Consider the following 227,522-nt stretch of genomic DNA (forward strand, 5'->3'; position numbering starts at 1 on the left):
GCTGGTGTTACCGCGGCGGCTGACACCAGACTTGCCCCCCGCTTATTCCCCCGCCTTTGTAGAGCGGGGAAAAGCCCCCTTACGGGGGCACTCGGGGTAGCGCCCTCACGCTTTCGCGCATTGGGGACGTTTCCCGCCTGGTGCGCCCCGTAGGGCCTGGGCCCTTGTCTCAGTGCCCAACTGGGGGCTCCCGCTCCCACGGCCCCTACCCGTTATAGGTTTGGCGGGCCGTTACCCCGCCAACAGCCTGATGGGCCGCAGCCCCATCCTCGGGCGGGTATGAGCGGGAAATAGCCCATACCCTTTTAAGGGAGGAACCGTTCCAGGACTCCTCCCCTATGGGGGATTATCCCCAGTTTCCCGGGGTTATCCCCCTCCCGAGGGTAGGTTAGCCACGTGTTACTCAGCCGTCCGCCACACCCCCTTGCCCGGGGGTGTACGACTCCCATGGCTTAGTGCTACCCCGATAGCGGTCGGGTCCGGCAGGATCAACCGGAATTGGGACGGGAGGGCTTTTCACCGTCCATGGCTTCCCCTGTTGGGGATGAGGTGTCCCGGGTTAGGTTCCCGGGCTTTCTCATCCCCCCATAAGTGCAATTATCCCCCGGCGGGAGTTGTTCTCCCGCGGGGTTGTCCGCGAATATAGTATTGTATCAATAATGTATTTAAAGCTAACTTTAACGTGTTATGTTATAATTCACGTATTTTTACGACTGTCAGTTTTATAAGAGATGTCATAATGTAATTTAATTTTCTTATTCCTTTTTATTTTGTCTTTTACTTGGTTAAGTAAATATCACTTATGTTATAAGATAGAATAAGTAAGGGGAATTATTCTGTGACTTTATTTTGTATAAAAGTTTTATTATGATGTTTCGATATCTGCTTTCTATTTATTTATGCTAATCCTAGGTGGTTTTCTTTGGTTTAGAGGAAATATTAGACAATTGGTGACAGATATGGGAAATTTATACTGTAATAGACTCATATTCTGCTGGCTTTATCTTGAATAAAGTTTCCTATAGTAAGAAAGACGTCTTTAGGGTCTCAAAATACGTATGGAATGATTTTTTTCTTTACTCTCTTCTTATAATCAAGATATTCCTCTCCTAAGTTCTGGATTAATAACCTTTCCTCTAAGTTAGCTCTATAATTATAGACTGCAATATCTACTAAGACCAGTGGTAGAGAAAATAGGCTCCTTAAAGATAAGGCCACACCTAGGAGTAATATAATAGCACCGCCGTATGCGGGATGTCTTACAAGACTATAAGGGCCCCAGCTTATAACTCTCTGGTCTGAATATACTGTAACAACGGGTGAGAAGTATTTGCCTAGAGTAAGTATTGCCCATATCCTAAAACTCTCTCCTGCTATCATAAAGACTAAACCTATGTATATAAATGCTTCGGGTAGTTCTCCTATTCCACTAAAGTAGGAATAATATCCAAAAAAGAAGGAGAAGAAGATTGTAAAAAATAATGCCCCTATGAAGATAAAGAAAGTTGAGAATTCTCTTTCTCTTACTTCTGCTCTTCTTCTCACCCACATGTTACGGTAAGCAATAATGAAATCTACTGAAAACACTATGAAATAAACAGAATAAAATAGTTCTTCATTGTACTGGGTTTCAAATATTGGAATCATCGCTGTAATATGTATGCTAGGATATTTAATGCATCGTATAAGTTCAGAAACTGAACTTTAGTTGGCGATCTGATATTGTTTTTAATGTAATATTTCTAATCTGACTATAAAGGAATTTAATTTAAATTATGGAGTAGTTTTATTCACTTTTTTATTTTGTTATTACTGCTCTATGGTAATATTCAGTTAAACTATTTTTATTCTATGCTATAGAATTGGTCTACGACTTAGACTGATGCTAATCCTAAGAGTTAGGTAATCATCAAGGTTTTTAAGAATCCAGTTAATTTCCTATTTATGGAAGTAGTGGTATACTGTGGTGATATAGTCTTTTTCATAGTAAATGCTAAGGGTAAATGATATCTGTCGATAAGAATCGTATCTTCTCGCTTACATAATTAGTCTACTTTTAACATCTTAAGTTAAAGCTAGTCCTTTGCGACTCCTACGGTTTTAAGCTTAGGTTTGTGAGACGCATGGCGTATGGTGCCTATTATGAAAAAGACTATATTTAAGACGATTTAGCATTTATTTCATTCCTTTCTTATCTCTTTACGTATATAATGACCTAGTCCTCACAACTTATGGGAACTAATTGTGGGTCATATTTTAAAAGTATATTCTTTTTGTAGTGCTTAAGTAGATTCTTAAAGTTCTTACTATACTGGTAAAACTCCATTAACTTATTGGGATTTATTACTGTGACAAGTTTGATTTCTTCTTGGAATAGGCTAATTCTGTTCTTGTTTAAATATTCTAGAAAATTCATACAATATTCAAATTTATTAAGAAATTCCAATAAATCTCTATCAGTATTCATTGACATTTCTATTATCTCTACAGAATTATTGCTAACGAGTATTGCGTCACAATGTTCTTTATTTAGACTGAGCTTGTTTTTAATACTATCATCCAAATTATTAAATATATGTTCAAAGTCTACAAATGTATAAATCTCTTTGTTTTTAATATTATACTTACAATTTCCATCAATTATATAGCTATTCTTTAGAAACGGCACCCTTTCTCAACCTGGACAAATATATTTCAGAAAACCATTTTAACTCTTTATCAAGTACATCCACAAAGCTAGGTATACCTTTGGTTATAGTCTCATCGCTTATCTCTTCAACTCTACCGTCATGAAAATAGTAAAACCTAACTATTTTCTTGTTTGCCTCTAGTATATTCTCTACTAATTCATCATTTTTTATTTCAAGAGAGTCTAGGAGTTTTATAATCTCTTCTGAGGTGGGTTTTAAAAAGGATAAAAATGCTAGAGTATAAAGTATTGTTTGGCTATGTGTGGTTATAACGAGTTTATTTGTGGTTGTTAATGCATAAAGGATAAGACCCATAAGTATTTGAAGCTTCTCGTGAAATTGTGATTCGGGTTCCTCATATAATACGATTTCTCTTTCTCTTAATGTGAGGAGTAAGCTTATAACTTCCATTATTGATGCAGAGACGAATCTCCAGGGAATAACCTTTTTCTCAATATAATATAGTTCTCCGTTTTCACTAAGCTTTACATTACCTGGAATTAATGGCTTTAAAATTCTATATATTTTGTCACCCTCTCCGAATCGTTTTAAAAGAGAAGAGGACTGAAGTACCCTAAAATAAAAGAATAACAGTTCTATAACATCTAAAAGTGAACCTGCTACCCACGCACTTTTTCTCAAAGCCTCCTCAAATTCGTCAGAAAGTACAAGTAGGTTATTAGTACTCTGGCTTATTCGTGAAATAATGTTAACAACTTCATATGCCACAAGTGACCTATTATAGGGTATGAGTAGTACATTGCTTATACTCTCTCTTTTGCTCATTTCTTTCCAGAATTCTAATTCTAATTTAGAGTAAATTCTTTTACCTATTTCTTCTACTATACCTTCAGCAATTACATGATATAGATAATCTCTGCAACTTTCTGATATACCTTCAATCGCTGTAAGAATCCGTGCATATCCTTTATTACCTATAATCTCAGCCTCAAAATTTACGCCTATCTCACCTAGTCTTTTTATTACTTTCTCATCGCACTCAGAAGGAGACACTATAGAAGTGAACTTTACGTTACCTTTTATCCCTCTTTCATACACCTTATGAGTTTTTATGAAATCAATAAAAGAAAAAGGCTCAAAAGTGAAGTCTCCTTCTGGAAGAGATTGCCTTATAAATAAGTCAGAGGGTGTGAAAATAAGCTTTACAGTTTTTTCATCAACGATTTCATAACTAATATTGAGGAGTCCGTATCCAGGTTTCTTACTTGATAATAGCTCCCATCCAAAAGTGTTTAATGAATAGTAAATAGCCCTTAAGACAGTTGATTTACCAGAGTTTGGGGGACCGAAGAAGACAGTTAGATCACCGAGTTCTATTTCACTCTCCTCACTGATAGGACCTAAGGACTTAATCCTAAGCTTCACAAGTAGTTCTCGAACTGAAAAGTTAAATATTTATCATATTAAGTGTGAGCTTTTTATATTGTAATGTTGGGTGTTATCAAAGGTAAGTAGTAATTAAATGTTCTTATAAAGAGCACAAAAGACACTCAATAATAAACCTTTAGATCATATTTTAAACATAGCAAAGATTATCACTTGAGCCCCCTAGACCTACATAATGAGTGGTTCTTAATTACTTTAGTTCATAAGGCTTATTATTATACTAAACACTCCAAAAATTATAAGTAGGTTGAAGGGTAAAAAGGTCTATTGGCTTAGGTTTTGCGGAATATTATAATAAACCATTTGATGCTAACTAGTGATAAGTAAAGCCTAATTTTGCATAGATAAGTATGAATTATGTGGAAGACTAAGGGGTTCTTTGCGATTCATTTTGGATCAGATAATTCATTGTACATTCACAATTGGAGAGACTAAGGAGTTTATACCACGGACTTAATGGAGATAATGACATATAATCAATTATTTCTTCATAAAATTATTCTAACTCTATGAGAAAATTATAACTAGAAAGGAAACCTGAATCACCCTACGGTATAAAGATTATAAAATAAGAACAGATTGAGATATTAATAAATAACGTAATTTATGAAAGCTTAATTATTTCTCTTTTTATTTTTATTTTATGGTAAGTTATTATGAGGTTGTAAGAAGTTTTAGCTGGAAGGAGATCGAAAAAACAATAGATATTTCATCACTAGTAGACCATGAGGGGGTAGCTGTAATTAGATTTAGTAAAGAAGGAAAAGAACAAATTACTTTCCAAGAACTTAAAGATAAAGCGTTAAGGCTTGCTTCTTATCTGAAGCATATAGCTGGTGTTAAGAAGGGAGATGTAATATCAGTTTTAGCTTCTAAGAAAATTGAGCAAGTTATAGTCCTCTTAGCCAGTCTCTATATAGGAGCTTTGTATCAGCCCTTATTTACAGCCTTTGGACCTAAGGCTATAGAAATTAGGACTAGAGATAAAAAACCTAAAGTGTTATTTTATCAAGATGATCAAAAAGAGAAGGTAAGTGAAGGAGTACCACTTTCAAAGCTTGATGAGTTAACATCTTACGGGAGATTAGAAGAGATAGAAAGGCTAAGCTGGAACGATCCAATTATTTTACTTTATACTTCTGGGAGTACTGGTTTACCTAAAGGAGCATTAATATCTAAGAGGCTTTTACTTAACACATACGTATATATGAAATACGGAATTGGGTTAAGAGAGAATGATATTTTCTGGAATGGTGCTGATCCTGGCTGGGCATATGGTCTCTATTATGGAATTATAGGCCCATTGCTTTTCGGCAAGACTGTAATATTCCTAGATGAGCCTTTCGATGCAGAAAGAACAATGGAGTTTCTTGAAGAAAACAAAATAACAAATTTCGCATGGGCACCTACTACATATAGGATTATATCGAGGTCTGTGAAAAGGAAGTACGATTTAAGGCTTGAAAGAGCTAGCTCTGCAGGAGAACCCCTTAATCCAGAGGTAATAAAGTGGTTTAAAGATAATTATAATGTGATTGTGAAAGACCATTATGGTCAGACTGAAGTAGGGATGGTAGTGTATAATGGTTGGGGTTATGATTATGAGTTAAAGATAGGTAGTATGGGGTTACCAGCACCAGGTTATGAGGTGGATATTATAGAAGAGAATATAGCTGTAAAGAAGACTTCTCCAGGATTTCATTTTCTAGGATATTTGAATAATCCTGAGAAAACGCAAGAAGCTTTCAGAGGAGATTGGTATTTAACTGGTGATGTAGCATCTAAAGATCAAGACGGATACTTCTGGTTTATTGGTAGAAAGGATGATGTAACTAAGGTGTCTGGATATAGGATTGGACCTTTTGAAGTAGAGAGTGTGCTATTAGAGCATCCAGCTATCCTTGAATCTGCAGTAGTTGCTGATGAAGATCCTATTAGGGGGCACGTTCTCCACGCATATATAGTTCTTAAACCCGGATATACTCCAAGTGAAGAGCTAAAAAAGGAGATAATAGAGTTTGTTAAGAGTCGTTACTCTAAGACTGTGCATTTAGAGAGGGTGGATTTCATCGATAAATTACCGAAAACCGAAAGTGGAAAAATACAAAGGTATTTACTTAAGAAAAAGATAAGTTAATTGTTAACCTTATGTTTAGTATAAAAAGTGTGCAAAATAGTAAAAGATGCTTAAGCTCGTATTATAATTAATATCAATATCATTTTTTAATTTTTATAAAAATAAACACTAAAATATAAATTATTTATATCATAAATAACAATTTTTGATTATTCATTCTATCTATGTTTTAATAATCTCATAGTTGGTGAGAATGAAGCTGAGGTTTCTATTATAGTCATAAGCATTGATTCTTTAATCTCATTAGACATAGGATCTCTGAGCTTCGCTATTGTAATATGATCAAAGAGATCTGCGAGACTTATATAATTTCTTTCCATTTTATCCCTATTTGCCAAGAATACTTACCCCTTTTTAAGCACGTTTTTTAACTTGTCAATTTTTTACTTAAAGCCTGAGCTATTAATGCGCGTATGTCTCTTCTATTGTAGTTTTCCTTGAGTTTTCTGCAATTTAGTAACTTAGTTTCTTCTTATGCTTAACGCATTTACTCCTTGTAGAGGTATACTTCATTATAGTAATTTAGGGTATGTTAAATAGCACTAAGAAAAGTATTAGTCTTATCGAATATAGATATGAAGATTAATAAACATGGATATAAGACTGGATAATTTATATAAAATAGTGAAGGATTTAAGTAATGACGGATATGAGTTTTTTGGGTAAAAACTTATATATTGTATGATAAGTAGTTTTTTAAAAAATGAAATTTCCTAGGCTCATTGCAGGCATAACTGGAATAGCGTGGAGTATTTTGCATTTAACAGTCGGATATAATGCTGCAACTATTGCTGCTCATGTAGTTGGTAAGGCTTCTTTTATCTTTGCAATTTACTCTGAATATTTCGGATTTAATTCAGCATTATATTTATTTGAAGCTTATGAAATTTTGACTTATAGCAAGAAATTGCTGCCATATTTTTTCTTATTGGATTCGTGGAATACTTTTCTGATAATTTATACTCATTTATTTCCAGCACCTTTTTTAGGAAAAGTTTTGCCAATTATTCCTCAAGTTCCTATAGCTATTGTTTTTGACGTAATTTTACTTGCAACTATTCTTTACTTAATGGTGAGAGAGAAATGATTTCTGAGAGGATTAAAAGTAATAGACTTATTGCAAGATTTGTAAGAAAACCAGAACTATTTATTCCTTTAACTTATCATTTTCATATTTTCGAGAAGAGTGATGAGAATAAATATGTAGTTTTTCTTTACCCTAGAGAAGATACTAGAAACGTTAAGGTCGAAGAATATCTTCAGAAATTTCTCTTGATCCATTCAATATCCTCCTCTGACATAACTTATTTACTAGATAATGATAAGGGAATCACTTATAAGATTCATGTTAGTTTATCGTTTAAGGATAGTTATGTAAATATAGGTGTTTTTAGTGAGAAAAAGGGATTGTTTAAGTCACTGCCTATTTCTGAGGATCACATTCTATCTCATATTATTGATAATTTAAGGTATTTAAGTGAGGAAGAGTAATAGTATTCTGATTTGTAATATTTGCAGAAATTATATTATATCTTAGTGAAGACTTATAGAATAAAGTTCTATGAAAAATATTATTAATCAACAAATCTTAATGAATTATTTTTCTATATTATATTAGATATACAAATATATGTGATTATAGAATATAATATATTAATAATCTATGTGTTATAGAATTATTAACTAACAAATCAATAATCGTGTAAGAAATTAAATATCTTCTTCAAATAGATAAAAAAGTCTATTTATTCTATCACTAACTAAATAAAAACTCTTACAGCCTATTAAAATATGTTTTCTTATAAACCCTTTATGAGTTTTTATTTTTATGAGACTTATAATTGAAGGTGGCGAACGTGGAGAGAGACAAATGGCTCTTGATGAGACTATGCTTCTGCTTCTTACTAAGGATTTAATACCAGAAACCGTTAGGTTCTGGAATTTTAAACCTACAACTTTAACGCTAGGTAGATTTTTGGCAGTAAAGGATTGGGTTAATGAGGAAGAATTGAGACGTTTTAATTTCCCCTTAATAAGACGTTTTACCGGTGGTGGTCCGGCTTTACATGACGAAAATGGTGAAATTACTTGGAGTGTTGCTATCAAGGGTAATGATTTAATGAAGGCTTATCAAACTATTGCTAAAGCGTTAATTAACGCTCTTTCTCATTTTGATTTGAAGGGAGAGTTTTCTCCGATAAATGATATTGTTGTTCAGGGTAAGAAGATTGTTGGAATGGCTGGGGCTATTAAGAGGAATTCTATTTTAGTTCATGGTACTTTTATGTATGCTACAAACCCAGAGTTTATGAGGGTCATTAAGTCTCCAAAGGTTAAGGAGGCTGAAAGAGGTGAGGCTAAGTCTAGAGTTACTACTGTTTCTTTACTTTTGGGTTATAATATATCAAGGAGTGAGGCTTTAGAGGCTTTAATTGAGGGTTTTAAGTCTGTTTTTAATCTTGAGGATGGTGAGTTAACTGACATAGAGAAGGAGTTTAGTGAATCATTAAGGTTTAAATATACTAATCCTCAATGGACTTATTTGAGATGATTTGTGAAAAGGTGTTTAGGTCTAGGGCCGGAAAGACTGTTATTTTGAGGGTCTATGATAATAATGTTGAGGTTACTGGTGATTTCTTCACTACTGATGATGATTTGAGATTGATAGAAGATAGTTTAAGTAAAGGTAAGAGACCCAATGCTTTTATTTTAGGTGTTGATATTGATGAGTTATATGAGAAGTTCTTAGAGTGTGTCAAAAAATGAAAGTTCTACTTTCTTCGGGTACTTACTACTATTTAAAAAGGGGTATAAAGGTTAGTGAGACTGCTTATGCTTTACAATATGGTGGTTGTGAAGGTAAGTGTAAGTTCTGTACGCAATCTGTCTTATCTAATGCTGATAAGACTTATTTATCTAGGGTTAAGTGGTATTTAGTTGATTTTAATGATGAGACTGCTGAAAAACTTTCCATTTTTTCCCGTTTTTGTTTACAAACTGTAATAAAGAAGGGTTTTGTTGATGAGGTTATTGATATTCTTAAGCTTACTAGAAATAAGCATAAATCTGTTACCATAACCCCCATAGAGGTAAGCTATTTGTATAAATTTAAGGAGTTAAATGTTGACTATTTAGGCGTTGGTTTGGATACTGTTAAGAGGCTTTGGGATTATGTTGGTAAGCCTTATACTTTTGATGAGTATATGAAATTTATAAAGGAAGCTGTTAGAGTCTTTGGAAGGGGTCATGTTTACGCTCATTTAATAGTTGGTCTTGGTGAGACTGATGATGAATTAATTAGTTTAATGAAAGAGTTAAAAGATATTGGTGCTGAGGTTGCTTTGTTTGCTTTTACCCCGGTTAAGGGTACTCCTTTTGAGAATTTAGAGAGACCTTCTCTTGAAAGGTATAGGCACATTCAAAGAATGAGATACATAATATTTGAGGGAAAGAATTCTAAGCTTGCATACCTAACATCTGGTTGTCCATCTTGTGACAGACCTTATTATAATGAAGATCCTAGAGATAAGTTGTATAATATTCCTTTGAGGGATTTCCGTTGGTATATGGGTTCGTAATTTTGAGAAAATTTTCTGTTATAAGCATATCTGGTGGTTCTTGTTCTTTAAGTTGCACATATTGTAATTCAACATATATAAAGAGTATGGAGCCTGCTATTTCTGAAGAAGAATTTTACAAAATCTTAAAGAAGAAGTATGAAAGAGGGGTTAAGGGGTTTTTAATTAGTGGTGGTTTTGATCCACAAGGGAGGTTACTGAATCTCAAAAGAATATTACCGGTTATGAAAAGGGTTAAAAGAGAGTTCGAAGATGTGATTTTTAATATTCATCCTGGGTTAGTAGAAAGGGAATTAATAGAGGAAATGTCTGATGTTGTCGATATTGTGGATTACGAGTTTGCTTACTCACTAAGAGCTTTTGAAAATAAGGGGATAAAGAGGAATAGGGAGGATTATATTAAAGTTTTGGAAGATTTTATAACTAGGGGTCCTAAATATATTGTTCCCCATATAATTTTAGGTTTTCCTAATGATGATATTGAGGAGAGTATTAAAATTGCTTCTTCTATGAAACCTTATCTTGTTAATTTCTTAGTCCTCATACCTACTAAAGGTACTCCCTCGGAGAATTTTGGTATCCCTCAGATTTCTGATATTATTAAATATGTTGAGCTTGGTAGTAGGTTAATGAATGGAAAGGTTAGTATTGGTTGTATGAGACCTTATAAGATTAAGGATGAGTTAGATAAGATAGTAGTAGAAAGAGGTCTTGTTGAGAGAATTTCTAATCCTTCCAGGAAATTATGGGGTTATTTAGATATGTATGATGCTTGCTGTAGTTTACCTTTAGAGTATTTAAATAAATTTAAACTTTAATTTTTTAAACTCCGAACACATGTTCGATTATATATGATCTATATAATTGGTTCAGGTATTGCTGGTTTATCTGCTGGTGTTGCGTTAAGAAGGGCTGGAAAGAAAGTTACTTTAATAAGTAAAAGAATTGATGGTGGTTCTACTCCCATAGCTAAGGGTGGTGTTGCAGCTTCTGTTGGAAGCGATGATAGTCCAGAGCTACATGCTCAAGACACTATTAGGGTTGGTGATGGATTGTGCGATGTAAAGACTGTTAATTATGTTACATCTGAGGCTAAGAATGTTATAGAGACTTTTGAGAGTTGGGGTTTTGAGTTTGAGGAGGATTTAAGGTTAGAAGGAGGTCATACAAAGAGGAGAGTTTTGCATAGGACTGATGAGACGGGAAGAGAGATATTCAACTTTTTATTAAAGCTTGCTAGGGAGGAAGGAATTCCCATAATTGAGGATAGACTTGTTGAGATAAGGGTTAAAGACGGGAAGGTTACTGGTTTTGTTACGGAAAAGAGGGGTTTGGTTGAAGATGTTGATAAACTTGTTTTAGCTACTGGTGGTTATTCTTATCTTTATGAATACTCTTCTACTCAATCTACTAATATTGGGGATGGTATGGCTATTGCTTTTAAGGCTGGGACTATACTTGCTGATATGGAGTTTGTACAATTTCATCCTACTGTTACAAGTTTAGACGGAGAAGTTTTCTTACTAACAGAAACTTTAAGGGGTGAGGGAGCACAAATCATTAATGAGAATGGAGAAAGGTTTTTATTTAATTATGATAAGAGAGGAGAATTAGCACCTAGGGATATTCTTTCTAGGGCTATTTATATTGAAATGTTAAAGGGACATAAGGTTTTTATTGATTTGAGTAAAATTGAGGATTTTGAAAGAAAGTTCCCTGTTGTTGCTAAGTATTTAGCTAGGCATGGTCATAATTACAAAGTTAAGATTCCTATATTTCCTGCAGCTCATTTTGTTGATGGAGGTATTAGGGTTAATATTAGAGGGGAAAGTAATATTGTAAATCTTTATGCTATTGGCGAGGTTAGTGATTCTGGTTTACATGGTGCTAATAGGTTAGCTAGTAATTCTCTTTTAGAAGGTTTGGTTTTTGGCATTAATTTGCCAAGATATGTTGATAGTAGTTGGGAGGGAATATCTACTGATGACGGTATTGTTCATTCTGTTAGGATATCTGGTAATAAGACTCTGTCTCTTAAAGAGATAAGGAGGATCAATTGGGAAAATGTTGGTATAATAAGGAATGAGGAGAAATTGGTTAAGGCTATAAATACTTATTCTAGTTCTACGCAAAATGAGGCTATTATATCTTATTTGACCGCATTAGCTGCTGAAATAAGAAAGGAGAGTAGGGGTAATCATTTTAGGGAGGATTATCCTTATAAGGATCCTAATTGGGAAAAAAGGATTTATTTTAAGTTAGTTGTTTAGTAGTCTCATTGTCCTTTCAAATGCTTCTTTTGCCCTTTCTGCTATATCCTTAGGTACTTTCACTTCATAAATTTCTTCTTCTAGTGATCTTTTTATTTTTTCTAATGTTATCATAGCCATATAAGGACATCTTGCACATGCATAAGCTTCAGTAGTAACTAATGGGTAGAATGTTTTTTCTGGTACTTGCAACTTTAATGCGTTTATCATACCTAACTCTGTAGCTACTATGAATTCTTTATAGGGACTTTCTTTAGCAAATTTTATCATTTGATTTGTTGAGCCTACAAAGTCTGATGCTTCTAATATTTCTAATGGACTTTCTGGATGTGCCATGAGTATTGCGTTAGGATATTTCTTTCTTGCTAATTCAACTAGTTGTCTTGTGTAATTGGCATGGACTATACATCTTCCGTTTGGTGGCACTTTTACTAATCTCTTCCCAGTTTTTCTCTCAACGTAATTTGCTAAATTTGCGTCTGGACCGAATATTATTGTGTCTGCGTCTAAACTTTTCACTACTTTTATAGCAGTTGAAGAAGTTACAATATAATCTGCTAATGCTTTCGTGTAAATACTAGTGTTAATATACAATACTACTGGAGCATTAGGATACATTTCTTTATATTTTTTTAAAGTATCTACATCTAAGGAATCCGATAAAGAGCAACCGGCATTAGGATCTGGGGATAATACTTTTTTATCTGGATTTAATGCTGCTGCTTGTTCTGCCATAAAATATACTCCAGCGAATACTATAATGTCTGCATTTGTTTTCATTGCTTTTACTGCTAAATCATAAGAATCTCCAGTGAAATCTGATACTAATTGTACTCCATACTCCATATAATTATGACCTAAAATTATCGCGTTTTTATTTCTCTTTAAATTCTTTATTTCTTTTATTAACTCCACTGCGTCTGGCATATATCCCCGAACATGTGTTCTGTGCATTTTAAGTTTTTAAATATTACTATCGAAAATTTGTTTTTATGATTTATATACATCAAGAGAGAAGTCTAATGACCTTGAACTATGGGTTATATAACCACTTGAAATAATGTCAACCCCCGTTTTTGCATATTCAATTACATTATCTGGATTTATTCCGCCAGAAGCTTCTACTATTACTTTCCCTTTTAATTCATTTACTACTGGTATTATTTCTTCTGGTTTCATATTATCTAAAAGTATAGCATCTGCACCAGCTTGATATGCTTCTAATGCATCTTTTAAACTTGATACTTCAACCTCAATTTTTTTAGTAAAACTTGTTATTTCTTTAGCTCTCCTTATAGCTTCTTTTACACTTCCGATTAGAGCAATGTGATTATCTTTTATTAACACTGCATCGGAAAGATTAAATCTGTGAGGATCTCCTCCACCTACTTCAATTGCGTATTTTTCAAATACTCTTAAACCTGGAGTTGTTTTCCTGGTCCCAGCTATTCTAACATAAGGGTTTACACTCTTAGCCAGTCTTGTCATCAAGTGGGTTACTGTAGATATACCAGATAATTTGCCTAATAGATTCAGTACTAATCTCTCTACTCCTAAGATTGTTTCTGCGTCTCCTTCTATCTCTAATACTATATCTTTTTTCTTTATTTGTGTTCCATCTTTCATATAATTTTCTATCTTTATTCCTAAATATTCTAAGAAAGGAATAATGAACTTTTGACCGGCTAATATTCCCTCATCTTTAGATATTATTATGGCTTTACATTTTATCCCAGAAACTATTTTACTTGTCACGTCTTCTGGGTATGTGTCTTCTTCAAGTAATGATAAGAGTTTGTTTATCATTATTTGTTTTATCATTTACGAAAAGTGAGTTATAGTGAAAATAAAAATTAGTCTTTAAAACATGTCGGTCAATCAAAGCAAAAATAAACTTTATATCTTATTTCGTAATATTTTTATTTGCCGCTGTAGCTCAGCCTGGTTAGAGCGCCGGCCTTGTAAGGGTAAAGGACAGGACAGCCGGCGGTCCGGGGTTCAAATCCCCGCAGCGGCTTTTTTCTCCCTCAAGTATCTTATTAAAGCCTCTCTTATTATTTCACTTCTGGTAATCCTATTGTTTAATGCATAGAGGTCTAGTTGTTGTAACAAATTCTCCTCTATTTTGAATGTAACTACTCTCATTTCTCATCAAGTAATACCTAAAAAGTGGATTATAAATAAGTCCAATTTGATATAAGTCAGAATAGAGAGACTAAACCGAAACTATTATCTTACTTTCCGCAAGAGTTTCTTCAATTACTTTCTTTAAGATCTCTGGATCTTTTTCATCTTCAATGAATCCTCTTATTAGAAATGATTCTGCCTCTTTTCTACTTAATCCTCTATTTTCTAAATAGAATATTAAATCATCTGGTACTCTAGATACTGATGCAGAATGCTTAGCCATTAGTACTCTTCCAGTCTTTACTTCTAACATAGGTGCTACTATCGATTTTGCATCTTTACCCAATATATATGCTCTACCTATTATCGATGTAGATGAATCAAATGCTATTTGATTTACTGATGCGTCTCCTCTTACAACTACTAATGCATTATCAGTAGCTATTCCTTTTAAGTTTCCTTCACTTACACTTCTTAATCCTTCATGTTGTACGTTTACTTTCATATCTATTTTATCGTTGTCTCTTCCTATTGATTTAGCACTAAAGACTGATCTTGCATCTTTCTCTAGAATTGTTGTATATTCTATGTGCGCCATTTTTGATTTAGTAGCAAATAATGTTGCGTTAAGTTCTCCTTCACAATAAACTTTACTATAATTATAAATGTATGTGGATTTGGCAATTAATGTGAAATTAACTTGAGAATCTCTTCCTATTTTTAGAGAAATAACTGACGATTGAAGGGAGTCTGGTATTTCGTTTTCAGCCAGATATATTATATCTACTATTGCACCTTCCTTCACATTTATTTCTATGTTAGCTGGAGAAATGTAACCTTTTTCTGTTACGTTATGATATATTAAGATTTTTGAAGAGTCTTCTATGTTTATTTTCAGTTTTTTTGATAATGCCAATGTTAAAGAGACAAGCTTAGTTTCATCTGCTTTCATCAGATTATTTGTTGGTTCAAAGCTTATTTCTCCTCCTATTATGTTATCATCTTGTATATAGATTGTCTTGTATCCTTCTATTTCATACTTCTTTACTTTATTTGAAGAGGGAAAGATTGTTAAGTTAAGTTTATCATACTCACTCCATTCAGTATAATGCTTAACTGTAGGAGAATCGTTTATAATTTGGTATGGCAATGATTCTGCTAAAGAAAGTAATTTTTGTCTTTCTCCTTTATTTTCCAAGTTAGAAATGTATTTTTGTACAGAAGAAAAATCGATTATACTCATTTATGCCACTGCACCTAGTTTATCTAATTCTAACTTAATAACCTTATTCAGCATTGTAGCATATTCAAATGGTAGTTCTTTCATAATCTCATCAATAAATCCTAAGACTAGCATTGAAACTGATTCTTTTTCGTCTATACCTCTATTCATTAAATAGAATAATTGATCTTCATTCATTCTGAAAGTATGGGCTTCATGAGCTACATCTGCATCTTCTTCAAAGACTTGGTTATGTGGGAATGTATATGCTTTTGTTTTCTCATCAAGCATTAGTGAATCACACTTTACAAATGCTTTTGCACCAGTAGCTCCTTTGTTAACCCTTATTAAGCCTCTGTATATGTTTACTCCGCCATTAAATCCTATGTTCTTGTTTATTACTTTACTCTTAGTATTTGGTGCTGCGTGAATCATTTTTGATCCGCTGTCCTTCCATTCTCCTTCACCGCTGGCTAATGTTACTACTAAACTTGTTGATGAGGCATTTCTTCCTCTTAATATTGTTGATGGATAAACGAAACTATATTTTGATCCTAAAGAACCTTCTACCCATTCCACTGTTGAATTTTCATCTGCCCATGCCCTCTTATTATTAAAGTTAATTACATTTTTGCTCCAGTTTTGTACTGTTGTGAATTTAATATAAGCGTTTTTCTTTGCATATAATTCTACCATACCATCGTGGAATGAGAATTTCTTAAATTGTGGTGCTGAGCATCCTTCAATGAAATGTATATATGAACCTTCATCTGCTATGATTAAGGTGTGCTCAAATTGTCCTTCCATTTCACTTCCTATTATGAAGAATCCTTCGACTGGTGTGGTTATTTTCACACCTTTTGGTACATATACGAATACTCCACCACTCCATAAGGCACCATGAAGTGCGGCAAATTTGTGATCGGAAACGGGGAAGATTTTTGTGAAGTATTCTTTTATTATGTCTGGGTATTTTTGTATTGCTTCTTCTGGCGGCATCATTATTACTCCTTTCTTAGCTAATTCTTGTTTAACGTTAGAGTAAATTGATTCTGATTCAAATGTTGCAACTAAACCTCCTAAGTATTGTTGTTCTGACTGAGGAATTCCTAATTGTTCATAATATTTTCTAATTTCTGGTGGTACTTCATCCCAATTTGATGTTCTTTCTACATCAGGCTTTATGTAAATTTCCATTTTTGAAACATCTAATTCGGAAAGGAAATCTGGTAACCAATTAGGAGTTGGGAGTTTTTCAAATAATTCTAAACTTTTTAATCTTAATCTGAGCATCCATTCTGGTTCTTTTTTGAGTTTTGAAATTTCAACGATTACGTCTTTGCTTAGCCCTGACTCTACTACACGTTTATGAAATTCACTTTGACTAAGATTATTGTTTTTAGCCTCTATTGTGGCATTTATGATCTCGTTAATATCAAGCGAGAATTTCTCTTCTGGCATTTTGGTTTACCTATCATTAACTCTGTTAAAGATCTAATATAAGCTTATCTATAAATAATTAAAAATTTTAAATTCTAGAAAAATTACTAATTATTTCAATATTCCTTCATACCCTTTTTCATCTATAAGTTTAGCTAATTCCATCCCACCAGAAGCTACTATTTTACCTCTATAAAGTACATGAACTTTATCAGCTTTCACGTGATCAAGAATCCTTCTATAATGAGTTATTATTAAGTATCCAGTATTATTCTCATTTCTAAGTTTTACTATAGCTTCAGCAATAGCTCTAAGACCGTCAACATCAACACCTGAATCTGGCTCATCGAGTATTGCTATTTTAGGTTTCATTAATAACATTTGTAGAATTTCTGTTCTCTTTTTTTCTCCACCACTAAATCCTTCAAAAACACCTCTGTTTAATAATGAGTCACTTACTCCTACAGTTTTACTTAGTTCTTTTACATAACTTATAACTTGTAGCGGGGATTGTGATGAACCGTAAATTCTGTTATACTCCGCTACTAGTAATGTAGAAAGTTTTACTCCGCTTATTTCTATGGGATTTTGAAATGCTAAGAATAATCCTTTTTTGACTTTTTCATGTGTTTCAAGATTTGTTATATCTTCATTATCTAGTAAGATTTTGCCTTCAGTGATTTTATATTTAGGATGTCCCATTATAGCCAGTGATAATGAGGTCTTTCCACTTCCGTTAGGTCCCATTAATACATGTATCTCTCCAGAGTTTATAGTTAGCGAGACACCTTTGAGTATTTCTTTACCTTCTACTGTTACGTGAAGATTTTCGATTTTTAAAGTTGTCATATATATCACTTCTACTTATGAGCTTAAATTTCTCTCTATCCAAGGGGCTTCTTCAAGGAATAATGAACATGAAGAGTTATTTAATGCTTCTTCTAGCATAGTAAGTAAATCATCCATATAACTTAGGAGAATTTGATTATCCGTATTTATTTGTGATAATGCTAGTTTAATTTGTGATATTAGGGTAAATCCGTTAGAAATTCTCTTTATACTTGGAAATAATATACTCATTATTATTTCATCAAATAAATCGTTTATTTTTTGAAATACTTCTATTAATTTTTTATTTATTTCTTGGTCATTTCTCAGTTTTTCATCTTTTTTTATAACTTCATTAAGTTTTTGCATTACGTGGTATACTCTTAACAATATAGAAGAATTTACAGCTATAATGAAATTCCTCAGAGTATCCCTTTCAGAATTATATCTTCCACCCATACTTCTTCTTAATAACATAAGGTATACCCGTCTAAGATCTTCTATTGTAGATTGTACTTCTGACTGATTCTGACCTTTAAGAATAGCTATAATATCATCTACTTTTTTTGCTATAATATTCAATATTCTCCTTAGTAAAGATTCTATGCCTATTTTTTCAGTATCTAATAAGCAATCTAGTTTTATTCTGTCTTCTGTAACTTCAGATACTTCTATGCCCACTAATTGCTTTGAGAAATTCATTACATCTTCTACTTCTTTATGTTCCAAATTTTTCCTAGAAGAAAATACTATTTCATCATAACCTAGTGCATATAAACAAGGGATTGCTGTAGTCATTGATTGCTTGAAGCTATCAATATCGATTTTTACAGACCTTTTATTTGAGTTTAATTTTATTTTTTCAGCAACTAAACGCAAAGTGCCGTCTTCAGATACTTCCATAATTATTTTATCTCCTGGTTTAATTCCCCATTTGTTTATCCATTTTTTAGGTAATGTTATAAAAAGAGAAGAAGAACCCAGTCTTTGAACTTTCCTAGTTTCTACATCTTTTGAAAATCTTGTTGTTTCATCAGACAAGAATTTATCCCTATTTAATCTACTTGAACGCCGTTTATATAAATGTTTCTAAAGCTTATTAATAACAAGATAAAAAGCAGTTTTTCTACTGTTTCTTTTTCTTTATTGTTACTTTTAATAACCATTTAACTCTTGAAACATCCATAGTTGAAGGATCAGCATCATCTGGTAAGCTTAAATTAAGTCTATATTCTTTACCATCCTTTGTTTTACAAGAAACAGATAATCTCCTTGGTCTTGATTCAACTTTTAATGTAGCTAAATCAGCTTTAGGAACATCTATAAGATATTCGTATCCTTCATCGGTTTCATTAACACTATATAATGGTGAAGAAAATCTTCTTAGTTCTCTTTCTATTTCTTCCTCTATTTCTCTTTGTATTCTTCTAAATTTTTCTTCCTCTTGTTTTAATAGGTTCTTTATTAATTCATCTAAGTCTTTAAAAGCCGGCATTTTTATCACGCATATGTCATTGGTCTATTTGATGCATAAGTCGGTAATTCTTGTTTTGTCTGCTCCATTAATCCCTTAATTTTATCTCTAATATCTTCTGCTTCTTTTAGTAATTCGTCAACACTTATAGAGAACCCTATATATTTACTCAATATAGTTAATGCTATTGCTGATGCTTCTGGATCTGGTAGATCAAGAAAAGATTCAACAACAATAACGAAATTACTTAAATTATTTTTGTGTGATTCAATAAGCAAAGGAGCATATGGACCAGCTATATAACCATCACCGAATTTTTCCATAAGACCAAGTTTTTGTAAATCTTGAGCTGTATTATAATCATTTGCTATCCAATATGCATTTAATTTTTCAGCGTTTAGCCTATCTTGTATTGGTAATCCTGTTATCGATATAATATTTGAAATACCATATTTCTTTGCAACATCAACTATAATCCTACTTATTACATTTATTGCAGATGAGGGTATGGCTATCCATGAATGAAATACTATCATATTATGGTTATGATAGAGTCTTATAGGGGATTTTGCTATTCCGTCTTGAACGTGAGAAATTGGGGGTAAAATAGTTGGCGCGTAAATTTCGGCAAACTCTTTAAGTTTTAACCTTTCTATCAAATACTCTGTTGCTATCACTCCAACTAATCCGGCGTCTGGTAATCCAACTATAAGATAAGAAGGTTTAGATAAAATTGGAGTATATTTTTCAATAATTTCGTATTGGCTCATTATAATCCCTCTCTTTGTTTTATTAATTCACTATACTTTTCCGGACTTAACAATTTTTCTATTTCGTTCCTGTCACTTATCTCTAGTTTAAATATCCAGCCTTCACCATAAGGATCTTTATTTATTAGTTCTGGTGACTCAGTCAGTTTTTGGTTTGTTTCTATTACTTTTCCAGATAATGGAGAGTAAATATCTGCAGCGGCTTTTACGGATTCTACAACAGCAACCGGATCATTAGCCTTAACTTCTTTATCTATCTCTGGTAATTCAACACCTACGATATCACGTAGTTTTTTCTGTGCATAATCAGTTATTCCCACAATAGCTATGTTTTCTTTAACCAATATCCACTCATCTGTTTCTGAATAATATCTATCTTTTAATACTTTGTATTTTCCACCGACTATAATTTCTGACATTACTATCACTAAATAAATGGAAAGTCTTGTAATTTAGCTTCAACTTGCCTATTTCTTATCTCTATATTGGCAGAGTAGCCGAATAGAGCGTATTTTGAGTTAATATACCCCATTCCTATGACTCTATTAAGATAGGGTGAAAACGTTGAACTTGTTACATATCCAATTTCGTTATCTAGTATTTTTATCTTATTATCTTTTCTAGGAATACTTCTTTCTCCTTTCTTTAATTTTAATCCAACTCTTATTTTTTCGACACCATTCTTTAACTGTTCTACTATTTTCTCTCTGCCAATAAATTGTTTATCAAGAGAGAAAACCCAATATCTTGCTTCTACGGGAGTTATGTTCTCATCTATATCTTCTCCATACAATACAAATCCCATTTCTTGTCTTATACTATCTCTACAAATTAAACCAGATGGTTTAACTCCTACCGAAATAAGTCTTTGAATAATTTTTGAGATTACTTCTGGGCTTCCCCAAACTTCTACTCCATCTTCTCCAGTCCACCCTGATCTGCTAATAAGAAAGACTTCTTCCCCAAGAAATTTAGTATTAATTTTAAATTCTAATGGTTGTAGATCAGTCTTTTCTATGTAATTCCACACATTTCTTCCTTGTATAGCAATCATAGCATATTTAAATGTTAGATCTTCTACTTCTAATGACGAATTAGATTTTATCCAATTTATTACTTTTTCTCTATTTATTGCATTTGTAACAATTAAGAATTCGGTATCACTTAACTTATATGTCATTACATCGTCTATAAAACCGCCTTTATCATTAAGAAATGCTGTTGGTCCTATCATAGTATTATAGGAAGCTTTTTTAATATCTTTCGCTATCAAAAGATCGAACTCATCAATTTTTCCAGTTATTTTTAGTCTCCCCATGTGTGATAAGTCAAAAAATGCAGCAGAAGAGCGTACAGCTAAATGTTCTTCTTGATAAGAAGTATATTTCATTGGCATTTTCCAACCTGCAAATTCGCCTATATCAGCATTAAGTTTTAATTCAATATCCAAAAGAGGCGTACTAAACATTTTTAATTCACATATTGAATACTAGTAGGCATATTTATATGGACATGCATCCATGGCTACCAAATATAAAGTATATAGAGGAGATGTTGAAAAGTATAGGAGTAAATAGCATAGACGATCTATTCATAGATGTGCCAGAAGAAATCAAATTAAAGAAAGAATTGGATTTAGATTATAAAAAACCTCTTTCTGAATACGAAATTATTCTTAAATTGCAAGAATTACAAAATAAAAATAAAAGACTTAAGATGCCACCTTTTCTAGGAGGTGGACTTTGCCCGCATTATGTTCCAGAGGTTGTAAAATTTATTATTAAACGTTCTGAATTTTATACAGCTTATACTCCTTATCAGCCAGAAATTTCTCAAGGACTACTTCAAGCACTTTTTGAATATCAAAGTCTAATAGCTGAGCTTTTTGAAATGGAAGTAGTTAATGCATCCCTTTATGATTGGGGTAGTGCTCTAGCTGAAGCTATAATGATGGCTAATAGAATTAATAAAAAGAAGACTGTGCTTGTTCCTAAACTTATGAACCCATACCATAAAGAAGTTGTAAAAACGTGGACTTATGGTAAGGGTATCAAACTAGTAGAAATACCTCCAAATGAAAGAGGTACTATTGACGTTAGTAAGTTAGAAAGTATGATAAATGAGGATGATGTTTCTGCAATATATATTCAACAACCTAATTTTTATGGAATATTTGAAGATGAGATAGAATATATTGTAGATATTGCTAAAAAGAAAAAAATTATCACTATTATGGGTGTTTCTCCACTAGCATTAGGCCTAATCAAGCCTCCTGGAGAATATGAAATTGATATTACAGTAGGAGATGGACAAGAATTAGGTTTATCTTTAAACTTTGGAGGTCCTCTTTTAGGAATTCTTGCAACCAGATGGGACGGACAATTAGTAAGACAAATGCCTGGCAGGATTGTGGGATTAACTAAGGATTCTGAAGGAAAAAGAGGATTTACATTAATCCTTCAAACTAGAGAACAGTTTGCTAGAAGAGAAAAAGCTACTTCAAATATAACTACTAATGAAGCATTAATGGCTATTGCAGCAGCTGTATATCTCTCCTTATTAGGAAGAAATGGAATAAAAGAATTGGCTAAGGAGATATACATTAGAAGTCATTATGCTAAGAAAAGATTAGAAGAATTAGGAGTAAACACTGTATATAACGGAGATTTCTTTGAGGAGTTTGCTGTTGATTTTAGAACTGATTATGATATAATTCATTCTAGGTTACTTGAGAAGAATATACACGGTGGATTAAAATTGGGTAAGACTCAAGCTTTATTTTGTGTTACTGAAGTTCATACTAAAAGTATGATTGATGAGTTAATTGAAAGCATTAGAGAGGTGTTTTCTGGATGAGCTGGCATCAAGCTGTATGGAACGAGCCTCTAATTTTTGAGTATAAAGGAAAGGGAAGAATAGGTTTTAAAATCCCAGAAGAAGAGGAGTTAAAGAAAGAGATCAGCATCAATATACCAGAAAAATTAAGGAGAAAAGAGATAGATTTGCCGGAGTTAAGCGAACTAGAAGTTATTAGACATTTTATAAGATTATCTCAAATGAGTTTTGGTGTTGATAACGGAATGGTACCTTTAGGTTCATGTACTATGAAGTATAACCCAAAGATAGAGGAAGAAGCTGAATTACTTACACAAAATTTGCATCCATTGCAAGATGATTCTACTGTTCAAGGTATTTTAGAGGTTTTATATTATATGCAGAAATGGTTAGCCGAAATAACTGGTATGGATTTATGTAGTTTACAAGTGCCAGCTGGAGCTGCTGGAGAATTAGCAGGGGTTTTAATGATTAAGAAATATCATGAAACTAAGGGTAGAGGAAATAGAGATGAAATGCTTGTTGCTGATACTGCACATGGAACTAATCCTGCTAGTGCTTCTATGGAGAATTTTAAAGTTATCTACATTAAGTCTAATAGTGAAGGTCTAGTTGATGTGGATATTCTGAAGGAGATTGTAAGTGAAAGGACTGCTGGGTTTATGTTAACTAATCCTAATACTCTTGGTCTATTCGAGGAGAATATATTAGATATTGCAAAATATATTCACTCTGTTGATGCAAAATTATATTATGATGGAGCAAATCTTAACGGAATTTTAGGAGTAGTTAGACCGGGAGATATGGGGTTTGATATTGTTCATTTAAATTTACATAAGACATTTGCTGTTCCACATGGGGGTGGAGGTCCAGGAGCTGGAGCAATATGTGCTAAGGGAGAGATGGTTAATTTCTTACCGTATCCATTAGTAGAGAAAAAGGACGGAAAATATTCGTTGTCTTATATTCCAAAATATTCCATTGGAAAAATTGCCACTTTTTATGGAAATGTAGGTAATGTAGTTAGAGCATATACGTATATTCTGGGTTTAGGTGCCGAAGGAATATCAATGATAGGAAAAATGAGTACTTTAGCTACAAATTACCTTATATCACAACTTAAAAATGTAAGAGGACTAGAGTTAATAGCCCCCTATAGACCTAGAAAACATGAGGTAGTTTTTTCTGCTAAAACGTTGGCTAAAGAAACTGGTGTTACAGCAAATGATGTTGCAAAGGCATTATTAGATAGAGGATTTTACGCGCCAACTATATATTTCCCTCCAAATGTAGAGGAGGCTTTAATGATTGAGCCAACAGAAACCGAACCTAAAGAAGTTTTGGATAGTTTTGCAATTGCTATAAAGGAGATTATTAATACTGCCTATTCTAACCCTAAGGAAATTTTAGATACTCCAAAGAATACTAGTGTTAAAAGATTAGACCAAGTTATAGCAAACCATCCGTCTAGTGTAACTCCAACTTATAGGGTTAAAAGACTAAGGGAGGAGGGAAAAATAGGTTCCTTAAAGTAGGGAGAAAAGTATTGAAATATAACCTAGATAAGGTATTGAAATTACTATTCCATTAACTTCAGCTACTTTTCCTATAACTTGTGACTGAGGAATTCCTTGAGGAGGTTCTAAACCAATTTTGTTATCAGACTGAGGATTAGTTATATTATCTACTCCTTTTGTAACATAGAATTTTTCCCCATCTATATAATTTATTTTAATCACATGATGTATCACATATGTGTTAAATGTAGGTGATTTATATATTATAATATTTCCAATTTTGATATTATTCGGTGAAGTATAAAATGTCAAGAAACCGTTCTGAAAAATCGGATACATTGAGACTCCTTCTACGCTTGCTGTCTGTACAATTCCAGATAAGACTACGATATAAATTAATATTATTACAATAAGTAATAAGATGTCACTCTTCTTCATCTAAATCACTAAGGTCTAATTCTATCACTTCTCCTCTGTTTTCCTCCTCTTCTTGTTTTTCTTCTCCTATTTTCTTTACACCTTTCTTTCCTTCAACTTCTACGGAGCTCCCGCCAGCTCTTATCTTTGATACTACAGCTTTCCACTTATGCCCATTAGGACACTCAAAAGATCCCATAACGGTTATTGTTATTCTACCATAAGCATCTGGTAATGGTGAAACTAGTTGCCAAGTTTTAATCGGTTTTTCTACTCTTGTACCACATGTTGGACATACATACGGGTCAGTTTGCTTTTTCTTAGGCATAATTTGTATGATAAAAAACAAGACTATAAATTAATTCTCCTAAAATTGCTGTTGAAAATAAGGCTATTATTAGGAGATTTATCTTTCTCTTTAATGCGAAAGTATATGAAATAATATTAAAGATAACTAAAAAAGGGTAGAAAACTAAAGGAGAGTAAAAATAAGCCACAAGATAAGGTGCTGTAGTCCATGCTATATAAAATGCTCTTTGATTACTTAGCTTGCTATCAAGAATTTTTGCATAGATAGGAGTTAATATTCCATATATAACGAAGATCAGAAGACAACTACAGAATAACATATTAATCTTTGCTCTTAATTGATAATCGAATTTAAATGAATGACTATTTCAGAATCAAAAAAATAAAGGGTTACCAGATTCTTGATTCTAGAGGAAATAAAACAATCAGAGTTAAAATCGAGACATATGGAGGAATATCAGAAACTGGTGACGCACCAGCTGGAGCATCAAAGGGTAGTAGAGAGGCGATAGAATTAAGGGACAAAGATGGAGGAGTAACTAGGGCAGTCGAGTTAGTAAATACCTTAATTAACGATTCCTTAAGGGATTTTGATGTAAGGAATCAACTAGGAATTGACCAAACATTGATAAGAATGGATGGAACACCTAATAAGTCAAGAGTAGGCGGAAATACAACTATAGCTACATCAATAGCTGTAGCTAAAACAGCTGCAAAAGCTATGGGGTTAGAAATTTTCCAATACATAGGTGGGCCAAGAGTAAGATATCTGCCAATACCATTATTAAATATTTTAAATGGAGGATTACACGCTGGAAATGAACTAAAAATTCAGGAGTTTATTATAATACCTTTAAGTTTTGACAGCTTTCACGAAGCCTTATATGCTGCCGATGAAGTATACAAGCAGTTAAAGGGAATAATAACAGAAAAATACGGAAAACTTTATACAATGCTAGGAGATGAAGGAGGAGTAGCGCCACCATTATCTAAAACAGAAGACGCATTAGATTTAGTATATACTGCTATAAAGAATTCTGGTTATGAGGATAAGATAGTAATGGGAATAGATGCAGCTTCTTCTGATTTCTTTAACGGAAGTCAATATGAAATAGATGGGAAAAAATTAAGCCCAGATGAGATGATAGATTACTACATCCAATTAGCTTCACGTTATCCGTTATTATATATAGAAGATCCTTTTAACGAGAATGATTTTGAGAGATTTTCTATTTTACAACAGAAGTTAAAGAAAACTATTGTTACTGGAGACGATTTATTTACCACTAACATTGAGTATCTAAAGAAAGGGATAGAGAAAAGTTCTGCTAAAGGTACTATAGTTAAGCCTAATCAAATTGGTACTTTATCAGAGACATTTGAATACATAGAATTTGCGAAGAAAAATTCTATAAAAATAATTGTAAGTCATAGAAGTGGAGAGACAGAAGATTCTTTTATAGCTGATTTAGCTGTTGGAGTACAAAGTGATTTTATAAAGACTGGAGCACCAGCTAGAGGCGAAAGAACTAGTAAATATAATAGATTACTAGAAATAGAAAACGATTATGGAATAGAATATTACGGTAAAAAAATTTATCTTTAAGGTAGTAAAACTCCCACTATTATTAAAAACATTGCTAGAACTAGCATTAATACTACAAAAGTTCTAAAAGGCATATTAGGTAGTTCTTTAAATGCTTTAATTAGTCCATATATAATAGCTCCTATCAGCACCATAAATACTATAGCTAATCCGACTACTATTAAACCTGTAGCTAACGGTGAAGCATTAAAATGAAACATTCCCGCTATCTGAGAAGTAACATTAGCAAGATTTTGTAAACTCATATTAATTCGTAAAGTATATATTACTCGCAGATATTTTTTAAACTTTGCCACATAATATCCTCCTCCCGATGATGATGGTTAAAAGCGCTTATCGGTGACGAGCCTCTACCTGCTGAGGTGCCCAAATCCTTATAAATAAAATATGCAGAGCTGATATTTTTGAGGAGTATTACCATGCCAATTTCAGTTGATGTATTAACGAAATTTGTTGGACAAAAGATTAAAGATGTATATGGGAGGGACGTGGGTAGTATAATTCATGTATATACAGAGATTGATGGAACAATAACTGGGATAGAAATTTCTTACGGTAATTCTTTTGTTACCGTAAGTCCAGAAAGTGTTAAAATGGATGGTGATAATATAGTATTATTACCTGAATGGAAAACAGAAGCTATAAAGATTTTAGGATATATGGAGAAGATAAGAAGAAGGCAAAAAGCACTAGAAGAATTATATTCAAAACAGGAAATTCCTAAGAGTATGTATGATGATATGAAAAGAAAGCTAGATTCAGAACTGTTAAAACTCAGAGAAGAACATGCGAAATTGAAAAGTAAATTAAAGAATAGATTAAATGAAATTGAAGATCAATTAGCTCAAATTGATAAAGCAACTATATCGTTGAAAATGAGTTATATTTCTGGCGAATTACCAGAAACTTCATATAAAAATTCTATGGAAATATTAAGACAATCAAAAGAAAGCTACACATTAGAGAGAGATGATATAAAGAAAATATTAGATAAATTGGATGGTTTAGACAAAGAGGGAATAGATATTAAGCCTTCTCCCTCATTAACTACGCAACAAGAACAACCTAATAAGAGCGATGGTAATAAATCAGAAGTACCATTACCAATACCAGTAAGAGTAATAAATACTTTGTAACTAATTTAGTGAAATAGTATGTTAGATAAGATCTCATCCTTTTTTAATAATGATAGGAAGCGAAAGGCACAATTAGGTAAAATTATCACTGAGATATCTTTGAAGTTAAAAGACCAACAAGATAGATTAGATGAAGCTATAAGAAGATTAAGAGATAGAGATAAAGAACTTTATGAAAAGGTTATTAGGGCACAAATCGAAGGTGATATGGCTAAGGCTACAATCTATGCACAAGAAATCTCAGATATTAGAAAAATGATTAAAATTATCTATACTGCTTTCTTAGCTATAGAAAAAGTTAGAATTAAATTAGATACTGTACAAGAACTTCAAGGAGTTTCGTTAGTCTTACTTCCAGTTATGAAAGTATTAGGACAATTAAAAGATCAAATAAAAGGAATTGCACCAGAAGTAGCCATTGCATTAGATTCTATAACTAGCAACGTTAATAGTATAGCTATAGAAACTGGGGCTTTGAGTGAGAGAACAGTTGTGCCTACTGTAGTTGATGAAGAGGCTCAGAAAATATTAAATGAAACAAAGAAAATGGCTGAGGAAAAATTAAAAGAGATTTTACCAGAATTACCTTATCCACCTAGTGATACACCATCATATAAGAGGCAAGTAATAGAAATTAAACAAGAACAGACACAACAAAAAAGAAAAGTTACAGCTGACGATTTACTTGAATATATAAGACAAACTGGTGGGTTCTTAGATCTAGAACATTTTAGTAAAATATATAATGTAGATAAACAAGAAGTTTTGGACTTATTAAAATCCTTGGCTTCAAAAGGATTAATTACATTAGAGGAGTAGGGCTATGTCTGCACAATCAATGCTAGAAGAGATGGCTAGGAAATATGCTATTAATGCAGTAAAAGCTGATAAAGAAGGAAAGGCCGAAGATGCTATAAACAATTATAAGAAAGCAATAGAAATATTATCGCAATTAATCGCATTATATCCCGATTCACCATCAATAAAAGTTTACGAACAAATGATTAATGAATATAAGAAAAGAATTGAGGTATTGAAAGAAGCTGTACCCGCAAGTGGATCAGAATCAAAGCAGATCGATATAGAAGATTTAATTGTAAAAGAGAAACCAAAAGTATCGTTTAAGGATATTGTAGGATTAGATGATGTAAAGGAAGCCTTAAAAGAAGCCATTATATATCCGACAAAAAGACCAGATCTGTTCCCATTAGGATGGCCTCGTGGTATCTTACTTTATGGACCTCCAGGTTGTGGAAAGACAATGATTGCAGCTGCAGTAGCTAGTGAGATAGACTCATACTTTATTCAAGTAGATGCAGCATCTATAATGTCAAAATGGTTAGGGGAGGCTGAAAAGAATGTTGCTAAAATATTTACTAAGGCTAGGGAAATAAGTAAGAGGGAAGAAAAACCTGTTATAATATTTATTGATGAACTTGATGCGTTATTAGGGATTTACAATAGCGAAAATGGAGGAGAAGTTAGAGTAAGAAATCAATTCTTAAAAGAAATGGATGGATTGCAAGATAAGTCTGAGAATTATAAGGTTTATGTAATAGGAGCTACTAATAAACCGTGGAGGCTTGATGAACCTTTCTTAAGAAGATTTCAGAAGAGAATTTATGTTAGATTACCAGATTTCCAGCAAAGGTTGGCTTTACTCCAATATTATACATCTAAAATAAAGATGGAGAATGTAGATTTAAACAAGGTGGCTGAAATGACTGAAGGGTACACAGCTAGTGATATTAAGGATATAGTACAAGCTGCTCATATTAGGGTTGTTAAAGAAATGTTCATTAATAATCTTAATGAGCCTAGACCAGTTAGTATGGAAGACTTTATCGAGGTATTAAAAATAAGAAAACCAAGTGTTAACCAAGAGATGATAAAGGCATATGAAGCATGGCATGAAAAGTTTAAAGCACTTTAGATCAGATACCCCAGGGTTCATATCATCAAATCAAGCTGGCATGACTCACATCATCTCTGAAATCATGTCCTTTATATATTTTCCCGTAGTTTTCGAACTATAAATTTTTTTCAATATATCTTTATCTTCTAATTTAGTTCTCTCTTTCCATACCTTAAGTGTTTCTTTCAATTTCATATATGCATTATAGTGATATTTACATAAATTATCATATTCTGCCTCAAGGTCACAGAACTTACATTTCTTATACTTCATTAATCCTAATATTTTAGCTAATTTAATTCCTATTTGATCTTTATATTTATTATAATTATCTAGATAGATCCTCAGAGTATTTATTGTTTCTGCGACAACTCCTTCTACTGTCTCTTTCCCATCTAGTATTTCGTTTAATTTTTCTTCCATCTTTGAAGTTAATTCTATGCTTGTTAAGTCCTTAAAATAATCTTTCAACACCTCAACTATAACAATTCCTAGCGATGTAGGATATATTGTACCTCTTTTTTGTGAAAGATATTTTCTATTAAATAAGGTTTCAATAATTTTTCCTCTTGTAGCCTCAGTTCCTAAGTTAGAAGTTTCCATCCATTTTAATAATTGAACTTTGTTGTATCTTTTTACATCCGGTTTAGCCAAATCCATCTTTACAGAAACAGATTCTATCTTAACCTCTTCTCCTTCTTTTACATCTAATAATTCCTCATCTTTCACAGAATGATATGGGTATAGTAATAACCATCCTTTAAACTTTATTTTTTGCCTAGTTATCTCATCAGATATATCCACATCCTTAAACCGTATGATTATTTTCTGAGTTATCATTATAGCATCTCTTGAAATGCTTGCAAGAAAACGCCTAGTTATTAGTTCAAACAACTTATATTGTTTAATCCCAAGTTTTTCAGTTATTCTATTTCCAGTAGGGTAAATTGCAGGATGAGCGGGATCATCTTTACTTCCTTGTCTGACTATGTATTCTCCTTTCGTAATGTTTCTCACTAACCCTACCAAGTTCTTAAAATTAGCTTCTAATCCATTAACTATACTTTTAATATCAACTGATGGGGGAATTTTTTGGCTATTTGTTCTAGGATAGCTAATTAACCCATCTAAGTATAATTCTTCAGCTAATCTTTCGACATAATAAGGTGAATAGCCTAATATTCTACCAGCTTCTGCTTGTAAATCTCCTAGATTAAAAGGTGAAGGTCGTGTTAATGGTTTTTCCTCTATTCTGACCTCATCCACTACAGCCCTTGATTTTTTTATTTTATTAGCAAACTCTTGAGCTTCTTCCTTGTATTCGAACGTTCTATTTAACGACAAGCTAAATGTCTCATTTCCTATTTTAATTTTTACTCTAACTCTATATACAGGCAATGGAATATATAGTTCTCTTGCTATCTCATTTTCTACTACATGAATTAGAGTAGGACTTTGTACCCTCCCCGCACTTAATGTCACCCTTTTCTTTGTAACAGAACTTACAGCTAACATTAAGGCCCTACTTACGTTAATACCCCATATCCAATCTACTTTATGCCTAGCAATACCTGCATTTATCATATTGTAGTCTAATGGTGAAAGATTTGAATATGCTTTCTGTATGTCTTGTTTAGTTAACGCTGAAAATTTCATTCTTTTAGCTTTTTTTAAATCACCAAAATGTTTGATTATCATATAACCTATTACAGAACCTTCAATATCATAATCACAAGCATTAATATATTCAATGGCATATTTTGATAAATCTTTAAGCAAATTATAGTACTTTTTTGTATATTTAGCAGAATCATCTATTTCCCAAAGAGGTTTCCAATCCATTGAAAAAATAGGAAAAGAACTATCACCATAAAGATTAAATAAATGACCAGCAGCAGGTGCAACAACGTTTACTTTTCCTTTATAATTTACAACCCAATAGCTTACTGAGTATTTTTTACATGTAGTTGGTTTATCTGATAAAGCCTCAGCTATTTTCTTTGCAGCTTTACTTTTTTCTGCAATAACTAAGATATAATTTTTAGGATAACAATTCATACTATTTAAACTCTACCTTTTTAACTGAAACCAACTCTATCTTCCCATTAGGATATACACGCCTTACTGTAATAGGTAAGACCCCACGCTTAAGCTCTTCTTCTGCTATACTAATTACATCATTAAAAGGTAAATTATTAGTGTCTATAAGAGGAGAAGCTCCCATAGCTAATTGTAATGCTCTGGCACTTATAATTCTAGCTATCTCGTATTTCGTTAATCTGTTTTTCCAGCTCTCCTCAAAAATTTTATTTATACTCACACTTAAACACTCCCTAAAGATTTAAATAAGATTAACTCCATTCAACTTCTTTTTCTAGTAATTCTGGAAGCTTACATTCTCTTGGAGGTAAATAGTCATAATTTTTATCTAATAACTTGGCAGTAGCCTCCAATAATTTATTTACAGCTCTACTATCAACAACTCCTAGCAATCCAATTCTTACTATCTTTTCCTTTAATTCTCCCATTCCTCCAGATATTTCAATATTAAATTCATTTAGTAATTTCTTTCTATAATCTGGAATCGGTGGTACACCTGCAACTACAGTATTTGAAAAATTATTTTCATTTCCAAAAAGTAAGAAACCATAAGAAGATAGTACTTCCCTTACAAATCTTGCGCAAGCCTCATGCCTTTTCCATCTATTTTCTATGCCTTCGATCTCTAATAATTCTGCTGCTCTTAAAGATGCATTAAACACGCCAACAGCTGGAGTAAATGGAGTTTCTCCTTTATCCTGGAACTTAAGATGGAGAGAAATATCAAGATATGAAGGAAGTGACTCTCCTTGTATTTCCTCAATACCGTCATCCGATAAAGCCACAAATGACATTCCTGGTACAGAGGCAAGAGCTTTCTGACTACCAGTAGCTACTGCATCTATTTTCCATTCATTTACTAATAATTTATAAGCAGCAAAACCGGATACAGAGTCTACTAATAATTTTAATCCTCTTCTCTTTACTTCACTTACTACATCTTCTAAATTTCTAAATGCCATTCCAGAACTAGTTTCATTATGAACTAAAGCTACTGCAGTCGCATCTTTATTTTCATCTAATGCTTTCTTTATTTCATCTATAGAGAAAATTTCGCCAATCTTTTTCTCATACACTTTTACTTGAGCTCCTCTTCTTCTCAAAGAGTCCACTAGCCTATTGCCAAATTCACCGTAAGGAAAACTAATTACTTTTTCGTTAGGTTTAATCAACGAATATACCATTGCTTCAACAGCTAAAGTACCCGATCCCGTAAGTAAAGCAGTCCTGCTCGCACTAAAATGCTTATTCATTAAACTTTCCAATTTTCTTACTATCTCTCTAAATTTTTCACTTCTGTGATTAACTACTAATGTTGAGGCTTCTCTTACGCTTCTTGGTACTTCAACTGGTCCAGGAATTAAAAGCATTTTATATCATCCCTAACTCTTTCATAGCGTTAAGCAAGTTTTGAGTAGTCATTTCTGCTACCCTTTTTTGAGCCTCTTTGGTTTGAGCACCAATATGAGTTGTAACAATAACTCTTTCATGTTTTAATAATTCTAATTCCCATTCTTCCTTTGGTGGTTCATTCCAAAATACATCAGTAGCATAAGCATAAACTTTTCCTTTCTTAATATAATCTAAAAGTGCTTTACCATTAACGGCAACTGCTCTACTGGTGTTTACAATTATAACATTATCTTTCATTAGTTCAAATTGCGGATAGTCAATTATTGGTTTTGCATCTTTACTCACAGTAACATGAAGACTTATTACATCAGAATTTTTTAATAATTCCTCTAAACTTACTGCTTTTGCGTTTATTTTCTCGGCTTTCTCTCTTATATCTAAAATATCGTAAGCTAATACTTTCATTCCCATTGCATTTGCTATTATTCCAACCTTAGTACCAATTCTTCCGAAACCTACAATCCCGATAGTTTTTCCCGCTAATTCTAGTCCCTCAATTTTTTTAAATATACCAGATTTTGCTAAAGCCATAGAAGTGTACATTTTCCTTGCTGCCGCTATCATGAGTCCAATAGTTAATTCTACTGCAGAATCAGTAGAGGCACCAGGAGCATAAACAACTTTTATATTTCTTTTTTCAGCCTCTTCAGTATCTATATTATCAAGTCCAATTCCAGCCCTAGCAATAATTTTTAGTTTTTTGCCTTTTTCTATAACATCTTTAGTCACTTTAGTTCTACTTCTCACTACTATAATATCATAATTACCGATTATATTAAGTAATTCTTCTTTGCTTATTTCTGGCATATAATCTACTTGAATTCCTTTTTCTCTCAAAGTTTTAATTAGAATTTCATCTATAGGATCTGTTATTAAGGCCTTAACAGTATAGATAGCCATGCATAGAACACCCCTTTTTATTTATAAATAGAGAAAGAAGTTTAACATGATGATGAAAATGAAGAAGAGAAGAAGAAGTCATAATAATAAGAAGTATAGTTATATAACTTCTCAAAATTTTCTAGGAACTTATTTGTGTTCATTTTAATTCATGATATCCATTTGCTACTCATTTTTATATTTTTTTATTCTACTTTACGATTGTATTGGTTTGTTTAAAAAATATATACAAATCAAGTAGTCCAACTTGAATACCAAGATTAATACTAATTGATTTAAGTATACTTTCAGCTAAATAATAGTCCTTTTTATTTTTAATTTTTAAATTACTAGTGCCAATTTCGTTAAGGAAATGTAGCACATGTCTATCTATAATTGCTAAATCGAAATAGCCTACGTTTCTCAAGAAATGGCTAGATTCTTTCAATCCTAATCCGTCAATGTTATTTATGATATACTGCCTGGCTTCTTCTTGTGAATAATCAGCAATAGGTTTTATTTTTGTTTTCAAATTTCCATATAATTTTCTTGCATTTGCTATATATTTTGCTTTTAAATTGTAAAATCTATAACCGGCTAATCTAAGTCTTTTGCTCATCTGATCTTCACTTAGAGAAAAAATTTCGTCCATTATATAATTTAGAGCTTTATACGCAGATATAAAAGAACTATTTGAGGTTAAAATACATAAAATTAATTCTCTAAACCAAACATTCTCTTCAGCTCTGTTATTTAATTTAAACTCTTCTGCTCTTTCTAGCACTCTTGCTCTTAGCTTTTTGTTTTTTACTAGCTCTCTTAGCACCTTTCTTCTTCCTCTTAGCCTTCTTTATTTTCTCCTTCTTAGGTTTAACCTCTGAAAATTCATCTTTTAACACAACTTTAGTGTAACCTTCATCAAACTCTAAAATTGCAAATGGCTCTTTAAAATCATCAGTAAGATTAAAACCCACTAACACATAGTCTTTATCAAAAAATGTTAAGTAATTAACCTGAACTTGTTCAGCATTTTCTAAGGAGGTAGGTATTCCTAATCTAAGTAGCTTTAAAGGTTTTGGTAAAACATACTTTGTGTTTACTCCTTTAAGATAAAGAGGAGCAGAATTATGAACATAGGCTATTCCATCTTTTAATGATAAATTTTCTATTTCATCTTCCGAATTTATTTCTATTTCATCCTCTCCAATCTTATTAACCTTAATACCTATAATACCAGGATAAAGTTGCACTTCCTCACCATTAAAATATTCAACAATTGCTTTCAACTGTTCTCAGCATATTATATAGTGAAGCAATAATTAAAATTCATTTTTAGAAACATTAAGTACTACTTAATCTTCACGTTAAATATAAATATCACATAATTTCTCTTTTTACCCATGAGTATAAGAATAAGAGGCTCTAACGCTTATGGACATAGCGGATGGTTTACAGTATATTGTAGAATATGTAATAGGAAATTAAAGATAGGTACAGATTTAGTATATAAATGTCCAAAATGTGAAAAGAAATATAATGCTTTCTTCTGTGAAGCTGATGCAAGAGGACTAAAATGGAAATGCCCATATTGTAGTACTGAACTAGTGCCAGTAATATGAATATACAAAAATTTTTTGTAAATAATAAACAAATTACTATTATAAATGAAAAAATAATATATTTAGATGTTGATAAGGTTGTTGATGGTAAAGAAATAATAAGGAAGTTAAATTTTATTAATGATAAAATTGCATACTTAGATTTTAGCTATTCGAATCAATATTTCACAATATTAAAATTAGTTTTTTGTAAAACTAGACTTCATATTTATCTATGTAATGTTTTATTAGAATTAAAGAAAATTGATATTACACCTGAAGAAATCTATAATAAACTAGAGGATGTATTAGATAAAGTCATAACATAACCTTCTTGGCGTAATTTTTTACTTATTTTTTCTACTATTTGTGAAAGAATTTGAGCATCTAACGATTCTATTCTTATATATACATTTAACTGTTTTGATTCATTAAACGCAGTGTAAATAATAATTAATGAGTCTTTTGAAGGAGCACATATGATACTAGCACCAGTCTTAATAGGATTGCAAAAATCTATTAATTCTCTTTCTAATAGATCTACAACATATGGTAATCTTGATATTTTGAATGGATCTGATGATAATAATACGAATTCGACTCTAAACAATTATTTTACCTCCTTTAAGTTCATATTTTTTATAGGAATATTAAGTTTATCAAATATTTTCTTTATAATCTCCGCGTATTTCTTATCTCCTTTTACTAGTTTTAGTTTTAATTTTCTATAATTCATTACCAGACTTATCTGACCATTATCATATACAATAACTTTTCCTTTAACCCTATTTTTTATATTTTTAATAAGATAAATGTATACGAAAGTCTTATCACTAGGTAAATCAACCAGTTGAGCTTCACCAACTTTATATATTCCCTGAAGTTTTTTCTTTGTTTTAAAAGACTTAAATTCATAAAAATTCTCTCCTTCAATAACATAAATTAATGTTCTAATAGCGTGTTTTCCACTCTTACTTTTGCTATTTTCTAAGTAGACCTCCATTTTTAATCGCCTTTACTGATTCTGAGATTCCCTCAAAAGTAATTTTATCTTCAAGATATGCATCTAAAAGTATATCGTTTTTAAATAATATTCTCAAAAGTGATCTCCTTAGGGAAAGAGAGGAGTACCTATAAACTCTTAGTAACATATGTTGAATATCAACAGCATAATGTAATTTTTTTAGACTATTTTCCATGTACTCATTAAAATTTTCTTCCTTATATAAGGCTTCAAATGCTCTTTCTGCCGATATAGCTGATGGTCTTATTCCTTCACCACTTAAAGGAAAAACCAGGCCCCGTGCCTCACCTATTCTATAGTTTTTATCTTTAACTGGAGATATAGATATAGGTGCTCCTCTTATATCGATGATTTTCGCATTACCATATTTTTCTTTAATATATTTAAGTATTAATTCTCTGGAATTTTTATATTCCAAAAAACCAGCACCAATATTTAGAATTCCATCTTCATTTGGGAAAATCCAATAAAATCCAGTATACTTAGTATCAAATTCAAACACGGCTACATCGTCAAATTTTTCTGTTTTTACTAAAGCCCTAGTTGTATATACTACTTCTCTATCCATATCATATGGTCCTTTAGCATCTATTACTTTATCATAATTTTTTCTATTGAATTTTGATTGATGATATGTTTTTACTTTTTCTCTCATTTTATTTATCCATCCCCATTTATCTATCACTAACCATTTTGTATTTCTATATTCTATATCATGTATTAATTCTCCATCTAAATAAAACGCGAATCTTTTTATTCTAAATTTTACATCCCAGGGAATTGGTGGTGTATAAACATTAGGAACAATATCCCCACAAGGTTTTACATATTTATCTTTAATATCAAACAAGTTTACCTCATAATTAGTTCTAGTTCTTAGAAGGTAAGCTAATAATGATCCAGATACTCCTCCTCCTAGAATTGCTATTTTTGTCATTTTAAATGCTTTTTAAAGCAAGACCTTATAAATTAATGTTAAGGTGATTAGTTATTGTTATCCCAAGAAGAGATTAATAAGAAACTAGAAGAATGGCCGAAACATTATAATCCGAAAGAAATTGAATTAAAATGGCAACAAATTTGGTTATCCAAGGAATATTGGGAGAAAGTATTTAGATTTAAAGATGAAGACGAGAAATCCCCAGTTTTCGTCATAGATACACCTCCACCTTTTACGAGTGGAGAACTACATATGGGTCATGCTTACTGGGTTACAATTGCTGATACAATTGGCAGGTTTAAGAGATTACAAGGATATAATGTACTTCTTCCACAAGGTTGGGATACGCAAGGATTACCAACTGAATTAAAAGTTCAATATAGATTAAAAATCCCTAAAGAAAACAGAGAACTATTTCTCAAAAAATGCGTTGAGTGGACTGAGGATATGATAAAGAAAATGAAGGAAGCAATGATAAGGTTAGGATATAGACCAGAATGGGAAAGATATGAATATAGAACATATGAAAATAGTTATAGAAAAATAATTCAGAAAAGTTTATTAGAAATGTATAAGTTGGGGCTTATTGAAATTAGAGAAGGACCAGTATATTGGTGTCCTAAATGCGAGACTGCTTTGGCTCAAAGCGAAGTTGGTTATCTAGAAAAGGATGGAATTTTAGCTTATATTAGATTTCCTCTAAAAGATGGTGGAGAAATTATCATTGCCACAACAAGACCAGAATTATTAGCTGCCACACAGGCTGTAGCTGTACATCCAGAAGATGAAAGATATAAAGGACTTATTGGAAAGATTGCAATAATCCCTTTATTTAACAAAGAAGTAAAGATTATTGGAGATGATGCAGTAGAAAAGGAGTTTGGAACTGGTGCTGTAATGATAAGTACGTATGGTGACCCACAAGATATAAAATGGCAATTGAAATATAATTTACCTACTACTGAGCTGATTGATGAAAAAGGGAGAATAAAGAATACAAATGGTCTCTTAGATGGATTAAAAATTGAAGAAGCTAGGAAGAAAATAATAGAATTACTTAAAGAAAAAGGATATCTTGTCAAAATAGAGAATTTTAAACATAATGTGTTATCTCATACTGAAAGAAGTGATTGTTTATCTCCAATTGAGTTCCTTGTCAAGAAACAGATATTTATAAAAACTTTACAATTTAAGGATAAATTACTTGAAGAATATAAGAAAATGAAATTCATTCCTTCTAGGATGGCGTATTATTTAGAAGATTGGATTAAAAGTTTAGAATGGGATTGGAATATAAGTAGACAAAGAGTGTACGGTACACCATTACCTTTCTGGTATTGCGATAACAATCATTTGATTCCAGCTAGAGAAGAAGATTTACCTTTAGATCCTACAAAAACAAAACCACCATATGAGAAATGTCCTCAGTGTGGATTACCATTAAAGCCAGTTACTGATGTAGCAGATGTATGGATTGATTCTAGCGTTACAGTAATTTATTTAACTGGATTCTATACTGATAAAAGAAAATTTGAGAAAACTTTCCCAGCATCAGTAAGATTACAAGGAACAGATATAATAAGGACTTGGCTATTTTATACGTTTTTCAGAACACTAGTACTTACTGGAAATATTCCATTTAAAGAAGTTCTAATAAATGGTCAAGTTCTTGGTCCAGATGGAACTAGAATGAGCAAAAGTAAAGGAAACGTAGTTAATCCATTAGATAAGGTTGATGAGTTCGGTGCCGATTCAATTAGACTAACTTTATTAGATGCTAGAATAGGTGATGATTTTCCATTTAAATGGGAAACAGTTAGAGGAAAAAAATTATTGCTACAGAAGCTGTGGAATGCAGGTAGACTATCTTATCCATTTATAGGAAAGAAAAAGTTTGATAGACCAAGCAATTTACATCCTATTGATAGATGGATTTTACAAGAACATAAAAGGTTTGTAAAGAAAAGTATTGAAGCTTATAATAATTATGATTTCTATCAAGTTGTTGAATCGCTCTACTCTTACTTCTGGGAAACTATTGCTGACGAGTATCTTGAATTAATTAAGCATAGATTATTTGCTGAAGATTTATCTGCATTATATACCTTGAGCAGGGTATTCAAAGATCTGCTAATAATCTTACACCCTATTGCACCTCATATCACAGAAGAGATGTACAATAGACTTTATGGAGATAAAATTTCAATCATACTTGAAGGATTACCTAATGTTGACGATATTGAAGAAGATCCTAACATAGATACTTTAGGGAAATACATAAAAACAACAACATCTACGATTAGGACTTTAAAAATACAAAATAGAATACCGATACCAGTAAGTATAAATGTTAAGCTTGTAGGGCCAAAAGAGTATATCGAAACAATTAAAAGAGTTGAAGATGACATAATAAAAACATTAAAAATAGAAAAAATTGTATACGAGGAAGGAGAAGAAATTAAGGCAGAGCTACTTAGTTAGATCAGCCCATGGGAGTTTCGTTCATCTTTTCACACTATCAGGGTGTCATCAACATATCAATAAACTCTTTCATCCTTTTTATACCTTCTCTTATATCATCTTCTTTTACAGCAAAACTAAGCCTAACAAAATCTTTACCAACTTCTAATGGGAATACTTCACCCGGTATGGTGGTTACTCCTTTTTCCTCAATTAACTTTAACGAAAAGTCTTTAACACTAAGATTAGCCTTTTTTAGAATCTCGCCAATAAATGGAAACATGTAGAACGCTCCTTGACTTTTATGCACTTGTATTCCTTTTATTTTCTTAAGTTCTTCGTACATTATATCCCTTCTCTTTTTAAATAATGATATCATTTCCTTAACTTCATCAAAAGATTCAAAAGCTGCTAATGCACCTTTCTGAGCAAAACTAGTAGGACAAGTATAAATATTTGCAGCAATCTCTGCCATTTTCTTAATCACTTTTTCTTTAGCTACTACATACCCTAACCTCCAACCAGTCATAGAGAACGTTTTACTGAATCCATTTACATAAATAACATAGTCTCTCCAATCTGGATCTTCTAGTACACTCTTCATCTTTCCTTCATAAATAAAATAATCATATATTTCATCTGATAGAAGAAGAACTTTCTTTTCCTTAGTAATCTCCATTAGCTTTTCAATTTCTATTGGATCAAACACCATACCTGTTGGATTATGAGGATTATTTAATACTATCATTTTTGTTTTTTTATTTATTTTAGATTCTAATTCCGATAAGTTAAGAGAAAATCCAGTACTCTCATTAAACTTCATTTTAACATAAACTGGGACTCCTCCTAACATCTTTACTACTTCTGCATAAGAGTAAAATGAAGGGTCAAATATTATAACTTCGTCTCCAGGATTTATGTATAATAAAAAGGCTAAGTAAAGTGCCGTTTTTGCCCCAGGAGTTACAATAACTTCTTCCTTTCTCACACTCTCATATTTACTGCTTAAATGCTCTGCTATCTTTTGTCTTAATTCATCAATTCCATAAGCTGATGTATAGCCAGTAAATCCTTCATCCAATGATTTCTTTGCAGCTTCTCTTATTCTGGCAAATGTAGGCAAATCCGGTTGTCCTATACCAAAATTTATGATTCTTATTCCCTTAGTCTTCTGTACTTGTCTTGCAACATCTTGATATACTAGGGTAGATTCTCCTGATATACTATTTGCCGAAAGGGAAAAATCATCTACTGGCATAGGAAAAAATTATATTAGTTCCTTAATTTTGTTTGGGTCCTTCATTAAAGTCGTTCCTATGAGAAAAGCATCGGCCCCATACTTCTTTAATTCTATGATATCTTCTTTATTTTTTATCCCACTTTCAGCAATTTTAATTCTATCATTAGGTATCATTTCTAGAATTTTTCTAGCATTTCTAATGTTAACCTCTAAGCTACTTAGATTTCTAGCATTAACGCCTATTATATTAAAATCATACATTAAAGCTATTTTTAAATCATTCTCATCAGTAACTTCAACAATAGCCTCAAGTCCTAAGTTTCTAGCATACTCATATAGGTTAATCAATTCTCGTTCTGTGAGAATCTTAACTATCAGAAGAATCGCGTCTGCACCTAAATTAAATGCTGTGTCTATTTGTTTTTCAGTAACAATGAAATCCTTCATAAGTATAGGTATTTTTACTATTTTTGCAGCATTCTCTAAATCAGAATAGCTACCTCCAAAATATTTTTCTTCAGTAAGTACACTAATTCCTATAGCCCCATTTTCTTCCATAAACTTCACATATTCTTCTAAGTCCCTGTTTTCATTTAACCCAGATGGGGATTTTCTTTTAAATTCAGCGATAATAGCATTTTTGTCAATTGTAGATTTTATAAATTTAGAAAGTAAATAAATAGGTCTTTCTCTAACCTTATTTATTCTTTCTCTGTTTAAGGAGATTTTAACAACATCAGCTAACCATCCTTCCAAATACCTGGGCATTCAATTATACTTTATTGAGAAAGTTATAAATAATTCTCTTTCCTAATGGTGTTCCTACACTCTCTGGATGAAATTGAACGCCATAAATTCTTAATTCTGAGTGATGAATAGCCATGATCTCATTATCTTCTAGGGAATAAGCATCAATTATTAGAGGTTCTTTAACATCATCTATAACTAGACTATGATATCTAGTTGCTTCAATTTGTTTCGGCAGACCATCATATAATGCTACGTTGTTAATTATATTTATTTTACTTATTTTACCGTGAAATACTCTTCTGGCCTTCCTAATTTTTGCTCCAAATGCATATCCTATAGCTTGATGACCTAAACAAATTCCTAAAATAGGAATTCTCCTACCAAATTGTTTGATAACATCAATAACTATCCCTATATCCTCCTTTTTTTCTGGAGTTCCGGGACCTGGGGAAATTATTATTCTATCTGGATTTATTCTCTCAACTCCTTTTACTGTAATCTCATCGTTCCTTATAACTATAGGATAGCTTCCTAATTCTCCTACTATTTGAGCAATATTATATACAAAACTATCATAGTTATCTATGATGAGCGTTAAATCCATCTAAACTACCCCCATAGCAACTTTTAAGGCTCTCATTTTATGTTCAGTCTCATAATATTCCATTTCCGGTATTGAGTCATAAACTATACCAGCACCGGCTTGAATTCTGAATAAATCTTTATTTACAAAAGCACTTCTTATAGTTATTGCAAATTCTGCATCACCATTAGCCGAAAAGAAACCTACTCCTCCAGCATAGGGTCCTCTCTTAAACGGCTCTAATAATTCAATAACATTCATAGCCATGGGTTTTGGTGCTCCACTTACAGTACCGGCAGGGAATACAGCCTTTAAAACGTCAAATGCACTATAATTTCTTTTTAATGTACCTACTACCTTACTTACTATATGTTGTACATGACTATATTTTTCTATGTACATAAATTCAGGAACCTTAACTGAGCCCATGTAACAAACTTTACCTATATCATTCCTAGCTAAATCAACTAGCATTATATGTTCAGCCCTTTCTTTCTCAGAAGCTAAAAGTTCTTTTTCTAAATTCAAATCTTCTTCTGGTGTCGCTCCTCTAGGTCTTGATCCAGCTATAGGATACGTCTCAACTATACCATCTTGCAAACTAAATAATGTTTCTGGGCTAGATCCGATAACATGTCTATCATAAAACTTTAAATAATACATATAGGGAGATGGATTTATTTTCCTTAGGTTGTAATAGAAACTCATTAAATCTCCTCTGTAAATATATCTTAAAAACCTAGAAATTACTATCTGAAAAGCATATCCATTTTTTATGTAATCCAAGATGTCCGAAACAGCTTTTTCAAATTGCGTTTTATCTAAAGATTCTATTTCAAATTCGAACTTCACATTACCAATATCCTTACATATTGTAACCTTAGGTAGCTCACCCTCAACATATACTTTGCCTTCAATATGATCATAGACTATAACATTCTCTGGTATAAAAAATTCCATATTAGGCCATTCTTCTGCCTCTCTCTTCAAATCTCTTATAGATTCCCAATATCTCACAGCGTCATAGCTAACGTACCCAATTATACCTCCTTTGAATCTTCCAGGTAAATTAAGCAAAGGAGCTTTGGAAAGAAACTTCTCTAAGACCTCGATAGGGTCATAGAAGCTATCATTAATATCGCCAGAAGACCTAACTCCGTTTATATTAAGATACCCTTTCTTTCCCCATGCTATTATACTATATCTCGATTTATGTTGAGGACCAGAACCACTTTCTAATAGTGCTGCTATATCTGCCTCATCTAATATACATTTAAATACTTCATAAGGTTGAGCAAAAGAAGTTATAGGATAGATTTCCATTCTTTCACCTTTTCAGCTATTCTAATCATTTTATCGTGATCTTTCTTTGATTTATACTTTTCAATACCAGAAGAAATATCTATCCAATAAGGGTTTAAGCTTAGAAATTCTTCTATGTTATTTAACGTTATACCGCCACCTATACCAACTTTATCATATTCTTTAATCCAGATTTTGGAAACTTCTAAGTTTACTTTTTCTCCCTTCTTTTCCGAATCTATAAGAATAAGATGATTAGTTTTATTTACTATAGTTTTAAAATAGGAGTAATATTTTTCTGACGAAGGAACATAAAGTATAAATTTTTTATTATATGATAATATATCTTCTATTTCTTCCATATCTAAAACTCTATGTATTTGAACGTACTCAGCTTTTGATTCATTAACTATATCATTAATTTTGCCTTTTACCTTCACATTTACTACAGGCTTGTTTACAAAGTTTTTAACGATATCGATAAATTCTGGTTTGACAAATCTTGGACTTATAGGATCAGTAACTACGCCTATTAAATCAGCGTAATTAGAGGCTACGATAGCATCTTCAATGTGAGATATACCACAAAATTTTATTTTAATCAATTTTCTCCACCAACTTATTAAAGTTACTTAAATCACCGTTCTTCTCTATTAAACTTCTTACATGAGGTATACCAGAATCCATTAACTGTAAAGCGTATTCATATCCATCTTTGAGGTCTTTTACTTTTCTAATTAAATAAAGAGCCATAGCTGTGTTTATCCCTATAAATCTTCTAGCTTCTTCATCTTTTCCTTTAAATGCCTTTAGAATTCTTAATGCTGAATGAGTAGCATCGTTAACAGTGAGTTTAGATACAGGGATCTCATCCTTAAGTCCAAAGTCGTTAATAGAAACAGTATAACTAACTATTTTATCTTTTTCAATTTCATATACATACGTAATTCCTTGTGTGCTAATCTCATCTAAAGATGGAAAACCATTATAAAGTATAACTCTATCATAATCAAGACGCACTACGGCTTCAGCGAGTTTTGGTAAAAACTCTTTCGAGAAGACGCCTATCATTTGATATCTTGCATTTGCTGGATTTGTTAAAGGACCTAGTACATTAAATATAGTTCTAACACCTAAAGTCTTTCTGACATTAGCTACATTTTTCATAGCTGGATGATAAAGTTGAGCAAATAGAAATACAAACTTAGACTCTTTAATTAATTTCTCAGCTAGCTCGGGTTTCACAATTATATTATAGCCAAGAGCTTCAAGTACATCAGCACTACCAGACTTACCACTTACAGCTCTATTACCATGTTTAGCTACTGGGTATACTTGACTTATCAGCAATGCTACTGCTGTACTGACATTTAGTGTATTTAAACCATCACCGCCAGTACCAGCTGTATCTAATGCTGAGGGAAAGTTAATATGCAAAGCATTATCTCTCATTGCCTTTGCAAACCCAGTTATTTCTTCAACACTTTCTCCCTTTGTTGCTAAACCTACTAAAAATCCAGCAGTAACTATTTCTGGTACTTCTGCCTTCATTACGCTATTAGCTATACTTCTTGCTTCATCTTCAGTTAGATTTTCTCTTCTGATTATTTTTCTTAGTAATTCAGCTGTATTCATCTAATATCCCTCTAATAGTTTTGACTAAATGTAAAGCTGATTGAATACCATTTTTTTCTATTTCTTCTATGAAAGCTGTACCTATGGCTACACCATCAGCTCCAGCGCTTAAGGCTTTTCTTAAGTCATTAAAGTCATTCAAACCAAAGCCCACAACTAGTTTATTTTGAACCAAATTCCTTACTCTTGTAATTAATGAATCCACGCTAACTGGAATAATTATACCTGTTGTAGGTCTAACACCATAATAAAGGAAAATATCTGAAATTCTAGAAGCTTTTATAATTAAATTATCAGGTAATGAAGGACCAGTAAATAAGACAGCTTTTACACCTTTTCCCTTTATTTTACTAACATACTCCTCATACTCATCTATGAAATCTATTAATAAATCTGGAAATAAAACCCCGTCTATTCCTATTTCATGAAGAGTAGTTAAGAAGTTATCTAAATTAGAAAGATAATCTTCGAGATACGTAAGTATAATAATTGGAATATTTACTTTTTTCCTTACCTCTTTTAAAGGAGTTATATAATCTTTTAACCAACTTGTAACGGCTTTATAACTTTTTCTTATAACTGGACCGTCATATTTAGCATATTTAGGTGGCAAACCAATCTCTAAAATATCTGTCCCTAATTCAACACTTTTTTCTATAAATTGATAAAAAGATTCTAAGTTAGGGTATCCTAAAGTCATATAAGTTACTAACATTCTTCTCATTTTTCTACCCTTCTTCTGATAGATTCATAATTTCCAAGATCTAGTAATCCATGACCACTTAAATTAAATACTATAACTCTCCTTTCTTTTTCAGTCTTAGCTTTTAATGCCTCATCTATTACAGCCTTAATTGCATGGGCAGACTCAGGTGCAGGAACAATACCTTGTGTCTTCATAAATATTTTAGCAGCTTCATAAATCTCTTCCTCTTTATACTCACGCCATTCAACTATCTTTTCTTTTATTAGCAAACTTAGTGTGGGGGCTACTCCATGATATCGTAATCCCCCAGCATATATCGGTGGAGGTACATAATCTTTTCCTAAAGTTATCATCTTTACAAGAGGTAATAGACCAGCAGTATCTGGGTAATCATATTCATATTTACCTGTACTAAACTTAGGAATTTCAGCAGCACCTACTGCTATATATTTCTTACCTTTTTTAGCTCCTATAAATGGATAAGTAAAACCTCCGAAATTGCTTCCTCCACCTACACAGCCAATTAATATATCTGGTTCTTCACCAAGCTCATCTAGCTGAGCTATAGCTTCCATCCCTATAACTGACTGATGAAGAAGGACTACATCAAGAACACTACCCACTAAATACCTAAAATTATGGTTTAAAGCAAATTCAATAGCCTCACTCATAGCAATTCCTAGTGAACCCGGATGATTAGGATTCTCTTTTAGTATTTTTCTTCCAAATTCAGTAAGATCTGTAGGGCTAGCATATACTTTTCCACCATATAACTCCATAATGGTCTTTCTCATAGGTTTCTGCTCATAACTTACTCTTACCATAAATATTGTGGAAGAAAGATCATACATAGAAGCGGCTAATGCTACAGCAGTACCCCATTGCCCTGCACCAGTCTCAGTAACTACATGAGAAATTCCTTCTTCAGCTGCGAAATATGCTTGTGGTACAGCTGTATTTATCTTATGTGAGCCTGTAGGTGTAGCGCCTTCAAATTTAAAGTATATTTTTGCAGGAGTATCTAAGTATTCTTCTAATCTTTTAGCTCTCATGAGTGGTGTTGGTCTACCTATAATAGCGTACCTATCTCTAACTTCTTCTGGTATTTTAATGAAACGCTCAATAGTAAACTGCTGCCTTAAAACTTCTTTTGGTAATATCTTTTTTAATAATTCTATTCTTGAGAATTCAGCATCTGGTGGATCTCTTGGCGGAGGTAAAGGTTTAGGTAGATCTGGTATTATATTGTACCAATATTTTGGTATCAAATCCTTATTTACCATTGGTGCAACAAAAACACCTAATAGACTAAAAACTCATCTCACTTATAAATCTTAATGTTAATAGGTATCAAAATTATTAAATTCTCCTTTATACTCATAAAATCTATATTCAATCTTTTCAACTCTAGATAATGGTGGTCCTCGTTTTATATATTCAAGTAATTTCTGTAAAGCTTCTTCATATCCTTCTGCTACTATTTCAACTGAACCATCTGGTAAATTTTTAGCATATCCTTTTATTCCAAGTCTAGCAGCGTGAATTTGAACATATCTTCTAAACCCTACACCTTGTACAATACCATAAACTTTAACATACATTCGTTTTAACATAATACCACCTCAGAGTCGCTCCACTTCTTCACCAATCTGCTAATTTTTTTCATCACATGGTATATTTTATTAACTACTTTTCTTGTTTAAAAACATATGATTAGAGTAGCTATTGCTGGTTTAGGGAATTGTGCTTCAATGTTAATTCAAGGAATAGAATATTATAAACAAAAAGGAGATAATTATTATGAAGGATTAATAACACCAGTAATTGGTGGATATAAAGTAACTGATATCGATATCGTAGCTGCTTTTGATGTTTCTAAAAATAAAGTTGGTAAAGATATCAGCGAAGCAATATTTGAAAAACCTAATATTACTCCTAAAATTGTCGAACTTGAGAAAAAAGGAGTTAAAGTAGCTCCAGGTCCCGTTCTTGATGGAGTTGCAAAACATATGCAAGATATATTTAATCCTACAAATGAAGGCACTTTAGATAGTGTAATTCAAGAACTAAAAGATTCAAAAGCTCAAATTTTACTTAATCTTTTACCTGTAGGAAGTGAAAAAGCTAGTAGAGAATACGCTAAGGCTGCTTTAGAAGCTAAAATAGGATTTATAAATGCAATTCCAGTTTTTATTGCAAGTGATCCTACTGGTGAATTTCCAAGATTATTTAAGGAGAAAAACTTACCTATTGCCGGAGATGATATAAAAGGCCAGGTAGGTGCTACGATTCTTCATAGAACTTTAACATCATTATTCAGATTAAGAGGAGTAAAAGTAGAAGAAACTTATCAGCTTAATGTTGGAGGAAATACAGATTTCTTAAACATGAAAACAGAGGAAAGATTACATTCAAAGAGAATAAGTAAAACAAAGGCAGTTACTAGTACATTAAACGATGAAAACTACCTTGAGAAAGAAGGAAAGATAAGAATAGGCCCCTCTGATTATGTACCTTTCTTAGGAAATACAAAAGTAGCTTATATTTACTTAAAAGGGTCAGGATTTGCCGGTATGCCAATAAAAATTGAAGCTTCCTTGGAAGTTGATGATAAATCAAATTGTGCCGCCGTATTAGTGGATGTGATTAGGGCTGTAAAATTAGCACTAGATCGAAGAATAGGAGGACCATTAATAGAAGTCTCTGCATTTTATTTCAAGCATCCACCTATACAGGCTAAAGATGATGAAGAGGCCTACAGATGGTTTAAAAAGTTTATTGAAATGTGAAATTTGCGAAGAAAGAATAGCTAAATATATATGTAAATTATGCGGAAGGAAAGTCTGTGAAAAAGATTACATAAAAGAAAAGAAAATTTGTACTGTCTGTGAGATGAGTTTATGTGAAATTTGCAAAAAGAATTTATCTATAGGAAAATGCGAAAAATGCGGAAGGATAATTTGTGAAGAATGTACTGCATATTTTGATGGGGCTAGAAGATATTGTAAAGAATGTTTTATTTCTTCCTAAGTTTTTCTAACATTATCTTTTGTTCTATTGAAGCCACTTGTCTTTTTACCTGAATTACGGCATCTGGGTTTACACTTATACTATCTATACCTTGCCTAACAAGAAATTCATTTATCTCTGGATACACACTAGGTGCTTGACCACATATAGAAACTGTCCTACCATATTTATGTGCAACCTTTATTAATCTTTTTATTGATTCTAGAACTGCAGGATCTCTTTCATCATAATATCCCATTCTTGCAAGAAGATCGGAATCTCTATCTACACCTAAAGTTAACTGGGCTAGGTCATTACTACCTATACTGAAGCCATCAACGAGTTGAGAGAATTTGTCAGCTAAAACTACTACTGAAGGAACTTCAGCCATGATCCATACTTTAAAATCTTGTCCTCTTCTTACTCCCTCTTCTTCCATTATTTTTATTGCTTTTTCTAATTCCCAGGTGGTTCTAACAAACGGGAACATGACCCATACATTCTTTAATCCCATTTCTTCTCTAACTTTACGTATTGCCCTAACCTCTAATCTAAAAGCTGGTTCATATTGTGGACTAACGTATCTAGATACTCCTCTCCATCCTATCATAGGATTTCTTTCTTCTGGTTCAAACTCCTCACCCCCAATTAACCTCTTATACTCGTTTGTCTTAAAATCAGAGAACCTAACAACAACTGGTCTAGGATAAATTGCAGACGCAACCATTGATATTCCTTCAGCTAATTTATCTACAAACAATTCAGGTTTACCAGTCTTAATTAAGTATAAGGGATGATATTTGATCCACTCACTTACTATAAACTCAATCCTCATTAACCCTATTCCATCAAATGGTAAATCAAGATATTTATGAATAATATCAGGCTGTCCTAGGTTCATGTATATTTTAGTTGCTGTAACAGGATAAAGACTTAATAGGACATCTCTGCTTATTCCTCCAACACTTACTGGTTGTGTAGCCTCTTTTTTCTCCTCAGTTTCAAATGTCAATTTACCCTCATATATTATTCCTCTAATAGCATCCACTGTGATTTCTTCACCGTCTTTAATAACTTTCGTAGCATTTCCTGTACCTACTACAGCTGGGATACCTAATTCTCTAGAAACTATTGCGGCATGACTAGTCATTCCTCCTTCATCAGTAACTATCGCAGATGCAATTTTCATTATTGGAACCCAATCTGGATCCGTCATTTTAGTTACTAATATATCACCTTTCTCAAAATCTTTAGCCTCTTTTACATCAAGGATAACTCTAGCTTTTCCATAAGCTATACCAGGGCTTGCAGGCAAACCTTTAGTAAGTACTTTTCCTACACTAACTTTAACCTCTTCTTTCTTTCTCTCTATTTGTTTACTAGTCCAATAAGTTTCTGGTCTAGCTTGAACTATGAATACATTATCTGGGAATTTCATATCTGCATCTATAGCCCACTCTATATCCATAGGCCTTCCATAATGTTCTTCTATCTTTAATGCTAATCTAGCTAATTCAATTGCTTCTTCATCTGATATAGACATTTGATCAGCTTCCTCATTGCTTAAGTTAATTATTATATTTTGTCTTTTCTCTCTATCATAAACTATTTTCAAAATTTTGTGTGAAACTTTTTTCTCAACTATTTTTAAAGAGGATTTTTCAATAACTACTTCATCTGGTGTAACTTTACCGCTGACTACAGCTTCTCCTAATCCCCAACTAGATTCTATCATAATATAGTTCCTATCCCCTGTGACTGGATGAAGTGTAAACATAACCCCTGCAGATCTCGAATTAACCATCTTTTGAACTACTACTGCCATTTCAACAGTTATCTGATCTATTCCTTTAAATCTTCTATAACTTATTGCTCTTGCAGTATACAAACTAGCCCACACTTTTTTAACTGCATCTAATAATTCTCCTTTACTAACATTTAGATAAGTTTCTTGCTGACCTGCGAAACTTGCTGACTCGATATCTTCTGCAGTTGCTGAGGATCTTACAGCTACTAAAATTTCTTTGCCCACAAGTTTCGATAAGTTTTCATATGCAGATAATATTTGATTAGCTAAATCTGGAGGAATTTGACTTGAAAGAATTAATTCCCTAATTTTACTACTAATAATTTCATCATCTTTTTCTTTTTCAAAAATTTCCTTTATTTTCTCATCCAATTTATTATATGAAATGAAATATTTATACGCATGAGAAGTTATGACAAAACCCGGAGGTACTCTTATTCCCATTGATATTAATTCTCCTAAATTAGCTCCTTTCCCTCCAGCAATATTAATCATATCTTTTCTTATATTTTTAAGATCAGTAACGAGACTCCCTTCGATAAGGGAAGAATCCAAATTTGTCTCCCAATAAAAATAACCGGCTTATACATTAAAAAATGTTTTTGACTCTTCAAAAAAGCTATTACAATTGTTTATTTTTGATTTTCATTAGATTTTTGAGCTACTGAAGTAACAAATGATGGTAAAGATGGGAACTTCTCCTTCATTCTCTGTTCCGCTACTGCAGAGGCTTCTTCTAATATCTTCTTTGCCTCTGGAGTCGTCATAGTATAATCAATTCCGGCACCAGTGAATTCACCAGCTTCAATCACTACTTCTTGTAGTCCTTCTTCTAGTTCAGCCAATTCTACAGAAAGCTCTGGCATTATACCTTTCATTGCTTGCCTTAATTCTCTTACAACACCTAAAACTGGAATTAGTGATGTAAATACGTCACCTAACTCACTTATAGTCTCGAGTCTTAATTCAACTTGTTCAAGAGCTATTTGAGTAGTTAACAACTGTTTTGTTACTTTCCTTATCTCAGCTATCTCGTTAGCATACATTGCGGCTCTTGCTGTGTCTTTATTCATTTGAGCTTCTACTACTTTTTCAAATAGTGCTCTATCTCTTTCTTGTAATTTAGATATGTAAACATCAAGTCTACTTATTGTAGTCTTTAACCTATAATGAGCCATAACAAGCCTATATCTCAAAGGTTGTTGTGGCTTAAACAAATTCTTTACTTTTTCAGCAATTGTTGGTTCTTGCTTTCCATTCCAGTTCTTTATGAAATCATTTACACCAGCCATTTTACTCAAATATAGCGTTGTTCAATTATGTCTTATAAGCAAGAAAACCATATAATACTCATGAGGATTATGCGAATTTTTGACGCTAATATTGAAAACGGTAAACTAGTATTAATAAATAAAAGTAATAAAAAGGTATTACTCAGACTTGTCACACTCCATTATCAAGTAACTGCAATAACATTAGAAGAACAGAGAATTGCAAAAACAATTAGTGAGGATAAAAATATTGAAAAAGAAATTCCTCCCAACGGAAAAATAGAAGTTGAAACTCAATTACCATATCTTAAATCTATTAGTATTGTATATAAAATTGATGATAAGACTTTCAGGGACGATATTGAGTTTTGATTTTTTCCCACAAAGGCATTATTCTTTTTACCACATTTTCATCACTTGACACTTCTTCTGGCCATTCTTTTCCTAGTTCTTCTTTAAACTTTCTTGTGGCGTCAATACCTATTTTGCTTCCCAGCGGTGGAGAAGGAGTTGTATGATCCAAAGAATCAGTGATAATATTATCGATAATTACTACATCCCTACTAGGATTCACGGTAGTAGTAATAGCATATAAAACTTCATTTAGATCATGAACATTTACATCTGCATCAACAATAATAACCATTTTCAATAGGCTAAGTTGACCAAGTCCCCATATACTCATCATTGTCTTTTTAGCTTGACCAGGATAATGTTTCTTAATAGAGAATATACCAATACCAGTAAATAGACCAAATTCTGGGAGATTCATGTCAACAATTTCTGGTATTAATATTCTAATGAAAGGGAGAAAAAGTCTTTCTACAGCTTTACCTATCCATGCGTCTTCTAATGGAGGTTTTCCTACAGAAGTAGCATGAAATATAGGATTGTCTCTTGAATAAGTTCTTTCTAATTTAAATACTGGATAATAATCTTGTGGAGTATAGTAACCTAAATGATCTCCAAATGGACCTTCTAATCTTAAATCATTTAGATCTACATAACCTTCAAAAACAGTCTCAGCAGTTGAGGGCACAAGAATACCATTATCTAACTCATGAACCTCTACACCTTCATTTCTTAAAATTCCAGCAAAAAGATATTTATCTAATCCAGGTGGTACTGGAGAGGCAGAAACAAATGCCAGAATAGGATCAACACCATTTACTATTACTGCGGGGATTTTGGTAATTCCTTTTTCTTTATATTTAAACGCTGTTAACGATCCCCTTTTTAGTGCTTGCCAATGAACTATGGCCTCTCTTTCATTTAAAAGTTGAATTCTATATACACTCAAATTATGAACTCCAGTGTCAGGATCCTTGGTTATTAATATAGAAAATGTTAGATACCTCCCAGCATCCTTTGGCCATGTCTTAAGAGCAGGAATTTTATTAAAATTTAAGTTATTATCTTCTTTAAAAGCTGGTTTTTTTGATTTAGGCAAAATTTTTCCTAGTTTTAAAATATCAAAAAGATTTCTTATTTTATTAGAAAATGATACAGGTAAAGAACCTGACATTTTATCTAGAAAAGATTCTGTAATTTCTTCTAATTTATTAGTATTAAATAAATCATAAAAAGCCTCAATCGAATAATATATATTAGTTATTACACTCCAATTTGGATAACCTTTAATATTTTTAAAAAGTAATGGAGGAAGTTTACTATAAGTTGCTCTTCTAGAAATTTCTGCAATTTCAAGTATAGGGTCCACTTCATCCTCGATTTCAATAATTTTTTTCTTTGAACGTAAATAGTTTATATACTCACGCAAATCTGAGAATGCCAAATTAATCACTAGATTAGTATTCATAAGATAAAGCTTATAATTTAGTATACAAAAGAGCTTTACGTTAGTGGTGAGCTATAGTTGGAAACATGCAAGGCTATCTAAAATGCTTAGACTGTGGATCAGAATATCCTATCCAACAAGATATTATAACTTGTCCTAAATGTGGAGGATTATTAGAGATAATTGTTGAACCTAAGAAAGACTTCTCATTCAGTAAACTAAAAGGGAAAGGAGTTTGGAGATATAGAGAATTAATAGCTGGAGAATACAAACATATAGTTAGTTTAAATGAAGGAAATACCCCACTAATTGCTTCTTCTACTAATAAAAATCTATATTTTAAGTTTGAAGGAGCCAACCCTACTGGAAGTTTTAAAGATAGAGGAATGACAGTAGCTATAAGTTCCGCTAAATCATTAAACTATAAAGTTGTAGTAGCTGCATCTACTGGAAATACTGCAGCTTCAGCCGCTGCATATGCAAGTAGAGCTGGTTTAAGAAGTTACATTGTATTACCTAAAGGAAAAGTTGCTTTAGGAAAATTGGCTCAATCTATACTTTATGGGACTACTATACTTGAAGTTGATGGCAGTTTTGATGTTGCTATGAATAGTGTAATGAAATTATATAGAGAACTAAAAATAGTTTATCCGCTTAACTCTTTTAATCCATGGAGACTTGAAGGACAAAAAACTATTGCTTTTGAAATAGTTGAGGATATTGGAGTACCTGATAATGTGATAGTACCCGTAGGTAATGCCGGAAACATTTATGCTATATGGAAGGGATTTGTAGAGTTAATGAATATTGGGGTTACCGATAAAGTACCTAGAATGATTGGGATACAAGCTGAAGGAGCAGCGCCAATAGCTAAGGCTCTAGAAAAAGGATTAGATAAACCGGAATTTATAGATTCACCTGAAACTGTAGCCTCTGCTATAAGAATAGGTAAACCAGTGAACTGGAAAAAAGCAATTAAGGCTATAAAATCATCTAATGGATTTGCAACTTATGTTTCTGACTCTGAGATCTTAGAGGCGCAAAAAGAATTAGCTAGGAGAGAGGGAATAGGTGCAGAACCTGCATCAGCTGCTTCCTATGCTGGTTATTTAAAGCTTGTAAATTCTGGCAAAATTGATAAAAGCGAAAAAACTGTTTTAATTTTAACTGGGCATGCGCTAAAGGACCCAGATGCGATGATAAAAGCTGAATCACGAAGAATTTTAGTTAACCCAGAACATATAAATGAAATAATCTTGAGTGATCTAAAATGAAAGTAATTAAAATAGGTGGATCTATTCAAAAAGATGAAAAAGACTATGAATTAATATTAGATAAATTAAAGAAAGAAATTGATTATAATGATAAAAACATTATTGTAACCTCAGCAATTAAGAACATTACAAATCAGCTGTTAGATATTATAAAAAATACAGATAAAGCGATGGATATTGTTACTGATATTTATGATAGACATGTAAGATTACTTTCTAAGTTAACCAATGGAATAGAGTTTGAGCGTTCTTTTGGAGAAATTTCAAAACTTGCTGATGAGCTTTTTAAAATCGCATGGTCAGTTAGAGTATTAGATGAGGTTACTCCTAGGGTAAAAGATTATATATTATCCTTTGGAGAAAGATTTGCAGTAATTTTACTATCCGCATTTTTAAGATCTAACAATATACAGTCTAGCTATATATTAGATCCTCCCCTTATAACTGATGAAAATTTTGGAGAAGCTAATGTATTACTTCAACAATCTAAAGAAAATTTAACTAAAAAAATCGATGGTATTAATGGAAATGTTATCGTAATCCCAGGATTTATTGGCAAAAGTACACAAAATAAATTTACTACAATAGGACGTGGAGGAAGTGACTATACTGCAACAATAGTAGGAAAAATACTAGGAGCAAAAGAGGTCAAGTTAATAACTGAAGTCCCTGGAATAATGACTGCTGATCCTAAGAAAATACCACAAGCTAAAACTATTCCAAGATTAGCTCTTGAGGAAGCTATTGAACTTTCTCAACTTGGAGCTAAAAAATTACATCCAAGAACATTCGACCCTATATTTAATACAAATCTAAAAGTAGTAATCGAAGGACTTTATGAGGAAGGCAGTACTGTAATAGAAGGAAACTGTACAAAAGATGACATTTTAAAAGGAATCGCCACAAGAAATAACCTAGAACTTATAACAATAGAAAGTACTAATATAGTAGGAAAAATTGGTTCTGCCGCTACAATAATGTCAGAAGCTAGAAATGCTAATGTAAACCTTATCGCAATTTCTCAACCAGTCTCAGAAACAGTCATTCAATTAGTAATTGAGTCTCAAGATAAAGATAGATTAATAGAAAGACTAAATAATTTAAATAATTTAATAGAAGATATACAATCAAGAAAAGTAAGTGCAATTAGTATAGTTGGTTGCGGATTAAGAAACAAGGAAATTTCGGCTAAAGTCATTAATAAGGCTTCATCACTAGACCCTATTTTCATATCTAGAGGTCTGAAAGGCGTTAGCTTAACATTTATAGTTGATGAAAAAGATGAAAATAGTTTAGCCAAAGAACTTCATGAGGTGATCCTGGAGTGGCAGACAAAATAAAAGTTTCACTTCTAGGCTCTACTGGGATGGTAGGACAAAAAATGGTAAAAATGTTAGCAAAGCATCCCTATTTAGAGTTAGTAAAAGTTAGTGCTTCCCCTTCGAAAATTGGTAAAAAATATAAAGATGCAGTAAAGTGGATAGAGCAAGGAGACATACCAGAAGAAGTACAAGATTTACCAATAGTTTCAACAAATTATGAAGATCATAAAGACGTTGATGTAGTATTGTCAGCTTTACCAAATGAATTAGCAGAATCAATAGAACTTGAACTTGTGAAAAACGGAAAGATAGTTGTGTCTAATGCTAGTCCATTTAGAATGGACCCAGATGTACCATTAATTAACCCAGAAATTAATTGGGAACACCTAGAATTACTTAAATTTCAAAAGGAAAGAAAAGGTTGGAAAGGTATTCTAGTAAAAAATCCTAATTGTACAGCTGCTATAATGTCAATGCCAATAAAACCCTTAATTGAAATAGCAACAAAATCTAAAATAATAATTACTACACTACAAGCAGTAAGTGGAGCTGGATATAATGGAATATCATTTATGGCAATAGAGGGTAATATAATCCCATACATTAAAGGAGAAGAAGACAAAATAGCAAAAGAACTAACTAAATTAAACGGAAAACTTGAAAATAATCAAATAATTCCAGCAAACTTAGACTCAACTGTTACATCAATTAGAGTACCTACAAGAGTAGGACATATGGGAGTTATTAATATTGTTACAAATGAGAGAATCAACATAGAGGAAATAAAGAAAACACTAAAGAATTTTAAATCTTTACCTCAACAGAAAAATTTACCTACTGCACCAAAACAACCAATAATAGTAAGAGATGAAGAAGATAGACCACAGCCGATTATTGATGTAAATGCAGAAAGTGGCATGGCAGTAACTGTGGGCAGAATAAGACATGAAAATAACGTGCTTAGGTTAGTCGTTTTAGGAGATAATTTAGTTAGAGGAGCTGCTGGAATAACAATACTTACTGTAGAAGTTATGAAAGAATTAGGGTACATTTAGATGTTAAAGATAGATTTTCATGTTCATACCTATTATAGTGATGGAAAAGAGTCACCAAAAGAAATGTTAAATTATGCATTAAAAGTTGGACTTAACGGAATAGCTATAACTGATCACGACACATCCAAAGCTCATATAACATTCAAAAATAAATTTGTAATTCCAGGGCAAGAAGTTACTACAGAATTTGGACATGTAGTCATATTATGTAATTTTCCTCCTTCTCCTCCTAGGAAAATTAGTGAATTAATAGATTATGCAAAAGAGAATAGTTGTATTGTTTTTCCTTCACACCCATTTGACATATTTCGTAAAGGAATAGGACATAAGGTGTTCAACTATAATTTTCATGCTATAGAAATATTTAATTCTAAAGCACCTAAGTCAGCTAATAAAAAAGCTGAAGAAGTTGCCAAACAATTAGGATTACCAGGATTAGCAAACAGTGACTCTCATATAGAATATGCTCTAGGATCTGCATATAATGTAGTTAATTTAAGTGAATTTGATATAGACGAAATTTTAGATAATATTAGGAAAAATAGAATAGAAGCTGTGGGAATAGGATTAACCGTAAAGGCTAAGTTTGAGATAGCTAAATGGTATATACAGAGGAAACTGCGAATTGAGAAAGATACCAGCAGAATTATGCGTGAAGTGTAAAGGTTACAAATATTTATGTGGGTTACCCTCTTGTCCAATCCTAGATAGGTTTAGAAATATAGCAGTAACTGTTTCAAAAATTAAAAGCAGTGATAAAATTCAAGGAGCCACACCACCTAGTATTGTAGTTGGAGAACGAAATTATCCTAAAGTATCATTAGTATATAATGTTCCACCATCAGTAATTGGAGAAGAAGCTAAAGATTATGAAAATCCTGAAATTTGGTGGGGGAAGAAAAGCCTAAGTGATATACTATCTTTAAGAACCTCTATGATTTCTTCTCTGTTATCTGGGATTAATGTAAATAATCCAGAAGTACTGTATGAAAAGGAAGTTTCGATCACTGCAGTTGCTGAAAAACCCGTATTATCTGAAGTTTATAGTGAGAATAAAGAAATTATTCCTAAGTTAAAATTCGACGGAATTCTATTACCTAGAGGACCTTCTCTAAAAGCAAAGGATATAAAAATAGATGAGAATCCTAAAGTACCCAAACCAATTGAAAAACTAATAACAGACGATGTAAAAGCACAACAAGCAATTCTTGAGTTATACAATAACAAACAAAGTGTATACACTATAATTAATGCTCTTTCATTAGGTCTATTAGGGAAAAGAAAAAACAGAAAAATAGTACCTACAAGATGGGCAATAACAGCTGTAGATACTACTTTAGGCAATTTTATGCTTAAAGAAATAAAAGGCTTAGATACTATTAGTGAGATCTTTGTTTATTATAATTCGTACCTAGGAAATTATTTCCATATAATTTTATTTCCATCAAAATATAGATCTATATGGATAGAAATTTGGCATCCATTATCATTATGGGCTAATGAACTAGTAGTAAGTGATTTATCTGAAGACTATTGGGGAGAATATGACTTTCTTGATGGGGGTTATATGGCTGCACGAATGTCAACAATCGAGAAACTTTATGAAATGAGAAAACAAGCTGGAATCATAATTATAAGAGAGATCACAAGTGAATATTATGCACCAGTTGGAAACTGGCACATAAGAGAAACTGTAAAAAGAGCATTTAACAACTCTCCAGTGAAATTTGACAAACTGGAAGATGCAATTAAATACGTTAATACGAGACTAAGAGCTAAAATTAATTTATTTGAAATAAAAAGTATAAAAAGTCTAATTACACAAAGAACTATTGATGAGTTCTTAAAGAAGTAATGAAAGAACACTCATTGCCGTATAAAGCCTGTTTTCAGCTTGATCCCACACCGCACTCTTAGGCCCATCTATAACTTCATTTTCTACCTCTTCTCCTCTAACTGCTGGCAGACAGTGCATAAATATCGCATCTTTACTCGCATATCTCATTAAATCAACACTTACTCTATAATTTCTCAATAGCTCTTTCTTTTTTTCAGCTATACTTTCTTGACCCATACTAACCCAAACATCAGTATATACAACCTTTGAACCTCTCACAGCTTCATAAGGATCCTCATAAAATTCAATTATCGCACCGCTTTTTTCAGCTTCTTCTTCTATCCTTTTCATAATGTCATCTCTGGGCTTAAATTCTTTGGGAGAAGCTATCTTAATTTCTAAACCCATTTTAGCTACAAAAGCCATTAAGCTCACTAGCACATTATCTCCCCCATCTCCTACAAAAGTGAGTGAAGTATATTCTCCAAACTTTTCTTTTATTGTCATAAAATCTGCTAATGCTTGTAAAGGGTGAGAAAGGTCACTTAAAAGATTTATAGTAGGTTTGTTAGAGTATTTAGCTAACAACTCTAGTGTTTCGTGTTTTAAAACTCTTGCTGCTATTCCATCTACAAACCTCCCTAAAACTCTTGCTGTATCCTCTACTGGTTCTCCTCTACTTAACTGAATGTCTGATTTGTTTAATACAATAGGATTGCCACCTAATAACCTAATTGCTGTCTCAAAACTTACTCTTGTCCTAGTACTGGGTTTCTCAAATAACATTGCTACGGTTTTTCCATCTAATGATCTTGGGACTGATCTCAACATATGGAAATTCTTCATTTGGAAAGAAACTTCCATCATTTTTTCAATTTCCTGTTTAGAAAAATCCAGTAGGCATAACAAGCTTTTTCCTTTTAACATATTTTAAATTTTAGACCACTAATTTAAAAATGTGGAAGAACTATTAACATTAACTAAAGTTACTTTACCAAAGAAAGGAAATAAACCAAACTTTGATGAGGCTCATGTGTTATTAGCCCTAAGCATAATAGAAAAAGAACAGCCTATAGGTAGACATTTATTGATGAAAAAGTTAGGACTGACAGAGGCTTCAACAAGGACTATGATAAAGCGATTAAAAGAACTAGGATTAATTACCATAGATAAAGTGGCCGGAATATTAATAACAGATTTAGGAAAGAAAATCTTGAGCAATATTAGAAGTAAAGTTACAATATCAAATGAGATTGAACTTACTAGTATCAATTGGAAAAGTGAATTAATTAAAATAAAAAATGGGAGAATTATACTAGAAAAAATGGGACTATTAAATTTAAGAGACTTAATCATTAAACAAGGTGCTACTAGAACTTTAATAGCAGTTATCAATGAAGAGGGAAGAATAGAATTACCACCTAAAACCTTTGATGAAAGTGAAGAAATAAAAAAGTTAAAGGAAGAATTGCAAAGTAAAGTTAATAAGTTGGAAATAAATGATCTTATTATCGTATTTGAACCAGTTAATCAACACTTAGCTTATAAAATCGCTCTTGCAATTTTAACTAGTGCTTAAAAAAATAGGATTTTTAGTTAACCCAATAGCTGGAAGTGGTGGAAGAATAGGACATAAAGGCAGTGACGATTTATATATTGAAAACCTTGAAACCCCACTAAAAATAAAGAGGTTTCTTTCATTAGCACCTAAAAAAGGAGTCGAATATATAGTAGCAGAAAATAAAATGGGTGAAATTTATTTTAATAATGATTTTAAATTTACTGTTATAGAAACATTAAATAAAGAAAAAACAACCAGAGAAGATACAATATATGTAACTAATCGATTTCTTGAGCTAAAATGCGATATAATAGTTTTTGCTGGGGGTGATGGTACGGCCAGAGATATCTATTCCGTTGTAGATCAAAAGATACCGATTTTAGGAATCCCTAGTGGTGTAAAAATGCACAGCGGTGTATTTGCCAATACTCCCGAAGCTGCGGCAATAATTTTAACTAAATACGTAAATGGTGAAGCAACGCTAACAGACGCTGAAATATTAGATGTAGATGAAGAAGAATACAGAAAAGGTAGATATGAGGTAAAATTATATGGAATAGCTAAAACAGTAACGTTTGGAAATTATCTAACTCCTAGCAAGGAAGAAATAATAAGCAATGAAGAAGAGTTAGAGGCTATTGCAGAATATGTTATTAATAATCTAATTAGAGACAACGAATATTATATATTTGGAAGCGGAAGTACTGTAAAATATATCCTTAAAAAATTAGGATATAAAACTAATTTTTTAGCTATTGATGTTACATATGGAAAAAAACTCGTAAAAACTTCTGTTAATTATTATGATTTATTGAATTTGACTGGGGAGTTAAATTTAATCTTAACACCAATAGGTAAACAAGGATTTTTGATAGGAAGGGGAAATCAAGAGATTGGACCAGAAGTGCTTCAAAAAATTAGGAGAGATAAGATAATAATAGTATCTACGAGGTCAAAGTTAAACACAATAGAATGTTTGAGAATAGATACCGGAAATCCGTTATTAGATAGGAAATTTCAAGGTATTTATAAAGTTATAGTAGGATATGAAGAATTTGTCGCGATTAAAACTTGTGATAATACCAGTGTAGTAGATAATGATATTACCTAAGACATTACTAACCAACCATGTTATATTCTTGTTCTTCATATATAATCTGATGAAAAGAGAGGATGCTGACATAAATATTGAGCTTAACGAAAAACAGCTTAAAACTGGTCCTCGTTCTAAATTGATGGAGGCTGTTCTCATACTTCTATTAGCCAGACCATTAAGAACTTCTGAAATAGCGGTAAACCTAGGCTTAGAAACAAAATATGTAAGTAGTTATCTTAGTTACTGGAGAAAAAAAGGCTTAGTATACCAAGAAGCAGGTAGATGGCATCTCTCATCGCAAGGTGAGGATTTAGCTAAAGAAATTATTGAGGAAAGAAATAACTCTAAGTTTATAGAATATTTAGCGTTTGCAAAGCAAATACTAAATGAAAATGTTAAGCAGACAATGAACAACAAAAAAGAGACAAAAGAAAACAAAGAAGAAAAAGAATTTTTGTCGTTTATTGACGACTTAACAAGTACCAGAAACAAAAAACAACAAAAAGGTAATTTAACGGATTGTATATCAGATATACTAGAAAAAATAGATGAAGAGGAGAAGGAATTGTTAATCTTTCTATTAAATAAATATAAGCAGTGGGGTTCTACTTATGTATATCTCGATCAAATTCAAGAAGAATTTAATGCGGATACAGGATGGCTATTTAAAGTTTTAAGAAAATTACAGACTAAAAGAATTTTATATTTATATCATGATCCTAAACTTGGATTAAGAATAGGTTTTACACAACAACTTAAGGATAGGATAAATAACTGTTAAAATATCTACTACTACTTTTAATTCATTTTCACGTTTCATGTATGTCTTTCATTATTTGCATTATACAAACTCCATATAAATATACATGAAAAGCATTTTAAGAGAAGTAGTAGTAGTAATATATATTAGTATTTTGTATTAAGTTTAAACTAGGTGTTAATGTTGTCTGAATCTACTAAATCATCTAGGATATCAGAGGACGAGATGAATAAAGTTTTAGCTAAAGCTGAAAAAGAGGCTGAGAAAAAAGATCATAAAAAACAATGGATTGAGAGAATGATTAAAAGTGCTAAGACCTATTATAAATTATGCCCTTATTATGATAAGAAATCCTCTAAATGCTTTTTGACTTTAGGAGACAAATGTACAAGAGAAGGAAGATATGAGAATTGTCCAATTTTTATCGGTTACTTAGACCAAAAGTATAATGAAATAATTCAAAAGAAAAAGATGCTTCCGATGGACTTTTTAGATTTAGCACAGATGATTTAATGGGATCACACAAGTGCCAAGAAGGAAGAAATCTGAGGAGCCCCAGCAGCAAGAACAAGAGAAAAAAACTAAGAAAAAGTCTACTAAGGATAAGTATATTGATCCAAATGCAATAATAGATGAATATTTAGAGGAAGTTGTTAATGCTTTAGGTTTAGCTTATTTAAATCTTGATAAGGATGAATATAAGGAGCTTATAAAAGAACCATTTGCTGCAGCTGTGGGAGAAGTTAAGACTAAACCTAAAGCTAGAACAATTATAAACAGATTACAAGCAAATAAAGACTCTTTGATGGAATTTTTGGCCTTAAAATTACTTAGAATAAAAAATCTTGATAAAATGACGAATGAGCAATTAGAGTTCGTTGTCTATAATATAAAGAACACTGTAAAGGAGCTTGGTCCACAGTTATATGAAGAATTATCTAAAAGAAATAGACAAGATCTCATAGATTTTCTACGTACGACTTGGAATTTATATGGTATAAACTCACCCGTTGAGTGTCCTAGATGTAAGTTTAATGCTATTATGCCTGACTTATCATGTTATATTTGTAAGTATGTTATTTCAATGAAACAATTAAAGGAGAAAATTCATGTAATCGATTTACTAATAGATTATAGTAAAAGTGACCCTGAGGGGTTTAAAGAAATTATCACAGCGGGGTATTTCTATTATAGTTGGAATGGCATTTCACCCCCCAGTAAAATGCCTAAGAATGAGTTGTTAGTTTTTGAAATTATTCTTAATAGAGAGGAGAAAGAGAAGTTAAAAGCTTATTACAGCGCTGGCAATATTCCCCAGAATCAATAAATGCATTGCACTTCTTACAAGTTTTCTTTTTAAATAACTGTATAGAAGTATGAAAAGTATGGAATAACTCAAAGTTTTCTTTTAAGTATGAGAGAGTCCACCTATAAATTTTGTCAAACATTGCATCCTTCCATTTAAGCTTTAACTCTGCGAATCCTTTCAACTCTAAGACTGAAGTTGAGTATAATGGAACAAAGAATATGTTATTATTAAACACTACAAGGGATTTTGCAAATGATAAATAATTAGAATCATTTGAAGAAATCGTATAAATTAAGTATGTTAGGAGAAAATCTGAAGTGAATGGTAGTATTTTTATCTTATGTGAAAGTTTCTCTCCTTCTATAATCATTTTCCATATAATATCGTTAATGTAATTACTATCTGCATTTATAAGAATTTCTTCTACTTGTAATTTACATTTGTAACATGCTTTACTTATTATAAAATTCAATATCGTAGATAAAGGCCTAAATTGCTCGTCTAAAATAATTGCTACTTTATCATTAAACGAAAATTGTTTTGAGTCATAAATTTCTCTTTTTACTCTTTTTATAATTTCATCTCGCGCACAATGTTCACAAAGTTTTCTTCCACCAATTACTGTTATTGCTTGCCTTTTGTTGCATCGTTGACAAATTTCCATTTATAATTCTTAAGTTATTATTCTCCTCCTCTTAAATTGATCACATGAAAATATAACAGAAAAATTTATATATAAGCGATTCTAATGCAAAACCAGATACGGTGTTTGAATATGGCAAACGCCCCAGTCTTATTACTAAAAGAAGGCACTCAAAGATCTTCAGGAAGGGATGCTTTAAAGAATAACATTTTAGCAGCAGTTACTTTAGCTGAAATGTTAAAAAGTAGTTTAGGACCAAGAGGATTAGATAAAATGCTTATTGATAGCTTCGGAGATGTCACTATAACCAATGACGGTGCTACTATAGTAAAGGAAATGGAAATTCAGCATCCAGCAGCAAAGCTTTTAGTCGAGGCAGCAAAAGCTCAAGACGCCGAAGTAGGTGATGGTACAACTTCAGCAGTTGTTCTTGCAGGGCTGTTATTAGATAAGGCGGATGATTTATTAGACCAAAACATTCATCCAACAATAATTATTGAAGGGTATAAGAAAGCTCTAAATAAATCCTTAGAAATTATTGATCAACTAGCTACTAAAATTGATGTATCTAACTTAAATTCACTTGCTACGAGAGATCAGTTAAAGAAGATAGTATATACAACAATGTCTAGTAAATTCATAGCTGGCGGAGAAGAGATGGATAAAATTATGAATATGGTAATTGATGCTGTCTCAATAGTTGCTGAACCCTTACCAGAAGGAGGATATAATGTACCATTGGATCTAATAAAGATTGATAAGAAAAAAGGAGGAAGCATCGAAGATAGTATGTTAGTTCATGGCCTAGTTTTAGATAAAGAAGTAGTTCATCCTGGAATGCCAAGAAGAGTTGAAAAAGCAAAAATTGCTGTATTAGATGCTGCATTAGAAGTAGAAAAACCAGAAATTTCAGCTAAAATCAGTATAACTAGCCCAGAACAGATTAAAGCTTTCCTTGATGAGGAAGCAAAGTATCTAAAAGATATGGTTGATAAATTAGCTTCAATTGGCGCTAATGTTGTAATCTGCCAGAAAGGTATTGATGATGTTGCACAACACTTCTTAGCAAAGAAAGGAATCTTAGCAGTTAGAAGAGTAAAGAGAAGTGATATTGAGAAGTTAGAGAAAGCACTTGGTGCTAGAATCATAAGTAGTATCAAGGATGCTACCCCAGAAGATTTAGGTTATGCTGAACTAGTAGAAGAAAGAAGAGTTGGTAATGACAAAATGGTATTCATTGAAGGTGCAAAGAATCCAAAGGCTGTAAACATATTATTAAGGGGTTCAAATGACATGGCATTAGATGAGGCTGAAAGAAGTATTAATGATGCATTACACTCATTAAGGAATGTATTAATGAAGCCAATGATTGTTGCTGGTGGTGGTGCTGTAGAGACTGAGTTAGCATTAAGATTGAGAGAATACGCAAGATCTGTGGGTGGCAAAGAACAATTAGCAATTGAAAAGTTTGCTGAGGCATTAGAAGAAATACCAATGATATTAGCTGAAACTGCTGGTATGGAGCCAATTCAGACATTAATGGATCTAAGAGCAAAGCATGCTAAAGGATTAATTAATGCTGGAGTTGATGTTATGAACGGAAAAATTGCTGATGATATGTTAGCTCTTAATGTATTAGAGCCAGTAAGAGTTAAAGCTCAAGTATTAAAGAGTGCTGTAGAAGCTGCTACCGCAATATTGAAGATTGATGATCTAATAGCAGCTGCTCCATTAAAGAGTGGAGAGAAGAAAGGAGAGAAGAAAGAAGGAGGAGAAGAAGAGAAATCATCAACTCCTTCTTCACTAGAATAAACTAATTTTTTATTTATACATCATTAGTTGATTTGTTTCTTCTGAATTATATCCTTCAAGCTCATCAAGAATTTTTTTAACTGCATCTTTGATTTTTTGGCTTGAATAATTATCATAAACTGTATTAAGTAATTTTTTAGTTAGATCTATTCCAATTATAAAAATTAAATTTGTAAAATCTGGACTTAATAAAAAATCTGCTAATTTTTCTGGGTCTCCCCCATATGATGAAAAACCATACTTTGATTCTGCTTTTGCTAATAATTTTTGAGCCTCATCTAAGCGTTTCATGTCTAAACTGACGGGCGTTAATACTTTACTCACAATATGTCTTAGAAAGTCAGGTTCGCCCAATTAATTCGCCTAAGATATAATTAATATAGTAGGCATATAAAAGCTGTAATTTTAAGTTTCACATTTCATCAACACTTATAAGTATTAAAAATTCTAAATATGATTAGGTATTGAGGGTTTAGTAATGGCTTCGGCAAAGAAGAAGAAAAGAACAAGTGAAAAAGAAGAGGAGACTTCTAATAAGATTGAGAGTAAACTCCGTGTGTTATATTCCGATAAAGAAGTAGTTGTTATGACTGCTCCTAACGAAGAAGAGTTAAAACAAATATTATTAGATTTGCTGAGTGAGAAGCCCATGAATTTAAAGGAGCTTCATTCTTATCTCTCTGGAATAGCTAGTGAAGATAAGATAAGGAAAGCATTATCAGACTTAGCAGAAAAAAATATGGTAACAATGCTAGAAGATGGAAGATATGCAAAGTTAGGCTAAGTTTTTAAATGGACAATTTCTCCATTGTGTTGAACATAAACTAGCTTGTGATTCGGTTAATATTCTTCTTAGTACTTTACAATATGCAACTAATCCTTTTTCAGTTTTTATTATTTGAAAATAACTACATTCGCTATCCATTACTTTCTCTAAAATATTTATTTTAGGATAGAAATTTACTTCCTCTTCAGCATTTTCATCAGATGTAAATATTTCTAACCCTTCTCTTTTTTCTTCAGCTACAAAGAATCTACAACTTTTATAATCTTTTAAACATCTATTAGGGCTTGTTACTGTGTCAGAAGGATTTTCTAACATCGGGGAAGTACAGAAGCCTCCTTTATAAAAGGGACATACACTATGTTTCTGCAATTTCTCTCACTATTATGTGAACACCTAATAAATCGTCATCTCCCGTTTCTGTTGGTAATGTAATTTTATTTATAATAATTTCATCAACTCCATTTATCTTCTCTATAATTTCGGATACTCTATTTTCATCTACCTTTCTTTCTCCTCTTAAATCTTCTACTATTAATACCTCGGCTCTTTTCATGTTTTATGACTTAAGAGAGGAAAAAGATATAAAGATAGTGGCTTATGCTCTGTTGTGAATCCTATAAAAGAAGTGAAGCTCGAATTTGCTAAAATTTTATCGGAAAGGCTAAGCATTGATCAAAACAAAATATATGAGAATTTTGAGTACCCTCCAAAAGAACAAATGGGGGACGTTTCACTGCCATTACCAACAGTTACTAAGAATAAAGAATTGCTTAATATCTCTGATTTTCCCTCTGGTGGAAAACTTATAAGAGAGATTAAAAAAGCTGGTATATACATTAATGGTGTCATAAACGAATCTGAGCTCTTTAAACTTATTTTTACTAATTTTCCCGAGGATTATGGTATTGAAAAAATACAAAAACCCCAAAGGGTAGTGGTAGAGCATACCAGTGCCAATCCTATTCATCCCTTACATGTGGGTCATTTGAGAAATGCAATATTAGGTGATGTAATAGCTAGAATGCTAAAAGCTAGAGGGCATGAAGTTAATACAAGGTTTTATGTTAATGATGCTGGGAGGCAAGTTGCAATCCTTACTTTAGGTTATCTTTTATTAGGGGAACCAAACCCACCTAGAGATGAGAAAATAGATCAATGGATAGGTGTTATTTATGCTATAACTAACATTCTAATTGAGATAAATCAATTAAAGAAAGAACTTTCTAGTTCTAATGAAGAGGAATATAGACAAAAAATATCTAAATTAGACGAATTAATTTCACTTGCAGGCAAACATAGAGAAAAATATCCAGAAATATTTGATAAACTTGCTGATGAGATAAGTAAGATAGAAAATATAGAAGAAAAAATACAAAACATAATAAAAAATTATGAGAGACATAGTGATGAGAAAATTGTGAATGTAATTAGAAAATTAGTAAACTGGACATTAGAAGGTTTTAAAGACAGTTTAAAGATATTAGATATTCATTTTGATAATTTTGATTATGAAAGTGATTTATTATGGAGTAAGAGAGTAGATGAGATTGTAAAATTAGCTCTTTCTTCAAAAAATATAAAGGAGCATAAAGGTACTATAGCCCTCTCACTTGATTTAGATCCAGAGGCAAGGAAAAGACTTAATATTCCATTAGGGTTAGAACTTCCTCCCCTTGTTTTAGTTAGATCTGATGGAACAACTCTTTATACTACTAGAGATATAGCTTATTCTTTATATAAATTTGAAGTTTTCTATGCAAATAAAGTAATAAATGTTATAGCTGAACAGCAATCAGTTCCACAAATGCAATTAAGAGCATCATTATATCTTTTAGGTTTCAAAGATATAGCAGAGAATCTTATACACTATTCTTATGGTATGGTGAATTTACAAGGAATGAGAATGAGTGGCAGACTAGGTAGGTATATTTCTTTAGATGAAATAATAAATGAGGTAAAAGAAGTTGCTGAAAATAAAATAAAAGAAAAAGGAGGAGACTTAAATAATTTGCTAGATATTGTTAACTCAGCTATTAGATATGCTATTCTGTCAGTATCAGCAAATAAGCCTGTTTCTTTTAACATAAAGAATATAGTTGATTTTGATCAAAATAGTGGACCTTATTTACAATATACCTATGCTAGAGCATATAATATATTGGCTAAAAATGAAGAAAAATTAGATATTAATAAAGTAGATTTTAGTGATATAGTAGATGATAAGAGGCGTCTTTTAATATCAATCGCAAAATTCCCAGAAGTAGCTACTAAAGCTGTTGATGAATTAAGACCAGAAGATTTGTTAGGATTTATGAGGAGTATAGCAGATATATTTAACAGATGGTATAACTTTGAAAGAGTTTTACAAGAACCAAACGAAGGAAAAAGAATGCTAAGACTATTTATAGTTAAAGGTGTCGAAAGAATTCTATATAACGGTCTTAGTATTGTTGGAATAAAACCGTTAAAGAGGATGTAAAATAGCGGACCCGCCGGGACTTGAACCCGGGACCGCCGGCTCCCTACTTTAAAACCGCAGGCCGGCGCTCTATCCTGGCTGAGCTACGGGTCCATGTATATTCTATTTTACATTCTTAAATCAGTTTCCCTTTAATCCAATTAGTAGAAGTAATGACATATAATATAACTAATATGAACTTAGGTATTAGAAATTATTCTCTTTTTGGGGTAATACTATTCTAATTGGCGATACTGTATATATACTTCGAAATATAATATTTAATGATTAGAAAATGCAAAAAGCTGATATTACCATCCTCTCACTCTCAAAGCTTAAGGTTCTCAAAAGAAGTGGTAAGGTTGAAGAGTTTAAATCTGATAAGATATTTTCAAAGCTAGGAATTATACCAGAAGACGTAATGGATGGAATACTTAATGATATAGCTCAAAATGCTAAAGATAATGCTATAGATACAAGAACTATAGCAGATATCGTCGAAAGGAACCTGATTGAGCACTCTTTGGATCATCCAGAATTAATGGATCTCGCAAAGAAGTATGTTTTAGCTAGGATTTATAATCATGTATTTGGTAAGGGCAATTGGAAAGGTTTTGATGAAAGAGATTTATTGTTAACATATAATGCGTTAAAAGTATTAGAAGCAAGGTATTTGTTAAAGGATCCAAACACTTTACGTTATATTGAAACACCACAGATGATGTTTAGGAGGGTAGCAAAACATTTGGCTAATGTAGAAAGACAATATGGTAGATCTGAGAGTGAGGTTAAACAATTAGAGGAGAAGTTTTATAAAATAATGTCTGAGTTAAAGTTCTTACCAAATACACCAACTCTAATGAATAGTGGTACAAGATTGGGAATTTTGTCTGCATGTTTTGTAATTCCAGTTAGGGATTCAATGATTACTCCAAATGGTGAAGGTATATACGATGCATTAAGGGCTATGGCTGTTGTTCATCAACAAGGTGGAGGTACTGGATTTGACTTCTCCGAATTAAGACCTAAGGGGGATATTGTGGCTTCTACTGCAGGTGTAGCTTCAGGTCCAGTGTCATTTATGAGAATATTTGATGTATCTACTGATGTTGTAAAGCAAGGAGGTAAGAGAAGAGGAGCAAATATGGGTGTTATGCATGTATGGCACCCTGATATAGAGGAGTTTATTAAATCAAAGACTGGTCAATTAAAAGATACGCAATTACAGAACTTTAATATTTCAGTAGGAGTTTATGATTATTTTATGCAAGCTGTAGAGAGAGGCGATGTTGTACCATTAATTAACCCTAGGAAGACTAAGATTGCTGATTGGGATTATTACATGTCTAAGGCTAGAGGTTATATGAATGAGGAGTGGATACAAGAGGTTATATTGTCAGAATTGGAAGAGAAGGGCGGTACGGTTGATCTTGCTGAAAGTAAGATAATAACTATTGATGAGGCTTTAGTAATTGCTGAGAAAGAAAATGCTATAACACAATGGGTTAATGCTAGGAATTTGTTCGATGAAATTGTAAAAGGTGCTTGGGACTCTGGTGATCCAGGATTACTATTCATAGACACAATAAATAGGCGCCACCCAGTGTGGTATTTAGGGAAGATAAACGCTACAAACCCATGTGGTGAGGAACCCTTATTACCCTGGGAAAGCTGTAATTTAGGTTCTATCAATTTAGAAAAATTTGTTGTGGATGGTAAGATTGATTGGGATGGTTTAGCTGAAACTATTCGTTATGCTGTTAGGCTTTTAGATAATGTAATAGATGCTAATCGTTATCCATTAAAGCAGATTGAGGAAGCTACTAAGAAGACTAGGAAAGTTGGCTTAGGTGTTATGGGTTTAGCTAGAATGTTAATTAAGCTAGGCATACCTTATGACTCTGTTGATGCTGTGTACTTATCTTATCAACTAGCCAAGTTCATTTATTATCACGCTTTTAAGGAGTCAATTGAGATTGCTAAAGAAAAAGGTTCATTCCCAGCTTATGATGCAAAACTGTACAAAGACATATGGGAGAGTGCAAAGGACTTTTACGAAATACTTGAAATTATGGGTATTAAGGATAAGCCTAGCGATTATGTGAAGAAACTCACCTCAATTGTTGATAAATTAGACTTTGATAAACTTAAGGAGGATAGGATAAAGTATGGATTAAGAAATGCTACTGTAGTCTCAGTAGCACCTACGGGCACAATTTCAATTATTGCCGGTACTTCATCATCAATAGAGCCACTGTTTGCATTAGCATTCATAAGAAATGTTGCTGTAGGAAAGTTCATGGAAATTGACCCACTATTCCTAGATTACTTAAGGAAATATGAGCTAGATAATCCAGAGGTTGTCAAAAAAATAGCTGAGACTGGCATGATTGGTGATAATCCATTTATGCCAAAAAGTATGAGGAAAGTATTTAGGACTGCACATGAAGTATCACCAGAGTATCATTTGCTGCATCAAGCTGCTTGGCAACAGTGGAACGATTCGGGTACTTCAAAGACAATAAACTTAAGGAGTGAGGAACCACCAGAAACTGTTGAAAGAGTATACATGTTGGCATGGAAGCTTGGAATTAAGGGCGTTACTGTATATAGGGATAAATCTAAGAGCCAACAAGTAATTTACTTTGGAATAAAGAAAGAAAGGGAAGAAGTTAAGAAAGAAGAGGAAAAAAAGATACAGCAATTATTACCATCTTCACTAAGAATCCAGAAAAAATTTGTTGAAGTAAGCGAGACATATGCCGGTGGATGCAAAACGTGTGAATTATAAAAATTTTTATTTTTATTTTTCGATATTCCTATTGTAGTGTGTTTATTATGCAGTTAATCCTTCCTTGTGAGTATTCAGTTAAAGAGATTTTGCCAGCTATTAGGGCGCTAATAGCTGAAAAACTTGTTGAAGAAAAAAATCTTTCTATATATAAGACTGCTGATTTAATGGGTTTAACTCCTGCTGCTGTAGAGAACTATTTAAAGAAGAGAAGAGGTACTGCTGTTAAAGAGATTTTAAGAAGAGATAAAGAATTTATGGAATTCCTAGAGAATTTTAGTGATAAAGTAGTTAAGGAAAAGGATATAAATTCTATATCATCTTATTATTGTATTTTATGCGCTGAAGGTAAAAAAGTGTTAAATAAAAATGGTTACAAGCTGTCACATTGTATTGTTGAAAGTGCTCTAGGAGCTTATAATTTTTCTCTTAAGGAATGATTCTAGAAGTTTTCTTATTTTTAATCTAATATATGCAATGCCTAATCTTCTCATAGGTATTTTTATTCTATCAAATTCCGGATTTAATTTATCTATTTCCTCTCCTTGTGGTGATAATAAATTAGCTTCTTCAATACGTGCTGCTAATACTAAATTTACTACAATCGGTGTTTCATTTAAATTTATTAAACCTAATGTCAATGTATGATTTTCATATTTTATAAAAAATGGTAAAATTCCGGCTGGATACAATTTATATAATGAAATAGGGAATGGTAGCTTACAATTTACTCTTTGTACCTTATTTTTTAAGTTCCATACAATTTCATAAGGCTTAGTTTCTTTCCAAGTAATTGATTTCATTAATGCTATTTTTCCATTAGATTCTACTTTAATATATCCGTTATTGTTTTCAAGATATAATTTATTCTCTCCTATAAGTGTATACGTTTCTTTTAGTGAGATACTAAAAAATTCCGATTTTCCTATTATTTTCTTAGACTGAGAAATAATAAAGGGATTAAGATATGTATATAATGGGTTAACGTACCCTAATTCTAAGCTTAAGTTGTTATCATAAAAGGTTAATTTGTGGTTTCTCTCCCTTAATTTTTCATTTATTTCTCCACTTTCCATTACAATGTTTTTATTTTCTATTATATCTTCTCTATACCAGAAAGAAGGATTAAAGTAACTTTCTCCTTCTTTGCAAGGGAGCAAGTCATAGATCATATTTTCTAATGATTTAATGCTACTAAGCTCTAAATCCCATCCTATTTGTGACTCATAAATAGGTGAGAGGTAATAGTATTTTTTATCTCGTTTACTTCCTCTAGTTTGAATTTCTGTTCCATCTGGTCCAATTATTATGGAGTTGTACTTCCATTCAATTTCCTCTGGATTAAGTAAAGATATGAGTTGTGGTGCTTGTTCAATAGAAAAAATATCATCTGAAACACTAATTTTTCTGACTTTTTGAATAGGAAAATCAGAGGCTACCTTTAATAAATCATCTAGTTTCATAAGTGGTCAAGCTCATCATCTGCTAAATCCGCCAAATGCCTTTTCTTCATCATTTCTGTCTCGGGGGTAATTCTTCATCCTAAATGCTTCTTTATTAGTTCAATTACTTTTTTACTATCTGCCCTTCCTCTTACTTTATTCATTACTTTGCTCATTATTATGTTAAACGCTTTATCTTTTTTATTTTCTATTTCTTTTTTATTTTCTTCTATTGTTTCTATTATAATTTTCTCTAATTCTGTTTCATTTAATGGAGTATATTTCTTAATTATTTCATTAAGCTGAGTTTTACTTGTTGCTAATTCTAATAGAATTTCTTGCACAGCATCTTTACTTATCTTATCTTCATATACATATTTTATTAATTCTTCTAGTATGTTATCAGTAATAACGGAAATATCACCACCTTTACTTTTTACATATTTTACTGTTATTTCTAATGTAGATGCTATAAATGTAGGAGATACTTTTGGAGAATACTTCTTAACTAATTCTTCAAACAAATCTAATCTTAAGCTATTTAGCATTGTATTAGCCAAGTCCTTACTAAGTCCTAATTCAATCAATTTCTTTAATTTTATTTCAGGTTGTTCTGGAACAAATTGTTTAGATAACTCTAATATTCTTTCATCTATTCTTCTTGGTGGTATATCTGTTTCTGGATACATCCTCGCTGATCCAGGTTGTGGTCTCATAAATTTAGTTGTGCCATCATCTAATGCTGCTCTTGTCTCTTTTGGAACCCCATCAAAAGCATATAATATTCTATCTAAAATCGTATTTGTAGCTATATCTAGTTTTTCTTTAGGTCCTACAATAATTATAAAAGCGTCATTCTCATTAATTTGAAGGATTTTTCTTACTTTTTCTACTTCTTCTTTAGTTATACCGTAATTAGGAAGCTCATCTGAGTGGAATAAGCCTCCTAAACCGGCCAATGCTCTTACATAATCTGCTACTTCAGTACCGAATCTTCTATTAGGCATTAATTGCCAGCCAAATATTCCCTTGAAACCAGCTATTTTTAAGCCATATATTCTTCCATTCTTTTCTAATTCTTTTCTAATTATTTTACTATTAGTATCTTTAAATTCCTCTGTTAAATCAACTATTTTAAAAGAGTTCTTCACTATATCTTTATTAAGATTTCTTTTTTGTAGTTCTTCTTTAATTCTTAATAATTCATACTGTCTTCTTGCTTCATTCTTTATAATATCTGGTATTAACTCTAAAAGTTGAACTCCTTTTATTTCAGTCTTTACTCCTCCCTGAATAGATACATTAAGATCTTGTCTAATAGTACCTATTCCCCTTTTTACTCTACCTGTTAATCTTAATAATTGTCCAATCTTTAATGCTACTCTTTCTGCTTGTTCTGGGGTTTTTATGTCTGGTGCAGTAGAAATTTCTATTAGAGGAATTCCAAGTCTATCAAGATTGTATATTATTTCTGTTGGTGAATCTGTGATTTTTCTTGCTGCATCTTCTTCTAATGCTATTGTCTGAATGCCTATTCTTTGTCCGTTATCTTCTATGTAACCACCTAAGCTAATAATCGCCGTTCTTTGAAAGCCTGATGTATTAGAACCATCAATTACGATTTTTCTCATTACATAAACTTCATCAACTAATGTAGAGTGTAGTGCTAGAGAAACAGCTACAGCTATACTTAATGCTTCTTCGTCAATAATATGTGGAGGTTCTTCGTCACATTCTACTAAGCAAGAGTTTGGAGGAACTCGATATACATATTTTTTACCTTTTTGCCATTCAAATAATGCAGCTATGTCTATTTCTCCTAATTCACTAAATGATGGTCTGAGATATCTTTCTAATTGTGTGTGATATTCTTCATGAAGTGTTGTAGGACATTCGCAAAATAGTTTATGAGCTGTATTTAATTGCTGGTGAATTTCAAGACCAACTTTTAATCCTATTTTACTGTAATCTAATTCCGTCATGGAACCACCTTGGAAAGTATTCTGGTACGTGCCTATAGTTTATTTCACCTACAAAATTAGTAAGCATTAAACTTCTTATTTTATCTAAATCAGATTCATGTGCAAGAACCCACATAAGTTTTACAAGTGCTGTTTCTGGTAACATATCTTCTAATGGAGTAACACCAGATTCTTGCAATAATCTTCCCGTAGTATAAACGTTCATATTTACTCTTCCAAATAAGCATTGTGACGTCATTCCTATAAATACTCCATCTTTAGTTGCTTTTTTGAAATAGTCTACAAATTCAGTAGATGTGTGACCTAATCCTGTTCCCTCAACTATTATTCCTCTAATTCCAGAAGAAATTAGATATTCTATTATTTCAGGATTAATACCAGGATAGTATTTTAATAGGAATACTCTTGTATCGAATTTTGCATCTAAAGCGTTTTCTTCTTTTCTTTTAATATAATCATTTCTCAGAAGTTTAATTTCTTTTTCCTTCCAAAAAACTTTCGCTAAGGGTATATCATTTATAGATTGAAAAGCATCTCTTCTACTAGTATGCATTTTTCTTACTTTTACTCCTCTATGTACTAAAGTATATGTATCTGAGCTTTCTCCATGCATATTGATAGTCACTTCTGCAAATGGAGAATTTTTAGCTACTAGTATAGCAGAATAGAGATTTATTGGAGAGTCACTGCTAGGTCTATCACTACTTCTCTGAGATCCTACAAGAACTATAGGTCCGGTTAGAGATTTAAATGAAAAAGCTAAAGCTGAAGCAGTATAAGCCATAGTGTCTGTGCCATGAGCAATTACAACGCCTAAATTTCCTTCATCTAAGGCTTTCTTTGCACTTTCTGCTATTTTAATCCAATATTCAGGTTTCATATTTTCACTTAGGATAGAAAATAATACTTCTGCATCTATTTTTGCAATCTCATTTATTTCGGGCATAAAATTTATAATCTCTTCAGTTGTTAGTGCTGGTCTTACAGCACCAGTCTCATATTCTACTTTACTTACTATCGTTCCACCTGTACTAATTATTTTAACTTCGCTCTTTTCCTTTAGGGGTTTTTGCTCTCCTTTATTAACCTGGATATTCTGTCTCTTTTTTTCAACTAATTTAAAGTTAGAAATTCCACTTATCGAAACTCCTATATTATATCCATTATCTAATTTTATAACTATTATATCGTCTTCCTTAGAATAGCTTGGCATTACTACCCCTTTTATCGATAACCCATCTTTTTGTAGCTCTATTAGATCTCCTACATCAACATTATGAGAGGATAAAAATTCTAATGCCTTACCTCTATAACCTTCTAACATTAAAATAAAAGATATAAAAATAGATAAAAACGTTTACCTAGCAGCTACAGCTTGTTTTGACTGTCTAGTTTTTACAACTCTCTTCTCATATTCAATTCTATTTCTAACTCTTGGAACTTCTTTATGCCTTTCTTTTTTTGGCATTTTAGGTGTAGCATTTCTTACTTTTCCAGCTTTTGTGAGCGAACCGTGGGATGGCATACTAAATTATATGTGATGAAGAAAAATTTAAACTTAAATGCTAATTAGTTGTTTTGAGTACTGATGAAAGTATATATCGTGGAACATGCGATAGGGTCGTTTGCATATGATGAGCAAGGTAAGCTTATAGACTTTGTATTGAGTAGTAAGGACTTAGGAAAAGTTGTAGATTCTTTACTAGATAATGAAAAAGGTATTCCATTGCCAACTACCATAGAATTAATTCAGAAGATAAAACCAGAAGAAGTAGTAGTGGAGAATGAAGCAGAAATACCAAATTTGCAACAGTTAGGTGTTAAAGCTTCTTATGAAATACATAATCTTGGAAGTAAAATATTTAGAGAATCATTACCCAAGATAGCAATAGAAACAAAGTTTGCATCCTCAGAGAACGATTTATACTCATTTTTATATGAAGTTTCTTTTGAATATACTAGAAGAAAATTAAGAACTGCAGCCAGTAAAAGAGACTTACTAGCAATCCAGGCTATTAGGGCAATTGATGATATTGATAAAACTATAAATCTATTTTCGGAAAGATTAAGAGAATGGTATAGTATTCATTTCCCAGAACTTAATAAGCTTGTAGAAGATCATGAACTTTACGCTTCTATTGTTTCAAAATTTGGACATAGGGATGAAATAACAAATACGGGGTTAGATGAAATAGGAGTGAATAAAGATCTGAGCACTAAAATTTTAGATGCATCGAAAAAGAGTATTGGAGCTGATATTACTGATGTAGATATAAGATCAATTAAGATGCTAAGCGATACCATATTAGAGCTTTTCAGAATAAGATCAGAACTTACAGATTATGTTGAATCAGTTATGAAAGAAGTAGCTCCTAATGTTACTGCTTTAGTAGGACCAACACTAGGTGCGCGATTATTAAGTTTAGCTGGTAGCCTAGAAGATTTAGCTAAAATGCCTGCTAGTACAATTCAAGTCTTAGGTGCAGAGAAAGCTCTGTTTAGAGCTTTAAGAAAAGGAGGCAAACCGCCAAAACACGGTGTTATATTTCAATATCCAGCAATTCATACTTCTCCAAGGTGGCAAAGAGGTAAAATTGCAAGAGCATTAGCTGCTAAATTAGCAATAGCTGCCAGAATAGACGCTTTTAGTGGCAGATTTATAGGTGATAAATTGAATGAGGAGTTAAAGAAAAGGATTGAGGAGATTAAGACAAAATACGCTCAACCTCCACCAAGGAAGCCACAAGAACAAAAGAGAAAAGAAGAAGAAAGAAAAGGTAAAAAAGGAGGAAGAGAAAAAAGAAAAGGTAGGAGATGAAATTTATGTCAGAATTAGTTAAGATTTCAAAAACACAGTTTGAAAATGTGTTTCAATGTGAATTTAATGATGGCACAGTAAGGCTTTGTACTAAAAACTTAGCTCCAGGGTTTAGTGTTTATGGCGAGAGGCTATTTAAAGTAGAAGGGGTAGAGTATAGAGAATGGAATGCTTTTAGAAGTAAATTAGGCGGTGCTATTCTAAAGGGTTTAAAACAGAATCCTATTGTAAAAGGAACTAAAGTACTTTATTTGGGTGCAGCTTCTGGAACTACTCCAAGTCATGTTTCTGATATCGTAGAATTAGAAGGAAAAGTATACGGAGTGGAGTTTTCTCCTAGAGTAGTTAGGGAATTTTTACTTGTCGCTCAGCATAGACCTAATTTATTTCCAATTTTAGCAGATGCTAGATTTCCGCAATATTATAGGACTCTTGTAGAAGATGTTGACGTATTATATGTAGATATTGCCCAGCCAGATGAAACAGATATAGCAATCTATAATGCTAAATTTTTCCTTAAAAATGGTGGATATATGATGATGGCAATAAAAGCTAGAAGTATTGATGTTACAAAAGAACCTACTGAAATCTATGAAATGGAAGTTAATAAGTTAAAAGAAAACAACTTTGATGTTATCCAAGTTATTCAGTTAGATCCTTATGATAAAGACCATGCAATGGTGTTAGCAAAATATAAGGGAAAATAAATGATAGATAAAATTTTTGAGATAGGATTAAAGAATTTTTTAAGTTTTTATCCTCAAGACTTAGTAAGTATTCGTGAAGCTCTTGATGGGAAATTAAATATTAGATTATCTGATGGTTACTCTCATTCATTAAAGAAGGAAGAAGTAGAAAAAATCTCTCATTATATACCTCTTTATTTATGGTCATTAGTAAGAATTCCTTTTGTAATAATAAAAACTATGGAACCTGGCGAATACATTGTAAATGGTAGCGAGTGGGAAATAAAGGCGTTATCAATATTACTTAATAAAGATGTAAGTAAGGGACTACGTACAGGAGATATTGAAAAATTAATAAAAGAATATAAATCTTTAATAATTATAACATTAAGTCCTATTAATTTAGCTAATGAGGATGAGGAAAATGGTTACTATTGATGAGGTTGCAGAGATACTTTCAAAAAGATCATTAGAGTATTCTATGATTAATTATCCAGATAAAAAGGAAAAATCAATAGATATAATAGCTGTAAATAGGAATAAGAAAATGATAGTTAAAATTCTAGGTAATAAGAAATCATCGAAAATCAAAAGTGACTTGAAAAACATAGCAAGAATTGGACTGGGAATTCCGGTAATAATTGAAGATTCTACTGAGCAAGAAATAATAAATGATAGAGGTAACATATTAGGTATGAATGTAGAGACTTTTGAAAGAATTCTAGATGGAGAGAAAGTCTTCCTATATAAGACAAGGGGAGGAATCTTTGTTAAAATTAACTCTAAGGAGTTAAAAAAGAAAAGAGAAGAGATGGGCTTAAGCTTAGGAGAAGTTGCTCAAGCTTTAGGAGTTTCGAGAATATCTATCTACGATTATGAAAGAGAAGATTCTTATGTGTCGATTGATATTGCTGAAAAACTTGTTGAACTTTTTGGAGATGATATATTAGGTGATGTATTAAGTGGTTTTAAGGTTGACGAAAAAGATATTAACCTAGAAACGCAAACAGCTAGCCTTTCTGATAAAATTATGTTAAATTTGAATGAAAAAGGGTATAAAGTAGTGAAGATGAACTTTACTGCAGTGGATATTATTGCCTCAAAGAATGATAAGAAACTATTATTTTCAGTGGAGGCTGATAACGTCTCTAAGTCCTTAAGAAAATTTAATGAAGCTAAAAAGATTACCAGTAAAATAAAAGCAAGTCTTATTGTGGTTGTGAAAGAGAGCAAAAATAAAAAAATATATGAAAAAGAGGATTTTAATACAATAAGTGAAAACGAAATTATGAACTATGAATTTGATTGAAATAAGAGAAGGTAAGGCTTCTTTACTAATTCCTAATCCTAAAGATTATGAGAAAGAAGGGAGATATGATCCCAGTTGGTCTCCAGTTTTCTACAATCCTAAGATGAGATTAAATAGAGATATTAGTGTTTTAGCCTTAAGTGTAATAAAGCCTAAAAGTGTTGTCGATGCTCTATCTGCCTCTGGAGTCAGAGGGATAAGATATTATACTGAAATTGGAGGGATAGAAAAATTGATATTAAATGATAAAAATCCTATAGCAACAGAATTAATAAAGAAAAATGCAGAGAAGAACTATGTGAATGCTCGAATAACAACAAAGGACGCAAATTCTTTATTATATGAGATTAAAGCAGATTTTGTAGATATAGATCCTTTTGGTTCTCCAGCCCCTTTTATCTTGTCAGCCATAAACGCTACAATAAACAAAGGCTATGTAGCTTTTACTGCAACTGATTTATCAGCCCTAGAATGTTCTTCAAAATTTTCTGCTAGAAGAAAATACGACTTGATATGCGAAAGATTAAGTTTTTCCAAAGAATTAGGAATTAGAGGTTTAATTGCCAAGGTAATAAGAGAAGGTGCTATTATAGAAAAAGCTGCATATCCTATATTTTCATTTTATTTTGATTATTATTATAGAGTATTCTTTAGAATAGAAAATGGCGCTAAAAAAGTTGATAAATTACTTGAGAAACAAGGGTATTATTATGAGTGTTCTAAATGTGGGTATCGTGAGGTCGATTATTATGCAGAAAGAAAAATATGTCCTAGATGTGGTATCGAGATGAGAAGATATGGTCCAGCATGGACAGGGGAACTATGGAATAGAGAGTTTTTGTTAAGTATGAAAGAGAATCTAAAGAATTTCACATACTTTGATACTTTCATGCAAGTAAATAAGTTGTTAAATATATTAGTAGAAGAGTCAAAGTATGTATCACCTTATTTTAGACTAGATTTTATAGCATCCTTAATAAAAAGAAATATACCAAAAAGAGAAAAAATGTTAGAATGTTTAAAAGAAGCTTCAATAACTCACTTTGATTATAGAGGTATAAAAACTAATAAAGAAATAGATGAAATAGTAAATTGTATAAAAATTAACTAGCTGATTTAGCATTAGTTAGTAAGTATCTAGATAATTGTGGACACGTCGAAGGAGAAATATAGCTACCATTTCCGCATTTTTTGAGAATTTTACAAGTATAGCATGGAATTTCTATAATAGAAGATAAGCTAACATATATATCTATTCCATCATCATCTATTGCAAATAGCTTTAATATGCTTTTCCCGTTTTCCTTTACAGATCTTTTAATTATCTTTTTCTTTTCAATAAGTTTTTTAATTATAAGACTTGCTTCTTTAGTTGATAACCCTAATTCTTTTATTAAATCTTTTTGCGGTATTCCATTATCTCCTGCTTCTTTTATCTTTTGATAAGCAAGATCTTCATATGATGATGTAGTTGATTCCATAAAACCACCGTGTTGGCTATATTAATATATTGTAAAACTAGCTTATTTATTTTGTTGTCCTTAAAGTTTAACTTCTATTTCGAAATTTGATATAATTTCCTTATATCTATTTCTTATTGTAACTTCTGTTATATTTAGTGCATTAGCTATGTCTTTTTGAGTCTTTTTTGCATCCATTAGTGTACTTACAAGGTATACACTAGCAGCTGCTAATGCTGTGTATCCTTTTCCACTAGTTAGACCATTTTTGTGCATTAAGTCAACTAATTCAGAAGCTTTAGTAGATATATATGGTGGTAAATTAAGTTTTTCTACAATTTTTGGAATGAACTCTGTGGGTTTTATATTGGGTTTAAACTCTAATGAACTCTTAGCTACTTTTTGAACTCTCTCTAGTGCTTTCCATAATTCACTAGATGAAATACCATAATTATTCTTTATCTCTTGAAGGGATTTTGGTATTTTATTTACTTGACAAGAATAGTAAAGTACCGCAGCAATTAACGTATATATGTCTATTCTTTTAGCTTTTCCCTCATCGATTATTTTTCTTATTAAAAGAGAGGCTGTTTCTTTTACGTATTCAGGAAGATTTAGCTTAGCAGCTTCATTATTTAATACGGATAAATAAGTGACTAACTTTCTATCCTTTGGAGAAACTCTGAGTTTATTCTGTATTGCTCTTAATTTTTCTATTTTAGTTTTATTACTGGACCTAGAATATCCAATTGTTGTTGTTATTCCAAAATCATGAACTTTTGCAGTAATAGGAGAACCTGTTCTTTCTCTTTCCAATCTGTCTTGTTCTGTATACGCTCTCCATTCTGGACCTTGATCTATAACAAATTCATCAATGACATATCCACAATTAGTACAGATGTATGTGCCTTTGTTTAGATCTAACGTTATACTTTCACTTCCGCAATTAGGGCACTTTATTTTCTCCATTTTTTCTTACCCCTCTTTTCTTTAAGTTCTACGTATAACTTACCTTGGGGTGCTTTTTCTGATAACGGTAATGCTAGTATGTATGGTTCTTCCACATTTCCAATTATATCTAAGATTTTGCCTACTCGATTTCCTTGTTCATCAACTAAAACTTTACCAGTATACTCTTGAGACGAATAGTCTATTTTAGGATTTCCTTTAAGAAGCCATTTATTATTTAGTGTATTTTTTAAGTATTCTCCTACCTCTACAAGTTTAATCTTTGTCACAAGTATAATATATTCTCCCATATATTAGTTGATATTTATAATAATACTCTTTGAGAAGAAGATGGGGTATTATTGAGCTTAAGATTTAGATTATTGGCTTGAAAGCTTATATTTGGATTAAGAAATAACTATAATAACTCTTGTTAAATAGTGATATTCGAATGAGCGATTCAGTTGAATCAGAAGAAGAGATTCAGCAGAAATTGTCAAAAGCCTCAGAGGAGTTAAGAAAATTAAGAGAAGAAAGACAGAAAATAATTGAAAATATAAGAAAACTAAGAGAAAAGAGAAGAGAAAAAGTTGATAGACTTAGAAGTATAAGGGAGCAAATAAAACAACTAAGAGAAGAGTTAAAGGCTAAAAGTGAAGAAATTAAGCAACTTTCTCAACAGAAGCAGAGTTTGATCCAGGTTATAAGTGAAATAAAAAAGGAATTTGAACAAATCAAGAACGTTGAGAAAGTTAAGGAAAAATTGGACCCATTACAAATTTTAAAGAAAATAGAGCAATTAGAATGGAGACTACAAACTTCTAGTCTCTCATTAGAAGAAGAGAAGAAAATAATCTTAAAGATAGCTAACTTAGAGAAAAAACTAGAAACAGCGAAAAAATTAGCACAACTTAAAGAGAAAAATACTGAGAATAGAGCGGAACTTTTAGCTAAAAGAGTTGAACTATCAACAATAAGACAACGTATAGTTGAATTAAGAAATCAAATTTCAGAGAAAGTGAAGATATATCAACAACTAAAGAATGAGAGAGATTCATTAGTGAAAGAAATTGAGATTTTAAATAATCAAATTAATGAACTAGTAAATAAGAACAACGAGATAAAAAATAAAATTACTGAGAAAAAAGATGAAATTAAGAAATATAGGGATGAGTTAAAGAAAATTAAAGATATGTTAAAATCAAGGAATATTACGGAAGTTTACGAGAATCAACTTAAAAATGTTAATAAAGAGATAATCGAGAATAAGCGTAAGAAAGCCGAGGAAAAGCTGAAAAACAATAAGAGACTAACATTTGATGAACTTTTAATATTGTACTATAATGATAAGGATAATAATGAGCAAGATTCTAATAATTTACGTTGATATTGATGATGATTTAGGAAAAATAGGTTTAGAGACTCCTATTATAGGAGAAGAACGTGTAAAAAAAGCTATTGATATTGCTTCAGAAACAATTCCAACGGATTCAGACTTTAATACTATGGTAGTAGCATATAATATCTATAAGAAACTTCGTAAAGAAAATAATGATGTAGAGATAGCATTTATATCTGGGTCAGAAAGAAGTAACATAGAGGGCCAAATAGAATTTTCGAGAAAATTAGATGAAGCTATAAAAACTACAAATGCAGAAGAAGCGATCATTGTGTATGACAGTCCAGAAGATGCTAAAGCTATACCAATTATACAGTCTAAGTTGAAAGTTATAGGTATCGAAAGAGTTTTAGTTGAGCAATATAGAGGAGTCGAGGAAACTTATGCTTTATTAGGAAGATACATAAAAAAAGCTATTTCCGACCCTAGGTTTGCAAGAATTTTTTTAGGTGTTCCCGGAATTATTTTAATTACAATAGGTATATTTTCTCTGTTAAATCTTACAGTTTATGCAACGCCAGCCATTCTAATAATAATTGGTTTAGCCTTATTGGGTAGAGGTCTCAGAATAGACGAATATATAGAACGATGGTGGGAAAATTCTACGATAATGGTAATAGCAGCGATTATATCTCTAATTTCAACTATTGTAGGGATAATTGAAGGTTATTATGTGGGTGCATCTATAAAAGTGTACGATCTCTCTTCTATTTTTATAATTTTAACTACTATTCTTCCCTTTATCGTATTCGCTATAATAGTTTTATTTGGTGCTAAAGCAATAAATAAAGTCATGAATAGAGATATAAAAGTATGGCACGATATATTCAGAATAATTGCAGTAATTATAATTTATTATATGATGGTTTTAATATCTAAGAATCTTGAGGAAAATGTAATAGGTGTTCAACTTCAAACAATGTATACATTATCTGTAATAACACTTGTACTTGTTTCTTTATATATAGTTTTTTCTATAATAGAAAAACATATAACATAAAAATTATTTAGGAAGTTTATCTCTTACTTCAACTGGTAAATCTTCTCTCTTGAGGATCTTGGCTTTTCTACTGGCTTTAGTAACTATTTTACCTAGAATTATGTATGCATTAACATCATTTGCTTTTTCTGCTTTCTCATAGGATTTTAAATATCTCATCTTAACATATTTGTTTTTATCTAATTGAACATAAACATATTTTCCGTGTTTTAATGTCATAGTTATCACCTATAATTACATCTTTAAAACTCTAACTCCTCTTCTTCAAATGGTTTTACGCAATCTAGTTCCACTAACTTATCGAATATTTTCTTTACAGCTTTATGTACTTCTTCTTCTCTCTTAGCCCCAGTAATAACCATTTTACCACTACTAAAGATGAGTAATACAACTCTAGGATCTTCCATCCTATATATTAATCCAGGGAATTGTTCAGGTTCATACATATTATTTTCTAACAAGAATGCTGCTTTATCTAAATTTACGATAACATGTAAATTTGCTGATGCAACAATATTTTGTATCTGTATTTTTGGTTTTCCAGTTAAATTCATTCCATATCTCTTTAGGGTTTTTATTATTCTTTTTACTGCTTTAATTAATTCGTCAGTACTCTTAGCTCCAGTAACCACCATTTTACCTGATTTGAATATGAGAGAAGTAACTTTTGGTGCTTCGAGCCTAAATATAAGACCAGGGAATTGATCTGGGTCATATTCGACATTTGGTACACTTCTTTCCATTGCATACAAGTCTAAGTTTTGATCCAATGTTACTGTAGCTACAATGTTTTCAATATTTACTACTGCCTTGTACGGTATTTCTGGTATATTAGGTCACCTACAAAATAGTTTATAAATACACATTTATAAATTCCCATTTAAAGCATAATGTCCTTCAGTAGCCCTAATTCAGGAAACTCCATTATACCCTCTTTTTCAATAATAACATAAGGTTTAGAATTTTCTAGAATAGAATATTCTCTCATAAGTGGAGACATGTAGTTAGAATGATTCAGTGAAATATCGTTCCCTGCTTGATAAATTCCAATTGCAGGTAAAATAATTACTTTTGAGTTATTTTTCAGTGGAGTTACTAGAAAGCATTGCATTCTTCTTACAAAGCCTAGTTTATCTCTTAATCCTAACCTTGGATGCTCATGCCCTATGATATATATTTTATTTTCTTCCACATCTATATTCATATGGCCATGAAAAATAACAATATTATCGACTATCAAAGAATCTACTAGCTTAATATTATCATAATTCTCAGTGACTAAAGATAAATAATTATCATGATTACCTCTAATTATCGTAATTTCTGTACCTTCATCTTTTAATATTCGAAATATTTCATTAAGTTCAGTTTTTTCTTGTTTGGTTAATTTACTAAAAGAATGTTTAAGATCTCCATTAATTATGAGTTTGTTTGTTTTGAAAACCTCTCTTGCTCTATTGAAAATATTGAGAAAACGTTTCTTTTGAACTTTTGGTATGAATATTCCTTTTGATGCCATCTCTTCTTCATAACCTATGTGTACATCAGATAGAATTATAGAGTTAAGTCTTCGTATATATATAACGGGTAAATCTTCATCAATGTAAATATCATCAACTAAACTTATCATCTTGTTCTTATAATCTAATTTAATACTAATAAATACCAATTTAAAAACATGCCAACGCTTAAGCTTATAGGGTTGGGCCTCTCTGCTAAATTTGTAACTAGAGAAGCAATTGATGAGATAAGTAAATGTAATGTTGTGCTATTCGAGAGTTATACTTCTCTATCTTGTGATATAAATTTAGATTTTATTAAATTTTTAAATAAAAATGTTATTATCGTAGATAGAAAATTTATTGAAAATAATATTAAAGAAATTATTAAACTGTTAAAAGAGAAAGAAGATGTTTGTATAGTAACTATAGGGGATCCTATGATTGCAACAACACATGTGAGTCTTATTGTTGAGGTGAAAGACAAGGGCTATAATTTTAAAGTAATTCCGGGGATATCAGTTCATTGCTATATAATTTCAAAATCTATGTTATCTTCCTATAAATTTGGTAAATCTGTAACTATAACTTACCCTTATAATAATAAAATTGATACGACTCCCTATGATGTAATTTATGATAATTTTATACGGGGACTCCACACAATACTATATCTTGACTTAAAAGAAGATAAAATTATGACAGCTAAAGAAGCCGTAGAACTTCTAATAGAAATGGAGAAAATAAAGAAGCAAGGATTAGTTAGTGATGATAGAATCATCATAGTAGGTCAGAGATTGGGATGCGATGATGAGGAAGTAGTTGCATTACGATTAAAGGAAGTATTTAATTATAAATTTAAAGAACCACCACATATTATTGTATTTCCTACAGATAAGTTACACTTCATGGAGGTAGAGGCTTTAAAATGTCTAATGAAATAAGAAATAGAGTAGAAAAATATATAAAAGGGATGGAAGAAAGATTACAAAAAATACCTAGTCATATCTATGAAAAATATCGTAAAGTACTAGATCTTGCTAAACAATATACAGAGGATGCAAAATATTATCTGAGTAAAGAAGATGAAGTTACTGCGTTGGTTGATGTAGTTTATGCTGAAGGTTTATTAGATTCAGTTATATTTAATGAAAATCTTGATATAGATTCACAAATTTCTAAAAAAGTATTCGTAGGTGGCACATTTGATATATTACACCCTGGTCATATAGAATTTTTAAAAGAGGCTTCTCGTTATGGAAGAGTCTATGTCTCTGTTGCAAGAGATAAAAACTCAGAAAAGGTAAAAGGGAGAAAACCAATAAATGATGAAAATCAAAGATTAGAAGTAGTAAAGAGCATTAGATATGTTTATGAAGCATTCTTAGGAGATGAAAAAGATTTTCTAAAAAGTGTTGAAAGGGTAAAACCAGACATATTATTTTTAGGTCCTGATCAGCATGTTGATGAGAATAAATTAAAGGAAGAGTTAAAGAAAAGAGGAATTGATAATATAGAAATAATAAGAATGAAAGAAAGAATAAATAATTGGTCTCATTCAAGCACTACATCAATAATTCAAGAAATAGTCAAAAGATATTGCAATCAAAGATAAACTTCAATTTCTACCTCATCACCATCTTTAAGACTAAGTTTTTCTCTTAAATAGTAAGGTGATATAATTTCAATAACGCTTTTTGGATGAGTAGTTCTCGCTGGAATTACTATAGCTGCTGGTGAAATTGAATTTATCGAAGATGGGAAAGCCTTTACACTTCCTAAAACCCTGTTTGGCTCTTTGTGTTCTGGGATAATAATTCCTTTAGCTAAATCTAAGATCAATCTGTTTTCTAATGATATCCTATCATAGATAACAATATTTAAAGTTCCAGCATAAGGTTCAAATCCTAAGTATTTTTTGAAGGATTCGATATAGTAAGGAATTGAAAGGAAAATTCTACCCTCTCCTAACCCTGCTGTCACTTTTCCTTTTATGTGTAATATTTTAGTCCTCATAATTAATTGTAATATATCTTCTATGCATCTCTTTAATTCTTCTTCTCCTTTATCTGTAAGTTTTATATATTCTCCATCTTTTATTATAATTCTTTGTATTATCCCTTCTTCCTCAAGTTCTTTTAATTTTCTTGATACAGTTTGCTGTGATAAACCAGATTCTTTTGAAATCTCTGTTTGTGTTACTAACTTATCACTATTTAATAACTTAAACAGTTTACATGTAAATAGTGTATCTTTTCAAGTTTCTCCCTCCGTACAACCTAGTTCTGCTTCTTTATATTCTCCATTTATATCATCTTCTATGTCTTTAGTTGCCCAATTCCAGTTATCTGTCCAAGCATTACCTATCTGTATAGGCTTATCTAATTTACTTAATAAGACTATTCTACTAGGTATATGTTCAGATAGAATTTTATAACCAGTATACTCAGCTAATTTTTTAGCAAATTCTTTAATTTCAAAATGTCTAGGCATAGCATCTTTACTAAGTCTATAAGTAGAAGGTCCTACATGCATGTATGCTTTTACTTCAATATATGTTGGTTGTGCGATTTCCATGAGTCTTGCAAATTCTCTTGCATCTTCATCGCTCATATTGAATCCTTTTATCATAGTCATTCTTATAACTGTGGGCGAACTAAAGCTTGGAAGAATTTCTAATGTTTTCATAACTAAATTCCATGAGTTTGCAACAATAGGTCTATTTATTAGTTTATGTTTAAATTCATTAGGGGCTTGAAGTGATACAAATAATTGAGTAGGTTCTTCTTCTAAGCTTGCAAGTATATCTGGCCTTACTCCACTAGTTACTAAAAAGGTTGTAAGCCCTCTTTTATGGTACTCTTTGATTAGTTCTCCAAGCCTATCATATAATGTGGGTTCACCTGTAAGGCTTATAGCTACATGTTTAGGTGTTATAGCCTCTTTAACTTTGTTTTTATCTACTCCCTCACGTCCAAAATAACCAGAGACTGCCCTTTTATGTTCTTCTATACTTTTTTCCACAATAATATCTGGATCATCTTCTACTGGTAATTTTGTTTCATCCCATTCAATTCCTATATCCTCTGGTTCTAATCTCCAACAATGGATGCATCTGAACCAACACCACGCAGCAGTAGGTGACATTTGAACACATCTATGGCTTTCAATTCCGTAAAACTTGCCTTTATAGCAGTATCTCCCTGAAGTTAAGGCTTCGTGAGTCCAATGACATTTCTTATATACACTATGATTTCCAACTATGTGATATTTTTCTTTTTCTAGTTCTTTCATTATCAAGCTTAAAGTATCTATCCTAAGATTACTTACCATCTATTAAACTACTGAATGTAAGATTAAAAACTTTAACTTATAGGTGCTGTTAAATCATAAAGGTTAAGTACTTTTTCTATTTTTGCTGAAATAGCCATAATGTAATAGTCCGACAAATATCTTCCCATAAGTTGTAATCCTATGGGTAAATTATTATAGAATCCTGCTGGCTGAGATAAAGCTGGTACTCCAGCTAAATTTGCAATTACAGTGTTTAGATCCATAGCATACATTTTAATAGGATCCTCAACTACCTCACCTATTTTTGGAGGCAATATAGGCATAGTTGGTGATGCTATTAGATCGAATTCTTTAAGTATATTATCAACATTATCTTTTATTAATCTCCTAATTTTAAGTGCTTTAATATAGAACTCTTCATAATATCCTGCACTTAGGATAAAGCTTCCTAATAATATTCTTCTTTTAACTTCTATTCCAAATCCTTCTCCTCTATTTTTAGCAAAAGTCTCTCTCCAATTACCTTCAGAGTATTTACTATATCCGTATCTTACACCATCAAATCTAGCTAAATTAGAGCTAGCCTCTGACATAGCAATAATATAATAAGCCGGTAAAGCATATTCAGCATATCCTAAATTCACTTCTTTAATTATTGCCCCCTCAGAACTTAATTTATCTAGAGTTGAGTTAAATATTGAAACAACTGGTTTATCTGATGCCTCTACTATATCCTTCAAAACAGCAATTTTAACATCTTTCAGTTCTACTTTTTCCGGTACTTGGGGTTCAAAATGAATTGTAGTAGCGTCTTTAGGGTCATCACCAGAGATTATTGAATAGAGTAAAGCCAGATCTTCAGCATTTTTTGCCATCGGTCCTATTTGTTCTAAACTATTTGCATAAGCTACTAACCCAAATCTACTAACTGTCCCATAAGAAGGCTTTAAGCCAAATACGGCATTATACGCAGCTGGCGCTCTTATTGAACCTCCAGTATCACTACCTAAAGCTATATCTACTATTCCTGCAGCTAATGCGGCTCCGCTTCCCCCAGAGCTTCCCCCAGGTGTTCTCTCTAGGTCCCAAGGATTTCTTGTAGGGCCAAAATAACTTGTCTCCGTTGTCGATCCCATTGCAAATTCATCCATATTTGTTTTGCCTAGAATAACTGCTCCTTCTTGCTTTAATTTTTCTATTACAGTGGCATCATATGGCGGTACATAATCCTCTAACATTCTAGAAGCACAAGTGGTTCTAATTCCTTTTGTGGAGATGTTATCCTTAATAGCTATTAGAATTCCAGATAATTTCCCTTTAGGATTCTTAAGCTTTTCCCTTACTTCTCTCTTAACTTCTTCTTTATCCCTTATTGTTATAAACGCTTTGATTTTTTTCTCAATTTTCTCGATTCTTTCATATGTTCTTTCAACATATTCATCAATATCTAAGTTCTTATTTAGTAAGTCTTCTACCAGTTTCATAATCATATTACTCCCCATAGGTAGCAGGTCCTACTATAAAGCCATCCTCCTTTCTTTTCACATTACTTAATGCTTCATCTCTACTCAATGGTTTTATAATTTCATCTTTTCTAAGCTTACCAGTAGATATAGGATGAAATAAAGGTTCTACATTAGAAAGGTCTAGTTTATTTATCTGATCAAAGAAATCGAGAATATTCTTTATATCTCGTTTTATTCTTTCCTTTTCTCTATCATTTAATTCTACTAGGGCTAAATTCTGTAATCTAGAAATAAGTTCATTATTTACTTCGATCTTCACTTCTTCTCACGCTCTCACTAATCCATTTTAAATAATCTGGTAAGCCATCATTAAAGTTTATTATAATAATTTCTGGTAGAGTATAAGTGTGAAGTTCCTTTATTCTGTTTATTAATTTTTCCTTTACCTTTTCATCGCTTTTTATTATTAATAAGCTTTCATCATCTTCAGTGGTTTTCTCTTCCCAAACATAAAAGGATTTTACATAAGGTATTATATTAACACAAGCTGCAAGTCTTTCATCAACTAGAGTTTTTGCTATTTTCTTAGCGGACTCCATTCCACCAATTGTTGTAAGAGCAATAATATACGACATATTAATTAGTTACTGCTTTTTAATTAAAAAATCAATGAAGGCTGAAGAACTAATTGATATCATAAAATGGGAGGGATTTAGGGAAGCATTATTTTATGGGCTTAGCGAATGTGAGGAGCTGGGTAAAGAGTTTATAGGCATTACGCTAGATAATGGTGATGGAATTATTTTAAGGGTTAATCCTTATGAGAACGAAATTCTTTATATTTTACTATATTCTAATAAGAAATATTCAAATAATGATTTGAGATTAATTGGCATTTTTAAGCCCGAGGAAAATGGTAATACCTATTTTATATACCAAATAACTAATTTAAGGAATTTTATAAATATGTTTGGTAATGATATAAAAGTTATTTATGTTGAAGTGATCAGAGATGCTCTTGAAGACTTTTTATACACAGCAATGGCTTGATGATGAGACATTTAAAAAATTGCTAACGTTTTCTAGGTTTTTAGGTAGAGATAAAAATGGTTCACAATTCGTGATAGACATAGAAAGAGCAAGAAGAAATAAAGTTAAATTAGACGATATACTTTCTATTTTATCTGAACTTGGTATAGAACTAAGTGAAACCGACTTAAGGGAAATGGCTAAATATTTGCCCGAGTATGATGTAGAATTTGAACTTAAAGATGGAAAGTTAATAATAAAACCTCACGTTTTCATTCTAGATATTATAAAGGATTACAAAGATAAAGGCATTTTAAAATATGATAAGCAGAGTAAGGTGTATGTAACGGATCCATACTACTACTATCAGATAAAAAATAGATTAGAAGAAAACGGACTAAAGATTAAAGACTTGGGATTAGATGTAAAAGAATTAAACATTAATTTCAAGGGAGAACTGAGAGATTATCAGAAAGAGGCAGTAGATACGTGGCTACAACGTGGTTCTGGAGTAATAGCACTTCCTACTGGTGCAGGTAAGACAGTCATTGGAATAAAAATAATTACTGAAGTTAGGAAGTCGACACTAATAGTTACATTTACTAAGGATCAAATGTTACAGTGGAGGGACGCAATACTTAAATTTACAGATGCGAACAGAAGTGATATTGGTCTTTACTATTCTGAGGAAAAGAACATAAGACCTATCACGATAACAACGTATCATACTGCATATAGGCATATTGATGAACTATCAGGCAAATTTGAGCTTTTGATAATAGATGAGGCACATCATTTACCTGCAGATAGATTTAAGGAGATAGCGCTTAAATGTATAGCCTCTAAAAGGCTTGGTCTTTCGGCTACTCCAGTGAGGGAAGATGGAAAACATGAAGAGTTATTTAAATTGATGGGCGGATTAATATATTTTAAAACTCCCCAAGAATTAATTCAGAAGGGTTATTTAGCCCCATTCGAATTAATTCAGATTAGAGTTAATTTAACGTCTAAGGAAAAATTGAAGTATGCTACTCTACTCTCTCAATTTAGAAAAGTGGCTGGAGGTAAAAAGGTTTCGGAGCTAATACAGTTAGTAAAAGAGGGTAATTCTAATGCTATTGAAGCTATGAAAATTTACAATGAAATGAAAAAAATTGTTAATCTAGCTGAAAATAAATTAAAGGCTCTTGATGATATAATCCAAAAAGAAAATGGAAACAAGATACTAATTTTTACACAATACGTAGATCAGGCTGAAGAAATTGCAAAGAAGTATAATGCTTATTTAATAACCGGTAAGACAAATAAGAATGAAAGAGAGAAAATACTGCGAATATTTAAAACATTAAAATCTGGGATACTAGTGTTAACTACTGTAGGTGATGAAGGACTAGATATACCAGACGCTAATGTAGGAATAATAGTTACCGGAACTGGCTCAAGAAGACAATTTATTCAAAGACTAGGAAGGCTCTTAAGACCAAGTAATGGTAAGGTCGCAAGACTTTATGAAATAGTTACTAGAGGTACGGCAGAAGAGTATCAGGCTTCTAAGAGAAAAGATATAACATTTGGATTAGATATTTATTCCTCTTCAGAAGAAGATTTGGTATAATAAAACACAGAATAAGCAAATGTTTTTATAATAGGAATTATGGTTGGAGTATAGATTATAACAGAGTCCTTGTATAAGCTAATCAGTGTATATCCATTGATTGATATGATAGGATACCCTCTAGTGATTACATTTGATATTTGTAATTCAACTTCCCCTAAAATTTTCTTTAATGTATACGCTGTTAATATCTTGCTGCAATCTACATTAATTTCTCCTTTAACAGTAATCAAATTCTCTGCTATAATTTCCAATCTTTCATTCCCCTTTACAACATAACCATCAACCCATGAAGGACTTTCTATTTCATCTTTACACTCGTCTGATATTTTTGACAAAGGTGGATAAATTATTAGATTTTTATTAACTTTTAACAATGCTGGGTAGGTTATTATTATATCGTTAGATTTTATATCTAAGTTGTACTCAGCTTTACATATACGAGAGCCTTTATCAACATAAGGCATTTTAACTCCATTTTTTATATTAGTTTTGAATGATATAACCTTGTAAGGTCTGATACATGATGAGTAACTAGGCTGTTGATTATGAGATGGTTAAAAAAACGTGAAATAGTTATATATTATTTACTATATAGGAAATTTAGAAATGATAAGTTTAATATAGGCTTAGCGTTAGATACTTTATCTCCATATTTTTCAAAAAAAGTTATTAAAAATACGTTAAAATATATGGTAAAATTAGGTCTTATAGTTAAAGTCAATGAACTAGAATATAGGTTAATTTCCTTTGATGAATACTTATCTATTGTATCTTATGAATATTTAAAAAGAAGGCTTACTCTTCATCATAAAACTCAATAGTAATTTTAACCTTTACATCTTTTTTGCTAATTGGAGGTATTTTATCACCGAAATCTACTCCTACAACAACGGGATTTCCCATAGAATCGTTGAATTTTACTTCTGCTACATAATGTAGCTTAGGTTGCTGTTGCATCATATTTAATACTTCGTTGTATATTCTGGTTAAAGCCATCTGAAAAGCTAGAGGGCTAGAAAGATCTTCAGGTTTTAGTTGTATCGAAACTAGATTACCCATTACTTCTCCTATTTTTGCTCTTCCTTCAAATTCTACTTTATAAGAAGGTTGAGTATTTTCTGGCATATTACCACAGAATTATATAATATATAAAGATACTAATTAATCTATTGCTTAAAGAAAAGGGCTGAATAAAAAGGCTTTATCTTTGTTATGCTTTCTTCCTTATAGCTATCTCGATTGTTGATACTCTAGATTGTCTACCATCTTGGCTTGTTACTACTTGGCTTCCTATCCTAATTTCCTTAACTTCTATTTTGTCTGGTAAGAATCTATTTCTCACTATTTCTACAGTATCTACGGCTTTGCTTATTGCTCTACCTCTAGCTTTTATTATTATTTCACTTACACCCTGGTTTAATAGAGTTAGAGCTGCTAAGACATAATTCATTACTGGCTTTTTACCTACTAATACTACATTGCTTGGAGTTGGGGTTGCAGTGCTGCTCATCTTTTTCCACCCAAGTGGTCGGATAATAGAATTACGAATAAGGATAATAAAGTTATCTTAAAGGTCTTGTTAAAAGAATTCATTAAGTATCACTTAGTTTTTTGATTTTTAAGATCATACTAATCTAATCTAATACTTTAGCATGCTGAAGGTTTACTATACGTTTGGTTGTCCTAACTGTGGTGGTCCTATCGATGATGAACATTTACTAGCCGGAGTTCCATGTAGTAAATGTTTACCTGGAAGAGTAGAAAATTTAGATTACAGAGTAATCTATGATTTGTTAGTTAAAAATTCTACGTTGAAAGGTTATGCAGAATACTTTTATGATAATGAAACTTTTGAAGAAATAGTTAGGATATTTAAACGGGTAATAGGAAATGAGCCCTGGAATTTGCAAAAATATTGGATAAAAAGATTAGCCAAGAGCGAGAGTTTTTCACTCTCAGCGCCTACTGGATTAGGGAAAACCACAACTCTTCTAGTATATTCATTATTCTTTAGTAATACGACTTTATACGTAGTTCCAACCAACTCTTTAAAAGATCAGATATGCGAACGATTAAGAAACATGGGGGCCAAGGTTAGCTGTAATGATGTTAAAGAAGAATACATAAATGTTGCAACCTTCAATAGAATATTAAGGCATTATGATAACTATGTCAGTCTACAACCAAAGTTAGTCATAGTTGATGATTCTGATATGATTCTAAAAAGTGGTAAAACGACAGAGGTAATGGCTAAAATACTAGGGATATCAGAGGAAATTTTCCAGTATGCTATCAGTTTAATAAGATTGAAAAGAATTCTTAAATTTAACGAAGATGATAAAGAGTTAAAAAATAAAATAGTAGAACTAGAATATAAAATTGGTAGCTGGAAGCCTTTCGTTCAGTTTCTAGTAGCTAGTGCTACGTTAAGGCCAAAGGGTATAAAACAACAAGCCTTAAGAACATTAATAGGATTTGAACCCTCTACTATTCAGACTTATTTGAGAAACATAGCCGATTTATATTATCAAGGAGTAGATATAGAGGCAATTTTAGATAAAATTTCAGATAATGGTGGACTATTATTAGTTTCCAAAGAATATGGAAGAGAAAAAATGTTAGAATTAAAGGAAATCATAGAAAAACGAGGATATTCTACTGGTCTTGCTATATCTGGAAGAAAATTCCTCAATAAATTTACTGAAGGTAAAATTGATTACTTGATTGGTTCTGCCAGTTATTATGGAGTAGCAGTAAGAGGTCTTGATGAGCCTAAAAGGCTAAAATATGTAATCTTCTATGGCATACCTAAAATTAGGTTAAATTTAACCGATGCACTAAACAATCCATCACTTATAGTAAAAATAGGAGAATTACTTAATATAGATGTAAAAGATATCAGAAGAAAGCTACTATTCCTAAGTCCACCAGAATTTCAAATATTGAGGTATAGTTTAATGAAAGATGAAGAGCTCAGCGGAAAACTAAAAGATATTAAAGTTAATCTAATAAATATTAAAGAAAAAATATGGGATGTTTTAAAGAGTGATAATATTAAAAAACTGAAAGCAGATACATTTTTAGTAACTGAAAATAATGGTAAATACTACGTATATATACCCGATACTGTCACCTATATTCAGGCTTCTGGTAGAAGTAGTAGAATAATTAGTAACGGTTTAACATTTGGTATTAGTATAGTTCTAGTGGATAATATTGATTTGTTAGATATTCTTTCACAAAAACTAAAGAAAATTATACCAAATTTTATGTTTAAAAATATAAATGAAGTAGATATAAGAGAATTAAAATCCTTGGCTGTCTCAAGTAGAGAAGTATCTACGTCCCAGAAAAAGAAAATAAATATTAAGACTATATTGCTAATAGTAGAATCTCCTACGAAAGCTAAGACTATAGCAAGACTATTTGGAAGACCTAGTAGAAGAGAAGTTCATGGCATACCTGTCTATGAAACTATAATTTTAGTTAACGACGAGATTTTAATAACCAATATTATAGCTACTAAAGGCCATATAACCGACTTAACTACAGAAAATATAGGTTACTATGGCGTTGAAGTCGGTAATAATGAATTTAACGCGTACTATTCGCCAATTTATAAATGCTATAATTGTGGAAAAACGTTTACAATCAAGTCTAACACATGTCCTTACTGCGGGTCTGTATTTATCTCATCATCAGAGAAAGTTGTTTCAGCATTAAGAAAGTTAAGCACAGAAGTAGATGAAATATACATAGCATCTGACCCAGATCAAGAAGGAGAAAAGATTGCATATGATGTAGCTATGTTAATTAGTCCCTATAATAAGAATATTTATAGAATTAAATATCATGAAATTACTAGAAATGGAATTTTAAATGCTATATTAAATAAAGGAAAAATTAATATGAATCTAGTAAAATCACAAATAGTAAGAAGAATAGAAGATAGATGGATCGGTTTTGAGCTGAGCTTGGCATTAAAATCTATGTTTTATGAAAGGAATCATGGTTCAGGTAGAGTGCAAGGGCCTGTGTTAAGTTGGATTGTAGAGAGAACAAAAGAGTATAAGAAGAATTATGGTTGGATTCTTTATATAAAGTTAGGAGATTACGCTATAAAGAAATTCTTTAGGATCAAAGAGGAAGCAAATAAATTCATAGAAAAATTAAATATTAAAATCAATTTAATATCTGAAAGAAAGGAAATACAAAATCCTTTGCCACCATTCACTACAGATTCGTTATTGATGGATGCATATGATAAACTAGGGATTGGTTCCCAAATAGTAATGAAAATTGCACAAGACCTATTTGAATCTGGTTTAATAACCTATCATAGGACTGATAGTACTCATGTATCTGCATTAGGTATATCAATTGCGAAAGAATATCTTGAATCTAAAAACTTAAATGATAGCTTTAGTGGTAGATCATGGGGAAATGAAGGCACACATGAAGCGATTAGACCAACATCTTCAATGGATACAGAGAGTCTTATTAAAGATATTGAGGATAATCCTAATAAATATTTCATAAAGTTCACTAAATATCATTTAAGAATATATGATTTAATATTTAGAAGATTTATAGCAAGTCAAATGAAGCCAGCCGAGGTTACTTATAGCAAATTTGAAATATTTATAAATGGTGAAAAACTTGAGGTAGAGTTACCTACAAAAATAAGTGGTGGATTTTCTATAATTTATCCTTTAAAAACTTATGTAGTAAGTGAGAAATATTCCACATATTTGACTAAAGGATCTATAATACCATTATTTACATATGCTGAGATAATAAAGAATATGAAAGAAAAAGAAATAGGAAGACCTAGCACTTACGCTAAGACTATTTCTGCACTTATAAGGCATGGATATGTAGTAGAAAGCAAAAGAAAGGCATTGCTTATAGCTACTAACAAAGGCATAAAGGCTTATGAATTTTTATCTTCATGTTGTAGTGACTTAATTAGTGAAAATAGGACAAAATTGTTATTACAGAAAATAGATAAAATAGCAAATGGTGATGTAAATGTCGACTATGTACTAGAAGATTTACACAAGGAGATTACACAAATATCTGGAAAATTAGTAAACTCTCTTAAGCTTGATACTAATGTATGATATTCTTCTTCTGTCTTTTACTTCGCTTCCTATATCAGCTTTTTCTAAAATTATACCATCTCCAAGTCTATCTTTAAGTTGATTATAGACTTCAACGGCTTTATATATACTATTTCCAACACCCTTAAGTTCTACTTCATCATATCCTTGATTAAACATAACTATTACATCTAAAACATAATCTTCTACCCTTTTTGTTCTACTTATTAAAATTTCATTTGGCTTTTTCACAGTCATTTTATATCGTTAGTGGATTATAAAGGAAGAAAAATAAATCTGTCTATCAGTAACACGGGCCTTTATCACCGATCATATTTAAGGGCTTCATCATCCAAATTTCTTATTCTGAATATAACTAACAGCATTCAGTACTAAAAATCCGACAGTAGTCTTGCTTACGTAATAATATTTAGGAGATATTGAGAATATTAATGCGTCATTTGGATCTTTAAGTCTAAGTTCTAGAATTTCATTAAAAGGAATTTTTCTGAGGAAATAATTTGGATTTTCCACTAAATCTTTAACTCTGAAAACTATTTCTGTTGTTCCTTCGGATTGTAATGGTCTCATTACTGCAATGTATGTTTCATCAAGATTTATTGGACTAAAGGAATTATAATAATCTCCTGAGTCTACTATATCTTTTATATCTTCAGCTAAGCACCATCTTGTTTCTCCACTATCAATATCTATGAATGATAACGTCCTATATTTAGAGCAAGGTTTTCTCATTTTCTTTAGTTTCAACTCTAATGTTTTTTTCGAAACTCCAACTAGTTCAGCCAACTCTTCTAATGTGTAAGCTCCTCCTTTTAATGCTTGGTAGATTTTTAACTGTAAATCGGAAATCCAAGGTCTTATTGGAGTATGAGTTAAAACGGCTTTTCCTAATGGTGTTAATCCTTCTATGGCAATTAGTCTAACTTTTCCTTCTTTTATTTTACTAATATAGTTAAGCGTTCCCTTTATACTAAAGTATCTAGATACTGTCTGTTTGAGAGCTTCTCTTATAATAATTTTATCCTCTTTTGGAATAAGTTTTCCTAATTTGCCGAAACTATATTGAATTTCTTTAGCTATTGCAAAGAATAATGGAGATCTTAATATTGATTTAATTATTAATTTTTTAATATCTTTATAATCCAATGCCAATATCTCTTTAAATAAATCCTCTCTAATACCTCTTATTGAAAAACCATAAATTGATGCTCTCGCAGATACATTCAGATTATATTTCTTTGTAGCTAAATATAATAGCATATGCGATATTGTATTAGCTATTTTTTCTGAAATAATCGTAGAATATATTATTTCATCGTCATCTTTTTCTACATAGATAATTTTTTGTGAAGGTAGCGGTAAATTATGGACTTTATAATAATTAATAAATTTCTCTATTGATAACTTAGCCTCTTTATCTAATAATTCCTTTTCTTTATCAAGGTCTTTAATAACATCAGCTAACTCAGAAGTTAGTAGATTAGACTTAGATATGTTTTCTCCTTTCCAAATAGGTATTTCTCCTTCTCCATTATTTACAGGAACTACATTAATTAAATGCTTATTAAAATCTATATTTACTATTTTCCATATTTTTCCACTTATTCTAATAATATCGTTATTTCTTAAGTGTCTGTAAACATATATAGCATCTATTTCACCTACTGGCGTATTTTCAAAACGGATAGAGAAAGTATCATCAGTATTTATAAATGAGAAGAACTCTGAAAATTCTTTAGCCCAACTCATCTTATTATCTTTTTCAAATCGCCATATTTTGAAGAATGCTTTGCCTAATTTAATACTATTATTTTCTATTTTAATCACTTCTCTTTTGGCTAAATACCTAATTAATTCATCAAATTTTTGCCTAGAAAGATTCCTATAATAATAAGATGATGTTATAATTTCATATACTTGATCTACATTTATTTCATTATACTGTAACGCTAAGCCAATTATTTCTCTTGATGCAACATCGAGATACGGGAATATATAGGGGCTTTCAATTTTCCCATTTTTAGCCAGTTTGTAAAGTGCTAAACTTTCTAATATGTCAAAGTCGTATAAGCATAATATTTCTCCTCGAGAAACACTATTTACTGCATGCCCACTTCTACCTAATCTTTGTAAGAATGAAGCTACTGAGGGTGGAGGTCTGTATAAGAACACCTTTTTAATATCTCCTACGTGTATACCAAGTTCAAGAGTCCTAGTACATATAACGAGATTAGCTTTTCCTTCCCTTAAACTTGTTTCTACTTTTATTTTCTCTTCTTTTGATATAGAAGAGTGATGAACATAAATATCATTTGCATTCATTTTTTCAAGTTCTTCATACAGTCTTTCCGTAGTGAACCTTGAATTTGTAAATAATAAACTAGGTCTTTCAATTTTTGATAAAATAGTTTTTGCAGCGGATTCCCATATATCTTTTTCAGATGGAATTTTAGATATTTTTACATCAAAAGACTTTGAAGAACTTACTCTTATTATGTGATGCCTTCTTTGAGAGGATCCAAATATAAGTTTGGCAACTATCTCTTCATTATTTATAGTAGCAGATAATCCAATTCTCTGGAAATCATATCCAATAAAATTCTTTAGTCTTTCAAGAAGTAAAGATAGTTGAGCTCCTCTCTTAGAATTTATTAACTCATGAACTTCATCTATTATAACCCATCGTAAATTTTTATAATATTCCCTAAATTTAGTCGCCCAATCTAAATCAATTTCTAGTCCTTCTGGTGTTGTAACTAAAATATGAGGAGCTTTTCTTAATCTGTAACTTTTTTCCTTTTGTGGAACCTCTCCGTGTTTTCTGCTGACAATAAACCCAAGTTTGTTTGCCCACCATTCTATTCTTAACGTTATATCATTAATTAGAGCTTTTAATGGTGTTATATATAGTACGGCAACTGGTTTTATGTTTTCATGAAGCATTAAATTAAATATCGGTAAAAGTGCTGCTTCTGTTTTGCCATAACCAGTGGGTGCAATAACCAATGTGTTATATCCTTCCAAAATTGGAGATAATGTTTGCTTTTGTACCGGTGTTAGCTCGTCCCATCCTTTTTCTTTTATAAGGGTCAGCAACTTAGCGTGCAAATTATTCACTAACTATCACCGCAATCACTAAATGCACATTATACCGCTATTTTTAAAAATTTAAACTCTACGATTCAAAACATGATTGAAAAATACGTTTGTATAGTTTGCGGTAGAATGTTTCCCCAAGGACAAGGAGTCAAAATAACAATAAAAGGTACTGATTATTATTTTCACAGTAAGGCTTGTGCATATAAGTTCTTACGTGAAGTTGTTCTCTCAGCAGATCCAGATTGTATATCTGGAGTAGCTAAAGACGTTAGAAGAAAATACGATGATATATTAGAAAAGAAGAGAGAAGCTTCTAAAAAAGTAATATAATCAGAGCTCAGCCAGTGAACATCATTTCTCAGCGTCCGCTATTGTCATCATCAAAACAGATTTATTAACAAATTACTATATATTTTCATTTGGAATGTCACAAGTTACGATAAAACGAGTAAATACTTATGAATGGCGTATTGATAAAGGAACTCAAGAGTGTATGAAGGTACCAGTTACAGTATTTGCAGATGATGTACTTATAGAAAAAATGAAACAAGATCTTACTTTGAAACAAGCAATGAATGTTGCATGTTTGCAAGGTGTTCAAGAGTCTGTTTATGTCTTACCAGATGGGCATCAGGGTTATGGATTTCCTATTGGGGGGATAGCTGCAACAGCAATTGATGAAGAAGGGGTTGTGAGTCCAGGAGGTATAGGATATGATATTAACTGTGGAGTTAGACTTCTTAGAACTAATTTGGATTATAAAGATGTAAAAGATAAGCTTAGAGATCTTGTTGAAGAGATTTATAGAAATGTACCTAGCGGAGTAGGAAGTGAAGGAAAAGTAAAATTGTCTTTCCAGCAGTTAGATAATGTACTGGCTGAAGGTGTGAGATGGGCTGTGGATAACGGATATGGCTGGGAAAAAGATATGGAACATATAGAACAACATGGTAGTTGGGATTTAGCTGATCCTTCAAAGGTTAGTCCTATAGCTAAGCAAAGAGGACATACTCAGTTAGGTACTTTAGGCGCGGGAAATCACTTTCTTGAGATTCAAGTGGTTGATAAAATATATGATCCAGAGGTTGCTAAAGCGTTAGGAATTACCCATGAAGGACAAGTAACTGTAATGGTTCATACTGGTTCTAGGGGATTAGGTCATCAAGTAGCTAGTGATTATTTACAAATTATGGAAAGAGCTATGAAGAAATATAATATAACAGTACCAGATAGAGAATTAGCAGCAATTCCATTTAATACAAGGGAAGCTCAAGACTATATTCATGCGATGGCATCAGCAGCAAATTTTGCTTGGACTAATAGGCAGATGATTTCACATTGGGTTAGAGAAAGCTTTGGAAAAGTTTTTCATGTAGACCCAGAAAAATTAGATTTAAGCATAATATATGATGTTGCTCACAATATTGCTAAAATAGAAGAATATGATATTAATGGAAAGAGAAAGAAAGTTTTGGTTCATAGAAAAGGGGCTACAAGAGCTTTTCCACCTGGTAGCCCAGAAATTCCAGTAGATTATAGGAATATTGGTCAAGTAGTTTTAATTCCCGGTAGTATGGGTACTGCAAGTTATGTTATGGTTGGAATTCCAGAAGGTAGAAGGACATGGTATACTGCCCCTCATGGTGCTGGTAGATGGATGTCAAGAGAGGCCGCTGTACGTAATTATCCAGTAAATTCAGTTGTACAGAATCTGGAGCAAAAAGGAATAGTTATAAGAGCTGCTACCAGAAGAGTAGTTTCTGAAGAAGCTCCTGGAGCTTATAAAGATGTAGATAGAGTAGCTAAAGTAGCTCATGAGGTAAAAATAGCTAAACTAGTTGTAAGATTAAGACCAATAGGTGTTACTAAAGGATGAAAAGAGAAGAATTACTTGTCGAGGAAATAAAAGATCTAACATTAGAAGAGCTTAAGGGGTATGCAGATTTTTATAAGATATTAGATAAAGTTTATGGGTTTACCGCAGAATCAGTAGTTAGAGGAGTAAAGATACTAAAAGATATGATAAAAGAAGCCGATTTACGATTCTTATCTTTTACTGCAAATCTGGTATCTACGGGATTAAGAGGTCTATTTGCTGATCTTATTAAGCAAGGATATTTTAATGTAATAATTACAACAGGAGGTACTATTGATCATGATATAGCTAGAAGTTTCGGCGGGAAGTACTATAAAGGTCTTTTCGAATATGATGATTCTATGCTTAGAGAATTAGAAATTCATAGACTAGGCAATATTCTGGTTCCAATGGAAAGTTATGGTAAAGTAATTGAAGATGTAGTAAGAAAATATATGAATGAGATAGTTAGTATAAAGAAGGAATGGCCTGTATATGAGCTTTTATGGGAATTTGGTAAAAGAATAAGTGATGAAAACTCCATACTAAAAGCCGCTTATGAGAAAAAAGTTCCTATTATAGTTCCTGGTATTATTGATGGATCATTTGGAACTAACTTGTTTATATACTCACAATTTACTCAATTAAAGTTAAATCTCTTTGAAGACATGAAACTTATAAAGGATCTAATATTTTCATGTAAAAAGTCCGGTGCTCTTATAATAGGAGGAGGGATAAGTAAGCATCATACAATTTGGTGGAACCAATTTAAAGACGGATTAGATTATGCGATATACATAACTACAGCTCAAGAATATGATGGAAGTCTTAGTGGTGCTAAACCTAGAGAAGCTATATCATGGAATAAGATTAAACCGACAAGCGAAAATGTTGTCATCTATGGAGATGCTACAATTATTTTGCCCATTTTGTCAGCATCTTTATTAGGTTAAGCGAATAAAATATTTGTATTGTGATGATTTATGTCATCTGAGAAGTTTACTAGTATTTCTCCTGCTGAATTCTTTAAAAGGAATCCAGAGTTGGCTGGTTTTAGTAATCCTGCAAGAGCCTTATATCAAACAGTCAGAGAATTAGTAGAAAATGCATTAGACGCAACTGACGTCCATAATATTTTACCTTCAATTAAGATAATAATCGAGTTAGTAGATCCTCAGAAGCAAATATACAAAGTTAATGTAGAAGATAATGGAATTGGTATCCCTCCTCATATAGTTCCTAATGCTTTTGGTAAAGTTCTTTATAGCTCTAAATACGTTTTAAGGCAAACAAGAGGTATGTATGGGCTCGGAGTTAAAGCAGCAGTTCTATATAGTCAAATGTATCAAGAAAGGCCAGTAGAAGTAGTCACTTCCCCTATAAATTCTAAAAGAATTTATTTCTTTAAATTAAAAATTGACGTAGTTAAAAATGAGCCTATAATTTTACAAAAGACTTCGGTAGTTAATGAGAAGAATTGGCATGGTACTTCCGTTACACTTTATTTATATGCTGACTGGCAAAGAGCAAAACAAAAGATTTATGAATATGTAAAGAAAACGTACATTATTTCACCTTATGCTGAATTCTTTTTCAAAGATCCAGATAATAATGTAATTTACTATAAGAGATTAACAGATAAGATACCAGAACCTCCTAAAGAAGTTAAGCCTCACCCTTACGGTGTGGATATTGAACTAATAAAATTCATGATTGTTAAGAAAGATAAACCAGTCCCAGTTAGAGATTTTCTGATTAACGAGTTTCAAAGCATAGGTGATGTTACAGCGGATAAAATATTAGAGATGGCTAAGCTTCCCAAAGATAAGAAGACAACTGAATTAACTGACGAAGAAATTTCCAGATTAGTTGAGGTAATGAAGAAGTTTGATGATTTTAGACCCCCTTCAGCAGAAGCCCTTTCAGTTATAGGAGAGGATTTAATTAAATTAGGATTGAAAAGTATATTTAACCCAGAATTTGCAGAAGCTATTACAAGAAAACCTAAAGCGTATCAAGGACATCCTTTCATAGTAGAGGCTGGTATAGCTTATGGTGGGGCAATACAGCCATCTCCAGAGCCAATAGTATTAAGATACGCTAATAAAATACCATTAATTTATGATGAAAAATCAGATGTTATTTGGAAAGTTGTTACAGAAGAAATGGACTGGAAAAGATATGGAATAGAGGAAGAACAACCTCCGCTAGTAGTTATGGTACATTTGTGCAGTACAAAAGTTCCTTATAGGAGCGCTGGTAAAGAAAGTATTGCTGATGTTGAAGAAATAGAGAAAGAAATAAAACTTGCCCTAATGGATGTAGCTAGAAAATTAAAGAAATACATAACAGAGAAAAGGAAAGAAGAAGAGGCAAAAAAACGTCTTATTACTTACCTAAAATATATCCCAGAAGTTAGTAGAGGGCTAGCTCTATTCTTAGTAGGAGGAGATAAACAGAAAATAGGAGATGCATATTCAGATTTGAGAGAAAAACTACTTAAAATAGCGTTGAATAAACTTGAGGTAAACGATAAAAAATTAGAGGAGGAAATACGTAATTATAAAGTAGAGGAGTTATGAGTAGTGAATTAACTTCTAAGGTGGATAAAGAAGCTAGGAAGAAGGCAGCTGACACTCTTAGGCAAGTTTTTGTAAAATTAATTGAGCAAATAAATAACTCTGAACCTCCAACTATGGAAATTCCAAAGAGAACTCTTGGCAATACTATTTATGATGAAAAGAGAAAGCTACTTCTTTTAGGCGAAGAGAAATTAAAGAGAAGTTTCTTCGATCTTAATGAGTCTAAAAGATTTATGCAAACAGTACTTATGGCTAGTATAATATACGATGCACTTATTAACGATGAATACCCAACAATACGTGATCTATATTATAGAGGTAAACATTCTATTATATTAAAGGATCCTAGAGGTAAAACTTATGAAGAAAATACATGGGACGAGCAAAAGGAGTCAGATAGTGTAATAATGGATATTGAGGTATTTACGTCTTTGCTTAGGGAAGATATGCTTATTCTAAGTAAGGAGAAAGGTAAAGTTGTCGGTGATATGAGAATCAGAAGTGGAAACGACATAATTGATTTAAGCAAAATGGGTCATGGTGCATATTCTATTGAGCCAACCCCAGATTTAATAGATTTTGTAGATATTAATGCTGAATTTGTATTAGTAGTTGAGAAAGATGCTGTATTTCAACAGCTTCATAGGGCAGGATTCTGGAAACAATATAAAGCCATTTTAGTTACAAGTGCAGGACAGCCAGATAGAGCGACAAGAAGATTCGTAAGAAGACTGAATGAAGAACTAAAATTACCGGTTTATATTTTAACCGATGCAGATCCATACGGATGGTATATTTATAGTGTTTTTAGAATAGGATCTATTTCGTTATCATACGAAAGTGAAAGACTTGCTACTCCTAATGCGAAGTTCCTTGGAGTCTCAATGACTGATATTTTTGGCGATAGTAATAAGAAACCGTATCTATCAGAGCAAGAAAGAAGAAACTATATTATAAAAGCCAAAGATGCTGATATAAAAAGAGCTACTGAAATAAAGAACTATCAATGGTTTAAGACTAAGGCATGGCAACATGAAATAGAGATCTTTCTTAATAAAAAGTCTAAGTTAGAAATAGAAGCTATGGCGAGTAAGGGATTAAAATTCTTAGCGTTTCAATACATTCCAGAGAAAATTAAATCAAAAGATTATATTGAGTGATCCGCCGAGACAGGTTATTTCATCATTCAAAAATTGGGGTCTCTTCATCATTCATAGTATCCTAGGATATCATTAAAAGTATTTCTTTTGCATACTCTACAGTATTGATATATTGCTGGCTGCTTACTTATATCAAAGCTTATATTGATAGTCCATTCTGTCCCGCAATTTCTGCATTTAAGTTTCCATGGCATAATGCTTTTTATATTTCTGAAGTTAAATAAGATTTGCTGTGAAGAGGCTAGATATACTGAATTTGTGATGAAGGGCCAAAGCTCGGAGCAAAGAGTTTATAGCTTTGCCTTAATTAGGTTATTTTGGGAATATAAATGAGCATTCAATACACGACTGTAGGTGATCTAAAGGTAGGTAATTATGTAGTTATTGATGGTGAACCTTGTAGAGTAGTTGAGATAAGTAAGGCCAAAACTGGAAAACATGGAAGCGCTAAAGCTAATATCGTTGCGATAGGTCTTTTCACTGGTCAAAAAAGAACACTAATGGCACCAGTAGATCAACAAGTAGAAGTTCCGATAATTGAAAAACATATAGGTCAAATTTTGGCTGATAAAGGTGATACAATTACGATTATGGATATGGAAAATTATGAGACATTTGACATAGAAAAACCAACAGATGCAGATATAGTTGATAAAATTAGGCCAGGAGCAGAGGTAGAGTATTGGGAAATTATGGGTAGAAAGAAAATTGTTAGGGTAAAGTAAATTGTTAGATAATTTAAAAGACGCAGTTAGAAAATTTTTAGGTTCCTCTAATTATGATAAAGCAGTAAATGACTTTATAAAGGAACTTCAAATTTCTTTAATTAAATCAGATGTAAATGTAAAACTTGTAAGTAATTTAACACAAAAAATAAAAGACAGACTTGAAAAAGAAAAACCACCCACAGCAATAGAGAGAAGAGAATGGTTTATCTCTATTGTATATGATGAATTATCTAAATTATTTGGTGGTGATATAAACCCAGAAGTCATGCCTAAGAAGATTCCTTATGTGATAATGTTAGTAGGCGTTCAAGGAAGTGGTAAAACTACAACAGCAGGTAAATTAGCTCTATTTTATAAGAAAAAAGGATATAAAGTTGGATTGGTTGCCGCTGATGTATATAGACCAGCAGCATATGACCAATTGGTCCAGATAGGTAAACAAATAAATGTTCCAGTATATGGAGAGCCAAATAATACAGATGCCGTTGGGATAGCAAAAAGAGGAGTTGAGAAGTTCCTATCTGAAAAATACGATATTATTATTGTTGATACAGCTGGTAGACATGGATATGGTGAGGAAGTAAAACTTTTAGAAGAAATGAAAAATATGTATAGTGAGATTAAACCAGATGAAGTAATCTTGGTAATAGATGCTTCAATAGGTCAAAAAGCCTATGATTTGGCTTCTAGATTTCATCAAGCAAGTCCCATAGGGTCAATTATAGTAACAAAAATGGACGGAACGGCTAAAGGTGGTGGAGCTCTTTCTGCTGTAGCTGCTACTGGTGCTGCTATAAAATTCATAGGTACTGGAGAAAAATTAGATGAGCTAGAAGTCTTTAATCCGCGAAGATTTGTTTCACGTATCTTAGGAATGGGAGACATAGAGAGCATTATAGAAAAAATCAAGGGAATGGAAGAATATGAGCAGATTCAAAAGAAAATGGAAGAGGTTATGAGTGGAAAAGCCAAATTGACCTTAAGAGATATTTACAAGCAATTAACAGCTCTAAGAAAGATGGGTCCTTTAAATAAGATTTTGCAAATGTTACCAGGCTTTGGAGTTTTTTCTCAAATTCCAGAAGAACAATTGAAATTAGGAGAAGAGAAGATTAAAAAATTTCTTGTAATTATGAACTCTATGACATATAAAGAGTTAGATAATCCTTCAATAATAGATAAATCTAGAATAAGAAGAATAGCAAAAGGTTCTGGTACTTCGCCAGAGGAAGTAAAGGAATTATTAAAGCAATATCAAGTAACTAATAATTTGTTAAAAATGGTTAAGAGGAGAAAAGGTCTTGCAAAACTTTTTGAAGACAGAAATTCTAAGTAAATCACTAGAGTTATTATCTAAGTATCCTCTTTGTGATAGTTGTCTAGGAAGATGTTTTGCAAGGCTCAGTTTAGGTCATAGTAATGAAGAAAGAGGTAAGGCAATAAAGATATTATTATTAATGGAAATAGATAAGGCAATAAAAGAGCATAAAATAGAAGATTTATCACAAATAAAAGAAGTTCTATATAATATGGGAGAAATAAGCCTTACTTTATATAAGAATTATTTTAATGACGAGTTTCAAAATAGAAGTTGTTACATTTGTGACAATAGAATAAATGAATTTAAAGAAAATTTCCTTAAGAAAGCATTAGAAAAGATAGGAAATAATAAGACTTTTGTATTAGGTGTTAAACTCACTGATGAATTAAAGAATAGAGAAGAAAAATTTATGGTGGAAAATCAATTATTCTATTATGAAAGTATAAAAAATGAAATAAAAAGAGACGTAGGAAAAAAATTGGCTAATATGGGTTTTATACCAGAATTTGATAATCCTCAAGTAGAACTTGTCTATGATATGGAATATGATACTGTAATAATATTTACTAAGTCTAAAAAGTACTTAGCATTTTATAATAGACTTAGTAGAGGTATACCTATATCTAGTTGGGTTTCTAAAGGAGGAGAATCTTTAGAGAGTCTATTATCTACGCAAGTTGTTGCTCCTTATTCTGAGGCTTCAGAGTACAGAATAATTGATGACTATCCGCTTATAATAGAAAATATAACTGAGAAAGAGATAAACTTGCAAGGATTCCATATTACTGTAGTATCAAAAATTGCGGGAAAAGAGCTATCAACAATTTTTACTATAAAGCCTACTAGACGTCTATATAGAGTAACAGTTTATTCAGATGAGGAAATTAAGGAGGGAATTAAAATTTATGATAAAATTTATGATATATTTATAGAGGCAAAAGATTTTAAAGAACTAAGAGAGAAGATAAAAAATTACCAGCTTATTTCCATAGATTTAATATCTACTGTAGGCAAAAGTAAACTAGTAGCCGACACTTATATTAAAAAGAATTTTTCATAATTAATGAGATGAATGTCGATATAAACGGTAAAAGAGTCTTAATAACTGCATCCACTGAAGGAATAGGTAAAGGTCTAGCAAGAACCCTATCACGAGAAGGATGTAAAATTATTATTACTTCTAGGAATGAACATAAGGTTAAATCTACTGTTGAAGAGCTGAAAAAATACAACCCTGAAGTTTACGGTTACGTATCAGATTTAACCAATTATTCAAACTTAGAAGCCTTAGTTAAATTTATGTTAGAAAAAATCGGAGGCATTGATGTTCTCATTTTTAATTCTGGAAATCCTCCTTCTGAACCTTCTTATTTTGATGAAACTTCAATAGAGGACTGGGAGTATTCTGTTAAACTCTATTTACTAAGTGCAATAAAACTTACTAAACTGGTTTTGCCCTATATGAAGTCGCAAAGATGGGGCAGGATTTTATATTTATCTTCATGGACAATTAAACAACCTCAAAGAATTTTTGTCTTAGCAGATGTGTCCAGATCTTCAATTGTTCAATTAACTAAGATTCTCTCTAAAGAACTAGGAAGCTATAACATTACTGTTAATACAATACTAATGGGAAGTTTTGAGACAGAAGGGGCAAAAAGAAGTCTTAAAAAATTAGCAGAGAAACAAAAGATAGATTTCGAAGAGTTATGGAAAAAGGAAGTAATAGAAAGATCTCCGTTAAAAAGAACTGGTGATATTGAAAAAGAATTAGGTTCGCTTATTGCATATCTAATTTCTGATTATGCTTCATATATAACAGGTTCCGTAATACAAATAGATGGAGGTACTAGTGATGCAATATAAGTATTAAAGGACTCCTTTAACTTTGGCTTAAGTTACTCATGGTATTACACCTTACAATACTTGACAAAATGTTTATAAAATTGTTTGAACAAGTACTATAATGATAGGTATGGCTGAGAAAAAGGTAAAAGTAAAGACTCCTAGTGGGAAAGAAGCGGAATTGGCACCAGAAAAAGTCTGGGTATTAGCACCTAAAGGGAGAAAAGGTGTAAAGATAGGATTATTCAAAGACCCAGAAACTGGGAAATATTTTAGGCATAAATTGCCAGATGATTATCCAGTCTAAACTTTTTAATAAAGTCATAATATTTTTCAAAGATGAAGTTAGTTCTTAAGATAAGTGGTAAATTTTTTGATGAGGAGAATATTGAAAATTTTATTTCATTAAGAAATACTATAAAAAATATTGTTAATGAGGGTCATAGACTAGCAATAGTAAGTGGTGGAGGTTCTACAGCTAGAAAATATATCAAAATAGGAAGAGAGTTAGGGGTAAATGAAGCCCACTTAGACTTATTAGGAATATGGGCCTCAAGGTTAAATGCTTATTTGCTAACCTTTATACTCTCTGATTTAAGTTACATGAAAGTACCAGAAAATTTAGAGGAATTTATTGAAAAATGGGAAAGTGAGAAAGTAGTTATTACAGGTGGTTTTCAACCTGGGCAATCCACAGCTACAGTAGCTGCTCTAGTTAGTGAAGCCATAGCAGCTGATTATCTTATCTTAGCTACAAACGTAGATGGTGTATACGATAAAGATCCTAGGTATAATAAAGATGCAAAATTACTTTCTAAATTAAATACAGAAACATTAAAGAAAATTTTAGAAACATCACAATCAGTCAAAGCAGGAACTTACGAGTTGCTTGATCCATTAGCAATAAAAATTATAGAAAGATCAAAAATAAAAGTAATTGTGATGAATTATAAAAGGCTTAATAAAATTTTAGATATTATTCATGGTAAAGATATTGGTAGTATAATTGAACCGATGTGATAAAAATGTCTATATTAAATGAAGAGGAATTTAGGCTATTAAGAGAGCATAGAGGTAAAGTAAATATAAATATAGTAGAAAAGATATTAACCGAGATAGAAGAAGACTATGAAAAAACAAATAATATTGTCTCATCTGTCATATTTGTATATTCTAATTATTTTGATATTATAAAGCAGAATAAAGATACATTTGACTTAATATCTAAAATATTGAATAAATATACTTCAAAAATAGGAGCAGAAAATGTAATTCAACTGATAATAAACTCTCTGAAATAGTTTTTTATTCGAACTTTCCTTTATAGCTTTATTTATAAGGGAATTACCAAAAGTAAAACTACTAGTATGAAAGTAGGAATCCTTGACTCAACCCTAAGAGAAGGAGAACAAACACCCGGAGTTGTATTCACAATAGATCAAAGAGTCGAAATAGCAAAAGCATTATCAGATGTTGGTGTTCAGATGATAGAAGCAGGACATCCTGCGGTATCCTCGGATATTTATGAGGGAATAAAAAGGATTATGAAACTTAAAAGAGAAGGACTTATTACATCAGAAATAGTAGGGCATAGTAGGGCTGTAAAAAAAGATATCGAAGTAGCAGCAGAATTAGAAGTAGATAGAATAGCAATATTTTATGGTGTAAGTGATATCCACCTTAAAGCAAAACATCATGTTACAAGAGAGGAGGCACTTAATATAATAGCAGAAACAATAAGTTATGCAAAAAGTCATGGTGTTAAAGTAAGATTTACAGCAGAAGACGGTAGCAGAACCGATTTAGATTATTTAATAAAAGTGTGTAAAACAGCAAGAGATGCTGGTGCTGACAGAGTAAGTATAGCCGATACTGTGGGTATTCTTTATCCCACAAAAACAAGAGAATTATTTAGTACCTTAGTAAGGGAAGTACCAGGTTTAGAATTTGATATTCATGCTCATAATGATTTAGGTTTAGCCGTTGCTAATGCGTTGGCAGCAATAGAAGGCGGAGCTACTATAATTCATACTACAGTAAATGGATTAGGAGAAAGAGTAGGAATTGTTCCTCTCCAAGTAATTGCGGCAGCAATAAAATATCATTTTGGAATTGAAGTTGTAAAGTTAAATAAATTACAACAATTAGCCAGTCTAGTTGAAAAATATAGTGGTATACCGATGCCTCCAAACTATCCAATAACAGGAGATTATGCATTTATTCATAAAGCTGGTATTCATGTGGCTGGAGTTCTTAATGATCCATCAACTTACGAGTTTATGCCACCAGAGACTTTTGGAAGAAGTAGAGACTACGTTATTGATAAATATACTGGTAAGCACGCACTAAAAGATAGGTTTGAAAAATTGGGCGTTAAATTAAGTGATGTAGAACTAGATCAAGTACTAGCTAAAATAAAATCCAATCCAAATGTTAGATTCTATAGAGATGTAGACTTATTAGAAATAGCTGAGTCAGTTACTGGCAGAGTATTAAAACCTAAACCGCCAGAAAATATTGAAGCTTTAATTTCAGTTAAATGTGAGTCAAATGTTTATACTACAGCAGTAACTAGAAGATTATCTGTTATTCCAGGAGTAAAAGAAGTCATGGAAATCTCTGGAGATTATGATATTCTCGTTAAAGTTGAGGCAAAAGATCCTAATGAACTTAATCAAATTATTGAAAATATCAGAGCTGTAAAGGGTGTAAGCTCTACTTTAACATCATTAGTTCTTAAAAAGATGTAAACTTTTACAATAGCTAAGTATAATTTTTATTTTAGTAAATCTTGAAAGTTACACTAGATTTCTTTATAATTAGTTTATTTTCTTATTAGTAGATAAAATTCTTTTTATTTATTGATTTAATTAAGAATGGTACACGTGGCTGAATTATAAGTAATTAAAAGTAAGATGTCTCTCGGCTGAATATTTAAGGGTTAACTTGTATTTCCAGCTTATCTTCAACTTTCTTAATTAGATCAAAATCTCTATCATTTGTTACTACTATCATATTATGATTTATCGCAATTGACGCTAATATTATATCAACCACATTAACAGGCTTTCCTATCTTCCTTAGCTTTACCATAATCTTAAGTGCGAGCTCATAATCTTCTTTAGTAGGATATACAACCAAAAGCTTGTTCCTAAGATTGAGTATAGGAGGATATTCAATTACGTTTAAAATACTTGTAATAATAAAGTCTAACTTATCTTGTAAAGTCCTATTTTTATAGATCTCAATCAGAACATTTGTATCATAGATTTTCTCTTTAGTTCTTTCTGAAATTCTTCTTCACCTTGAGGAGGTTCTACAATTAGGTCCTTTTCTTCCACTCCTAATTTTTTAAGCCTCTCTATAATTTCACTACCTGTACTTACATTTTCTATCTTATCTAATTCAGCTTTAATTGCATTTCTAATAATCTCACTCCAATTTATCTCCTTATGTCTCCTCATTCTATTATAAAGCTCGTCTGGTACTTTTACAGTTATAGTTTTCATAAAATATTATTTGTATATACACGTATATATCCTTATTGACAACTAGTTAACACTTTTGAAAGTATAGTTCATCGATTTAAGGAGTAAAGATCCAGATAAAAAATAGCTGATTTCAATTATTGGAATGTGGTTATAGTGACACCACTACGTTATAAATTATTGATAAGTCAAATACAAAAATTTAGTTTTAACATTATTTTTCTTTAGATCGATTATTTTGAATAGAAAATTATTAGACTAATAGGGCAATTTGGTGTCAATTATGAACTCATTTTATTTCGTTAATATGAAATTAAATAATTGATTCCTTATTTGGTAATTCGGTAAACCAATGTTATATTACGGATTAGATTGACATTATGATATATAATCAATTATTTATTAGTATAATTATTCTAATTCTATGTAAGAAAATTATAATTCTCATTAATAGTCAGCACTATAAATCTATATAGATCACGATACTTCTTACCCCTCAGATAAAATAATTTAATAACGGCACATTCATTCATGTATGATCACTAAAAAATCACAAAATACTAATCCTCCCATTTTCGTTAGCCAAGTAAATTTCATAATCTTTTTTGCAAAATATACCACTTTCAATTATTGCAGGAATTTCTTTTACCAATCTTTCAAAATCACATAAATTTTCCCTCTTTACAATAACATCTAAAATTATATTCCCATTATCTGAGATTATGGGACCAATTTTACCATTTCCCTCTCTTATTTTTGCTTCATAGCCTCTTTCTTTAAGAGCTGAAATAACGTATGCTACTCCTACTGGTACAACCTCAACAGGAACAGAATACTCTTTTAAATCCTTAAGTTTTAACTCTTCACCAATAAATACTTTTTCCTTAGAGAATGTGTATAACATTTTTTCTCTAAGCAAAGCGGCTCCTCCACCTTTAATCATAATCTTATCAGAAGTTACGAAATCAAAACTATCTATATATACTTGAGGTCTTAAACCAGAATATAAGGTGATCACTATTCCTTCTCTCTTACTAATCTCTAACTCCGTATCTATTGAACTTGCCACAAATATCTTTTCCTTTAGAAGACCTTCTTCACTTAAAACTTCTATTAGTTTCTTTACTGTTTTACCTGTACCTAAGCCTATTAGTTTATGCTCCTTTAATTTATCAACAATAAAGCGAGCTACTACTTCTTTTGGGTCCATGAGAAGAACTATTGATATGTTGAATAAAAGGTTTAGGATGAAGAAAACCTATTTAAGCTATTGTACAAAATTTATAAGCTAGAGCGGGGGTGCCCGAGCTGGTCAAAGGGGGCGGACTCAAGACCCAAGGGGGATATCCGCTGGCGTAGGCCTGCGTGGGTTCGAAGCCCACCCCCCGCATCTGTTCTTTAGATTATAAGTCCCTTCATGTAGTTCATAGTACTCTTATTCAGCTATTTATATTTCTATAAATTTTTGTCATATATAATATCTTAGTTTTTATTAATACACTCTTTTTAAAGAAAGGACTATTCAATAAATTTATTATGCGAATTTTAACACTAACACTATGATCTACATTAACTTTTCTCTAGTTAAAAAATTTTCTGTATTAGATGAAATTATTCTTGTAAAATGAATTCGAGGTACACAGTACTTAGATATAGTTATTTCTATCCTGATAATTGTCTTTGATTAAGAAGAAAGATTAGGTAAGCTAAATGCGAGAGTTTTTTACCATTCACGCAAATTTTATTTTATGATACTAGTCATAGATAACAATGGTAATATTTTAGCAACTTTCAGTAATGAAGAAGATTCATATAATTTTGTTAAAGAGAAAATGAAAGAAGGTAAGAAAATTAGAATAATTCCCCCTGCACAACTCTACATGAAATGAGAATTAAAATTATGATAGGAAACATAGAGGACTGGTTTTTAGTAGATACAGGATTTAACGGAGATTTAATAGTCAAAACAGAAATTTTCGACGAAATACGTACAAAACCGTCAGACGGAGGAGAAGTTTGTGTTGCTAAAGACCTTTGTTTTTCAGCATTGCAAAAGATAGTTAGCATAGAATAGATATAATATTTATAGGAAAATACTTCTTTAGACCCCAAATTCATTTTACAAAAATAATTTCAAATAATAATTCCCTTTAATTTGAAAATTTTGTAATTAGAGAAAAAGTTAAGGTGGATGGATTACATTAGGGGGAATAACACTTGATAATACCAGACTCCATCCACACAAGAACACTTGCACAAATCAAGGAAAAATTATTTTCTCTCATAAACTTCAAGGCTGAAGAAGTAAAGAAAACACTTATAACAGCAGCACTTAGTAGGGATTCAATAGAAAACAAGGCAAAAGAGTTTGAAATATCACCACAAACAGTGAGAAACTACGTCAGTATGGGAATCTCTTTTTTCTGAGACTAATAATAATATTAGCAAAAATGAGTGTGGACATAGTGTCGTCATTAGGGTATAAATTCAGGGATTAGTCTTCTCTCTAGAGCGTCCAATGTGTAATTAATATAATTTACTTTATTAACAAAATTTTTGTAGAAAAGCAAATATTACAGAATCCAACTTGTAAGATAATACTTAATGAGATTACACCTAGATTATACATGTGTTAAACTCTAGATTAGAAAATATCATTAGGAAAGTTCCCTTAACTTTGATTATCGAATATTGCGAGATTATTTGTAGTTACATTTAATAAATTGATTTTATATTATTATATTTGTTGTAATTAAGTGAATTTGATTCTAGGTAAACATGTTTTATAACTTTTTAGTTTATTTAGTTATTCACATTAATTACACATTGGACGCTCTCTCAAATAAGACTAGTGCTATGGAGTACTTTATCATGCTTATGCTCCTATTTACTGCCTTTGTTGCCCTCTTGAACCTGACAAGCTTATCCCTTAATGAGGAATGAAGCCCCTCGTTGGGATTAACTGGTGCTACCGTGTGATTCTTTAACCAAAAGTAAACGTTGTAATCACCACTCACCCATCATCATCTGGCAAGTACATTTTAACCTCACCGAAAGTATTCTCATCCCTATCACCCACAGAGTAAATTAGGTAGACTCCAAGACTCCTGAAAACATAACAAGTAAACACCCACTTGTAGAAAGCCCTATTGTTTCTGTATAAGTACGTCCACATCTCATAAACAACTTTACCCTTAACAAACTCCTTAACCCTACTCCACCAGCTCCTCATACTTCCCTCTACTTAACCCAAGTAAAAAAGTACCCAAAGGTACATTAAGAACCCTAGAAATAGCCCTCATACTATTAGAATACATCCTCAAAGCCAACTCCCTAACACTCTTACAATTAGAAGCATAACCCAAAAAACGCTTACCACAAACCCTATACTTCTGCCTACTCAACCGCAACATGATGACTACCACAAGAAGGACAAGCTATACCTAAATATAGGCTTCCTACCCATAAGTAATACTCGTAATACAAGAATTTATACCCTAATGACAACACTATGTCCATACTCCGATAGATGAAGAAAAAGTTAATATTGAAGAGATAAAAAATGAAAATAGAATGTCGTTAGAGGAAATAATAAAAAAGCTAGAGGAGAGAGGAGTTGATGTTACTGAGGCTTTACTAGATATTTTAAGTAGGGAAGACCCTAATGATAGTAGTAAGGAAAGAATAAGTTTAGCTGAAAAGTATATGCAGGAAAGCAAAGAGTATGCTGAAAAAGGAGACGCAGTTCAAGCGTCAGAGAAGGCTTATAAAGTTGTCGAAGAAGTCGTTAAGGCGTTGGCGGAAAAATTTAAGACCGAGGAATACCAGGAGTTCTTGAAAGAAGGTAGATGGTACATCTATTTGTTAGGCAAGGCCAGCAAGACGCTTTCTAAAAATCTGGGTTATTGGGTTTTAGACGGCTGGAATGCTGGTTACGATTTGCATGTATGGGGATTCCACGAGAGAAAATATTCCGTTGAGGACGTTAAAGTCTCCCTAAAAAGGGTAGAAGAAATGCTTATTGAAGCAAAGAAGTTATTTGTTTAATATACATTCCTCAATGAACGCTATAACATAAGAGTACTCCCTAGCCTCAGACTCCGGGTCTACTATTGAATGACCTGACTCGTTAACGAAGAGCAGGACGTCATTATCCAACTCTTCAGACCTAGCAACGTACTTCAGAGCGTGAGCAGGGTTGAACCCTATCATCGTTAATTCCGGTATAAACAAAAGTCTTTGGTAAGCCACTCTTTAAGTTGTGATAAGGACTATAGGAGAGTAGGTAATCCTTTTACTTTGGGTCGTTAGGGTCCTCGTATTCCTTAACCCAATATTTTCCAACGTAAAGTTTATCATATCTTAACACGTCCAGAACAGGATGACCTATTACTGCACAGTCTATAAGCTCTGGGTACTCATTTTCAGTAGCACCTACTAAAAGCCCTCCATTACCCCCGCCCATTGCAATAGTCTTTCCTCCCATCATTTTGACAAACTTATAGAAATTCAGAAAAGTCCTTGAAGACGTTCTTCTTATTCAGCAACATTCCCTGCTTATGCCATTCCTCTCCATTCTTGTAATCTCCCCTTAGGTTAGTTATAAGTACAGAGTACCCCTCGTCTAATAGAACTCTGGTAGAATTGGGAAAGATGATAATAAAGAAATTCTAAATTCACCGTAGCCGTAAACTATAACACCCTTAGGGTTATTAACTTTAGAGAGTAGAAAACCGTGAAGTAACACGTCACCTTTTACGTATATATCACTTACTTTGACGTCGTAATTACCGTACTGCATTATTATTTCCTCCTCTTTTTCTCCTTTCCTCCGAGATATTCTAAATTAAATGACGTTTCTACAAGAAATAGGGAAGCCCCTTCACTATCCATGAACTCTATATTATCGTGATTTTCTTCTCCTATCTTATTACCTTTAAGGTCGTAAAATAGTAAAGGAGTCCTATAGTCCTTATAACTTTAACTGCCAGAGAATCCTTTAAAGAAGACACTCCAAGTACTGGATAATCCAACTAGAGGATCTTCTTGCCGTCGAGGTATACTACATCATTCTTCTGATAAATTAAACCGTTAAAGAAGTGTTAAACTAACGTTGTAAAAAATCACGTTATGCGTTAAATTCTACTATAGTAGTTTAAGGAAATTCCCTCACCATAAAAAATTATAATATTTGCTCATTAACTAATAAATACTTTGAATTTACTTCCTTACTTTATTTCGTTAATCACAAGGAATTTTCAGTTAATAAGACAGTATATCTTACATTTGTTTAACGTAACGTAAAAATGTAACGATTTTCCTGTAAGTGCTAAACGATAATATGTTTCGACAGAAACGTCAGATTAATTATTAGGGTTAATGACCTTTAACTTAGTAAGGACGTCATAAAAATTTCTTTTAAATGTACAGTAAACTCTTTACTTTATCTTCTTACGTGGAAATTTTAGTTGTTCTCACTTAACTAATTAAGTAATCTATCGGTATAATTATAGTATTTGAACCTAGCTTTATCCTCTTTTTTAACTCAGTTGTCGACTTTTAATCTTTATATTAAATATGTTAATTAATGTTTTGGAATAGATTTAAATATTTAAAATAATAGAATAAAATATGGCAGTTGAAACAGCACCCTCCTTAAGCTCCTTAGGCGGAATATTAGGAGGAATCATAGGCGGAGAAATAATACTAGATCAACAACAAGCTAATTGCGTAATAGAAAACCTAAAAAGATACAACTCACTAGAAACAGCACAAAGATACGAGATTTACCCCGCAATAGCCTCAAGTAGAAGAGTATTAAAAGAAGCCTCAAACTCCCCAGAAAAAATCTTCAGACAAGGAATACTCATAAAAACAACAGACACGGGAGATTGGTTTTACATAGGCGGAATCTCCCCATACTGGTCCCCAGACCAACTAATAGTATACCAAGGAGGATCACAAGCAACATCACCAGGAAAACTAAATAGAAAAACAATCGACGACCTAGCAGACAAAGGACTAGGAGCAATACCACTAATCAAAACAAAAACACCACCAACATGGTACAACCCACCACTATTCAAAAACTGCCAAGGAACATTCAACATCTTCTGGAACTACCTAGCAGAATTCCAGGGAGGCATACTAACAATATTTACCAACGCACCAATGGTAATGCATTATAGTCAGTTACTGGCTCTTGGAAAGGCTAGTTTAACATATTCATCGGGGGGTAGTTATTATCTTTCTATAGCTGCTAGAAATGATGTAATGCGTCCTGCCTCAGATACATATCCTTACATCTACTTTGCCTATGGCACTAACCCAGTGGTGGCAAAGAGTCACGGTTTGAAAATCTACCCCGGTTTTACATTTGATACTGTGACTAAAGAGGTCTTATCAAATTGTAGCGAAATAATGCCTAAGCAATATTGTTCTTTAAGTTTCCTAGACACTAGGTTTAATGATATTGATATTGGTGCTCTTGTTTATGCTGTGTTACCTTGTGGTACATCTTGCTCCCAGTTTGGTTTAGCTGGGTTAATTCTTGGTATTTCTCAAATAACAATTAAGGGTGTACAACTAGTTTATCTAAGAATTGCTCAGCCTCCTTCTGACTTAACTACTACTGCTATAATTGAGTGGGCTAAGATGATGAACGTTTATGATTCACTAAATAGTCTCATGGGTGCGAGTAAGAGGTTTAAGAAGGCTGTTTCTGATCTTTCTCTTGCGTTTCCGCAGTTTATTGCTACTGCTGCTGCACTCATTGTGGATTGGGTTGAGGTTTCTTATGATGATGGTTTAAAAGAGGCTGAGGAGAAGGCTAAGGAGTTGAAGGAGATGTATGATAAGGTTGTTGATGAACTGGCTGGTAAGCCCCCATCAATAACCAATAGGTACGTTTATAATCAGTGGTGGAAGTATAAGACTAGAGTAGAGGAGTGTGCTAAAGAAATAATACTAAACAACCCAGATATAACATATGAAGAACTATTAAATGAAGTAGACCAGTGTGCGGTGCTAGAGTAAGGAATAATGTAATGATTGTCTATCCTATAGTATTCTCCTCATATTTTCTCATTTTATCTTAAACATTTTTTCTTCACTCTTAGTCAGTCTAAAAAGTTTTATTAATTGAGATCATAATAGTGTATTCGAAATTCAAGAATTAATATTCGCCATTATGTTGTATCCAAATAATTTTTAGGGGAAGTGATAGCTAAATCATGCTTGTTCTTAACAATTACTCGTATTAATCTCCCTAGCTATGTAGGCTGTCTATTGATGAAGAACTAGTGCCGCCGCGGGGACTTGAACCCCGGACAACCGGATGTCTAAAAAGTTTCCGAATTATGTATATTAGAAACATTATGCGTTTCACGAGAGAAGGAAGAACTGATTTACAAAAAATAATGAATATTGATATGAAAATCAGTAGATAAAAGGGGCGTTTCAAAGCGTTAACTCCCCAGTTAACGCAAAATCTCATCTCTATATTTGAGGCAATACTCTCTTACCCTAATTCCCGCAATTTTCCTCCATTGTCTAGATATTATTCCCCTCTTATACATCCTAGTCAGGTAGACTAATAACGTATTCTTCTCGGCACCAGTCCTCTCCTGGAGCTCCTCTAAAGTCATGCATCTCCGACTTAACGAGAGCAGGATTAACTCGCTTAAGGTGAATCGTTCAAGAAATTCCCTTTCCATACCTAAATTTGATTAACAAATTGTTAATATTCTTTCACGTTCTGAAAAATTAGCTTTTTGAAGTGTCCCCCTCAGGATTAACAATTTGTTAATATTTACGTCATTATCGCATTACCCCGCTCTTTTGTGTAAAATTTTTGGAACCCAGGCAGGATTAATTATCTATTTCCTAGAGATTATGGTGAATATCATAAAATTTTCTAAGAGACAAAATTTTATTCCTGGACTTCAACAACTCTCCTCCTTATAAATGTTTCAGCTAATCTATCAGTTATTATTTTAATTAAATCTACAATATTCGAATTACCTACTACAAATTTCTTGCTTTGCTCATCAAATTCTACTTTTAACTCCTTTTGAGTTTTCCTTTTATATTCTTTCTTTATATTTTCTACAATCTTCGGGTTATTATTTAGCTCATTTTCGACTTCCTTTATACCATATCTTACAACTTTATTTAGATTCCTTAAGTGTGATGGATCTACGTTTCTCAGATTTTTTTCGAATGATTGGGGATCATCAATAATATTGTTTAGCTCTTTATAATTTGGATTATTTTTTAATTTCTTTATATGATAATCTTTTAAATATTCCTTAAATTTACTATCCCTCTCGAATTCTGATAGTGCAAAAATGATTATTTTGTCCTTATAGTATACAAACAGTATCTTTTTTCTTAGAATTATATAGTCGGTACTGCTTACTATTTCGTATGTATCATCATTTGAAAAACGCAAAATGTTATGTTTAGGCCGTTTTAGAAAAGTATTTTTATCGAATTTATCAAAAATTAATATATAGTTCCCACTTTCATCTCCAAGCTTAAACCCAATGTAGTCAGTATTTTGGTAATCATCTTTTGGACTGTATTTTACGTTAGTAGGCGGATCTCCTTCCATCATTATTTCGATTAATGTCGCAATTACGTTATCAGATTTACCTGACTGGTAAGTATGTGATTGAGCCTGGACAGTAACTTGTTTTTGAGGATCAAGAGAAAAATCTATATAGCATGGCTTTTTTAACGCAAAATCCGCACACTCATTAATAATAGTTTCATTACCTAGCTTTTTCTTTATTTTATCTTCTATATAGTTAAAATAACTTCTACTATTTTCCCTTATTTTTATGTACTTAAGTTTGTACTCAATATTCTCTTTATCCTTTTTATCCACTCTTACGAAGAAATATATTCTCTCAAGCTTTTCTTCTAACTTAATTTTATTAATGGCCTCTACTAAATCTTTACCAGAATATCCCTCCTCAGCCATTAACCCTCTTTTTCTTTATTAACCGCTGGTCTAAATAAATATTCTGATATAGGTGACGTACTACAATCGGATTTCCTTCCTCTATCATTTCCTTATATATAACATAAATTGAGGTCTTGTTTTCCTCTACTTTTAATTTATAAATTCTGTAGCCTAGTAGGAAAAGGACGGGGTTAAAGAAGATTATTTCACTGTCCTTATACAGACCGTATATGAAAATCAGAATTATGAAAAAGACTATTAGTCCATAAACGGTGGCTTCAAATGTTGAGACCACCCCTATTACATAGGTCATAATAATGTTAGCATAATTACTACTTAGGTCTTCTACTTCAATTACATGATAAACCCTTGGGTTTTCCTTACCTTCCTCTCTAGTTAAGAGGTCATAATAAACATGATTAGATATAATTAGAATAACAGTTGTTATTACGTAGGCTATTAAGACTGGCGGTATACGTAAAGTGAAGTCTCCTACCGTAAAACCGATAGGAAACGCTAGGACATACCTAGAATAAATTACCATGACAATGATGAATAGTAAGGTATATTCACTGATAAATAGCCTTAGTCTGGACATGATACCAATTAGCATTTAGTGATACAGGTTAATAAAACTGTATAAAAATGAAATGTCCCCAGTCAATGAGGGACATATATTTAAACTTTTTGTATAGAGCTTATATATGCTTTCCCAGTTGATTGGAAAAACAGTTTTTCTCAGTAAACTGGGGAGTTAACTGAATTTTTCTCACGTAAAATTTTATCCTGGGATCCAACACTTGCGCATTTAGTATATTCAATACAATTTTTCAAAATTCAATGAGAAGAAACCAGCATATCCTTTTTAATGCTTGTAACAAATATATACTTATGAGAATTGAAGATAAGGACGAGAAAGGTGAGGGTTACTTAGTTATTGAGAGTAAGGAAGATTTGGAAGAGTTTAGGAAAATGTTAATTGAAGCTTATTATGAGCTTAACCCCGACCGTAAACGTCCTTGTGAGACCCGATCTCCCAAATAAATACAATACAGTTTTTTGGATCCACGCTGTATAGTATCCTTATATCACCAGTAACTTCTATTGAGAACATATTATTACCATACATGTCTTTTCCTAACTTCTCTCTGGAATATTTCAAAGGGTTTTCCTGCTATGCAAAAAGCTTAATCTCTTTTTCGGAAATACCCAGGTCAGCAAAATATTCCCTATACCTTGAATCACAAAGGTAAATCTTAACATAATCGTTAGGATCCCTAAAAGCCCTGCCGATAGTCTGCTTAATCACTATTGCAGTTAAGTCGTGTATTATTGAGTCCTCATCTTTACCAGTTAATTTGCTCAGCCTCTCTATTCTCTTCCTTACCATATCATCCGAAACGTTAGGATAAGGCAATCCTGCAAGCACTAAACTTTCAAATAGGTTCTCCTTTTCTCTAAACTCCACTCCCTCACTCTCTTTAGCACGCATTACCAACATTACGAGATATTTGCCGGTCTTCATCAGCTCTAAAACCTCTTCGTGTCTGGTCTTTTTATTCTCCTCAATAACCGGAATTCCCGATAGATGGATTCTGACACTTTCTAACATTTCGTAGCTGGGAAAGAAAACAAGAACACTCTTACTGCTGTTTTCATAAATCCTCTTAAGCAATATGGAGTAAATGGGGATGTTGGAGTTCCTCTTACGGAGTTCCGAAGTTACGTTTGGGCAGTAATAGTACTCTCCCCTTCCGTAACTCTCGTTTACTACAATCTTGTACGAATTTGTAAGTGTTAAAGATTCGGGTAAAGTACCGCTCATCAAAACTTTAAACGTCTTAACGTTAAGTGCGTCTTCAATTAATTGGTTAACGTCTGAAGGTACTTTAACCAGACTTCCGTTGCAGTTATACAGATCACCTTTCATCTCAACAAACTTTAGTAACGACTTCAAACTTGACTTCTTTACCGGTCCCTCATCTATATTTAAATACGCTCTGGTTACTACTATTAACTCGCCGTTTGTTTCCCTATCTGGTAATGGCATTAATGATAATTCGTGACACCTCCCGTCCTTGATTAGTTTACTCATATAATCGATAAGCAAGTTGATGTAGTCTTTTACCTTCTTCGCATCTATTCTGTTAAGCCTTTCGACAATTTCTATCTCTTTTAACGCTCTCTCCAACATTTTACGACTTATTTTCCTCGTAAACCACTTATCCGCTTCAAGCAAATTATGGGCTTCGTCTATTACGATCAGATAGTCCTCAAGCTTTAAGCAATCATCCTTATTACAGAAGACGGAATTCCTTATCGGTTTCTGAAATAAATATGGATAAGTCATCGCTATTACGTCCTTATCCTTAAGGTTTGCCCTTAATGAATAATAGGGACAGTAATCTACAGCATCTTTAAACTCCTCTATTAGTTTTGAAGGCTCTTTGTCCTCTATTGTCTTTATTTTATCCTTCAGTCTGCACTTACTACAGTTTATTTCATCTGGTTCCTCATCACCCTGAGCGTAAATACATGAAGCTGACTTACCTATCAGAAAGCCCGTCTTTAAGCCCAAAAGTTTGGCGTTCTTGTAAATGCTGTCCAACTGACTATGTGTTCTGGTAAATATCAGAACCTTCTTTTTCAGTTGCATACCTAATACTTCAACGAAGACCGTCTTACCTAAGCCGGGCTTTGCGTTAAGCAAAAGAGTCTTGCCATGCTTTAAAGCATTAATTGCTTCGCCTAATTTCTCCGCCTGCCATTGTCTTAACTGCAATTTAAGGACCTCCACGAAATGATGTAGTTATCTTCTTCTGGGTCGTAAACTGCCAGATTGTTAGAGACTAGAAATTCGGCTAATTCCTTATACTGTTTTGATCCCCTTTCCAACGACTTTAGTGCTTCAAGTAATATTGCGTAATATTTATCGTTTATTTTTGCTATAACCACGTCGGTGTTGAAATCGAGTTTCGTAAATCCCTTATTAGATAGTTCTTTTAACACATTAGAAAATTCTAATGTTACTTGCGTAGTGTTAGAGTTAGGAGACACATTTAACTGGGGAGTTAACTGTTGTTCAGCCTCTTGTTTTTCTTCTTCCTTAGCTTTTTGCCACTCCTCGAGAAGCGGATATTCTTCATTTTCATCTAACTCTCTCTGTCCTTCTTCAGTCTCATCTTCCTCTTCCTCATCAGTTTCGGCGTATTCATCTTCTGTTTTTACCCTGGACTTCTTCTTAGACTGCTTAATCTTTTCCTCAGTCTTCAGCTTGTTTATCGCTTGTGAAACAGCCATCTTATGGTCTAAAATCAGCTGTAGTAGATCGTCTCTTTCTAGGATTTTCCTACCTTCTTTATCAGTAATCAGTTTAGTAAGCTCTGTTTTTGGTATACGTTTATCCAGGTCTAGTAAGTTCTTCTTACTCAGTAATGTGTATATCTCATAAGCCTTTCTGATGCCTATTTTGTTCTTCTTCTCATCTCCAATATACTGGACTAACCATGGTACTTCTTTCTTGATCTGGAGATATTTTCTAATAGTATCCTCATTTATCTGAACATCTGGTACTAGTTTCTTCAATTCTTCCCTTATTTCCCTGGATTCTTCAGTTACGGAGTTTTTTGAAATATTTTCTTTATCGATTGCTGAAATTCTGGCACCAGTGCCAGAATTTTGCTCTTCTATATTATCTTTTTTCAGTCTCTTTTTCATTTCATGAATCTTATCAATTAGTAGTACTAGCTCGTCCTTAGTTAAGTGCCTCCTCTTTAAGTTCAGGCTTGCAATGATATCAAGTTCTTCCTCTCTCCCGCCTGTCTCGTAGACCTCGGCTGGGATTTCTGTTAATCCTAATTCTCTTGCAATTCTGAGCCTCGTATAACCATCTATCAGTTCTCTATTCTGATTTACAATAACTGGAAACAGAAATCCCTGCTCTTTTATAGCCTTCTTCAATTCCTCATACTGATTATTCTCTGGAATAAGGGCTTTGTATTCATCAACTTCCTTAATATCATCAATATTCAGTTTAGTCCTAGCTATGAACCTAGCCATTATGCGGTCACAGCTCCTTCAATTTATTTTTTACAAATTCTTTACCTTTATCGGAAAGTTTTACATAAGTTATCGTTTTCGTTAATTTTCCTCTTTTCTCCTCTCTTTGCTCAACCTCTATCAGTTCATATATTTGTAATTCTGGTATCTTCTGCGATATGGTGCTTCTTGGAATTCTAGTACTTTCAGATATCTCATCTATGTTGTGAAAACCTGGGTTTTTGTATAAAAAAATCAGTATTTCTCCCTCTGGACTAAATAAGAGGTATCTCTTTTGTTTGAGCATATTTATCATGTGTTATGTTCCAAATAACAAATATATAAATTTATTTGATAAATGTTATGTAACATAATAAAAGTCCTTATTATGTTACTGGTTAGATTACACATAACATGGAAGATATAGTAAGGCTTAACGAAATCGATCAAGATGTCTTGTTAGCTTTATTAAATAAGGATAAGCTGGGGATAAGGGAGTTAGAGGAGGAAATAAAAAAAGTTTCGAAACAGAGGTCTCCTAATGCTATAACTAAGAGCGTAGATAAGCTCCTTAAGATGGGGTTAGTAAAGGAGGAGAAGGAGGAAAAACCGCCCAGAGGTAAGAGACTAATTTACCTAACTGATAAGGGTAAGGAGGTGGCACAACACTTAAAATCGATTTATGAACTTATCGGGAAGAGTGGGTAAACATTATAATGGAGGAATATAAAGGTATATAATGTGGATAAAAATGACTGACCAGATCTCAGAGATCAGAAACGACTTATATAAGAGAGCTGAATTCGTTATAAAGACTTATAAGAAGTATTTAGACGCCTTAGCCGAATTCGATAAAACTGGGGTACTCAAAGTTGATGGAAAAATACTTTATGTAGCAAAGCGTAAGACTAATAATGGACAGTCAGATTTTTCATAATTTCTTCAATAATTTTCTGCAATTTATCTATATCGTTTTCCGATTCATTAGATATTTCGGCTATTATAGTTATCAGTGAGTTCATTAAGTTTTCTTCGAGAACTACATCCCTTTCATATAACTTAGAAATTAATGTAATCAACAGTGTAGTTGCAGTTCTTTTATTTCCGTCTGCAAAAGGGTGTCCTACTACGAGATGATGTATCAATACGGCTAGGCTTCGGCTTATATTATGATTTATTTCAAAGTCCATCACTGCAGAATAGATAGCTCCTTCAATATTTCCCTCATTAATTACGGTAGAAGTTAGAGAAGGATCTTCTTCTTTCAGAACTCTATCGTTTAACCATGTTATGAAACTTTTATCAAGCGAAGTAACGATAAGTCGGAATTTATTTTCCAATGTAAATTACCTCAAGAACTATTTGTTCATGGTTTTTATAAACTGAGCAATTTAAGATTTTTGTTATGTGTCACATAACAAGCAAAAAGTTTAAATATTTGTTATGTAGTACATAACATGAAACAAACATGATTTCCACACAAATCCCCTCAAAATCCATGATAAAGAGAACCTCAGTTTTTTACACTCTAGGAGAAGGAATAATCATTTCCGCAGATATTCAAAGTAAGTCAAGGAAAGATGTAGTTCACTATACCAGAATTGTTTTAGATCCGTTATCACTAAAGGTAGTAAGGAGTTCTTGCGATTGCGAAGGCTACACTTTCAAGCACAAATGCTGGCATATAAAACTACTAGAGGATATTGCAAAAACACAATTGAAAGAAGAAGTACAGAAGGCAAGACAAGAAATGCTGAGAGAGGAAGAAGACATAGCTTCGTGGGGTTGAGAAGAATGCAGGCTCAGAAGCAAGTTAATAGCAATGGGCTCCTAGAAATCATTAAGGCTATTTATTACATTAGTGAGGCCATGAAAGTTGCGGAAAGTTATGACCCCAAAGCTTTCGAACTCTTAACGGAAGCTAAGGACTCGTTAGTAGATTATCTGATATCCCAGGTGAGGAAGGATGAATGAAGGACAGAACAAAGTTGATGAGCTGGTAAAATTAATCAGGATATACTTTCAATTAGACGAAATAGTAGACTTCGCACTAGTAGAGCTCGGCGATAATGAGGTTACGGCAAAAATTTCTGGAGTAAAAGACGATGTAAGGAAAGTAATTGAAAGGATGATAAGCTGAGGCTGATCCAGTGACCGAGCAGATTGTTTTGGATTACTTAAGCATCTATAAGCATGTTGAGGAATGGATTACAAACAATATATTATCGCAGTTACCTTACCCCAAAAAGGAGCTCAAGCTTTCATCTATTAATATTTCATTGACCGCTGATGACAAAATAGTTGCTTACATTAAATTCTACGTTAAAATAGGATACCTCGATATAGAGAAAGAGCTGGAAGGCTCTTTATACTTAATTGATGGCAAAAGTAAGTTAGTCCTAAAATAACCGAATTTTTCTCAGTAAACTCCCCAGTTATTTCAAATTTTCTCACGCATTAAAATGACGACCAGTGCATATCTACTCTGTTAGTCCAATTTTTCAAAGAAAGCTTAATAGTTAGGAGGATAAGATTAAATTAGGGATGAGGGGGTCGGGTCAGCTTCCAAGCCATTCATCAAGCTTTCAGATAGCCACCCCTCGTCATCCCCTCATCCCCCATTTCTAGTTCTGTAAAAACATGTTTAAAAATCTTTCTGTTTTTATTTTTGCTTGATTAATATTTCATTAGAAATAATAATAGGAATTAGTAATATAATATGCGATTAACAGAAGCAGAAAACCGGCAAAGATTGCTAAACCATTTACTACCGGGTTATCGTACTTATAGTGGGCTAATGCGAACCTCCTCCACCTCCCCCTCTTCTTCACATAAACCCCAGCTTCAGTAAACATATCCAGAAACATGTGTGTAGGACCAACTATAACTCCGGAAACCAATACTTCAATTAAAGCATAATAACCGTACATATAGTGTATGAGGAAGATTAAGGGAATTGTTGGTAATAATCCCCATAATACACTCCTAGGATAAGTATGGGTTAAAGGAGACCTAACCGGTATATAACCCCTTCCGGTCAACAACTCCCTATGCCCCAACCTGTCTATAAGAGAATTACCCAAAATAGAAGAATACGCAGCTATGAAAAAACTCAAGAAAAAATTGTTAGAAAGAAAAGCCAAAACTAATGATATAACACCAAGCGAGAAAACATAATGAGTCCTCAACTTCATTTTCTCACCCTAGTTTATAATTTCGTCTGGAAGATTTTTCATTTTTAAATCTAGTAGTAATTTGGCTAATTCTGTATATTCTGAATAGTATCTATCATCGTTGCTCTTCTTTACGAGATCAAAATATCTTAAAAGCTCTAGAATATGATATACTATTTCTTCTCTAATTCCAGTTTCGTCTGAAATTTCTTCAATTGTTCTTCCTTTAGCTTCAGATAATATTATTAATATGAAAAAGTCTATTTCTTCTAGCATCATATCACCATATAAAGAGATATAAATATTGCACCGAATATTGCTAAAATTATCGAAAAGTTTCTATAAAATTTACAGAGTTCGGGCTGTACTTTTAACTCATAAAGAATCAAATATACTATACTGTAAAACAATAAAATTATCGCTGGGATTAATAGAAAGATTTTTATAATTTCTTCAGGCGGTATCATTTTCTCTTACTCCTCCTTTTTGAAGATGTAACAGCTTTTTGTTGTATAGCGTAGTAATCCCTTATCCTTGCTAATGCTTCCTTCCAGTCCTTAACCCCCTCTAACATTTCAGCTAAAGTATTATTCCCTATATATTTCAACCACTGAACGATATGCCCCTGCTCCAAATGCCAATTAACACATGCTGGATCTGTTGCTCCAATTCTTGCTATTTCTTTTTCTAATTCGTCGACGTTATGAGCTGTACCTACTACTTTTTCGTAAGATTTGAAGTAGAATGGTTCCATTTTCCTCAAAATAAAAAAGGCAAATGTTTAAATAGACAGGGAGGGAGGGGGCACTATTTAAACTTTAGCTAATCTTTTATGATGAAGGGACAAACTCAGGCTAAAACTAAAAAGAAAGTAGAAGAGAAGGTCTACGAACTGGAGCCAGGTCCGTTCGAACTCTTAGATGATAATGAAAGGGACAGGCTAGAAGGGGAATTTCAGGGGTTGTTGAACTTAGTAGACAGAGGTACTATTGTTGTAGTAAGTAAGCAGGGCGAATACGAGTACGAAAACGAAAAGTATCCTATCATATATAATAAGTTCCTTCTTATTACGGCCACAGAGCTGCAGTACAACCAGACCAAATTAGAGAGGCCCAGGATCGTAAAGACGCACCCGGACTATGTCGAGCTAGAGAACGGACTTCTTGCTCAAAGTGCTGTATTCTACCGCTTTCCAGACATTGTACCAGAAGGCTTCTTAGCCGAATACTTTGGACTCGGGGACGTCGTTTTCAAATGGGAAGCGCTGGATCCCGTATCTGCCGCTTCGGCTATTGATAGAACGAGAAAGAGATTAGAAAGCTCCAGCTCTAACGATAGTTTCACGATAAGGAAATTACAGAAGGTTACGCAGCTACAGGGCATAATAGGAGGACAGGCAAAGTTGCTGCGCTTTTGGGTCTACATAACGTACTACGGCGAGACAAAAGGTGAACTTAAAAACAAGTTTAATCAAATAAGAGCAATTGCGAAGAGTCGTCTGTTCGACATCGATATTCCTAAATTTTATCAAGGGGCTCTCTACAACTTCAGGACAGATGTAGACTTCTTTGTCCCGTTCTACAACTCTGTTAGGCCTCACTACGTAGACACTATTACAGCCTCATGGCAGTTTTACCCTCTAATCAGCGAGGACCTTATCGACGAGGGAGGCATCTTTCTGGGCTTCAGCGACTCTGGGTCACCGGTGGTCTTCAATCCTTATCGTAGAGCTAACTACAACATGATCATTTTGGGCGAGACGGGATCCGGCAAGAGCATGACGGCAAAAATCTTCTTAAAGAGGATGAAGAAACAATTTAACATCAAAATTTGGGGTATTGATCCAGAAAATGAGTACGTAAAAGTGAGCACTGCATTAGGAGTTAAGGGAGTAGTAGTGAAGAAGAACATGACGCTAGGCTTAGACCCGTTCAAGCTTTCTAGGATAGAGACCGAAGAAGGACGTTTAATTGATGTCGAGGACATTGCAGAGCTGCTTGCGGATTTCTATTTGCCAAACGACATAGCTCTTAGGAATAGGCTGAGGGCATTAGTAGACGATTACAAGGACTCGGAAAGCGTATTTGAGTTTGTTGAGAGAGTTCGGAAGGAGGACCCAGAGGTAGGAAAATACCTTGATGCTATAAACTCCCCGCCAGATTCTTACATCTTCGACGGGGACGTTAGTATCAGTGATAATATTGTATTTGGTTTAAAGGAAATCAGTGGGACTGGCGCCTCAAGGCTGAAAGCGTTGATCACTACATTGCTCACTATCATATACCAGAAGCTGATGTTTTCCAACAAAGAGAAAGGCTACCTGTTCATTGACGAGGCATGGCTCTTCGTTAACTACCCTGTCACGATGTCGCTATTAGAAAACATTTCACGTAGGGCCAGGAAGTACAACAAGGGCTTGCTGTTCGTAACGCAGAAACCAGCGGACGTGGCAGGGAACGAGGCTGGGAGGACGATTTTGGAGCAGAGCGCTACCGTATTGCTCTTGAGGCAAAAGAAGGCAGGTATTGAGGTCTTACAAAAGGTCTACGGGATAAGGCAACAGGAAGCTGAGGCACTACTAAACGTAGATCCAGGCCATGGAATTCTTAGAACAGGGAACTACTTACTTAGATTATACATTCAGCCTAGCAGTGAGGAGTTCGAAGCGTTCAGAACCACGGGTGAGTGGTGATGAAGAAGAGAGCTATAATAACATATGTATCAGAGGACATATACGAAAAGCTAACTAAGATTGCAGAGAGCAAGCAAAGCTCGATATCGCAAGTAGTTCGTGAAATTATCTTAGAGAAGGTGAGAGAATGGCAAGGCTAAGAGAGAGCTTAATCATAGACGAGATATCTTTTTTTGAGGAGCCGCTCGGTGGCAATCAATTCCTAACGATGAAGAATATGTTCTATGGGCTCTTTGCAATGTTAGTGGGGTATAAACTAATCTACAGCGGGAAGCCGGCAGCGGAGTTGATAGGAGTGCTGCTTCTTCTCTTCATCGGCTTTCTAGTAGCTTATCCTAAGAGGTCTCTAACTGCAGAGTCTTTGCTGATAGGGCTGATATCTTACTATCTGGGATTCGGCCAGCAGACTAAGAACAAAGAAGAGATGATAAGGAAGAAGAAGGAAGAGAGGAAGAAGACAACTGTACCTATTATTCCGAATATAACTAGTATAAGGAATGTATTAAGGGGACTTTTAGGGAAGACTGGACAAACTGGGAAAAGTACTCTCAACGTAAAAGCGCCAAAAGCGTTAACTCCCCAGTTAACGGCACAAAAATCCAGAAAACTAGCGATAAACTTCAGCCTAATAGATTACATTATAGTAATAATAGGGATAGTAAGCGGGACGTTTGGGGTTATAATGTTTAACAAGGCTTTCTGGAGCTTGAACGTAAATGAAGTATATATTGCTACTGTTGTTATTATTGTTGGATTTTCAGTATCGATAGAGAGAATATTAGAAAAGCTGGTTAGGAGGTGATAGCGATGGAAACTGAAGAGCCTCATAAAGCTGTGATATGGTTTGTAGTATCTATTTTACTAATATTGTTAGCACTACAGATAGCTGCAAATGTGCATTTCAGCGTTTCACCGAAGTTCCCAGTTCCTCCTAACTACTATCAGAATATGACAATATCTAGCGGAACTTTGCTGAACGATATCTTGCAGCTGCTAGTCTGGCCTACCAACTTAACTAACGATTCGAATCTGAAAGTATTCATCAGCAATGGGTCTGGTAATCCGCTTAAGCAGGAGATACTGCAATTATTAGCATATAATGCAACACTGATAGCACCGGGTCCGTATTGGGCAACTGCAGATTTAGCTGGGGCCCTACAGCCTACGAGTGTTACCTATAAATTATATAATGTCTCAGTCTACAACGGCACTAACATAACGCTTTATCACGTAGAGCTCCCGTTCTATAATACAAATCCATATAACACTACGTATCCGCCATCAGATAACCTCACAGTCTACAGCCTATCATGTAAAATTATCAATAAAACTTCTGTAAAAACTAACGTATCAGTGCAATATATTTATCAGTACTATCTCTATTATAATTATAGTTATAGAAGTGGAAATAATGTCTATGAATACTATTACTATAATGAGAACGTAAGCGGGATGGCATATCTGCTTTCAAATAATAATATTATTAACTCGTCAAGTTTTCAGTTAACGTTTTGGTATTATGGAGGAAAAGTAACGATGAACATTACTGGAAAAACATTGGTGCCCCCTGGGGTTTATAAGCAAGTTTTCGCACTTTATTCAATCTCTGCAAGTGAGGAAAAGTACAATTATAGTTACACTCAGGGTAATTATACATATTACGTATACATATTCTACCCATCGACACCTAACATTACTATAAATAGCTTCACTTTCAATTGGTACGAATACGAAGTAACCGTTCCAGTAAGGATAGTTGTGGACAATGGAACCTGTCCTATTATTACACAGATAGGAAATAAGACTTACACAGGTAGAACAATTAACGTCAATTTCACTTTCACCGTCTGGAGTTCTGACCCAATTAATTACACTTCACCAGATATTATCACGTATGACCATATAACGATAGCAAATTATACGATAGTTAGGAAATGGATTGCTGGATTCATAAAAATTATTACGACAGTGTATGAAACGAAGCAGGGAAATACGATAAACTACTATCTGCATATACAGGTAAATACTAATATTGCAAAGCAGCCGGAGTGGGTCTTCCATCATATACCCAAAGAAGAAGTGTATAGGCACAATTTTGCATTAGAATTCCTCGAGGGACCAGCCTATTTGTTTGGCCTTAATAAATATCTTACCAATTATTTCTCGTTAGAGAAATACACTAACTTCACGGTCTTATCGTTCTTCATGTCTGTAGTCGACAGTATAAAACAGACTAACAGTACTAAACTGCTGCAGCCAGCTGTAATCTTGTTCAACTACTCTGGACCGACATGGGAGGTCAGGAACTTAAATCTGTATTTTGCATCGTTCTCACTACCTTGGCTTAATTATAGCATATCTAATGCGTCTATTGGGCTGACAGGACCCTTACAGGTTCCGTTCAATCAGACCAGAGTCTTTATAAACAACCAGCAAGGACTAATTATAACTTCATTTGAATGGGGATTTGTTAATATTTCTAAAATACAGAATGGGACTTATACTTTCTATCGTTGGCTAAACTGGGACTCCGGTGCAGTCCAATTTGAGCAATATGAGTACGCAAACTACAGCGTCGAGTTCTTGTTTTGATATTTAAACATTCTCTTTTTTCTTTTGAGGAAAAGTGATCGACTTACAAACGCTAGTAGACTATTTAGCGTACTTCGGCTGGATAGCAGTATTTGCCGGAATAATAGCCAGTGCTATACTTTTAACGTTAGGGAGGACGGCAGACGCTAGGAGGATTATATTCGGAACAGCTGCAGGAGCTTTCATACTGGCTTTCGGCTGGGGAATAATAACTAGTGTAATACCGTCACAGAGTTACAATATCCCAGGCTGGTCCGAAATATCATATGTGATATATGCAGCTGCCGCGTTCAGCACTATCTTTGCAGCTATTGAGTTAGTGCGGGGGAACGGACGCGAGGGCTTAGGATATTTCCTGACTGCTATAGCTCTGATCTTCATTCTAAATTACGGTCCATCTATCTTCGGTGTGAATAACATAAGCTTAACGCCTCCCCAGGTAAATGCGGTATTTGGCATAGGGATCCCAGGTACAAGTTTCCAACTTGGAGTACCGGTGTCATGGCTTATCGATATGCCTGACGCTAATCAAATCACCAACATAACCGTAAATGGAGTGCCTGTCTATCAGTTCGTAGAGAATATTGCTTTCTCGGTGTTGGGTCTTGCAATACTGGGCAACATAATCTGGACTCTCTGGCACAAAGAAGACGTTTTCGAAACGCTAAAAGACGTTGCTAAAGATACGGCTGCTGCAGTTTTACTAATTGTTGCAATGCCTTCAATTTACCAGATATTTGCGACCGTCATAAACTACATTGCAAATAGCTTAGTGCAACCAGTTGCTGGGACTATAACGACGATGGGGGACAGTGCTATTGCTCTGATAGGCGCAGGTTTTGCCGGGGGCTATTTTGTCCCGGCGCTCGCGGACATCGCATCTGACATACTTTTCAGCCTCGCAATAGCTGGAATGTTAGCTGCAATACGCTTCTTCGCAATAGCTGCAGCGTTGATACTGTTCCCGGTATTCATGGCGTTATGGGTATTCCCTCCACTCCGTGGAGCAGTCAAATTCCTAGTTGAGTTTGTACTGGGTATGGCGTTTTCAGGTGTGATTGCTGCAGGGCTGTTCCTCACACTCATCAGTGTTGGGATGTCTAACGCAGTTTATGCAGCAATATTATACTTAGCGTCACCGGTGTTGTACGGATTTTTGCCGATGATGATAACCTTCGTTGGAGGGTCTGGGTTACTCTCTGCCGGGACTAACATATTACCGTTTAAGCGTGGAAGAGGAGGGCAAGGTTCTAAACAGACGCAACAGAGCGGAGGAGGTGTAATAGTAGCACCGGTTCCAGCGACAGCAGGCGGAATTAATGCTCAGGGCAGTGTAGGACAGACGAGGCTAAGGACTGGAAGAAACATACAAAGAGCGGGAGGTGTAGTAGTACCAGCTCAAAACCAACAGCCCCAGTACACTCCCTTGCACAAAGCTATCAAGAACAGAGATACGATGATAGTAGCAGCTCCTGCGAGCGTGAACATAAAAAAGCCCTTCGGATACAAAACGGAAAGCGTTCAACAGTATCAGACGGCCCCATCTAGCGTAATAGGTGCAAGTACTCCTTTAGCTATTCCGAGAAGTCCTAAGAACGTACAGCTGTTACCGAAAGACGGGATGAGACTGCAGATGAACAAGATACAGAGAGTACAGATGAAAGAGACAATACCTCATGCAGTAGGGAAGGCAATGGCTAGGAATTTATACGCTGGCATAATGATGACTGCTGAAAGATTCGGGGAAAAATTCGATAACTGGTTAAACCAACAAGGCATAAGCGTCAGACCGTTTGAGAGCATTGAAAATAAGATAAAAGAAGTAAGGTTAAGAAAAGCAGGGAGAAAAATAAAGCAGACAAGATAAGTCCTTTTTTTCTCTTCTTAATCCTTATATATTATTTTGCATTAGATTAAATTATGGAGCAGATAATAGAATTTCCAGATGTTTTAGAGTTAGTGGAACAGCATAAACTTCCGAGAGAGATATACGCGCCGGACGGAACTTTACTTTTTAAACCATATGACCCAGTTATCGAGAGTCCTTTAATAGCCAATAGGAAAAGCTGGAGGTTATTTGCCAACTACACTGTAGATCCAAACGATGATGAGGTAGTTCAGATAAATACCACGGGGCAATTAATTAGAATAAAACATGATGCGGATGTAGATGAGATGATGGGTTATATAAGGAAAGTGCACCCTGGGGCTACTGTGGAAGAGGCAATATCATTTGTCCTCCAAAGAGTTGTAGAGGATACAGGTGAGTTTAAAGACGATGACGAATTTGGAGCATACACTCTTACGCTCTATCTCATATTAGCGTATCTGATCCATTACGGAGTATTAATCCTAGTTAAGTAAGACTTTTTGTATAAACCCCCCAGTTAAAAATCCAGTTATCTTAGGACGAGTTTGCTTTTACCGTCGATTAAATATAACGAGCCTTCCAGCTCTTTCTCTATATCGAGGTATCCTATTTTTACGTAGAATTTAATGTAAGCAACTATTTTGTTATCAGCGGTCAATGAGATATTAATAGAGGAAAGCTTGAGCTCCTTTTTAGGGTAGGGCAACTGCGATAATATATTGTTTGTAAGCCAATCCTCAACTTGTTTGTAAATCGAAACATAGTCCAAAACGATCTGCTCGGTCACTGGATCAGCCTCACCCTATCATCCTCTCAATTACTTTCCTTACCCTGTCCTTGACTTGAGAAATTTCTACTACGACCTCATCATCACCTAACTCCTCTATTGCAAAACTAAGTACTTCGTCTAACTGGAAGTATATCCTCAGCAGTTTTACTAAATACTCTAAGTTTCTTTGATACTGCAAAGTTTCACTCATCTCTAGCCACCTTGTATTGTTCTACTAGGTATTGTATGAGGTACTCCTTTGCCTGCTCCAATAATTCGCAAACCTTAGGGTCGTAACTTTCGACGACCTTCTCAGCCTCCATAATATGATAAATTGCGGAAATTACGTCTAAGAAACCCTGGGAAGAAGCCTGGACTTGCATTGTTATCCCCAACTTACAATATCTTCTTCGATTGCCATCATTTCCTCTCTAGCCTTCTCTATCTTCTCTCTTAGGTCTCTGTCACTCTCTATTAATTGCTCTAGTAATTTGATGTGCCAGCACTTTCTGTGGAATGCACCGGCTTCACAACTGCAACTCTCCTTAACTATCTTCATTGTTAATGGGTCTACTACAATTCTACTATAATGGGTTACATCTCTTCTGGTTCTTGATTGAACATCTGCTGAAATTATTATTCCTTCACCTAAAGTGTAAAAAACAGAAACACTTTTTACATAACTTTTGGGGATTTGTGTGGAAATCATGTTTGCTCTATGTGATATTTCATATCACATATTTATAAACTTTTCTATGTGATATCACATATCACAAAATAAGAGTACTATTTTAGTAGGAATGTACCATACATATGCATCAAATATTTATTAGATGTATATTAAGATATATAGTAGGGTAATCTAAAATGGCAATAGTAATCAGTGATGAGGATAAAAAGGTTCTAAAAAGAATGCACGGAAGGGTTGATCATATTCTTTCTTTATATAAGGAGTATTTTGATGCATTAGCGGAATTTGATAGAACTGGAGTACTGAAAATTCATGGAAAAGTCCTTTATGTAAGGAAATATCATGAAAATAAGGACAACTATCTCGAGGCTTAGTAATTTCTGATTTTTATCTAATCTTGATTAACTGGAATAAGACCCCTTATAATACTTCTTACTCTGTTTATTGCCATTTCGTCTTCTTCAGGGGGATTATCGGCAATCTCTACTAGAGTTTGCATTAATGTATCTACTACATCTTGTGGAATCTCTATTTCATCTTCAAATAAAGTATGAAGGATATTTAACAAAAAACCTAATGTTGTCCTCTTGTTACCGTCAACAAAGGGGTGAGAAACCACTAGATGATATGTTAATACGGCTAAACTTCTACTAACGTCGTGATTTCTCATAAGATCTTCTATTGAAGAATATATTGCAATACCTATGTCGTCTAAATTAATTACTCCACCTTCTGAATACGTATCGTTAGCTATCAATTTGTCATGAATCTCAATTATAAGCGGTTTCTCTTCACTTTCCCCTCTAATCCAGGCTTCGAATTCCTTTAATAATGCGTTTAATATCTTTAGTAGCTTCTCTTCTAACAAAATATTCAACCTTATGAAGTAGACTCTATCAACGTATATAACTCTTTAAGTTTCTCGGCTACCTTTTTACCTTTTTCTGTCAATTTGATATACCTCCTCTTAGGGAAGCTCTCAGTCTCTTCAATCTCTTCAACAAGTCCCTTCTCTTCAAGGCTGTCAATGGCATTTTTTACTGGACTTGTTGAACTCTTAGTAAGTTCTATTAGCTTCCTAAAGGTTACCTTTTCATTTCCAGAATAATATAGGGCTAATATCACCCTCTGTTGCATTTCAGTTAAGTACTCCATCAATATATGAGACGAAATATGTAATATTATAATTAGGTAATATGTGATATGTGATAGTAAGATTTATATAATGTAATATGCAATATCACATATGATAAATATGGTAGTAATAAGTATAGAGGGGAAAATACTCCTCTATCTATATAAGAAAAAGGAAAAGGTAAACTCGAATAAAATAGCTAAGGATCTACAGCTCAACAGAATAACAGTAGTCCATGCATTAGAAAGACTTGAAAAACAGAACCTTGTCAAAAGTACAGAGACCGTCATTCAGTTCGGTAAAATAAGAAGAGTAATAAGGCAATGGGAAATCACACAAGACGGTATTGAAGTACTGAAAAAGGAGCTCTCAGCAATTTCTGAGGTGGTTCAATGATTTACAATTTTTACTCAGTTAACTGGGGAGTTTACTGTATAAAAATAATTCAATGTTTGCAAAATACTGGAAATCTTAAAATATACAAAAAGAGATTTTCTAATAATAGGTGATATCATGAGTCATGGTAATACATTATCTTATTCCGAGGAAGTAATTCCGATAGAAAAGTTAAAAGAAGATGAGGAGTTCAAGTCATTAGTACCTCCTAACAATATGAAGGAACAATTAGCCTCCAGTATTGCAAAGAACGGTCAAACATTGCCGATAGACGTTGATGAAGACTATGTTATTCTCGATGGCTATACCAGAGTATCAATAATGAAGAATCTGAACTTTAAGGAAGTTAAAGTAAGAAAATGGAATTTTAAGAGTTCTGAGGATAGGGCTACTGCATATAGGCTTATTGCAATGCTAAACCTACAAAGAAGGCATTTAGATAAAAACGAGGTATTAAAACTTCTTCGAGAAATTGCTGAGAAGATACTAAAAATTTCAGAAGAAGGACAAAAATTCGGGGCAAATGCTCCGAATTTTGAACAAAAAGGTGAAACAAATATTAGACCTAGTATGTTAGAGATGACAATGAAGCAAGTTAAGGAAGAGATTGGGACAAAAGAAGTTAATGATTCAGAAATTAAGGAATATTCCCTCATAAACACAATACCGTACTTAAGACAACTAGTAGATGATAAGAAGCTATCAGTAAGGACAGCATATGAACTCTACAAAAAAGCTAAGGACAAACTGCAGAAGATAGCTAGTTTACCTCCAACAGAAAGGAATCAGCTACTTACTACAAGAGAAGGAAGAAAGATAATCCTAGAAAGAGACGACTTATTAACACAAATTTTAGAACACAGACTTGCAGTAAGTCAAGCTATAAATAAACTAAAGACTGAAGAGAAGTTAGCTAAGTCTAAGAGAAAGTCCAGGGTAGAGAAGGAGGACTTAGAGGAAGAAGAGGAAGGCGAAACTGAAGGAGGACAGAGAGAGGATAGTGAAAGTGATGAGTACCCATTCGTAGAGGATTGGAAAAAAGCAAATGAGGAGCTGAAAAAGGAAGAGGAGGAAAAACAAGAACAGCCTATCGTCTCATTACTCTCACCACAGAGGCTTGAGATGTACAGAAAGTTGAGTGAAGAAATGTTCTCTTACTGTCCAGAGATTAAGCAATTATATGATGAAAAGAAGCTCAGTGATGATAACATAATAACTCTGGCGGAGGTATGGAGGAACTTTCAAATAGCGTTCAAAAACTTGTCCCTGAACTGGCACAGTGTAGCTGAAGAAGTCCTAAGTCCTTATCTGGATAAGACGCAACTGGAGGATCTATTCTATAAGTTTGTAAAGGGGACTATGAAGCTCTACCCGAGAGAGGAGTTTGAGGTGTTAAAATGACTGCAAGGGTTATCGCAATACATAATTTTAAGGGAGGAGTAGGAAAGACTACGCTTACAGCAGTCTTAGGACTAGGGCTAGCAGTAAACCATAGAGTCCTATTAATTGACTTCGACCCACAGATGTCCTTAACGCAGATATTTGTAAGGGAAGAAAGGAGGAAGGAAATACTCCAGCAGTCTCTAAAGCCAGAACTCGATAAAAGTGCTTATGCATTAATAAGACAATCGCCAGATGTAATCGTTGAGAACTTCACACATGTTACTAAAACGTCTAAAGACGAGCTTAAGGTTTCACTCGACATTATTCCAGGATCCTACATATCTACATTTTATGCGATGTTTAAGGGCTATTTCCCCATGTTCGATGAGTTCTCACTGAAGAAGGAGTTAGAGAACTTCAAAGACAGATACGATTATATACTTATAGATACTTCACCTTCCGATGTAGTTACCATTAAACCCATACTGAGGGCTTCGGATTATTTGATAATCCCCGAAGACGGTACTACCGAGGCGTTTAATGCAATGCTGATATTCATTAAAGAGGCCCTACCTAAGCACATATGGTCTGACTTCAACAATCCTAGAATTTTAGGAGTAGTCTTAACTAAGGTGAGGAGGAATTCCATTAGGCTTTTGTCGGAACATAACAAACTACTACTTGATGAGATAGTAGGAAACGCCGAAATAATGGAACACGTCTCCGACCCTCCGTATTTCGGTGCAGATAGTGACCACCCTGAAGACTACATCTTATCTTCAAACAAGGAGTATCTGAGCGACTTAATATGGAGGAACGAAAGTAAAGCCCCTATAGCTGAGGTATTCGATAAGCTCTTCATAGTTAATGAGAAACTTCAGCCAGATCTCTACTCCTACTTTTACAAAGTATTCTACAAACTACCTGAAGAAGTTGTAAAGAGGGTCAAGATATGGGAATTATGAACAATTTCTCAAATTTAGTTTACCTTCACGATATAATAGAGACTATAATAGTGTATAACCCAAACTTCGTAATGACTCTCTTACAGGCTAATGCTGGGGATTGGGCTAAGAGGATTATAGGGATAAAGTACTCTTCTAAGGAGGTTAAACTACCTAATGACAGAGTAATAGATGCGTTATATGTAGCAACTGATGTGGAACTGAAGAACGTCTGTATAGGTTTTGAGGTTAAGAGCGGTAACGGTATAGATAGGGAACAGTTAGAAGAAGAGCTGGAAGGTTTGAAGGAATTGAGGGAGTGTAATAGGAGTTATTTAATTGTCGTTGCACAAAGAGAGCCGGACGTAACTTTAGAAAGAACCTATTATATTCCCTTGTTCTCTTTCTTACCTAAGATTAAGGAAGTAGTAGGATTGGTTAGTAAGTTTGTTAGAGAGATTGAAGAAAGAGATTAAATTAAAGTTAAATCTAATCAATGTAATTTCAGCTCATGGTACTAAATATACTTTTATCTGGTCTACAGCACTATTTTATACCATTTATCTTTTCATTAATAGCAATACTTATAGGAAATATTATTTGGAGGCTATTGACTGGACCACGACTAATAGTAAAAATATATGATACGAAATCGGTAAATTTTCACTCTATTACTAAAATCAAATATTATAAGATTGGTGTAAGCAACGACGGCAATACTGCTGCAGAAGAATGCTCAGTTTATGTAAACATAAAACGTAAAGGATATGACGACCGAGATTACGTACCTAAATGGGATGCGATACCGGAACCTGTCAATAATCAGATTCAATATTTATTTGATTTCTATCAGAAAATAACCATATCGCCAAAAAGAATTCATGAAGAAACTATTCCCATATTAATAATGCCGAAGTTTAATATTCAAGGTTCTAATAATCCAGGGTATATTGCGGGACACTTATACATTTTTTCGGCATATTATAATCATTTGGATTTACCAAAAGATCAACTTGAAGTTCCTCAGGGGGAATATAACGGATATTTAGGTATAGGATGTAAGAATTATTACTGTAAATTCGATCTTACTGTGAAATTTAACGGCAACTATCCAGAAATTGAACTAAAACCCCAAAGGGTAAACTTGTTTCTCTTTAGAAAACCAAAAGTAGAAAAGTAAATTATTCAGTTTAGAAGGATTTTTCATTAACTCACCGGTTAACGCTTAAAAATTAGCTTTTCACGCTCTCAATATTATTGCATTAAATTCAATTTAAGGAAAGTCGGATTCTGGTGCATGTCAAACAACTCAAAAGAGCAAGAGAAATTCTGGAACCGGGATGTAAACTATATTTATAGTATTACCCTTTTCATCTTTGAAGTCTTCTTGTCCAAGTTTATCCTTAGTAAGTACTATTAATGTAGATACATCCTTCAGACTCTTTTTATTAATCTCGGGTTTATTACGATATTTGCATTCGATCAGGAACCGATAATTTACATTTGACTTGTTAACACATAAAATGAAATCTGTTTCCCCTTTTTCATTTCTGGTATACATTAGCACATTCTCGAATTTTACGTCGCTTATATGTTCAAATAAGAACTGAGAATTAAGCAAGTGTGAGGCTACAGTACTCTCTACTAGAAGGCCCTTAAAGTTCTCGTCTTTCAACATCTCAACTGACTTCTTAAAAGGATTAGGTACATTACGTAAATATGAGTAGAGCGAAAAATAAAGAAATGGGTCCAGGACATAGTTTTTGGTATTTATATCGGGTCTAACGTTGCTCATGCACTCACTTTCTTCTTGATATACAAAGAAGAACGCCGACGCCGACTTTAGATAAGTTAAATATGCTCCTAAGTTAAAATTCCTTTCCTTAACATCTTTATGGGAAATACCCAACTTAGATGCTAGATCGCTTAAGTTTAATAGCCCCGATAAACGCTTGTCATCTGTTAGATAAAGTAATATATTGTTTAATACATTTGGGTTAAGACCCGCCTTTTCGGAATCGTCAATTAATAATTTAGCTATGTCCTTATAAATACCCTCATCGATAGTCCCTTTCTTATTATACATGTCGATAACTTTCGGATAACCGCCGTGGATGAGATATTCATCAAAAGTTTTAGCTAGTAATAAGTAGTAGCTGTTGTGTATGTTTTCAAGAGTTTTGTCTATGATACCCGAATTTAAAGCTTGGAGTATTTGGAACCTCTTTCCAACCTTTCTAAATCTGGAGCTCTGAAGCTCCTTATCTATTTCCTGTTTTAAGGCTTCTATCACTTCGGAAAACCTTAATGTTCTGTGAATTAAATTACCTCCTAGGTTTAATCTACTTGCTAGATTACCTTGTCTATTCCTTAATTTACTGACAGCTTCTGCTAAGTCCATGGAATGACTGCCGGTTGCTATTATTTTCAGCTTTGCCTTCTCTACTAATCCCATATCATATATGTTCTTTAATGCGAGAGCCCAGTCTTTATACATCGACACCTCGTCTAAAAATATATACTTCTCGTCATTAGAAGAATTTGCTATAATTTCCAGAATTTCTACCAGTTCTACGTCTTTCAGACCCTGATAGTCTAAAGAAATATAGAATATTGACGGCGGGTTTACATTTAGCTTATGTATAAGATGATTAATAACTAGCTTAAGTAAAGTTGTTTTCCCCGCTCTTCGTGGGCCCCTTATAGTAATTATCCCATAGTATGGTTCTATTATTTTTTGAGTAATATGATAGTATAGCCTGGGTTCTACTTTAAGAACAGAGTTATAAAAATCTAAAAGATTTTGATCTTTTTCATACCATTTATTATCGTACCACCAAGGGTTATAGTTCCGTAATTTATTCTTGATTGATGTTAGATCTTCTGGCAACTCTGTAATCCCTCAAAATCTTTTGAAGTAATGCTAGGTCTTTTTCCATCCTCCCTACTTCTTTAACCAATTGCTCATATTTAGCTTCAAGGTCTTTTACTCTGTCTGTTAACGTTTCACCGTCACCCAAACTTTCGGCTATAATCTTACCTATAACTTTTGGTACTGTTAGCCCTTCTTTCTCAGCAATTTTCTTCAGTTCCTCATAATACTTTTCCTCAATGTAAATTTTAACTGCTTTCTTTCTCATGGTTCTAATATAGTACTATTTTGGAACCATAATAAAAATTGTGGTGCTATTTAAGTACCGTATTGGAACCTTGACGGTACTATACGGTTCTAATATGGGACTACAGTAAAAAATTGAAGTACCAAAATGGTGACAAATTAGTACCGAGACTTAAATGTATAAAATAAATAGTTAAATACTTATTTTCGAAATATAATTATTTATTAAGAAAAATTCAGCTCAAAGAAATTTCGATGCAGTCTTCTTCTGTTTCTGATACTTTGAAAAACGCGTGCTTTATCTTCCTAAAAGTCTTCCTCCATTGAACTCTGGTACTTCTCATAAGTGTTAAGAAAGCCTCATGCGGTATCCCCAACTCGTACTTATACATTAGATAAATAGCTATACTGAGGCTAGTGAAGTTTACATTTATTCCATATTTCTTTAATGTATATTCTGCCCTTTGGATCATCCAGTCTGGAACGTATACGTCTAACAAGTTTAGATACGCGCTCTGTACTCTCTTCCTTGTCTGATAATTTGTATCAAGCATTGGATGGGCGTGGATTAACATCAGAATAATTTACTCTGAATTGTTCTAAAATAGATTGCGAAATATTATGTAAAACTCATTTTTAACGTCTGCACAGGCTGAGTAATACTAAAAGTGAACAGGTTTTGCTTATAAGCACTGACACAGAATGTAGTATTATGTATTATCTGGTCGAGGCAGAAGATGAGAAAGTGATAGAGAAACTGCTCAAGCTTAAGGCAAGGAAGAGGCTCTTAGTTGAAGTGCATGACGAGAAAGTATATGCAGCACTCAGACGTCATTATAAGAACAAGATAAGGGTCTATAAGGTAGAGAAAAGTTTAAATCCAGACGTCTTTTTGACTATTTAAATTTTTGCTTTTCTTAAGTGATGAAGGCAGTAGAAAAGTTAAGGAAGAAGGCAAGACAAGTAGCTATAGTAGCAGGTTTAGCGATAACACAGGGACTAGTAGCTTTTGCACAAGGCGGAGGAGGAAGCGGAGCACCAAGCATAACAGTAACGCCAGAAGCTTTTAATGGGAGCCAGGGGCTAATCACTCTTTTGGACTATGCGATGTATGCAGCATGGATCTTCGTCTTCGGGCTAATCATCTACGCTGTGTTCGAGATGAGGAATGGTGTTTTATCAGAAGGGGTTAAGAAAGCGTTAGGAGGAGCGATAGGAGCCGCATTCTTGCTAACGTTTGGATGGGCTATTTTGACGGGAGTTATTTAAAAAAAATCAAGTCAAATAGATTTTTTCTATCCCTCTTCATAACTATTTAAATTTTAGCATTCTTTTTTCGGTGATAGGAAATTCTGTCGATAAGCGCCCAAACGGTATTAAGTTATCTATATGATGCATACAACTATTTGGTTCAAGCCATAGCGCACATCCTAGCCATAACGATATTTCAGGCGGATCCCAGTTTGGCAACACAGTACGCTACGCTGATCAGCTATCTAATCCCATTGACTGCAGTGTACATTATCTTAGTGTTTGCCAGCGCCCTGAAGAAGATTCTAGGATATATCATAGTAGCCGGTTGGGGTTTCATAATTCTCATGTTGGTTCTAGCGAAGGTGTGAGGGATGTCGGGAGATGAGCAGAAGAGAACTAGTAATAAGAGGAATAATAACGACAACTGGAATAGTAATGTTAATAGCAGGGATATTGATGTTGATCCATTAAGTGATTACATAGCATATATCTTAAGTCAGACTAAGGCACCACTCAAGCTCCGTATTTTCATCTTCTTCTATGGGATATATTGGAGGGTGAGGAAGATTGTTCTTCGGAAGGAATAAGCAGCAGTTTTTCACATATGAGATATTCCCTAAAGTTAATGTAAAATACGAAGATCTTACTAAAGTATTAGGGAATACTTTTGCCTTAATGTATTACCGTGACGAGAAGTTACTGCACATTTGTGTTAAAACTCTGATATCTGCTCAAACATTGAGACAGTACTTCGATACACAGCAATGCACTTTTCCTCAGTTCAGATATTACGCCGAAGCGAGATTAAAGAAAGAGAGGGACTTCTATTCAATACACGAATTCAACGATATACAAAGCTTCATAAGTACACTCGAACCGGGACAGGGGATGTTTATCTGGTTCTCTTTGGAGCCGAACCTAAAGGAGGTCCATTACTGGTACCTAAATAAGATCCAGAAATTCATACAGCAGAACAGTGAAAAACACAAATACCTTGCACAAAGTATACGGGATAAACTGAAAGAACCACTATATCTTATCAAAATATTCCTCCTCGATAATGAGAGGAAGAGACTAAAGCTTACGGCAAAACAATTCGACACTTACAGCTCGTTAAGGCTCAGTTTCGAAATACCGCTCTTTCCTTCAGATAATGTAATCAAAAAGATCAATAAGCCACCGACATTATCCGCAATCTATGCATATTTTAACGAGAAAAAATGGATACACCTTACCAAGAGTAATATAAACCAGTTGTTAATAATCCCAGACCCCAGCATTGTACCTATTAACATAAGTAGGGGAACTCCTCTACCCGAAATAATACCGGAAAGGAAAGAAGGATTTAGGATAGGTGTAACTGAAAGCGGAAAGGAGGTAAAACTGGAATTAGAGGACCTACAGAGGCATATGTACGTAATAGGAAGGACCGGCGCCGGAAAGACTACGTTCATCAAAACGTTGCTTGTGAACTTCATGAAAAAGTACCCTAACAGTGTGGGCGTGGTCGTAGACCCTAACGGGGATCTCGCTGAAGAACTTGCCACTTACTATAAAGACTACGATAAACTGATTTACGTAGATCCGGTAGAAGCCACTGTTTCAGTCAACCCCCTTTCAATCCCTAAAGGCCTTCCTAAAGATCAAGCATTCCTCTTAGCGGAGTCGAACGTTAAGGAAATATTCACACAGTTGTTTGCACTGAAGGAAAGCGCAGTCTACGTGAACTATATAATAATAAACGCGTTGAAGCTCCTTTACATGAAGACGACAAGTCCTACGTTCTCTGACCTCTACAATATTATAATGAAGCTGAGGAGCGGGGAACTCGATCTGCCAATTGATGACCCTGAGTGGGAACAAAAACTGCAGCAGTTCCAGGAGTTGGAAGAGACCACATATATATCCGCACTATCAAGACTCGAAGAATACGCCACTAATCCGCTACTTAAGAGGCTGTTTAACAGTGACAGTATAGACGACGTACTCCAGCCCGGTAACGTGATAATAATTAATGCGTCAAACGCAATGATAGGGTCGCCGGCTTCATTCCTTATGATAGCGGGGTGGATTTACAAATTGTGGTATAGTGCGTTAATCAGGGCAGCTTTGAGGAAAGAGAGGATCCCAGTCCTTACAATAATAGACGAATTCGAGGTAATAGCCAACCTAAGCGTGTTGGACGTTATATTATCTCAAGCGAGGAAGTTTGCGATGCATCTAGTTTTGGCACACCAGCATACCGAACAATTGCCTTCAGAACTGCTTAAGAGTGTTTTAGTAAACACCGCAGTAAAGGTCCTTTTAAGTACTGAAGCAACAGATGCGGAAAAACTATCTAAGAGTGACCCGGACTTCTCGGCTGAAATAGCTAAAACTCTACCTAACTTGAAGCCCGGTGAGGCTATTTTACTGGTAAAGCCCAGAAAGCCCACAGACACTATGGTTCCGTTTAAAGTAAAAGTGGACATGATAGAAACTAAGAGGGACGTTAACGCGGTAAGAGAAGTAATAGAGAAAATGAAGCAGAAATACGGGGCCAAAAAATCCGAGCAAACGGATATTACGTCCCTCATAAACCCTGTAATGAAATATATAGAGAAGCCTCAAATCTTAGAGCAATTAATACTCTACCACACTTATGTATCTGAAGGCCACACGATTGCGTTAGTGGACCTCTTGAAGAGATTAGGAATTAGCAGGGATAAAGTAGAGGACGCAATTAATAAAATGGAGGCATTAGGGTATATAGTTTCTGAAAAGCAAGGGAATAAGAAAGTGATAATTTACGGTAAAGGGTTATTCGGGAATATCAGAGCAGCAGCCCCCTCTCAAGAAGGCAGAAAATTGGCCATGAAAGTTATGCTAAAGTATATGAGACAGGGATATTACGTTACTCCGGCCAAGCAGACTGCCGATCTATCTTCAAGACCCGACCTAGTAGCAATTCCAATTGACAGGAGCTCACTAAGGCCACTATACAATCAAGCAATCGCGATTGAGATAGAAAGCTGCAATGAGATTAATGTTCACCCTGAGCAAGTAATAAGGAACTGGCGTAAGGAGAGTGTAAAGGACTTTGCTGAGGTCCATAGCTGGACCTATGAGGAGTGCTTTAGCAAGCTACAGGAGCTCTATAATCAGCTTTCTGATGAAGAGAAGAAGAAAGTAAAGATATTCGCATTAAAAGTCAGAGAGAAGACTAAGCCAGAGGTAGAACAAAAAGCGGAGAAAATAAAGACAAGTCAGGCGTTAACTCCCCAGTTAACGCAAACAGAGGGCAAAATAGAGAGTGTATCTGCAACAAAAGACAGTGTAGCAAATACTGTTAATAATAACAATAAAGCTGTAACAGTTACTAGCAACGCTACTGATATGGCTAATACTAGTAATAAGGGAAAGGGACCAGAGCAGGGCGAAACTAAAGCAATTAACGTTGTTAATGCTCCTAGCAGCACTGCTAGTAATGAGGCGTTAACCCCCCAGTTAACGCAGCAAGGAAGAGTGCAGCTTAAGGACATAACAATAGATATCATAGGAAAGGAGGATAGTAAATATATTGTGCAGATCGGTAAAGACAGATATTATATAGATAAGGAATATATGGAAATGCTACTGAAGATAGAAAAAGACCAAGAGTTAGTCCGTGACGTAAAAATAGAAGACCTTAACTTAAAGATAGACTTTGGAGGGGTAGATTATACTATTCCTTTGGTGCCCTTATGACCTTATCCTTAAGTAACTCCAATTTTTCGGGTAGCAGATAGTACCTCCTTCTCCCGTCACCTAAGATCCTGGCCCTCTTAATAACACCGTGTTTGGCCATCCTCCATAATATTATCCTTAAATAACCTACGTCTTGCGTCTTTTTGTAGTACTCTTTTGCTGTTTCACACTCTAGGATAAGCCTAGTTATCAAATCCTTCTCATTAATAATATCAACACTCTTAAGTATGAGGACTATGCAGTTCTCTATTTTAGCTTTAAACGTCTTAGCTTTATCAGGATATACTAGCAGTATTTCATCTTCAATTTCCTTACTCTTCTTTCTCTTTTCATCTTTTTTCTTTCCTTCTTGCTTATTTTCTTTATTTATAACACTGTCCTGTGAATTATTCTGTGTATTCGTATTTTGGTTTAAGTTACTCTCACTCATGATTCCCTATATAATATAGCTGAAAGTTTAAATACCCCACAAAATGCTAAAAAATGCAGAAGTTTTATACTGTAAGTTATTCAATGCGGTTAAAGTTTTACTGGATGAGACGGAAGTTTTATCGAATGCGACGCAAACTTTATCCGATGTTACTCGTTGCACCGCATTTCATCTCTATACCCCCTCTTCTTTTATTTTTCTCACTTTTTTACAATAAATACTAACTAAAATTTCGGACTCCGCCCGCGCCCTTTTTTGCTTATACTCTCTTTCTTCTTTCATACTCTCTCTGTTTCTAACTCAAAACTCTCTTAGTTTCCTCAAACTCTTCTCTTCTGTCTCTCTTACTTACTCTTTGCTTCTCTCTATCTTTTGCTTTGCATTTTTTGCATTTGCAATATTGCTTTGCTTGCTAGCATTGCGTTTACTTACTCTCTCACTCTCTTTGCTATACTCTCTGCCTTTTCTTACTCTCTAACTCTCTCTTCTCTTTGCTTGCTTAATACTCTACTTCTCTAACTCAGCCTCTTCTACTATTCTTATGCTCTTCTCTTTCCATTTTCGTCTTTTCTTTCCTCTCTTCTAATCCTCATCTCTATCCTCTTATTCTTTCATCTTTCCTCTAATATTGCTTTTTCCACACTGCTCCTTTCCCTCTTTCCTAGCTTTATTCACTTAATTTTTATCTCCTAAAACTCTGCTTCCTAATCTACATAGGTCTCTTCCTAACTCTGTCTTACTTATTACTCAAATAATTCCTTAGTCCCCCTTCCTCGTCTTTACTCTCTTTTTCTGGATTTTACTTTAAATCTCTTCTTTTTTAAGCTCGGCTTAATTTGGCTTCTCTCAATTTATTTACTAAATCGTCTAAATCTATCTTGTATTTCTCGTAAACCTTTCTCGGTATCCAGCCGTACTTTTCCGATCCCTTTTTGTATTTTATTAGACCTTCTTTAATCAGTCTCTCTACCTCATTTCTTTCAATAATAAAATAGTCCGCACTATTCAGATCCGTCACCACTACTATTATGAAATAGTCAAAATCGAGATCATATACTCTTGCAGGATTATTGGGCAGAACCATACCCTGGACTTTGATCCTTATTTTCGACTTTCCCGCATATACGGTTATGTCTGACCCGACTTCGTCCCCTACATCTATTCCTTTTGATATTAAATCGCATGCGACCTTATTTATCCCCATTTCATGGCTCTTCTTCCTTAAGCCCGCCATCTTCCCCCTCTCTTTGTGTTGCCTAATTTCGTTATACAGCTTGACGAACTCCTCGCAATACCTTTGCCTATTTCTCAATATAGAAAGTATAACCTTTCCCGGTTTATCGTATACCGCTCTTCTGATCTTCTCGTACCCGTTTTTCTCCAGCTGAGATATGAGGTCGTCAGTGACAGGATCCGACTCGGAAAGGAGTTTGTTAATGAGGACCTCTGCTTCCCTCACTATTTCATCTTCTTCAACTATTAGATTAAATTCAATATTCTTACCGGTAATTGCGCCTTCACTTAAATTTGAGGAACCTATTACGGCGATTTTCTTATATCCGTAATCGAGTATGTAGACCTTGGGGTGGAATTCATTACCGCCGTTGTATAGGTAAACATTACATCCCAATCTTTTCAACTCCTTGAGCCCCTCAAGTTCTGTTATTCCGAAGTCTAGAGAGGTTATTATTAGACATTCCTTAGTATTCTGTAAAAATTCGCTGAACCTATTAACACCTGATCTCTTAACGTAAGCTACAGCAATCTTTACCGCTCTTACACCGGAGTCTATGCATTCTAAGAGGTTAATGCAAGGTTTCATAACAGTTTTTATCATTATAAAATAATAAAACTTAATGAATAACATATAGTACTCCTCCGAGGTTTACTGTCCTAGTAAGTACTTATCGTTAAGATGAAAGTAATAAAATCTGAAATAAAAATTAATGTTATAATTATTTTATAATTAATACAATAAACTGTGAATTTTACTTATGATGTAATTTTATTTATCTATTAAATAAGATATTTTTAAATACTTCCCAGGGTAAGATGCTTTAGCTTTTGTAATATTACTAAGTATCGATAATCTGTAGCTTCATAAAGAAAAGCTAGTCAGAGGATAATTTCTAAATATAGATGCTTAGTTTTTCCAGTAAATTGAGGGGTTACTCAAATTGACTAAGTCGAGTGCCCTAAACTTTAAGTAAATAAGTTATACCGTAAAGTTTATACGGATAGTTTTTTATGGAGTAGTTGACTGCATTGCTCTACTAAAAATCCTTCAACCTCACTGCCTTTTAGGAGTATTATTTTATACTTATCTTTATCATGATTTACATAAACCACATCCGGACTACTATTAATTCCGAAATATTGAAGAAACCTTTCCCAGACCTCATTAGGTAAGTCCTCTAAAAGGTAGAGTTCCCGATAACATGCTACAATAGACCTATTATAGGGGCCTAAGAGTGCTTCTGGATTAGATGTAAAAATTAACCTAACTTTATGTTCTTTAAGTAATTCTCTTAATTTCTCTATCTCATTCTCCTTTATTCTCTTCTTATTAAAGAGATTGAACAAATTTATACGCCTCCTCCACACGCACCGGCTTTATAATTATCTTGTCTGGCGTATCCGGGTCGAACAATCCCGTTTCGGGGTTGTAATGTTTCATTATTATATATATTCCAAATTTTTCTACGTTATACTTTTTTCTAAGTTCTTCAGAAAGAGGCGGTAAAATCGAGAAAAATCTCCAGTTCTTATACCTTATCTCTTCAAGATTCAAAGCACCTACTCTCAAAATAAACTGTGTAAACGGTACGTTATGTAAGACTTTTAATAATCTGGGTGGTATCCTATTATAATCACTTAATAATACTAATTTTAATATTACTAAATCTCTTTTTGATAGTTCGTTCCACAAAACAGTCTTATCTTTAAAATCTAAGATTCTGAACGGCCTTAAAGATTCTACAAATACTTCTTTATATTCCACAAATACATTTGAACACATTATGATTTAAACTTTAAGCATTCATAAACATTTTACAGTAATTCAGGGATCCGAGAAAAGTTTCCTTAGGTCTAATTGCTCCATTTATTAGCGTAAGAGTTTTTTACAACTCTGATCGCCTATAAGTCTGTATTCCTCGTCGAATTGGCAGACAACGTATTTCGGTATTAACTCTAAGCCTTTATCGGTAACGGGATAAAACCCTACTTCTCTAGCGACTTCCACTCCGGCTTTAAACATGCGTTGATAACTACTTAGTTTGGCTCTGGGCCCGCATTTAACCTCAATAAAATAGTAATACATTCCGGACGGATAGTATGCTTCTATGTCGTAACCGTGTTGATCTGTAGCTACTATTTTAAAACCCTTACTCCTTAGAACGCATTCGACATAACTCTCACAATCGTGCCTATTCACTAAATAGCGTTCACATGGATCGCCCATTTTCATACTACCTCATATTTCTTAATACTATCTCACTAAATAATATAATAAATATTATTGTTAACTCTACGGGATATTGCAAAAATTCAACTACTTATAATAACTACTACTAAGGGGTAAAAGTACAGCAAAAATAGTGGGTGAAAGTTCGGGTTCAGGGTAGTTTTAGGTGTAAAAGCCCTCTTCCTTTCCCTTCATAAAATTTTTCTAAAATAAAAGCAAAAAATTCAATTAGCCTTAAAAAAGTGTAAGTTAGTCTTCGTAAAAATACATAAAAGTGAAAGAAGCGCAAAAGTGTTTGTGTTTGTTTTTTATTTTTTGCAAATTTTTAGTAGTAGTATGTATTAGAAAGTCTTTAGAAAGAGAAGTTAGTATTTTTGCTGTTAACTGGGGAGTTGTCTTCAGAATCTAAAACCTCTTTAAGGGAATAATTACGGAATAGTAATAATCATGTATTAACTACTATTTTATTGATATATCATGGGTATCTCGGAGATTTTCTCTGCTACGTCCCTTGTAGTATCAATATCTGCTGTTATAATAACTTATTATTATAATAAGAGACAGACTTCGATTTTCCAAAAGCAGTTGGAAGAGATGATGAAAAAGCCTGAGTTGGAAGTAAAATTTGACTTCTCCGTCATAGATAGGAGTGTATCGTTTGCGTCATTCAGAGCCATACCGGTTCAGGAAACGCCTAAAGTTGCAAAAATAGTTAGGGTAAAGGTTTTCAATAAAGGGAAAGCTACAGCTGAGGAGTGTATGGCCAAAGCGGAGATCTTCAGAAATAACGAGTGGGAGACTTTCGGCGGAGTTAGACTACACTGGATCAGATACTGGGAAGGATTATACAATAATATGAATAATATGGGGGATCTCTATAAACCGGTTAACATCGCTGTTAATGATTACGAAATAGCGGATTTGGTGTTTATAATTAAGGACGATTCAAAATATATTACTGCAATAAGGTGCGATAGAGGATACGATCTGGCATTTGTCGATGCTAGGGTTCATCTCAAAAAGGGCGATATCATCAAAGTTACAGTATATTGTGAGAATGCTACTTCCAACCCCGTATGCTTAAGAGTAAGGAAAGTCCCTACTTACGACAGTATAAATAGTAATAATGTGAAGGAGTTCTTTGAAGAAGTAAAATGTCCAAAACTTACGTGATCTCTTAATATCTGAATTTTATAATTGCTAATCCTAAAAGACTGGGAAAAAGTTATTGTTATTATCTTTTGTTTTCCGAGTATTCAGGTGATCAAACTAAAAGAAATTTAAATATGTTTTACATAATATTTTAGGAATGTCACAAGGAAGTAACATAAAAAAGAGTCCCTATGAGAAATTAAGGACTATCCTAGAATATCTCGTATTTGCCAAAAATTGCACAAAAAACATTAAAAATATCCTAGAAAAAAATGAGCTCTTTATCAAAGATGAAGATGTGAGTTATGGCCCACATACTCTCTTAAAGCTGGCTTACCTGTACTACTACTTCGATATAGCTCTGGAAATTGCAAAAAAACATTTTGACAAGCTCATCTTTGTTGATGCCTTCGGAGGAAGCGGATTAGTTAGAATAAAAAATTCAGACTATGTATCTTTAGGTTCATCACTCCTTGCCCTAGTCTTTAAGTCACGATCTGGAAAGGCGAGATTCAATAAGATAATAAGCATAGAAATGGAGTCTAAGAGGGCTTATTTGCTAAGAAGAAGACTCGAAGTGCTCAAAAAAGAATTAGGAATAGATACAGATTTTAAAGTGATACGAGACGATGTAAATAAGAAAATCAATGATGTAGCTAACGACATAAACAAAAGAGATTATGGTATTCTGTTCGTAGATCCTGAAGGTGTAGAAATACAACTTCAAAATCTATCCATTATATTATCAAAGTCAATAGGTATAGATGTTATCCTTAATCAATCGGAAGGGGTCTATAGGCTATTAGGCAGAGCCCAAAATGGGGATGATAGTGCCTTAAAAAAACTAGTAGAATACTTACCGACTTTAGCCAGTATTAAGGACCCAGACAAAGCGAGAGATTTATTATTTAGACTATTTGGGAAACCCATAGAAGCTACAGCGGAAATTAGAGATGAGAATAATAAGCCTATATATGAACTCGTCCTTAGAGTTAGACGGACAAAATCTGATACACCGTGGATAAGACCAATGAAAGAATTTTCTGAGATGATTAGTAAATATAACGGTAGAGATGTATTGAACATTTTAGATCAAATCCATAATAAAAGGACAACAATTTTAGATCAAATTAATAGAAAAAATACTGATATAACAAGTTTCTTTAAAAAATACTAACTATGATACTCATACCACCACTTACCCTTCAAATTATATTTTAGGAGTAACGCTTTAAACATCTTACCTAGTAAGTAATCCTTTTCAGCATCTACTACAATTTTCTCACCTAGGAGAGATTCCAAATATTCCATATTCATTCCTCTAACATGGAGCATTTCTCCAAACACTTGATCTACTCCTATTTCTGCTAATTCCCTCATGATTTCATCTAGATCCTCCTCTACATTTTCCCTTATTTTATTAGGTGGGAATACTGGAGCTATTATAACCCCTACCTTTAGTCCCAATTCTTTAGCCTTTCTAAGTACTTCTAACCTACTTTTAGGACGAGGTGCTCTAGGTTCTATTACCTCAGATAGTTTTTCATTAAGAGTTGCTATAGACATTTGCAAGATTACTTGGTTCTTATACCTTGAAAGTAGATCAAAATCTTTTATAACAAGGACAGATCTAGTCTGAATGAGAAACTTAACTCCTGCAGGCAGAGCTTTTTCCAATATTTTCCTAGGAATTGGATAAAGTTGGGGTAAATAAGGATCGTGAGTTGAGGACATCATAATTACTTTCCCTCTCCATTTCCTCCATGGAGTTTTCTCTATTGCTTCATCAATGTTCTTAGGCTTCAGAAAATACATTCCCCAGGGCCTTTGAATAATATCTCCAACTCTCGTTACAGTGAATCTCTTATGAATGTTGTCTACATAACAGAACGGGCAAGCGTGAATACATCCTATTGCAAAATTTACTGCCCAACCGTCACTAAGTTCTTTTCCTACGCCTCCTTTCTCTACATACGTTAATTTTGAAGGCTTAACGAGAGGAGGCTTTATCTCATATTCCCCAAAACTTACCTTCCTTACGTCCCTATTAAATATGAAAATATCAAGAGTATAATGTTCTGTCAGATTTCTAATAATCTTTCTTTTTCTCATAGTCGCGTGAGCTTTTTTTGCAGCTTCAGATCTTTTTTTATGTTCTAGTTTATCGAGCAGTTCCCTTATTTGCTGCTGAGATAAACCAATCTCGCTCGCTCTTTTTTCCTCTACCGTACTATCTAAAGCCAAATCTAATTACCCCGAAAGCTTAAATATTGTCTACATGATGTATTGTATTTCCTACTAATTAAAATTTTTTAAAAATCTTCTGCTTTATGGATTTCTTCAATTTTTATCTGAACAGATGTTAAACTTTTTTAATCTACCACTTGATTTTGAATTTAAGAAAAACTGATGGGCTTAATATCTAAGAAAATTAAAGTATTCAACAAAGCAAAGCTCTTCTATGAGGCTAAGCAAAATATGTGCGTAGATTTCCATTTAATATTTACAATAAATGATTGGCATGATCAAGGTCCACGGTATGCCGAGAGATATTATGTTTAATACAGATACATCTATTAAGGACTTGCAGCCAAATTGTGGAATTTATTGAGAAAAACTGCTATTGTCACAAACTACTACTAAGCGGAGTGTAGAGAAAAAATGATAGCAGTTGTTCTAATTTTCTCGGTAATACAAAATTCTTGGCACTACCGATAAAGTTTTTAGTTTAGTGTTTAGTTAATTAAAAATATGAGGATAAAATCCTCAGATTAGTTGAGATGTGTTTAGTTGATACACTAAATTTGCTGAAAATCTTTAAGCTACGTTAAAGTAGAACAACTGCTAAAATGAAAAGCTTAAGTTCAAGATAGTTATCTATTCATGCAAGACCTTTCTTAGCTCCTAAAAAATTTTCTAGAAAATATAAAAATTCAATTAGCTATAGTTTAGTAGAAGATTTGGCGATAAGTCTGACCATAGTTTGGTTTGTTAAATAACCGAAAAGGTAAGGGGAATTAGCAGTTCTGCTTGCAGTACCCTGAACTAGTACTTCCTTATATATTATTTTTTATGATATTTGGTTAGATAATTACTTTTACAGTATACTATAACGTGTTATCCTAAGCCTGTGTTTGTTCAATTTTCAACTCATTATATGATTTCGAACTTATATCTCTTCCTAAAGAACGTTATCCTAGTATAAAAATCTGTTCAGCCCCGTAAAAATTGTAATATAAATCTGTTCAATGTAGTTAGGGTTTTTATCAAAATATGTGAAGAAAACTGCTAATTGATTGTTATTAAAAGCAATTTTTACAATTTTTTGTAATAAATTTCTCGATTTATTGTAAACAGTTTTGGTATAAATAAAAGAAAGATATTGAAATTAACCGGGGAGTTAACAGTAAGTTAGAATATTTATTACAAAAATGAGAAAAATTATCGATACTCATCACTGTTAGTTTACTTGCCGGAACCGGGGTATTTCGGTTTTAATACCCAGCTTTCCAATACGTCTCCTGGTATTTCGTAACCTAAGGACTCTATCACCTTCTTCAGAAATATGAAAATCTTATCGAATTGGAAGGTGAATTTAGCCACTTCCACCAACTTTTTAAGCCTTGTCAGCACTTTCTCGTAAATCCACTGCTTTAACTGTTCTGAAGTAGTAAATACCCTGATCTTATGCTTCTCCAATTCTTTTACTGCTAAGTCCGAAAAGGCGTATGCGAAGATACCCGGGAACACGTGGTAGCCCTTCGCCCTTAATCCGTTCACTACTTTGTATATCTGGTTCAGCTTCCAGCGGAGCTGTGACCTGGAGACGGGTTTTGAGGTCTGGTAAGAAAAGTAGATTACGAAGGCCGTCCTCCTCTGCTTCTTGTTAATGTTGTCTCCGGTCCACGGGTCTTCGAGATAAATGACCAGTATTCTGTCTCCATATCCGGCCTCCCTGAACTCGACGTATCCGTTTTCGTCCTTCAGCCTGCTCTTCAGCCATGCGGGTATATTCAGGAGGTCCTTCGTGTCTTTAATACCTAGTATAGTGTTCCTCAAACCGCCGAGTATTTTTATTAGTTCCCCTTTAGCCTCGTAGATTACTTGCAGGAGCTCCTCCTTCATGTTAACCCCCCGGTTAACGCAGAAAGTCGTAGATCGACGTTTGCCTACCCTGGGGTCTCGTATATCTCAGCAATTCCTTGAGCTTCCTTATCACGTAATTCGGATCCCTTATTTGCTCAAATTTACCTAAAAGCATCAGCGTAATATCTCCGTAATTGAAACCATACCTCACTGCTTCAGTCAACTCTCTTTTCGTAGAAATACCCAGGTACCACTTTTCGTATCTGCTGTGTTTGATGAAGTCTTCAATAGTATAATTCCTAAACCTGGAGTCGCTTGCATAACCCAGTAGTACGTTATAGTTATTCTCCCTGAGTTTATCGGCTATTTCAATCTGGCTTAGGTCGTGGACGGGTACTATGTACCGTATATTACGCGGGATCGGTAATATGCGGTCTATATTGTCCGGGTAAATCGCTATCTGTATCTTGTCCTTGTTCGACCAAAGTTTCTTCAGATAACCCTTATAGTCCCTCCGAATGAGTAGCGCTTTCTTATCGTCGAAGAACCTCGGATAAATAATATAGCCATCGACTTGAAGCTTCTTAATTAACGGATTATAGCCTATCGCGAGTTCCATGCGTTAACCCCCCAGTTAACGCTCTCTAGTAGAGAATTCAATTGAAGAAGAATGAAGAAGATGATGAGTATCAGCGTAATGCTTATAAGAATTGCAGAGAATATTTTCATTGAACTCCCCCGCCCTGGTTTCTTTTCTTTTTAACTTGTTGAAACTGCAATAGTTTCTTTCAATTTGTCTATGTATTTTAGGAGTGGTAGAAATACGTTAACTAACTGCTGTTTAGCCTTATCTGTGAGTATATATCTGCCATCAGAAGTCTTTTGTATAAACCCATGTGCCAATAACCATGTTATGTTCTCATTATATGTTGTTGAGCTCATCTTTAGTATAGATACTATTTCCTTATCGTTTTTTGGACCGTCTAATAAGACCAGTAAGATTTTCGCCGACGGGAGAACTAACATATCTCTTATTTTCATATGATACGTGTCGCGTATCAAATATATAAATCTTTTTGTACGTGTCACGTAGCAGTATGCATATATTCATTACATATTCTTAGTATAATTTACTACGTGAAACGTACAGAGTTAACTGAAATGCAGCAAAGGGTATTATTATTCCTTCTAGAGAATGACGGCTCAGCATTCAGGGACATATCTGACAAAACAGAAAGCAACCCGAATGCGATAAAAAAGGCTATAGATGAGTTAATGGAATTGGGCTTAGTTTACGATAAGAGGGAGGACACGTTCCCAAGAAGGAGGCTTATATATTTGACCGAGTATGGAAAGGAAGTTGCTAAGAGGCTAAAAGAAATAGTAGAGATTATTAATGAGAGTTCTAAACATCCGCAAAAGCCTTCAGTTGAAGTTTAATCTAAATTTAGCATTTTTCTAATAGCTTCATATTTATTCTCCTTCAATTCGGTATATATTACCTCTACTCGTACTTTTGCATCTTCCAGGCTTTTTGCTTTTCTGAGCTCAATTAATATTAAATCTAAACAGTCTTCAAACCCTTTCAGATAACTATCTTTATCCATACACGATCAATTAATATAACCTAATAAATAATAGACTGAGAACACCGAAAATTACTAATCAATATATAAAGTCATCCATTCAGATTTATACATACATACTATAATATTGCGTAAGAAATCTTCTCTGCCTAAAATTACAGCCGGGACTATTTCTTCTGGATAAGGGTTATACTCTATTATAGCAGCGTTAAAGTTCCAGCTTATCTCGTCTAGCTGAGGGAAGGAAAACCTAAATGAGTATCTATAGTACTCCCTATTATTAATTATCACTCTGTCTACGTATCTGGATCTCATTTCATCTTCTGTGAAACATTCATTAGCGGTATACTTGTTTACAACCGTATATCTGCTGCCTGTATCTATTAGCCCTAGTACCAATTTGTCCCTTCCGAGTTTAGGGCATTCAAACCTTATTTTCAGTAAAGGAATAAGGTTTCCGTAGAAGTCCGAAAATTTAATGACCTTCAGAGTCTTTTTTGAGGGATTTAGGGACATATATTATATCGTAATCTGCTATACTATAACCCTTTCTTGCTAACTCCTTTTCTAGTTCTTCTCTAGAATCGGCATAGCCTATAATATTAAAGTTCTCGTCTACTGCAATGAACTTACCTAGATATTTAGGGTCTCTGACTACCAAACTTTCTGGCATATGATTAAATTAGATTTATACTAATATCAACCTATTCTACGCTTTACGTATCAAAAGATTTATATATTTGATACGTTATACGTATCATAGTGATAACAAAAATGTCCGTGGCTCAAACCCTCAAACCCGTTAACCGGGGAGTTGACATGAAGGTAAGTGAAAAAGATCTTCTTTTTTTAGTTGAGGCACTTGACAAGAAGGAAAGGAAACTAATATTCGAAAAATTTTCGGAGGATTTCAAGGAGGTCCTAACTAGGGCTGCAATGTATAAGCTGACCAGGGGAGACACGCATTTGAAGAATGAGAGGATTCTATGGCTCATTGAGAATAATGAAGAAGCTAAGAAGTTTGTGTTGGACTTACTGAAAAAGAAGGCACAGAGGATGTTAGAGATTATAGAAAAACTGGAGGCTGAGGAGTGATGACAATATTGGGTATAGGACCTAAATTTAGCGATATTGCGGAAGAAGTGTTAGAGCTGACAAAGAGGCTAGATGAGCTATTAGAGAAAAGCGCGTCTAAATCCGAAATATATGAAATTGCAACTGAGGCTAAAGATAGTACTAAGGAGTTGTTGTTCAACTTAGAGAGGCTAATAGAGTACATAGAGGAGGAGCAGAAGAAGAGATGGGCAGAGGAGCTGAAGGGTGGAGAAGAGGGTGATGAAGATGAGTGAGGAATATTATAAATTAGAAGTATTAGCGCCAGATGAAACTGTAGCAGAAGAATTAAACAAAGCATTACAAGGACAAATCTTCGATTATGAGCAGGCAACGATGAAGAAGCTAGAGATTGAAGAACTTTGTCCAGAATGCATCGTAGTATTGAAGAAAATAAGGAAAGGAGGTAGGAAACATGACTGAGACTACTTCTATTTTACAGCAGTACTTAGAGAAAGCTTATGCATTATATGGAAAAGCTGTAAGGTTAGTAGCAGTAGACAGAGCCGCAAGGAGGATAATGAAGGAGGTTAACGAATTGATCAGTGCACTGGAAGAATACATAAATTACAATATTGAATATGACGCTGTTGAGGTTTCTAACAAGCTTACATATTACGAAAAGCAGCTTAAGATGATTGAAGAGAAAAAAGATTCTATGCTATTGAGGAGTTTTAGGGAAATGACTAGAAAACAAAACGGTAAACTGGGGAGTTTACCGCAAGAGGACTGAGGTGAGGATCGTGGCAGTTACTAATACTAAATATAAATATGTAAGCGTGGACGGGAAAGTCAAGGTAATTTTAGTCAATAATGAGGGTGGTGCTATCAGAATTAGTGGCGACATCGCAAGCCAGAGCAGGCCAGGGATGTGGCATCATGCCGAGATCATAATCAATAATGATGGTTGGGTTAGATTTAGTTGCAGTTGTGAAGCTGGAGCTCATGGTTTTCTGTGTCACCATGTTGCTGAACTTTATAATGTCTATCGTAAAAACTTCAAGAAGCTCTTAACGAGGTGAGCTGGGAATGAACCTGGACGAGCGTACTTTAGAAAAAATAGCAGACTGCTGGGTCCGGTTCAGACGCGTAATGCATGTTAGTGAATTAGATGAGGATTGCAAGCACGTAATTTGCACATTTTTATTGAAAATCGCTGAAGATGATAAGGACTTTATTGATGATTTAGAGATACGTGAAGATGTAGAGTTTTGTCAGAAATCTGAAAGAAAGCCAGTAGTCCCAGGTGTATTGTGATGAGAGTCGTAACATTTAAGGCTGATGAGGAGCTTATTGCCAGACTTCAATTGGCTGCAATTAATGAGAGGAGGACTGTTTCAGAAATAATTAGAGACGCTATTGAGTATTATCTATCATGTAAAAAATTCGGCAGAGTATATAGAAAATCAGATAATGTAGAAATTATTGGGGAAAATTATCAGAATAAGGAAATTAGGGTGCAGGAACTATGAAGAAATCAACTCTGATCCTTTTGCTTCAAAATATTTACGAAGATGCTGAGACATGTAATTGCTATCCAATAAAGAGAAAGATAGAGTTCTTAATTGAGAAGGTAAATAAAGAGGGCGTGGAAAATGACGATCAATGAAGTCTATCAGCAACTAGATGAGCTGCAGCTCAAGTACAGCAAAGCTATTGACACTATTACAAAGCTGCAGAATAAGATAGCGAGACTTCAGAGAGAGAACGAACAGCTAAAAGAACAAAACAGAGAGCTCTTAGAGGAAAATAAAAAGCTTAGGAAACTAAATAATATATTGTACAAGGCAATGGAGATAGCAGTAAACATAGAGAACCCTGAAGCTCAAACTAGGCATCTCAAAAAAGTGTTAGAAAAGTTGAGAGAGGAAACTAGGGAGTTTAAGGGGTGAGGGCAGTGGCTTTATCGATGCCCCTGGTGATACCGAAACGTCGGATATATAAGAAGACTAAGGGAAACTATACCTATTATACCATTTATATACCTCAAGATTTCAATGATCTAATCCCTATTCCAGCTTTTATAACAATAATAATAGGAAACGAAACATTGAAGTTGGGTGTTAGAAGACCTTTCAAAGTTGGAAGAGAGAAATATGCAATTATCTTATCAAAAGAATTAGCGTCTATTTGGGAAAGACTAATCAAAGAAAGCATAGAAGTAACGTTGGTCTTAGAGCCTATCTCAAGTCAGTAATTTTGGAGCATACTTTTCATAAATCTCTCGTAATTCTTCTTCTGAGAAAGGTAAATAATGTTCCTGTAAAATTCTGAACTGGTTTGGCGCAGCACGTCCTTGTAAAATGTTCACTATCATGGGGCTTACTCCTTGTTTAATCATATAACTTGCCCAAAATGCTCTAAGATCGTAAAGCCTGAATACTTTTCCACCTCTTTGCATTGCAGCTTTTATTTCTGCCCTCATCTTATCTTCATTCATCGGGAAGAACTTCATCTTCCACTTCTCAATGTCTTGCCCAATAGCCTTAACTCCTCCCCAATGTCTCCTAATATAGTTCTCTCTATAAGGAAGATAATTCTCCTCAATCCATTTAGCAGTTTCTCTATGTAAAAATGCGATATATGCACGTTTAGTCTCGTTCTCCTTAAATAACTTAATTATTCTGTGCTGCAAATCCACTTGGTTCACGGACAAGTAGAAGAGCTCACCGGTTCTCAACCCAGTTTCTGCAGCGATTAAGAAGTAAGTCTTTGCACCCAGCTCCTGGATCTCGCTGAAGACCTTCTTGAGTAAATCAAGCGAAAGCACCGCCGGTTTGTATTTAGTTTTAGGTCTGGGTATGGAAAAGCTGTGGTAAAGGATCTGTGCAAGTATGGGGTCTTTACTTCTAACTATTTCCTTTATGAAAAGTTTCAATACTGTAGCCATTTGCCTCGCTCTGTGGGGACTTTCATCGAATTGTTCTAAAATATAGTCCTTTATCTTATCTGGAGAAATAACATAATTATTATCCTTGGCGATCCTGTTTATATACCGCCAGTAGTCCTCGAATGTGTTCTTAGCTTTATTTTCTATCAATTTCTTAAACATTTGTAAATCTTCTTGCGTGATAGGGTATGAATAGGAAGCAGCTTTGATGAACTCCCCCAAGTTCCTTTGCAGCAATGATAAGAAGAACTCTCTGAATTCCGGGTCCTTAGTAGCTTTTACTATTACCCCTATCGCTTCGTTTATTCCTATCTTTGATATATCTATACTATAGGTAAGTTGGACTAATTCGTCCGGTGTTAAGTACTCTGCTGCTTTTTGAACTACTTCGTCCGGTATCTTCCTCTTCTTATTTTTATACCTCCACCACGTTACTCTGTCTATACCGAGTTCTTTGTAGGATATACCCTTTTGCAGCACAGTTTCTACAATTTTTATCTTCTGCTCCTCACTTAAACTGGAAACGTCCACTATCATGATTTACCCTTCTGATAAATATATCAGAGACCTAACTGATATATTCGTTTCCATTTTCTTCCTCGCGCGTTTCCGATAATTCTCTTCACGAGAACGTAAACCCCTTTCAATTTACGAAAAGAATTACGTAAGTGCCGCCGCGGGGATTTGAACCCCGGACAACCGGATGTCCCCTTACCGTATGAGTCCGGCGCTCTAACCAGGCTGAGCTACGGCGGCGACAATAAAAATATTGTGTTAAGGCTTATAAAGTTTAATTCCCTAACTTATGGGGTTCATATCATTATTTTAGCTGAAATGTAATATATTGATGGACCTTCAAACAGTATATTTACATTTATTATATAGGACGAGTTAGGATATTTAAGCAATGGCGTTGTCAGTATTGGAATTAATAATTCGTTATATTCATATGGTATCTGTATACTTGTACTGAAGATCTTAGTGTTATTTGTATATACTTCTATTTTATAAGTCCCTGTTTTTATATTAAAATTAGATGGATTCATAATAAGGTAAACATTTTCATAATAAGTTGAGTTATAGAAATATGTTATATTATAAGGTACTGGATAATATAATGGTTGGGCGGATTTTATTAAACTAATATTTGTTGATGCTGTTATAGTAGTTATTGGTAATCCGTCTATCTTATAAACATTTTCTATCATCTGATCTATTTGAGTTATGAGATTTGTTGCTGATTGGTTATTATAATGATAGTTATAATATCCTGATGCTTCTATGTATACATAGGATATAAATTCTATATTATTTGGTAAGATAAAGGTTAATAATGATTTACTCTTGCTCGTTGGTCCAACACTTATTGTCGTACTGTTTATATATTGTTTTAGAGTTCCAGTAATTGAGGAATTTATATGTAGAGAAACTCCTAAAACTATTGATGCTGTGAGGGTCATAGGTAATATCCCGTAGTTTATCGCGTTTACTTCTAATTTCAGTATGAAATGTCCTGGATATGTGCTTTCATATGTTAAACTATATGGTATTACATTTATATCAAATTTTATATTTTCATAATAAAATAATACTCCAATCACAATTAATAATATTATTACTATGCCAAGAATATATATTCCTCTCATTAAGAGGTAATTCTTGCTGATAGTATTTGAGTTTAATTCAAAGGCTAATTAGGAGAGATTACTTTATTAATCATAATATATTTAAGGGCTAATTGGAGGGCCTTAGGAAAAGAAATGAGCTCTCAACTAATTTCTCTGGTTAATACAGATAGAATAATAGGTAAACATGTTTTTGGAAATTTATATGATATAGATCCAAAAATTTTAAATGATAAAGATTTTTTACATAATTTAGTATTAGAAGCTGTAAAAATAGCTAATATGAAGTTAGTTGAAATAAAGTCATGGAATTTTGGTGGGAAAAAAGGCGGTGTTTCAGTTATAGCATTAGTGGAAGAGAGTCATATAGCTCTTCATACGTGGACAGAATATAATTACGCTACTCTAGATGTATATACTTGCGGAGAAAATAGTAATCCTCAAGCTGCTTTTGAATATATTGTATCACAACTTAAACCAAAACGGTATCAAATGTTTTATGCTGATAGAAGTTCAGAGTGAGCTGAGTAAATCATTAAATCATTTTTTATTTTTTCATCATTCCCTTACTCTTATTTCCTAATTCCTTTTTAAAACTTATATTCGACAAAAGTCTATGAATCCATAGACAATTGTAGAAACTCTTTTTATTTAAAAATGTTCTTATATTAGCCAATGAGTTCTGGGATAGTAGGATGGGGAGCATATGTTCCTCGTTATAGATTAAATGTCCTAGAAATAGCTAAACTATGGGGATATGATGAAGGTGTTGTAAAAAGTTTGGGTTTGATGGAAAAAGCAGTTCCTTCTCACGATGAAGATTCAACAACAATGGCATGGGAGGCAGCGAGAAATGCTTTAATGAGAGCAAAAATCGATCCTTCTGAAATCAAAGCCGTCTTATTTGGTTCTGAATCTAAAGTTTATGCAGTTAAACCTACTTCTACAATAATTATTGATTCTTTAGGTATATCACATGAAACTTTAAGTGCAGATTTAGAATTTGCTTGTAGGGCAGCATCAGTAGGTTTAAGGTTATTGTCTGGAATGGTTGAAGCAAATAGAATAAAATACGGTTTAGTAATAGGAAGTGATGTAGCCCAATCTAATCCTGGTGATGTATTAGAATTAAGCTCTGCTGCCGCTTCTGTAGCATATATTGTTGGTCCAGCAGATGAATCTTCTGCAATAATAGAATATGCAACTTCATATACAACTGATATGCCAGATTTTTGGAGAAGAGATGGAATGCCTTATCCACTTCATGGTGAGGCATTTACTGGTGAACCAGCTTATTTTGCCCATATTATATCTGCTGTTCAACTTCTACTTAAAGAGGGTGGGTATTCAATATCTGATTTTGATTATTTTGTATTTCATCAACCTAATGGTAAATTCCCATTGCAAGTTGCTAAAAAGCTAGGCGTCCCATTAGAGAAAGTCAAAGAAGGATTAGTGTCCCCGTATATAGGAAATCCTTATAATGCGTCAGCATTATTAGGTTTAGCAAAGGTTTTAGATATTGCTAAGCCTGGACAAAGAATATTAGTTGCTCCTTTTGGAAGTGGTGCTGGAAGTGATGCATTTAGTATCTTGGTTACAGATAAAATAGAAGAGAGGCAAAAACTTGCGCCAAGAGTTGAAGATTATATTAATAATAAGAAAGTAATTTCATACTCTGTTTATGCAAAGACAACAAACAAATACAAGGTGTATGAGTAATGGTTTCAATAGCTGAAGTTTCTTTCATAAAGATTGATCGCTATTATGAGTATTCTGAAAAAGATTTAGTTATAGAGGCTTATAAGCAAATAGAAACTAAGGTAAAAGATTACATAAAACCAGATGTAGTTATAGTCTCAAGTGGTTATGCTGAGAGTATTGGAAAATCTTCTTTATCAGCTGTAAAACTCTCATCTTCTCTTGGATTTAAAGGGGTAAGAACATTTAGAATAGAAAATGGAGATAATGGAGGACCTTCTATTTATACTGCTTATTCTCTTATAAAATCTGGATTAGCAAAATCAGTACTTCTAATTGGAGTTGATAAATTTTCAGATCTAGCTTCAAAACAGCTTAATGATGTTTTAGCTATGAATTTACTTCACGATCATGAATATCATTTAGGATTAACTCCCCACTCATATGCAGCTATTTTAGCTAAACTTTATATGAAAAAATATAATGTTCCATATGAATATTTTGCAAACTGGCCATTAAAGATGCATGATAATGCAGTAGAAAATCCGTTCGCATATTTGAGGTTCAAGACAGATCTTAAAACTATTACTTCATCTCAATTAGTCTCTGAACCTTTAAGAATATTTGATACTGCTGCAAGAGCTGATGGAGCTGGTATTATATTATTAACTGATGATGAAGTAGCAAAGAAGTACACAGATACTCCAGTATATTTAGCAAATGTTCATGGAGCAATATACGAGTATATATATGATTTAAGTTTACCTTCTATAAGATTAGCTCTAAACGAACTTAAATATACTCCTAATAAGAATGATATCATAGAAATTCACGATTCTTATAGCATATTGGCTGCTTTAGAGTTAGAAGAATTAGGTCTGGGAGAAAAGGGTAAATCATTACTAGAACTGGATTCTTATCAGATAAACTATAGTGGTGGTCTAAAAGCTAGGGGTTATCCTGGAGGAGCTACAGCTATTTATCAGCTAGCTGAGGTTGTTATGCAGCTTAGAGGCGAATTTCCGGGAAAGAAAGCTATAGGTGAAAGTGGGGTAGTTATTTCGGCAGACGATTTAGTCACATCTTCTTATATTTCAATTTTAAAGAGGTGAAGTTAAAAGTGAAAATTAGTCCTCCAAGAAATTGGAGGTTAAAAGAAACTTTATATTCAATTGTTTTAGGCAAGTGTGAAAAATGCGGAAATATAATGTATCCTTATCAGCAATTATGTACTTCATGCGGTTCGACTAACGTGAAGAAAATTGTTTCAAGAGGTCACGGAAAACTAATTGAATACACAATATCTTATCAGTCACGTGAGGGGTATGAAAAGGCTTTACCTATGGCTGTAGGATTAATAGAATTAGATGAAGGAGTTAGGATTTTAGCCCCTCTTACTGATACTGATAACATTAAAGAAGGTGCTGAGGTTGAAGCTGTTCTAAGGAGAATTACTGCTGATTCCAATAATGGTTTAATACAGTACGGTATTAAATTTAGAGTGATAGATAATGCAAGAGATAATTGATGAGGTAGTTAATAAGGCTCTTAAAGGTGAGATCGAGCTTCATGAGATAGATAATTTTTTAGAAGCAAATGCTGCAATGGTAGCTAGAAGATTAGTTATAGAAAAACTAACAAATACTAAACTTCCTTCTATTGGATCAACAATTCTTGATTATGCTGAGATAAAAAATAGAAACGCAGAAAACGTTATAGGTGGAATTCAGATACCAGTAGGCGTTATAGGCCCTTTAAGAGTAAACGGTGATTATGCTAAAGGAGATTTTTATGTTCCCCTAGCAACTACTGAAGGTGCGTTAATAGCCAGTGTAAATAGGGGTGCAAAAGCTATAACTAAAAGTGGTGGTGCAAGAGTAAAGATAATTTTTGATGGAATGACTAGAGCACCAGTTTTTAAACTTAATAGCATAGAAGATGTTGCTGATTTTCTAAAATGGATAAAGGATAATTTTTCAAAGATAAAAGAGATTGCAGAGAGCACTACTTCACATGGTAAGCTAATGAACATAGAACCATACGTTTTAGGTAATAATGTATGGCTTAGATTTGTTTTTGAAACGGGTGATGCAATGGGTATGAACATGGTTACTGTAGCTACTGAGAAAGCATGTGAGTTTATTGAGAGAGAATTTGGAAGGGCTGTATGTTTGGCGGTAAGTGGTAATATGTGTAGTGATAAGAAACAATCTCAAGTAAATTCTCTGCATGGTAGAGGTAAGACTGTAGTCGCAGAGGCATTAATTCCAAATGATGTGATTAAGACTGTGTTAAAATCTGATTCAGTATTAATTCATGAAGTTAATTTAAGGAAAAATTGGTTAGGCGGAGCTAGGGCAGGTACAATGTTTCAGTTTAACGCTCATTTTGCTAATATTGTTACAGCTATTTTTATAGCCACTGGACAAGATGTAGCTCAAGTCGTTGAAAGCAGTTCCGGGTACACATGGACTGAAATACGAGATAATGGATTATACATTTCTGTGACTTTAACGTCGTTAGAAGTTGGTACTATTGGTGGGGGTACTAGATTACCAACTCAAAGGGAAGCTTTGTCAATTATGAGAGTAGATGGGCCAGGTAATCCTCCTGGAAGTAATGCAAGAAAATTTGCAGAAATTGTAGCATCTACTGTTCTTGCGGGAGAACTGAATTTACTTGCAGCATTGGCGAATAAGGAATTAGGTAAAGCCCATTTAAGGTTAGGCAGAGGGGCCAAAGTTTAAAAGTTATGAAAAATTAACTTAACCATATGAGTCAAATTCCTAAAGAGCTTGAAAAAGTAATTGAGCTAACAAGAGAACAAAATAGATGGAGAAGAACAGAGGTAATAAATTTAATAGCTTCTGAAAACGTAATGAGCCCTTTAGCTGAAACGGTTTATATGAGTGACTTTATGTCAAGATATGCAGAAGGTAAGCCATATAAAAGATATTATCAAGGAACAAAGTATGTTGATGAAGTTGAAACATTAGCTATGCAATTAATGAATGAAATTACTAATACTAAATTCTGTGATTTACGAGCTACTAGTGGGACTATAGCAAATGCTGCTGTGTTTAGAGTACTAGCTAACCCTGGTGAAAAGGCATTAATTGCTCCAGTTCAAGCTGGGGCCCATGTAAGTCATACTAAATTTGGCACATTGGGAGCTTTAGGCATAGAACATATTGAACTTCCTTATGATGCTGATAAAATGAATGTAGATGTAGATAAAGCCATAAAGATGATTGAACAGATTAAGCCTAAATTTATTGTAATGGGAGGAAGTTTATATTTATTTCCTCATCCAGTTAAAGAATTAGCCCCTCATGCACATGCTGTTGGAGCTAAAGTAGTCTATGATGCTGCTCATGTTTATGGTTTAATAACTGGAAAAGCGTGGCATAATCCATTAGAAGAAGGAGCAGATATTATGACTTCTTCAACGCATAAAACTTTCCCTGGACCTCAAGGTGGTGCTGTATTTTCAAATGAAGAAGAAATATTTAAGAAAGTTGCTGACACAATATTTCCTTGGTTTGTTAGTAATCATCATTTACATAGGTTACCAGCCACTGCTGTTACTGCTCTTGAAATGAAGTATTTTGGTGAAGATTATGCAAAACAAATAACTAAAAATGCAAAGGCTTTTGCTGAGGCATTAGCAGCTGAAGGTTTTAAGGTTATAGGAGAGCATTTAGGTTATACTCAGAGCCATCAAGTAGTGCTGGATGTTAGAAACTTAGGTGGAGGTGCTAAGATAGCTAAATTGTTCGAAGATGCTAACATAATAACTAATAAAAACTTATTACCTTATGATCCACCTAGTGCTGTAAAAGATCCTAGTGGTATAAGGTTAGGAGTACAAGAAATGACCAGGTTTGGTATGAAAGAAGAAGAAATGAGAGAAATAGCAAAGCTAATGAGAGAAGTGGCAATTGATGGTAAAGATCCAAATGAAGTAAAGAAAAAAGTAATTGAATTTAGAAAGAATTATTTAGAGGTCAAATACACATTCAGCGTCGATTTATCAAAGTATTCTAATGGAAAAATGCTACCATTACTTATCTAACTAATATAACTGTTGTTGGTGCATTTACTGAAATAGATAAAGCAATTGAGCCAATATTTATATCACTATTTATTGATAGCCCTCTAGCACCTAGTATAACTGCATCATAAGAATTTTCTGATAAAAATCTTAATATTTCATTACTTATGCTACTTTCTTTACTTGAGTATTTTATTATTTTAAACTCATAATCTACCCTTCCATTAACTCTTTTTTCTACTTTTTCTTTTATCGCTTGTTCATTACACTCTTCACATACATGAATAACTGAGATTTGAGAACCGTATCTCATGGCAAAGTCTATAGCTAAATCTAGGGCTCTAAAGCTATTTTCTGAACCGTCTATCGGAACTAAAATTTTTCTTAACCAGAAACTTACGGTATATGTAGGCTCAGTCATAATAGATACCCTTTCATAATTCCTAAAGTATCATTTGTAACTTTAATTGATTCCTCTTTTCCCATAAGTCCAAGGGAAGCCCTAATAGCATCAATATTCTCTGGGACTACTATAGACTCTTGATGAACGCCATACATTAAGAATACTTCATTTCCATTAGTATAGATAGAATCTTCAAATACAACAACTTCTGGGATATCATATCTAACTCTGCCCATATCTCTTGAAACTTCAATAATTTCAGCAGTAGAAGAAACTGTTGTACGTGAGGAATTAACCAGGATTATTCTAGGAGTATTAAGGAAAGTGTTAATGATGTCGTCTCTGTTAACCTTATCTTTCACTGTTAAAACCATTGTGTGTAGATGCATTAGAGTTGTGGGAGCAATAACAGCCATTGTAACTATATCAATTCCTTTTATTACAGTAAGAACATCTTTAGCATGATGACTAGGTACACTTGCTGGATCTGGAACAATAGAGTTTATAGGGCCTCTCTTAACCTCTTTCGGGTCAGCAGCTCTTCTCACTATTGTAGCTCTAACTTTTTCAACTTTACTAATCTTATTCATCGTACATATTATTCTTAGCATCCCAGTTGTGTTGCATGAGACAACTCTGATATATTTTTTGCCTTTAGCCTCATCATAGTTACATAAAGCAGAGAATGATATATCAGCTACGTCAGCTTTTTCCCCGCCCTGAAATAAGGCGTTCTTTCCGAGACTTTGATATAAAGGTTTATATGTTGCTCCAACTCCGTTTGGAGTAGTATCTACTACTATATCAGCCTCTTTTACCATATCTTCAATGGTGCCTGCAACTCTGATTCCAGACTTTTCGAATTTACCAATATTATCTTTTACTGTGTATATCTTTATACCTTTTTTATCGGCAATTATTGCCTCATAATTTGGTGATGTTTTACCAACTCCTATTAATTCCATGTCTGGTTGTAATCTTATCGCATCAGCTACTCTTTTTCCAATAGTCCCGTAACCATTTACAGCTACCTTAACTTTTTCCACTTTGCATCACCCATGACATATGTAAAGCTTCTAATGCCGGTAACTTATCACCGGCTAAAAATAAAAGCAACGCTCCTCCTCCGGTAGATACATGAATTTTATTTGGATTTATTTCTACGTCTTTATCAAGCATACTTATCATATGACCGCCACCAATAATTACATATCCCGGGCTTTCAATAGAGGCTTTCAGTAAGCTTTTAGTACCAATTCTGAATCTTTCATCTTCAATAACTCCCATAGGTCCTCTTAATGTAATGACTTTGCCTTCCTTAATAAAAGAGGAATAAATTTCAATGGTAGTATTCCCTATATCTTTTATAATACCACTCACATTATTCTCCGGATCATTGCTTAATTCTCCACTAGGTTTTTCCACTGTAAAGTCAACAGGGATTTCTATAGGTGCACCAGATAGCAAGATTTTTCTAGCTCTCGGAATTAGGCTCAGAAGACCCTTATTCTCTAAAACTTGCATATTAGGCTTACCTAAATTTATACCTTTCGCAACAGCAAATAGTTCTGCTACTAAACCGCCAGTTAATATTCTATCAGCAACTCTATTTTTTGCTAGGTGTTCAATTATCTTTAATGTATCACTAACCTTACTTCCTCCCAAAACAAATATTTTTGGAGAGTCTTCCTTGTTAAAGATCTTAGATAATGCAGAAACTTCTTTCTCCATTATTCTTCCTGCAGCTGAAGGTTTTACTAAAGGAAATCCTACTAGACTTGGTTGGCTTCTATGTGCTGTTGCGAAAGCATCGTTAATGTAAAAATCGACTAATGGGGCTAATTTTCTTACTAAAAAAGTTTTAGATTGCTGTTGTGGAGGAGCCTCTATTAATTCTTCAGATACGATTCTAACATTCTCTAATAAGATGGCTTCCCCTTTACCTAGTTTAGATATTTTTTCTCTAGCATAAGGACCTATAACATCATCGACGAACTCAATTTCCCTACCAACATATTTAGATAGGATTTTAGAGTGTTCTTCTAAAGAAATAAAATCATCATCTCCTGGTCTACCTTGGTGGGAAATTATTACTACAGAATTTTGCTTATCGAGTAATTCTCTAATTGTTTCAGCATGGGCTTTAATTCTGGAATCATCTAATAATTTTCCAGTTTTTCGGTCTACGGGTGAATTTATATCTATTCTTAGTAAAACTTTTCTCCCATTTATGTCGAAATCTTCTATAACAGGAATATTAAGATCAGCTACTTTTATCATAATCTCATGTTTAAGATTAGAAAAAAGGTATATAAATAAGTAGTATTTTAGCAAACAATATTAGATGCTAATATGTTACCCCATAATAGTGGTATTAAATATTTAGTCTTAAATTTTGGAATATTTACTTGAATTTCTACATTTCTCGGAGAGGTAGTTCTCAAAGTAACATTGGGCTGCTCTACTGAAAAATATGAAAATGTATCTTTTAATATTTCTGTATCAATTTCCCTAAAAGCCCTGCATTGATAAATAGATTCAAAGCTCCCATTATTTAGTGTTAAAGAAACAGAATGACAACTAGTTTCTAAGGTTCTTTCAGTTATCTTGATGAATAGATCTTTCATAGCATAAGGTATTTCATATCCATAAGCTCCCCTAGGAGGTAAGAGCATCTTAATATAATCCTCATCTATCTTTGACTGCTTCTTTATTAACATATCAGTTGAAAAGAAAAGAAAAGTAGTGTTGCAAGCTCTTAATCTACTTAATCTTACCTCACCTAAGGTCAAATAATCAGAAGTTACGTTCTTAAGTGCATTGTAAAAATCTAACTCTCTAATGTGTTCTGAGAAAGTTAGCATACCTTTTACAGAGAATAATCCCTTAATTTTTTCATCCTCAACGTAATATAATAAACTAAGGTTCCAATCCTTGACTTTCAGTTTCTTCATTGTTTTTTCTATTATACTCTTAATCAACGATGCGTTAGAGTTCTTTCTTATAATTAACCATTCCCCAAAATCATCAGTAACCGTTATAGAGTTATCATCGTCCTTCCGTTTAAAAAACTTCATTATCAAAACAACTAACCTCTTAATATTTTTTGATAGGTAAGATTTAAAGGTTCATAATAAACTAATGACTTTTAAAGATGCTTTTGTAATAAAAGAAAGCCATTCACTTTTTAAATCTACTTTCTAATATTATTATTAGCCGGGTCGTCTAGTGGTCAAGGATCGAGGGCTTTGGCCCCTCGGACCTGGGTTCAAATCCCAGCCCGGCTACCTTTTTATAAAAAATTTATTCTTACTCCTAGGACTTTTAGACTATAACTGATAATACTCTTAGTATACTTTCAATCAGTAAAAGAAAACTGCATTAAACTAATTTAATAATTATTTGTAGTTATATCTTTATCTTCACTATAAATTATATTTATATGTCCTAATCTTTCTTCTTAGTTTATTTACACGCATTATTACTTTAAGCATAATATTTTCATTAGTTTGCAAATCAATTAAATTAACTATCTTCTCAAAGAAGGAATTACTCTAACACTCCCACATTTGCAAACTTAGGTTATTAAAGGTTTAGTATATAACGCCTCTTATATACGTTTGAAAAACTAAGGAGAAGTTAAATAATTTATTATGGTTAAACCGTATACACACTCTAACTATAGAAAAAATTATATATTAAACTGCTTAAAAAAGAAATATTTATGGAAAAGACATATAATAAACATAGTGTTGCATGTAATAATTATAACAGCAATAGGGGCATTAATAGTAAAATATTCTAAATTAGCTGTAGTTATTTTCTTTATATTAAGTACTATAGCTTTAGCATTCTATAAATATGTAGAAAACAATTACTTAAAGAAGATAGGAGAGGATGCAAATGACTAAGAAATTGATTTTATTAGAATGGAGAAGAAGAATTTTGGAGGAGAATCTACTTATAGCATTAATATTGCTCGAGCTATTTTTAAGCATTATATTTATTTTAATCGGATATCTTAAAGGCAATATATACTTTAGAGGAGTTGGAGTAGGTTTGGTAATTGCTTGGGTAACTAATGTAATAGCCTATTTATTTAAAAGATTTAGTAGCAAACATTGAAGTTAAAAATGTAATTAAATTCTAAGGGATTATGACGATTTATACTAGGATTATCTTAGTTGAGCATTACGTTTAATCAAAGAATGTTACTGATCTTTTCTTTTTAATCAATCCTTATTTGTTGTATTTTTGTTAAAATAAAACATCTTTTTCCATTTTTGAAAATTAATTCATTTGAGCAAATCTAACAGAATATTACTGTAATTAAGTATGAATATAATATAGATTTAACTTGTTAAAATACGAGTAATATTTTGAGCTTTAATTATTGTTTTTAGAAGTAGTATTGAGCTCTTTAAATTTTCTAAAATACTACTGACATAAAATCCTTGTATGCCTTATATCTGTATTTTAAGTCATGTATCTTACTTATTCTTTAACGTATTGTAACTTGTAAAATTCTCTCTTAAGGACTTAGCATGGTATTCTCATCTGATGATATTTAACTAAAAAGTTAAGAAAACAGGATTGTAGTTAATAATTCAGAGCTTTATTAGAGCAATTTACTAACATTGCGCACTGGTCTACTTCATTTAATAGTTCTTCATATGTTATATCTGGGTTGTTTAGTATTATTTCTTTAGCACACTCCTCTACTCTAGTCTTATACTTCCACCACTGATTATAAACGTACCTATTGGTTATTGATGGGGGCTTACCAGCCAGTTCATCAACAACCTTATCATACATCTCCTTCAACTCCTTAGCCTTCTCCTCAGCCTCTTTTAAACCATCATCATAAGAAACCTCAACCCAATCCACAATGAGTGCAGCAGCAGTAGCAATAAACTGCGGAAACGCAAGAGAAAGATCAGAAACAGCCTTCTTAAACCTCTTACTCGCACCCATGAGACTATTTAGTGAATCATAAACGTTCATCATCTTAGCCCACTCAATTATAGCAGTAGTAGTTAAGTCAGAAGGAGGCTGAGCAATTCTTAGATAAACTAGTTGTACACCCTTAATTGTTATTTGAGAAATACCAAGAATTAACCCAGCTAAACCAAACTGGGAGCAAGATGTACCACAAGGTAACACAGCATAAACAAGAGCACCAATATCAATATCATTAAACCTAGTGTCTAGGAAACTTAAAGAACAATATTGCTTAGGCATTATTTCGCTACAATTTGATAAGACCTCTTTAGTCACAGTATCAAATGTAAAACCGGGGTAGATTTTCAAACCGTGACTCTTTGCCACCACTGGGTTAGTGCCATAGGCAAAGTAGATGTAAGGATATGTATCTGAGGCAGGACGCATTACATCATTTCTAGCAGCTATAGAAAGATAATAACTACCCCCCGATGAATATGTTAAACTAGCCTTTCCAAGAGCCAGTAACTGACTATAATGCATTACCATTGGTGCGTTGGTAAATATTGTTAGTATGCCTCCCTGGAATTCTGCTAGGTAGTTCCAGAAGATGTTGAATGTTCCTTGGCAGTTTTTGAATAGTGGTGGGTTGTACCATGTTGGTGGTGTTTTTGTTTTGATTAGTGGTATTGCTCCTAGTCCTTTGTCTGCTAGGTCGTCGATTGTTTTTCTATTTAGTTTTCCTGGTGATGTTGCTTGTGATCCTCCTTGGTATACTATTAGTTGGTCTGGGGACCAGTATGGGGAGATTCCGCCTATGTAAAACCAATCTCCCGTGTCTGTTGTTTTTATGAGTATTCCTTGTCTGAAGATTTTTTCTGGGGAGTTTGAGGCTTCTTTTAATACTCTTCTACTTGAGGCTATTGCGGGGTAAATCTCGTATCTTTGTGCTGTTTCTAGTGAGTTGTATCTTTTTAGGTTTTCTATTACGCAATTAGCTTGTTGTTGATCTAGTATTATTTCTCCGCCTATGATTCCTCCTAATATTCCGCCTAAGGAGCTTAAGGAGGGTGCTGTTTCAACTGCCATATTTTATTCTATTATTTTAAATATTTAAATCTATTCCAAAACATTAATTAACATATTTAATATAAAGATTAACCCAGAGATATACATTCATATAATTAAAGAATTTATAAATAGTATTACACATGAATAAAATCCAAAGAAGGCATAAAAAGGATAGAGTTCAAGATTATAATAAGTTGTGAAATAAGTAGTAGTTATTGGGAAATCACTACATCTTGGCATAACATTAATTTGATTATAGCTCTTTTTAGTCAGATGTACTTCGGTAACAAACATAAAACTAAGAATTATATTGAAAAATTTATTCATAAAATAAATTTCTTAATTTTCTATATTAATGAAATCTGCTAAATAAAGTGAATTAATATTAGTTTTAATATCGAGAAAATACTGTGAATTATCTAAATGTTAATTGGCTTGTCTAATCATAAAGCTCTAGTTTAGCATTGATATTAGTGAGCATCGGAAGTTAATTTATGTTGTGAATTTATTCTTAGTAATTTGTAAATATTTTGTAGGATTAAACATTAGTTAAATGATATTTTATAGTAAATATTATGAAAATTTCTAAGTTCTAGGAATTAAATCTTGGTTAAGTCGTATAATGTTGGATCAGGAGCTTCGTCATTTATGATCTTGGCATGAGCATTAATCTGATTACCTTTTGCTTTATTTTAAGATTTTTATATAAATAAACTAAATTTGTCTCATAGTATGATATACATAGTAATTCTTTCACTTAGCTCATGAAGTTCTTTTTTGTTAATATAATCATGAAGAGATAATAGTCTTTCATTCATTAAGTTTCTATTTAAACTTTGCTACACTAAGGAAATCTACTCTTATTTTTACTTTTTATTGTTAATATTGATATTTCAAGCTTTATATATTTTATAATTGATATATAAGCAAGATGATAATAACTAAGAACCGTGAATCAAAATGGCAAGTTTTTACGTTTTCAGAAATATTAGAAATAAAAGACCCTATTTCAATTATAGAGTTGCTTACAAATCCTAGGTTATTGTTTAACATAGCTAGTGATAATAAGGTGATTTTTCTTTTGCCCTTTAAAAAAGATATTACTGGTCTAGTTCTTAAAAGAAGTTTAGTAGGAAAATTAGAAGGTCCTTTTATATATGATAGAATAGTGAAATATAGGATTTTAGGTGATAATTTTAAATATTTAATTTCATTTGAATTAAAAGAAAGGAAATTATTTATTTATTCTTTTCTTGCATATAGAGCTACTCTTTTAGATAAGTTAATTGGTGGAAATAAAGTATTAGAAGAGTTGACACCAGAAATATTTATTGGAAAACATTTAGCTAGAGTGATATTGGGAGATTCGTAAGATGTGCTCAAATGTAAGTATGTGGCCTGATTTCTGTTTTAGGTTTTAATGCTTCAACTATAATAACATTATTATTGCTTAATCTCTTTAATATATCCTTTATCAATACTTTTATTTTTCTCATTCTTACATCTTTCAATTCCTGGTTAATTCTTTTTAGTTCTTCTAATGTTTCCGGTTTAACTATATAATATATTTCATCATCCTCTTTTATAGCTCTTATTTCCTTTTCTATTTCTGCGGCTATTTTTATAATATCTTCCTCATCTTTATCCTTGATTAATTGTAATGTTTTATTGGCTGCTTCTATTATTCTATCTTCATTCAAGTCATGAATTATATCTAATAGTTCATTTAACACAAAAGAATAATCTGCTTTTGAACTTAAATATATAGCGGACCCGCCGGGATTTGAACCCGGGACCACCGGCTGTCTTCTTTATACACCGGCCAAAATAGGAGGCCGGCGCTCTGTCCTGGCTGAGCTACGGGTCCGCTATAAAATTATATATTTTATCTTATAGCTTTTTTGTTATCTTATGTTGGGGGTATTTTGAAAACCTTAATATTCCATATGTTACCTATTATTTCTCCTAAAAGATCATATACTCTTTCTGCTTTGTTTAAAATCAAGAAATCATTACTTACTATTACTTCTTTCCTAAGTAATAGGATTTTATCTGTTTTATTTACAACCTCGACGTTGATTCCTAGTTTTCTAAGCTTAGAAGCTAATTCTCCACTTTTACTTATTTGAGAGTCGAGTAGAATTATAGATTTTATATCTTTATGACTTAAGTATTCATTAACAAGAATAAGTGCCTCAAGTATTTCTGGGTCATTTTTTCTTTTTCCTAATCCCAAATCCCTATAAAATCCGTCATCGCATAAAAATATCTCATCTTCATAAATAGCAGAAAGTAATGTTATTGCTATATTATATCCGTCAATTGCTATTTCACTTGGGTTAATAACTATTTTTCTTTTTACCTCTTCTATCTCTTTATTAGAATGAGTGCATCTGTATAATAAAAGCCTTTCCTTTTTACTTAAGTTGTATCTAGCGGTAACTAAATCTAAGGCTGGCTTTCTATTATATCCTCTGTTTAATAGGTATTTATAGTCCTCATATGCCATTATTAATTGTTGATTTAATTGTATTGACAATTTTATCAACATTTAGTTGTGTTGTTATACTTCCATATGTCCCTTTTCCTCCTCCTTTTCCTCCTTCTCTTCTTAAAGCTTCGATAATTTTATCGACTCTTAGGTCATTAGATGTAGCTATTTCAACCACGTTATTATTTCCTTTATTAGATATATTTACAACTATACTTTTTTGATTCATTGTTAATTTTCTCATTGCTTCTTTTCTTAATTCTTCATCAAACAGATTAATTATATAAATTGTAACGCCATTTACAGTCTCTTTTTTGCTTATATTCTCTATTTCTTGTAGCATCATTTTCCTGTATTGATTCAATAATTCTTCTTTTTCCTTGTATTCCTCTAGGAATCTCTTTAGTCTTACTTCTATTTGTTCTGGTGAAGTAGAAAGTTGTCTGGAAATTTCTTTTAATTTATCTTCTTCTTGTCTAGCATATTGAGCCACAACATCTCCGGCAACATATTCTAGTCTTATTACGCCATCTTGGATCTTCTCCACGTTAATTATCTTTAAAGCTCCTATTTCTGAAGTATTAGATAAATGGGTTCCTCCGCATCCTTCAATATCCCAATCCTTTATTTCAATTAGTCTTACATCAGCTCCTTCAGGAACTCCACCAGCATAAATTGAAACGCCATATTTCATTTCTGCCTCAGTTCTGTTTATTATTAGAGGTCTTACAGACCTCCTATCATTTATTATATAGTTAGCTAAGTCTTCTATTTTCTTGATCTCTTCTTCAGTGGGTAATTTATAGTGTGTTATATCTAATCTTCCTTTTTGCGGTGTTTTTTCTGCTCCCGCTTGCCATACATGTTCTCCTAGTACTTTTCTGGCTGCAGAAAGAATTACGTGAGTTACTGTATGGTGTTTCATTATTCTATATCTCCTTTGCCAATCTATTTCTCCATAGACTTCATCTCCTTCTTTTAGAGACGGCTCCTTATCAAGTATATGGAATATAACATCTTTTACTTTTTGTGTATCAACTACTTGGTAAGTATTTCCTTTTTCATCTTTAATTATCCCCGTATCTCCTATTTGTCCTCCTCCTTCTGGATAGAATGTAGTTTGATCGAGTACAAGGTAGTTTTTATATACACTAACTACTTTAGCTGTAAATGATCTTTTATATTGATCTTCATAATATAATTTTTTGGTAGGGGGTAAGTTTTCTGCCAAATCAATAACATCTTTAGGTAATTTCTCTTTTTTAGTATCTTTTAATGGTACGGTTTGATGTCTTTTTGCTACTAAGCCATAGAAATTGTAAGGTACTTCAACTTTTATTTCTGGATTTATCTTTCTTATTTCTTCAACTAGTAAATCTGGGGGAATACCATTTGAATCATAAAGTTTTACTAAATCATCCACGGAGATTTCTTTTCTTCTAGATAAAGAAGAAGCTGTAAGTGATATTTTTGATAATGTTTCGTTAAATCTTTCTTGCTCTAAATTAACTACATCAAGGATATAGTCTTTATTCTTTAACAACTGTGGAAAATCTTCCTTCCAATATTCTATTTGTTCTTTAACCAATTCATAAAGTTTTATATCACTTCCTAATAATCTTAGTACTCTTAATGCTCTTCTAATCAATAATCTTCCTAAGTATCCTTCTCCAGAGTTTGATGGAACGAGACCATCGGCAAGCATTAACGCTATAGTTTTAGTATGATCCAATACTTGGAATACTCTAGCAGCTCTTGTTAGTTCTTGATCTACATATTTTAAATCTAATCCAAGTTTCTTTGCTACTTCTTCTCTGTGCCTTTTAATTGTTTCTGGTTTATCTGGGTCTATTCTACCAGCAAGTATTGCTGCTGTTTTTAGTAATTCGTCATCTACTAGAGGAGCTCCTATCTTATTAAAGAAAGTATACACTAAATTACCGTAAATTGCATGGAATGCTGTGGGAGTCTTTTGGGTAAACCATGCTATTCTTTCTACTCCATAACCTGTATCAACTATTTTTAATTTTAAAGGTACGTAGTTACCATCTTTTATCTCATATTGCATAAATACTAGTGTTGCTAATTCTAATCCTCCTACAGTTACTTCAAATGACGGACCTGCATTTCCTCCTCCTTCCCACCAAGATTCCTTATAATTTAATTCCTCTTCTGGTATACCTATTTCTTCTACAAAGAACTCCTTTGACAATTCAACTGTTTCATCTTTCCAGTATATTTGCTTATCTGGATAATTAAACGCATGATGGGCAGCCATTTCAAATGTTGTTAAATGTCTTCCAAAAGTAACTCCTACATTATCTACATCTTCCAATCTAATACAGGGCTGGGAGAGAACAAGTGGGTTTGCTGGTGGTGGTACTATTCCGCTAGTTACAAAAGGTTGAAAATCAACTATACTCGCTATTGTAAGATATAAATCCTCTCTCCATCGTGCTAATACTGGTTTTGGTGGAATAATTGTATGACCTTTTTTCTCAAAGAATTTGAGGAATTTTTGTCTTGCTTCTCTTACAGTTAATGGTGGGCTCTTAATATTTAAATCAAAAAAGTAGTAATCTGTGCAAGGTATATCAGCACAAACGTTTCTTTCTTTATCCTTAGTCCAAAATGGTGTTTGACAAACTTGGCAAATCTTTCTGTTATAATTATTATTTAAAAAGAATTTCAAACGATACTCATTTTCATTAACTTGAACCATAATCTAAGTAATTAAGAAGCAGATTAAAAGAGTTTGTATTAAAAAAGATTTTTAACCAAAGAGGGAAGCTAGTCCTCCACCTATTTCTTCTTCGCTTGGTCCTTTCTTTTCTTCCTCTTCTTTCTTCTCCTCTTTCTTCTCAGCTTGTTGAGCTGGTGCCGCTGCTGGTGCTGCAGCTACTGCTACTGGCATTGCAGTAGCATTCTTTAATACCTCATCTATATTTACTTCTTTTAATGCTGCGACTACAGCCTTTAGTCTTACCTCATCTACTGTTATACCTGCAGCTGTTAATACATTTTTTAGGTTTTCTTCGTTTATTTCTTTTTTGGCTGAGTGTAAGAGTAAACTAGCATATATATATTCCATATCTATCACACCATAAAGGTATTAACTAATATATAAATTCATCCTCCGAATAATGAGGATAGTCCTCCACCTATTTCTTCTTCGCTTGGTCCTTTCTTTTCTTCCTCTTCTTTCTTCTCCTCTTTCTTCTCAGCTTGTTGAGCTGGTGCTTGTTGGGTTTGCGGCACTTGAATTCCTAAATCTACTTTTCCGCTTATTGCACTTGCTAGTGCATAAGCTTTTGATATAGCTCTAGAGAATACAGCTTGCACAGTCTCTGGTGTTATAAATCCAATTTCCGCAGCTAATGATAAAGCATTTCTTGCAGCTTTTTCTGCTGAGACTTTTAGAACATCTGGTATTGGATATGCTATTTCTACTGCTAATCCGAATGCTGATTGATAAGCTTTCATTATATCTGTCTTATAATCATCTAAGTTGATAGATAGTTGATTCCCTGGTATAATTAGACCATTATCATAAGCTACTTTTATATTAAGTTTTATATGAACAGGCATTATTCCTAGTTTTTGTAATATTGGTATAGCATCTGGAGGAATTGGATCTCCTGGTTTAGCTATTACAGTATCTTGTGTGACATGAATTTTCCCATCTTGAACTTTAGTCTTTATTTTTAATTTTCCAAATATGCTTAATGCTGGACCTGCAGGCATTCCAGTATCTCCAGCGGGAATAACTACTTCTTCATCAGCTTTGTCACCAGGCATTGCGTACCTTTTTAGTTTAAACTTTGAAAGGAATAATTGAATTTCAAATGGGTTTTTATTCGTGAATATAAAAGCGTTAGGACCAGTTAAATAAGGTTCTAATTTGGATACATCTAAACCAGCATTTTTCGCGGCTATTCCAAATAATGTATTCTTTGTAACTTTAATTTCTGCCATTCCTCTCATTTTTTTCCTAATATCGTGCAATTTATCAGCTGGGAATCCTTCAATATTTGCAATTATTATTGTATGGTATTCCCTTAGTTTTTGTTCAAGTTCCTTTACTTCTTCAATTTTCCATTTCGCTATTTTTCTTTCTTGCGTTATAACTGCCATGATTCTCACTTCTTTAATTCTACTTTAACTATTTTACCCATTGTAGTTTTTACATATATAGCTCTTAAGTTTGCCTCAACTTTTGCTTTGTTTTCTATTGTATTAAGTACAGCTAATGCATTTTCGGCTAAATCTTCTGGTTTCATATCCTCTGTACCTATAAACACTTGGACATGTGGTTGATCTTTTGTTTTTACTAGCGTTGATCTTTTGAATCTAAGAATATACTCTGTAATATCTGCGGCATTTGGTAGTGGTGTAGGGAATTTTCCTCTCGGACCCAATGCAGGACCTAAAATTCTACCTACTAAAGCCATAGAATCTTGTGCTACAAGGAACCAATCATTCTGTCTTGCCAGTTTTTTAATAGCTCTTTTTTGTCCTTGAAGTTTCTGCAATTCTTCTTTTGTAAGCAATACGTTTGGTTCTGCTTTTTTTGCAGATTCTATTTGTTGAAAAGCTGGTATTACTAAAACTTTTCTTGGTTTTGAAGGTTCTTTTGGTAATGGTACGATTTCTCTAAGTTTTAACTCACCTTTTTTCATATCAATTCCTTTAAATGTAACTATGAGTTCAACACTTTGTGTAAAATTCCTTTTAGGGTTATTTTCTGGATTAAGAGCAACTTTAAGAGCTTCTACTAAACTATCCTTACTGGCTAACATGTTCTTCACCCTTCTGCTTCATTCCATTTTTGTTCATATTTGGCTAATAAATCATCATATTTTCCTTCATCTACGGCTTTAACTAATTCTTTAGGGCTTTTCTTATCTACTGTTAAACCTATAGAATGAGCTGTACCTAAGATTGATTTTACTGCGGCTTTTAATGTTTTTGCTGTTATTTGGGGCTTTTTCATTATCGCTACCTGGATTATATCCTCAAATTTTATATCGCCTACTTTTTTGTGTGCTGGATCTCCAGAGGGTTCACTTGCATTTGCAAATTTTAACAATAATGAAGTAGTAGTTGGTATTCCTACCTTTATTTCGTATTTCTTTGTATCAGTATCTACTTCTAATGTTACTGGTACTGACATTCCTTTAAATTGAGAAGTTGCATCATTTATCTTTTTTACTACTTCTCCTACATTAAGTCCTAATTGTGACAGTGTAGGAGCTAATGGTGGACCTGGTTTTACATTTCCTCCTTCAACCACGATTTTAATTGATTTTGTAGGCATCTATTCTCACCTATTTTTTCACAGGTTTGACTTGATCTATTGGAACTGTAACTTGTAAGGGGAAAGATGATTCTAAAATATTTAAAACTACTTCATTTTTGGCACTATCTATTCTAACTACTTGAGCTTGCATACCTCTAAAGGGTCCAGAAGTAACTTCTACCATATCACCTACTTTATATGCTGGGGCAATTGTGGTTTTAGAAATGAATTTAATTATATCATCTTTTTGTACAAGACCTTGTGCAAATCCTCTGACATGTCTTATACCTTGCGATACAAGCTTAACCACGTGGGGTCCAGTAGCTTCTAAAATCACATAGCCTTTTACATTAGGTGGTACTATTATAGAATATACTTCTTTTATATTATTTGTCTTTATTCTTTCTTCAATCATTAATGCAACATTTATCTCTTGCCCTCCAGTTACTCTAACAGCATAATAGTTGGAGAATCTAGGCCTTTCCATAATTATTACCCTAGTGTAGTAATAGGGCTACTGTCAATTGAATAATATAAGCAATTATTCCTACAATTGCCATAACAAGTAAGGTAAGCTTAATACTTTGATTTAATGTGTCTTTTTCAGGTTTCTTAGCTACGGAAATTATTCTTTTCCAATCTTCTCTTAAATTCTTTAACCTTTGTGAAAGACTCATATACGATATAGTTAAACGTTTAGTTATTAACTTTAACTACTAAAAAGCCTTTTTATAAACCATTCAGCATCAAACGGTATTAGACTGTCATAATCTTGTCCGACTCCTAAATATATTACTGGCTTATTTAATTCATATGCTAGGGATAGAATCACACCCCCTTTAGCATCTGCATCTACTTTAGTTAATATTACGGCATCATAACCTACATTATTCTCAAAATATTTTGCTTGTTCTAATGCGTCATTCCCAGCTAATGAATCTAGAACTAAAATTCGTAAATCTGGTTTTGCTATTTTTACAATTCTTTTTAACTCAGATACTAGATCTTCATCAATATGCATTCTCCCCGCAGTATCGATTAGTACTACATCAATATTTCTACTTTTTGCAGAATTAATAGCATCAAAAGCTACAGATGCAGGATCAGCACCATATTTTCCTTTTACTATTGGAATTTCTAACTTGCTTGCGTGATATGCAAGTTGCTCCTGAGCTGCGGCTCTAAATGTATCAGAGGCTGAGATTATACACGAAATTTTATTTTTCTTTAATAAATATGCTACTTTTGCTATTGTAGTTGTTTTTCCTACTCCGTTTACTCCAAAGAAAACAATTACATATGGTTTCTTATTTCTTTTTCTTATTTCTTCTATTAGATCTATTCTCTGGTTTTTTGTTAATATTTCTTCTATTGATTTTTTTAATGAATTAGTAACTAGCTCCTCTAAATCTTCACTTCTAGTGACTTTTTTCCCAATTATTGCATTCTTCAAATCATCTAATATTTTTTCAGTAACCTCATACGAAACATCAGATTCTAGTAGTTGGTATCTAAGTTCCTCTAATATATCCTGGATATCCTCTTCTTTAATAGTTTTATATTTAATAAAATCAAAAAATGAAAACCTAGATTTTTTTTCTTCTGTGGTAATTATATTTTTTTTCTCTTCTTTTTCTACTATTTGAACTCCTTCTGGAGGATTTGTAATTTCCTGCTTTTGTTGGGTTTGTGTTTCTTCTAATCGAGGAGATTTTGCTTCTTCGATTTGTAAAGTTGGAGCGGTTTGTTTTGTTTCTTCTTTCTTTTCTTCTTCAGGTTTGCTTTCTCCTTTTATTTTATCTAATAAATTATTAAATGCTTTTTTTAATTTATCAAAACAAATTATCCACCTTTATTTTGTTGAGCTTGCAATTGTTGTTGTGCTTGATTAAGTATGTCAGCTATTTCTTTATAGGCTTCTAAAGATTTAGCTAATTCTTTTTCTACGTTACTTAAAACGTTTGATAATTCACTTTTTTTATCATTTAATACTTTAGTTGCAAAATCTGGGTCTACTTCTGCATAATATTCTAGACCTAAGTGAACTAAAACTTTTGCCTTATCTATACCTTGAACCTTGAATATTACGTTTCCTCTTTTGTCCCCTACCATTAAGAGCTCTTGACTATTTTGTAATTCTTTTAATGCTTGTAATGAGGAGTCTATTGACATTATATTATCTTGTAGTTCAGCATAAGTTTTCTGTAAATAATCAATATACTTTTTTAATGCATCTGCTTGTGCTAATAAATCCTCTAAAGAGACAACTACTTTTTGCTGATTTTCTTCATTACTCATAAATATCACATTATTATTTTATTTAACTTTGCTAAATCTCTTACTGTTTTATCTTTTGCTTCTTCTACTGGTATCTCTTTTATTTCCTCTATCTTTATATTATATCTCTTTACTTTGTTCTTGCTTCCTAAATATGAATACAAGTACTCTAATGCTTGTTTTTCATTTAATGCTCTTACATACTTAACTACTTTTTGTTTCATTGGATAATGTGAAGCATTAAATGTTACTATTGCTCTTATGACGTAAGTTTTTATCTCACTCATCTCAATCACTAAAAGCTCTTTGGATTCTTAAAATCTCTGGTCCTGTTGTTGCTGAACCTACTAGAACTCCATTCCTATTTGCTATTAAACCACTATGGATAAAAGCACTGCCAAAATTAACAGTACCAGTATCTATTTTTACTCTAAATAATTTACTTAATTTATCGAGTTCTTCTTCTGTTGTATCTATGTGAACTAAACCAGCTTTATCAGTTATAACTCCTACAGAACCTACAGTTATAATATTAGCTATGCTTCCTTTTTCTATATTATCAATCTGTAGACTTTCCTTTATTTTTTTAAATTCGATGCTACTTAACTCTGGATAAATTAAAGCCCCATAAGAATTAGTGAGAATTATGTTTCCTAAAGCAGTTGGTCTTATATCTAAAATTTCTACTCTAACATCTCTAGCTATATCTTTTATCTTCTTTACTTCTTCATCATCAACATTTCTGGGTAATAATATAACATTATTGTTGCCAGCTACAAAAATTCCTATAAGGAAGCTTTTAGCAATAGTTGTCTGTATTATTTCTGTTTTGAAAGTTTCTTGGATTTTTTGGATTGTTTCAACATCCAAATTTTTAGGAACTATAGTATATTTATCATTAGTAAAGATATATATCCCTATGTTATCGGTTCCAAAAATAGTTAACTTATCTATGATCATTCACTCTTTAATGCAAGTCTGACTAAATATGTTTTTTCTCCTATCTTTTTTACTGCTACTCTTACTTTTCTTACTATTTTGTCTCTTCCGTTATATGTTATACTCTTAGCTAATAGAGGGTCAATTATTACTTTCTCGGCTCCAAAATGTCTTTGTACTATATTTCTTATCATTTTGATTGCTCTTTTGGTTCTTTGATTTCTTCTTCCCATGAAAGCTCTCTTGAAATTGATTACCATTTCGAAATTATCCTTCTCCTTCATTTTTTACACCTTTAAATCATTTCTTCTCCAATCTCTTCTGTGGAAGTTATATCTAAACTTTCCATTTGTTTTTATTATAACCCATGCTGGTACTGGTGAATTACTTTTTAATGCTCTAGCCAATCTTAATTTTCTCCCCAAAGGTTTATTTTTACTCATTTCCAACCCCTTTCCCTAATTGTAATCTTATAATCTTTTCTAGTTTGATTAGTTAATTGTGCTAATATTTCTTTCAATTCTTCATCAGTTATTGGCGCTTGTATTCTTCCAGATTGTGCTAAAGCTATCAGTTGATTTTCTATGGCTTCAGCTAACTCTGGTTTAACTAATTTAACATTAGCTAATCTTTGTCTGGCTTCTGGTGTTAGGATGACTCTTAGAATAGCATCTTTTTTTGCCTCTAACTCAGCTTTTCTTTGTTGCTCTTCCAATGCTTTTCTTTGTTGTTCGAGAGCCTTTCTTCTTAATAATTCATCTAATTCTGCGTCATATTCGTCACTCATTTTCATCACCTTATTCTAAGTATTTTTTCAATTCTGGTTTTTTCTCAGCCAACTCTTTAAACATTTCGTATGATAATTTATCTAAAAGTGATCTTCCTTTAGGTGATAAAACTCTACCTTTTTTCGTTCTTATAACTAATCCAGCTTTTTCTAATTGGCGTAAAATTAATCTGTTAGCATGACCAGGTGCCTTAACTGTTCTCGGTGGTTTAGCTCCTCTTCTCTTTAGTCCACTATATAATCTTCTTGTAGTTCCAACTCCTAAGGGTGAGATGAAATATAATTTTCGTAATAAAGAAGCAGCCCTTACATACCACCAGATTTCTGGATTATCTGGAACTCTTTCATTAAAGCTAGAGGTTTTAGCAAAGTAGGACCATTCAGCCGGTTGTAGTTCTTTTACATTTTCTCTTAGATACTGTGCTAATCTAGGTATGAAAACATCTGCTGGCACCATTTTAGGTGTTATCATAAATTTTCCAGTATATGATCGTCTACTGAAGGTTTAAAATTTAACTTGTCTTTTTAATTAACGAGTTGATATGAAATTTTATATTGCATCTGAAGAGGATATACTTTCTGGAAAAATAACGGATATTTATTTTGAAAGAGCGGAACAAACTTTGAAGCACTTGGGAATTTCAAATGTAAAAGTAAGAATGGAAATTCATTCTTATGGTTTACCAGAAGGATATAAATGGGCTGTATTTGCAGGCCTCGAGGAGGTGCTTAGGCTTTTTGAAGGAAAACCAGTTGATATTTATGCTATGCCAGAAGGTACTTTATTTAAGGAAATAGAACCAGTAATGATAATAGAAGGAAATTACTTAGATTTTGGGGTGTTCGAGACTGCATTTCTAGGAATGCTTAGGCATTCCTCTAGTATAGCTACGAAAGCAGCTAGAATAAAAAGTTTAGCTATGGATAAGACTGTGTTATTTTTTGGATTAAGAGCTTTACATCCAGCAATAGCTCCTATGGCGGATAGGTCAGCTTATATAGGCGGTTGTGATGGGATCTCAGGAGCTTTTGATAGAGAATATTTTAATATAGAACCTTCTGGAACAATGCCTCATGCATTAATGTTAGTTGTGGGTGATAATGTAAAAGCGTGGAAGGCATTTGATGAGGCTATGCCTCCAAGCGTTCCAAGGATAATATTGTCTGATACATTTGAGGATGAAAGAACTGAAGCACTAAAGGCAGCCGAATTACTGAAGGATAGAATTTATGGTGTAAGGTTAGATACCCCATCTAGTAGAAGGGGTAATTTTAGGAAAATTATCCAAGAGGTAAGATGGACATTAAATATACATGGTTATAATAACGTTAAGATTATTGTAAGTGGAGGTATAGATGAAGATGATGTAGTAAATTTAAGAGATGTTGTAGATGGTTTTGGTGTAGGAACTAGTATAGCATTTCCTCCAAGTGTAGATTTTAGTGCTGATATTGTTGAAAAATACGTTGATGGTAAGTGGATTCCATTCACTAAAAGAGGAAAATGGCCTGGAGCTAAACAAGTTTATAGATGTGGGCCTACACCTGATCATGACGTTATAACACTTCTTGATGGGAAGCCTCCTTCTTCTGATTGTCGTCCTTTATTAGTGAAATATATGGAAAATGGAAAATTAATAAGAAGTTTGCCTTCTATAAAAGAAATAAGGGAGTATGTGTTACAACAATTAAAGAAAATTACTCAACAATAATTTCTTTTGTATTTTCTAAACTTCTATTGAATGCTATCTCAACTATTGGTTCCATTCTTCTTATGGCATTGTACAGTCTTAGGTTTACACTTCTTATTACTATAATTAATCTATAATTATCCATGGAATCAGTTTTAGTGGCTTCCGCTATTAATATTCTTCTTAATGTTCTTAATTCTTCCATAGCCTCATTTATTAATTTAATATCTTCTTTATTAAGAACTTTTATAGCATGATCTATTATTACCGTAGATTGTTCTATCAAATCATTAAATTGGTTCCAGTATTTCTTTATTTCATCTAAATCTTGTGGAGGCAATGCAAGTAGATCGTTTGCTGCTTCGCTTATCTCATCAGCAGCTTCTTCAATGGCTTTTATTAATATCCTATTTCCAATTAACTGGATTCTTTTTACACCTATCATATATGCTAAGCTTCTATTTGATTGTGAAAGTATAAGTTGTCTTAATGCTAAGTAATATAAACGGTCTATTTCCCTTTCTAATTCTATTGTTTCTTGCAAGAAGGTTCTACTACCTTCTTTTATACCTAGACTTAGATAATGAAGCATTTGTTTTAGGTTGTTTATAAGCCTATTAAGTAAGCTGTTCATAGTGTATTTAGTAGGGTCTAAGAAAGATTGTATTTGTATATAATCAACGTTTTGGACAGTAATTTCAAAACCAATTAAACTCCTTACTGATTCCTTAATTTTTCTTAGTAAATCTTCACTAAATAATTTTTCTTTACTCTCTATTTCTATCCTATCAAATCCTAGAATATAAAGCCCATATATGATTCTAGTGATTATTTCTGGTATTACAAGATTAGAGATGACTACTTTTATTTCTCTAGGAGAGCCTTGAATTTTCATATTTGGCGGATAGATTTTTAGGCTTCCATCCTCATCAACTTCTAAATATACGCTCTCCCCAGCATTTAATCCTACTTCTTTTACCCATTCAGCTGGTAGGGAAACCATTAATGTTGATTTCCCAAATTTTTGAACCCTACGTACTTCCATTTTTATCACTATACTATGTGTTATATATATTTCAAAGTTTATAAAAGTAGTTTAAATAGGTATCAGACAGTTTTAATCTCGGGTATTTTGCCATAACCATTAATAAATATATATCCTGAACCAGTAGATGGAATAATTCTTATACCATAAGGTCTTCTTTTATTAAATTGAATTGCAATACTATCAAGAAATATCTTATAATATAGATCCTTATCCCTGGTTATTGCTACCATGTCCAATCCTGCAACACAAGCAAATGTGAGTTGTTGTAAATGAGGTAATCTTAGACTTTCCTCTTCAACTCTTTTCATTAATGTTATATCTTCGGCAACTGGTAGCATAACTTCAGAGAAGCCTATAGGTTTTATTTTATTTTGCCATGCTAAATTGAATAATTCCTTGTTAATACCAAAAACTGCAAAAGTATTACCAGGCGAAAATAGTTTTCCACTTTTATTTTCTATTATATCAGCAACACTCTCAGTCATCCACGGGGAAAGTGAAATATCAACGCCTAAATACCTAACTTTAAAGTCTTTAGCATATTTTGCCCCAATTTCGTTTGCATTAATCAAGCTTATGTTTCCTTTACCTTGTAGATAATCATTAGCAAATAATACAGATATGCCAATAGAGTCAGTTATTGTATTTGCGGATCCTACTGGAAAATATGGAGTTAAAAGGAAATCATCATAGATTAGGACAGCTACTCTAGTTGAAATCTCAGGATCTAAGGAGTATATAAAATCTGATACATCTTTGGTCTCTTCTGGTCTTTTAAGTAAAACTGAAGCGTAAATCTTATCATTTGTATGTAATATCCCTGCTAATTCCTTTATCCTATTATCATTAGATTTTAAATGAAATAGTGAGAAAATTATTTCCTTAGAGTCTATAGGAATGAGATCTGCTATTTTATCTAAAGACAAGTCTCTGGGTGTTGGTGGTAAAGCAATTCTTTTTGTCCATATTTTCTCGTCTTTTATTTCCTCTAGTTTTTGAATATAATCATTTATTTTATTTTTGTCAAAATTCGTAACGAATATTGTTAATGCCCTTATTTTCATGTATTCGAATATAGCTGGCAAATATTTTATTTTTACTTTTCTTATTCTTATTAAGTATGCAGAAACTTATTGTTCTTGTATCGAATAATAGCCTTGATGCGATGTATCATGCTCTTACTTTAGCATTATCAGCTAAAGCTTTGGGTTGGGGTGTTAAAGTATTTGTAACTTCTCAAGCTGTGGCTTTATTTATTAAAGGTTCAAAGAGAAAATTTTCTATGCCATTTCTTGCAAGATTATTCTTAAATTTACAAATGAAGAGACTAAAGATAACTGATGCTGATAAAATGTTAGAAGAGGCACTAAAAGAAGGTGTAGAATTCTACGTCGATGAGGTAGGTTTGAAAATAATAGGTGCAAGTAAAGAAGATTTGATTGATGGTGTGAAATTATCTGGTAGTATAACTTTTTTAACAGAGGCAAAAGAAGCTGATGTGGTGGTCTCTTTATGATAATTGATTCTGATGACGTGTGTCCAGTAGTTCTGGTTCAAACATTAAGGGCTTTTAGAGACGCTAAAGAAGGCGAGGAAATAGTGGTTAAAACAAAGTGGGAGGCTGCTGTGCAAGAACTAAAAAAATGGTGTGATGAGACTGGTAATACATACATTGGTTGGGAGAAAGAAGGGAATAAATATGTTATTAAAATGAAGAAAGGAAAATAATACTTTTAAGTTATTAGTTACTAAAAGTAGTTAGGCGGTCAATATTGTGTCATCAAAAGAGGTACATGTTTTCGAAAATGCCATAGATTTAATGCAAGGGATGTGGCCTACTCCATTATTAAAGTTAAATATAGGTAATGATGTATGGGCTAAATTAGAGTTCTATAACCCTTTCAGTCATAGTATTAAGGATAGAACTGCTCTATTCTTATTTAAAGAAGCAATCAAGCAAAACGCTAAATCAATAGTTGAGGCAACTTCTGGCAATACTGGAATAGCTCTTTCTGCACTCTCTTCTATATTTAAAATAAATTTTACAGTGTTTATACCATCTACTGCTCCTTCATCATTCAAAGTCTTAATGAAAATTTTAGGCGCAAACGTCATTTCAGCAGGAAATTCTACAACTGAGCTCTTACCTTTAGTGAAGAAACTAAGTGAATTTAATGGGTATACTCATCTGGATCAGTTTCATAATGAGATTAATGTTTTAGCTCATTATGAAACTACAGCTAAAGAAATTGATGAGCAAACTAAAGTTTCTGGTATTAAAGTTAAAAGGATAATAGCTACTATGGGAACTGCTGGACATATTGTAGGTATAGCTAAGTATTTTAAAGAGAAATATGGTGATGACGTAGAAATTATAGGTGTTGAACCTGCGCAAGGAGAGCGTATACCTGGAATAAAAAGAGTTACAGATGATAAGGATAATAAGTTTCTTAAAATTGCTAAGATTGATAGGATAATAGAGATTAAGTTTAAGGAGGCTGTAGAGGGAGTAATAGATGTTGCTAGAAATGATGGTATTTTAATAGGTTTAAGCTCTGGTGCCACTGTTTCTGCATACAAAAAAGTGATAAGAGAAAGTAAGGATGAAGGTGCTACTATTTTAATATTCCCAGATGACGCATTTAAGTACGTTAATGAGTTAGAGGAGTATGTATAATTAATTTTTTAAAGGTTTATTAAAGTAAGATATATTTCGTGGCTACAGAGGTAATAGTTATTTTTAATAAGAATGGAGATATATTGGATTTTTCTCCAAGAGATATAGATTTAAATAAATTATTGGAAATAAAAGATAAGGAAGTGTATGATGATGGTGAATTAATAAGAGTTAGAGGTAAAATAGATAATAAATGAAGTTAGAAGATTTCTTCAAAGGTTTTTACATTCAAACTAGGCTTATAGACGTTGACAATAGGAAAATTGTTGTTAAATGTTATAGCTCATCTTCATCTTTTAAATGGTATTTGATATCACCAGCATTTAGAGGGTTTCCATATACATCAAATCCTCTAGAAAGGATGAATAGAGAAATTAATTTTTTTACTTACAATTGGGGTGATGAGTTAAAAGTACCTAAAGTTATAGATTTTGATGAAGAAACTATCTGTATGTATAGAGAATTTATAGATGGAGAAGAGATCAGTGACCTTGAACAATTTGAAGAATTAGGAAGAGCTATCAATTTAATACATAAGAGAAATTTTGCCCTTGGTGATACTAAGCTAGAAAACTTCTTATATAATAAAAAAGTCTATGTGATAGATGCAGAACAAGCTATTCAAACTAGTAATACTTCTTACTTTTCTTGGGATTTATTAGTTCTAGCTTTCTCCATGTCATATAAGTTCCTAAAGGATCCTCAACTTTTTTATTTAAATTACATTAAGATACTTGAAGGTTATTCTCCAAATAAAGAAATAGTTAAGGAGTTATTAAACTTTAATAACTTACCATTACTTAGTCTTATACCATTTACTCATTATAACTATTTTAAAAAAGCTGTTGAGAAATTTTTATAATGATAGAATCGTTTTCCTTCTTTATATTTATTATTTCGTCATTAACTCTAGTACCGCAAGCTGGGCATCTATAAAAATATCTAACTATCTTATTCCCATCGCTACTGTTTTCGGCTTCAGCTATAAAATCCATCTTAATGTTACATTTAGGGCATAATAATTCGTTTTTCATATTCAAGATTTAATACTTACCAAAACGATAATAAGTGTAATGATTGATAGATTTGGAAGGTCGATTGAGGATTTAAGAGTAACTTTAACGCATGTGTGCAATTTTTCTTGTTTTTTCTGTCATATGGAAGGAGAAGACAATTCTCAGAGTTTGTTGTCTCCAGAAGAAATTTCTTTGGTAGCTAAAGTAGGAATTGAATATGGAATAAGGTCAGTTAAACTTACTGGTGGAGAACCAACTCTAAGAAGGGACTTATTGCAAATTATTAGAGAGTTAAAAGATGTAGGTATAAAAGAAGTTTCTATGACAACAAACGGTGTTCTTTTATCTACGTTAGCATGGAAACTTAAAGAAGTTGGACTAGATAGAGTTAATGTAAGTTTACACTCATTAGATAAACAGCTTTTCAAGGAGATTACTGGAGTTGACGCACTAGATAAGGTTATTGAAGGAATAAAAGAAGCTATTAAGGCTGGATTAAGACCATTAAAATTAAATTTTGTATTAACTAAGAAAAATATATCGCAATTAGATAATATAATTAATTTTGCTATTGAAACTGGAGTAGATGAACTACATTTAATAGAACTTCATCCGGTAGGATTAGGTAAAAATACATTTGAATATCATGAAAAATTGGAAAGTATAGAGAAAATATTAAAAGAGAGAGCTGATAAAATAGAAATAAGAAGTAAACACTATAGACCAAGATATTATCTCAATAATTTAGTCATTGAGGTTGTGAAACCGTATGCAAACCCAATTTTTTGTGCTGGATGTAATAGAATAAGACTAACAGCTGACGGCAAATTAAAGACTTGTTTATATAGACAAGATAAAGAAATAGATATAATGGATATATTACGTGGTGATTTTAGTTTAGAAGAAAAAATTGAATTAATACGTGAAGCCTATGAAATAGCAATAGCTATAAGAGAACCTAATTTTAAATATAAGGTTGAGAGTTATGCGCCTTCATAAGCTTAAAGAACTATTAGAAGTAAAAGGATTAAAATGTGCAATAATAACCAGTCCAGCTAGTATATTTTACCTAACTGGATATGATTATATAACGACGGATATAGGTAACTTTGTTGCTTTGGTTTATTGTGATGGTATAGCTACTCTTATAGTTCCTTTACTAGAATTATATAGGGCACAAGATAAGGTAAAAGAAATAGATTTAGTTGCATATAGTACGACATTAGAAGGAGAAAAGATTATTAAAGGCTCTTTAAAAGATGCAATTCTTAATTTTATCAAAGAAAATAAAATTGGTTTAGATATTCAAAATACTTCTTCAATCTTTTATAATTATTTTAGTAAATTTGAAATAATAGATCTCTCAAAGGATATTTCTATCATGAGATCAGTAAAAGACCAAGAAGAATTAGAATTAATTAAGAGGGCTGGAGATATAACTACTGCTGCGATGAAAATTGCTCAGGATAAGTTAACTAACTCAGAAATATCAGAAAAATATCTAGCTGGTATAATAGACATGACTATGAGAACTGAAGGTGCAGAAGATTACGCGTTTCCTAGTATAGTTGCTTTTGCAGAAAATTCTGCTTTTCCTCATCATATTCCCTCTGATAAAGTAATAAAAGAAGGACAAAATGCTGTCGTAGATATAGGAGCAAGGTATGAAAAATATTGCTTTGATAGTACTAGAACTTTTTTAAAAGGAGAAAATACTGAAATAAAGAAAATTTACGAAATAGTTTTACAAGCTCAATTAGAGGCTATTGATAAAGTAAAAGAAGGCGTAAAGGCTTCAGAAGTTGATTTGGCAGCAAGACGTGTGATTGAAAAAGCTGGTTATGGAAAATATTTTATTCATTCTACTGGTCATGGTGTAGGTATTGAAGTTCATGAGTATCCTTCAATTTCACCTAACTCAGATGCTGAACTTAAAGAAAATATGGTAATAACTATTGAGCCAGGAATATACCTAAAGAATAAATTTGGAATTAGAATAGAAGATACAGTTATTGTAACAAAGAGAAAACCCATTGTTCTTGAGACTACATTCAAGTATTTATAACTTTTTAGTACTCTTTTTAATTTAACTTTATATTTAATGGGGGTCAATAACATTATTGTTATGGAAGAGACATTAAACCAAGAAAAGATGGTTGAAGAGATAGCTAAAAGGATAAGAGAGATCCTTGAAATTTTAGGGGAAAACCCGGATAGGGAAGGACTAAGAGAAACTCCATTAAGGGTAGCTAGAGCTTTATTAGAAATGACAAGTGGACTTAGAACTCCTCAACCTCAAATTAAAACATTTAACCTATCCGAAGATGGTATATCTGAAGTTGAAGACCAAATTATTCTTGTAAAGAATATAGGTTTTTCTTCTTTATGTGAACATCATTTACTACCTATAATAGGAAAAGTACATGTAGCATATATAGTAGGTCAAGAAAGAAAAGTAGCCGGTTTTAGTAAGATTATAAGGATTGTGAATTATTACGCATCAAGGCCACAAATTCAAGAAAGATTAGTTCAGCAAATTGCTGATGCTATAATGAATAGCGATATTCATCCAAAAGGTGTAATGGTTATAGGAGATGCTCTTCATATGTGTGCATACGTTAGGGGTGTTAAAGATAGAGAGGCAAGTTTATTATCAGTAGCAACGAGAGGGTTATTCAAAAATAATGTGTCATTAAGGAACTATGTATTTAGATTACTCGAAACGTCAAAGAAGACAAGTTTATTATAGGTAAAATAGATTTTTTATTGAATGAGTGACTCAAAATCTAGGATTATTGAAATCTTAAAAAAGTTTGGTGAATTACCTCAATCTGAACTAGTTAGGATTAGTGGGTTATCAAAAAGTAGATTGTCAGAAATTTTGTCTGAGCTGGAGAAACAAGGACTCATAGAGAGGAAAAAATCGCTCGGAAAAAATTTATCAGTAAAGTTAAGTAATAAGTTTATAAAAATAGGTATAATTAGGGCGGCTGAATATCCATTTATTATACCTTTTGTAAAAGCACTTAAAGAAAAAGGGTTTTTTGTTGATATTCTAATTTATGATAATGGACTAAGCTTAACTAAAGATCTAGTAGAAGGTAAGATAAATATAGGGTTTTCACCAGTAGTAACGCAATTAATTTTTAAGAAAATATTCAATAATTTTGATATTATAGGAGGTGGGGCGAAGGGAGGAGGTGGAATAATTGGTGAATCCCTTTGTGACAGAGTCGGCTCCACAACTATGTCTAGTATGGAAATATGGTCATTGTTATATAATCCAGATTTAAATTTGCAAAGTTATGATTCTCCAGAATCCATGGTGATTGATCTTGAAAATCATAAAATTAACGCTATATCTATTTGGGAGCCTTACTTCACTATTTTAACTCGTAAGGGTTATTCCATTTTACATACATTTGAACCTTTACATTGTTGTACATTAGCTGTAAGAAACGAACTTGATAAGGACTTAATAAAAAAGGTCTATGAAGAATCTTTCACATCATTTTTATTTCAAAAAGATAGATGGATAATGGATTATGCCAACTTATTAGGTATTAACTATTCTATCCTTTCTGATTCAGTAAAAAATTATGTTTTCGATTACTATTTAGATTTAAATGAAATAAGAAGAAACTTGAGAAAAATTGGAATTTTAGGCATCTAAATAGTAATATAACTCCATAGGATGAGGATACTGTTGCATAGTTTTTGCTTCGTCTCTCTTTAGGTCAATGTATGTATTTAATATTGATGAATTAAATACTGGTTTTAGGAACTCATTGTCGCTTTCTAACTCATCTAATGCTTCATCTAATGATCTAGGTAATTCCTTAATTTTTAACTGTTTTTTCCTCTCTTCGCTCATATGATATACATTTTCATCAACAGGATCACCAGGCTCAATCTTTTTCTTTATTCCATCTAAAGCAGCCATTAGTATTGCAGCGAATGCCAAGTATGGGTTACACGAGGGATCTGGTGGTCTATATTCTAATCTCTTTGCTTTTTCCATTCCTCTATAATATGATGGTATTCTAATTGCAGCACTTCTGTTGGATTTACTCCACACTAGATATACGGGTGCCTCATAACCTGGAATTAATCTTCTATAACTATTTGTGGTTGGCGATACTATTGCTGATAATGCTCTACCATGTTCTAATATTCCTCCTACTATATATCTACCTATTTGACTTAACTCAGCATATTCATCGTTAGGATCGTACATTAGATTCTTTCCATCTTTTGTCCATAGACTAAAATGCGTATGCATTCCTGTCCCATTATCTCCAAACATTGGTTTTGGCATAAAAGTGGCTATCATTCCATGCTTTGCTGCTACATTTTTTACGACATATTTTAGTGTTTGAACTTTATCGGCTGTATCAGCTAATGTAGAGAATCTGAAATCAATTTCGCCTTGTCCAGCTGTAGCAACTTCATGGTGAGTAGCTTCTATATTGAATCCAAAGTAATCAGTTAATATATTAATAGCCTCGACTCTTATATCCATTAGCTGATCTACAGGTGGTGCTGGATAATAACCCTCTTTGTATCTTATTAGGAACCCTCCATTTCTAGCCCATGGGGCTTCTCTAGCATGTATTTTATATCCAGTTCCGCTTTGAGGTGTGGCTACATCCAAATCTACTTTATCAAATATAAAGAATTCTAGCTCTGGGCCAAAATAACTAATATAACCTTCTTCTGATTGTTTCTTTTCTGCTTCTTCTGCAATATGTCTTGGATCTCTCTCGAATCTTCCCTTTCCTCCTCCCCAAAATACCTGGGTTATAACTCTAGCAATTCCTTCATTCCAAGGTATAACTGCCATAGTTTGTGGTATGGGCATTAGCACCATATCGCTTTCATAAATCATAGTAAATCCTTTTATACTACTTCCATCTAATTTTCCAAACCCTGTTTTAAATGAATCTTCTGTAAATTCTGAGGCTGGGACTGTAATATGATGCAATCTTCCAGGTAGATCTGTAAACTGTAGATCCACCCATTTTATTTTATTGTCTTTTAGAAATTTCAGAGCCTCTTCGGCTGTTTTAGGTAAACTTGGCATGATTACGAATAGCTTTAATTGTTTAAAAAGATTATTAGTGTTAGATATAAAAACTGTTCAGAAGTTTATATATAATTCTTAATTACAGATTATGCAAATGTAAAATTTTGCTTAAAAATGCATTATAAAAAATAATTGATTAAGTAGTACAAAGTTAAAGAAAACTCCTCATGACAAATATTTTTTAATATATTCTTCTAGCGTAGTCTCATCTACGGCTCCTACTATTTGATCTACTAGATTACCGTTAAGAAAGATCAAGGTAGTTGGTATATTCATGACACCATATTTATCTGCTGTTTTTGGATTTTCGTCAACGTTAAGCCTTCCAAATACTATCTTATCCTTATACTTCTCGGCCATTTTGTTAAATATTGGTTCGTAGATATGGCAAGGAGCACACCAGGGTGCCCAGCAATCTACAAACACTACTCTATTTTTTGTTATTATGTCGTCTATGTTACTATCAGTTATAGTTATAGTAGCTTCCTCCTTTTTTAATATTTTTTCGGCTTTTTCTTCTAATCTTTTGGCTATTTCTCTAACTAGTGTGTCAATCTCACTCAATTTTATCCACTATATATACTTTCTTCAACTTCTTATAAAATGCTACCTTTGTGTTAACATAATTCAGAAGCTCTTCTTCAATACCATCTTTTTTCTCTTTTACCACGACAATTGCTATAGGTTGCTGTCCTAGTTGACCAGCATCTTCTCCAATTACTTTAGCATCTATTACATTAGGATGAGTCTTTAATATTTCCTCTAAGTCTCTTGGAAATATAGGATAACCCTTATATTTCAGCATTCTTTTTTTAATCCCTCTAAAATACAATAATCCCTTATCATCCATACTCATTAGGTCTCCAGTTTTTAACCATCCATTAGAAAATACTTTATTTGTTTCTTCTATGTCTTTATATCCTAGCATTAACCATGGTGCCTTTACCCATAATTCTCCTACTTCACCAGTTTTTGCCTCTTTTCCATCATCTTTAACAATCTTTACCTCGACTTCTGGTAACGGTTTTCCTACGCTAATTACATCTGCATATTCTAATGGCTGAAAAGTAAGTACAAATCCTTCAGTAAATCCGTATTGTTGAACTATCTTTTTGCCAAATTTATTGAAAAATGTATTTACTGTATTAGGGAACAAAGGAGCTGCGCTACTTACACATAATTCTAAGCTTGAAAGATTAGCATCTATTGTGTTTAAGGAATCGTATACCATTGGAACCGTTGAAAGATAGTTAATAGAGTATTTCTCTATCACACTAGCTACACTTTTCGGTTCAAATTTTTTTACTATGTACATTGCTCCACCTGCTTCTAAAGTTACACCTAAAACGCTATTACCGAGAACATGAGCAATTGGTACTGTTAAAATGCTTCTAACTTCTTTTAACTTAGTTGCTCTATATAGAGATAAAGAATTCAATTCCATTCTTTCTGCACTATGTAAAACTTGCATTGTTCTTCCAGCTATTCCAGCATAATAATATATTAATCCTACTTCATCTTCTCTATATTCATAAGGTGAAGAGAATACATTTTTTCTAGGTACTTCAACTACTGTTTTATAATCCTTTAGTATATTTTTTTCTCTTTCATATACCTCATGGTCTGTGAAGACTAAATCTGGTTTGGAGTCTTCTAATATAAACTTTAAGTCTTCTGCAGAAGTTAATGGATCGACTGCAACAATTTTTCCTCCAGCCCACAATATAGCTAAATAAGCCAGAATGGATTCTACTGTATTGAACATTATATGCACTACTGTGCCACCTGGCGAGATGTTAGATGCTATTTTTGCTATTTCCTGTACCGCTTGCTCATAAGTTAAATTTTTATCTTCACTTATTAAAAAAGTCTTACTAGGAGTTTTTTTACTCCACTCATACACTAATCTGGCTAAGCTCATAAGTCTCTCATATATGAAGTGTTTTGTATGATAAAAATTATTGGGTTATCAAGAATTCATATAACTCTTATTGACTTAGAAGGTAAATTTGGAAGACTTGATGGAGGTATAGGTGTGGCATTAAAATATCCTAGAATTGTCTTAAGAAGTGGTAATTGTATTAAACCAAATATAACTTTACCGTTTAAAATACCAGATTATTGTATTGAAGAAGATTTTGAAGAACATATAGGTTTAGGACATACTACCCAATTTCTATTATCAGTAGCAAAATTAGGTGCTGAGTATAACTTAAAGAATATAGATGTGGTAGAATTAGCTAAATTGGTGAAGCGTGGTGGTACTTCTGGTGTTGGGGTTTATGCATTTAAACATGGTGGTTTTATTGTAGATGGAGGTCATTCTAAGAAAATAAAGAAAGAAATTTTACCCTCGGATTACTCCACTGTTTCTCCTCCTCCTTTAATTGCAAGGTATGATTTTCCATGGTACATTTACGTAAATATACCTAAAGAAGGAAGAAAAATATACGGTAAAAGTGAGCTTGAAATATTTAAGAATGCTAAAGTAGAGGGTATTGATACATTAACTAGAATAATATTTATGAAACTTATTCCAGCTGTGATTGAAAATGATTTGGAAGAAGCACTAGAAGCTATAGGTTTGATTCAGAATTTAGGATTTAAAAAGTTAGAAGTTAGTCTTCAAACCGAAGAGGTAAAAATGCTTATGAAACAGTTGTATCAAAAGGGATATTATTCAGGTATTTCTTCTTTTGGTCCAGCAGTATATACTTTTGTAAGAAGCAGAAGGGAAGGAGAAGAGTTAGTTTCCTATTTTGGTGGTTTTGTTACAGAGCCTAATAATGAGGGTGCAAAAGTCTTATGGTTGAAAGATTAAATTATGATGAATTTGTGATGGAAGATTTAAAGAACGTTTATAAAGGATTTATTAATGATTTTTTGAGATCTATTTTAGTTCCTAATAGTAGGCTTTATGTTAGAGTAAATACTTTGAAGATTAATGTAGAGGAAATCTTAGCTGAATTAAATTTTCTTGAAAGGGATGAAGATTTTGAAGAAGCTCTTTTTGTGAAGCTAAAGGGACCAAATAAAATTGAAGAGCATGAGACAAAGGTAATTGTAGATAAACGTACTGCTGAAAGTGTGATTATGGGTGCTGATGTATATCGTCCAGGAATAAAGAAAGTACTTGGAAATGGTAAGTATGTTAACGTTGTTAGTGAGAACGGTGTAATAGTAGGTGAAGGGGAATTAGTAAATAAAGGCAATTTAGTTGTTAGAGTTTTAAACCCATTGTATTCAGCTCCTAAGTTTGCTGATTTAGAGTATGTTAAAGATGGCTCACTAATCTTACAAGGAAAGGCTTCAATGTATGTTGCTCACTTGCTTGACCCAAAACCTAATGAAAAAATTATTGATATGACGGCTTATCCTGGAGGGAAATTAACTCATATATATCAACTTGAACCTAGGAGTAAGGTTATTGGTTTTGATCATACCAAGAAAAAAGTAGATGAGTTAAGAGAAAAAGTAAAAAAGATGAAAATGAACATAGAAGTTTATTTGGCAGATTCTAGGTATCTTTATGAGGGTTTTGGATTAAGGGATGTAGATAAAGTAATTATTGATCCACCTTGTTCAGCTCTAGGTATAAGACCAAAGGTTTATGACAGGAAAACTAAAGAAGATATTATTAATTTTCATAATTATCAGAGACAATTTATTAATTCTGCATATAAGATTCTGAAGAAAAATGGCATATTAGTTTATTCTACTTGTACAGTAACTACATGGGAAAATGAGAAGGTAATTGATGATGAAAGATTTGAAGTTGAAGATATTATTAGATTTCATCCCAATATTCATGATATGACAGGATTTTTTATAGCCAAATTAATTAAGAGAAAATGATGGTAATAGAAGAATATTTAGGTAAGAAACCTAAAATTGCTGACAAAGTGTATATTCATCCTACAGCTTATGTAATAGGAGATGTAAGTATAGGAGAGTTTTCTAGTTTATGGCATTATGTTGTTGTAAGAGGTGATAATGATTCTATTGAAATTGGAAGAGAAACAAATATTCAAGAGAATTCAACAATTCACACGGACATTGGATATAAAGTCATTATAGGAGATAGAGTGAGTATAGGACATAATGCTGTAATCCATGGTGCTAAAATTTCTTCTAATGTTATTATAGGTATGGGTGCTATACTTTTAAATGGCTCAGAAGTAGGAGAGTATTCTATTATTGGTGCTGGTGCTGTCGTAACTCAAGGCACGAAGATACCTCCTTATAGTATTGCAGTTGGAGTGCCAGCAAAGGTAATAAGAAAGGTTAGTGAGGAAGAAATAAAATTAATTTCCGAGAATGCCGAAGAATATTTAAAACATGTTAGGAGGTTTTTGAAAATTGAATAGAGATCTTAAAGCCTTTAAGTGGTTTATTAAAACTCAAATACTAAAAGACCCCTTCAATCCAGCATATGCAACGTTTAAAGTCACGTCGAGGTGTAATCTTCATTGTACATTCTGTTCACCGGATTATTATTCTGGCAAATTAGGTGAAGGAAGTACTGAAATTATAAAGAGGATTATTGATAATTTGAGAGACTCATCTATTGTTGTATTATCTTTTGAAGGAGGAGAGCCAACATTACGTAACGATATCCTAGAATTGTTAGAATATGCTCATGATGGCTCCTTCTATGTCATGTTAACTACTAATGGATACAGGTTAAATGATGAAGATTTTTTAGTAAAGTTAGCAGATAGGATAGATTTTCTTCATTATTCCATAGATGAATATCATTGGAACGTAAAAGCTCTTGAAAATCTTTGTAAATTCAGACAATATGGTCTTAAAGTAAATGTACAAACTGTTGTAACTAGATATAATTTACATAAGTTAGAGGAAAAAGTCAAGAAAGTTAGGGAATGCAATTATAAAATAGTAATATTACCTGCAATAGATTACCCAGAATCTAAAGTGAAATTATCTCCAGATCCAGTAGAATTATATGAAGTTATGTCAGACCTAAAGAGAAAGTACGGTGCAACAATTAATAATTCATGGGGATTTATTAATGCATTAATTGGTAAGACAAGAATAAAAAGAGTTGTTAGCTACGCTATTTCCATTTATCCCAACGGTGATTTGCCTTATCCAGATGATATAAATGGAAAGATTGTAGGTAATTTAGCTATTGAAAAACTGAATGATATATTGAAAAAACCAGTAGTAAAAGAATTACAGAATTATATGCTAAATAACCAAGCAAAATTCGAATATCTTCATTTACAAACAGCCTCGTTTAATAGTGTAAAAGATCTTGCGGAATATGTGTATGAAATGATAAAATGGAGATTTCTTGGGAAAGCTTAACCAAATATTTTCTTATAAATTTCCTGTAAGTCTTCTGTTACTAAATGAGTATATATTTGTGTTGTTCTGATATCCTTATGCCCTAACAATTTTTGAACTACTGGTAATGGCATTCCTTTTCTTATAGCTTGTGTAGCAAATGTATGTCTCAAAATATGTGGTCTTAAGTCAATCCCTAATTTTTTGCCTAATCTTTTAAGTTTCCGATATAAAGCATGATAAGTCATATTGAAAAGTATTCCATTATCTTCTATGTTCCTCAAATAACTCTTTAATAACCTAGCTGTTTCTTCTGTGAAAAATACAATTCTTTCCTCACCATTCTTTGTATTTCTAACAATTATATATCTTCTTTCTATGTTTATGTCGGATTTTTTAATAGAAAGTAATTCTTTAGAACGTAATCCTGTATCTAATAAAAGTTGAATTAGTAGTCTGTCTTTTAGTTTTTTCACATTTTCTTTTATCTTAACTATTTCTTCTTCTGATAAAGCTCTAATTTCTTTTCTTCTAATTCTAGGTATAGTTGGTTTTACATCTACTCCTAACCACTTTAAGAATCTTAATACTGCTATTATATAATGCCTTGCAGTCACTGATTTTTTTCTTCTTTTTTCTATCTCATTTTCATTTTTAGATTTTGTTTCTCTACTTAGAATATTTCTAATCCAATTATTTAAATCATAGGTGGTAACAGTCCTTGGATCTTTTCTTATATAACTAAGAAAATCAGATATTGCTATTGAATATAATCTTATTGTATTTTCAGAGGCTCCTGCAATCATTAAAGCCGTAATAAATTCGTCGAATGGGTTGATAATGACATCTGGCTTACCTAATTGTAGTTTCACATTAGATATCTTGGTCTTAGTAACACTTATTAAGGTAATAGAGTGTTACCATAAACATTTCTATTAAAATATAGAAAGAAATACCCAATGGCAAAACTACTTATACCCCTAACCCACTTAAAATAATATGGGGTACCCAGGGACCTCATGATAAGGAATGATGATCCCCCTGACCCCCCAAGGTCCCTGGGTACTCATAAATGATATAAAAAGCCCATTTTTCCATTTCTAATTAAATAATATCTTTCAATGAATCTTTTCATTAACTGTCTCATCTTTGAAACTTTCACTACTTCTATCTTTCCATTCCATAATTTATCTGATCTTATATGTATTCCTTCTTTTCCAGTATCAATAATAGTTATGAATATAGGTCTGAATGGACTATTGCTTTTGCCTAGAATATAATTTGCTACATAAATTCCAGTTCTCATAGCAAGTTCGCCTAACTTTGGATATCCTTGAATAAGATCACCTATAACAAATGAATTTTCATATTGAAGATACTCATTTACTTTAAGAAATGAACTAAACGGATGAGGAGGTTTACATGAGGGAATTACATCTTCTGGCTTTTCTGTTTCTTTAATCCCATATTTTTCCATATAATATTTTATTGTAGAGCTAACTTTTTCTCCAAGATACTGCAAGTAGTCACCATAATATTTTACATCTTTTCCTAAATTTTTAAAATAAAAAGCTAATTGAATTGCTAGATAATCATTTGAAGGATCCTCAGATGTAATACGTAGTTTATCTTTTCTTTTTATTTCATTTATCTTAATTAATATGTCGTTTTTATTGCATCCTAATGCAACAATAAGATTATCTGGGGTATATTCATATTTATCAGTCTTTACCCATTTGCTTTTAAGGTCTATATCTATTACTTTCTCTCTTTTAACAAAAGTGAGTTTCTTTGAAAATGGCTTATTGTTAATCAAATTTCTTAAATATGCAGTATAAAATACAAATTCTTCCTTTTCCGCTATTATATTAGTTTTGAGTATATGGTACGCATTAATTCCTGCATATCCAGCTCCTAATATTAGACTATTCATGATGGGATAAATTAAATTTCCCAAAAATATACAATTTGTTGTGAAAGTAAAGTTAGCGTATTCAAAGGATGAAGAATTAAAACCACTACTTCCTTTATTAAACGGTAGGATAAATAAGAGAGGATATGATTTTGAAGTAATTAAAATAAAGGAAGACGAGATAAAATTCAATCTTAATAATTTTGATCTGCTTTTTATACCTCTTCCTGTTTTAACTCTTGTTAAAGATATTAAAATCCTAACGAATGGAAGTAATGTAACGGAGAAACTTTTTATAAAGAGAATAAAAGAGGATAAAATGTTAAAATTATTAGTTAGTGGTACAAATTCCACAGAGTTTTATCTAGCAAAAATCTTGATTAATAGTAATATTATGCCTGCTTTTTCTGATTATAACTCAGTAATTAATTATAATGATGGGGATCTTGACCTATATAAGGAGTGGGTAAAATACTGTGGTAAGGTACCAATAGTTCTTTCAGTGTTAGGGAGTGTAAGATTAAGTGATGGTGAATTACTAAAATTAAAGGTTATTATACGTGATTCTGCATCATTAATGGTAAATGAGGGTGAAGTAGAAAGTACCTCAAAGGAATTAGGGTTAAAAGGGCGCGAAGCAATAGAGTGTTTCTTCAAGCTTTGTAGAGAAAAAGGACTATGTAATGAGGTTAAGCTTTCTTTGCTTTAATTTTCTTTGATATTCTAAACATTCTTACTAAAGTTGGTATTGCAATTGCTAATTCTACTGGGTATGGTATATTTGCAAGGAATAATATAAGGGATAGTAGGAGTAAAGATAACTGCATATAGATTGCCTTCATATGATTATTTTCTTATGTTTACTTTTAACGTAAGTCAACATAATTCGTTATAATACTTTTACTTAATCTCTTAGAGTATTTTCAAACTACTCAGTGTAATTTTTATTAAATCTATTTTCAATGATACCACAGATAGTGTCGCAATTTTCTATTAATTTGCCAAATGATTTAAATTATTGGTTTTATACTAATGGTGAAACGATTAGACTTTCTTCAAACGCGATAGTTACACCAGAAATCTTATTGAGTGAAAATGGTATTAATATTAAGGGATATTGGGTAATAAAAAGAAATTTTTCCGTTATACATATTGATGAAAATAATAATGAAAAAACAATCTATTCTGATCCTCAAGCTTTAGATTTTGCACTATTAGGGGAAGAAATTTATCCTGTTTTAAGAAAAAATAAATATATTATATTTAATAACGAAAAATATATTGATTATAAGCACAAATATTCTTTTTATGTGCTAGAAAATAAAAATAAAATTGAAGTAATTGTTAACGGGAAGTTAATAGATTTAGACAAACCCATTAAATACAGGATTTACCCCTCATTTATATCTATAGTATATGAAGATCACTCTGTATTAATTGATAATTCTGGGAAAAAAGAGAGAATGAACAAACCAGCTTTTTATCTTGGTAAAACAAGTCTGGGGGATATATATCAATCTGTTGCCGGGAAGATAATTTCTGAACAAGAATATGACCTTTTAGGTATATGTACTTCAGAGGCCTATTTAATAGGAGAGTCTTCTTCTGGTATAATTATCGCGTGTGGAGAAAAAGTAAAAAATTACTATAAAGGAGGATGGTCTTATATTTCTAATATATCAAATATTACAGCTAGCTTTGTAAATTATAATTTCGTAATTATAACTGATCTTCAAACATCTGTTTATACTGGTGAACTTAAGAAGCTATTTGATCTTCAAAACGTTAAAAGTATTATAGCTAACAGAAAATATTTATTTGTTTTATCAAATTCTCATAAGTTATATCTTATAGAACCTAGTGAGAAGGATTTATTAGAAGTTATAAATTTTAATAACACCTTGTCATCTCCAGCAATAATAAAAGTTTCTGACATGTGGGATGTAAAATTAGGTAAGGAGCTTATTGAAATAGAGAAAAAGAGTGAAAATAATTATAGACTATTATATGTTGAACCTTACAAGTTAACTCAAGTAACTTCGACTATAACATTAGAAAATGAATTATTTAAATATAGTAAGAATTTAGAGATTATTTCGGAAAATTTAGATATCTCATTAGTTAATGCTGAATTAATTAAGGCTGTTAATGGTAGAATAAAAGGCTCTCCAGAATTTTATAATAGTATATTAAGGCTAAATATAAAATATAAAATTCCAAGTAGAACAGAGAAGTATATTAAAATAAAAGTGCATGAAAGAGAGTATAAATTTAATATAAAAGATACCCAAGGAGAAATGTTTATTTCTATACCATTAGTAAAATTTGATAATAACGAAGAATTAGTAGTGCTACAATTAGAACGTAAAGGGTATATTGAAACTACAAAAGAATTTCTTATACCTACAAAAATTATAAAGGAAAATAAAAATTATCACAGAGAAGAAATTATTGAAAATACAGTAAGAAAGGTAATAGAAAAATCTAGTGACAGTCTTTTTGAATGGATAAAGATATTCGAGTTTCCATTAGATTATGAAAATGTTATAATAGCTAAAGCAGGAGATAAGGTAATAATTGAAGGTAAAGAAATTGAAGTTAAAGAGGGAAAGCAGATGATAGAAATCTCTAAAACTGGTTACAAGAGGATTTATATAGTTTATGGAATTCCTAACCCTATTAGAAATATAAGTGCTAAAATACTCAATAATAAGCTATACATAAATGTGGATACAGCTTTACGAGTACCAATTACAATAATTTATGGTACTCAAATTCAAACAAGTAATGGTGGCGAATATATTTTTGAATTAGATCCTGCTTATTCTTCTTTAAATATAAAAATTTATTACTCAAATGATATAAAATGGGAAACAAAATATGAACTTCAAGATTTATTTAGAAAATCTATAATTTCTTCAGTGGTTAGCGCGGTAAAATTAAAAGAAGAGCTAGCTACTTTTGGTCTTTTATAATATTTTCACTTTGCTCAGAGTTCTTTTTTATTTACCTAAATAATATGACAACTATTCTTCATGAGTATTATGTAGGTCCAGCTAAAATAAGAATATTACGTGATGATAATGGAATTTGTAAATACATTGTTGAAGAACCACAACTAACAGAATACGAAGAAGAAATAAAGAATTCCATATTATCTGAAATTATGTATACAAATTTAAAAAACATAGAAGATTTTGTAATTAGTAAGTTAAAAGATAAAGGATTTAAAGATGATGTAATTGAAAAAATTCTTTATCATGTTAAAAAAAGCATGTTATATGATAATATAACTCCATTAATGTTAGACCAAGAAATTGAAGAAATTGAATGTAGAGGTTTTGGTTATCCTATAACTGTCATTCACAGATCTTTTTCGGAATGTATTAGACTTTTCACGAATATAATTCCAAAAAACGAGGATGATATTATAAAAATTGTTGAGAAAATGGCAAATAAGGCCAATAAAAGTATTAATATAGCTAAACCTTATGTTGAGTTTTCACTCCCAGAAGGACATAGAGTAGCTGCTACTTTAGGCAGTGAAATATCATTACCTGGTTCTACATTCGATATACGTAAGTTTCCGTCTAAACCTCTCAGTATTATCCAGATGATCACTAATGGTATGTTAAATGAGCTAATAGCATCTTATTTATGGTTCATAATGGAATATAAACCATTTATAATGATCTTGGGACCTACTGGTTCTGGTAAGACTTCTCTCTTAACAGCTATTCTTAATTTAATTAATCCAAGCTATAAGATTTTAACTATTGAAGATACTCCAGAAATAAATATAACCAGTGACAATTGGGTTAGGTTTATAAGTAGATCAACTTTGGCTGGTAACTATGATGTAACTTTAAGTGATTTAGCTAAATTAGCTCTACGATATAGGCCCGATTATTTAGTGGTTGGAGAAGTTAGAGGAAAAGAGATAGAAGCTCTAATTCATGCTGCAGCATCTGGCCATGGTTCTTTAACTACTTTTCATGGTTCAAGACCTATAGACGCTATTACTAGAATAACTGATTTACTATCTTCTGATTTGTCTAAACTTTTTTTGCAAACTATATGGTCCTTCATAATAGTAAGTAGAAGAAAAGAAGGAAACAAAAGTATTCGTAGTATAATCGGAATATATGAGACTTTAATAGATAAAAATAAAATTAAATTTAAAAAAGTAATTGAATGGTCGTTTATAAAAAATGAATTTATTCCTCTAGATATAAATTCTTTATCAAAGAGATCATATAGACTAAAATGGATTAGTAAAGTTTATGGGTTATCCATTGAAGAGATAAGACAAGAAATAGAAAGAAGGATGAATTTCCTTACTACTTTAAAAAACGAGAAAGTTATTGATTTTGTTGATGTTTCTTATAAGATAAGAAAGTTTTATGAAGTAGGTGAGGCTAGTGCTAAGAATGTTGCTCAATAAGCTCAATAAAATTTCTCCATGTAATGTTTTTAATCAGAAAATTAAGGAGTATATTGAATATTATGGCGATGATTATAACAAAATCTGTAGTAAGTATCATTATCTATTAAAAATATTTATTTTATTACTAATAGCAATAACTATACTAGGAATGTTTTTATTAAGATTCTTAATATTTCTTGATATACCAATTGGATTAATAGCATATACTTATCCTTTGGTTTATACTTGGTCTAGAAGAGAAGAATATAAAAAAACTGTAAACTTAGAAGCCCCTTTTATCACTATAATAGTCTATATTAATTCAATTGTAGATAAAAGTTTATTATATACTTTTAAGGAGCTATCAGAAGTTAAAGAGTTAAAAATACCCAGAATTGAGTACACGTTTCTTAATAAAATGATAGAATATATGGGGTTTTCATACATTAAGGCGTTAGAAAAGAGGGCTAATTTGCACCGCGGAGATTTGTTAGGGAAATTATATGACAATTATCTTGCTGCTTTAAATCTAGGTATAACTATTAAGGATCGATTAAGGGATGTACTAAAAGATGTAATGTATGAGTTAAAAGAATCATATAAGACCTATATTGATAAATCCGCCGAAATAGCAGAAATTCAGTTTGCTTTACTGTTATTGCTTCCTATTGTATTGCTCGGATTCGCATTTACTTTTAAAACATCGATTACCGAACTTCTTCTTCCTTTACTCTTTATTCCCCCACTAATTTTTGTAATTTCGACCATTCAACCGGGAGTTGATTATAATATTAAACATAATAAGTATATTTATTCGCTTATAATAATTCCGATAGCTATATTTATTCCTGTACAAATAGCATTTAGATTGATAATAATTTTCTCAGTAATCTTATTTGTAAGTTTCTTCATATATCAACAAATACAATTAGCTAATGAATTAGAGAAATCATTGCCATTATTACTTAAGGAAATAGCAGAGTATCTAAGACTGGGATATACTGTACAGAACGCAATACCTAGAATAAAAATTAACTCATCTAAAGTAAATAAAGTTTTAAGTGAGATCTTAAGACAATCCAATGAGATCTCAACACCATCAAAACTATTTAATATGAGTATGAAAGTTTTATTTATTATATCAAAATCTGGTTCCTCTTCGGTAGCTTTAGAGGAATTAGCTAATGCAATCAATGAAATAGTATATGCTAAACAATCTCTAATCAGACAACTTAGACTGTATGATGCTATGATAATATTAACTCCAATAATGTTATGGTTAGCATTTGGTACTTTAAATAAGATAGTAAGTAGTACACTTCCAGCAATAGATATAATAGCAGCTTATAGTGTTGGTTCAGTAATTTTATTCTCTAAATTATCTAGATTCACATTATTATATTTCCCAGCAATTTTACTTCTTGTAGTAGTCTTACTAATACTTTCGTTTTTGCCACCCGTCTTTTAATAGCCTATAGTTATATGGGGAACAATATGAGAAGAACTAAAGGGATTTCATCAATATTAGGAACTGTAATAGTATTAGCAATAACTATAGCTTTAGGGGCATTGTTATATGCATATGCAAACGGAATGTTTAGTAATCTAACTCAAAATGTTAATGTTGGTGCTCAGGCTCAAATTATTGTAAATCCTTCCACTGGCGAATCCTATCTTCAATTTTCCTTAACAAATAATGGCAACATACAAGTTATTATATATAATATAACAGTAAGAGGAGCCAGCAATACTGGTTCTTTAGGCTATACAAGTAATAATGTATCTATAGAATTAAATCCTGGTCAATCCTATCAAGACATAATGCCAATAACTAGTTCTAGCTTATCCGTACAACCAGGCAATTATTATACCGTAATATTTCTTGGTAAAACCTCAACTGGCAAACCATTCTCAATAGTTCTCAATGTGCTTGCTAGTGAGACAGAGTGATTTAAAATGAAAGGTATTTCGTCAATTTTTTCTTCACTAATTGTTACTATGATAACCATAAGTTTAGCAGTACCATTATTCTTCTATTTTAATGGATTATATGATAATAATAATGGGATCATAAGCCAAAATTTTAATAAACTAAATAATGCTACACTTACTCAATTATCTATAATAAATCTAGGAAATAGTACAGCTCAAATATATTTTTATAACTATGGAAAAAGTCAGATTAGTATTAGTTTACTAATTATAAATAACAAAGAATATCATATAAATATAGTTATAAAACCAAATGAAATTATACCATTAAGTAAAATAATTGGTGCTAATTTAATTCTGACAAATTCTACTTTAATAATAGAAATGAATGGTAATTATTATTACTATAATATTAGATAAGGTTTATATCTTTTTTTACATTAATCTCAATTTCTAGCCCTTTTTCTAAAGCGTTAAGTATCTCGTTTCCTTTTTCTGTAAGTTTATATACTTTATGTGATCCCTTTGAGTAGATAGTCTCTATGAGTTTTAAATCTTCTAGCACATGAAACAATGCTAATACTTCATATCGTGGTAATCCAGTATAAACTACAACTTCACCAGGATTAACGTGTCCTTTCTTAATTGCTTCTAACACTAATTTTATCTCATACATTAATTATCACATTTATTTCAAACCTTTTTAAGGTAAATAGCAAATATATCTAGTGTGTAACCCAAAAGAACTTTTAAATAAATTATCTAATGTTTATTCTATAGACCCAAAGGATTTTGTAGCATACTATGTGTGTAAAAACACAAGTGATGTGTTTAAAACATTTGTTGCTACAATTCTCTCACAGAATTCTACTGATAAAGCAACATATGTTGCATATAATAATCTTGAAAATAAAATTGGAGTTACGGTTGATAAGATTTTAAGCATAAGTGAAGATGAACTTAAGGAAGTTATTAAGATTGTAGGTCTTTCCAATTCAAAAGCAAGGTATATAAAGAATATAGCATTATTTTTCAAAAGAAATAAAATAGATGAGCTTACAAGACTTCCTTGCGACAAATTAAGGGAATTATTTCTTACTGTAGACGGAATTGGTGAAAAAACCGCTGATGTTGTTCTGGTAAATTGTTTTAAATGTAAGTTTTTCCCAGTGGATACACATATAAAAAGAGTTATGAGCCGTCTAGGTATTTTAGGGTCAAAACCACAATATAAAGAAATTGCTGATTTCTTTATATCGTCACTTAATGAAGATGAATTGCTAGAATTACATCAGTTGCTAATACTTCACGGAAGAAAAACTTGCACTGCAAAAAAACCTTTATGCGATAAATGTGTAATAAATTATTGCTGTGAATATTTCTCTCGAATGGGTAAGCACTAAGGATTTATTACCTCATGAAGATATCATACCCTCTATAGTAGAAGAAAATGTCTTAAATATAAAGAAAAAACAAAAAATTGTTCCTATAATAGTAGATACCAATACTAATCTTATATTAGACGGTCATCATAGGTATTATGCTTTTATAAAATTAGGAATAAGGAAAATTCCTGTATACTATGTAGATTATAGGAGTAGTAATATAATTGTAAATACATGGTATAGGTTAATTTACCCTCCACTGCTGTTATCATTAAATGTAAATGGAGAGTATTGTGTAACAGATAAAGGAACTAAAATTTTGTGCGATAATTCGCTTTATAAACTATACTGGCGACAAAATATGTTAGAGCAAATTCTAATAAAAAATGGTTATAAGATTATAAAAAATTTTAAAGAAGGATTATATATTCCTCCTTTAGAAAAAGAATACGTTATTAGTATTGCTCTAAAAGGATTAAGATTTCCACCAAAATCAACTAGGCACGAGTATAAATTTTATATAGCTAAAGAAGAAATTGGGATTAATGAGTATTAGTTTGTTGCTTCAGTTTTTAATATTTCTTTACCCAGCATTGTTTGTCACATATCAAATGTTTTTGTATAGGATTGCTAATAATACTATTGATTCTAATTACATAGAAGTTAAAAATTACCCCTTCTTATCTATTATAGTTCCTACAAAAGGCGAAAAAATATCTATTATTCAAGGCTTGATAAAAAATATCTCGGAATTAATATGGGATAAAGATAAAATGGAAGTAATTATTGTTTCAGATGATACAGAGGAATATTTTGAAGAAATAAAGAGCAAGCTTATTATTCCAGAAGGTTTAAAAGTATATTTATATAGAAGAGAAAAGAAGCTGGGTTATAAGAGCGGTGCTTTATTATATGGATATGAGAGGTCTAAGGGTGAGTTAATATTAACTATTGATGTAGATTCCAGGTTACAGAAAGATGCACTTGTAAAAGCTTATTCTAGAATGATAACTAATAACTGTGATGCTGTAGCTCTACAATGGGTGGGGTATTCAGAGAATACTTATTCTAAACTAGCTAAGGGCATAATGGCTTCTACTTTTTTTGCTAGTAAAGCTCTCTTTGAAGGTAAAGAGAAGATTCACTTAACTGTTTTCCCAGTGGGTAGTGGTACCTTATTTAGAAGGGATGCACTAGAAAGTGTAGGAGGTTGGGACTATAAAATAATTCAAGATGACCTAGAAATAGGTACAAGATTAATAAACAAAAATAAAAAAATATGCTCCTCTGGTGTTCCAATTTATATTGAAGTACCTGACAATTTCTTTTCTTTCTATATTCAGCAAACAAGATGGGCTATGGGTACTGGAGAAGTTATTAGAAATAGGTTAAGATATATAATAACAGCGAAAGTTGGTATACTAAAAAAGATAGATATGATATTTCATTTATTACAATATACTCCAATTCTCTTTACATTTATAGGGTCAATGATATTAGTAATATTAGCTCCTTTTATTAATTATGACCCTTTAAAAACTCCATTATTTCTATTTTGGGGTATTATATTAAGTTTATATGCATATATAATTTATGAGGTTGCCATAAAATTAGGTTTTAGGAAAAGAGACGCTATATTCTCGTTAGGTAGGGTATCTGGATTTACAGTAGCAATCTCACCATTTATATTCTATTATTTTCTAAAAGGTTTATTAAGCAATAGAAAAACCTATATTATTACACCAAAAGGTGGAAATAAAATAAGCAAGCAATATAGGACGATAATTATTATAGGGCTTCTAGGGATTATATATACTCTTGCTGTTATAATATATTTGTTACACCATAATTATTTTACCTCTTTATGGTTAGCCTACTATTCTTCCGGTTTCTTGTATACTTTATTAACTTTTAACAAGGAATTATGAACAAATCTTTTTAATAGCCTAACTAGTTATCTACATCTGGATGGAAATTAATTATACAAATTACTTAACCGATGATGAAATACTAAGTATGTTAACGTTTCAAGTAGCACGTTGGTTTAAAGAGAAATATAAGACCTTTACTCCTCCTCAGCGTGGTGCTATACCCTTAATAAAGATGAATAAAAATGTCTTGGTATCTAGCCCTACTGGTAGTGGTAAGACGCTTGCAGCATTTCTTGGGATACTAGATACATTAATAGATTTGGGATATAAGAATCAATTAGAAGACAAAATTTATGCTATTTACATATCCCCTTTAAGGGCTCTTAATAATGATATGAAAAGAAATCTATTTGAACCTTTACAAGAACTAAAAGAGAAAAACCCAGATTTACCCGAAATAAGAATTGCTGTAAGGACTAGTGATACTTCTTCCTATGAAAAGCAAAAAATGTTACGAAATCCTCCTCACATTCTGATTACAACTCCAGAATCGTTTGGGATTTCCCTTGTTTCCCCAAAATTTAGAGAGAAACTTAGTGATGCAAAATGGATTATAGTTGATGAGATTCATGAATTGGCTAATAGTAAACGAGGAGCTTATTTGATGGGTATGTTAGAATTATATCAAGCCCTAGTTGCAAAAAATGAGTTAGTAAGAATAGGCTTAAGTGCTACAGTATCTCCTTTAGATGAGGTAGCAAAATTCTTAGTTGGTAAAGACAGAGAATATAATATAGTAGACGCACGATTTGTAAAACCTATAGATATTAGAGTAATTTCGCCAGTGAAAGATTTAGTTCATGCAACAGAAGAAGAAGTAAGTCAAGGAATATATTCATACTTAGTAGAAGAAATAAAAAAACATAAAACAACTTTGATTTTCACTAATACAAGAAGTGCGGCTGAAAGAGTATCGTATAAATTAAGGAAAATTTTTGAGACACAGAAGATTTTCGACAGTGATTTAGTAGCAGCTCATCACAGTAGTCTTAGTAGGGATGTAAGATTAGAAGTAGAGGAAAAGTTAAAAAGGGGAGAATTAAAGGTAGTCGTATCATCTACTAGCCTAGAGTTAGGAATCGATATAGGATATATTGATCTAGTCATTCTTCTTAGTAGCCCAAAAAGTGTAAGTAGATTGTTACAAAGAATTGGAAGAGCTGGACATAATATAAGGAATATAAGTAAAGGTAGAATTGTCGTTGTAGATAGAGATGATTTAGTAGAATGTACTGTTTTAGCTAAGTTAGCTAGGGACAGAAAGATAGATAACATTCACATCCCAATGAAGCCTTTAGATGTTTTGTCTCAACTTATAGTAGCTGCTTCTTTAATTACTCCAGTTAATAAAGAAGAATTATTTAAAATTATAACTAGAGCTTATAATTATCATAACTTAGATTATAAAGAATTTGATTCTGTTTTGTCATATTTACAAGGTAGTTATGAGCTAGAAGCTAAAAATGTGTACTCTAAGATTAGAGTTGAAAATAGCATAATTAAGCCTAAAAGAGGATCTAGAATGATATTCTTTTTAAATAGTGGTACTATTCCTGACGAAGCTAATATAGCAGTAAAGACAGAAGATGGAAAATATGTAGGCAATTTGGAAGAGGACTTTGCTGAAATTCTAATTCCAGGTGACATATTTGTATTATCGGGGAAAACTTATGAGTTTATTAGAAGTGAAGGTAATCTAGCAATTGTTAGAAGTGCTGAAGGTCAAAGGCCAACAGTTCCAAGTTGGTTTTCAGAAATGCTTCCTTTAGCTTACGATTCTGCATTAGAGGTTGGAAAGTTTAGGGGCTTTGTGGCTAATTTAATTGAAAAAGGTATTGATGAGAAAAAAGCTATTGAGATTATATCAAAGGAATACGAAATTAGCAAACATGCAGCTTGGTCTATATATGAATATGTATTAGAAGAGTACTTATTTACAAATGGTATTGTTCCTACTGATAAATTAATTTTAATAGAAATTTATGATGATGAAGAGAATAGGAGAAATTTTATATTTCATGCTCTGTATGGTAGAAGAGCTCTTGATGCATTATCTAGGGCAGTAGCTTTCGTAGTTAGTGAAGAATTAAATTTGGATGTGAGAGTATCTATTACTGATAATGGTTTTATTATAACTATACCTAAAATTATAGATTATGATATTAAGGATGTATTATATAAGTTAGACCCTAATGAACTGTATGAGATACTATCTAAGGTTATATTAAGAACAGAAATGATAAAGAAAAGATTCAGGCATTGTGCCGAAAGATCCTTTATGCTCCTAAGACGTTATAAGGGAAAGGAAACTAGTATTGATAGAAGACAACTTAATTCAGAGATTCTATTAAATGTAGTCAAAGAATATGAAGGATTTCCAGTATTGAAAGAAACAATAAGAGAAATATTGGAAGACTATATGGATATAGAAAAAGCCATAGAGATAGTTAAAAAAGTGAGAGAAAGAGAGATAGATGTAAAGGTCATAGGTCCTAACAGAATTCCTAGTCCATTTGCTCATAATATTATCTTGAAAGAGCACTCTGATGTTGTGTTAGCTGAAGAAAAGAGAGATTTACTGAGAAAGTTGCATGATAAGGTTATTGAATTCTTGAGGAATAAGGGAATTAATATCGATCTCAAATATACTGAAATCTAAAATTCTATAGGATTTTACACAATTGTTACTAGCTATAATCCATGGAAAATTCCAGTAAATCATGCCTATTATATCAATGATGCTAGGCTCGCAAGACTCTTTGTGAGTATGTATAATAGCTTTAATTTTTGGTAAATATTTATAAAATTCTTCTGTGTTAATTTCAAATCTATTTTCATTTTTAGATACATTTTCAATATAAATAATTGTATTATCTTGTAGAAGAATTCCAATTTTCTCTTTTCTCAAGGAGTTATCAACTCCTCTAAACCCGCTATTGTCTTAAGTATATCTGTTCTTGTAACTATTCCTATAACTTTTTGATCTTGATTATATACTAGCAGTCTACCTACATTATATATTAACATTTTCTTTATTGCAGTTAAAATATCATCTTCATCTCTTATACTAATAACATTACTTTTCATATATTCACTCACCTTTGCATCATATTTCCCTTCAAAGAAAGCCTTAATTATATCAGCAGTAGTCAAGATTCCTAATGTTTTTCCTTCATTATCAAGTACCGGTGCTCCTCTGATTCCTTCCTTGTAGAATATTTGGGACGCTTCTTTTAAAGTCATATCAGGTTTTAGGGCTACTAATTTCTTTGAGATCAAACTTTTTATCTGAACTTTGGGTATACTAATCATTCTGGTTACATCTGCGATTAACTCTTTTCTTGTATCGTCAATATGTATAACAACTCCTTCTATTACGAGTCTAGTGTAGGGAATAGGACCAATCTTTATAGAATCTCCTACTTTTAATTTTCTCAAATCACCATTTACTCTTAAAAGTACTTTATTACCAGAAGGATTTGTAATATCAAGAAGTTCAATATTACTAATTTTTATATCTGTTTCTAGCCCATCCTTATATAAACTTATTTGATCAAATACCGGTGTAATAATTGGATTTTTAATAGACTCGTAGGCTTTTAAGGTAGGAACATAACCACCATTAGGACCCGGTTTAGATTCTATTAAGCCTAAGACTTTAAGGCTAAGAATTATGTTTCTAACTGTTCCCTCATCCTTTCCAATAACGTCAGCAACTTCTTTGCTTTTTATCATTCTTTTATACCTGTTATATAGGTCTACTAATGCTAGAAGTATTTCCCTCTGAGTAGATGATAGATTCTGCATCAATAATTATAATACAAGTTTAGGTTTAAAAATAATTCCCTAAGAAAATATTCTTTTTAGAATTTTTTGATTAATGTTAAATACTTCTGAAGCTATCAAACTAATATATTCTTGCCTTGGTAAAGGATATTTTATTCCAATATTTATAGCTATTACTTTTTTCATAACTTCTAACGACATTTTATCTCTTATACTTTTTTCTGCAATTCCTTCAGCTATCTTAAACGCTGTATAAAATCTTGAGAAGCTAACTGCAGTATGTTTTAAGTCATCTAAAGCTGTGTTATTTAGATTCCTTATTGCATTAAACAAGATTTCCTCTGGCTTAAACGAAAACACGGTTTCAATAAATGCTAGCCTTAGAGATTTTGCAACATTACCTTTATCTCTATCAAGTTTTTCATAAGCGTCTAAAGGTTTATTTTCTAGTATAAGTTTTAGGGCATCATCATAGTTTATTTCAAAACTAAAGAGTCTATTAAAAACGTCTCTATAATCATCAAATAGTCCTAATCCGTCCTTTCCTACGACATATAGGCTAATTAATTCTTTCTCATATAGATCTTCTGCCTTAAAACCTCTTATAGGTTTTATACCTTTTTCCTCATAAGACTCTTTAAGTAGCTCGATAACATCTCCCCTAGCTAGATTTTCATCTTGTAATATTTTGCTCCAAAGATCGGTAAGTACTTTGACGCGCTCTTTGTAAATCTCTTTAACCATACCGTTTTTATTAGCACTCCTCCTTAAAAAAGTATTAAAATTAATCATAATAACATGAGCACAACAGAAGAGACGCTTAAACCTAATATTGTCCTTATATCGGCTTCAGATTTAGAAAATGAAATAAAGCAATTAGAGGATAAAATTAAACAAATTAATGATAATAATAATATAGAGTTTGAAAAAATAAAATCAGAACTAGATAAACTACATACAATAACAAGCTGGTTAAATATAGCAAAATCACAAGGTATATGGAAATCAAAGACTTGTAGATACGTAAATAATGACTCATGCTCTGCTTGGAGTATAAGCGAGCCCGAAAAATTAGGTATTCCACAAGATGCCATATTTGTTACTGAAAATGGTTCCAAAAAAGTTGTAGTAGCAAAGTTCCCGGAATTATGCATAACATGTCCTTTATACGAGCCTAAAAAGATCTAATTATGATGTTTTTAATTTTTTCACTATTAAAATAATTATTTTTTATGAATTCCTCAAGACTTTCCACTATATCTTCGATTATTATCTCGTATATTCTTTCTTTTTCCTCCTCATCAGCTATTTCTATTGCTCTCTCTATAGTTTCATCACTTGGATGCGTTAATCCATTTAAAAATTTGGTTATAGCAGAGGGCGATATGCCTAACTCTTCTGCCAACTCTTTTTTACTTCTCTTTTCTAGTAAAAGACTTATTATTCTCTCTCTAGCATCCTTACTAAGATTATGTATAATTCTCATATCTATTCCTTTTTCCTTAAATTTAATAATAGCTTACCATAATTAGTATTGAATGAATGCAATAGTATTTGATTTAGGTATTACAATGAAAGATATCGTTGAAAAGCCTATTAAAAATGATTTCTTACTAGTATCTCCCATAAAGGTATTAATATCTGGAATAGAAAACTCAATTTATACTGGGTTACTTTGGATACATCCTGGAACAATATTAGGAAGCACTGGGATTGTAAAAATTGATGCCGTGGGTTTGGATGTTGATACTCAATTAGAAGGAAAACATGCTATTGTTTTACCTTATTCAAAAAAATACGGTGGAATTGGGACAGAAATAGATGGTATATTAGTTGAGAAAGCCGTCATTCCAGATGATTCAATAGTGCCTCTTCCGTCAGATTATATAGAAAAATTCATTTTATACCCTTTTGTTAGTATTGGATTACAGTTAAGGAAAATAGCGAGAGGCGAAAATGTTCTCATTATAGGTGATGGATTAACGGGGTTAATTTCTGCACAGATGCTTGTAGGTTATGCAAATAAAATTAGTATGTTTAGGGACGATGCTTATAAAGTAAAGATTTATGGGGTTGAAGAAGTCAAAGAAATCGACAACACAAAATGGGAAGTGATATTAATTACAACTATGAGGAGTTGGCCAAGAGCTGTATTAAGATCTTTACCTATTGACGCTGTAGTTATAATGCCTAAGTTCATGAATACTTGGCCT

The 227,522-nt window shown here is 32.7% G+C and carries 278 protein-coding genes, 6 tRNA genes, 1 rRNA gene and 2 pseudogenes (2 of these 287 running past the window's edge); 139 read left to right on the forward strand and 148 right to left on the reverse strand.

What is annotated here, in order from left to right:
* The 4 genes from STK_RS06550 to STK_RS06565 all read right to left on the reverse strand — a co-directional run.
* Positions 1–499, reverse strand: a 16S ribosomal RNA gene (locus tag STK_RS06550) (it extends 997 nt beyond the left edge of the window).
* Between the two features lie 548 nt (positions 500–1,047).
* On the reverse strand, positions 1,048–1,647 hold the full coding sequence (locus tag STK_RS06555) for a methyltransferase family protein (protein ID WP_010979206.1): 600 nt from the start codon (positions 1,645–1,647) through the stop codon (positions 1,048–1,050).
* 568 nt (positions 1,648–2,215) lie between these two features.
* Complete coding sequence (locus STK_RS06560; RefSeq protein WP_010979207.1) at positions 2,216–2,668, reverse strand: hypothetical protein; 453 nt, start codon at positions 2,666–2,668, stop codon at positions 2,216–2,218.
* A complete protein-coding gene (locus STK_RS06565) occupies positions 2,649–4,076 on the reverse strand; it encodes an AAA family ATPase (RefSeq protein WP_010979208.1) in 1,428 nt (475 codons plus the stop codon). The genes STK_RS06560 and STK_RS06565 overlap by 20 nt, the downstream gene beginning before the upstream one ends.
* A 664-nt stretch (positions 4,077–4,740) precedes the next feature.
* Between STK_RS06565 and STK_RS06570 the strand changes: the two genes are divergently transcribed.
* Positions 4,741–6,234 (forward strand): acyl-CoA synthetase, encoded by a 1,494-nt coding sequence (locus tag STK_RS06570; protein WP_010979209.1) that lies wholly within the window; start codon positions 4,741–4,743, stop codon positions 6,232–6,234.
* Between the two features lie 158 nt (positions 6,235–6,392).
* Here the strand turns inward: STK_RS06570 and STK_RS06575 are convergent, their stop codons facing one another.
* A complete protein-coding gene (locus tag STK_RS06575) occupies positions 6,393–6,572 on the reverse strand; it encodes a hypothetical protein (protein ID WP_052846500.1) in 180 nt (59 codons plus the stop codon).
* Positions 6,573–6,937: 365 nt separating this feature from the next.
* Between STK_RS06575 and STK_RS06580 the strand changes: the two genes are divergently transcribed.
* From STK_RS06580 to STK_RS06610, 7 genes are all read left to right on the forward strand, one after another.
* Positions 6,938–7,321: a hypothetical protein gene (locus STK_RS06580; RefSeq protein WP_010979210.1), complete on the forward strand. Its 384-nt coding sequence runs from the start codon at positions 6,938–6,940 to the stop codon at positions 7,319–7,321.
* Entirely contained in the window at positions 7,318–7,725 is a 408-nt protein-coding gene (locus STK_RS06585; RefSeq protein WP_010979211.1) for a hypothetical protein, read from the forward strand. Before STK_RS06580 ends, STK_RS06585 begins: the two co-directional genes overlap by 4 nt.
* Positions 7,726–8,062: 337 nt before the next feature.
* On the forward strand, positions 8,063–8,785 hold the full coding sequence (locus STK_RS06590) for a lipoate--protein ligase family protein (RefSeq protein WP_010979212.1): 723 nt from the start codon (positions 8,063–8,065) through the stop codon (positions 8,783–8,785).
* On the forward strand, positions 8,782–9,000 hold the full coding sequence (locus STK_RS06595; protein ID WP_052846501.1) for a hypothetical protein: 219 nt from the start codon (positions 8,782–8,784) through the stop codon (positions 8,998–9,000). The genes STK_RS06590 and STK_RS06595 overlap by 4 nt, the downstream gene beginning before the upstream one ends.
* Positions 8,997–9,812: a radical SAM protein gene (locus STK_RS06600; protein ID WP_052846502.1), complete on the forward strand. Its 816-nt coding sequence runs from the start codon at positions 8,997–8,999 to the stop codon at positions 9,810–9,812. Before STK_RS06595 ends, STK_RS06600 begins: the two co-directional genes overlap by 4 nt.
* A 2-nt stretch (positions 9,813–9,814) precedes the next feature.
* Positions 9,815–10,630: a radical SAM protein gene (locus STK_RS06605; RefSeq protein WP_232616532.1), complete on the forward strand. Its 816-nt coding sequence runs from the start codon at positions 9,815–9,817 to the stop codon at positions 10,628–10,630.
* A gap of 33 nt (positions 10,631–10,663) precedes the next feature.
* Positions 10,664–12,082: an L-aspartate oxidase gene (locus STK_RS06610; RefSeq protein ID WP_010979215.1), complete on the forward strand. Its 1,419-nt coding sequence runs from the start codon at positions 10,664–10,666 to the stop codon at positions 12,080–12,082.
* Here the strand turns inward: STK_RS06610 and nadA are convergent.
* On the reverse strand, positions 12,071–13,009 hold the full coding sequence (nadA, locus tag STK_RS06615; RefSeq protein WP_052846504.1) for a quinolinate synthase NadA: 939 nt from the start codon (positions 13,007–13,009) through the stop codon (positions 12,071–12,073). The two genes, STK_RS06610 and nadA, sit on opposite strands and share 12 nt — an antisense overlap.
* A 63-nt stretch (positions 13,010–13,072) precedes the next feature.
* The gene (nadC, locus tag STK_RS06620; protein WP_010979217.1) at positions 13,073–13,903 is read right to left on the reverse strand and encodes a carboxylating nicotinate-nucleotide diphosphorylase; all 831 of its coding nucleotides are present in this window, start codon (positions 13,901–13,903) and stop codon (positions 13,073–13,075) included.
* Between the two features lie 104 nt (positions 13,904–14,007).
* Here nadC and STK_RS06625 point away from each other — a divergent pair.
* Positions 14,008–14,099: transfer RNA gene (locus STK_RS06625), tRNA-Thr, on the forward strand.
* On the opposite strand, the gene STK_RS14580 is transcribed toward STK_RS06625, so the two are convergent.
* The 9 genes from STK_RS14580 to gcvT form a co-directional block, all read right to left on the reverse strand.
* Positions 14,081–14,227 carry a ribbon-helix-helix protein, CopG family gene (locus STK_RS14580; protein WP_084742691.1) on the reverse strand — a complete coding sequence of 49 codons (147 nt, stop codon included), beginning with the start codon at positions 14,225–14,227 and terminating at the stop codon, positions 14,081–14,083. The genes STK_RS06625 and STK_RS14580 overlap by 19 nt on opposite strands.
* Before the next feature lie 70 nt (positions 14,228–14,297).
* Positions 14,298–15,452, reverse strand: coding sequence for a SufB/SufD family protein (locus tag STK_RS06630; protein WP_010979218.1), 1,155 nt, complete (start codon positions 15,450–15,452; stop codon positions 14,298–14,300).
* Positions 15,453–16,892 carry a Fe-S cluster assembly protein SufB gene (sufB, locus tag STK_RS06635; RefSeq protein ID WP_010979219.1) on the reverse strand — a complete coding sequence of 480 codons (1,440 nt, stop codon included), beginning with the start codon at positions 16,890–16,892 and terminating at the stop codon, positions 15,453–15,455. It lies immediately after the preceding gene.
* A gap of 90 nt (positions 16,893–16,982) precedes the next feature.
* On the reverse strand, positions 16,983–17,720 hold the full coding sequence (gene sufC, locus STK_RS06640) for a Fe-S cluster assembly ATPase SufC (RefSeq protein ID WP_052846505.1): 738 nt from the start codon (positions 17,718–17,720) through the stop codon (positions 16,983–16,985).
* Positions 17,721–17,735: 15 nt separating this feature from the next.
* Entirely contained in the window at positions 17,736–18,740 is a 1,005-nt protein-coding gene (locus tag STK_RS06645; protein ID WP_052846506.1) for an AbrB/MazE/SpoVT family DNA-binding domain-containing protein, read from the reverse strand.
* A gap of 85 nt (positions 18,741–18,825) precedes the next feature.
* Entirely contained in the window at positions 18,826–19,194 is a 369-nt protein-coding gene (locus STK_RS06650) for an Hsp20/alpha crystallin family protein (RefSeq protein WP_069168191.1), read from the reverse strand.
* Positions 19,195–19,199: 5 nt separating this feature from the next.
* Complete coding sequence (locus STK_RS06655; RefSeq protein WP_010979223.1) at positions 19,200–19,943, reverse strand: proteasome assembly chaperone family protein; 744 nt, start codon at positions 19,941–19,943, stop codon at positions 19,200–19,202.
* Positions 19,943–20,362 (reverse strand): glycine cleavage system protein GcvH, encoded by a 420-nt coding sequence (gene gcvH, locus STK_RS06660; protein WP_052846941.1) that lies wholly within the window; start codon positions 20,360–20,362, stop codon positions 19,943–19,945. The genes STK_RS06655 and gcvH overlap by 1 nt, the downstream gene beginning before the upstream one ends.
* Positions 20,363–20,370: 8 nt before the next feature.
* On the reverse strand, positions 20,371–21,411 hold the full coding sequence (gene gcvT / locus STK_RS06665; RefSeq protein WP_010979225.1) for a glycine cleavage system aminomethyltransferase GcvT: 1,041 nt from the start codon (positions 21,409–21,411) through the stop codon (positions 20,371–20,373).
* A gap of 38 nt (positions 21,412–21,449) precedes the next feature.
* Between gcvT and gcvPA the strand changes: the two genes are divergently transcribed.
* Entirely contained in the window at positions 21,450–22,799 is a 1,350-nt protein-coding gene (gcvPA, locus tag STK_RS06670) for an aminomethyl-transferring glycine dehydrogenase subunit GcvPA (RefSeq protein ID WP_010979226.1), read from the forward strand.
* On the forward strand, positions 22,796–24,313 hold the full coding sequence (gcvPB, locus tag STK_RS06675; protein ID WP_010979227.1) for an aminomethyl-transferring glycine dehydrogenase subunit GcvPB: 1,518 nt from the start codon (positions 22,796–22,798) through the stop codon (positions 24,311–24,313). Before gcvPA ends, gcvPB begins: the two co-directional genes overlap by 4 nt.
* On the opposite strand, the gene STK_RS06680 is transcribed toward gcvPB, so the two are convergent.
* From STK_RS06680 to STK_RS06690, 3 genes are read right to left on the reverse strand one after another with little or no spacing between them, the layout of a single operon-like run.
* Positions 24,305–24,733 carry a signal peptidase I gene (locus STK_RS06680; protein ID WP_010979228.1) on the reverse strand — a complete coding sequence of 143 codons (429 nt, stop codon included), beginning with the start codon at positions 24,731–24,733 and terminating at the stop codon, positions 24,305–24,307. The two genes, gcvPB and STK_RS06680, sit on opposite strands and share 9 nt — an antisense overlap.
* Positions 24,720–25,040 (reverse strand): hypothetical protein, encoded by a 321-nt coding sequence (locus tag STK_RS06685; RefSeq protein ID WP_010979229.1) that lies wholly within the window; start codon positions 25,038–25,040, stop codon positions 24,720–24,722. Before STK_RS06685 ends, STK_RS06680 begins: the two co-directional genes overlap by 14 nt.
* Positions 25,033–25,341, reverse strand: coding sequence for a hypothetical protein (locus tag STK_RS06690; protein WP_010979230.1), 309 nt, complete (start codon positions 25,339–25,341; stop codon positions 25,033–25,035). Before STK_RS06690 ends, STK_RS06685 begins: the two co-directional genes overlap by 8 nt.
* 35 nt (positions 25,342–25,376) lie before the next feature.
* On the opposite strand from STK_RS06690, the gene eno reads away from it, so the two are divergent.
* A complete protein-coding gene (eno, locus tag STK_RS06695) occupies positions 25,377–26,627 on the forward strand; it encodes a phosphopyruvate hydratase (protein ID WP_010979231.1) in 1,251 nt (416 codons plus the stop codon).
* Here eno and STK_RS06700 read toward each other — a convergent pair.
* The gene (locus STK_RS06700) at positions 26,624–26,923 is read right to left on the reverse strand and encodes a hypothetical protein (protein WP_231113778.1); all 300 of its coding nucleotides are present in this window, start codon (positions 26,921–26,923) and stop codon (positions 26,624–26,626) included. The two genes, eno and STK_RS06700, sit on opposite strands and share 4 nt — an antisense overlap.
* A gap of 123 nt (positions 26,924–27,046) precedes the next feature.
* Here STK_RS06700 and cdvA point away from each other — a divergent pair, with 123 nt between their 5' ends.
* Genes cdvA through cdvC form a run of 3 tightly spaced genes read left to right on the forward strand, consistent with a single transcriptional unit; the run spans position 27,047 to position 29,696 of the window.
* A complete protein-coding gene (cdvA, locus tag STK_RS06705; RefSeq protein WP_010979232.1) occupies positions 27,047–27,763 on the forward strand; it encodes a cell division protein CdvA in 717 nt (238 codons plus the stop codon).
* An 18-nt stretch (positions 27,764–27,781) separates the two neighbouring features.
* Positions 27,782–28,582: a cell division protein CdvB gene (gene cdvB, locus STK_RS06710; protein WP_010979233.1), complete on the forward strand. Its 801-nt coding sequence runs from the start codon at positions 27,782–27,784 to the stop codon at positions 28,580–28,582.
* Between the two features lie 4 nt (positions 28,583–28,586).
* Positions 28,587–29,696, forward strand: coding sequence for a cell division protein CdvC (gene cdvC, locus STK_RS06715; RefSeq protein WP_010979234.1), 1,110 nt, complete (start codon positions 28,587–28,589; stop codon positions 29,694–29,696).
* A gap of 45 nt (positions 29,697–29,741) precedes the next feature.
* On the opposite strand, the gene STK_RS06720 is transcribed toward cdvC, so the two are convergent.
* The 6 genes from STK_RS06720 to STK_RS06745 all read right to left on the reverse strand — a co-directional run bounded on the left by STK_RS06720 (position 29,742) and on the right by STK_RS06745 (position 35,356).
* Positions 29,742–31,736, reverse strand: coding sequence for a DNA topoisomerase I (locus STK_RS06720; RefSeq protein ID WP_010979235.1), 1,995 nt, complete (start codon positions 31,734–31,736; stop codon positions 29,742–29,744).
* Between the two features lies 1 nt (position 31,737).
* Positions 31,738–31,998 (reverse strand): DNA-directed RNA polymerase subunit K, encoded by a 261-nt coding sequence (locus STK_RS06725; RefSeq protein ID WP_010979236.1) that lies wholly within the window; start codon positions 31,996–31,998, stop codon positions 31,738–31,740.
* 31 nt (positions 31,999–32,029) lie between these two features.
* Positions 32,030–33,148 carry a pyridoxal-phosphate-dependent aminotransferase family protein gene (locus STK_RS06730; protein ID WP_010979237.1) on the reverse strand — a complete coding sequence of 373 codons (1,119 nt, stop codon included), beginning with the start codon at positions 33,146–33,148 and terminating at the stop codon, positions 32,030–32,032.
* A gap of 1 nt (position 33,149) precedes the next feature.
* Complete coding sequence (locus STK_RS06735; protein WP_010979238.1) at positions 33,150–34,091, reverse strand: D-2-hydroxyacid dehydrogenase; 942 nt, start codon at positions 34,089–34,091, stop codon at positions 33,150–33,152.
* 190 nt (positions 34,092–34,281) lie between these two features.
* On the reverse strand, positions 34,282–34,896 hold the full coding sequence (locus STK_RS06740) for an N-glycosylase/DNA lyase (RefSeq protein ID WP_010979239.1): 615 nt from the start codon (positions 34,894–34,896) through the stop codon (positions 34,282–34,284).
* Complete coding sequence (locus STK_RS06745) at positions 34,829–35,356, reverse strand: hypothetical protein (RefSeq protein WP_052846509.1); 528 nt, start codon at positions 35,354–35,356, stop codon at positions 34,829–34,831. Before STK_RS06745 ends, STK_RS06740 begins: the two co-directional genes overlap by 68 nt.
* A gap of 114 nt (positions 35,357–35,470) precedes the next feature.
* Here STK_RS06745 and STK_RS06750 point away from each other — a divergent pair, with 114 nt between their 5' ends.
* The gene (locus tag STK_RS06750; RefSeq protein WP_052846510.1) at positions 35,471–35,689 is read left to right on the forward strand and encodes a hypothetical protein; all 219 of its coding nucleotides are present in this window, start codon (positions 35,471–35,473) and stop codon (positions 35,687–35,689) included.
* Positions 35,690–35,954: 265 nt separating this feature from the next.
* On the opposite strand, the gene STK_RS06760 is transcribed toward STK_RS06750, so the two are convergent.
* Genes STK_RS06760 through STK_RS06770 form a run of 3 tightly spaced genes read right to left on the reverse strand, consistent with a single transcriptional unit; the run spans position 35,955 to position 37,629 of the window.
* Positions 35,955–36,278, reverse strand: a complete 324-nt coding sequence (locus STK_RS06760) for a hypothetical protein (RefSeq protein WP_052846511.1) — start codon at positions 36,276–36,278, stop codon at positions 35,955–35,957.
* Positions 36,279–36,671 (reverse strand): hypothetical protein, encoded by a 393-nt coding sequence (locus tag STK_RS06765; RefSeq protein WP_010979242.1) that lies wholly within the window; start codon positions 36,669–36,671, stop codon positions 36,279–36,281.
* Positions 36,649–37,629, reverse strand: coding sequence for an NAD(P)/FAD-dependent oxidoreductase (locus STK_RS06770; protein ID WP_010979243.1), 981 nt, complete (start codon positions 37,627–37,629; stop codon positions 36,649–36,651). The genes STK_RS06765 and STK_RS06770 overlap by 23 nt, the downstream gene beginning before the upstream one ends.
* Before the next feature lie 54 nt (positions 37,630–37,683).
* On the opposite strand from STK_RS06770, the gene STK_RS06775 reads away from it, so the two are divergent.
* Positions 37,684–40,113: a valine--tRNA ligase gene (locus STK_RS06775; protein ID WP_010979244.1), complete on the forward strand. Its 2,430-nt coding sequence runs from the start codon at positions 37,684–37,686 to the stop codon at positions 40,111–40,113.
* A gap of 37 nt (positions 40,114–40,150) precedes the next feature.
* Here the strand turns inward: STK_RS06775 and STK_RS06780 are convergent, their stop codons facing one another.
* Genes STK_RS06780 through STK_RS06820 form a run of 9 tightly spaced genes read right to left on the reverse strand, consistent with a single transcriptional unit; the run spans position 40,151 to position 47,921 of the window.
* Entirely contained in the window at positions 40,151–41,350 is a 1,200-nt protein-coding gene (locus tag STK_RS06780) for a pyridoxal phosphate-dependent aminotransferase (RefSeq protein WP_010979245.1), read from the reverse strand.
* 9 nt (positions 41,351–41,359) lie between these two features.
* Positions 41,360–42,100, reverse strand: a complete 741-nt coding sequence (gene trpC / locus STK_RS06785; protein WP_010979246.1) for an indole-3-glycerol phosphate synthase TrpC — start codon at positions 42,098–42,100, stop codon at positions 41,360–41,362.
* A 4-nt stretch (positions 42,101–42,104) separates the two neighbouring features.
* On the reverse strand, positions 42,105–42,686 hold the full coding sequence (locus tag STK_RS06790) for an anthranilate synthase component II (protein WP_010979247.1): 582 nt from the start codon (positions 42,684–42,686) through the stop codon (positions 42,105–42,107).
* On the reverse strand, positions 42,687–43,988 hold the full coding sequence (locus STK_RS06795; protein WP_010979248.1) for an anthranilate synthase component I: 1,302 nt from the start codon (positions 43,986–43,988) through the stop codon (positions 42,687–42,689). It lies immediately after the preceding gene.
* Positions 43,970–44,572, reverse strand: a complete 603-nt coding sequence (locus STK_RS06800) for a phosphoribosylanthranilate isomerase (RefSeq protein ID WP_052846512.1) — start codon at positions 44,570–44,572, stop codon at positions 43,970–43,972. Before STK_RS06800 ends, STK_RS06795 begins: the two co-directional genes overlap by 19 nt.
* A complete protein-coding gene (gene trpD / locus STK_RS06805) occupies positions 44,565–45,602 on the reverse strand; it encodes an anthranilate phosphoribosyltransferase (RefSeq protein WP_010979250.1) in 1,038 nt (345 codons plus the stop codon). Before trpD ends, STK_RS06800 begins: the two co-directional genes overlap by 8 nt.
* Entirely contained in the window at positions 45,589–46,326 is a 738-nt protein-coding gene (trpA, locus tag STK_RS06810; RefSeq protein ID WP_010979251.1) for a tryptophan synthase subunit alpha, read from the reverse strand. Before trpA ends, trpD begins: the two co-directional genes overlap by 14 nt.
* Positions 46,323–47,591, reverse strand: a complete 1,269-nt coding sequence (locus tag STK_RS06815; protein WP_010979252.1) for a TrpB-like pyridoxal phosphate-dependent enzyme — start codon at positions 47,589–47,591, stop codon at positions 46,323–46,325. The genes trpA and STK_RS06815 overlap by 4 nt, the downstream gene beginning before the upstream one ends.
* A 57-nt stretch (positions 47,592–47,648) precedes the next feature.
* A complete protein-coding gene (locus STK_RS06820) occupies positions 47,649–47,921 on the reverse strand; it encodes an acylphosphatase (RefSeq protein ID WP_010979253.1) in 273 nt (90 codons plus the stop codon).
* Between the two features lie 96 nt (positions 47,922–48,017).
* Here STK_RS06820 and STK_RS06825 point away from each other — a divergent pair, with 96 nt between their 5' ends.
* Together STK_RS06825 and STK_RS06830 are read left to right on the forward strand one after the other, a co-directional pair.
* Positions 48,018–49,097: an inositol-3-phosphate synthase gene (locus STK_RS06825; protein WP_010979254.1), complete on the forward strand. Its 1,080-nt coding sequence runs from the start codon at positions 48,018–48,020 to the stop codon at positions 49,095–49,097.
* Entirely contained in the window at positions 49,054–49,338 is a 285-nt protein-coding gene (locus tag STK_RS06830; protein WP_052846513.1) for a hypothetical protein, read from the forward strand. Before STK_RS06825 ends, STK_RS06830 begins: the two co-directional genes overlap by 44 nt.
* Here the strand turns inward: STK_RS06830 and ppsA are convergent.
* Positions 49,325–51,619 carry a pyruvate, water dikinase gene (ppsA, locus tag STK_RS06835; RefSeq protein WP_010979255.1) on the reverse strand — a complete coding sequence of 765 codons (2,295 nt, stop codon included), beginning with the start codon at positions 51,617–51,619 and terminating at the stop codon, positions 49,325–49,327. The genes STK_RS06830 and ppsA overlap by 14 nt on opposite strands.
* Before the next feature lie 137 nt (positions 51,620–51,756).
* Entirely contained in the window at positions 51,757–52,416 is a 660-nt protein-coding gene (gene cdvB1/B2 / locus STK_RS06840) for a cell division protein CdvB1/B2 (RefSeq protein ID WP_010979256.1), read from the reverse strand.
* Between the two features lie 69 nt (positions 52,417–52,485).
* Here cdvB1/B2 and STK_RS06845 point away from each other — a divergent pair, with 69 nt between their 5' ends.
* Positions 52,486–52,767, forward strand: coding sequence for a hypothetical protein (locus STK_RS06845; RefSeq protein WP_069168193.1), 282 nt, complete (start codon positions 52,486–52,488; stop codon positions 52,765–52,767).
* Here the strand turns inward: STK_RS06845 and STK_RS06850 are convergent.
* The gene (locus STK_RS06850; RefSeq protein ID WP_052846942.1) at positions 52,745–54,190 is read right to left on the reverse strand and encodes a UbiD family decarboxylase; all 1,446 of its coding nucleotides are present in this window, start codon (positions 54,188–54,190) and stop codon (positions 52,745–52,747) included. The two genes, STK_RS06845 and STK_RS06850, sit on opposite strands and share 23 nt — an antisense overlap.
* 89 nt (positions 54,191–54,279) lie before the next feature.
* On the opposite strand from STK_RS06850, the gene thrC reads away from it, so the two are divergent.
* The 5 genes from thrC to STK_RS06875 are packed head-to-tail and all read left to right on the forward strand — an operon-like array spanning position 54,280 to position 59,699.
* On the forward strand, positions 54,280–55,467 hold the full coding sequence (gene thrC, locus STK_RS06855; RefSeq protein ID WP_010979259.1) for a threonine synthase: 1,188 nt from the start codon (positions 54,280–54,282) through the stop codon (positions 55,465–55,467).
* A complete protein-coding gene (locus tag STK_RS06860; RefSeq protein WP_010979260.1) occupies positions 55,464–56,807 on the forward strand; it encodes an aspartate kinase in 1,344 nt (447 codons plus the stop codon). Before thrC ends, STK_RS06860 begins: the two co-directional genes overlap by 4 nt.
* Positions 56,792–57,844 (forward strand): aspartate-semialdehyde dehydrogenase, encoded by a 1,053-nt coding sequence (gene asd, locus STK_RS06865; RefSeq protein WP_010979261.1) that lies wholly within the window; start codon positions 56,792–56,794, stop codon positions 57,842–57,844. Before STK_RS06860 ends, asd begins: the two co-directional genes overlap by 16 nt.
* Entirely contained in the window at positions 57,845–58,507 is a 663-nt protein-coding gene (locus STK_RS06870) for a CehA/McbA family metallohydrolase (RefSeq protein ID WP_010979262.1), read from the forward strand.
* Positions 58,470–59,699, forward strand: coding sequence for an Nre family DNA repair protein (locus STK_RS06875; protein WP_052846515.1), 1,230 nt, complete (start codon positions 58,470–58,472; stop codon positions 59,697–59,699). The genes STK_RS06870 and STK_RS06875 overlap by 38 nt, the downstream gene beginning before the upstream one ends.
* Here STK_RS06875 and argF read toward each other — a convergent pair.
* A complete protein-coding gene (gene argF, locus STK_RS06880; protein WP_010979264.1) occupies positions 59,688–60,608 on the reverse strand; it encodes an ornithine carbamoyltransferase in 921 nt (306 codons plus the stop codon). The genes STK_RS06875 and argF overlap by 12 nt on opposite strands.
* Before the next feature lie 31 nt (positions 60,609–60,639).
* Between argF and STK_RS06885 the strand changes: the two genes are divergently transcribed.
* The 5 genes from STK_RS06885 (at position 60,640) to STK_RS06905 (ending at position 64,425) form a co-directional block, all read left to right on the forward strand.
* Complete coding sequence (locus STK_RS06885; protein WP_010979265.1) at positions 60,640–61,260, forward strand: DUF4443 domain-containing protein; 621 nt, start codon at positions 60,640–60,642, stop codon at positions 61,258–61,260.
* A complete protein-coding gene (locus tag STK_RS06890; RefSeq protein WP_010979266.1) occupies positions 61,253–62,353 on the forward strand; it encodes an ATP-NAD kinase family protein in 1,101 nt (366 codons plus the stop codon). The genes STK_RS06885 and STK_RS06890 overlap by 8 nt, the downstream gene beginning before the upstream one ends.
* Positions 62,354–62,402: 49 nt before the next feature.
* A complete protein-coding gene (locus STK_RS06895) occupies positions 62,403–63,119 on the forward strand; it encodes a hypothetical protein (RefSeq protein ID WP_052846943.1) in 717 nt (238 codons plus the stop codon).
* A gap of 159 nt (positions 63,120–63,278) precedes the next feature.
* Complete coding sequence (locus STK_RS06900; RefSeq protein ID WP_052846516.1) at positions 63,279–63,611, forward strand: hypothetical protein; 333 nt, start codon at positions 63,279–63,281, stop codon at positions 63,609–63,611.
* Positions 63,612–63,624: 13 nt separating this feature from the next.
* Positions 63,625–64,425 (forward strand): hypothetical protein, encoded by an 801-nt coding sequence (locus tag STK_RS06905; protein ID WP_010979269.1) that lies wholly within the window; start codon positions 63,625–63,627, stop codon positions 64,423–64,425.
* Here the strand turns inward: STK_RS06905 and STK_RS06910 are convergent.
* Entirely contained in the window at positions 64,358–65,071 is a 714-nt protein-coding gene (locus STK_RS06910) for a hypothetical protein (RefSeq protein ID WP_010979270.1), read from the reverse strand. The two genes, STK_RS06905 and STK_RS06910, sit on opposite strands and share 68 nt — an antisense overlap.
* A 111-nt stretch (positions 65,072–65,182) precedes the next feature.
* On the opposite strand from STK_RS06910, the gene thsA reads away from it, so the two are divergent.
* A complete protein-coding gene (gene thsA, locus STK_RS06915; RefSeq protein WP_052846517.1) occupies positions 65,183–66,862 on the forward strand; it encodes a thermosome subunit alpha in 1,680 nt (559 codons plus the stop codon).
* Positions 66,863–66,871: 9 nt separating this feature from the next.
* Here the strand turns inward: thsA and STK_RS06920 are convergent, their stop codons facing one another.
* Positions 66,872–67,216, reverse strand: coding sequence for a hypothetical protein (locus tag STK_RS06920; protein ID WP_052846518.1), 345 nt, complete (start codon positions 67,214–67,216; stop codon positions 66,872–66,874).
* Between the two features lie 124 nt (positions 67,217–67,340).
* On the opposite strand from STK_RS06920, the gene STK_RS06925 reads away from it, so the two are divergent.
* Positions 67,341–67,646, forward strand: a complete 306-nt coding sequence (locus STK_RS06925) for a hypothetical protein (RefSeq protein ID WP_010979274.1) — start codon at positions 67,341–67,343, stop codon at positions 67,644–67,646.
* On the opposite strand, the gene STK_RS06930 is transcribed toward STK_RS06925, so the two are convergent.
* Positions 67,638–67,964, reverse strand: a complete 327-nt coding sequence (locus STK_RS06930) for a hypothetical protein (protein WP_010979275.1) — start codon at positions 67,962–67,964, stop codon at positions 67,638–67,640. The genes STK_RS06925 and STK_RS06930 overlap by 9 nt on opposite strands.
* Positions 67,965–68,004: 40 nt before the next feature.
* Positions 68,005–68,202 (reverse strand): hypothetical protein, encoded by a 198-nt coding sequence (locus STK_RS06935; RefSeq protein WP_010979276.1) that lies wholly within the window; start codon positions 68,200–68,202, stop codon positions 68,005–68,007.
* Positions 68,203–68,256: 54 nt separating this feature from the next.
* Between STK_RS06935 and STK_RS06940 the strand changes: the two genes are divergently transcribed.
* Positions 68,257–70,128, forward strand: coding sequence for an arginine--tRNA ligase (locus tag STK_RS06940; RefSeq protein WP_010979277.1), 1,872 nt, complete (start codon positions 68,257–68,259; stop codon positions 70,126–70,128).
* Positions 70,129–70,133: 5 nt separating this feature from the next.
* Here STK_RS06940 and STK_RS06945 read toward each other — a convergent pair.
* Positions 70,134–70,221: transfer RNA gene (locus STK_RS06945), tRNA-Arg, on the reverse strand.
* A gap of 181 nt (positions 70,222–70,402) precedes the next feature.
* Between STK_RS06945 and STK_RS06950 the strand changes: the two genes are divergently transcribed.
* Positions 70,403–72,898, forward strand: coding sequence for an adenosylcobalamin-dependent ribonucleoside-diphosphate reductase (locus tag STK_RS06950; protein WP_010979278.1), 2,496 nt, complete (start codon positions 70,403–70,405; stop codon positions 72,896–72,898).
* Positions 72,899–72,945: 47 nt separating this feature from the next.
* On the forward strand, positions 72,946–73,338 hold the full coding sequence (locus STK_RS06955) for a transcriptional regulator (RefSeq protein ID WP_052846519.1): 393 nt from the start codon (positions 72,946–72,948) through the stop codon (positions 73,336–73,338).
* Here the strand turns inward: STK_RS06955 and STK_RS06960 are convergent.
* The 4 genes from STK_RS06960 to STK_RS06975 form a co-directional block, all read right to left on the reverse strand.
* Positions 73,306–74,361: a hypothetical protein gene (locus tag STK_RS06960; protein ID WP_010979280.1), complete on the reverse strand. Its 1,056-nt coding sequence runs from the start codon at positions 74,359–74,361 to the stop codon at positions 73,306–73,308. The two genes, STK_RS06955 and STK_RS06960, sit on opposite strands and share 33 nt — an antisense overlap.
* A 74-nt stretch (positions 74,362–74,435) precedes the next feature.
* Positions 74,436–76,322, reverse strand: a complete 1,887-nt coding sequence (gene gatE / locus STK_RS06965) for a Glu-tRNA(Gln) amidotransferase subunit GatE (protein WP_010979281.1) — start codon at positions 76,320–76,322, stop codon at positions 74,436–74,438.
* A complete protein-coding gene (gatD, locus tag STK_RS06970) occupies positions 76,300–77,646 on the reverse strand; it encodes a Glu-tRNA(Gln) amidotransferase subunit GatD (protein WP_010979283.1) in 1,347 nt (448 codons plus the stop codon). Before gatD ends, gatE begins: the two co-directional genes overlap by 23 nt.
* A 33-nt stretch (positions 77,647–77,679) precedes the next feature.
* The gene (locus STK_RS06975; protein WP_010979284.1) at positions 77,680–77,847 is read right to left on the reverse strand and encodes a 30S ribosomal protein S30e; all 168 of its coding nucleotides are present in this window, start codon (positions 77,845–77,847) and stop codon (positions 77,680–77,682) included.
* Between the two features lie 63 nt (positions 77,848–77,910).
* Between STK_RS06975 and STK_RS06980 the strand changes: the two genes are divergently transcribed.
* From STK_RS06980 to STK_RS07000, 5 genes are read left to right on the forward strand one after another with little or no spacing between them, the layout of a single operon-like run.
* Positions 77,911–79,140: a hypothetical protein gene (locus tag STK_RS06980; protein WP_010979285.1), complete on the forward strand. Its 1,230-nt coding sequence runs from the start codon at positions 77,911–77,913 to the stop codon at positions 79,138–79,140.
* Between the two features lie 5 nt (positions 79,141–79,145).
* The gene (locus tag STK_RS06985) at positions 79,146–79,847 is read left to right on the forward strand and encodes a fibrillarin-like rRNA/tRNA 2'-O-methyltransferase (protein WP_052846944.1); all 702 of its coding nucleotides are present in this window, start codon (positions 79,146–79,148) and stop codon (positions 79,845–79,847) included.
* Positions 79,848–80,264: a DUF61 family protein gene (locus STK_RS06990; RefSeq protein ID WP_010979287.1), complete on the forward strand. Its 417-nt coding sequence runs from the start codon at positions 79,848–79,850 to the stop codon at positions 80,262–80,264.
* Entirely contained in the window at positions 80,251–81,135 is an 885-nt protein-coding gene (locus tag STK_RS06995) for a helix-turn-helix domain-containing protein (protein ID WP_198429766.1), read from the forward strand. The genes STK_RS06990 and STK_RS06995 overlap by 14 nt, the downstream gene beginning before the upstream one ends.
* Positions 81,122–82,246 carry a tRNA (guanine(26)-N(2))-dimethyltransferase gene (locus STK_RS07000; protein WP_010979289.1) on the forward strand — a complete coding sequence of 375 codons (1,125 nt, stop codon included), beginning with the start codon at positions 81,122–81,124 and terminating at the stop codon, positions 82,244–82,246. The genes STK_RS06995 and STK_RS07000 overlap by 14 nt, the downstream gene beginning before the upstream one ends.
* Here the strand turns inward: STK_RS07000 and STK_RS07005 are convergent.
* From STK_RS07005 to STK_RS07015, 3 genes are read right to left on the reverse strand one after another with little or no spacing between them, the layout of a single operon-like run.
* Positions 82,239–82,616 (reverse strand): hypothetical protein, encoded by a 378-nt coding sequence (locus STK_RS07005; protein WP_010979290.1) that lies wholly within the window; start codon positions 82,614–82,616, stop codon positions 82,239–82,241. The genes STK_RS07000 and STK_RS07005 overlap by 8 nt on opposite strands.
* A 60-nt stretch (positions 82,617–82,676) precedes the next feature.
* A complete protein-coding gene (locus tag STK_RS07010) occupies positions 82,677–83,555 on the reverse strand; it encodes a transcription initiation factor IIB (RefSeq protein ID WP_052846945.1) in 879 nt (292 codons plus the stop codon).
* Positions 83,552–83,833, reverse strand: coding sequence for a Gar1/Naf1 family protein (locus STK_RS07015; protein WP_052846946.1), 282 nt, complete (start codon positions 83,831–83,833; stop codon positions 83,552–83,554). The genes STK_RS07010 and STK_RS07015 overlap by 4 nt, the downstream gene beginning before the upstream one ends.
* A 161-nt stretch (positions 83,834–83,994) precedes the next feature.
* Here STK_RS07015 and STK_RS07020 point away from each other — a divergent pair, with 161 nt between their 5' ends.
* Positions 83,995–84,930 carry a coiled-coil protein gene (locus STK_RS07020; protein ID WP_010979293.1) on the forward strand — a complete coding sequence of 312 codons (936 nt, stop codon included), beginning with the start codon at positions 83,995–83,997 and terminating at the stop codon, positions 84,928–84,930.
* Positions 84,902–85,942 carry a DUF373 family protein gene (locus STK_RS07025; protein ID WP_052846947.1) on the forward strand — a complete coding sequence of 347 codons (1,041 nt, stop codon included), beginning with the start codon at positions 84,902–84,904 and terminating at the stop codon, positions 85,940–85,942. The genes STK_RS07020 and STK_RS07025 overlap by 29 nt, the downstream gene beginning before the upstream one ends.
* 3 nt (positions 85,943–85,945) lie before the next feature.
* Here STK_RS07025 and STK_RS07030 read toward each other — a convergent pair whose 3' ends face one another.
* From STK_RS07030 to STK_RS07040, 3 genes are read right to left on the reverse strand one after another with little or no spacing between them, the layout of a single operon-like run.
* Entirely contained in the window at positions 85,946–86,161 is a 216-nt protein-coding gene (locus STK_RS07030) for a DUF5622 domain-containing protein (RefSeq protein ID WP_052846520.1), read from the reverse strand.
* A 23-nt stretch (positions 86,162–86,184) separates the two neighbouring features.
* The gene (locus tag STK_RS07035; protein ID WP_084742650.1) at positions 86,185–86,763 is read right to left on the reverse strand and encodes a TATA-box-binding protein; all 579 of its coding nucleotides are present in this window, start codon (positions 86,761–86,763) and stop codon (positions 86,185–86,187) included.
* A 59-nt stretch (positions 86,764–86,822) separates the two neighbouring features.
* Positions 86,823–87,572 (reverse strand): metallophosphoesterase, encoded by a 750-nt coding sequence (locus STK_RS07040; RefSeq protein WP_010979296.1) that lies wholly within the window; start codon positions 87,570–87,572, stop codon positions 86,823–86,825.
* Positions 87,573–87,620: 48 nt separating this feature from the next.
* On the opposite strand from STK_RS07040, the gene dph5 reads away from it, so the two are divergent.
* Positions 87,621–88,385 (forward strand): diphthine synthase, encoded by a 765-nt coding sequence (gene dph5 / locus STK_RS07045; protein WP_010979297.1) that lies wholly within the window; start codon positions 87,621–87,623, stop codon positions 88,383–88,385.
* Positions 88,370–89,056 (forward strand): DUF357 domain-containing protein, encoded by a 687-nt coding sequence (locus tag STK_RS07050; protein WP_010979298.1) that lies wholly within the window; start codon positions 88,370–88,372, stop codon positions 89,054–89,056. Before dph5 ends, STK_RS07050 begins: the two co-directional genes overlap by 16 nt.
* On the opposite strand, the gene STK_RS07055 is transcribed toward STK_RS07050, so the two are convergent.
* From STK_RS07055 to cutA, 5 genes are read right to left on the reverse strand one after another with little or no spacing between them, the layout of a single operon-like run.
* A complete protein-coding gene (locus STK_RS07055; protein ID WP_084742652.1) occupies positions 89,047–89,673 on the reverse strand; it encodes a DUF120 domain-containing protein in 627 nt (208 codons plus the stop codon). The two genes, STK_RS07050 and STK_RS07055, sit on opposite strands and share 10 nt — an antisense overlap.
* Before the next feature lie 24 nt (positions 89,674–89,697).
* Positions 89,698–90,774, reverse strand: a complete 1,077-nt coding sequence (gene twy1 / locus STK_RS07060) for a 4-demethylwyosine synthase TYW1 (RefSeq protein WP_010979301.1) — start codon at positions 90,772–90,774, stop codon at positions 89,698–89,700.
* Between the two features lie 32 nt (positions 90,775–90,806).
* Positions 90,807–92,225, reverse strand: coding sequence for an Asp-tRNA(Asn)/Glu-tRNA(Gln) amidotransferase subunit GatA (gene gatA, locus STK_RS07065; protein WP_052846522.1), 1,419 nt, complete (start codon positions 92,223–92,225; stop codon positions 90,807–90,809).
* Between the two features lies 1 nt (position 92,226).
* On the reverse strand, positions 92,227–92,520 hold the full coding sequence (gene gatC, locus STK_RS07070) for an Asp-tRNA(Asn) amidotransferase subunit GatC (RefSeq protein WP_010979304.1): 294 nt from the start codon (positions 92,518–92,520) through the stop codon (positions 92,227–92,229).
* Positions 92,501–92,836 carry a divalent-cation tolerance protein CutA gene (gene cutA / locus STK_RS07075; RefSeq protein ID WP_010979305.1) on the reverse strand — a complete coding sequence of 112 codons (336 nt, stop codon included), beginning with the start codon at positions 92,834–92,836 and terminating at the stop codon, positions 92,501–92,503. The genes gatC and cutA overlap by 20 nt, the downstream gene beginning before the upstream one ends.
* A 34-nt stretch (positions 92,837–92,870) precedes the next feature.
* Between cutA and STK_RS07080 the strand changes: the two genes are divergently transcribed.
* On the forward strand, positions 92,871–93,251 hold the full coding sequence (locus STK_RS07080; RefSeq protein WP_010979306.1) for a hypothetical protein: 381 nt from the start codon (positions 92,871–92,873) through the stop codon (positions 93,249–93,251).
* Entirely contained in the window at positions 93,214–94,845 is a 1,632-nt protein-coding gene (locus tag STK_RS07085; RefSeq protein ID WP_010979307.1) for a DEAD/DEAH box helicase, read from the forward strand. Before STK_RS07080 ends, STK_RS07085 begins: the two co-directional genes overlap by 38 nt.
* Here STK_RS07085 and STK_RS07090 read toward each other — a convergent pair.
* Positions 94,815–95,312 carry a hypothetical protein gene (locus STK_RS07090; RefSeq protein WP_010979308.1) on the reverse strand — a complete coding sequence of 166 codons (498 nt, stop codon included), beginning with the start codon at positions 95,310–95,312 and terminating at the stop codon, positions 94,815–94,817. The two genes, STK_RS07085 and STK_RS07090, sit on opposite strands and share 31 nt — an antisense overlap.
* A 75-nt stretch (positions 95,313–95,387) precedes the next feature.
* Between STK_RS07090 and STK_RS07095 the strand changes: the two genes are divergently transcribed.
* A complete protein-coding gene (locus STK_RS07095; protein ID WP_184650928.1) occupies positions 95,388–95,669 on the forward strand; it encodes a hypothetical protein in 282 nt (93 codons plus the stop codon).
* Here STK_RS07095 and STK_RS07100 read toward each other — a convergent pair.
* Both STK_RS07100 and albA read right to left on the reverse strand, forming a co-directional pair.
* Positions 95,644–95,973 carry a hypothetical protein gene (locus STK_RS07100; protein ID WP_010979309.1) on the reverse strand — a complete coding sequence of 110 codons (330 nt, stop codon included), beginning with the start codon at positions 95,971–95,973 and terminating at the stop codon, positions 95,644–95,646. The genes STK_RS07095 and STK_RS07100 overlap by 26 nt on opposite strands.
* Positions 95,974–96,058: 85 nt before the next feature.
* Positions 96,059–96,358 (reverse strand): DNA-binding protein Alba, encoded by a 300-nt coding sequence (albA, locus tag STK_RS07105; RefSeq protein WP_010979310.1) that lies wholly within the window; start codon positions 96,356–96,358, stop codon positions 96,059–96,061.
* A gap of 142 nt (positions 96,359–96,500) precedes the next feature.
* Between albA and rgy the strand changes: the two genes are divergently transcribed.
* A complete protein-coding gene (rgy, locus tag STK_RS07110) occupies positions 96,501–99,971 on the forward strand; it encodes a reverse gyrase (RefSeq protein ID WP_010979311.1) in 3,471 nt (1,156 codons plus the stop codon).
* On the opposite strand, the gene STK_RS07115 is transcribed toward rgy, so the two are convergent.
* Together STK_RS07115 and STK_RS07120 are read right to left on the reverse strand one after the other, a co-directional pair.
* Positions 99,936–100,208 (reverse strand): ribonuclease P subunit p25 family protein, encoded by a 273-nt coding sequence (locus tag STK_RS07115; RefSeq protein WP_010979312.1) that lies wholly within the window; start codon positions 100,206–100,208, stop codon positions 99,936–99,938. The two genes, rgy and STK_RS07115, sit on opposite strands and share 36 nt — an antisense overlap.
* Before the next feature lie 90 nt (positions 100,209–100,298).
* Positions 100,299–103,088, reverse strand: coding sequence for a DEAD/DEAH box helicase (locus STK_RS07120; RefSeq protein ID WP_010979313.1), 2,790 nt, complete (start codon positions 103,086–103,088; stop codon positions 100,299–100,301).
* Positions 103,089–103,160: 72 nt separating this feature from the next.
* Here STK_RS07120 and STK_RS07125 point away from each other — a divergent pair, with 72 nt between their 5' ends.
* The 5 genes from STK_RS07125 (at position 103,161) to STK_RS07145 (ending at position 108,667) form a co-directional block, all read left to right on the forward strand.
* On the forward strand, positions 103,161–103,400 hold the full coding sequence (locus STK_RS07125) for a hypothetical protein (protein ID WP_052846524.1): 240 nt from the start codon (positions 103,161–103,163) through the stop codon (positions 103,398–103,400).
* 94 nt (positions 103,401–103,494) lie between these two features.
* Positions 103,495–104,946 (forward strand): RtcB family protein, encoded by a 1,452-nt coding sequence (locus STK_RS07130; protein WP_010979314.1) that lies wholly within the window; start codon positions 103,495–103,497, stop codon positions 104,944–104,946.
* Positions 104,943–105,878 carry a deoxyhypusine synthase gene (locus tag STK_RS07135; RefSeq protein ID WP_010979315.1) on the forward strand — a complete coding sequence of 312 codons (936 nt, stop codon included), beginning with the start codon at positions 104,943–104,945 and terminating at the stop codon, positions 105,876–105,878. The genes STK_RS07130 and STK_RS07135 overlap by 4 nt, the downstream gene beginning before the upstream one ends.
* 30 nt (positions 105,879–105,908) lie before the next feature.
* On the forward strand, positions 105,909–107,507 hold the full coding sequence (locus tag STK_RS07140; protein ID WP_010979316.1) for a DNA topoisomerase VI subunit B: 1,599 nt from the start codon (positions 105,909–105,911) through the stop codon (positions 107,505–107,507).
* Positions 107,504–108,667 (forward strand): DNA topoisomerase IV subunit A, encoded by a 1,164-nt coding sequence (locus STK_RS07145; protein WP_010979317.1) that lies wholly within the window; start codon positions 107,504–107,506, stop codon positions 108,665–108,667. Before STK_RS07140 ends, STK_RS07145 begins: the two co-directional genes overlap by 4 nt.
* Before the next feature lie 47 nt (positions 108,668–108,714).
* Here STK_RS07145 and STK_RS15235 read toward each other — a convergent pair whose 3' ends face one another.
* Positions 108,715–108,861, reverse strand: coding sequence for a hypothetical protein (locus STK_RS15235; protein ID WP_168065283.1), 147 nt, complete (start codon positions 108,859–108,861; stop codon positions 108,715–108,717).
* A 135-nt stretch (positions 108,862–108,996) separates the two neighbouring features.
* Between STK_RS15235 and STK_RS07150 the strand changes: the two genes are divergently transcribed.
* From STK_RS07150 to lysS, 8 genes are all read left to right on the forward strand, one after another.
* Positions 108,997–109,392 carry a translation initiation factor IF-5A gene (locus STK_RS07150; protein WP_010979318.1) on the forward strand — a complete coding sequence of 132 codons (396 nt, stop codon included), beginning with the start codon at positions 108,997–108,999 and terminating at the stop codon, positions 109,390–109,392.
* Position 109,393: 1 nt separating this feature from the next.
* Positions 109,394–110,731 carry a signal recognition particle protein Srp54 gene (locus STK_RS07155; RefSeq protein WP_010979319.1) on the forward strand — a complete coding sequence of 446 codons (1,338 nt, stop codon included), beginning with the start codon at positions 109,394–109,396 and terminating at the stop codon, positions 110,729–110,731.
* Positions 110,709–111,776 (forward strand): pseudouridylate synthase, encoded by a 1,068-nt coding sequence (locus STK_RS07160; RefSeq protein WP_232616533.1) that lies wholly within the window; start codon positions 110,709–110,711, stop codon positions 111,774–111,776. The genes STK_RS07155 and STK_RS07160 overlap by 23 nt, the downstream gene beginning before the upstream one ends.
* An 8-nt stretch (positions 111,777–111,784) precedes the next feature.
* Entirely contained in the window at positions 111,785–112,582 is a 798-nt protein-coding gene (locus tag STK_RS07165) for an SDR family oxidoreductase (protein ID WP_010979321.1), read from the forward strand.
* Positions 112,583–112,691: 109 nt separating this feature from the next.
* The gene (locus tag STK_RS07170; RefSeq protein WP_052846948.1) at positions 112,692–112,868 is read left to right on the forward strand and encodes a chromatin protein Cren7; all 177 of its coding nucleotides are present in this window, start codon (positions 112,692–112,694) and stop codon (positions 112,866–112,868) included.
* A 32-nt stretch (positions 112,869–112,900) separates the two neighbouring features.
* The gene (gene pyrH / locus STK_RS07175; protein ID WP_010979322.1) at positions 112,901–113,581 is read left to right on the forward strand and encodes a UMP kinase; all 681 of its coding nucleotides are present in this window, start codon (positions 112,901–112,903) and stop codon (positions 113,579–113,581) included.
* A 5-nt stretch (positions 113,582–113,586) separates the two neighbouring features.
* Positions 113,587–113,862 carry a hypothetical protein gene (locus STK_RS07180; RefSeq protein WP_052846949.1) on the forward strand — a complete coding sequence of 92 codons (276 nt, stop codon included), beginning with the start codon at positions 113,587–113,589 and terminating at the stop codon, positions 113,860–113,862.
* Positions 113,863–113,904: 42 nt separating this feature from the next.
* Positions 113,905–115,311: a homocitrate synthase gene (gene lysS, locus STK_RS07185; protein ID WP_269770911.1), complete on the forward strand. Its 1,407-nt coding sequence runs from the start codon at positions 113,905–113,907 to the stop codon at positions 115,309–115,311.
* A 184-nt stretch (positions 115,312–115,495) separates the two neighbouring features.
* Here the strand turns inward: lysS and STK_RS07190 are convergent, their stop codons facing one another.
* From STK_RS07190 to rpiA, 3 genes are all read right to left on the reverse strand, one after another.
* The gene (locus STK_RS07190) at positions 115,496–115,804 is read right to left on the reverse strand and encodes a type II toxin-antitoxin system VapC family toxin (protein ID WP_420825193.1); all 309 of its coding nucleotides are present in this window, start codon (positions 115,802–115,804) and stop codon (positions 115,496–115,498) included.
* Positions 115,805–115,809: 5 nt separating this feature from the next.
* Positions 115,810–116,070, reverse strand: coding sequence for a hypothetical protein (locus STK_RS07195; protein ID WP_010979325.1), 261 nt, complete (start codon positions 116,068–116,070; stop codon positions 115,810–115,812).
* Positions 116,071–116,599: 529 nt separating this feature from the next.
* The gene (gene rpiA / locus STK_RS07200) at positions 116,600–117,259 is read right to left on the reverse strand and encodes a ribose 5-phosphate isomerase A (protein ID WP_010979326.1); all 660 of its coding nucleotides are present in this window, start codon (positions 117,257–117,259) and stop codon (positions 116,600–116,602) included.
* A gap of 83 nt (positions 117,260–117,342) precedes the next feature.
* Here rpiA and STK_RS07205 point away from each other — a divergent pair.
* From STK_RS07205 to STK_RS07215, 4 genes are all read left to right on the forward strand, one after another.
* A tRNA-Leu gene (locus STK_RS07205) sits at positions 117,343–117,439 on the forward strand.
* A 358-nt stretch (positions 117,440–117,797) separates the two neighbouring features.
* Positions 117,798–117,938 carry a hypothetical protein gene (locus STK_RS15240; protein ID WP_198429767.1) on the forward strand — a complete coding sequence of 47 codons (141 nt, stop codon included), beginning with the start codon at positions 117,798–117,800 and terminating at the stop codon, positions 117,936–117,938.
* Complete coding sequence (locus tag STK_RS07210) at positions 117,935–118,123, forward strand: hypothetical protein (protein ID WP_052846527.1); 189 nt, start codon at positions 117,935–117,937, stop codon at positions 118,121–118,123. Before STK_RS15240 ends, STK_RS07210 begins: the two co-directional genes overlap by 4 nt.
* Before the next feature lie 143 nt (positions 118,124–118,266).
* The gene (locus tag STK_RS07215; protein ID WP_084742654.1) at positions 118,267–118,476 is read left to right on the forward strand and encodes a DUF4322 domain-containing protein; all 210 of its coding nucleotides are present in this window, start codon (positions 118,267–118,269) and stop codon (positions 118,474–118,476) included.
* 392 nt (positions 118,477–118,868) lie between these two features.
* On the opposite strand, the pseudogene STK_RS14850 reads toward STK_RS07215, so the two are convergent.
* Positions 118,869–119,515: pseudogene (locus tag STK_RS14850) on the reverse strand (IS1 family transposase).
* Positions 119,516–119,622: 107 nt separating this feature from the next.
* Here STK_RS14850 and STK_RS07225 point away from each other — a divergent pair.
* Positions 119,623–120,096, forward strand: a complete 474-nt coding sequence (locus tag STK_RS07225; RefSeq protein ID WP_010979328.1) for a PaREP1 family protein — start codon at positions 119,623–119,625, stop codon at positions 120,094–120,096.
* On the opposite strand, the gene STK_RS15875 is transcribed toward STK_RS07225, so the two are convergent.
* The 4 genes from STK_RS15875 to STK_RS15675 all read right to left on the reverse strand — a co-directional run bounded on the left by STK_RS15875 (position 120,085) and on the right by STK_RS15675 (position 120,850).
* The gene (locus tag STK_RS15875) at positions 120,085–120,207 is read right to left on the reverse strand and encodes a hypothetical protein (protein ID WP_269770908.1); all 123 of its coding nucleotides are present in this window, start codon (positions 120,205–120,207) and stop codon (positions 120,085–120,087) included. The genes STK_RS07225 and STK_RS15875 overlap by 12 nt on opposite strands.
* A gap of 136 nt (positions 120,208–120,343) precedes the next feature.
* The gene (locus STK_RS15880; protein ID WP_052846528.1) at positions 120,344–120,538 is read right to left on the reverse strand and encodes a prolyl oligopeptidase family serine peptidase; all 195 of its coding nucleotides are present in this window, start codon (positions 120,536–120,538) and stop codon (positions 120,344–120,346) included.
* A 10-nt stretch (positions 120,539–120,548) separates the two neighbouring features.
* Positions 120,549–120,710 (reverse strand): prolyl oligopeptidase family serine peptidase, encoded by a 162-nt coding sequence (locus STK_RS15935; protein ID WP_338055458.1) that lies wholly within the window; start codon positions 120,708–120,710, stop codon positions 120,549–120,551.
* A complete protein-coding gene (locus STK_RS15675; protein ID WP_232616534.1) occupies positions 120,674–120,850 on the reverse strand; it encodes a hypothetical protein in 177 nt (58 codons plus the stop codon). The genes STK_RS15935 and STK_RS15675 overlap by 37 nt, the downstream gene beginning before the upstream one ends.
* A gap of 830 nt (positions 120,851–121,680) precedes the next feature.
* Here STK_RS15675 and STK_RS07235 point away from each other — a divergent pair.
* Positions 121,681–123,084 (forward strand): hypothetical protein, encoded by a 1,404-nt coding sequence (locus STK_RS07235; RefSeq protein WP_010979329.1) that lies wholly within the window; start codon positions 121,681–121,683, stop codon positions 123,082–123,084.
* Between the two features lie 443 nt (positions 123,085–123,527).
* Here STK_RS07235 and STK_RS07240 read toward each other — a convergent pair whose 3' ends face one another.
* The 3 genes from STK_RS07240 to STK_RS07250 all read right to left on the reverse strand — a co-directional run bounded on the left by STK_RS07240 (position 123,528) and on the right by STK_RS07250 (position 125,630).
* The gene (locus STK_RS07240; RefSeq protein WP_010979330.1) at positions 123,528–123,764 is read right to left on the reverse strand and encodes a DNA-binding protein; all 237 of its coding nucleotides are present in this window, start codon (positions 123,762–123,764) and stop codon (positions 123,528–123,530) included.
* Between the two features lie 215 nt (positions 123,765–123,979).
* Positions 123,980–125,035, reverse strand: a complete 1,056-nt coding sequence (locus STK_RS07245) for a hypothetical protein (RefSeq protein WP_010979331.1) — start codon at positions 125,033–125,035, stop codon at positions 123,980–123,982.
* The gene (locus tag STK_RS07250; protein WP_010979332.1) at positions 125,028–125,630 is read right to left on the reverse strand and encodes a hypothetical protein; all 603 of its coding nucleotides are present in this window, start codon (positions 125,628–125,630) and stop codon (positions 125,028–125,030) included. The genes STK_RS07245 and STK_RS07250 overlap by 8 nt, the downstream gene beginning before the upstream one ends.
* A gap of 278 nt (positions 125,631–125,908) precedes the next feature.
* On the opposite strand from STK_RS07250, the gene STK_RS15245 reads away from it, so the two are divergent.
* Positions 125,909–126,061 (forward strand): hypothetical protein, encoded by a 153-nt coding sequence (locus STK_RS15245; RefSeq protein ID WP_009073331.1) that lies wholly within the window; start codon positions 125,909–125,911, stop codon positions 126,059–126,061.
* Here STK_RS15245 and STK_RS15680 read toward each other — a convergent pair.
* The 4 genes and pseudogenes from STK_RS15680 to STK_RS07265 form a co-directional block, all read right to left on the reverse strand.
* Positions 126,015–126,191: pseudogene (locus STK_RS15680) on the reverse strand (type II toxin-antitoxin system RelE family toxin); the annotation flags it as partial. The gene STK_RS15245 and the pseudogene STK_RS15680 sit on opposite strands and share 47 nt — an antisense overlap.
* A complete protein-coding gene (locus STK_RS07255; RefSeq protein WP_010979334.1) occupies positions 126,192–127,814 on the reverse strand; it encodes a helicase C-terminal domain-containing protein in 1,623 nt (540 codons plus the stop codon).
* Positions 127,790–129,076 (reverse strand): ParB N-terminal domain-containing protein, encoded by a 1,287-nt coding sequence (locus STK_RS07260; RefSeq protein ID WP_010979335.1) that lies wholly within the window; start codon positions 129,074–129,076, stop codon positions 127,790–127,792. Before STK_RS07260 ends, STK_RS07255 begins: the two co-directional genes overlap by 25 nt.
* Before the next feature lie 7 nt (positions 129,077–129,083).
* Positions 129,084–129,371 (reverse strand): MarR family winged helix-turn-helix transcriptional regulator, encoded by a 288-nt coding sequence (locus STK_RS07265; protein ID WP_010979337.1) that lies wholly within the window; start codon positions 129,369–129,371, stop codon positions 129,084–129,086.
* A 98-nt stretch (positions 129,372–129,469) separates the two neighbouring features.
* Between STK_RS07265 and STK_RS07270 the strand changes: the two genes are divergently transcribed.
* Positions 129,470–129,763, forward strand: coding sequence for a winged helix DNA-binding protein (locus STK_RS07270; protein ID WP_010979338.1), 294 nt, complete (start codon positions 129,470–129,472; stop codon positions 129,761–129,763).
* 43 nt (positions 129,764–129,806) lie between these two features.
* A complete protein-coding gene (locus STK_RS07275) occupies positions 129,807–129,992 on the forward strand; it encodes a hypothetical protein (protein ID WP_232616535.1) in 186 nt (61 codons plus the stop codon).
* Here STK_RS07275 and STK_RS07280 read toward each other — a convergent pair.
* Positions 129,964–130,395: a type II toxin-antitoxin system death-on-curing family toxin gene (locus STK_RS07280; protein ID WP_052846531.1), complete on the reverse strand. Its 432-nt coding sequence runs from the start codon at positions 130,393–130,395 to the stop codon at positions 129,964–129,966. The genes STK_RS07275 and STK_RS07280 overlap by 29 nt on opposite strands.
* A 128-nt stretch (positions 130,396–130,523) precedes the next feature.
* Between STK_RS07280 and STK_RS07285 the strand changes: the two genes are divergently transcribed.
* Genes STK_RS07285 through STK_RS07295 form a run of 4 tightly spaced genes read left to right on the forward strand, consistent with a single transcriptional unit; the run spans position 130,524 to position 131,463 of the window.
* Positions 130,524–130,844, forward strand: a complete 321-nt coding sequence (locus STK_RS07285) for a hypothetical protein (RefSeq protein ID WP_010979339.1) — start codon at positions 130,524–130,526, stop codon at positions 130,842–130,844.
* Positions 130,845–130,849: 5 nt separating this feature from the next.
* On the forward strand, positions 130,850–131,029 hold the full coding sequence (locus STK_RS07290) for a hypothetical protein (protein WP_052846532.1): 180 nt from the start codon (positions 130,850–130,852) through the stop codon (positions 131,027–131,029).
* Complete coding sequence (locus STK_RS15250) at positions 131,022–131,195, forward strand: hypothetical protein (protein WP_010979341.1); 174 nt, start codon at positions 131,022–131,024, stop codon at positions 131,193–131,195. The genes STK_RS07290 and STK_RS15250 overlap by 8 nt, the downstream gene beginning before the upstream one ends.
* A 10-nt stretch (positions 131,196–131,205) precedes the next feature.
* Complete coding sequence (locus STK_RS07295; protein ID WP_010979342.1) at positions 131,206–131,463, forward strand: hypothetical protein; 258 nt, start codon at positions 131,206–131,208, stop codon at positions 131,461–131,463.
* Positions 131,464–131,742: 279 nt separating this feature from the next.
* Here STK_RS07295 and STK_RS07300 read toward each other — a convergent pair whose 3' ends face one another.
* Genes STK_RS07300 through STK_RS07315 form a run of 4 tightly spaced genes read right to left on the reverse strand, consistent with a single transcriptional unit; the run spans position 131,743 to position 132,982 of the window.
* The gene (locus STK_RS07300) at positions 131,743–132,249 is read right to left on the reverse strand and encodes a DUF1286 domain-containing protein (RefSeq protein WP_010979343.1); all 507 of its coding nucleotides are present in this window, start codon (positions 132,247–132,249) and stop codon (positions 131,743–131,745) included.
* 9 nt (positions 132,250–132,258) lie between these two features.
* A complete protein-coding gene (locus STK_RS07305; RefSeq protein ID WP_232616536.1) occupies positions 132,259–132,504 on the reverse strand; it encodes a hypothetical protein in 246 nt (81 codons plus the stop codon).
* Positions 132,504–132,695, reverse strand: a complete 192-nt coding sequence (locus STK_RS07310; RefSeq protein WP_052846533.1) for a hypothetical protein — start codon at positions 132,693–132,695, stop codon at positions 132,504–132,506. Before STK_RS07310 ends, STK_RS07305 begins: the two co-directional genes overlap by 1 nt.
* Positions 132,692–132,982 carry a hypothetical protein gene (locus STK_RS07315; RefSeq protein ID WP_052846534.1) on the reverse strand — a complete coding sequence of 97 codons (291 nt, stop codon included), beginning with the start codon at positions 132,980–132,982 and terminating at the stop codon, positions 132,692–132,694. Before STK_RS07315 ends, STK_RS07310 begins: the two co-directional genes overlap by 4 nt.
* 81 nt (positions 132,983–133,063) lie before the next feature.
* On the opposite strand from STK_RS07315, the gene STK_RS07320 reads away from it, so the two are divergent.
* From STK_RS07320 to STK_RS07340, 6 genes are read left to right on the forward strand one after another with little or no spacing between them, the layout of a single operon-like run.
* Positions 133,064–134,920, forward strand: a complete 1,857-nt coding sequence (locus STK_RS07320) for a VirB4 family type IV secretion system protein (protein WP_069168194.1) — start codon at positions 133,064–133,066, stop codon at positions 134,918–134,920.
* A complete protein-coding gene (locus STK_RS14865) occupies positions 134,920–135,060 on the forward strand; it encodes a ribbon-helix-helix protein, CopG family (protein WP_084742656.1) in 141 nt (46 codons plus the stop codon). The genes STK_RS07320 and STK_RS14865 overlap by 1 nt, the downstream gene beginning before the upstream one ends.
* On the forward strand, positions 135,048–135,722 hold the full coding sequence (locus STK_RS07325; protein WP_010979346.1) for a hypothetical protein: 675 nt from the start codon (positions 135,048–135,050) through the stop codon (positions 135,720–135,722). The genes STK_RS14865 and STK_RS07325 overlap by 13 nt, the downstream gene beginning before the upstream one ends.
* A 5-nt stretch (positions 135,723–135,727) precedes the next feature.
* The gene (locus tag STK_RS07330) at positions 135,728–137,512 is read left to right on the forward strand and encodes a hypothetical protein (protein ID WP_198429769.1); all 1,785 of its coding nucleotides are present in this window, start codon (positions 135,728–135,730) and stop codon (positions 137,510–137,512) included.
* 34 nt (positions 137,513–137,546) lie between these two features.
* Positions 137,547–139,379, forward strand: coding sequence for a hypothetical protein (locus STK_RS07335; RefSeq protein ID WP_010979348.1), 1,833 nt, complete (start codon positions 137,547–137,549; stop codon positions 139,377–139,379).
* 53 nt (positions 139,380–139,432) lie between these two features.
* On the forward strand, positions 139,433–139,876 hold the full coding sequence (locus STK_RS07340) for a hypothetical protein (RefSeq protein WP_010979349.1): 444 nt from the start codon (positions 139,433–139,435) through the stop codon (positions 139,874–139,876).
* Between the two features lie 35 nt (positions 139,877–139,911).
* On the opposite strand, the gene STK_RS14870 is transcribed toward STK_RS07340, so the two are convergent.
* From STK_RS14870 to STK_RS07355, 4 genes are read right to left on the reverse strand one after another with little or no spacing between them, the layout of a single operon-like run.
* The gene (locus STK_RS14870) at positions 139,912–140,169 is read right to left on the reverse strand and encodes a hypothetical protein (protein ID WP_010979350.1); all 258 of its coding nucleotides are present in this window, start codon (positions 140,167–140,169) and stop codon (positions 139,912–139,914) included.
* A gap of 10 nt (positions 140,170–140,179) precedes the next feature.
* Positions 140,180–140,362: a hypothetical protein gene (locus tag STK_RS07345; protein ID WP_010979351.1), complete on the reverse strand. Its 183-nt coding sequence runs from the start codon at positions 140,360–140,362 to the stop codon at positions 140,180–140,182.
* Positions 140,355–140,534: a hypothetical protein gene (locus tag STK_RS07350; protein ID WP_052846536.1), complete on the reverse strand. Its 180-nt coding sequence runs from the start codon at positions 140,532–140,534 to the stop codon at positions 140,355–140,357. The genes STK_RS07345 and STK_RS07350 overlap by 8 nt, the downstream gene beginning before the upstream one ends.
* Before the next feature lie 2 nt (positions 140,535–140,536).
* Entirely contained in the window at positions 140,537–140,860 is a 324-nt protein-coding gene (locus STK_RS07355; protein ID WP_010979352.1) for a hypothetical protein, read from the reverse strand.
* 158 nt (positions 140,861–141,018) lie between these two features.
* Between STK_RS07355 and STK_RS07360 the strand changes: the two genes are divergently transcribed.
* Positions 141,019–141,216 (forward strand): hypothetical protein, encoded by a 198-nt coding sequence (locus tag STK_RS07360; RefSeq protein WP_052846537.1) that lies wholly within the window; start codon positions 141,019–141,021, stop codon positions 141,214–141,216.
* A 17-nt stretch (positions 141,217–141,233) separates the two neighbouring features.
* On the opposite strand, the gene STK_RS07365 is transcribed toward STK_RS07360, so the two are convergent.
* Both STK_RS07365 and STK_RS07370 read right to left on the reverse strand, forming a co-directional pair.
* A complete protein-coding gene (locus STK_RS07365) occupies positions 141,234–141,710 on the reverse strand; it encodes a type II toxin-antitoxin system death-on-curing family toxin (RefSeq protein WP_338055452.1) in 477 nt (158 codons plus the stop codon).
* An 11-nt stretch (positions 141,711–141,721) separates the two neighbouring features.
* The gene (locus tag STK_RS07370) at positions 141,722–141,997 is read right to left on the reverse strand and encodes a winged helix-turn-helix transcriptional regulator (protein WP_010979353.1); all 276 of its coding nucleotides are present in this window, start codon (positions 141,995–141,997) and stop codon (positions 141,722–141,724) included.
* Positions 141,998–142,088: 91 nt separating this feature from the next.
* On the opposite strand from STK_RS07370, the gene STK_RS07375 reads away from it, so the two are divergent.
* The 5 genes from STK_RS07375 to STK_RS07395 all read left to right on the forward strand — a co-directional run bounded on the left by STK_RS07375 (position 142,089) and on the right by STK_RS07395 (position 145,880).
* Positions 142,089–142,373, forward strand: a complete 285-nt coding sequence (locus STK_RS07375) for an HTH domain-containing protein (RefSeq protein ID WP_010979354.1) — start codon at positions 142,089–142,091, stop codon at positions 142,371–142,373.
* Between the two features lie 117 nt (positions 142,374–142,490).
* Positions 142,491–143,774, forward strand: coding sequence for a ParB N-terminal domain-containing protein (locus STK_RS07380; RefSeq protein ID WP_010979355.1), 1,284 nt, complete (start codon positions 142,491–142,493; stop codon positions 143,772–143,774).
* Complete coding sequence (locus STK_RS07385) at positions 143,771–144,721, forward strand: ParA family protein (RefSeq protein ID WP_010979356.1); 951 nt, start codon at positions 143,771–143,773, stop codon at positions 144,719–144,721. Before STK_RS07380 ends, STK_RS07385 begins: the two co-directional genes overlap by 4 nt.
* On the forward strand, positions 144,709–145,176 hold the full coding sequence (locus STK_RS07390) for a hypothetical protein (protein WP_010979357.1): 468 nt from the start codon (positions 144,709–144,711) through the stop codon (positions 145,174–145,176). The genes STK_RS07385 and STK_RS07390 overlap by 13 nt, the downstream gene beginning before the upstream one ends.
* A 35-nt stretch (positions 145,177–145,211) precedes the next feature.
* Entirely contained in the window at positions 145,212–145,880 is a 669-nt protein-coding gene (locus tag STK_RS07395) for a hypothetical protein (RefSeq protein ID WP_010979358.1), read from the forward strand.
* Positions 145,881–146,009: 129 nt separating this feature from the next.
* Here the strand turns inward: STK_RS07395 and STK_RS07400 are convergent, their stop codons facing one another.
* The 3 genes from STK_RS07400 to STK_RS07410 form a co-directional block, all read right to left on the reverse strand.
* Positions 146,010–147,590 (reverse strand): ATP-binding protein, encoded by a 1,581-nt coding sequence (locus STK_RS07400; protein ID WP_052846539.1) that lies wholly within the window; start codon positions 147,588–147,590, stop codon positions 146,010–146,012.
* A complete protein-coding gene (locus STK_RS07405; RefSeq protein ID WP_010979360.1) occupies positions 147,559–147,840 on the reverse strand; it encodes a hypothetical protein in 282 nt (93 codons plus the stop codon). The genes STK_RS07400 and STK_RS07405 overlap by 32 nt, the downstream gene beginning before the upstream one ends.
* 214 nt (positions 147,841–148,054) lie before the next feature.
* Positions 148,055–148,393, reverse strand: a complete 339-nt coding sequence (locus STK_RS07410; RefSeq protein ID WP_010979361.1) for a hypothetical protein — start codon at positions 148,391–148,393, stop codon at positions 148,055–148,057.
* 137 nt (positions 148,394–148,530) lie between these two features.
* Here STK_RS07410 and STK_RS07415 point away from each other — a divergent pair, with 137 nt between their 5' ends.
* From STK_RS07415 to STK_RS07425, 4 genes are all read left to right on the forward strand, one after another.
* Positions 148,531–148,722, forward strand: coding sequence for a hypothetical protein (locus STK_RS07415; protein ID WP_010979362.1), 192 nt, complete (start codon positions 148,531–148,533; stop codon positions 148,720–148,722).
* 20 nt (positions 148,723–148,742) lie between these two features.
* Positions 148,743–149,087, forward strand: a complete 345-nt coding sequence (locus tag STK_RS07420) for a hypothetical protein (protein WP_198429770.1) — start codon at positions 148,743–148,745, stop codon at positions 149,085–149,087.
* A 356-nt stretch (positions 149,088–149,443) separates the two neighbouring features.
* The gene (locus tag STK_RS15255; RefSeq protein ID WP_198429771.1) at positions 149,444–149,659 is read left to right on the forward strand and encodes a hypothetical protein; all 216 of its coding nucleotides are present in this window, start codon (positions 149,444–149,446) and stop codon (positions 149,657–149,659) included.
* Positions 149,640–152,798 carry a helicase HerA domain-containing protein gene (locus STK_RS07425; protein ID WP_052846540.1) on the forward strand — a complete coding sequence of 1,053 codons (3,159 nt, stop codon included), beginning with the start codon at positions 149,640–149,642 and terminating at the stop codon, positions 152,796–152,798. Before STK_RS15255 ends, STK_RS07425 begins: the two co-directional genes overlap by 20 nt.
* Here STK_RS07425 and STK_RS07430 read toward each other — a convergent pair.
* The 5 genes from STK_RS07430 to STK_RS07450 all read right to left on the reverse strand — a co-directional run bounded on the left by STK_RS07430 (position 152,776) and on the right by STK_RS07450 (position 156,691).
* Complete coding sequence (locus tag STK_RS07430) at positions 152,776–153,228, reverse strand: hypothetical protein (RefSeq protein ID WP_010979365.1); 453 nt, start codon at positions 153,226–153,228, stop codon at positions 152,776–152,778. The genes STK_RS07425 and STK_RS07430 overlap by 23 nt on opposite strands.
* A gap of 820 nt (positions 153,229–154,048) precedes the next feature.
* Positions 154,049–155,050, reverse strand: coding sequence for a phospholipase D-like domain-containing protein (locus tag STK_RS07435; RefSeq protein ID WP_052846541.1), 1,002 nt, complete (start codon positions 155,048–155,050; stop codon positions 154,049–154,051).
* Between the two features lie 407 nt (positions 155,051–155,457).
* Positions 155,458–155,811: a hypothetical protein gene (locus STK_RS07440; protein ID WP_052846542.1), complete on the reverse strand. Its 354-nt coding sequence runs from the start codon at positions 155,809–155,811 to the stop codon at positions 155,458–155,460.
* Positions 155,795–156,229 (reverse strand): hypothetical protein, encoded by a 435-nt coding sequence (locus STK_RS07445; protein ID WP_052846543.1) that lies wholly within the window; start codon positions 156,227–156,229, stop codon positions 155,795–155,797. The genes STK_RS07440 and STK_RS07445 overlap by 17 nt, the downstream gene beginning before the upstream one ends.
* Positions 156,230–156,334: 105 nt before the next feature.
* Positions 156,335–156,691, reverse strand: a complete 357-nt coding sequence (locus STK_RS07450; protein ID WP_052846950.1) for a hypothetical protein — start codon at positions 156,689–156,691, stop codon at positions 156,335–156,337.
* A 480-nt stretch (positions 156,692–157,171) separates the two neighbouring features.
* Here STK_RS07450 and STK_RS07455 point away from each other — a divergent pair, with 480 nt between their 5' ends.
* Positions 157,172–157,867 carry a hypothetical protein gene (locus tag STK_RS07455; protein ID WP_010979371.1) on the forward strand — a complete coding sequence of 232 codons (696 nt, stop codon included), beginning with the start codon at positions 157,172–157,174 and terminating at the stop codon, positions 157,865–157,867.
* A gap of 136 nt (positions 157,868–158,003) precedes the next feature.
* The gene (tcmP, locus tag STK_RS07460) at positions 158,004–159,023 is read left to right on the forward strand and encodes a three-Cys-motif partner protein TcmP (RefSeq protein WP_010979372.1); all 1,020 of its coding nucleotides are present in this window, start codon (positions 158,004–158,006) and stop codon (positions 159,021–159,023) included.
* Here tcmP and STK_RS07465 read toward each other — a convergent pair.
* The 4 genes from STK_RS07465 to STK_RS07480 form a co-directional block, all read right to left on the reverse strand.
* Complete coding sequence (locus tag STK_RS07465) at positions 159,020–160,090, reverse strand: radical SAM protein (RefSeq protein WP_052846544.1); 1,071 nt, start codon at positions 160,088–160,090, stop codon at positions 159,020–159,022. The genes tcmP and STK_RS07465 overlap by 4 nt on opposite strands.
* A 1,221-nt stretch (positions 160,091–161,311) precedes the next feature.
* The gene (locus STK_RS07470; protein WP_010979374.1) at positions 161,312–161,971 is read right to left on the reverse strand and encodes a hypothetical protein; all 660 of its coding nucleotides are present in this window, start codon (positions 161,969–161,971) and stop codon (positions 161,312–161,314) included.
* Positions 161,972–161,984: 13 nt separating this feature from the next.
* Positions 161,985–162,551 (reverse strand): hypothetical protein, encoded by a 567-nt coding sequence (locus tag STK_RS07475; protein ID WP_010979375.1) that lies wholly within the window; start codon positions 162,549–162,551, stop codon positions 161,985–161,987.
* 140 nt (positions 162,552–162,691) lie between these two features.
* Positions 162,692–162,973 (reverse strand): hypothetical protein, encoded by a 282-nt coding sequence (locus STK_RS07480; RefSeq protein WP_052846545.1) that lies wholly within the window; start codon positions 162,971–162,973, stop codon positions 162,692–162,694.
* A 120-nt stretch (positions 162,974–163,093) separates the two neighbouring features.
* On the opposite strand from STK_RS07480, the gene STK_RS07485 reads away from it, so the two are divergent.
* Positions 163,094–163,372, forward strand: a complete 279-nt coding sequence (locus STK_RS07485) for a MarR family winged helix-turn-helix transcriptional regulator (protein WP_232616453.1) — start codon at positions 163,094–163,096, stop codon at positions 163,370–163,372.
* Here STK_RS07485 and STK_RS15260 read toward each other — a convergent pair.
* The 3 genes from STK_RS15260 to STK_RS07495 are packed head-to-tail and all read right to left on the reverse strand — an operon-like array spanning position 163,369 to position 164,191.
* A complete protein-coding gene (locus STK_RS15260; RefSeq protein WP_198429657.1) occupies positions 163,369–163,539 on the reverse strand; it encodes a hypothetical protein in 171 nt (56 codons plus the stop codon). The genes STK_RS07485 and STK_RS15260 overlap by 4 nt on opposite strands.
* Positions 163,540–163,593: 54 nt before the next feature.
* On the reverse strand, positions 163,594–164,034 hold the full coding sequence (locus tag STK_RS07490) for a hypothetical protein (protein ID WP_010979378.1): 441 nt from the start codon (positions 164,032–164,034) through the stop codon (positions 163,594–163,596).
* A complete protein-coding gene (locus tag STK_RS07495; RefSeq protein WP_052846547.1) occupies positions 163,994–164,191 on the reverse strand; it encodes a DUF5678 domain-containing protein in 198 nt (65 codons plus the stop codon). Before STK_RS07495 ends, STK_RS07490 begins: the two co-directional genes overlap by 41 nt.
* 89 nt (positions 164,192–164,280) lie before the next feature.
* Between STK_RS07495 and STK_RS07500 the strand changes: the two genes are divergently transcribed.
* From STK_RS07500 to STK_RS07540, 10 genes are all read left to right on the forward strand, one after another.
* Positions 164,281–164,613, forward strand: coding sequence for a hypothetical protein (locus STK_RS07500; protein ID WP_010979379.1), 333 nt, complete (start codon positions 164,281–164,283; stop codon positions 164,611–164,613).
* Complete coding sequence (locus tag STK_RS07505) at positions 164,613–164,867, forward strand: hypothetical protein (protein WP_052846548.1); 255 nt, start codon at positions 164,613–164,615, stop codon at positions 164,865–164,867. Before STK_RS07500 ends, STK_RS07505 begins: the two co-directional genes overlap by 1 nt.
* Positions 164,860–165,054 (forward strand): hypothetical protein, encoded by a 195-nt coding sequence (locus tag STK_RS07510; protein WP_052846549.1) that lies wholly within the window; start codon positions 164,860–164,862, stop codon positions 165,052–165,054. Before STK_RS07505 ends, STK_RS07510 begins: the two co-directional genes overlap by 8 nt.
* Entirely contained in the window at positions 165,047–165,364 is a 318-nt protein-coding gene (locus tag STK_RS07515; RefSeq protein ID WP_010979381.1) for a hypothetical protein, read from the forward strand. The genes STK_RS07510 and STK_RS07515 overlap by 8 nt, the downstream gene beginning before the upstream one ends.
* Before the next feature lies 1 nt (position 165,365).
* Complete coding sequence (locus tag STK_RS07520; RefSeq protein WP_010979382.1) at positions 165,366–165,653, forward strand: hypothetical protein; 288 nt, start codon at positions 165,366–165,368, stop codon at positions 165,651–165,653.
* 70 nt (positions 165,654–165,723) lie between these two features.
* Complete coding sequence (locus tag STK_RS07525; protein WP_198429658.1) at positions 165,724–165,888, forward strand: hypothetical protein; 165 nt, start codon at positions 165,724–165,726, stop codon at positions 165,886–165,888.
* Positions 165,888–166,103 carry a CopG family ribbon-helix-helix protein gene (locus tag STK_RS07530; RefSeq protein ID WP_052846550.1) on the forward strand — a complete coding sequence of 72 codons (216 nt, stop codon included), beginning with the start codon at positions 165,888–165,890 and terminating at the stop codon, positions 166,101–166,103. Before STK_RS07525 ends, STK_RS07530 begins: the two co-directional genes overlap by 1 nt.
* Positions 166,100–166,240 (forward strand): hypothetical protein, encoded by a 141-nt coding sequence (locus tag STK_RS15265; RefSeq protein ID WP_198429659.1) that lies wholly within the window; start codon positions 166,100–166,102, stop codon positions 166,238–166,240. Before STK_RS07530 ends, STK_RS15265 begins: the two co-directional genes overlap by 4 nt.
* Complete coding sequence (locus tag STK_RS07535) at positions 166,227–166,523, forward strand: cell division protein ZapB (protein WP_010979385.1); 297 nt, start codon at positions 166,227–166,229, stop codon at positions 166,521–166,523. The genes STK_RS15265 and STK_RS07535 overlap by 14 nt, the downstream gene beginning before the upstream one ends.
* Positions 166,520–166,828, forward strand: a complete 309-nt coding sequence (locus STK_RS07540) for a hypothetical protein (RefSeq protein WP_010979386.1) — start codon at positions 166,520–166,522, stop codon at positions 166,826–166,828. Before STK_RS07535 ends, STK_RS07540 begins: the two co-directional genes overlap by 4 nt.
* Here the strand turns inward: STK_RS07540 and STK_RS07545 are convergent.
* From STK_RS07545 to STK_RS07555, 3 genes are all read right to left on the reverse strand, one after another.
* Positions 166,817–168,055, reverse strand: a complete 1,239-nt coding sequence (locus STK_RS07545) for a tyrosine-type recombinase/integrase (RefSeq protein ID WP_052846951.1) — start codon at positions 168,053–168,055, stop codon at positions 166,817–166,819. The two genes, STK_RS07540 and STK_RS07545, sit on opposite strands and share 12 nt — an antisense overlap.
* Positions 168,056–168,190: 135 nt before the next feature.
* A tRNA-Met gene (locus STK_RS07550) sits at positions 168,191–168,277 on the reverse strand.
* Positions 168,278–168,333: 56 nt separating this feature from the next.
* Positions 168,334–169,167, reverse strand: coding sequence for a hypothetical protein (locus tag STK_RS07555; protein WP_010979388.1), 834 nt, complete (start codon positions 169,165–169,167; stop codon positions 168,334–168,336).
* Between the two features lie 114 nt (positions 169,168–169,281).
* On the opposite strand from STK_RS07555, the gene speD reads away from it, so the two are divergent.
* The 6 genes from speD to glyA all read left to right on the forward strand — a co-directional run bounded on the left by speD (position 169,282) and on the right by glyA (position 174,922).
* Positions 169,282–169,668 (forward strand): adenosylmethionine decarboxylase, encoded by a 387-nt coding sequence (speD, locus tag STK_RS07560; protein WP_010979389.1) that lies wholly within the window; start codon positions 169,282–169,284, stop codon positions 169,666–169,668.
* Between the two features lie 153 nt (positions 169,669–169,821).
* The gene (locus STK_RS07565) at positions 169,822–170,868 is read left to right on the forward strand and encodes a hydroxymethylglutaryl-CoA synthase (RefSeq protein ID WP_010979390.1); all 1,047 of its coding nucleotides are present in this window, start codon (positions 169,822–169,824) and stop codon (positions 170,866–170,868) included.
* Entirely contained in the window at positions 170,868–171,959 is a 1,092-nt protein-coding gene (locus tag STK_RS07570; RefSeq protein WP_010979391.1) for a thiolase family protein, read from the forward strand. The genes STK_RS07565 and STK_RS07570 overlap by 1 nt, the downstream gene beginning before the upstream one ends.
* A gap of 8 nt (positions 171,960–171,967) precedes the next feature.
* The gene (locus tag STK_RS07575) at positions 171,968–172,375 is read left to right on the forward strand and encodes a Zn-ribbon domain-containing OB-fold protein (RefSeq protein ID WP_052846952.1); all 408 of its coding nucleotides are present in this window, start codon (positions 171,968–171,970) and stop codon (positions 172,373–172,375) included.
* A complete protein-coding gene (hmgA, locus tag STK_RS07580; RefSeq protein ID WP_010979393.1) occupies positions 172,359–173,594 on the forward strand; it encodes a hydroxymethylglutaryl-CoA reductase (NADPH) in 1,236 nt (411 codons plus the stop codon). Before STK_RS07575 ends, hmgA begins: the two co-directional genes overlap by 17 nt.
* 26 nt (positions 173,595–173,620) lie before the next feature.
* On the forward strand, positions 173,621–174,922 hold the full coding sequence (glyA, locus tag STK_RS07585) for a serine hydroxymethyltransferase (RefSeq protein WP_010979394.1): 1,302 nt from the start codon (positions 173,621–173,623) through the stop codon (positions 174,920–174,922).
* Here glyA and STK_RS07590 read toward each other — a convergent pair.
* Genes STK_RS07590 through STK_RS07605 form a run of 4 tightly spaced genes read right to left on the reverse strand, consistent with a single transcriptional unit; the run spans position 174,915 to position 178,387 of the window.
* Positions 174,915–175,322, reverse strand: coding sequence for a universal stress protein (locus tag STK_RS07590; protein ID WP_010979395.1), 408 nt, complete (start codon positions 175,320–175,322; stop codon positions 174,915–174,917). The two genes, glyA and STK_RS07590, sit on opposite strands and share 8 nt — an antisense overlap.
* Entirely contained in the window at positions 175,319–176,350 is a 1,032-nt protein-coding gene (locus tag STK_RS07595; RefSeq protein WP_010979396.1) for a phosphorylating glyceraldehyde-3-phosphate dehydrogenase, read from the reverse strand. The genes STK_RS07590 and STK_RS07595 overlap by 4 nt, the downstream gene beginning before the upstream one ends.
* Positions 176,337–177,584, reverse strand: coding sequence for a phosphoglycerate kinase (locus STK_RS07600; RefSeq protein ID WP_010979397.1), 1,248 nt, complete (start codon positions 177,582–177,584; stop codon positions 176,337–176,339). The genes STK_RS07595 and STK_RS07600 overlap by 14 nt, the downstream gene beginning before the upstream one ends.
* A 47-nt stretch (positions 177,585–177,631) precedes the next feature.
* Positions 177,632–178,387 carry a hypothetical protein gene (locus tag STK_RS07605; protein WP_069168147.1) on the reverse strand — a complete coding sequence of 252 codons (756 nt, stop codon included), beginning with the start codon at positions 178,385–178,387 and terminating at the stop codon, positions 177,632–177,634.
* A gap of 131 nt (positions 178,388–178,518) precedes the next feature.
* On the opposite strand from STK_RS07605, the gene STK_RS07610 reads away from it, so the two are divergent.
* The 3 genes from STK_RS07610 (at position 178,519) to STK_RS07620 (ending at position 179,429) form a co-directional block, all read left to right on the forward strand.
* Positions 178,519–178,591, forward strand: a tRNA-Gln gene (locus STK_RS07610).
* 465 nt (positions 178,592–179,056) lie between these two features.
* Complete coding sequence (locus STK_RS15270; protein WP_198429660.1) at positions 179,057–179,215, forward strand: hypothetical protein; 159 nt, start codon at positions 179,057–179,059, stop codon at positions 179,213–179,215.
* On the forward strand, positions 179,208–179,429 hold the full coding sequence (locus STK_RS07620; RefSeq protein WP_052846553.1) for a hypothetical protein: 222 nt from the start codon (positions 179,208–179,210) through the stop codon (positions 179,427–179,429). Before STK_RS15270 ends, STK_RS07620 begins: the two co-directional genes overlap by 8 nt.
* A 474-nt stretch (positions 179,430–179,903) precedes the next feature.
* Here the strand turns inward: STK_RS07620 and STK_RS07625 are convergent, their stop codons facing one another.
* Entirely contained in the window at positions 179,904–181,334 is a 1,431-nt protein-coding gene (locus STK_RS07625) for a hypothetical protein (protein WP_010979399.1), read from the reverse strand.
* Between the two features lie 913 nt (positions 181,335–182,247).
* Here STK_RS07625 and STK_RS07630 point away from each other — a divergent pair.
* Positions 182,248–182,688 (forward strand): hypothetical protein, encoded by a 441-nt coding sequence (locus STK_RS07630; RefSeq protein WP_010979401.1) that lies wholly within the window; start codon positions 182,248–182,250, stop codon positions 182,686–182,688.
* Between the two features lie 7 nt (positions 182,689–182,695).
* Here the strand turns inward: STK_RS07630 and STK_RS07635 are convergent, their stop codons facing one another.
* The 18 genes from STK_RS07635 to STK_RS07720 all read right to left on the reverse strand — a co-directional run bounded on the left by STK_RS07635 (position 182,696) and on the right by STK_RS07720 (position 193,581).
* Positions 182,696–183,049, reverse strand: coding sequence for a hypothetical protein (locus STK_RS07635; protein WP_052846554.1), 354 nt, complete (start codon positions 183,047–183,049; stop codon positions 182,696–182,698).
* 35 nt (positions 183,050–183,084) lie between these two features.
* Positions 183,085–183,183: transfer RNA gene (locus STK_RS07640), tRNA-Arg, on the reverse strand.
* Between the two features lie 42 nt (positions 183,184–183,225).
* On the reverse strand, positions 183,226–183,855 hold the full coding sequence (locus tag STK_RS07645) for a DUF434 domain-containing protein (protein ID WP_232616454.1): 630 nt from the start codon (positions 183,853–183,855) through the stop codon (positions 183,226–183,228).
* Positions 183,815–186,529, reverse strand: coding sequence for an alanine--tRNA ligase (alaS, locus tag STK_RS07650; RefSeq protein WP_010979404.1), 2,715 nt, complete (start codon positions 186,527–186,529; stop codon positions 183,815–183,817). Before alaS ends, STK_RS07645 begins: the two co-directional genes overlap by 41 nt.
* A 51-nt stretch (positions 186,530–186,580) precedes the next feature.
* Complete coding sequence (gene rpl12p / locus STK_RS07655; protein WP_052846954.1) at positions 186,581–186,898, reverse strand: 50S ribosomal protein P1; 318 nt, start codon at positions 186,896–186,898, stop codon at positions 186,581–186,583.
* Between the two features lie 38 nt (positions 186,899–186,936).
* A complete protein-coding gene (locus STK_RS07660) occupies positions 186,937–187,941 on the reverse strand; it encodes a 50S ribosomal protein L10 (RefSeq protein ID WP_084742658.1) in 1,005 nt (334 codons plus the stop codon).
* A gap of 5 nt (positions 187,942–187,946) precedes the next feature.
* The gene (locus tag STK_RS07665; RefSeq protein ID WP_052846555.1) at positions 187,947–188,606 is read right to left on the reverse strand and encodes a 50S ribosomal protein L1; all 660 of its coding nucleotides are present in this window, start codon (positions 188,604–188,606) and stop codon (positions 187,947–187,949) included.
* Between the two features lie 5 nt (positions 188,607–188,611).
* On the reverse strand, positions 188,612–189,124 hold the full coding sequence (locus STK_RS07670) for a 50S ribosomal protein L11 (protein WP_010979408.1): 513 nt from the start codon (positions 189,122–189,124) through the stop codon (positions 188,612–188,614).
* Positions 189,125–189,134: 10 nt separating this feature from the next.
* Positions 189,135–189,593, reverse strand: coding sequence for a transcription elongation factor Spt5 (locus STK_RS07675; protein WP_010979409.1), 459 nt, complete (start codon positions 189,591–189,593; stop codon positions 189,135–189,137).
* 10 nt (positions 189,594–189,603) lie between these two features.
* Complete coding sequence (locus tag STK_RS07680; protein WP_010979410.1) at positions 189,604–189,783, reverse strand: protein translocase SEC61 complex subunit gamma; 180 nt, start codon at positions 189,781–189,783, stop codon at positions 189,604–189,606.
* 32 nt (positions 189,784–189,815) lie between these two features.
* Positions 189,816–190,748, reverse strand: coding sequence for a signal recognition particle-docking protein FtsY (ftsY, locus tag STK_RS07685; RefSeq protein WP_232616551.1), 933 nt, complete (start codon positions 190,746–190,748; stop codon positions 189,816–189,818).
* Between the two features lie 200 nt (positions 190,749–190,948).
* Positions 190,949–191,404 carry a prefoldin subunit alpha gene (pfdA, locus tag STK_RS07690; RefSeq protein WP_052846955.1) on the reverse strand — a complete coding sequence of 152 codons (456 nt, stop codon included), beginning with the start codon at positions 191,402–191,404 and terminating at the stop codon, positions 190,949–190,951.
* Between the two features lie 5 nt (positions 191,405–191,409).
* The gene (rpl18a, locus tag STK_RS07695) at positions 191,410–191,670 is read right to left on the reverse strand and encodes a 50S ribosomal protein L18Ae (RefSeq protein ID WP_052846956.1); all 261 of its coding nucleotides are present in this window, start codon (positions 191,668–191,670) and stop codon (positions 191,410–191,412) included.
* A gap of 1 nt (position 191,671) precedes the next feature.
* Positions 191,672–192,343 (reverse strand): translation initiation factor IF-6, encoded by a 672-nt coding sequence (locus STK_RS07700; RefSeq protein WP_010979414.1) that lies wholly within the window; start codon positions 192,341–192,343, stop codon positions 191,672–191,674.
* The gene (locus STK_RS07705; RefSeq protein ID WP_010979416.1) at positions 192,340–192,606 is read right to left on the reverse strand and encodes a 50S ribosomal protein L31e; all 267 of its coding nucleotides are present in this window, start codon (positions 192,604–192,606) and stop codon (positions 192,340–192,342) included. Before STK_RS07705 ends, STK_RS07700 begins: the two co-directional genes overlap by 4 nt.
* Positions 192,607–192,609: 3 nt before the next feature.
* Positions 192,610–192,765: a 50S ribosomal protein L39e gene (locus STK_RS07710; protein ID WP_010979417.1), complete on the reverse strand. Its 156-nt coding sequence runs from the start codon at positions 192,763–192,765 to the stop codon at positions 192,610–192,612.
* A complete protein-coding gene (locus STK_RS07715; RefSeq protein WP_156014597.1) occupies positions 192,762–193,109 on the reverse strand; it encodes a DNA-binding protein in 348 nt (115 codons plus the stop codon). Before STK_RS07715 ends, STK_RS07710 begins: the two co-directional genes overlap by 4 nt.
* Before the next feature lie 10 nt (positions 193,110–193,119).
* Positions 193,120–193,581 carry a 30S ribosomal protein S19e gene (locus STK_RS07720; RefSeq protein ID WP_010979419.1) on the reverse strand — a complete coding sequence of 154 codons (462 nt, stop codon included), beginning with the start codon at positions 193,579–193,581 and terminating at the stop codon, positions 193,120–193,122.
* A gap of 70 nt (positions 193,582–193,651) precedes the next feature.
* Here STK_RS07720 and STK_RS07725 point away from each other — a divergent pair, with 70 nt between their 5' ends.
* Entirely contained in the window at positions 193,652–194,821 is a 1,170-nt protein-coding gene (locus tag STK_RS07725; RefSeq protein WP_010979420.1) for a nicotinate phosphoribosyltransferase, read from the forward strand.
* Here the strand turns inward: STK_RS07725 and STK_RS07730 are convergent.
* On the reverse strand, positions 194,808–195,845 hold the full coding sequence (locus STK_RS07730) for a phosphate signaling complex PhoU family protein (RefSeq protein WP_052846958.1): 1,038 nt from the start codon (positions 195,843–195,845) through the stop codon (positions 194,808–194,810). The two genes, STK_RS07725 and STK_RS07730, sit on opposite strands and share 14 nt — an antisense overlap.
* Positions 195,846–195,907: 62 nt before the next feature.
* A complete protein-coding gene (locus STK_RS07735; RefSeq protein ID WP_010979422.1) occupies positions 195,908–196,912 on the reverse strand; it encodes a DUF711 family protein in 1,005 nt (334 codons plus the stop codon).
* 56 nt (positions 196,913–196,968) lie between these two features.
* On the opposite strand from STK_RS07735, the gene STK_RS07740 reads away from it, so the two are divergent.
* The 5 genes from STK_RS07740 (at position 196,969) to STK_RS07755 (ending at position 199,387) form a co-directional block, all read left to right on the forward strand.
* A complete protein-coding gene (locus STK_RS07740) occupies positions 196,969–197,364 on the forward strand; it encodes a DsrE/DsrF/DrsH-like family protein (RefSeq protein ID WP_010979423.1) in 396 nt (131 codons plus the stop codon).
* Positions 197,361–197,576, forward strand: a complete 216-nt coding sequence (locus tag STK_RS07745) for a sulfurtransferase TusA family protein (RefSeq protein WP_010979424.1) — start codon at positions 197,361–197,363, stop codon at positions 197,574–197,576. Before STK_RS07740 ends, STK_RS07745 begins: the two co-directional genes overlap by 4 nt.
* Before the next feature lie 91 nt (positions 197,577–197,667).
* A complete protein-coding gene (locus STK_RS07750; RefSeq protein WP_052846959.1) occupies positions 197,668–198,525 on the forward strand; it encodes a cysteine synthase family protein in 858 nt (285 codons plus the stop codon).
* Positions 198,526–198,563: 38 nt separating this feature from the next.
* Positions 198,564–198,722, forward strand: a complete 159-nt coding sequence (locus STK_RS15275) for a hypothetical protein (protein ID WP_184650926.1) — start codon at positions 198,564–198,566, stop codon at positions 198,720–198,722.
* Positions 198,719–199,387 carry a hypothetical protein gene (locus STK_RS07755; RefSeq protein ID WP_010979426.1) on the forward strand — a complete coding sequence of 223 codons (669 nt, stop codon included), beginning with the start codon at positions 198,719–198,721 and terminating at the stop codon, positions 199,385–199,387. The genes STK_RS15275 and STK_RS07755 overlap by 4 nt, the downstream gene beginning before the upstream one ends.
* Here STK_RS07755 and STK_RS07760 read toward each other — a convergent pair.
* Positions 199,359–199,559: a hypothetical protein gene (locus tag STK_RS07760; protein ID WP_052846556.1), complete on the reverse strand. Its 201-nt coding sequence runs from the start codon at positions 199,557–199,559 to the stop codon at positions 199,359–199,361. The two genes, STK_RS07755 and STK_RS07760, sit on opposite strands and share 29 nt — an antisense overlap.
* Positions 199,560–199,598: 39 nt before the next feature.
* Here STK_RS07760 and moaA point away from each other — a divergent pair, with 39 nt between their 5' ends.
* The 4 genes from moaA to STK_RS07780 are packed head-to-tail and all read left to right on the forward strand — an operon-like array spanning position 199,599 to position 203,214.
* Positions 199,599–200,540, forward strand: a complete 942-nt coding sequence (gene moaA, locus STK_RS07765; protein WP_010979427.1) for a GTP 3',8-cyclase MoaA — start codon at positions 199,599–199,601, stop codon at positions 200,538–200,540.
* On the forward strand, positions 200,527–201,606 hold the full coding sequence (locus STK_RS07770) for a M24 family metallopeptidase (RefSeq protein WP_010979428.1): 1,080 nt from the start codon (positions 200,527–200,529) through the stop codon (positions 201,604–201,606). The genes moaA and STK_RS07770 overlap by 14 nt, the downstream gene beginning before the upstream one ends.
* A gap of 60 nt (positions 201,607–201,666) precedes the next feature.
* The gene (folE, locus tag STK_RS07775; protein WP_052846960.1) at positions 201,667–202,290 is read left to right on the forward strand and encodes a GTP cyclohydrolase I FolE; all 624 of its coding nucleotides are present in this window, start codon (positions 201,667–201,669) and stop codon (positions 202,288–202,290) included.
* Positions 202,291–202,311: 21 nt separating this feature from the next.
* Positions 202,312–203,214, forward strand: a complete 903-nt coding sequence (locus STK_RS07780) for a MarR family transcriptional regulator (RefSeq protein WP_010979430.1) — start codon at positions 202,312–202,314, stop codon at positions 203,212–203,214.
* On the opposite strand, the gene glnA is transcribed toward STK_RS07780, so the two are convergent.
* From glnA to STK_RS07795, 3 genes are all read right to left on the reverse strand, one after another.
* A complete protein-coding gene (gene glnA, locus STK_RS07785) occupies positions 203,203–204,624 on the reverse strand; it encodes a type I glutamate--ammonia ligase (protein WP_010979431.1) in 1,422 nt (473 codons plus the stop codon). The two genes, STK_RS07780 and glnA, sit on opposite strands and share 12 nt — an antisense overlap.
* Before the next feature lie 168 nt (positions 204,625–204,792).
* On the reverse strand, positions 204,793–205,191 hold the full coding sequence (gene trxA, locus STK_RS07790) for a thioredoxin (RefSeq protein WP_052846557.1): 399 nt from the start codon (positions 205,189–205,191) through the stop codon (positions 204,793–204,795).
* On the reverse strand, positions 205,184–206,548 hold the full coding sequence (locus tag STK_RS07795) for a class I adenylate-forming enzyme family protein (RefSeq protein ID WP_010979433.1): 1,365 nt from the start codon (positions 206,546–206,548) through the stop codon (positions 205,184–205,186). Before STK_RS07795 ends, trxA begins: the two co-directional genes overlap by 8 nt.
* Before the next feature lie 27 nt (positions 206,549–206,575).
* On the opposite strand from STK_RS07795, the gene STK_RS07800 reads away from it, so the two are divergent.
* The 4 genes from STK_RS07800 to STK_RS07815 are packed head-to-tail and all read left to right on the forward strand — an operon-like array spanning position 206,576 to position 209,958.
* The gene (locus tag STK_RS07800; RefSeq protein WP_052846558.1) at positions 206,576–207,448 is read left to right on the forward strand and encodes a beta-ribofuranosylaminobenzene 5'-phosphate synthase family protein; all 873 of its coding nucleotides are present in this window, start codon (positions 206,576–206,578) and stop codon (positions 207,446–207,448) included.
* The gene (locus STK_RS07805) at positions 207,433–208,482 is read left to right on the forward strand and encodes a methyltransferase domain-containing protein (protein WP_010979435.1); all 1,050 of its coding nucleotides are present in this window, start codon (positions 207,433–207,435) and stop codon (positions 208,480–208,482) included. The genes STK_RS07800 and STK_RS07805 overlap by 16 nt, the downstream gene beginning before the upstream one ends.
* Positions 208,482–208,994, forward strand: a complete 513-nt coding sequence (locus STK_RS07810; RefSeq protein ID WP_052846961.1) for a gamma carbonic anhydrase family protein — start codon at positions 208,482–208,484, stop codon at positions 208,992–208,994. The genes STK_RS07805 and STK_RS07810 overlap by 1 nt, the downstream gene beginning before the upstream one ends.
* Positions 208,987–209,958 carry a radical SAM protein gene (locus STK_RS07815; protein ID WP_052846559.1) on the forward strand — a complete coding sequence of 324 codons (972 nt, stop codon included), beginning with the start codon at positions 208,987–208,989 and terminating at the stop codon, positions 209,956–209,958. Before STK_RS07810 ends, STK_RS07815 begins: the two co-directional genes overlap by 8 nt.
* Here STK_RS07815 and xerA read toward each other — a convergent pair.
* Complete coding sequence (xerA, locus tag STK_RS07820) at positions 209,955–210,809, reverse strand: site-specific tyrosine recombinase/integron integrase (RefSeq protein ID WP_010979438.1); 855 nt, start codon at positions 210,807–210,809, stop codon at positions 209,955–209,957. The two genes, STK_RS07815 and xerA, sit on opposite strands and share 4 nt — an antisense overlap.
* 194 nt (positions 210,810–211,003) lie before the next feature.
* Positions 211,004–211,870 carry a hypothetical protein gene (locus STK_RS07825; protein WP_052846560.1) on the reverse strand — a complete coding sequence of 289 codons (867 nt, stop codon included), beginning with the start codon at positions 211,868–211,870 and terminating at the stop codon, positions 211,004–211,006.
* Positions 211,871–211,910: 40 nt separating this feature from the next.
* On the opposite strand from STK_RS07825, the gene STK_RS07830 reads away from it, so the two are divergent.
* Complete coding sequence (locus STK_RS07830) at positions 211,911–212,558, forward strand: hypothetical protein (RefSeq protein WP_010979440.1); 648 nt, start codon at positions 211,911–211,913, stop codon at positions 212,556–212,558.
* Here the strand turns inward: STK_RS07830 and STK_RS15280 are convergent.
* Positions 212,539–212,691: a hypothetical protein gene (locus STK_RS15280; RefSeq protein ID WP_156014618.1), complete on the reverse strand. Its 153-nt coding sequence runs from the start codon at positions 212,689–212,691 to the stop codon at positions 212,539–212,541. The genes STK_RS07830 and STK_RS15280 overlap by 20 nt on opposite strands.
* A gap of 135 nt (positions 212,692–212,826) precedes the next feature.
* Here STK_RS15280 and upsX point away from each other — a divergent pair, with 135 nt between their 5' ends.
* From upsX to upsB, 5 genes are read left to right on the forward strand one after another with little or no spacing between them, the layout of a single operon-like run.
* Positions 212,827–214,824, forward strand: coding sequence for a protein UpsX (gene upsX, locus STK_RS07835; RefSeq protein ID WP_198429661.1), 1,998 nt, complete (start codon positions 212,827–212,829; stop codon positions 214,822–214,824).
* Between the two features lie 44 nt (positions 214,825–214,868).
* On the forward strand, positions 214,869–216,293 hold the full coding sequence (locus STK_RS07840; RefSeq protein WP_010979442.1) for a type II/IV secretion system ATPase subunit: 1,425 nt from the start codon (positions 214,869–214,871) through the stop codon (positions 216,291–216,293).
* Positions 216,280–217,743 carry a membrane pilin protein UpsF gene (upsF, locus tag STK_RS07845; RefSeq protein WP_052846561.1) on the forward strand — a complete coding sequence of 488 codons (1,464 nt, stop codon included), beginning with the start codon at positions 216,280–216,282 and terminating at the stop codon, positions 217,741–217,743. Before STK_RS07840 ends, upsF begins: the two co-directional genes overlap by 14 nt.
* 26 nt (positions 217,744–217,769) lie before the next feature.
* A complete protein-coding gene (gene upsA / locus STK_RS07850) occupies positions 217,770–218,225 on the forward strand; it encodes a pilin subunit UpsA (protein WP_231113578.1) in 456 nt (151 codons plus the stop codon).
* Positions 218,226–218,231: 6 nt separating this feature from the next.
* Positions 218,232–218,627 carry a pilin subunit UpsB gene (gene upsB / locus STK_RS07855; protein WP_010979445.1) on the forward strand — a complete coding sequence of 132 codons (396 nt, stop codon included), beginning with the start codon at positions 218,232–218,234 and terminating at the stop codon, positions 218,625–218,627.
* Here the strand turns inward: upsB and STK_RS07860 are convergent.
* On the reverse strand, positions 218,620–218,883 hold the full coding sequence (locus STK_RS07860) for a hypothetical protein (protein ID WP_052846562.1): 264 nt from the start codon (positions 218,881–218,883) through the stop codon (positions 218,620–218,622). The two genes, upsB and STK_RS07860, sit on opposite strands and share 8 nt — an antisense overlap.
* 52 nt (positions 218,884–218,935) lie before the next feature.
* On the opposite strand from STK_RS07860, the gene STK_RS07865 reads away from it, so the two are divergent.
* The 4 genes from STK_RS07865 to STK_RS07880 are packed head-to-tail and all read left to right on the forward strand — an operon-like array spanning position 218,936 to position 224,182.
* Positions 218,936–219,610, forward strand: coding sequence for an endonuclease III domain-containing protein (locus tag STK_RS07865; RefSeq protein ID WP_010979446.1), 675 nt, complete (start codon positions 218,936–218,938; stop codon positions 219,608–219,610).
* Positions 219,579–220,148: a ParB N-terminal domain-containing protein gene (locus STK_RS07870; RefSeq protein WP_010979447.1), complete on the forward strand. Its 570-nt coding sequence runs from the start codon at positions 219,579–219,581 to the stop codon at positions 220,146–220,148. Before STK_RS07865 ends, STK_RS07870 begins: the two co-directional genes overlap by 32 nt.
* Positions 220,138–221,520: a glycosyltransferase gene (locus tag STK_RS07875; protein WP_010979448.1), complete on the forward strand. Its 1,383-nt coding sequence runs from the start codon at positions 220,138–220,140 to the stop codon at positions 221,518–221,520. Before STK_RS07870 ends, STK_RS07875 begins: the two co-directional genes overlap by 11 nt.
* A 46-nt stretch (positions 221,521–221,566) precedes the next feature.
* Positions 221,567–224,182, forward strand: coding sequence for an ATP-dependent helicase (locus tag STK_RS07880; protein ID WP_198429806.1), 2,616 nt, complete (start codon positions 221,567–221,569; stop codon positions 224,180–224,182).
* A 245-nt stretch (positions 224,183–224,427) separates the two neighbouring features.
* Here the strand turns inward: STK_RS07880 and STK_RS07885 are convergent, their stop codons facing one another.
* Together STK_RS07885 and STK_RS07890 are read right to left on the reverse strand one after the other, a co-directional pair.
* Positions 224,428–225,330: a CBS domain-containing protein gene (locus tag STK_RS07885; protein WP_010979450.1), complete on the reverse strand. Its 903-nt coding sequence runs from the start codon at positions 225,328–225,330 to the stop codon at positions 224,428–224,430.
* 39 nt (positions 225,331–225,369) lie between these two features.
* Positions 225,370–226,053, reverse strand: coding sequence for a DUF2192 domain-containing protein (locus tag STK_RS07890; protein WP_052846962.1), 684 nt, complete (start codon positions 226,051–226,053; stop codon positions 225,370–225,372).
* Between the two features lie 54 nt (positions 226,054–226,107).
* Between STK_RS07890 and STK_RS07895 the strand changes: the two genes are divergently transcribed.
* Complete coding sequence (locus STK_RS07895) at positions 226,108–226,497, forward strand: hypothetical protein (RefSeq protein ID WP_010979453.1); 390 nt, start codon at positions 226,108–226,110, stop codon at positions 226,495–226,497.
* On the opposite strand, the gene STK_RS07900 is transcribed toward STK_RS07895, so the two are convergent.
* Complete coding sequence (locus tag STK_RS07900) at positions 226,484–226,795, reverse strand: helix-turn-helix domain-containing protein (protein ID WP_010979454.1); 312 nt, start codon at positions 226,793–226,795, stop codon at positions 226,484–226,486. The two genes, STK_RS07895 and STK_RS07900, sit on opposite strands and share 14 nt — an antisense overlap.
* A gap of 52 nt (positions 226,796–226,847) precedes the next feature.
* On the opposite strand from STK_RS07900, the gene STK_RS07905 reads away from it, so the two are divergent.
* A protein-coding gene (locus STK_RS07905; protein WP_010979455.1) for an alcohol dehydrogenase crosses the window boundary here: on the forward strand, positions 226,848–227,522 show its 5' portion. The gene runs 192 nt beyond the window's last position; only the first 675 of its 867 coding nucleotides appear in the window; it begins with the start codon at positions 226,848–226,850; its stop codon lies beyond the right edge, outside the window.

The organism is Sulfurisphaera tokodaii str. 7 (assembly GCF_000011205.1).
GTDB classification, from domain to species: domain Archaea; phylum Thermoproteota; class Thermoprotei_A; order Sulfolobales; family Sulfolobaceae; genus Sulfurisphaera; species Sulfurisphaera tokodaii.

Bases quoted from the DNA above. Each gene is read 5' to 3' on its own strand.
- STK_RS06555 (WP_010979206.1), bottom strand. From the start codon at position 1,647: ATGATTCCAATATTTGAAACCCAGTACAATGAAGAACTATTTTATTCT.
- STK_RS06735 (WP_010979238.1), bottom strand. From the start codon at position 34,091: ATGGCTATCTATACTGTTAAGGCCTTAATAACAGATCCTATAGATGAA.
- STK_RS07040 (WP_010979296.1), bottom strand. From the start codon at position 87,572: ATGATAAGTTTAGTTGATGATATTTACATTGATGAAGATTTACCCGTT.
- STK_RS07245 (WP_010979331.1), bottom strand. From the start codon at position 125,035: ATGGCTGAGGAGGGATATTCTGGTAAAGATTTAGTAGAGGCCATTAAT.
- STK_RS07290 (WP_052846532.1), top strand. From the start codon at position 130,850: ATGCAGGCTCAGAAGCAAGTTAATAGCAATGGGCTCCTAGAAATCATT.
- trpD (WP_010979250.1), bottom strand. From the start codon at position 45,602: ATGAATACAGCTGAATTACTAAGAAAAATAATCAGAAGAGAAAATCTA.
- sufC (WP_052846505.1), bottom strand. From the start codon at position 17,720: ATGACAACTTTAAAAATCGAAAATCTTCACGTAACAGTAGAAGGTAAA.
- rpl18a (WP_052846956.1), bottom strand. From the start codon at position 191,670: ATGAGTGAGATAAAAACTTACGTCATAAGAGCAATAGTAACATTTAAT.
- STK_RS15880 (WP_052846528.1), bottom strand. From the start codon at position 120,538: ATGATGGGAGGAAAGACTATTGCAATGGGCGGGGGTAATGGAGGGCTT.
- STK_RS15245 (WP_009073331.1), top strand. From the start codon at position 125,909: ATGAGAATTGAAGATAAGGACGAGAAAGGTGAGGGTTACTTAGTTATT.
- STK_RS07350 (WP_052846536.1), bottom strand. From the start codon at position 140,534: ATGCAAGTCCAGGCTTCTTCCCAGGGTTTCTTAGACGTAATTTCCGCA.
- STK_RS07000 (WP_010979289.1), top strand. From the start codon at position 81,122: ATGAATTTGATTGAAATAAGAGAAGGTAAGGCTTCTTTACTAATTCCT.
- STK_RS07565 (WP_010979390.1), top strand. From the start codon at position 169,822: ATGAGTTCTGGGATAGTAGGATGGGGAGCATATGTTCCTCGTTATAGA.
- STK_RS07235 (WP_010979329.1), top strand. From the start codon at position 121,681: ATGGCAGTTGAAACAGCACCCTCCTTAAGCTCCTTAGGCGGAATATTA.
- gcvT (WP_010979225.1), bottom strand. From the start codon at position 21,411: ATGTTTAGTACGCCTCTTTTGGATATTGAATTAAAACTTAATGCTGAT.
- cdvB1/B2 (WP_010979256.1), bottom strand. From the start codon at position 52,416: ATGGCTGGTGTAAATGATTTCATAAAGAACTGGAATGGAAAGCAAGAA.
- STK_RS06980 (WP_010979285.1), top strand. From the start codon at position 77,911: ATGAAAGTATATATCGTGGAACATGCGATAGGGTCGTTTGCATATGAT.
- twy1 (WP_010979301.1), bottom strand. From the start codon at position 90,774: ATGGTAAGTAATCTTAGGATAGATACTTTAAGCTTGATAATGAAAGAA.
- STK_RS07600 (WP_010979397.1), bottom strand. From the start codon at position 177,584: ATGATAAAAGTAGCTGATCTTAATATTCCTGTTATAGAAGATTTCGAC.
- cdvC (WP_010979234.1), top strand. From the start codon at position 28,587: ATGTCTGCACAATCAATGCTAGAAGAGATGGCTAGGAAATATGCTATT.
- STK_RS07275 (WP_232616535.1), top strand. From the start codon at position 129,807: ATGACTGACCAGATCTCAGAGATCAGAAACGACTTATATAAGAGAGCT.
- pfdA (WP_052846955.1), bottom strand. From the start codon at position 191,404: ATGAGTAATGAAGAAAATCAGCAAAAAGTAGTTGTCTCTTTAGAGGAT.
- STK_RS07180 (WP_052846949.1), top strand. From the start codon at position 113,587: ATGTCTATATTAAATGAAGAGGAATTTAGGCTATTAAGAGAGCATAGA.
- STK_RS07405 (WP_010979360.1), bottom strand. From the start codon at position 147,840: ATGAGAAAGAAAGCAGTTAAAATTTACATTGAGGAAAAGTATTATGAG.
- STK_RS07675 (WP_010979409.1), bottom strand. From the start codon at position 189,593: ATGGAAAGGCCTAGATTCTCCAACTATTATGCTGTTAGAGTAACTGGA.
- STK_RS06750 (WP_052846510.1), top strand. From the start codon at position 35,471: ATGAGTATAAGAATAAGAGGCTCTAACGCTTATGGACATAGCGGATGG.
- STK_RS07525 (WP_198429658.1), top strand. From the start codon at position 165,724: ATGCATGTTAGTGAATTAGATGAGGATTGCAAGCACGTAATTTGCACA.
- STK_RS07660 (WP_084742658.1), bottom strand. From the start codon at position 187,941: ATGGCAGTTATAACGCAAGAAAGAAAAATAGCGAAATGGAAAATTGAA.
- STK_RS07380 (WP_010979355.1), top strand. From the start codon at position 142,491: ATGAGTCATGGTAATACATTATCTTATTCCGAGGAAGTAATTCCGATA.
- STK_RS15260 (WP_198429657.1), bottom strand. From the start codon at position 163,539: ATGGATAAAGATAGTTATCTGAAAGGGTTTGAAGACTGTTTAGATTTA.
- STK_RS07680 (WP_010979410.1), bottom strand. From the start codon at position 189,783: ATGAGTCTTTCACAAAGGTTAAAGAATTTAAGAGAAGATTGGAAAAGA.
- thsA (WP_052846517.1), top strand. From the start codon at position 65,183: ATGGCAAACGCCCCAGTCTTATTACTAAAAGAAGGCACTCAAAGATCT.
- STK_RS07375 (WP_010979354.1), top strand. From the start codon at position 142,089: ATGATAAATATGGTAGTAATAAGTATAGAGGGGAAAATACTCCTCTAT.
- STK_RS06955 (WP_052846519.1), top strand. From the start codon at position 72,946: ATGCAGTTAATCCTTCCTTGTGAGTATTCAGTTAAAGAGATTTTGCCA.
- STK_RS07270 (WP_010979338.1), top strand. From the start codon at position 129,470: ATGGAAGATATAGTAAGGCTTAACGAAATCGATCAAGATGTCTTGTTA.
- STK_RS07470 (WP_010979374.1), bottom strand. From the start codon at position 161,971: ATGAAGGAGGAGCTCCTGCAAGTAATCTACGAGGCTAAAGGGGAACTA.
- speD (WP_010979389.1), top strand. From the start codon at position 169,282: ATGAGCTCTCAACTAATTTCTCTGGTTAATACAGATAGAATAATAGGT.
- STK_RS07020 (WP_010979293.1), top strand. From the start codon at position 83,995: ATGAGCGATTCAGTTGAATCAGAAGAAGAGATTCAGCAGAAATTGTCA.
- STK_RS06820 (WP_010979253.1), bottom strand. From the start codon at position 47,921: ATGTTAAAACGAATGTATGTTAAAGTTTATGGTATTGTACAAGGTGTA.
- cutA (WP_010979305.1), bottom strand. From the start codon at position 92,836: ATGTCGTATATTATTGCTCTTACAACAATTGGTGGAATGGAGTCCGCT.
- STK_RS07225 (WP_010979328.1), top strand. From the start codon at position 119,623: ATGTCGTTAGAGGAAATAATAAAAAAGCTAGAGGAGAGAGGAGTTGAT.
- sufB (WP_010979219.1), bottom strand. From the start codon at position 16,892: ATGCCAGAAGAGAAATTCTCGCTTGATATTAACGAGATCATAAATGCC.
- STK_RS07810 (WP_052846961.1), top strand. From the start codon at position 208,482: ATGGTAATAGAAGAATATTTAGGTAAGAAACCTAAAATTGCTGACAAA.
- STK_RS07780 (WP_010979430.1), top strand. From the start codon at position 202,312: ATGAGTGACTCAAAATCTAGGATTATTGAAATCTTAAAAAAGTTTGGT.
- STK_RS07505 (WP_052846548.1), top strand. From the start codon at position 164,613: ATGACAATATTGGGTATAGGACCTAAATTTAGCGATATTGCGGAAGAA.
- STK_RS07390 (WP_010979357.1), top strand. From the start codon at position 144,709: ATGGGAATTATGAACAATTTCTCAAATTTAGTTTACCTTCACGATATA.
- STK_RS07300 (WP_010979343.1), bottom strand. From the start codon at position 132,249: ATGAAGTTGAGGACTCATTATGTTTTCTCGCTTGGTGTTATATCATTA.
- trpA (WP_010979251.1), bottom strand. From the start codon at position 46,326: ATGAGAAGAATGTTAGTAACTTATATGACTTTAGGATACCCTAACTTA.
- STK_RS06930 (WP_010979275.1), bottom strand. From the start codon at position 67,964: ATGTTAGAAAATCCTTCTGACACAGTAACAAGCCCTAATAGATGTTTA.
- STK_RS06680 (WP_010979228.1), bottom strand. From the start codon at position 24,733: ATGAAGAAGAGTGACATCTTATTACTTATTGTAATAATATTAATTTAT.
- STK_RS07285 (WP_010979339.1), top strand. From the start codon at position 130,524: ATGATTTCCACACAAATCCCCTCAAAATCCATGATAAAGAGAACCTCA.
- tcmP (WP_010979372.1), top strand. From the start codon at position 158,004: ATGTCACAAGGAAGTAACATAAAAAAGAGTCCCTATGAGAAATTAAGG.
- STK_RS07895 (WP_010979453.1), top strand. From the start codon at position 226,108: ATGAGCACAACAGAAGAGACGCTTAAACCTAATATTGTCCTTATATCG.
- STK_RS07515 (WP_010979381.1), top strand. From the start codon at position 165,047: ATGACTGAGACTACTTCTATTTTACAGCAGTACTTAGAGAAAGCTTAT.
- alaS (WP_010979404.1), bottom strand. From the start codon at position 186,529: ATGGTTCAAGTTAATGAAAATGAGTATCGTTTGAAATTCTTTTTAAAT.
- STK_RS07150 (WP_010979318.1), top strand. From the start codon at position 108,997: ATGAGCATTCAATACACGACTGTAGGTGATCTAAAGGTAGGTAATTAT.
- STK_RS07100 (WP_010979309.1), bottom strand. From the start codon at position 95,973: ATGCCAGAAAATACTCAACCTTCTTATAAAGTAGAATTTGAAGGAAGA.
- STK_RS06630 (WP_010979218.1), bottom strand. From the start codon at position 15,452: ATGAGTATAATCGATTTTTCTTCTGTACAAAAATACATTTCTAACTTG.
- STK_RS15250 (WP_010979341.1), top strand. From the start codon at position 131,022: ATGAATGAAGGACAGAACAAAGTTGATGAGCTGGTAAAATTAATCAGG.
- STK_RS07145 (WP_010979317.1), top strand. From the start codon at position 107,504: ATGAGTAGTGAATTAACTTCTAAGGTGGATAAAGAAGCTAGGAAGAAG.
- STK_RS07320 (WP_069168194.1), top strand. From the start codon at position 133,064: ATGAAGGGACAAACTCAGGCTAAAACTAAAAAGAAAGTAGAAGAGAAG.
- pyrH (WP_010979322.1), top strand. From the start codon at position 112,901: ATGAAGTTAGTTCTTAAGATAAGTGGTAAATTTTTTGATGAGGAGAAT.
- STK_RS07085 (WP_010979307.1), top strand. From the start codon at position 93,214: ATGCTCTTGAAGACTTTTTATACACAGCAATGGCTTGATGATGAGACA.
- cdvB (WP_010979233.1), top strand. From the start codon at position 27,782: ATGTTAGATAAGATCTCATCCTTTTTTAATAATGATAGGAAGCGAAAG.
- STK_RS07315 (WP_052846534.1), bottom strand. From the start codon at position 132,982: ATGGAACCATTCTACTTCAAATCTTACGAAAAAGTAGTAGGTACAGCT.
- STK_RS07670 (WP_010979408.1), bottom strand. From the start codon at position 189,124: ATGCCTACAAAATCAATTAAAATCGTGGTTGAAGGAGGAAATGTAAAA.
- gatA (WP_052846522.1), bottom strand. From the start codon at position 92,225: ATGATTATGAAACTGGTAGAAGACTTACTAAATAAGAACTTAGATATT.
- STK_RS07710 (WP_010979417.1), bottom strand. From the start codon at position 192,765: ATGAGTAAAAATAAACCTTTGGGGAGAAAATTAAGATTGGCTAGAGCA.
- hmgA (WP_010979393.1), top strand. From the start codon at position 172,359: ATGCAAGAGATAATTGATGAGGTAGTTAATAAGGCTCTTAAAGGTGAG.
- STK_RS07030 (WP_052846520.1), bottom strand. From the start codon at position 86,161: ATGACATTAAAACACGGAAAATATGTTTATGTTCAATTAGATAAAAAC.
- STK_RS06795 (WP_010979248.1), bottom strand. From the start codon at position 43,988: ATGGAAATCTATCCTATAACTTCTTTTGCTCAACCTTATGAAGTATTT.
- STK_RS07805 (WP_010979435.1), top strand. From the start codon at position 207,433: ATGGTTGAAAGATTAAATTATGATGAATTTGTGATGGAAGATTTAAAG.
- rgy (WP_010979311.1), top strand. From the start codon at position 96,501: ATGCTGAAGGTTTACTATACGTTTGGTTGTCCTAACTGTGGTGGTCCT.
- STK_RS07370 (WP_010979353.1), bottom strand. From the start codon at position 141,997: ATGGAGTACTTAACTGAAATGCAACAGAGGGTGATATTAGCCCTATAT.
- STK_RS07430 (WP_010979365.1), bottom strand. From the start codon at position 153,228: ATGAGTGAGAGTAACTTAAACCAAAATACGAATACACAGAATAATTCA.
- upsA (WP_231113578.1), top strand. From the start codon at position 217,770: ATGAGAAGAACTAAAGGGATTTCATCAATATTAGGAACTGTAATAGTA.
- STK_RS07740 (WP_010979423.1), top strand. From the start codon at position 196,969: ATGCAGAAACTTATTGTTCTTGTATCGAATAATAGCCTTGATGCGATG.
- STK_RS07240 (WP_010979330.1), bottom strand. From the start codon at position 123,764: ATGGAAAGGGAATTTCTTGAACGATTCACCTTAAGCGAGTTAATCCTG.
- STK_RS06925 (WP_010979274.1), top strand. From the start codon at position 67,341: ATGGCTTCGGCAAAGAAGAAGAAAAGAACAAGTGAAAAAGAAGAGGAG.
- STK_RS07715 (WP_156014597.1), bottom strand. From the start codon at position 193,109: ATGAGTGACGAATATGACGCAGAATTAGATGAATTATTAAGAAGAAAG.
- STK_RS07340 (WP_010979349.1), top strand. From the start codon at position 139,433: ATGGAGCAGATAATAGAATTTCCAGATGTTTTAGAGTTAGTGGAACAG.
- STK_RS07130 (WP_010979314.1), top strand. From the start codon at position 103,495: ATGTCACAAGTTACGATAAAACGAGTAAATACTTATGAATGGCGTATT.
- STK_RS07770 (WP_010979428.1), top strand. From the start codon at position 200,527: ATGCGCCTTCATAAGCTTAAAGAACTATTAGAAGTAAAAGGATTAAAA.
- STK_RS07050 (WP_010979298.1), top strand. From the start codon at position 88,370: ATGTCTAATGAAATAAGAAATAGAGTAGAAAAATATATAAAAGGGATG.
- STK_RS06590 (WP_010979212.1), top strand. From the start codon at position 8,063: ATGAGACTTATAATTGAAGGTGGCGAACGTGGAGAGAGACAAATGGCT.
- STK_RS07760 (WP_052846556.1), bottom strand. From the start codon at position 199,559: ATGAAAAACGAATTATTATGCCCTAAATGTAACATTAAGATGGATTTT.
- STK_RS07875 (WP_010979448.1), top strand. From the start codon at position 220,138: ATGAGTATTAGTTTGTTGCTTCAGTTTTTAATATTTCTTTACCCAGCA.
- STK_RS06610 (WP_010979215.1), top strand. From the start codon at position 10,664: ATGATCTATATAATTGGTTCAGGTATTGCTGGTTTATCTGCTGGTGTT.
- gatE (WP_010979281.1), bottom strand. From the start codon at position 76,322: ATGACGGAATTAGATTACAGTAAAATAGGATTAAAAGTTGGTCTTGAA.
- STK_RS06685 (WP_010979229.1), bottom strand. From the start codon at position 25,040: ATGCCTAAGAAAAAGCAAACTGACCCGTATGTATGTCCAACATGTGGT.
- STK_RS07395 (WP_010979358.1), top strand. From the start codon at position 145,212: ATGGTACTAAATATACTTTTATCTGGTCTACAGCACTATTTTATACCA.
- STK_RS07080 (WP_010979306.1), top strand. From the start codon at position 92,871: ATGAAGGCTGAAGAACTAATTGATATCATAAAATGGGAGGGATTTAGG.
- glyA (WP_010979394.1), top strand. From the start codon at position 173,621: ATGAGTCAAATTCCTAAAGAGCTTGAAAAAGTAATTGAGCTAACAAGA.
- STK_RS06985 (WP_052846944.1), top strand. From the start codon at position 79,146: ATGTCAGAATTAGTTAAGATTTCAAAAACACAGTTTGAAAATGTGTTT.
- STK_RS07555 (WP_010979388.1), bottom strand. From the start codon at position 169,167: ATGAGAGGAATATATATTCTTGGCATAGTAATAATATTATTAATTGTG.
- STK_RS07260 (WP_010979335.1), bottom strand. From the start codon at position 129,076: ATGGCTAGGTTCATAGCTAGGACTAAACTGAATATTGATGATATTAAG.
- STK_RS06600 (WP_052846502.1), top strand. From the start codon at position 8,997: ATGAAAGTTCTACTTTCTTCGGGTACTTACTACTATTTAAAAAGGGGT.
- STK_RS07410 (WP_010979361.1), bottom strand. From the start codon at position 148,393: ATGTTAATCCACGCCCATCCAATGCTTGATACAAATTATCAGACAAGG.
- nadA (WP_052846504.1), bottom strand. From the start codon at position 13,009: ATGCCAGACGCAGTGGAGTTAATAAAAGAAATAAAGAATTTAAAGAGA.
- STK_RS07860 (WP_052846562.1), bottom strand. From the start codon at position 218,883: ATGTATGAGATAAAATTAGTGTTAGAAGCAATTAAGAAAGGACACGTT.
- STK_RS07325 (WP_010979346.1), top strand. From the start codon at position 135,048: ATGGCAAGGCTAAGAGAGAGCTTAATCATAGACGAGATATCTTTTTTT.
- STK_RS07115 (WP_010979312.1), bottom strand. From the start codon at position 100,208: ATGACTGTGAAAAAGCCAAATGAAATTTTAATAAGTAGAACAAAAAGG.
- STK_RS07510 (WP_052846549.1), top strand. From the start codon at position 164,860: ATGAGTGAGGAATATTATAAATTAGAAGTATTAGCGCCAGATGAAACT.
- cdvA (WP_010979232.1), top strand. From the start codon at position 27,047: ATGCCAATTTCAGTTGATGTATTAACGAAATTTGTTGGACAAAAGATT.
- rpl12p (WP_052846954.1), bottom strand. From the start codon at position 186,898: ATGGAATATATATATGCTAGTTTACTCTTACACTCAGCCAAAAAAGAA.
- STK_RS15280 (WP_156014618.1), bottom strand. From the start codon at position 212,691: ATGAAGGCAATCTATATGCAGTTATCTTTACTCCTACTATCCCTTATA.
- argF (WP_010979264.1), bottom strand. From the start codon at position 60,608: ATGTTAAAAGGAAAAAGCTTGTTATGCCTACTGGATTTTTCTAAACAG.
- STK_RS06860 (WP_010979260.1), top strand. From the start codon at position 55,464: ATGAAAGTAATTAAAATAGGTGGATCTATTCAAAAAGATGAAAAAGAC.
- STK_RS07745 (WP_010979424.1), top strand. From the start codon at position 197,361: ATGATAATTGATTCTGATGACGTGTGTCCAGTAGTTCTGGTTCAAACA.
- STK_RS06895 (WP_052846943.1), top strand. From the start codon at position 62,403: ATGAAAAGAGAGGATGCTGACATAAATATTGAGCTTAACGAAAAACAG.
- STK_RS06900 (WP_052846516.1), top strand. From the start codon at position 63,279: ATGTTGTCTGAATCTACTAAATCATCTAGGATATCAGAGGACGAGATG.
- STK_RS06790 (WP_010979247.1), bottom strand. From the start codon at position 42,686: ATGGATTTAACGCTCATCATAGATAACTATGATAGTTTTGTATATAAT.
- STK_RS06720 (WP_010979235.1), bottom strand. From the start codon at position 31,736: ATGAATTGTTATCCTAAAAATTATATCTTAGTTATTGCAGAAAAAAGT.
- upsB (WP_010979445.1), top strand. From the start codon at position 218,232: ATGAAAGGTATTTCGTCAATTTTTTCTTCACTAATTGTTACTATGATA.
- STK_RS06570 (WP_010979209.1), top strand. From the start codon at position 4,741: ATGGTAAGTTATTATGAGGTTGTAAGAAGTTTTAGCTGGAAGGAGATC.
- upsF (WP_052846561.1), top strand. From the start codon at position 216,280: ATGTTGCTCAATAAGCTCAATAAAATTTCTCCATGTAATGTTTTTAAT.
- STK_RS07735 (WP_010979422.1), bottom strand. From the start codon at position 196,912: ATGAAAATAAGGGCATTAACAATATTCGTTACGAATTTTGACAAAAAT.
- STK_RS07665 (WP_052846555.1), bottom strand. From the start codon at position 188,606: ATGTTAGCCAGTAAGGATAGTTTAGTAGAAGCTCTTAAAGTTGCTCTT.
- STK_RS06780 (WP_010979245.1), bottom strand. From the start codon at position 41,350: ATGCCAGTAGATGATTTTTCCCTTTCGGCAAATAGTATATCAGGAGAA.
- glnA (WP_010979431.1), bottom strand. From the start codon at position 204,624: ATGCCAAGTTTACCTAAAACAGCCGAAGAGGCTCTGAAATTTCTAAAA.
- STK_RS06950 (WP_010979278.1), top strand. From the start codon at position 70,403: ATGCAAAAAGCTGATATTACCATCCTCTCACTCTCAAAGCTTAAGGTT.
- STK_RS07495 (WP_052846547.1), bottom strand. From the start codon at position 164,191: ATGCCAGAAAGTTTGGTAGTCAGAGACCCTAAATATCTAGGTAAGTTC.
- STK_RS07630 (WP_010979401.1), top strand. From the start codon at position 182,248: ATGATAATAACTAAGAACCGTGAATCAAAATGGCAAGTTTTTACGTTT.
- STK_RS06935 (WP_010979276.1), bottom strand. From the start codon at position 68,202: ATGAAAAGAGCCGAGGTATTAATAGTAGAAGATTTAAGAGGAGAAAGA.
- albA (WP_010979310.1), bottom strand. From the start codon at position 96,358: ATGAGCAGCACTGCAACCCCAACTCCAAGCAATGTAGTATTAGTAGGT.
- STK_RS07005 (WP_010979290.1), bottom strand. From the start codon at position 82,616: ATGGAATCAACTACATCATCATATGAAGATCTTGCTTATCAAAAGATA.
- STK_RS06960 (WP_010979280.1), bottom strand. From the start codon at position 74,361: ATGAAACTAGATGATTTATTAAAGGTAGCCTCTGATTTTCCTATTCAA.
- moaA (WP_010979427.1), top strand. From the start codon at position 199,599: ATGATTGATAGATTTGGAAGGTCGATTGAGGATTTAAGAGTAACTTTA.
- dph5 (WP_010979297.1), top strand. From the start codon at position 87,621: ATGCCAACGCTTAAGCTTATAGGGTTGGGCCTCTCTGCTAAATTTGTA.
- gatD (WP_010979283.1), bottom strand. From the start codon at position 77,646: ATGTTAGAAGGTTATAGAGGTAAGGCATTAGAATTTTTATCCTCTCAT.
- STK_RS07475 (WP_010979375.1), bottom strand. From the start codon at position 162,551: ATGGAACTCGCGATAGGCTATAATCCGTTAATTAAGAAGCTTCAAGTC.
- STK_RS06580 (WP_010979210.1), top strand. From the start codon at position 6,938: ATGAAATTTCCTAGGCTCATTGCAGGCATAACTGGAATAGCGTGGAGT.
- STK_RS07725 (WP_010979420.1), top strand. From the start codon at position 193,652: ATGAAATTTTATATTGCATCTGAAGAGGATATACTTTCTGGAAAAATA.
- thrC (WP_010979259.1), top strand. From the start codon at position 54,280: ATGCAAGGCTATCTAAAATGCTTAGACTGTGGATCAGAATATCCTATC.
- STK_RS07385 (WP_010979356.1), top strand. From the start codon at position 143,771: ATGACTGCAAGGGTTATCGCAATACATAATTTTAAGGGAGGAGTAGGA.
- STK_RS06825 (WP_010979254.1), top strand. From the start codon at position 48,018: ATGATTAGAGTAGCTATTGCTGGTTTAGGGAATTGTGCTTCAATGTTA.
- STK_RS07485 (WP_232616453.1), top strand. From the start codon at position 163,094: ATGCAGCAAAGGGTATTATTATTCCTTCTAGAGAATGACGGCTCAGCA.
- STK_RS06585 (WP_010979211.1), top strand. From the start codon at position 7,318: ATGATTTCTGAGAGGATTAAAAGTAATAGACTTATTGCAAGATTTGTA.
- STK_RS07590 (WP_010979395.1), bottom strand. From the start codon at position 175,322: ATGACTGAGCCTACATATACCGTAAGTTTCTGGTTAAGAAAAATTTTA.
- STK_RS07360 (WP_052846537.1), top strand. From the start codon at position 141,019: ATGGCAATAGTAATCAGTGATGAGGATAAAAAGGTTCTAAAAAGAATG.
- STK_RS07025 (WP_052846947.1), top strand. From the start codon at position 84,902: ATGAGCAAGATTCTAATAATTTACGTTGATATTGATGATGATTTAGGA.
- STK_RS06765 (WP_010979242.1), bottom strand. From the start codon at position 36,671: ATGGAGGTCTACTTAGAAAATAGCAAAAGTAAGAGTGGAAAACACGCT.
- STK_RS07535 (WP_010979385.1), top strand. From the start codon at position 166,227: ATGACGATCAATGAAGTCTATCAGCAACTAGATGAGCTGCAGCTCAAG.
- STK_RS15240 (WP_198429767.1), top strand. From the start codon at position 117,798: ATGATACTAGTCATAGATAACAATGGTAATATTTTAGCAACTTTCAGT.
- STK_RS06845 (WP_069168193.1), top strand. From the start codon at position 52,486: ATGCGAATTTTTGACGCTAATATTGAAAACGGTAAACTAGTATTAATA.
- STK_RS06730 (WP_010979237.1), bottom strand. From the start codon at position 33,148: ATGCTTTTAATTCCTGGACCAGTTGAAGTACCAAGAAGCGTAAGAGAA.
- STK_RS07450 (WP_052846950.1), bottom strand. From the start codon at position 156,691: ATGGGCGATCCATGTGAACGCTATTTAGTGAATAGGCACGATTGTGAG.
- STK_RS07720 (WP_010979419.1), bottom strand. From the start codon at position 193,581: ATGATAACACCTAAAATGGTGCCAGCAGATGTTTTCATACCTAGATTA.
- STK_RS07700 (WP_010979414.1), bottom strand. From the start codon at position 192,343: ATGATCATAGATAAGTTAACTATTTTTGGAACCGATAACATAGGGATA.
- nadC (WP_010979217.1), bottom strand. From the start codon at position 13,903: ATGATAAAACAAATAATGATAAACAAACTCTTATCATTACTTGAAGAA.
- STK_RS07890 (WP_052846962.1), bottom strand. From the start codon at position 226,053: ATGGTTAAAGAGATTTACAAAGAGCGCGTCAAAGTACTTACCGATCTT.
- gcvH (WP_052846941.1), bottom strand. From the start codon at position 20,362: ATGTCAGAAATTATAGTCGGTGGAAAATACAAAGTATTAAAAGATAGA.
- STK_RS07885 (WP_010979450.1), bottom strand. From the start codon at position 225,330: ATGCAGAATCTATCATCTACTCAGAGGGAAATACTTCTAGCATTAGTA.
- STK_RS07265 (WP_010979337.1), bottom strand. From the start codon at position 129,371: ATGATAAATATGCTCAAACAAAAGAGATACCTCTTATTTAGTCCAGAG.
- STK_RS07620 (WP_052846553.1), top strand. From the start codon at position 179,208: ATGACTAAGAAATTGATTTTATTAGAATGGAGAAGAAGAATTTTGGAG.
- STK_RS06830 (WP_052846513.1), top strand. From the start codon at position 49,054: ATGAAGAGGCCTACAGATGGTTTAAAAAGTTTATTGAAATGTGAAATT.
- STK_RS07310 (WP_052846533.1), bottom strand. From the start codon at position 132,695: ATGATACCGCCTGAAGAAATTATAAAAATCTTTCTATTAATCCCAGCG.
- STK_RS14580 (WP_084742691.1), bottom strand. From the start codon at position 14,227: ATGAGAGTAGTTACATTCAAAATAGAGGAGAATTTGTTACAACAACTA.
- gcvPA (WP_010979226.1), top strand. From the start codon at position 21,450: ATGGACATGCATCCATGGCTACCAAATATAAAGTATATAGAGGAGATG.
- STK_RS07135 (WP_010979315.1), top strand. From the start codon at position 104,943: ATGAAAAGAGAAGAATTACTTGTCGAGGAAATAAAAGATCTAACATTA.
- STK_RS07570 (WP_010979391.1), top strand. From the start codon at position 170,868: ATGGTTTCAATAGCTGAAGTTTCTTTCATAAAGATTGATCGCTATTAT.
- STK_RS07125 (WP_052846524.1), top strand. From the start codon at position 103,161: ATGATTGAAAAATACGTTTGTATAGTTTGCGGTAGAATGTTTCCCCAA.
- STK_RS06975 (WP_010979284.1), bottom strand. From the start codon at position 77,847: ATGCCATCCCACGGTTCGCTCACAAAAGCTGGAAAAGTAAGAAATGCT.
- STK_RS07625 (WP_010979399.1), bottom strand. From the start codon at position 181,334: ATGGCAGTTGAAACAGCACCCTCCTTAAGCTCCTTAGGCGGAATATTA.
- STK_RS07435 (WP_052846541.1), bottom strand. From the start codon at position 155,050: ATGAAACCTTGCATTAACCTCTTAGAATGCATAGACTCCGGTGTAAGA.
- ppsA (WP_010979255.1), bottom strand. From the start codon at position 51,619: ATGATTAATATTGCTGGAGGGAAAGGAGCTAATTTAGGAGAATTAATA.
- trpC (WP_010979246.1), bottom strand. From the start codon at position 42,100: ATGCCCAGGTATTTGGAAGGATGGTTAGCTGATGTTGTTAAAATCTCC.
- STK_RS07490 (WP_010979378.1), bottom strand. From the start codon at position 164,034: ATGTCCCTAAATCCCTCAAAAAAGACTCTGAAGGTCATTAAATTTTCG.
- STK_RS07415 (WP_010979362.1), top strand. From the start codon at position 148,531: ATGTATTATCTGGTCGAGGCAGAAGATGAGAAAGTGATAGAGAAACTG.
- STK_RS06870 (WP_010979262.1), top strand. From the start codon at position 57,845: ATGTTAAAGATAGATTTTCATGTTCATACCTATTATAGTGATGGAAAA.
- STK_RS07170 (WP_052846948.1), top strand. From the start codon at position 112,692: ATGGCTGAGAAAAAGGTAAAAGTAAAGACTCCTAGTGGGAAAGAAGCG.
- STK_RS07165 (WP_010979321.1), top strand. From the start codon at position 111,785: ATGAATGTCGATATAAACGGTAAAAGAGTCTTAATAACTGCATCCACT.
- STK_RS06990 (WP_010979287.1), top strand. From the start codon at position 79,848: ATGATAGATAAAATTTTTGAGATAGGATTAAAGAATTTTTTAAGTTTT.
- folE (WP_052846960.1), top strand. From the start codon at position 201,667: ATGGAAGAGACATTAAACCAAGAAAAGATGGTTGAAGAGATAGCTAAA.
- eno (WP_010979231.1), top strand. From the start codon at position 25,377: ATGAATGACTATTTCAGAATCAAAAAAATAAAGGGTTACCAGATTCTT.
- STK_RS07795 (WP_010979433.1), bottom strand. From the start codon at position 206,548: ATGAGCTTAGCCAGATTAGTGTATGAGTGGAGTAAAAAAACTCCTAGT.
- STK_RS06595 (WP_052846501.1), top strand. From the start codon at position 8,782: ATGATTTGTGAAAAGGTGTTTAGGTCTAGGGCCGGAAAGACTGTTATT.
- STK_RS07250 (WP_010979332.1), bottom strand. From the start codon at position 125,630: ATGCTAATTGGTATCATGTCCAGACTAAGGCTATTTATCAGTGAATAT.
- STK_RS07420 (WP_198429770.1), top strand. From the start codon at position 148,743: ATGAAGGCAGTAGAAAAGTTAAGGAAGAAGGCAAGACAAGTAGCTATA.
- STK_RS07195 (WP_010979325.1), bottom strand. From the start codon at position 116,070: ATGAAAACTATAACTGTAAAAGTACCAGACGAGCTTTATAATAGAATG.
- STK_RS07750 (WP_052846959.1), top strand. From the start codon at position 197,668: ATGCAAGGGATGTGGCCTACTCCATTATTAAAGTTAAATATAGGTAAT.
- rpiA (WP_010979326.1), bottom strand. From the start codon at position 117,259: ATGGACCCAAAAGAAGTAGTAGCTCGCTTTATTGTTGATAAATTAAAG.
- STK_RS06770 (WP_010979243.1), bottom strand. From the start codon at position 37,629: ATGACAAAAATAGCAATTCTAGGAGGAGGAGTATCTGGATCATTATTA.
- STK_RS07755 (WP_010979426.1), top strand. From the start codon at position 198,719: ATGAAGTTAGAAGATTTCTTCAAAGGTTTTTACATTCAAACTAGGCTT.
- STK_RS07530 (WP_052846550.1), top strand. From the start codon at position 165,888: ATGAGAGTCGTAACATTTAAGGCTGATGAGGAGCTTATTGCCAGACTT.
- STK_RS15255 (WP_198429771.1), top strand. From the start codon at position 149,444: ATGTCGGGAGATGAGCAGAAGAGAACTAGTAATAAGAGGAATAATAAC.
- STK_RS07140 (WP_010979316.1), top strand. From the start codon at position 105,909: ATGTCATCTGAGAAGTTTACTAGTATTTCTCCTGCTGAATTCTTTAAA.
- STK_RS06690 (WP_010979230.1), bottom strand. From the start codon at position 25,341: ATGTTATTCTGTAGTTGTCTTCTGATCTTCGTTATATATGGAATATTA.
- STK_RS07455 (WP_010979371.1), top strand. From the start codon at position 157,172: ATGGGTATCTCGGAGATTTTCTCTGCTACGTCCCTTGTAGTATCAATA.
- STK_RS06815 (WP_010979252.1), bottom strand. From the start codon at position 47,591: ATGGTAAATAAGGATTTGATACCAAAATATTGGTACAATATAATACCA.
- STK_RS15265 (WP_198429659.1), top strand. From the start codon at position 166,100: ATGAAGAAATCAACTCTGATCCTTTTGCTTCAAAATATTTACGAAGAT.
- STK_RS07305 (WP_232616536.1), bottom strand. From the start codon at position 132,504: ATGCTAGAAGAAATAGACTTTTTCATATTAATAATATTATCTGAAGCT.
- STK_RS14865 (WP_084742656.1), top strand. From the start codon at position 134,920: ATGAAGAAGAGAGCTATAATAACATATGTATCAGAGGACATATACGAA.
- STK_RS07730 (WP_052846958.1), bottom strand. From the start codon at position 195,845: ATGGAAGTACGTAGGGTTCAAAAATTTGGGAAATCAACATTAATGGTT.
- STK_RS07840 (WP_010979442.1), top strand. From the start codon at position 214,869: ATGACAACTATTCTTCATGAGTATTATGTAGGTCCAGCTAAAATAAGA.
- STK_RS07900 (WP_010979454.1), bottom strand. From the start codon at position 226,795: ATGAGAATTATACATAATCTTAGTAAGGATGCTAGAGAGAGAATAATA.
- STK_RS07705 (WP_010979416.1), bottom strand. From the start codon at position 192,606: ATGAAGGAGAAGGATAATTTCGAAATGGTAATCAATTTCAAGAGAGCT.
- STK_RS06995 (WP_198429766.1), top strand. From the start codon at position 80,251: ATGGTTACTATTGATGAGGTTGCAGAGATACTTTCAAAAAGATCATTA.
- STK_RS07825 (WP_052846560.1), bottom strand. From the start codon at position 211,870: ATGAATAGTCTAATATTAGGAGCTGGATATGCAGGAATTAATGCGTAC.
- STK_RS06910 (WP_010979270.1), bottom strand. From the start codon at position 65,071: ATGGAAATTTGTCAACGATGCAACAAAAGGCAAGCAATAACAGTAATT.
- STK_RS07330 (WP_198429769.1), top strand. From the start codon at position 135,728: ATGGAAACTGAAGAGCCTCATAAAGCTGTGATATGGTTTGTAGTATCT.
- STK_RS07090 (WP_010979308.1), bottom strand. From the start codon at position 95,312: ATGCCTTATGTTGATAAAGGCTCTCGTATATGTAAAGCTGAGTACAAC.
- gcvPB (WP_010979227.1), top strand. From the start codon at position 22,796: ATGAGCTGGCATCAAGCTGTATGGAACGAGCCTCTAATTTTTGAGTAT.
- STK_RS07800 (WP_052846558.1), top strand. From the start codon at position 206,576: ATGATAAAAATTATTGGGTTATCAAGAATTCATATAACTCTTATTGAC.
- STK_RS06650 (WP_069168191.1), bottom strand. From the start codon at position 19,194: ATGCCGGCTTTTAAAGACTTAGATGAATTAATAAAGAACCTATTAAAA.
- STK_RS15675 (WP_232616534.1), bottom strand. From the start codon at position 120,850: ATGCAGTACGGTAATTACGACGTCAAAGTAAGTGATATATACGTAAAA.
- STK_RS07345 (WP_010979351.1), bottom strand. From the start codon at position 140,362: ATGAGTGAAACTTTGCAGTATCAAAGAAACTTAGAGTATTTAGTAAAA.
- STK_RS06655 (WP_010979223.1), bottom strand. From the start codon at position 19,943: ATGAGCCAATACGAAATTATTGAAAAATATACTCCAATTTTATCTAAA.
- STK_RS15235 (WP_168065283.1), bottom strand. From the start codon at position 108,861: ATGCCATGGAAACTTAAATGCAGAAATTGCGGGACAGAATGGACTATC.
- STK_RS07210 (WP_052846527.1), top strand. From the start codon at position 117,935: ATGAGAATTAAAATTATGATAGGAAACATAGAGGACTGGTTTTTAGTA.
- STK_RS07480 (WP_052846545.1), bottom strand. From the start codon at position 162,973: ATGAAAATAAGAGATATGTTAGTTCTCCCGTCGGCGAAAATCTTACTG.
- STK_RS07355 (WP_010979352.1), bottom strand. From the start codon at position 140,860: ATGATTTCCACACAAATCCCCAAAAGTTATGTAAAAAGTGTTTCTGTT.